Source organism: Serratia sp. CY44782, from assembly GCF_052168715.1.
Lineage (GTDB): Bacteria > Pseudomonadota > Gammaproteobacteria > Enterobacterales > Enterobacteriaceae > Serratia > Serratia nevei.
This window is the reverse complement of the sequence record NZ_JBJNME010000001.1, coordinates 396,030-618,857: the sequence shown is the minus strand read 5'-3', so window position 1 is coordinate 618,857 and position 222,828 is coordinate 396,030. Positions and strand designations below refer to the sequence as shown.

Below are 222,828 nucleotides of genomic sequence, written 5' to 3'. Positions count from 1 at the left end.
TAATTGGTAAAATGCGCGCTTCGAGCCTTGCTCTCACTTTAATGGATAAACATCATCCCGACACGGACGTTTTCTGTTCAGCAGGAAATTGATTTTTGATAGATAAAACACGCCGCTGTGTTTCACGGCCCATGGAAAAATGTTGCTCCAACGCTGATCAAAGCGTAAAGATATTCTCAGATAATGGCTGCGAAATGAATATCGATGGAACGTACAATTAATCTCTGTCCAGGAATTGGTGCCTCAGCGCACATCGTTCAGCATACTGAATTATTATTCCCTTCAGTCTATTTTGAGCAACCACATCTGTATCTAATACAACAAGGCCATAAGCGCGTACGCTGGCAACAACACGAAGTGGTGGCTCATCCCGGCGAGCTGTTGATTATCGACGGGGGACAAACGGTGGATATTATTAATGGCCCATCCGAAGAAGGTATTTTTAGCTGTCAGTTGCTGACCTGCGACCCACTGCTGCTCACTCTTCAGCCTCCGGCCCAGGAAACGCCGGCGCCGATGCCGTTCGATGCCGTCCTGGCACTGCGTAACCTGCCCTGCGCTCTGAAGCACAGCTTTGAGACCACCAGCCTGGCGCTGGCGCTCCGGCAGCGTTTTCCCACCATTATCGTGCGGCACAAAATGCTGGAAATTCTGTTGTGGCTGGCCCAGTTCGGTATTCGCTTCATTCACAACGAAGCCAAAGACCTGACGCAGCGCGTGCGCCGCTGTCTGGCAACCGATCCACACAGTATTTGGACGGCGGCCAAAGTCGCGGAGAGCTTGTCGATGAGTGAAGTGATGCTGCGCCGCAAACTGTCGATGGAAAATACCGCGTTGCGCAACCTGATGATCGACGTGCGCATGAGCAGCGCGCTGGCTCTGCTGCAATCGACCGACTGGCCGATCTCCGCCATCGCGCAACACGTCGGTTATGAAAGCGCATCGCGTTTCGCCGAACGTTTTCGCAAGCGTTTCGGTTTTGCGCCTACCGCCATTCGCGGTCACCAAAGGATTATGGAACCGGGCCCACAGGGAATCGAAGCGATAGCCGCCGGAGAAACATAAATAGACGCGCAACAAAATGGCTTTATTTGGCACAAGTCCCTAACAGTTGTCACAACGCTGAGATAGGCTACGCAACGTCGAACCGCCGAAAAGCGAATTAAACGATGCGAAATGAAAAGCGATTATTTTCTCTGACAATAATGTTGTTGGGACTCTGGCTGCTAGCATTACTGTATGAAGAAGATATGATGCGTCTACTTGCCGCACAATAAAACGACCAGGCTTTTATCGCCTGGTCAGACTTCAGTCCAGTTTGACCAGAATGCCAATTAATACGGCGAGTACCGCCAGCATTAAAATACTGATCAGACGCCATCTGGATTCGCTTTTCGTGCTCATTGACCTGCCTCGAATAATAACCCTACTAATCGGGCCATAATAAATGGTCACCTGCGCATTCAATAAGCCTGACAGCGCCGTTTTCGCCCCTGTATTCGGTACATTAGCGTCCATTTCCAGCCAGTTGCGGCTCCGTCCCTTAGCGTTGTGATACCGACGGCGCCGCAAGCGCCAATTTTCCCGGCAGCTCCGCCACCAGTTTGTCTACCGCCAGCCGTACCTTGAGCGGTTGGTAAGGCATATAGGGCCACACCACATTCACCGGAAAACTGAGGCTGGACTCACCGCGCATGATCTCCACCAGCGCCCCCTCCGCCAGCCGATCGCGTACCAACCACTCCGGCAACCAGGCGATACCGGCGCCGGCGGAAACGGCATCGACGATCCCCTGCATGTCGTCCATCATCATCTTGGCCGGTGGCCTGAACGGCCGCAGCTCGCCGTGTTCGCCGCGAAGTTGCCAGGGCAATACGGCACCGGCGTGCAGATACCCCACCGCTTGATGTCGGCTTAACGCCTCTACAGTACTCGGTTCACCGCAGCGCTGCAGATAATCGGGCGAGGCACACAGGAGCATGCCGTGTTCGCCCAGACGCCGGGCAACCAGACTACCGCTGTCCGCCAGCTCGCCGATGCGCACCGCCAGATCGAATCCCTCATCGACCAGATCGATCCTGCGGTCGCTGAACGAGATCTCCAACGTCAGCAACGGATGCTCATTCGCCAGCGCCGTCAGCAAGGGAGCGATGCACAGGTGGCCGAACAACACCGGCACCGAGACCCTGAGCCGGCCGCTGACCTGCATCTTGCCGCTATCCAGCTGGTTTTCCGCCGCCTGAATGCTAACCAACGCTTGCCGACAGTGCTCATAGTACAGCGCGCCTTCATCCGTCAGCTTCAGGCTGCGCGTGGTGCGCATAAACAGCATCACGCCGAGCCGCGCCTCCAGCCGCGACACGATTTTGCTGACCGCTGAACGCGTCAGATGCAGTTTTTCTGCGGCAGCGGCAAAACTGCCGCCTTCCGCCACGGCGACAAAAGCCGGCAGCGCACTGAGATCGCTTTTCATTTTATCGTTTCCAACCTGGAATCAATTAAGTGAAAACCTATCACCACTGGTGAACCTCAAGCAATGGTAATCTACAGTCATCCCGGAAGTCCGGTGAAAACCGCAGATTATCGTCAGAGGACAACAGCATGAAAAAAATACTGGTACTCAAATCCAGCATTATGGGAAACGACTCACAAACCAATAACCTGATTGACTGCTATCTGGCGGAGCGTCGAGCCAAAGGACACGAAGACCAGGTCGTCGAACACGATCTGACGGCGTTGGATCTGCCGGTATTGGACGGCGAGTTGTTCAGTGCGCTGCGCGGTGCGGAAAACGCCAGCCCACGCGCCGAGGCGACGGTGGCGCTGTCCGATCGACTGATTGCCGAACTGAAAGAGAGCGATCTGCTGCTGATCGGGGCGCCGATGTACAACCTCAACGTACCGACCCAGCTGAAAAACTGGTTCGATCTGGTGGCCCGCGCCCGGGTGACCTTCAACTATACCGCCACCTACCCGGTCGGACTGGTGGAAGGCGTCAATGCGCTGGTGTTCAGTTCACGCGGCGGCGTACACGCCGGCCACCCTACCGACGCCGTGACCCCCTACCTGCGCTCGGTGCTGGGGCTGATGGGCATAACTGATGTGCAATTTATCTACGCCGAAGGGCTGGATATGAAACCGCATGGCCTCGCTCAGGGGCTGGCGAACGCCCACGAGCGCATCACGGAATTGGCGAACTGAGGCCTGTTTGATGTTGCTGATATTGTTTGTCATCGGCCCTTTTGCCCTCCTGTTAGCCGCCGAGATCCGTCGCTTTTGGCGACGGACCCGGCTCTGAGAGGAGGGGCTGGCCGAACATCACACCGGCATATTCATGATGTCTTGGTAGGCCGCCACCAGCTTGTTGCGCACCTGCACGCCCAGTTGTAAAGAAACCGACGATTTTTGCAGATCGACCATCACATCGTTCAGGCTGATGCCCGGCACGCCCAGTTCGAAATCCTGCGCCTGCTTGCGCGCCGTTTGCTGGGTCTCGCTGATCTTGCCGAGCGCCGCGGTCAGTTCGCTGGCGAAGCTGACGCCCTGCGGCGCCGCATTCTGCCCCATTTTGCCGGCCTGAACCGCCATGGTCTGCATCTGCTGCAGTACCCCTTCAATGCCCTGAATCGCCATCTGGTCCTCAATCATCTCGTCTCGCCGGGTGACGTTTCACCCTGCACTTCTCCAATGATGCACACCCTAGCACAGCGTTTTCAGAGCTAAAGCGGCTAATTAACTGCAAAAAACCCGGCTTATCGGGCAATCAGAATCGTCTGATAAGGCGAATAATGGCCTGCCCAGAAATGGGAGCGCCGCTATTTAGAAGATATGTGTATCAGGGAGTCTGTTTTGTCACACAACGCTAACCATACCGTTCATCAGCCTGGCAGGGAGCTGCTCAGCGGCCCGTACGGGATCGTGAGCGCCATTGAAGGACGAGACCTAAAATGAGTGCTTCGATAACCGCCGGCGAAAGCCGCGACAACGGCCTGCAGGCCATCTGGAATCGTCTGCGCGCCAACCCGAAAATTCCGTTGCTGGTCGCCGCTTCCGCCGCGATCGCGATCGTCGTCGCGCTGCTGTTGTGGGTGAAAAGTCCCGACTACCGCGTGCTGTACAGCAATCTGAACGACCGCGACGGTGGCGCCATCGTCACCCAGCTGACGCAGATGAATATCCCTTACCGCTTTGCCGAGAATGGCGCAGCGCTGCTGATCCCGGCGGAAAAGGTGCATGAAACCCGCCTGCGCCTGGCGCAGCAAGGGCTGCCGAAAGGCGGCGCCGTCGGCTTCGAACTGCTGGATCAGGAAAAATTCGGCATCAGCCAGTTCAGCGAGCAGATCAACTATCAGCGTGCCCTCGAGGGCGAGCTGTCGCGCACTATCGAATCGCTGGGGCCGGTGCAAAACGCCCGCGTTCACCTGGCGCTGCCTAAACCTTCGCTGTTCGTGCGCGAACAAAAATCCCCTTCCGCGTCGGTAACGCTGACCCTGCAACCCGGCCGTGCGCTGGACGATGGCCAGATCAACGCCATCGTTTATATGGTGTCGAGCAGCGTCGCCGGCCTGCCGCCGGGCAACGTGACCGTGGTCGATCAGGCCGGCCGTCTGCTGACGCAGTCCGACGGCACCGGGCGCGATCTCAACGCCTCGCAGCTGAAATACGCCAACGAAGTGGAAAACGGCTTCCAGCGCCGTATTGAGGCGATCCTCGCCCCGGTGGTCGGCAGCGCCAACGTGCGCGCGCAGGTCACGGCGCAGATCGACTTCGCCACTCGCGAACAAACCGATGAACAGTACCAACCTAACCAACAGCCTGACAAAGCCGCTATCCGCTCTCAGCAAACCAGCCTGAGCGAGCAGATCGGCGGGCCACAGGTAGGCGGCGTGCCGGGCGCACTGTCCAATCAGCCAAGCGCGCCGGCCACCGCGCCGATTGAGACCGCCAAGCCGGCCAACGCCGCAGGCAACAATGCCAATGCCACCGCGCAAAACGCCGCAGCCACCCGCAGCGCGGCGGCCAACGGCGTACCGCAAAACACCCGTCGCGACGCGACCACCAACTACGAGCTCGACCGTACCATTCGCCACACCCAGCAAAAAGCCGGCACCGTGCAGCGTCTGTCGGTCGCCGTAGTGGTCAACTACCTCGGCGTAGATAAAGACGGCAAACCGCAGCCGATGAGCAAAGAGCAGCTGGCGCAGATCGAAGCGCTGGTGCGTGAAGCGATGGGCTACTCCAGCAGCCGTGGCGATACCCTGAACGTGGTCAACACACCGTTTACCGACAGTCAGGTGACCGGTGGCGAACTGCCGTTCTGGCAAAGCCAGTCGTTTATCGATCGCCTGATCGACGCGGGCCGCTATCTGCTGGTGCTGCTGGTAGCCTGGCTGCTGTGGCGCAAACTGGTGCGGCCGCAGCTGCAACAGCGCCAGGCGGCGCAACAGGCCGCCGCCGCCGCCGCCAACGCCCCTGCCGCCAAACCGGTCGACAGCAGCAAACCGAGCAACGAGGAGCTGGCGCAGCGTCGTAAATCGCAGCAGCGCGTCAGCGCAGAAGTCCAGAGCCAGCGGATCCGCGATCTGGCTGACAAAGACCCACGCGTGGTCGCTCTGGTAATCCGCCAATGGATGAGTAACGAGATATGAGCCTGACCGGAACCGACAAAAGCGCCATCCTGCTGATGACGCTGGGTGAAGATCGCGCGGCGGAGGTGTTCAAGCACCTCTCCTCGCGCGAAGTACAGCTGCTGAGCGGCACCATGGCCGGCATGAGCCAGGTTTCGCACAAACAGCTCGGCGAAATACTGACCGAGTTTGAAGACGACGCCGAGCAATACGCGGCGCTGAGCGTCAACGCCAGCGACTATCTGCGTTCGGTGCTGGTCAAAGCGCTGGGTGAAGAGCGCGCCGCCAGCCTGCTGGAAGACATTCTCGAATCGCGCGAGACCACCACCGGCATGGAAACGCTCAACTTTATGGAGCCGCAGAGCGCCGCAGATCTGATCCGCGACGAACACCCGCAGATCATCGCCACCATCCTGGTGCACCTCAAACGCGGCCAGGCGGCAGATATCCTGGCCCTGTTCGACGAACGCCTGCGCAACGACGTAATGCTGCGTATCGCCACCTTCGGCGGCGTGCAGCCGGCGGCGTTGGCGGAGCTGACCGAAGTGCTGAACAACCTGCTCGACGGCCAGAACCTCAAGCGCAGCAAAATGGGCGGGGTGCGCACCGCCGCCGAGATCATCAACCTGATGAAAACCCAGCAGGAAGAGGCGGTCATCGACGCGATGCGCGAATACGACGGCGAACTGGCGCAGAAGATCATCGACGAGATGTTCCTGTTCGAAAACCTGGTGGAGGTCGACGATCGCAGTATCCAACGCCTGCTGCAGGAAGTGGAAGGCGAGTCGCTGCTGATCGCGTTGAAAGGCGCCGAACAGCCGCTGCGCGAGAAGTTCCTCAAGAACATGTCGCAGCGTGCCGCCGACATCCTGCGCGACGATCTGGCCAACCGTGGGCCGGTGCGCATGTCGCAAGTGGAGAACGAGCAAAAAGCCATCCTGCTGGTGGTAAGACGCCTGGCGGAAAGCGGCGAAATGATCATCGGCGGCGGCGAGGACACCTATGTCTGATCGCATTAACACCCTGCCCTGGCAACCCTGGTCGCTCAACGACCTGGGCGAACAGAAACCGGCGATCGAACTGCCGCAGCTGCCGGATCTCGAACTTGACGATCCGTCGCCGGACGCGCAGGCCGAATTACAACAGCAGCTGGCAACGCTGCGGTTGCAGGCGGAGCAACAGGGCCAACAGCTGGGCTATGCCGATGGCCAGCAAAAAGGTTATGAGGCTGGTTTTCAGTCCGGGCTGGAGGAAGGCCGTCAGCAAGGGCTGCTGGAAGCGCAACAGCAGCAGCAGCCGCTGACCGCCCACTGGCAGCAGCTGGTCACCGAATTCCAGCACACGCTGGACGCGCTCGACAGCGTGATCGCTTCGCGGCTGATGCAGCTGGCGCTGACCGCCGCCAAACAGGTGCTGGGCCAGCCGCCGGTATGCGACGGCACCGCCCTGCTGGCGCAGATCCAACAGCTGATCCAGCAGGAACCGATGTTCAACGGCAAGCCGCAGCTGCGGGTGCACCCGGACGACTACCCGCGCGTCGAGCAGCAGCTGGGGGTCACCCTCAGCCTGCACGGCTGGCGCCTGCTGGCGGACGGCGAGCTGCACCCGGGCGGCTGCAAGGTCAGCGCCGAGGAAGGCGATCTCGACGCCAGCCTGGCGACGCGCTGGCATGAACTGTGCCGCCTGGCGGCACCGGGAGAAGTCTGATGACCGCGCGTCTCGGCCGCTGGCTGAGCTCTCTGGATACGCTGGAAAAACGCATCGCGCGCGCGCCGACGGTGCGCCGCTATGGTCGCCTGACCCGCGCGACCGGGCTGGTGCTGGAGGCTACCGGCCTGCAGCTGCCGCTCGGCGCGACCTGCCTCATCGAACGGCACGACGCCGGTGAGGTGCAGGAAGTGGAAAGCGAAGTGGTCGGCTTCAACGGCCAGCGGCTGTTCCTGATGCCGTTGGAAGAAGTGGAAGGCATCGTGCCGGGCGCGCGGGTTTACGCCCGCATCGCGCCGGAAGGCCAAAGCGCCGGCAAACAGCTGCCGCTCGGCCCGGCCCTGTTGGGACGGGTGCTGGACGGCAGCGCCAAACCGCTCGACGGCCTGCCTTCGCCGGAAACCGGTTACCGCGCGCCGCTGATCACCGCGCCGTTCAACCCCTTGCAGCGCACGCCGATCGAGCAGGTGCTGGACGTGGGGGTGCGCACCATCAACGGCCTGCTGACCGTCGGCCGCGGCCAGCGTATGGGCCTGTTCGCCGGCTCCGGCGTCGGCAAGAGCGTGCTGCTCGGCATGATGGCCCGTTATACCCAGGCGGATGTGATCGTCGTTGGCCTGATCGGCGAGCGTGGCCGCGAGGTCAAAGACTTTATCGAGAACATCCTCGGCGCCGAAGGCCGGGCGCGATCGGTAGTGATCGCCGCGCCGGCGGACGTGTCGCCGCTGCTGCGCATGCAGGGGGCGGCCTACGCCACCCGCATCGCCGAAGATTTCCGCGATCGCGGGCAGCACGTGTTGCTGATCATGGATTCCCTCACCCGCTACGCCATGGCGCAGCGCGAGATCGCCCTGGCCATCGGCGAACCGCCGGCGACCAAAGGTTATCCGCCTTCGGTCTTCGCCAAGCTGCCTGCGCTGGTGGAACGCGCGGGCAACGGCATCAGCGGCGGCGGCTCCATCACCGCCTTCTACACCGTGTTGACCGAAGGGGACGATCAGCAAGACCCGATCGCCGACTCGGCGCGTGCGATTCTCGATGGCCACGTGGTGCTGTCCCGACGCCTGGCGGAGGCCGGTCACTATCCGGCGATCGACATCGAAGCGTCGATCAGCCGTGCCATGACGTCGCTGATCGACGAAGAGCATTACCGCCGGGTGCGCACCTTCAAACAGATGCTGGCCAGCTATCAGCGCAACCGCGATCTGATCAGCGTTGGCGCCTACGCGGCGGGCAGCGATCCGCTGCTGGACAAAGCGATGACGCTGTATCCGCAGATGGAAGCTTACCTGCAACAGGGCATCTTTGAACGCAGCGGCTATGATGAAGCCTGTCAACAGCTGCAGCAGTTGATTGTTTAACGTCACCAGAGGCGCACAGCGATGAAATCACAATCCCCCCTGATTACCCTGCGAGATCTGGCGCAGGATGCGGTGGAACAGGCCGCGCAACAGCTGGGCCAGGTACGGCAGGCGCAGCAGGCGGCAGAGCAACAGCTGTCGATGCTGCTCAACTACCAGGACGAATACCGCCAGAAGCTGAATCATACGCTCTGCGACGGCATGGACAGCTCACGCTGGCAAAACTACCAGCAGTTTATCGGCACGCTGGAACAGGCCATCGACCAGCACCGCCAGCAGCTGCTGCAGTGGGGGCAGAAAGTGGATCATGCGGTGAAGCAGTGGCAAGACAAACAACAGCGGCTGAACGCTTTCGAAACCCTGCATACCCGCGCCATAACGGCGGAGCAGCAGTTAGAGAACAAACGGGATCAAAAACTGATGGATGAGTTCGCTCAACGCAGTGCACAAAGGAATACCAACCCATGAATCTGAACGCCCTGCCCGGCCTGGCCTTACCCGGCGACGCCGGCGGCCTGGCCGAACTGACGTCGGCGCTGGATGAGAGCCAGCTGTCGTCCGCTTTCGCCCAGCTGCTCGGCGCCCGTTTCGCGCCCGCCGCCGACGGCAAACAGCCGCCGGTCGCGCTGAGCGCGGACGAAGAACGCGCCCCGGCCCTAAGCCGCAACCAGCTCAATCAATTGCTGGCCACCTTCGGCGAGCGCGGCGGCCTGCTGCCGGGCCAGACGGCCTCAGCCGACGCGCTTTCACCTGAGGGCGCCGAGGGCGAGGCGCCCACCGCCGGCGACAAACCGGCGCAGCCACCGATCGCCGCCGCCAAAGAGCTGGATGCCGCAACGCTGCAGGCGCTGTACGCCATGCTGCCGGCCGCGCTCGTGGCCCAGGCGCAACCGACCGAAGGCCAACGCTCGCTGCCGGTGGAAAGCGCTGACGAGACGACTGCACTGCAGCCCGGCAATGGCCTGCTGAACATTGCGTCGGCCGGTGATAAAACCGCCGCGCGTTCATCGGCATCCCCCGCTCCGTCGCTGACAGGGGCGAAAACGTCGGCCACCGACGACGATAATGCCAAGGCGACGCTCCCGCAACCGACCAACGGCGAACGGGCAAGTACCGCACAGCCGCTGCCGGCGAGCGATGCGCAACAGCCACCGACGCTCAACCACGCCGTCGCCCTGGCCGCCGCCAGCCCGACGCAAACGGCCGCCCCTGCCAGCGCACTGGTGACCGCACCGCCTGCGCCGCAGCTCAACGCGCAGCTGGGCAGCCCGGAGTGGCAGCAGGCGTTGAACCAACAGGTGCTGATGTTCCACCGCAACGGCCAGCAGAGCGCCGAACTGCGCCTGCACCCGCAGGAGCTGGGCGCCTTGCAGATCACGCTGAAACTGGACGATCAGCAGGCACAACTGCACATCGCCTCCGCTCACGGTCAGGTGCGTGCGGCGGTGGAAGCGGCGATGCCGCAGCTGCGGCACGCGCTGGCGGAGAGTGGGATCAACCTGGGGCAGAGCAGCGTGGGCGGCGAGTCCACCCCACAATGGCAGCAACAGGCGCAGCAGCAGGCTTCCAACGGCCAGGGTCGTTCCAGCTATGCTGAACATCACGGCGGTGACGGCGCAGCCGCTGAAGGCGTCAGCGCACCGGTAACGCTGCAGCGCATGGCCAGCGCGGTCAACGGCGTCGATATTTTCGCCTGAGCCGTCGCAAACGCCCAAGCTGGCACCCATTTGCGCGTCTATTCAGGCTATTGCACGCCGCAATAGACGCGATAATACCTTTACATGTCATGCGTGCGGCTTTGCCGCGCGCCATGCCCGCCGCCTCGCCGGCCGCGGGTGGAACAACAGGAATTAGATTTCGCTATGTCTCAGAACTCCCTTCCGGCAGCACCGAAACGCCCCCTTCTGGTCATCCTGCTGGTCTTGATCAGCGTCGTCGCCTGTGGCGCCGCGGGCTACAGCTGGTGGCTGCTGCAACAGCATAAAAACGGCGCCGAACCGGCAGCCGCCAAACAGCAACCGCCGGCCGCGCCGGTGTTCATGCCGCTCGACACCTTTACCGTCAACCTGGTGACGCCGGACAACAACCCGGATCGCGTGCTGTACATCGGCCTCACGCTGCGTCTGCCGGACGAAAGTACCCGCCGCCAGCTGAACGATTTTCTGCCGGAAGTGCGCAGCCGTCTGCTGATGCTGCTCTCCCGCCAGGAAGCGAGTCAGCTGGCCAATGAACAAGGGAAGCAACAGTTGGTGGCGCAGATTAAGGACGTGCTCAGCCCGCCGCTGGTTAAGGGACAACCGAAGCAGGTGGTCAGCGACGTGCTGTTCACCGCCTTCATACTGCGGTAATCACTATGGGCGATAGCATTCTTTCACAGGCAGAGATCGACGCCTTGCTCAACGGCGACAGCGCGGGCGATGAACCCGAAGCGATAGTCGGCAAAGAGAGCGAGGTCAAGCCTTACGATCCGAACACCCAGCGCCGCGTGGTGCGCGAGCGTCTGCACGCGCTGGAAATCATCAACGAACGTTTTGCCCGGCAGTTCCGCATGGGGTTGTTCAACCTGCTGCGCCGCAGCCCGGACATTACCGTCGGCCCGATCAAAATCCAGCCGTATCACGAGTTCGCCCGCAACCTGCCGGTGCCGACCAACCTGAACCTGGTGCATCTGAACCCGCTGCGCGGCACCGCCCTGTTCGTGTTCGCGCCGAGCCTGGTGTTCATCGCCGTCGATAACCTGTTCGGCGGCGACGGCCGCTTCCCGACCAAGGTCGAAGGCCGTGAATTCACCCCGACCGAACAGCGGGTGATCAAGCGCATGCTGCGCCTGGCGCTGGACGCCTACGGGGACGCCTGGAGCGCCATCTACAAGATCGACGTAGAGTACGTGCGCGCCGAAATGCAGGTGAAGTTCACCAACATCACCACCTCGCCGAACGACATCGTGGTCACCACGCCGTTCCAGGTGGAGATCGGCGCGCTGACCGGCGAGTTCAACATCTGCATTCCATTCGCGATGATCGAACCGCTGCGCGAGCTGTTGACCAACCCGCCGCTGGAAAACTCGCGGCAGGAAGACAGCCACTGGCGCGAAACGCTGGTGAAACAGGTGCAGCACTCCGAACTGGAGCTGATCGCCAACTTCGTCGATATCCCGATGCGGCTGTCGAAAGTCCTGAAGCTGCAGCCGGGCGATGTATTACCAATAGACAAGCCGGAACGCCTGATCGCCCATGTGGACGGCGTACCGGTTCTGACCAGCCAATACGGCACGTTGAACGGGCAATATGCCCTGCGTGTTGAACATTTGATTAACCCTATTTTGAATGCTCTGAGTGAGGAACAGCCCAATGAGTGATCCTAAGCAACCGTCTGGCGAAGGAAAGGAATCCGTGGACGATCTGTGGGCTGATGCGTTTAACGAGCAGCAGTCGACCGAGAAATCCGGCGCAAGCACCGAAGGGGTGTTCAAGTCGCTGGAAGCTCAGGATGCGCTCGGCAGCCTGCAGGATATCGACCTGATCCTGGATATTCCGGTCAAGCTGACCGTGGAGCTGGGTCGCACCAAGATGACCATCAAAGAGCTGCTGCGCCTGTCGCAAGGTTCAGTGGTGGCGCTGGACGGCCTGGCCGGCGAGCCGTTGGACATCCTGATCAACGGTTACCTGATCGCACAAGGTGAAGTGGTGGTGGTGGCCGACAAGTTCGGCGTGCGCATCACCGACATCATCACCCCGTCCGAACGCATGCGTCGACTGAGCCGCTGATGACCATCGCGGCGCCCGTTACCGTCCAAAGCAGCCAACAACCCGCCGCGCCGGCTTTGCCGGCCGGCTCGGTGCTGATGCAGGTCAGCAGCGCGCTCGGCGGCATTCTGCTGCTGATCCTGCTGGCCGGCTGGCTGTTTCGCCGGCTGGGCTTCGCCCCGCAGGCGCGCAACAACAAGCTGCTCAACCTGCGCGCCAGTTGCCAGGTTGGGCAGCGCGAGCGCGTGGTGGTGGTGGAAGTCGACGATACCTTGCTGGTATTGGGCGTCACCGCCCAACAGATCACTCCGCTGCACACCCTGCCCGCCCCGCCGAAAGACGAGGGCACGGCCGATGCGGCGGCGCCGGCGGACTTCCGCCAACTGATGCAAAAAGTTCTGAAACGCCCGGAAAAATCGGCATGACCTCGACTCTTCATACCCTTGTCCGCCGTCCGGCGGTTTGGCTCCCTGCCGCCCTGCTGTTCATCAGCCCGGCGGCTTTGGCTCAACTGCCGGGGCTGATCAGTCAGCCGCTGGCCAACGGCGGCCAAAGCTGGTCGCTGCCGGTGCAGACGCTGGTGCTGTTGACCTCGCTGACCTTCCTGCCTGCCATGCTGCTGATGATGACCAGTTTCACCCGCATCATCATCGTGCTTGGGCTGCTGCGCAACGCACTGGGCACGCCGTCGGCGCCGCCGAACCAGGTGATGCTGGGGCTGGCATTGTTCCTGACCTTCTTTATCATGTCGCCGGTGTTCGACAAGGTCTATCAGGACGCCTACCTGCCGTTCAGCCAGGACAAGATCGGGCTGGAGGTCGCGCTGGATAAAGGCTCACAGCCGCTGCGCGAATTTATGCTGCGCCAAACGCGCGAAACCGATTTGGCGCTGTACGCCAGACTGGCCAATCAACCGCCGATCGCCGGCCCGGAAGCGGTGCCGATGCGCATCCTGCTGCCCGCCTACGTCACCAGCGAACTGAAAACCGCCTTCCAGATCGGCTTTACGGTGTTCATTCCGTTCCTGATTATCGACCTGGTGGTCGCCAGCGTGCTGATGGCGCTGGGGATGATGATGGTGCCGCCGGCCACCATCTCGCTGCCGTTCAAGCTGATGCTGTTCGTGCTGGTCGATGGCTGGCAGCTGCTGCTCGGCTCGCTGGCGCAGAGCTTCTATTCGTAACCCCCGATCGGAGAACGCGAGATGACACCTGAATCGGTTATGGCGCTCGGCACCGAGGCGATGAAAGTGGCGCTGGCGCTGGCCGCGCCGCTGCTGCTGGCGGCGCTGATCAGCGGCCTGGTGGTCAGCCTGCTGCAGGCTGCCACCCAGATCAACGAAATGACGCTGTCGTTCATCCCCAAAATTCTGGCGGTGGTGGCCACCATCATCATCGCCGGCCCCTGGATGTTGAACCTGCTGCTGGACTACATGCGCACCCTGTTCAGCAATCTGCCCACTCTGATCGGCTAACCGTGCTCACCTTCGACAGCGCCCAGCTCACCGTCTGGCTCAGCCACTATTTTTGGCCGCTGCTGCGCATTCTGGCGCTGATAAGCACCGCGCCGATATTCAGCGAAAAGCAAATCAGCAAAAAGGTCAAAATTGGCCTTGGCGGGCTGATCGTCATCCTGATTGCGCCGACGCTGCCCGCCAGCAATATCCCGATCTTCTCCGCCGCCGGCCTGTGGCTGGCGATTCAACAGATTCTGATCGGCGTAGCGCTGGGATTGACCATGCAGTTCGCCTTCGCGGCGGTGCGCCTGGCGGGCGAAGTGATCGGCATGCAGATGGGCCTGTCGTTCGCCACCTTCTTCGATCCCAGCGGCGGCCCAAACATGCCGGTGCTGGCGCGCCTGCTCAACCTGCTGGCGATGCTGCTGTTCCTCAGCTTCGATGGCCATCTGTGGCTGATTTCGCTGCTGGCGGACAGCTTCCACACCCTGCCTATCCAAACGCAGCCGCTGAACGGCAACGGCTTCCTGGTGCTGACCCAGGTCGGATCGCTGATCTTCATCAACGGCATGATGCTGGCGCTGCCGCTGATCTGCCTGCTGTTGACGCTGAACATGGCGCTCGGCTTGCTTAACCGTATGACGCCGCAGCTGTCGGTCTTCGTGATCGGCTTCCCGGTCACCATGACCTTCGGCATCATGACGCTGGGCATGATGATGCCGATGCTGGCGCCGTTCTGTGAGCACCTGTTCGGCGAAATCTTCGACCGGCTGGCGGCGGTGATCGGCGGCATGACCTTCTAACCCCCTGCGCCCCCCTTCCTTCTCCCGTTTTCGCCTGAGACAAAATGGCAATAAAAACGCTTTCTTGGGACAAAAGCCTGAGAAACGCCTTTTATCCGGATTAAGGTTCAAATGTCTCCGGCGGCTTGAATAAATAAAACCCCGACCTAGAATAGACCCGGCAACAAAGAATATCGCCTGCATCACCTTCATCTTCCACGGCGATAAAATACGTTTATTCCGAGTAAAAAATAAAAATAATGCAGTCACGCATTGCTCAATGCGCGACAGATGACTGACACCTTGAATAAATGCGTCCGACGCCCGCCGACTGCAGGGCGCAGCATCGACCTTTGCTAACTACAGGAGCGAGATCATGATTAAAGCGAAAAGCAACCGTAAGGCACGCCGGTTATTCGGTTTGACCCACTGGAAAAGCAACAAATTTAGAGTTTCTTTTACCGAGACGGCCGATGGCGGAAAATGGAAAGTAGAGAAGAAAAAGAAATAGCACCGCTATTTATCGTCAGGGAAATAATATCCATCGCGATTTTTCCGCCACTGATTTCAATAATGCCGTTGCGCATTAAACAGGGGTGACAATCGTATTATTTCTTCCCTGATGAAAAAAAGGCGCGTCACTCAGTCAGTAGTGGGAGAACGAGTGACGCGCCAAACGAGTGCGCCCGGTTTCAAGAAGCCTTCCTCCCCGCGGGGCGGAGAGGAGGTTTTCTAAGCGCACTAAAGGGAAACCCGTCGCGGTCAGGCAACGGGGTATTGCTCTTAACGATTCATCTGGAACAGCGACATGCCCTGCATATCGCTGAAGGTTTTATAAGATGCCTGCAGCGCCGCCTGCTGCATGAAGTAAGACGAGATAGACTCGGCCAGGTCGGCATCCGTCAACGCACTCATCTGGACCTGGTTGGTCATATCGCGCTCTTTACCGATGCTGTCCAGCTGATCCATTTCCTGCAGCTGGCTGCCCAACTCGGCGCGTACGCTCAGCACGTTGTTGTAAGAGTTGTCCAGACCGCGGTTGGCTTTCGCCAGCGCGTCATTCACCTGCTGCTTGGTGGCCTCATCGGCATCCTGCAGCGGCGTTTTCAACGCGTTCAGCGCGATATCAATGCTCTCAAACACGTTGCTGACCGGTGTACTGCCGTCCGGCTCGGGCTTGGGATTGCTGGTCAACGACATGAACACCGCGTTGCCGGTATGGCCGATGGTCATGGTGCGGTTAGCATCTACTTTCTGCTGAACCGTCTTGTCGCCGCCCTGATAGCTGACGGTGCCGCCGTTATCGACGAACGGCGCCTTGTCGTTCACATATCCGCCGAACATATAGCGGCCGTTGCCGTCGGTGCTGTTGGCCTGGTTCAGCAGCTGATCTTTCAGCCCCTGCAGTTGAGTAGCCAATGATTGGCGATCGTTATCGCTTTCGGTGCCACCGGCGCTGACGACCAGTGCCTTCATGTCGGCGATGGTAGAGGTTGCGCCGGCCAATACCGTCTCTTCCATCGACACGCTTTGGCGAGCGAAAGTGCGCGCGAGCGTGTACTGGCTGTTTTCCGCCTGCGACTGCGACAACATCACCGCACGCGACGCCGCCAGCGGATCGTCAGACGGGTTGATCACCCGTTTGCCGGAGGAAAGCTGCTCGGCGGCCTTCATGAACAGCGACTGATTGCCCGTAATGCCGTTCATGTTCTGTTGGTACATCATGCTGGTGCTCATGCGCATGCTGTGGGTTCCTTACTCTGAGCGACCGGCGTCGTTATCGGCGCCGGTTAACAATGAAATCAACGAATATTCAGCAGCGCGTCGAACAGCGAGCTGGCGGTCTGGATCACCTGCGCGTTGGCCATGTAGTACTGCTGGAAACGCAGCAGCTCACCGTACTCTTCGTCAAGGTTGACGCCGGACATCGACTGCTGTTGTTCGCCCAGCTGCGTCACGATCTTGGCCTGCGAAGTGGCGATGGCTTTGGCGGCAGCGGTCTGGTTACCGACGCCGCTGACGATGCCGGCGTAAGCGCCGCTCAGGGTCGCCTTGCCGTCCACCAGGTTTTTGGTCTGCAGATCCAGCAGTTTCTTGGCGTTTTCGTTATCGCCGCGGCCGCTGTCATCTTTACCGGCAGCAGCTATCTTGGACGAATCGGTGATGGCCACCTTCAGATTGCCCGCCACATCGCTGACCGGCTTCACGGTGAAGCTGTCTTTAGCCTTCGCATTGCCGTCGATGCTCACTTCCAGACCATCGAAGTTCAGCGTCGGTTTGCCGTCGGCGCTGGTGCCTGGCGTGGCGTTGACTTTCACGTTGTCCGGCAGACGGCTGACCTGCCAGTCGCTGCCGTCGAACTCGACGCGATAATCGTTGGCCTTCACCTTGCCGGTATCGGTGTAAGCGACCGACAGCGACGCGTCGCCGGTGTTGCGAGTGTTATCCACCACCCGGCCGCGGCTGAAACTGAAGAAGTCGCCGCCTGCGTCGCCGTTCAGGTCGAAACCGGCACGATGCTGCTGGTTAAAGCTGTCCGCCATCGCCAGCGCTAACTGGCCGAGCTGATTGCGCACGCCGTCCAGCGTCTCGCTGCGGAATTTCAGCACGCCGCTCAGCGTGCCGCTGGTGATCTGGCCTTCCGGCACTTCGCTGGCGCCATTGCCGCGGTTATAACCGATGGTCAGGCGGGAAGGATCGCTACTGGAAGGCATCGCCTCCACCTGATAGGTGTTGCTGCCTTGCACCAGGGTCAAACCGTTGGCGAAGGAGACGGTATAAGCGTCGCCGTCCTGCTGCGTGACCTGCACGCCCACCAGCTGGTTCAGCTCGGTGACCAGCTGATCGCGCTGATCCAGCAACGCATTCGGTTCGCCGCCGGCGCTGCCGCGCAAACGGGTGATTTCGTCGTTCAGCTTGGCGATCTGTTGGCCGTAGCTGTTGATCTGCTGCGCCGTATCGCTGATCTGCTGGTTGACACCGTTGTCCATATCGCGCAGGAATTTGTCGGTGTTGTTGAACTGGTTCACCAGGCCGTTGGCCTTGCCCAACACCGTCTGGCGCGCGGCATCATCACCGGCGTTGCTCACCAGGTTCTGCAGGTTGGTGAAGAAATCCTGCATGTTGGTCGACAGTGGGTTGGTTTTGCTCGCCAACAGGTTGTCGATCTGCGAAATCTTCTCGTAATAGGCGTTTTGCGCCCCGAACGAGCTCTGTGCGCCACGCAGCTGGTTGGTGATGAACTGGTTGTACTCGCGGTTGACGCTGGTGACGGTCACGCCGTTGCCGATAAAGCCGCTCATGGTGGCCATGCCGCCGTTCTGCGCCAGGATCGCGGTCTGGCGGTTATAGCCCGCCACGTTGTAGTTGGAGATGTTGTTGCTGACGGTACTGAGCGCCACCTGAGCCGCATTCAGCCCGCTCATCGCGGTATTGATTAAGCTATTGGACATCGGAATTCCTTATACTGCGGCGCCGGTGGCCCACAGGGTTCTAATTGAGCTGCTGAGCCTGTTCGCTCAGCCTGTCTCGGTTATCGGCAAAAATGAGAAGAACTTGAGGAAAAAAAGCGGCAATGCGGTCAGCATCCAGCTAGCCTTCATTACCGCCTATCCCCTCAATAATTGGCGTCGCAGCAAGGGCGTCCCCGGGAGCTTGGATAAGCCAAGTGACCGGGGCGAACTTGTGCAGTCAACGCCGCTGCGGCGTCAAGCATGACGGGGATTTAGAACAAATCTTTCAGATCGTGGGTGTAAGCTTTGACCGCCTGTTCCCCCGCGTTCTTCATCTGCTGAATCACGCTGACCAGTTTGCTGGCGTACTGCGGGTCGGTAGCGTATCCGGCACGTTGCAACGCATGCGCCGCCTGCTCCGGGCTGCGCGCGGCGGCCACGTCGGCGTAGCGCGGGTTGTTGGTCAGCAGCTTGACGTAATCGGCGATCGCTTCGACGTACGAGCCGTAGACGCGGAACTTCGCCTTCACCTTCTTCGCCGCGCCCTGTTCGAACTCGGTGGTGGTGATCTCCGTCACCGGCCCGTTCCAGCTGCCACCGGCCTTGATGCCGAACAGGTTGTAGCTCGGCGTACCGTCTGAGGTCGGGATCTCGCGCTGCCCCCAGCCGGACTCCAGCGCCGCCTGCGCGACAATCAGCTGATGCGGAATGCCGCTCTGCTGGCTGGCGACCTTCGCCGGTATCGACAGGCGGGCGACAAAGTTGCCGTTGTTGAGCGACAGCGGCGCGGCGGCCGGCGGGGCTTTCGGCATCGCGCGGCGCACCATCTGCTCCAGCGCCTGGTTCGGCAGCGTTTGCAGCACCTCGTTGTCCAGCGCCATCGGCGACAGGCCCGCCGTTTCGCTCGGCACCGTATTGGCGTTGCTCATCTGCTTGACCATCATGTCGGCCAGCCCCAGCCCTTTTTGCGACATCTGCTGGGCGATTTGCTGGTCGTACATCGAGGTATAGAGCCGCGTTTGATCGCTGCTCAATACCCCGTCCTGCGGCAAGGCGGAACGCATGCTTTTCAGCATCATCTGCACGAACATGCCTTCTACCTGCTGAGCCACCTGCTTGAGGTTACCCTGCGGGTCGGCCGCCGCATCGCGTTTGAGGCCATTCAGCGCCTGGGCGTCATAGGCCGCGCCCGACATCGCCATCAGATCGCCGGCCATCAGATAATTTCCAGCTTGGCGCGCAGGCAGCCGGCGCTCTGCATCGCCTGCAGGATCGACATCAGATCGATCGGCGTAGCACCCAGCGCATTCAGCGCGCGTATCACATTGTTCAGGTTGGCGCTGGCGTTCACCTTCTGCAGCGACCCGCCCTGCTGTTGCACCGAGATCTGGGTGTTTGGCGTCACCACCGTCTGGCCGCCGCCGAACGGCGTCGTCGGTTGGCTGACGGTATTCTGCCGATCGACCACCACCGACAGGTTGCCCTGGGCGACGGCGCAAGAATCGAGGATCACATCGCGGTTCATCACCACCGAACCGGTGCGCGAGTTGATGATCACTTTGGCGTCCATCGCCCCGACGTTGACGGTGATGTTTTGAATCTCCGCCAGGAAACGCACCTGAGAGCTGTTACCCTGCGGCACCAGCACCTGAATCGTGCGGGCGTCGAGCGGCGTCGCGGTGCCGCCGCCGCGTTGGCGGTTGATGGCGTCGCTGATCTGCTGTGCCAGCGTGAAATCTTCGTCGTTCAGCTGCAGGTTGAGAACGCCGCCGCTGCCGAAGGTGGTCGGCAGCTCGCGCTCGATGGTGGCGCCGTTGCTGATGCGCCCGCCCGCCAGCTGGTTGACCTGCACGCTGCTGCCGCCGGCCGCCGCGCCCGCGCCGCCGACCAGCACGTTGCCCTGCGCCAGCGCATAAACCTGGTTATCCACGCCTTTGAGCGGCGTCATCAGCAGGGTGCCGCCACGCAGGCTTTTGGCGTTGCCCATCGAAGAAACCACCACGTCGATGTTCTGCCCAGCGCGCGAGAACGGCGGCAGTTTGGCGGTCACCATCACCGCCGCCACGTTTTTCAGCTGCATGTTGGTGCCCGGCGGCACGGTGATGCCCAGCTGCGACAGCATGTTGCTCAGGCTTTGGGTGGTAAACGGCGTCTGCATGGTCTGGTCGCCGGAGCCGTCCAGCCCCACCACCAGCCCGTAGCCGATCAGGGCGTTGTCTCGCACGCCCTGCACCGTCACCAGATCGCGGATGCGCTCCGCCGCCGCCGGCAAGCACACCAGCCCGACGCACAGCGCGATAAACCATTTTTTCAGCATCAGTCAATCCTTAGAACGGTGAAACATTTAGGAAGAAGCGCTGCAGCCAGCCCATGGTCTGCGCTTCGTTGATATAGCCATTGCCGACGTATTCGATACGCGCATCCGCCACCTGGGTCGAAGTGACCGAGTTGTTGCCGCTGATGGTGCGCGGGTTAACGACGCCGGAGAAACGGATGAATTCGGTGCCTTGGTTGATGGCGATCTGCTTTTCCCCCACCACGTGCAGGTTGCCGTTGGCCAGTACCTGGTTGACCGTCACCGTAATGGTGCCGTTGAAGGTGTTGTTGGCGTTGGCGCCGCCCTTGCCGCCGAAGGTGCTGTCGCCGGAAATGTCCATATCGGCGCGCGCATTGCCCAGCAGGCCATCGAGATAACGCGGTGAGGTGGCGACGCCGAACTTGCTGGCGCCGTTGCGGCTGGCGTTGGCGGAGGAGCTTTTGCTGGCGCTGACGTTCTCCTGCAGCACGATGGTCAGGGTGTCGCCGACATTGCGCGGACGGCGGTCTTCGAACAGCGGCTGATAGCCGTAGTTCATCGGCTGCACCGTCTGGAAGATCGAGCCGTTCGGCATCGGCGCGCTGGCCGGCGCGGGCTGCGCCGTGGTCGCGCCGTCCACCAGCGGTTTGTGCGGGATATAGGCGCAGCCGCTCAGCGTCAGCATCACCATTCCCGCCAGCCAGCGTTGTCCCTGCCGCGGCAGGATTGCCATCGAATATGTGGTTACCACGGGTATCGCCTTTGTTTCACGAATGAGAATGACGGGCGCGGCATGCCGCGCCCGTCAATGACAGATTACAGTTGCGTCAGCTTTTGCAGCATCTGATCGGAGGTCGATACCGCTTTGCTGTTGATCTCGTACGCGCGCTGAGTCTGGATCATGTTGACCAGCTCTTCCGCCACGTTGACGTTGGAGGTTTCCACGTAGCCCTGATACAGCAAGCCGGCGCCGTTCAGCCCCGGGGTGCTCTCGTTCGGCGCGCCCGAGCTTTCGGTTTCCTGATACAGGTTCTCGCCCACGCTCTCCAGACCGCTGTCGTTGACGAAAGTGGTCAGCGTCAGTTGGCCTACCTGCTGGGCGGCGGTTTGCCCCTGCTGGGTGACGCTGACGATGCCGTCGCGGCCGACGGTGATGGACAGCGCGTTAGCCGGAATGGTGATCGCCGGCTGCACCTGGAAACCGCTGGAGGTCACCAGCTGACCGTTCTGATCGATTTGGAACGACCCGTCACGGGTATAGGCCTGGGTGCCGTCCGGCAGCATCACCTGGAAGAAACCCTGCCCCTTGATGGCAACGTCTTTACTGTTGTTGGTCTGCGACAGGTTGCCCTGGCTGTGCAGGCGCTCGGTCGCCACCGGACGCACGCCAGTGCCGATCTGCAGGCCGGAAGGCAGCGTGGTCTGTTCGGAGGACTGCGCCCCCGGCTGACGCATGGTCTGGTACAGCAGATCTTCAAATACCGCGCGCTGGCGCTTGAAGCCGTTGGTGCTGACGTTCGCCAGGTTGTTGGCGATCACGTCCATATTGGTCTGCTGCGCATCCAGACCGGTTTTGGCAATCCATAAGGATGGAATCATCGGTTATTTCCTTGCTGCTTAGCTCACCGAGAGCAGTGAGTTGGCACGCTGTTCGTTTTCATCCACGCTGTGGATGACCTTCATTTGCATTTCAAAGCGGCGGGCGTTGGCGATCATGTCGACCATGGTCTCCATCGGCTTGACGTTGCTGCCCTCCAGCACGCCCGGCATCACCCGCACCTGCGGATCGTTTTGCAACTGATTGCCGCGTTGCTGTTGAGTTTCCGGCGTCAGGCGGAACAGCCCGTCGTCACCGCGCATCACCTCACGCGCATCGGCTTTCACCAGCTTCAGGCGGCCGATCTGCGCGATAGTGTTTGGCGGATCGCCGGCGTTCAGCGCCGAAATGGTGCCGTCGGCCGCGATGGTGATCTCCGCCGACGGCGGCACCTCGATCGGGCCGCCGTCGCCCATCACCGGCAATCCCTGCACCGTCAACTGCCCGGTAGAGGAAATCTGAATGTTGCCGTTGCGGGTATAGGCTTCACCGCCACCCGGCAGGCTCACCGCCAGGAAGCCGTCCTGCTGCAGCGCCACGTCCAACGGGCGCGCCGTATAGTTCAGCGCTCCCTGGCTCATGTCGGCGCCCGGCGTCGACGCGGTCACCAACGTGCGTGTCGCCATGCTCGGCCCGTCGACCGGCACGGCGCGCAATGCGGCGAGCTGGGCGCGAAAGCCCGGCGTCGACGCATTGGCCAGATTGTTGGCGGTGATGGACTGCTGTTCCAGCGTTTGGCGCGCCGCGCCCATCGCGGTATAAATCGCGTGATCCATAACTCGGCCCTATTAGCGCAGGCTAACCAGCGTCTGCAGGATGGAGTCCTGCGTCTTGATGGTCTGGGCGTTGGACTGGTAGTTACGCTGCGCAACGATCATGTTCACCAGCTCCTGACTCAGATCGACGTTGGAAGACTCCAGCGCGCCGCTGGTCAGCTTACCGAAGCCGCCGCCGCCCGACAGACCGACGCGCGGCTGACCGGACGCGCCGGTTTCCTGCCAAACGTTATCGCCCTGCGACGCCAGCCCTTCCGGGTTGGAGAAGTTGGCCATGACGATCTGGCCCAGTACCTGGGTCTGCTGGTTGGAGTAGATGCCCACGACGGTGCCGTCGTTGTTGATCTGGAAATTGGTGTATTCACCGGCGGCATAGCCGTCCTGCGCTACCTTGCTCACCGAGTCGCTGCCCACGTTCTGCTGCATGCTGCCGGCGAAGCTCAGGGTGAAGGTTTGCGCCGGTGCGCCGTCTTTGGCCGTCATCGGGATCACCATGCTGAACTCACCCGGCGCGCCGTTGGTGCTGGTGGTTTTGATCAGGTTGCCGCTGGTGCTGAACTCCATGGTGCCGGCATCGACCGGGGCCGCGCTGCCATCCTGAGTGTAGACCTGCCACTTGTTGTCTTCCGTCTTCACGAAGTAAGCGTTGATGTTGTGCGCGTTGCCCAGCGAGTCGTAGGCGGTGATGGTGTTGACGTAGTTGTAGCTGTCCTGTTTGGTCGGATCGAAAGTCTTGTTCTCCGGCACTTTATGGGTCGACTTCAGGTTGGCCACCATCTCGCCGGAAGTGGACGCCTTGGCGTTCATCATGCCTTCAGGAATGCTCAGCGGCACCGGGTTGGCACCCTGCTGGATGGTCGGCGGGGAACCAGCAGCCGGATAACCGGTCAGCTGCAGACCCTGCATGTTGGTCAGATTGCGGTTTTCGTCCAGCTTGAACTGACCGTTGCGGGTGTAGAAGATGCCGCCATCTTTATCCTGCATGCGGAAGAAGCCGTTGCCGTTGATGGCCACATCCAGCGCACGGCTGGTGCCAGTGGTGGTGCCGCCCTTGAAGTTCTGGGTGATGCCGGACACTTTAACGCCCAGCCCCACCTGCGAACCGGCGAACATGTCGGCGAAGGACACGCTGCCGGATTTGAAGCCCGCGGTCGCGGAGTTGGCGATGTTGTTACCGATCACGTCCAGGTTGGTTGCTGCCGCGTTCAAGCCGCTGACTGCCTGAGAAAAGGCCATGTTATTCTCCGAATAGTGGTCAGGCTATCGTCCGATTGAGCCTGATGCTTAGGGTTATAAGATCTGTCGCACGTCTTCCAGGGTGGCGTTGCCCGCCAGGCCGAGATCCAACTTCGCGCCGTTGCCGTCGCGGATCACGCCGTTCACCAGCCCGAAGTGCAGGCTGCGCGCCACCAACTGCTCGCCGTTGCCTTTGGCGTTGACGGCCACTTTGTAGGCGCCGTCAGGCGCGGTGGTGCCGTCGTCCAGCGAACCGTCCCAGGTGAAGGCGTGTACGCCGGCGGTCAGGCCGCCGATTTCGATAGTACGCACCACCTGCCCGCTGGCGTTGGTGATGGTGGCGGTCACCTGATCGGCGGCGCGCTCCAGTTCCACGCCGAACGGCGTGGTGCTGACCTTGCCGTCCTTGCTGCCAACCAGAATGTTGTTGCCGGGTACCATCACACCGTGGCCGATCAGCGCAGTGGCTTGCAGCGATTGATTGCTGTTGATCTGCCCGGAGATCGAGCCCAGCGTGGTGTTGAGCTTTTCGATGCCCTGCACGGTGTTGATCTGCGCCAGCTGCGAAGTCAGTTCGTTGTTCTGCATCGGGTTGGTCGGATCCTGGTTTTTCAACTGCGCCACCAGCAACGTCAGGAAGCTGTTGTGCAAATCCTGGCTGTTGGTGGTCTTGCTGTTGTTACCGATGACGGTGTTGTCCAACGACTCGTTAGTGGTTGCGGCGATAGCCATAGGAACCTCCGGTTACTGACCCAGCGTCAGGGTTTTCATCATCATTGACTTGGTGGTGTTGAGCACCTCGACGTTGGCCTGGTAGCTGCGGGAGGCGGAGATGGTGTTGACCATTTCCCCTACTACATCGACATTCGGCATGCGCACGTAGCCCTTGGCATCCGCCAACGGGTTGCCCGGCTGGTACACCAGACGCTCGGGCGCCGGATCGTCCACCACCTGGGCGACGCGCACGCCGCCGGTCGGCTGCCCAGGCGCCGCCGCGACCTGGAACACTACCTGCTTGGCGCGGTAAGGCTCGCCGTCCGGGCCGGTCACGCTGTCGGCGTTGGCCATGTTGCTGGCGCTGACGTTCATGCGCTGGGATTGCGCCGATAACGCCGAGCCGGAGATATCAAAAATGTTCAGTAAAGACATGCGCCTTATCCTTGTTGCAGCACGGACATCATCCCTTTGATCTGCCCATTGAGCAGCGTCAGGTCGGTCTGATATTTCAGGCTGTTATCGGCAAAGTTGGTGCGTTCGCGATCCATGTCTACCGTATTGCCGTCCATCGACGGCTGGTCCGGTACCCGGTACAACAGATCGAGCTGCGGCGGCTGCAGGGTCTGCGCCGGGATGTGGCGCGCCGCCGTCAGGTTCAGCGACATGCCGTTGCCGTTGACGCGCCCTTGTTCCAGCACTTTGTTCAATTGGCTGGCGAAATCGATATCCCGCGCCTGATAACCCGGTGTGTCTGCGTTGGCGATATTGGCGGCCAGAATTTCCTGCCGCTGGGCGCGCAAGTTCAGCGCCTCTTGGCCAAAGCGCAGAGCCGCGTCCAGTTTGTCGAGCATGCTCCCTCCGCGAGGTTAGAATTTGGAGTCGACAGGATAAACGCCCCCCGCGCCACCCTATCGCGGGAATAGACGCAAAATGGGGCGCTATTTATCTGCTTAGCCTGCGCGCGCTGCGGGTACACTTACGCGTATCCCGATGAAGCTTGAGAAGATGACGATGAAAGGTAAAATGCTGCTGCTTATCGGCCTGCTGTGCAGTCTGAACGCGCGCGCCGATGATCTGGCGACGCAAATCGAAAGCTTCATCCAAGGCAAATTCAGCGGTGAACCGGTGCAGGTGAAAGTGCGGGTGCGCACGCCGCCGAATCAATGGCCCGCCTGTGAACTGCCGCAGCTGTCGCTACCGCCCAGCGCGCGGATCGGCGGCAACGTCAGCATTTCGGCGCGCTGTGGCCAGGAGCGGCGTTTTATCCAGACTCAGGTGCAGGTGTTCGGCCGCTATCTGGTTTCGGCGCGCGGCATCAGCGCCGGCAGCCGCCTGACCGCGGCGGATCTGGCGTTGAAGGAAGGCCGGCTCGATACCCTGCCGCCGCGCGCGCTGACCGAAGCGGGCAAAGCGTTAGGCGCAGTCAGCCTGCGTAATATCAGCCCCGGCCAACCGCTGACCCTGGCCATGCTGCGTCGAGCTTGGATTATCAAAGCCGGACAACCGGTGCAGGTCACCGCGCAGGGTGATGGATTCAACATCAGCGGTGCGGGCAAGGCGATGAATAACGCCGCCGCCGAAGACAGCGTGCGCGTACGCATGGCGTCCGGGCAGATAGTCAGCGGCGTAGTCGGGGACGACGGCGCGATTCGCATTACGTTATAAAAAAGTAAAGGTTCCGCAAACCTTGCCGATAAGACAAATCAAGCAGCATTTTATTGGCCAGCAGGGCCGCAAAACTTTCATTGCAGCGTCGTTACCCGCGAGCGGTCACGGCGTAAACGGAGATGGACCATGAGTATCGATCGCACCCAGCGGTTACAGCCGGTTTCCACTGTGCAACCGCGTGAAACCCCGGCCGACAACCCGCTCCAACCGCGTAAGGCCGCCGTGGCCGAAACTGCCGTCAGCGGCACTCAGGTCAAACTGAGCGAGGCGCAGGCGCGCCTGATGCAGCCGGGCACCCAGGATATCGATATGGGCCGGGTCGAGGCCATCAAGCAGGCGATCCGCAACGGCGAACTGAAGATGGACGCCGGCAAAATCGCCGACGCGCTGCTGCAAGACGCGCAGAGCGACATTCAATGGATCGCCGGGCGCGACTGACAGCTCGGCGGCGAGTAGCGGTAAAGGATAAGTCATCACTATGGAAAACCTGGCACAACTGCTGGATAAACTGTTGGAAACGCTGCAGGCGCTCAATGGCGTGCTGGAGGAAGAGCACAACTTGCTGTGTTCCGGCCAGTTGCCCGGCGTGGCGTTGCAGCGCGTAACCGATGCCAAAAGCCAACTGCTGGCCACGGTCGCCTACCTCGAGCAACAGCGTCTGGGGCAGGAAAAAGCCTGCGGGCAACGCGCGCCCTACGCCAGCCATGCGCCTTTGGCCGATCGCTGGCAACGCGTTCAGCTGCTGAGCCAAACGCTGCGCGAGAAGAATCAGCACAATGGCCTGCTGCTCAACCAGCAGATCGACCATAACGCTCAGGCGCTGGCGATCCTCAGCAAGAACAACAAATCGTTGTATGGCCCGGATGGCCAGTCGCACGCCGGCAGCCTGCTCGGCAGAAAAATCGGCGTCTAACCCCCCTGATTTCGCCCGGTGTGCGCACCGCCGGGCGCGGGTTTACCCGGCTATGCGCGCCCTCTCGCATTTTCTTCTTATCGCTTTCTGAATTCCGTTAACGTTATGCGCCAGGCTGCGCAGAACGGATATTTGCCTGTTCCCCATCACTCCCTATTTCGTCATGTTAGCTCGGTCGTTAAACATCTTGATCTATACCCACTAAGGGTATATTTTCACACGGAGAGTGAATGACCGACATTTATCTCACAAAAGCCTTCCAGACATTTGCCGGCGACGAACGCATCAGTGACGCCACGATAGTGAAAGCGGCGCGAGAGATGCAAAATCAGTTGTACGACGCCAATCTCGGTGGTTACGTTTACAAAAAACGCATCGCCCGGATGAGGGGGTGGAAAACGGCGCGGGTATCGGGTATTAATCGCAACGGCAGATGAAGGAAGGATCTTTTTCATGTATGGCTTTGCCAAAAACGAAAGAGACAACATCAATCAGGATGAGTTAATTTCCTGGCGGCATTTGGCGGCGCTGTATCTGGATTATTCACCATTCAGACTGTATCAGCTGGTCAACTGCGGGGAATTAATAAGGTTACAACTATGAGCAAGATGCTGAAATCGATCCACCAGGAAGTTCAGGGCCTGCACCGCGCCGGTTTCGTCGACGACGTGACCATGCGCACCTTCGACATGCTGTGTCTGCGGCCGGTGAAACAGTTCCGGCCGGCCGAGATCCGCGCGCTGCGCGAACGGGAAAACGTCAGTCAGCCGGTGTTTGCGCTGTATCTCAACGTCAGTAAAAAGGCGGTACAGAAATGGGAGCGCGGCGAAGCGCAACCGAACTCCGCCGCAATGAAGCTGCTGTCACTGGTAGAACGCAACGGCCTGCAAATTCTGGCCTGATCCTACTGATAATTGACGATGACCTGATTGCCAATCACCCGCAGCGGCGGGTTCAACCCGCCTTGTGACTGCACGTAATAGACAAAGCGCAATTCCGCATTGGCCGGTTCCCCCTGCAGACCGTTGCTGCTGCCGCTACCGCCGCCGAGCGGAATGCAGCGGTTCACCGTACACAGCTGGGCCTGCAGCCCGGCCGGCTCCGGCCCCAGTAAACGGTAGCGCCAGCTGACGCTGGTGATGCGCGCATTGGCATCCGGCAACGCGTTCGGCGGCCGCAAACCGGCGGACTCATCGCGCATGCCGCCCTGTTCCAACGTCACGCCCGCCCCTTCAGCCACCCAGGAACCGGACACCGCACTGGCGGTTAACGGCGCCAGCAAACACAACACGAACAGACAACGTTTCATCAGGCTGCTCCAATGGTCGACGTCATGCGAATCTGGCGATCGTCGTTGATTTCGAGGTTGGACAACACCACGATCTGCGGCAGGCTGCGGCGCAGGAAGCGCGCCAGCAGGGCCCGCAGCGCATGGTTGACCAGCAGCACCGGCGGCGCGCTGAGCATCTCTTGCCGCTGCAGCGCCTGGCGCGCCTGATCCAGCAGGCGATCGGCCAAGCCCGGCTCCAGACCGCCACCGCCCTGCAACGCCTGCAACAACAGGCGCTCCAGTTGGGTATCCAAACCGATGACCTGAATCTCGCCGTTGCCCGGGAACCACTGCTGCGTGATCGCCCTGCCCAGCGCTACCCGCACCACGGTGGTCAATTCATAAGGATCGCTTTGCGCCGGGGCATGCTCCGCCAGCGTTTCGACGATGGTGCGCATATCGCGGATAGAAACACGCTCGGCCAGCAGGTTTTGCAGCACCTTGTGCAGCGTGGTCAGTGATACCACGCCCGGCACGAAGTCTTCGGTCAGTTTCGGCATCTCCTGCGACACGCGATCCAGCAACTGTTGGGTTTCCTGGCGGCCAAACAGCTCGCTGGCGAACTGGCCGATCAGGTGATTGAGGTGCGTCGCCACCACGGTGCTGGCCTCTACCACGGTAAAGCCCTGGATCTGTGCCTGTTCGCGCAAGGCGCTGTCAATCCATACCGCCTCGAGCCCAAAGGCCGGATCGACGGTTTTGTCTCCCGCCAGCTCGCCCACGGCATTGCCGGGGTTGATCGCCAGCCAGCGGCCCGGCTGCGCTTCACCGCTGCCGATCTCGACGCCTTTCATCAGGATGCGATAGCTGGCTGGCGGCAGTTCCAGGTTGTCGCGAATGTGTACCACCGGCGGCAGATAGCCCATGTCCTGCGCGAACTTCTTGCGAATACCGCGGATACGCCCCAGCAGTTCACCGTTTTGTTGAAAATCGACCATCGGAATCAGCCGGTAACCCACCTCCATCCCCAGCGGATCCTCCAACTGCACGTCGGCCCAGCTGGCTTCGGCGGCCTGCGGGTTTTCCGGCATCACCGGCGCCTCCACCGCTTTCGGTGCCTGTTGTTCACGGCCGCGCAACCACCAGGCCAGACCCAGCAAAGCGGCGGTAAACAGCAGGAACACCAGGTTCGGCATGCCCGGCACCAGGCCCAACAGCCCCAGTACCCCGGCGCTCAGCAGCATCACGCGCGGATTGTTGAACAGCTGGCCCACCATCTGCTCGCCGACGTCCTGATCGGTCGCGACGCGGGTGACGATAACGCCGGCCGCGGTGGAGATCACCAACGCCGGGATCTGCGCCACCAGGCCGTCGCCGATGGTCAGCAGCGTATAACTTTCCGCCGCCGCCCCCAGCTCCATGCCGTGTTGCACCACGCCGACCAACAGGCCGCCGACGACGTTCAGCACCATGATCATCAGGCCGGCGATGGCGTCGCCACGCACGAATTTACTGGCGCCGTCCATTGAGCCGTAGAAATCGGCCTCCTGGGTGACTTCGGCACGGCGTTTCTTCGCTTCGTCCTCGCCGATCAACCCGGCGTTCAGATCGGCGTCGATCGCCATCTGTTTACCCGGCATGCCATCCAGAACAAAGCGCGCGCCCACTTCGGCGATACGCCCGGCCCCCTTGGTGATGACCATGAAGTTGATCAACACCAGGATGATGAACACCACGATACCGATGGCGAAGTTGCCCCCCACCAGGAAATGGCCGAAGGCCTCCACCACGCGGCCGGCGGCGGCGGAACCGGTGTGCCCTTCCAGCAAGATGATGCGCGTGGACGCGACGTTAAGCGACAAACGCAGCAGCGTGGAGAACAGCAGAATGGTCGGGAAGGCGGCGAATTCGAGCGTGCGCTGGGTGAACATTGCCACCAGCAGCACCATGATCGACAGCGCGATGTTGAAGGTAAACAGCAGGTCGAGGATAAACGCCGGCAACGGCAGCACCATCATCGACAGGATCAGCAGGATCAACACCGGGCCGGCCAACACCTGCCACTGCGTATCTTTAAAATTGCCCGGCAAACGAAGCAGGGAGGCCAAATTAGCCATCAGAGTCACTCTCTCTTGCAAAATCCAGTGCTTCCGGCACCGGTAAACGTTCAGGTTTTTTCGGGATCAGGCCGCCCTCGCGCCGCCAGCGGCGCAGTTGGTACACCCAGGCCAGCACTTCGGCGACCGCGGCATACAGGGTGGCCGGAATATGTTGTCCAATCTCGCTGTGTCGATACAGCGCACGCGCCAGCGGCGGCGCTTCCAGCATCGGGATGCGGTGCTCCGCACCGAGCTCGCGAATGCGCAAGGCGATTTCGCCGGCCCCCTTGGCCAGCACTTTCGGCGCGCTCATTTTTTTGTCGTTGTACTGCAACGCAACGGCGTAGTGCGTCGGGTTGGTGACGATCACGTCCGCCTTGGGCACATCGGCCATCATGCGGCGCCGGGCGATCGCCCGCTGCTGCTGGCGAATGCGTCCCTTGACGTGCGGGTCCCCTTCCTGGTCTTTGAATTCGTCGCGAATATCCTGCTTGGTCATCTTCAGCTTTTTAAAGTGGCTCCACAGCTGATAGAACACGTCGAACGCCACCATCGGCGTCAATCCCAACACCACCAGAAAACCGCAGAACAGGATCATCTGCAGCGCATTACCCAACGCGTCGAGCGGCTGCTGGGTCATCAGATGCAGCATCGCCGCCCAGTTGTGCCACAGATAAAGGCCGGTCACCCAGCCGACCAGCGTCGCTTTCAGGATCCCTTTCAGCAGCTCTGCCAGCACCTGGGTAGAAAAGATACGCTTCAGCCCGGACAACGGGTTCAGGCGCTTCAAATCGAATTTGATCGACTTGCCGCTGAACAGAATGCCCCCCAACAGCATCGGCGCGGCGAGCGCCACCAGCACCAGCCCCGCCATGATAGGCAACAACGCCAGCACCGCTTGGCGCAGCAACATGCCCAGCTGGCGCAGCATCTGTTTATCGTTGCTGACCATGCCATGGTCGAAGTTCAAACCCTGCGTGAGCATCGCCGCCAGCTGTTGCGCCATGTTGCTGCCGGACATCAGGATGATCGCGAGGCCCGAGAGCAGCATCAGTACCGAGGTCAGTTCGCGGGAACGCGGGATCTGGCCGTCTTCACGCGCCTTCTCCAGCCTGTGGGGCGTGGGGGCCTCGCTTTTTTCCAGATCGCTGTCTTCAGCCACGAAACGCCGTTCCTGTGTAGAGAGGGTAAAGAATGGCGGTCAGCATGCCAAAAAATTGGCGATGTCATTGACGGAACAACGGGGAAAAAGGCGGGTTATTTAGGGGATGAGACCATCAGGGAGACGTTACAACCAATTTTCCAGCCGCAAACCCTCAACGCGCTCAAATTCGCGTCGATTATTGGTCACCAGAATCAATCCTTCGCTGCGCGCATGCCCGGCGATATGTAGATCGTTTACGCCAATAGGCGTTCCCTGGCGTTCCAGCGCAGCCCGGATGTTGCCGTAGTGCGATGCCGCTTTAGCGCCGTAATCGAGAATGTCCAATCGGGAGACAAAATCCTCAACCACCCTGGCGTTCACTACCGGGCGTGAGCTTTTCTCCACCCCGTGAACCAATTCGCCATAGGTGATCGACGAAATGACCATTTTACCTGCATAGCGATTGAACGCCTCTAGTACTTCCAGCGGCCGGCGCTTAATGACATAGATAACAATGTTGGTGTCCAGCATATGACTGAACATCAAAAATCTTCCCGCTCGCGCTGGTGCTGTTCGGCACGTTCATTGAGGAAATCATCGCTCACCTCATTTTCCGCACAGAAGAAACTGTCCCAGGTATTCTCCAGGGGGGCAAGAATGCGCTCTTTGCCCACTACGCGGACGGTCACTTTAGAAACGGTATCAGGAAAACGCACCTCTGCAGGCAAGCGCACGGCCTGTGTCCGATTATTGGTAAAGACAGAACCTAACGTCATGGCGACCTCCTTTAATTGGAGTACAAATTATAACCTCCGCAATGTATATAGCAATGCTATATACATTAATCTTTGCGGGACACAGCGCAACTTTCGGGGCGCGCCGTCGCGCGCCCCGAAAAGCCTCAGAAACCGAGACTGTCGAGCAGATCGTCGACCTGCGCCTGGTTGGCGATCACGCCGACGCCATTCTGGTCGAGCTGCGGGCCGTTCAGCAGGCTGTCGTTCGGCCGTTTTTCCTTCACCGGCTGCTCCGGCATGTTTTCCATCAACACCATCAGCAGCTGCTTTTCGATCTCCTGCACCACGTCCATCATGCGCTTGATCACCTGGCCGGTCAGATCCTGGAAGTCCTGTGCCATCATGATTTCCAGCAGTTGGGCATTGGTAAAGGCCGTATGCCCCGGCACCTGATCCAGATACTGGCGCGTGTCGTTCACCAGAGAACGCGCGTCGTCCAGTTCGATGGGGTTGGCGAACCACTCGTCCCAGCGCCCTTTCAACGCGTTCGCGCCGGATTCCAGCTCCGCCTGGCGCGGTTGCGCCGCCTCCACGCAGTTCAACGCCCGTTCCGCCGCCTGCGCCGTCATGGTTACGACATAGTCAAGACGGTCGCGCGCATCCGGGATCGCCTCTGCCGCCTGGGCGATCGCCTGATCGAGCCCCAGTTCGCGCATGCTGTCGCGCAGCATTCGGGTCAGTTGGCCGATGCGGGAGATGATCTCTCCCGCGGTCGCTGCATCGCTGGCAGGCATTGGAATGTCTCTCATCGCCCTCTCCTTACATGCCCAATTTTTCAAAAATCTTGTTGAGCTTTTCTTCCAGCGTCGCCGCCGTAAAAGGTTTCACTACATAACCGCTGGCGCCGGCCTGCGCCGCCGCGATGATATTTTCTTTCTTGGCTTCCGCCGTCACCATCAGTACCGGCATCGCGGCCAGCGCGCTATCGGCGCGGATGGTTTGCAGCAGCTCCAGCCCGTCCATGTTCGGCATGTTCCAGTCGGACACCACGAAGTCGAAACCGCCGGCGCGCAGCTTGTTCAGCGCATCCGCGCCGTCTTCAGCTTCTTCGACGTTGTTGAAGCCCAGCTCTTTGAGCAAATTTCTGACGATGCGACGCATGGTGGAAAAGTCGTCCACAACCAGAAATCTGAGGTTCTTGTCTGCCATTGTTACTCCTGAAATAGTTAACCGTTTAATGATGCAAAACCGCAGACCGCCGCGCGGCGAACCTGGGTCATATCGCCGCCGGGTGGCCCCTGCGGACTAAAATCAAATGCGCAATGCCTGGCCGCCGGCGATCTGCGCCAGCATGCGCTGGCTCATCCTGTCCAGCTCGACCACTTCGCTGACGCCGCCGCTGGCGATCGCCTCGCGCGGCATGCCGAACACCACGCAGCTCGCCTCGTTCTGCGCCAGGGTATATGCCCCGGCGCGGTGCATCTCCAGCATCCCCGCCGCCCCGTCGTTGCCCATGCCGGTGAGGATCACCCCCACCGCATTGCGGCCGGCGTATTGCGCCACCGAGCGGAACAGCACGTCGACCGAGGGGCGATGGCGATTGACCGCCGGGCCGTCATGCAGCTTCACCTGATAGTTAGCGCCGCTGCGCGTCAGCTCCAGGTGACGATCCCCCGGTGCGATGTAGGCGTGGCCCGGCAGTACGCGCTCGCCGTCCTCCGCTTCTTTCACCGTGATCTGGCACAGCTTGTTCAGCCGCTCGGCGAACGAACGGGTGAAACCCGGCGGCATGTGCTGGGTGATCAGCAGCGCCGGGCTGGTTGCCGGCAACGGCTGCAGCACCTGGCGGATCGCTTCGGTGCCGCCGGTGGAAGCGCCGATGGCGATCAGTTTTTCACTGCTCAGCAGCGGCGCATGGCTGAGGATCGCCGGCGCCGGGCTGCTGGAACGCTGCGGCAGGCGTGCTCTGGCGGCGGTGCGGATCTTCTCGGCAATCAGCTCGCTGTAGGCCAACATGCCCTCGCGAATGCCGAGCTGCGGTTTGGTCACGAAGTCCACCGCGCCCAGTTCCAGCGCGCGCAGCGTGATTTCCGAGCCTTTGCCGGTCAGCGAAGAGACCATCACCACCGGCATCGGCCGCAGGCGCATCAGCTTCTCGAGGAAATCCAGCCCGTCCATGCGCGGCATCTCGACGTCCAGCGTCAGCACCTGAGGATTAAATTTTTTGATCAGATCGCGCGCCACCAACGGATCCGGCGCGGTCGCCACCATCTCCATGTCGGCGTGGCCGTTCACGATTTCCGTCATCAGCTGGCGCATCAGTGCCGAATCGTCTACGCATAACACTCTGATTTTACTCATTACCTCTCCTTGGTCAGCCCATACACGGTCTGCCCACGCAAGTAGAAATCCCGGCTGATCTGGCTGAAATTCTCGGAGTGGCCGGCAAACATCAGCCCCCCCGGCTTAAGCAAGGGAACGAAGCGGCGCAGGATGCGCTCCTGCGTCGCCTTATCGAAATAGATCATGACGTTGCGGCAAAAAATGGCGTCGAATTGCCCCGGCAGCGCCCACTCCGGTGCCAGCAGGTTCAGCGGCTGAAAGTTCACCCGCGCCGCCAGCTCCGGCCGCACGCGCACCAGCCCCTGATGCGGCCCGGTGCCGCGCAGAAAATAGCGCTGCATTTGGGTCGGCGTCAGGGTGCGCAGATCTTCCTGGCGGTAAACGCCCGCCTCCGCTTTTTCCAGCACCTGCGTATCGATATCGCTGGCCCAAACCTGGCAACTGCCGGCCCGCTGGCCCAATGCATCGCTCAGCGTGATGGCGATCGAATACGGTTCTTCGCCGGTCGAGGCCGCGGTGCTCCAGACGCTGTAGCCGTTCGGCCGCGAGCGCGCGTGCTCTGCCAGGATCGGGAAGTGATGCGCCTCGCGGAAAAAGGCCGTCAGGTTGGTGGTCAGCGCGTTGATAAACGCCTGCCATTCCGCGCTGTTCGGATCGCTTTCCAGCAGCGCCAGGTAATCGCCGAAATCGTGCAATCCCAACAGCCGCAAACGGCGCACCAGGCGGTTGTAAACCATCTCGCGCTTATGCTCCGCCAGCACAATGCCGGCGCGTTGATAAATCAACTGGCTGATGCGGCGAAAATGCACGTCCGACAGCGGCAGGCGCTGCACCATTTGCGTCAACATCGACGCAGTATCCCGGTTAGAAGTTGACGGCGCCTGTTTCATGCCACCTCACCGGGGAAAAACGTGCTGCTTATGCGGTTTAACAATCTTGGGCTTCCTTTACCACGGGTGAAACTGCGTTGTTGCTGTTACCTGGCGCGACGAAGTTATCGTCCGCCAGACGGAATACCGCGACCGCGTCGGCCAGGGTAATGGCCTGCTCTTCCAGCGCGGTGGCGGCTGAGGCGGACTCTTCCACCAGCGCGGCGTTCTGCTGGGTGACCTGATCCATCTGGGTCACCGCCTGCGTCACCTGCTCGATGCCGCGGCTCTGTTCATCCGAAGCCGACGCGATCTCGCCCATGATGTCGGTCACGCGGGTCACCGAACGCACGATGTCCTGCATGGTGGCGCCGGAGTTTTCCACCAGCACCGAGCCGTGTTTGACGCGGCTGACCGATTCGTCGATCAGCACCTTGATCTCTTTCGCCGCCTGCGCGCTGCGGCTCGCCAGGTTGCGCACTTCGCCGGCGACCACGGCGAAACCGCGCCCCTGTTCACCGGCGCGCGCCGCTTCCACCGCCGCATTGAGCGCCAGAATGTTGGTCTGGAAAGCGATGCCGTCAATCACGCTGGTGATGGCGCCGATTTTCTGCGAACTGTTGGCGATATCGTGCATAGTGGTCACCACGTCGCCGGCCAGTTCGCCGCCCTTGGCCGCGGTGGCCGAGGCGTCGCGCGCCAGCTGAGAGGCCTGCCGCGCATTGTCGGCGTTCTGTTTCACCGTGGCGGTCAACTGTTCCATGCTGGCGGCGGTTTCTTCCAGCGAAGCGGCCTGCTGCTCGGTGCGGGAAGAGAGATCGTTATTGCCTTCGGATATCTCCTGCAGGCCGATCAGAATCGACTCCGCCCCGTCGCGCACGGCGCCGACGGTGCCGATCAGCGACTGCTGCATGCGTTGCAGGCTGGCGAACAGCATGCTGATTTCATTGCGGCCATACACCTGAATCGGCGTCGCCAAATCGCCGGCGGCGATGCGTTCAAAGTGGCTGCGGATTTGGTTCAACGGCTGCACCAACATGGTGCGCAGCCACCACATGGCGCTGCCGGTCACCACGATCAGCATCAAGACCGCCCCCGCCAGCATCAGGCCCGCCAGCGTGAAGGAGAACTGGTTGCCGTCTCTGGCCTCGTTGATGTCGCCGTTGACCAACTGCAGGTACTGCACGAAATCGGCCTCGAACAGGTCCTGGGTTTTCTGCGTCGGCTGGTCCATAAATGCCTGCAGCTCCCCTTTCTCCAGGAAGCCGATCAGCTCGCGCAGCGCCCCGCGCAGCCGCTCGTAGCTGGCCTTGGTGGTTGCCGTCTGCTGGCTCTGCTGTTCACTGCTGCGTTCAACCGCCATGAACTGATTGAAATAGAGATCGGCCTTCTGCAGCGAGCTGCGGGCGCTGCTCATCAATTCATTTACCTGCTCCTGCGGCAGTTTCAGCGCCGCGCGGGTGCCGGCGCGGTTCAGCGTATTGCGCGCCTGCAACAGCGACACCCAGCTCAGGCTGAGCGAATCGCGCTGCTGGCTGCCGAGAGTGATGATGTCGAGGTTGTGGTTATCGGAGCGAAACGCGGAATACGACAGGCCGCTGCTGACCAACTGCAGAACGCAGAAGGTCATCAACAACAGGAACAAGCTGGTAGAGATACGGATTCGGTTAAACACTGTGAACCTCCTTGCAGCCGGCCGGCGACCGGCCTACGTAGGGAAAAGGGCCCCTGCGAGAGAGGCCCGATACCGGTCAGAACGTTTCCCAGTTATCCTGCAGATCGCTGGCGTTCATTTTCTTATGATTGATTACCGGTGTTACCGACGCCTTACTGGTGACAGGCGCTTTAAACTCTTCCTGGCCTTCCGATCTCAGGCGGAATACCGCTACCGACTGGGTCAGCATGCTGGCTTGTTCTTCCAGCGCCGCCGCCGCCGAGGCGGACTCTTCCACCAACGAGGCGTTCTGCTGGGTAACGCGGTCCATTTCCGCTACCGCCTGGCCAACCTGATCGATACCGCGGCTCTGCTCGTCCGAGGCCGATGCGATTTCGCCCATGATGTCGGTCACGCGGGTGACGGCGTTGACGATGTCGCCCATGGTTTCGCCGGCGCTTTCTACCAGCACGGAACCCATGTCGACGCGGCTGACCGAGTCTTCGATGAGGCCTTTGATCTCTTTCGCCGCCTGAGCGCTGCGCTGCGCCAGGTTGCGCACTTCACCCGCCACCACCGCGAAGCCGCGGCCCTGCTCGCCGGCGCGCGCGGCTTCCACCGCGGCGTTCAACGCCAGAATGTTGGTTTGGAAGGCGATGCCGTCGATCACGCCGGTGATATCGGCGATTTTCTGCGAGCTGCCGGCGATGTCGTGCATGGTCTGCACCACGTTGGCCACGACCTTGCCGCCTTTCTGCGCGGTTTCGGAGGCGCTCAGCGCCAGCTGTGAAGCCTGACGGGCGTTTTCGGCGTTCTGTTTCACCGTCGCGGTCAGCTGTTCCATGCTGGCGGCGGTTTCTTCCAGCGAAGCGGCCTGCTGCTCGGTGCGGGACGAGAGATCGTTGTTGCCCGCAGCGATTTCAGACGCGCCGCTGTAGATGGCATCCGCACCCTGACGCACGCCGCTGACGGTTTCAATCAGTTCGCTTTGCATGTGTTTCAGACTGGCCGCCAGCACGCCCATTTCGTTGCGGCTGGTGACGACGATCTGCTGAGTCAGGTCGCCTGCGGCGATCTGTTTGATGTGGTCGATCATGCGGTTCAGCGGACGCACCAGAATGTGATGGATGCCGGTCCAGGCCAGTACGATCACCGCCAGCACCACCACCAGAATCACGATCAGCGTCCAAATGGCCGAGTTGTAAGAGCTGTTGCTGCCGTCGACCGCGATTTGGTACAGCTTGCCGTTTTGCTCCAGATAAACGTTGTAGCTCTGCTCAAAATTGTCCTGGTAGCTCTGCGTAGGCTGATCGAAGAAGGCGTTGATCTTGCCTTCGCCCAGCAGTTGGATCAGCTCGGAGAGCGCGCCGTACAGAATGTCGTATTGCTGCTTAACACGCTCTGCCGACTGGGGATCCTGACGCGGATCCTGAGGAATTTTCTCGTACGCCGCGTAGTGTCTTTCCGCCTCGGCCAGCTCTTCTTTCGCCTTGGCCAGCAGTTCATCAATGGTGGCGCCGCTGCCGATCTTATTGGTATCCATCATGTAGCGAATACCGGCACGGTTCAGGGAGTTGCGCGCCTGCAGCAGGTCAACGCGGCTTTCACTCAGCTGCAGCTGCTGCTGGCGGATAGTTTGCAGAACGGTAAAGTTTTCCTTATCGCTTTTCAGCGAGGAGAAAAAGAGTCCGCCCGAAATCAACTGCAAGGCGCCAAACAGCACCAACACCAGCAACAGGCTGGTGACCACCTTCATACGATTTAACATGATTTCCCTTGTTGAAGCCCGCGCAGACAGGCTTTGATGACGTTGAATGAGAGAGTTATCGGCGCCGTGCGGCAAAACTTTATGCGGGAAAGTAACTATTTTTAGTGGGGGTTACGGACGCAGATGGCGGCGTCACGACAGGTCAGGAATAGTGATGGGTGAAGGGGGCAGCGCCCTGCCCCCGGGTCCGGAATCAGACGCTCTTAGCCACGCTGTCGACCAGCGACATCTCTTCGCTGCTCAGCAGCTTTTCGATATCGACCAGGATCAGCATGCGCTCGCCCAGCGAACCGAGGCCGGTGAGGTATTCGGTAGCCAGCGTTACCGCGAACTCCGGCGCAGGGCGGATCTGTTCAGCGGTCAGCGACAGCACGTCGGAAACGCCGTCAACCACGATGCCCACCACGCGCTGGCCAAAGTTCAGCACGATCACCACGGTGTTTTCATCATAGGAAACACTCTGCTGCGAGAATTTCACCCGCAGGTCGATGATCGGGACGATCACACCGCGCAGATTGGTAACGCCCTTGATGAACGCCGGCGTGTTGGCGATACGGGTTACCTGATCGTAGCCGCGAATTTCCTGCACCTTGAGGATATCGATGCCGTACTCCTCGTTGCCCAGGGTAAAAATCAGAAACTCTTGCCCTACCGTTTCGCCAGCCAATTTGCTGACGGCTGCCAATCCTGCCATATCATTCACCTTTTAAATCAATAAACTCATTATTATGCGGCGGCGTCCGTCAGACGCTTTTCACGGTTCAAGGTTTGCAACGCCGAAACATCGACGATCAATGCCACGCTGCCGTCGCCCAAAATGGTCGCGGCGGAGATGCCCGGCACTTTGCGGTAGTTGCTTTCCAGATTCTTCACCACCACCTGGTGCTGGCCGATCAGCTGATCTACCAGCAACGCATAACGGCGGCCGGCGCTTTGCAGGATAACGACGATGCCCTGCGTAGCGTCGGTTTTGGCACCTTCCACTTCGAATACCCGATACAGCTCCACCAGCGGCAGGTATTCGCCGCGCACCTGCAGCACGCGCTCGCCCCCGGCCAGCGGATGCAGATCTTCTGCCTGCGGCTGCAGCGACTCCATCACCGCATTCAGCGGCAGGATAAAGACTTCGTCGTTCACCTTGACCGACATGCCATCGAGGATCGCCAGGGTCAGTGGCAACAGGATGCGGATGGTGGTGCCTTTACCAGCCTGCGAACGGATCTCGACGTGGCCGCCCATCTCCTGAATATTCCGTTTCACCACGTCCATGCCAACGCCGCGGCCGGAAACGTCGGTCACCTGTTCAGCGGTGGAGAAGCCCGGTGCAAAGATCAGCATGCCAACCTCTTCGTCGCTCATGCTGTCGCTGACCGCCAACCCCTGCGAAGCGGCCTTGGCAAGAATTTTTTCACGGTTCAAGCCAGCGCCGTCGTCGATGACCTCAATACAGATGTTGCCGCCCTGGTGTTCGGCCGACAGCACCAGATTGCCCACCGCTGACTTGCCGGCGGCGATGCGGGTGGCCGGCTCTTCGATACCGTGATCGAGGCTGTTGCGCACCAGGTGCGTCAACGGATCGATAATGCGTTCGATCAGGCTCTTGTCCAGTTCGGTGGAACTGCCCTGCAGCGTCAGCTCCACCTGCTTGTTCAGCTTGCCGGCCAGATCGCGCACCAGGCGCGGGTAGCGGCTGAAGACATATTCCATCGGCATCATGCGGATCGACATCACCGACTCTTGAAGATCGCGCGCGTTACGCTCCAGCTGGCTCATGCTGTTCAGCAGATCGCCGTGGTTAACCGGATCGAGCGTGCCGGAGCGTTGCGCCAGCATCGACTGGGTGATCACCAGCTCGCCCACCAGGTTGATCAGCTGATCCACCTTTTCCACCGCCACGCGAATGCTGGTGGACTCGCTCGCCTTGGCGCGCGCTTTCGGCGCTTCCGCCGGTGCGGCGGCCGGTTTGGCGGCCGGCGGCGCAGCGTTTGCGGCCGGCGCAGACGCGGGCTCCGGCACGGCGACCGCTTCCGGTAAGCTCACATCTGCGATGGCCGGTTCGCTCTGCGTCGGCGTCGAGAAGCTGATTTGTTCCGGTTCCAGAACGAAGCACAGCACGGCGCTGATGTCGTCTTCGCTGGCGGAGGTGAGCAACGTCACATCCAGGCTGTGCTCCGTCTGATGAGGGTCTTTAACCTCGCCGAGGTTGCCCAGTTCTTCCAACATCAAGGGGATTTCACTGGCTTTCAGCCCGTTCAGGCTGATGCGCATGCCGCCTTCGATCGCCGCCGGCGCAGCCGCCGGCTTCACGACAGGCTGTTGAACGGCAGGCTGAGCCGCAGGCGCCTCCTGCTGCTGTTGCGCTTCCAACGCCAGCTGGCGCAGCGCCTGGCAAATGTATTCGAAGCTTTCGGCGTCAGGCTGTTGCGAGGTTTTATAGGCGTCCAGTTGCTCCTGCATAATGTCTTTGGTTTCCAGAAACAGGTTGATAATCTCGGTGCTCAGGCTCATTTCCTGGCGTCTTGCACCGTCCAGCAGGTTCTCCAGCAGGTGGGTGGTTTCCTGCAGCACCGAAAAGCCAAAGGTCGCCGCGCCGCCCTTGATCGAGTGCGCCGCGCGGAAGATGGCGTTCAACGGCTCGATATCAGGAGCCAACGGATCCAGCTCCAGCAGGTGTTGCTCCATGTCGGCCAGCAACTCGTCCGCCTCATCAAAGAAGGTCTGATAAAAATCGCTAATGTCCATGCTCACGGGGTCACCTCTGGCTGTGAGTCGCGGTTAGTCGGTGCGGGTGCGGCCACCGGTTGTTCCGGCGTTTGGCCGGCCGGGGCTATCGCCGGGGATGCCTGCGATTGACCGACGGAGTCCGTCGCCGGCAACGGCGTTGGCTTAGTCGGCGTTGCCGATTGGAATTCCGGCGTTTGGCTGGCCGGCGCAGTCGCCGACGGCGCCAGTTGCTTCAGGCTATCCGGCTGGGCAATATCCATCGCGTTGCTTTCGGCATTTTCGTGTTCGATGCCTTCTTGCGTTTGCTTATTCAGTACCAGCACGGTGATGCGACGGTTAATCGCGTCATCGGCGCCGTGCTGTTTCAGGCTCATGGTGGCCGCCATGCCCACCACCCGCAGCACCTTGCCTTCCGCCAGGCCGCCGGCGATCAGCTCGCGCCGAGAGGCGTTAGCACGGTCGGCCGACAATTCCCAGTTGCTGTAGCCGCGCTCGCCGGTGGCATAAGGGATATCATCGGTGTGGCCGGACAGGCTGATCTTGTTCGGCAAGTCGTTGAGGATCGGCGCTATCGCCCGCAGAATATCGCGCATATAGCTTTCGACCTGCGCGCTGCCGGTTTTGAACATCGGCCGGTTCTGACTATCGATAATCTGGATGCGCAACCCTTCGTCCATCATGTTGATCAACAGATGTGGACGCAGCGCCTTCAGGCGCGGATCGGATTCAATCAATTCGTCAAGCTTTTCACGCAGCTTATTCAGGCGCAGCTCTTCGGCGCGCTTGTCCGGCGAATCGACCTGTTTTCTCACCAGGCCGTGCTGCTGCGTAGGATCGTCGCCGCCCCCCGGGATTGGGCTGCTTTCGGAACTGCTCTTGTCGCCGCTGGTCAGGGCGACCTTGAGCGGCGTGCGGAAATATTCGGCGATTTGCGTCAGCTCCTGCGGGCTGGCGATCGCCAGCAGCCACATCACCAGGAAGAACGCCATCATCGCCGTCATAAAATCGGCATAAGCGATCTTCCAGGAGCCGCCGTGATGAGCGGCATGATGCGACTTGCGCTTTCTGACCAGAACGACCGGATGATTCTGTTTCATGCTTCTTCTTCTTCCGTCGCCTGCTGCGCCGGCGCTTTCACGCGGCGCACGTGTTCTTCCAGCTCAACGAAAGAAGGACGTTCAGTGGTATACAGCGTTTTACGGCCAAACTCGACCGCGATCTGCGGCGCGTAACCGTTCAGGCTCGACAACAGCGTGACCTTGATGCACTGCATCATCTTGACGTTTTCGGCGCTCTTCTGGCGCAGCAACGTGGCCAGCGGCGAGATAAAACCGTAGGCCAGCAAAATGCCGAGGAAAGTACCGACCATGGCATTAGCGATCAGCGCACCCAGTTCCGCGGCCGGCCGGTCTGCCGAAGCCAGGGCGTGCACCACCCCCATCACCGCCGCGACGATGCCGAACGCAGGCAAGGAGTCGCCCACCATCGCCAGGCTGCCGGCGGGCACTTCACTTTCCTGCTCGTAGGTTTCGATCTCTTCGTCCATCAGCGCTTCGATCTCGAACGCATTCATATTGCCGCTCACCATCAGCCGTAAATAATCGGTAATGAACTCCACCAGGGTGTTATCGGCAAGGATGCGCGGATAATTAGAGAAAATTTCACTTTCTTGCGGATTATCGATGTCGAACTCAAGCGACAGCATGCCTTGCTGACGCGATTTGGCCAGCAGGCGGAACAACAGCGCCATCAGATCCATGTACAGATCTTTGTTGTATTTGGAACGGCGCATCAGCCGCGGCAGCGCGCGCAGCGTAGCCTTGATCGCCTTGCCGTTGTTGCCGACGATGAAAGCGCCGACCCCCGCTCCGCCGATAATCAGAAACTCCGCCGGTTGATATAACGCCCCGAGATGACCGCCCACGATCAGGTAGCCGCCAAACACCGCACCCAATACCACGAGATAACCCAAAATAACTAGCACACGCATTCCTTAAATTAACAATGTGGATGGAAGGTGGGGCAAACGCGCCCTGGCGCAACAGACCAGGCTGCGTGTCTGGGGGCGGCATGCCGCCCCTGCGTATCACACGTCGGTATTCATTGCCGAGAGCCGGCAATGTGGCGGCTCAAATGGCGCGTTTGACCTGCTCGTCCAGCAGTTGAGGAATAATATCGGCCAGTTGCGGCGAAAGTTTACGTCTTTTTACGGCGCGGGATGGGGGTTGGCATAAACTGCAGATGAAACCATTCAGCGGCTGGTGCGCGTGGGTGATAAATGCGCCGCCGCAGCAGCTGCAGGCGGAAAGCTGCAGCATGCCGCTGTCGACGAAACGCACCAGCGTCCAGGCGCGGGTCAGCGCCAGCAGCGGCGCATCGCCGGCCTGCTGAGGGCACTGCTCCAGGTAGAGGCGATAGGCTTTAATCACCGCTTCCACCCCGCTGCACTGCCCACTTTTCATCAGAAACAGGTAGGCGTTGTAAAACATCGAGGAGTGAATATTCTGTTCCCAGGTCATAAACCAGTCGGTTGAGAACGGCAGCATCCCTTTTGGCGGCGGGCTACCGCGCAACTCCTTATAAAGTTTAATCAAGCGCCCGCGGCTGAGCTGGGTTTCGCTCTCCAGCATCTGCAAACGGGCTCCCAGTGAAATCAGCTCCATGGCGAGCTGAATGTCCTTGGCTTCTTGAACAATACTTTTTTCAACCATCATCAGGCTCTTTTCTTCGTCGGGCTAGCGTCTTTAGTCGATAGCTCTTGCAGTAAATGGCTTGATAGCAAAATGCCGGTATGGATTTGTTGCAGATCGTCAACGCGCGACTCTTTGGTCAGGCGTTCGATGGTCTGGTGATCGTTAAAGCGGAAGTGGCAAACCAGCTGGTTGGTCTCGGCCAGTTTAACCATTTGCGGCAAAGTCAGCTGCGCCAACGCGTCGGCCATGGTTTCATCGATACCAAGGCGGAACATTGCGGACGCTTTTTCATCGTTGATCAAACGCTGTGCTAAAAGTAAATATGACAAATTGATGTCATAAATATGCTTAAGTAATTCAGACGTACCCATATTCCCCATCCCGACAGACTATGTTTAAAAACATACGCTGGGTGATAAATTTTATCGCCCGTGACCTGGGTTGTTTCCCAAAGTTGGCAAATTAATCTCTCAAAAACGACTGCTATAATTTTCGCCAATCGCTAAATTCGACCACTGTTCAGTATTTGCTACGAGCGTAAACAAACGTGTATGGATGTACAGCATTCTGCTTCGATAGTGTTTAGTCACCATGAAACTATTTTTACAAATTTAATAAGATTATTCCTAAAGCAGCGCAACTCTACCCCCGAACCATTAGCACACACAATGTAAGTGAGAGGCAATTTTAAATACAATGTGACATAGATCACAAAAATAAAAAATATTTAAACCAAATACCCCCAAATACGCACATTTATTGACCATCATTTTGATCAAAAAATAGCCACAGGTAAAAAAACGTCTTAAAAACAATGTTTATAAGCCAAAAAATTATCTTTTTTAGATCAATTCGAACAAAAGCATCACCAAACCAAAATAACAGAACAAAAATCTGCATATAGCCGATAAACTCAGCATAAATAACCAGTTAAGCTGCTAAAAAATATCCAAGCTGAAAAATAACCTGCATAAACTATAAGGTTATTAGCTATCGGATTTGACTTAAGCCCCTCGCTTGAGGCTGTTCTAATTTTCAACATCAGGTGATAAGGGCTTATCAATGATTCGTTGACGTAGTGAACAAGCAAACAGACGTAACGATATGTTTCCGTATCAGCACGGCGAAAGAATGGTCTTTTTGCGTTAAATCACCCCTAAAACGGTATATCGACCGCGCATTCTAAAACTTTAATGTTTTTTTATTTCTTTTCTGTCGCCGTTATAATTATTCCGCAGGTGAATAGATTATTAACGCCCCCCGTTTCCGCCCCTTCATTGCCATAAAATAAAACGCAGTTTTGTTTTACCCTCCTGATCTTTGGGTCGGAGAGACCGAGCTCCAATCCAAGCGGCGATGAAAAACATCGCGTAACGCCGTTGCGCCTCTTCGGACAGATGAAAAAACGCCGCAAAAGCGGCATCGCGCACTTGCGCGTAGCAGGAACAGCGGCGCTTCTGCCGTCAGCCTGCCCTGAGACTTTCCCTATTTCTTCATTTATCAGCAGGATGAGATTGCTGATGGCACACTTGCATATTATGATTTATCAAAGCGCCGCCACAGGCGACGCCTCATTATTACCCAGTGCAATTTATCTACTTGAAATGATTTTTGTCAGGTCGTACATCACTGCCTCGGCGGCGTTGCCGTGAGCCGCTGATGTGTTATTCACCCGGCTTCAACTATTAACAGGCTATATTTTAATCATGACCGATACGCTCGAATATCTGCTGACATTCCGTAAATGTTCCTCTTTGGACAGCCTGGAAAAGGTGTACGACAAACTGAACTACTCCATTGAAAATGATACAGAAATGAGCAACATGTACCGCGCCGCCGACCACCGTCGCGCCGAGCTGGTTGCCGGTAAATTGTTCGATCTGGGTAAGGTACCGAAAACGCTGTGGGCACAGGTGCTTTAATTCAGCGAAATTACGTGCGGCAACGGTTTTATCTTTTATTGCTATATAACCGGCCAAACTCAGCTTTTATTGCCGCACGTGATGCGAAACACATTTATTACGCCAGCCAGGCTCTACCCTTTATGCGAGCGCAGCATTTTCTCTAAGGCCACCGACACGGCCGCCTGAAAAACGACGGATACGACAAGGAGTGGAATATGGGGTATCAAAACGTTCTGGTCACCGTCGCCGTCGCCCCTGACAGCCATCGCCTGGTGGAAAAGGCCGTCTCCATCGTCCGCCCCTACAGCGGCAGCATCACTCTATTAAGCACCCTTGCCAACCCGGAAATGTACAATAATTTCGCCGGGCCGATGCTGGGCGACTTACGCGCATTGATGGAGGAGGAAACGCGGCTGTTTATGGAGGAGTTGCGCCAACGCGCCGGTTATCCGATCGCCGATACGCTGATCGTGCACGGCGAACTGGGTGACAGCCTGGAATACGCCAGCCGCAACAGGCCGTTCGACCTGCTGCTCTGTGGCAATCACCGCGACGGCATGATGAACAAAGTCTCCTGTTCCGCCGCCCGCTTTATCAATATCAGCCATATCGACGTACTGATCGTCCCGCTCTAAGGCTAAGCACATTCGGTAACGTTGCCTTGCCGCCCCTGAACTAGGCTTAACGAACCTTGTTTGTCGCAATGCAAAGGAGCTTTCGATGTCCCCTTCTCAACAGAACCGCCGCTTCCTGCTGGCCTCGCGCCCGCACGGCGAACCGACGGCGGCGAACTTCCGTCTCGACACCGTCCCCGTGCCGCAGCCCGGCGCGGGGCAGCTGTTGCTGCGCACCGTTTATCTGTCGTTGGATCCTTACATGCGCGGACGCATGAGCGATGCCCCTTCCTATGCACCGCCGGTCGAGATCGGTCAGGTCATGGTGGGCGGTACGGTATCGCGCGTTGAGGCCTCACAACATCCCGATTTCAGCGTCGGCGATTGGGTGTTGGGCTATGACGGCTGGCAGGATTACGCCCTGTCCGATGGCAACGGCCTGCGCAACCTCGGCCCGCACCTGTCGCATCCTTCCCGCCTGCTGGGCGTGCTGGGCATGCCGGGATTTACCGCTTACATGGGGTTGCTCGATATCGGTCAACCGCAGGCGGGTGAAACGCTGGTGGTAGCCGCGGCCAGCGGGGCGGTCGGTTCGGTGGTCGGCCAAATCGGGAAGCTGAAAGGCTGCCGCGTCGTCGGCGTTGCCGGCGGGGCGGAAAAATGCCGCTATGTGGTGGAAGAATTGGGTTTCGACGCCTGTATCGATCACCGCGCCCCGGACTTTGCCGACCAGTTGGCTGTCGCCTGCCCGCAGGGCATCGACATCTATTATGAAAACGTCGGCGGCGCGGTGTTCGACGCCGTGTTGCCGCTGTTGAACGCCAAAGCGCGCATTCCGGTCTGCGGCATCATAGCCCATTACAATGCCACCGGATTACCCGCCGGGCCGGACCGCTTGCCGCTGCTGGAAGGGCTGATCCTGCGTAAACGCATCCGTATGCAGGGCTTTATCATCTTCGACGACTACGGCTCACGCTTTGATGAGTTCCTGCAACAGATGAGCAGCTGGGTCGAGCAGGGGAAAATCAAGTTCCGCGAGGACATCGTCGACGGGCTGGAACAAGCCCCGCAGGCATTTATCGGTCTGCTGCAGGGCAAAAACTTTGGCAAGCTGGTGATCCGCGTCGCCGAGTAATAACCGACAACAGGGCGTGGTGCACCACGCCCTGCTTTTAATGCACGGCGCCGTCACCGAATCGTGCATCCTCTTCTACCGTCAGCGTCACCTGCACAATAGTACGCACCGCTTCTGCCATCGTCGCCAGTGCCATGCTCGGCTTGCCCGGATGCGCAGCCGCCAGTTCGTGGCTGTAGGGAATATGCACGAACCCGCCCCTGATCCCCGCGTGCTGCATCTCAAGATAGTGCCGCAGGCCGTAAAAAATATGGTTGCAGTTATACGTGCCTGCCGTATAAGAGATCGCTGCCGGGATCCCCTGCCGGCGCAGCTGCTGCACTGCGGCCTTGACGGGCAGCGTACTGAAATAGCCCACCGGCCCGCCGGCGACCACCGGTACGTCGATCGGCTGTTGACCGGCATTGTCGGGAATGCGGGCATCGATCAGATTGATGGCCACCCTTTCCAGCGATATCTCGGCCCGGCCCCCGGCTAGCCCCAGACAAATCACCGCCAGCGGCTGCAATGCCTCAATCGCGGCGATCAACCGCGTATTGGCCACGCCCAATACGCAGGGCAGCTCGAGCACCGCGATTTCCGCACCGGCTATCTGTTCACCGGCCAACGTCTGCACTACCTGCCAGGAAGGGTTCACCGCATCACCATCGAACGGCTCAATGCCGGTGATCAATACTTTGTTCATCATTTCCCCTGAGTGAAGGCTAAATTCGTGTGCTACCAGCCTAAAGAACGCAGTATGATTCTGGAAATGGATTATCCGTATATAGAGCATTCATAAAATGAATTTATCCAACGTCGATCTCAACTTGCTGGTGGTGTTCGAAGCGTTGTATCAGACGCGCAACGTCACCGCCGCAGGCCGGCGCCTTAACCGTGCCCAGCCCTCCGTCAGCAATGCCTTGGCGCGGCTACGCATTCTGCTGAACGATCCCCTGTTTGTCCGCAGCGGCGGCGCCATGACGCCCACGCCGCGCGCCCACCAGCTTATGCCGCAGATTCAGCAGGTGCTTGAACAGATTCATCTCGCGTTGGCGCCCCCTGCCCGCTTCGATCCGGCTACCGCCGAACAACGGCGTTTTACGCTGGCCGCCGGCGACTATGCCGATATCGTGCTGCTGCCCGCCATCATCAGCCGGTTACGTCAGACAGCCCCCGGCATCGATATTCGCGTTTCGCGCCTGGATCGCCACAATATTTACCGGCAGTTGGATCGTGGCGAGGTGGACATCGCGCTGGGAGGGCATCTTTCCGGTACGGAAAGCCACTATGTGCGCACGCTGTTTGAAGAACAACTGGTGTGCATCGCCAGCCGTTCACATCCGCAACTGGCGGATGGCCGCTGGGATCTTGCGCGCTATCTCAGCCTGCCGCATGGGCTGTACGCACCGGCAGACGACGGCTCCGCCAGGGGATTGGTCGACCGACGCCTGGCGGAAATCGGCGGCCAGCGGCGCGTCGCCGTGACCTTTTCACATATTGTCGCGCTACCGGCCGTGGTCGCCGACAGCGATCTGATCGCCACCCTGGCAGCCAGCGTGGCCCGGCGTTTTTCCGATCCGCAACGCGTACGCTTTCTCCCGCTGCCAAACGAATTGGCCATCGCCCCTTTCCCCATTGAGCTGATCGCCGGCCGGCAGGCGCAACGCGACCCGGCTTTAATCTGGCTCTGTGAGCTGATAGGGCAACTCTCCTTCACCCCCTCCCCACGTTAACGTCCTCACTCGCTGCATTTTTAACCGTTCAAACTCACCTCTCAAGGGCCCGCCGGTGAGCTCAGGGACGCCCGACAAATAGGAATCATCCGAATTAACATTCGGCAAATTTATATATTTGATCATCTTTAACAAGGAAATGGTAAGGATAAAAAACAATCGGTGACTTTTTTTACGTAAAAAAAGAGTTGTTTTATAAGCAAGTTGACTTAAGTGTTACACATTTATTTTTTGGTATTACCATTTTCCCAATAATTTGAGATAAAAAATGATCTGCTCGCATCTATATGTTTTAGATAATAAAAAGCAAGATCGTGAGCAAGTTAACGAATTTGGCATTGATCCACAAGGCTATTTTGCAAATGCAGAGCTCTATTGTAGACTGCACAAATCGTGCCTTTGTGTAAACTTTGTTAAATCTTTCGTCAGTTCCTGTCTCAATTCGTGACAGATACGCCATCGGGATCGTGCGTCAACTCTCGTGCGGTAGCTATGCCTAAACCGGCGGATAGTATGGTTCGCCTTATCATTTCCTTGCCCCCTTTGTCCGCCTGGCGGCTGTTGTTTAGAAGGCTTTTCGGTGAGGCAAACCGCACGGTTGTGCCCAGCGCTAGGGTACCTGACGCAAAACCGCGATTTTCGCATCTATCGGGAGAAGACCGTTCCCGACATTCTGACTCAGGCGCTGGCGATCTTTTATAAAGGGACGCCCATGTCGAAGGCCAAAAATATTTTCACCGTGATCGGTTTGATTTTATTGGCTCCTATCCTCAGCCTCGTGGGTTTCTTCAAATTCATCACGGTCGATCTCTGGGGCTATTTCAAACATATCAGTTCCTCTCTCAGCATGATGGAGAACGGCGTTTCCGCCTCCGGGCAAATCGTCAGCATTCGCCAGACCAATCTGTGGGACGGAAACCGACCGGTCTGCGAAGTCGAAGTCAAGTACATCGACCAAGACGGAAAAAACCATACGGCCGTAGCGAAAGGCCCGATCAGCGTCGTGGAGCTGCCGCGTTATCAGCCGGGCCATTTCACCGCGATAAAGTACGACCCGAAGACCCCCAAAAAAGCGGTGATCGAGGAGCTCTCCCGACTTTGAGCGAAAGAAATCCTTTCAATCCACGTCATCCGGTATCCACGTGCTGAAAACGACTTGTCGTCCATCAGTTCACTAAATCACCTTGCATAAGGAAGTGTCACGATGGGTACGTTTATTGCCTTTTCGACGCAGGACAGCCTTTGGGGACAAATCCTGTTTACCTTCTTTGGCATCCTGGTTGGCTGCGTGTTGCTCGCCGCGATCGGCAAAAATTTTTTGCCGGCAAGCCGGGCGTCGGCATTACCCGTGCGATTGCTGATCTTTGTCGCTCTGATGCTGGCTCTCCTGAAATACAACCAGCAAGTGATGTCTGCGGTGAATGCCCCCGCAGAACTGATTGGGTTCCTGCTCTTGCCCGGCTTTATGATGAGTTACCTGAGTGCGGCGACACCGGGCAGACTGGCGCTGGCGATCGAACTGGGCTGTTTTACAGCGGTCGCCGCGCTGTTGATTCTGGGCACCGCCAGCATCGGCTTTTTTGCGCCCTATCACCTGGAGAGCGTCGGCCAATTTACCGCCAAGGCGATCGCCGCGGCGTTGTCTGTGGCCGCCGTACTCCTGGCTCGCGGAATAAACGGGAAGGACAACGCGCTGTCCTCGTGATCATCCATTTCGAGGCGGGGCTCTTTCCCCGCATTAGCGAGCGGCCCTCAGCGCCGTATCGTTTTCTTCATCTGTTGTGACATAGCCTGATATCTATTAAACCGAAAAACGGATTGTTTTTGAGCAAGCAGCCTGGCTGCCGGCTGATATCCACAGGAAGCTTTACACACACAATGAAAGTCGTAAAACCTCTGCGCCTCAGCGCGCTTCATCGCCCCTTCTTTTGGCAAGGGCAAAATCATCTGGGCGTTTCCGTTTTGGCCTTGGCCGATATGGGGGGCTCCCCGCGCCTGCGCCCTGAACCTGAGCTGTGGCAGCTGGCCGCCGAAGAGCTCACGTTGAGCGGCGGCGTGCTCGACTTGGCTATCCCGAAAGCCTGTGCGGAGTTTCTCGCCACCGGTAACGCCTACACCCATCATCAACAAGACAAAACCGCCTGCGCCGTGAAGATTCAGCTGGATTCGCTGGAGAAAACGCTGGTGGTTTTCGGCGATCGCCATTGGATCAACGATCGTCCCTCCACTCCCCTCCCCTTTGCAGAAATGCGTCTGGACTGGCGCCGGGCTTACGGCGGCACTCAGTTCGCCGATAATCCACACGGTATCGGCGCCACTCCAGAAACATTTCCGCAAGGCCGCATCCATCGCCTACCCAATGTCGAACCGCTGCAGGGGCGTCTTACGTCTCCTCGGCAAAGCGCGCTACCGGCAAGCTTCGACGCGCTGGATATCACCTGGCCACGGCGCTTCTCTCGCATCGGTAAAAACTACGACGCCGACTGGTTGAAAAATGGCTTTCCCGGCTTCGCCAACGACATCGACTGGCGCCTGTTCAACATGGCGGACAGCGACCAACAGTTTCCCCAACGCGACAGTCTGCCGCCTCAGGCCGCCTACCGGATATGGAACATGCATCCGTCGGAGCCAATGCAGCAAGGGCATTTGCCGCCGTGGCGCATACGCGGCTTCATCAACCGGTTGCGCGCCGGCGAAGCGTATTTCGAAGAGATCGCCATGCGCCACACCACCGTCTGGTTCTTCCCCCACCGGGAACAGATGCTGCTTATCTATCAGGGCAGCGTACCCATCAATGAAGACGACGCCGCCGACGTGATGCAACTGATGCCGGCATTGGAAATTGAAGGAGAGCCGCGTTCCACCGAGCATTATCGGCAGGTGTTGGCCCAGCGGCTGGATAAAGAACAGGGTGCCCTGCACGCTTTTCGTGAACAAGACCTGTTGCCGGAAACATGCATCGGTGCCTGGCTGGATACGGAAACGCCGACGCAGCAAAGCCCGATCGCGGAAAATATTGCCGCCTACGAACAGCATCAACGCGAAGATCACCGCCAACGCTTGCTGCGCGAAGGCCAGGACATCGATGAACTGTTCCCGCTGCCGTCGCAAGAAGCGCCGCCGAAGCTGGACCAACTCGCCGAATTCGTCGAGCGACTGGAAAGCCAGGCCGAGGCGCAGTATCAGGACATGCTCAAACTGGCACAAGCTAACGGTATCGACCCGCTCAACCCCGGCGGAGAGCATATGCCATCATCCGGTGCGGAAAGCTACCAGCAGCAGCGCGATCTGCTGTTTCAGGAAGGGCGTCAACGTCCCGATGCATTTAGCGACAGGCAGCTGGGGGAAAGCGAGCGCGCGCTGCACCAGATGTATTTAATGTCGGCACAGGCGCAGAGCCCGGCGCTGCGTTTAAGCGGCGATCTGGCGCAGATCATTCGCCAACGCGTCGCCGCCGCCATGCTGCGCGATAAAGATCTTAGCGGCCTTGATCTCACCGGCGCCGATCTGTCCGGCATGGACCTCAGTCAGGCTAACTTGCGCGGCACATTGCTGGAAAACGCCAATCTGCGTCACACCCGGCTGACGGGCAGCGATCTTCGCGAGGCGATGTTGGCGCGCGCCGATCTCAGCGGCGCCGTCTTGCAGCAGGCCAATCTGAGCCATGCCTCCTTGGCTCTGGCTAAATGCGAAGCGACGGATTTCGGCGGCGCGCAGCTGCACGAAACCAACATTCAGCAAACATTGTTTCAGCGTTGTGATTTCACGATGGCGTCACTACGCGATTTGCTGGGGTACGAAACCTTGCTCGGGCAGTGTGATTTCAGCCGTGCCACGCTGGCCAACATTACGCTGATGGAGTTACAGCTGGAGCAGCTGACATTCAGTCACGCTCGGCTCGACAAGATCAGCTTCGTCAAATGCCGGCTGCTGGCGGCGAACTTCAATCTGGCTCGGCTGGAAAGCTGCACCTGGATTGACACCGAGACGCAAAACCTCAGCTTCCGCGCCGCACGCCTCACGGCCTGTGCCTTTGTGGCAAAGACGCTGTTGCCGCAGGCAGATTTCAGCGACGCGACCCTAAACCAGTGCAATTTACGCCAGATGCCGTTGCCGCGGGCTAATTTCAGCCGTGCGCGTCTCGACAACTGCGACCTGTCGGAAACCCGCCTGAACGAGGCCGATTTCCGCCAGGCCAACGGCAGCGGCAGCCTGTTCATCCGCAGCGATCTGTCCCAGGCCAACCTGCGCGACGCCAATTTCACTGCGGCGATCCTGCAAAAATGCGTGTTGTCAGGCACCGACCTGCAGGGCACCAACCTGTTCCGGGCCGATTTGTCGCAGTCGCAAGTGGATCAGGCGACCCGGCTCGACGGTGCCTATACCGTCAGAGTGAAAACATTGCCTCGCCACAACGGGAAGGAAGTATGACTTCAAGACCTGAGCAGATACGCCAACGCGTAAAACGCGGCGAGCTGATTGCCGGTGAGGATTTGCACGGCCTGTCATTCGCCGATATGGATTTGGCCGGCGGCATGTTCAACGAACTGAACCTGAACGGCGTGAACTTTTCCGGTTGCGATCTGCGGGACAGCGTATTCAGCGATTGCCAGCTCGAACACGCCCAGTTTGCGCGGGCGAACCTGAAGCAAACGGCCTTCAATCAGTGCGCCATGTCGGCCAGCCGCTTCAGCGAAAGCCATATCGAACTGACGATGTTCAACGATTGCCGGCTTGAACAAAGCGACTTCAGTCGGCTGCCGCTCCACCAAAGCCACTGGATGTCATGCCAACTGGCCGGCGCGAATTTTTCCGCCACTCAGCAGGATCGCACCACCTTTTACGAAAGCCCGCTCGACGGTGCCGCGTTGAATCATGCTCGGTTATCCCTTGTCACCTTCTTTAGGTTAAACCTCTGCCAAACAGAGTTTGAAGGGGTAGATTTCGACCGCGTCACGTTTTTCGAATGTGACCATCGTGGCAAAAGTTACGCCGGGCAGCGCCTGATCGCCTGCCAGTTTACCGATAACCAACTGGACGATGTCGACTTCAGCCAGGCGACGCTGCGTCAGAGCAACTTCAAGGGTGCTTCGCTGCGGCGCGCCAACCTGACGGGCGTGCAGGCGCAGCAGTCGCTGTGGCTGGAAGCCAACCTGACCCAGGCACAGTGCCGCGGCGGGCAGTTCGATCAGGCGATCTTCAGCGAAGCGACGCTGGATGCCGCCAACTTCAGCCAGGCGCGTCTGTATCAGTGTGTGTTCCAACACAGCCGCGCAGCGCGCTGTGATTTCAGCGACAGCGACCTGACCTACACCGATTTTTGTTATGCCGACATCGGCGCCGCCGATTTCCGGCGCGCGCGTTTTATGCGCACCCGTATGCACCGCGCCCACCAGCAGCAAACGCGCTGGGGCGATCGCAGCGGGATTCTCGAGAGCGACGAAGAGCTGTACGCCGCCGAAACCTGGAGCGCACAGCGCCAAAGCCGAATCTGAATGCATTGACCACTTCACGAGGGGATCACCATGAGCGTTGCCAACACAACTCGCGCCGTCAACATCGCACCGCCCCAGCAGGCCGCCGGCCAGGTCGTCAACCTCTTGCCGGACGGTAGCCTGGTGGTGGAGTGTGAAGGCCGCGGCTGGCATTGCCGCCGGGCGGCGAGCTGCCTGCTGACGCCGGCCCTCGGCGATAACGTACTGGTCGCCGGCTGCGGTCACCAGCTGTGGACGATCGCCGTCCTCGAGCGCGCGGAGCCGCAAAACGCGGCGCGGCTGAGCGTCGAAGGCGATCTGCACATTGAAACGCCAAACGGCTCGCTGTCGTTGCACAGCGCGCAGGCGCTGAAACTGAGCGGTGACGCCATGAGGCTACAGGCGAAGACCGGCGACTGCCACGTCGACAAGATGAAATACAGCGGCGAAGAGCTGTCGGCCTTCGTCAGCATCAGCCGCCTGGTCGGCAAGCGCTGCGAATCGCTGTGGCATTCGGTCAGCCAGATCAGCCATTCGCTGTTCCGCAAAGTGCGCCAGACCGAGCACGTGCGCGCCGGGCAACTGGATTATCAGGCGGAAGATTACGCCCGCGTTCATGCCCGCAACACGCTTATTACCTCAAAAGACATCACCAAGCTGGATTCGGAACAAATCCACGTCGGATAACCTGCGGAGGCCTTTTATGTTTGCCAACAGTCAAATGATCGGCATGGACCTGGCGTTTCCCGACGTCTGTCTGACGCCAAGCCCAGCGCCGGTGCCCGTGCCCTACCCGGATATCGCCCTGGCGCCGACCGCCATCCCGAACGCGTTCAACATTCTGTTCGTCGGCACCCCGGCACACAACATGGCGACGGTGACGCCGCTGACCAACGGCGACAACCCCGGCGTGGCTACCGGCGTCGCTTCCGGCACGGTGATGGGGCCGTCCCGCCACCTGACCGGCGCCTTTACCGTGCTGCTCAAAGGCACTCCGGCTACTCGGCTGACCAGCCTCAGCCTGCAGAATTCCACCAACGCGCCCGGCATGCGCATCGTGCCGAGCCAATTAAAAGTGTTGCTGCTTGCGCCCTGATGACGGCGCCCTATTACACAGCCATTCAACAAGATTAAAGAGGATATTGTGAAAACACGGATTACCCTGACGCTGTTGACCGCCCTGACGCTTGCCGGTTGTTCCACCCCGCCGCCACCGCCGCCGGCACTCAATAACGACGCTATCGTCAGCAGTGAAGTCAACGGCGTCACGCTGCAGCACCGCGCCGCGGTGAGCGCACCGAAACAGTTTAAGCCGATCGGTGAGGAGTACCGCAGCCTGTACGCCGCCAGCATCATGAGCAGCCCGAACTATACCGGCACCGCCGTCGGCAGCCTGGACAACGCCGCCGCGTTCTACGCGCTGGGCGAAGTGGAGAACAACTGGCTGGCGATTTCCGCCATCCGCGGTGGCGACCTGGTGGGTTACATCCAGGCCAACGCCGGTGTGCCGGAAGCCCGCTACAAATCGACGCTGCGCAAAGATCTGCCGCGCCGCGCACGCGCCGCCAAACAGGACTGTGTCAAAGTCGGCGGCGACAGCAAGGCGTGTAAAAACGCCGGTTCAGCTACCTGGATCCTCCAGTAGTCAGCACGCCTGCGGGCGACGAGATTCCCATGATGACGACCCCTATCGCTTCCCGCTGGTGCGGGATGCTGTTTCTGCTGCTGGGCGCGTTGGCGCTCGGCGGCTGTATGTCTTCCGCCAAAAGCGTGCCGTCGCGTTACAGCCTGGTGTTCGATGCCGATCGCCAGGTCAACGCCGCCGGCGCGCAACCGGCGCCGATCAAAATTCGCGTGCTGCTGCTGCGTTCGGATGCGGAATTCATGGATGCCGACTTCTTCAGTCTGCAAAACGACGCCAAAAGCGTGCTCGGCAATAGCCTGCTGGACAGCGATCAGTTCTTCCTGACGCCGGGCCAGACCGGCAAGAAGCTCGGTGGGCAAAGCGCATTGGACGCACGTTACATCGGCGTGATCGCCGAGTATCAAAATCTGGACGGCAAAACCTGGCGCATTTCACTGCCGCTGCCGGAACCCACCGAAACCAATTTCTACAAAGTATGGCAATTCTCGCCGGATGAGCTGGAAGCGCATATCGTCGCGGGCGTGAATGGCCTGCGCCCCGTAAAAAAGGTCGACTGACCCACCGCTGCGCTGAAGCGAAGTAACTATAGGTGTGATGATGAAAGATGCTCATAAGGTTGTCTGGACTGAGGGAATGTTTTTGCGCCCTCACCATTTCCAGCAGGCGGAAAACTATCTCGAAGGCTATATGCGCAACTGGGGCCAGGCCCACAGCGGCTGTTTCTGGGGATTTCTCACCCTGGATCTGGATCAAACGCTGCTGCGCCAGGGCAAGATTGCGCTCAACGCCGCCAGCGGCATCATGCCGGACGGCACGCCGTTTCGCTTCTCCGGCGCACAGCAGGCGCCCGCACCGCTGACCATCGCCGAAAACAAGACCGGCGAAAACGTGGTGCTGGCCCTGCCGACCTACCGTGCGGGGCGTGAAGACGTGATCTTCCAGGAAAGCCCGGAGGCGCTGGCGCGCTATCTGGCTTACGAGAACGAAGTCGACGATCTCAACGCCGTCTCGGTGGGCAGCGCGGCGCTGCAGTTCGGCCGCCTGCGCCTACGGTTGATGCTGGAGAGCGAGCTGAACGCCGAATGGACGGCGCTCAGCGTCACTCGCGTGCTGGAAAAGCGCGGCGACAACAGTCTGCGTCTCGATACCGCGCAGATCCCGCCGATGCTGAACTGCCAGGGCAACGCGGTACTGAAAACCTTCATCAACGATCTGCAGGGCCTGCTGCAACAGCGCAGCCAACAGATGAGCCAGCGCCTGCTGCAGCCGGGCCGCGGCGGCAGTTCCGAAATGGTCGATTTCATGCTGTTGCAGCTGATCAACCGCCATCTCGGTCAGGTGAGCCACGCCTACCACCTCGACCATCTGCACCCGGAGCGTCTGTTCGCCGATTGGCTGCAGTTCGCCACCGAGCTCGCCAGCTTCTCGGCGCAGCGCACCCCGGAAGGCCGTCTGCCGGTGTATGACCATGACAACCTGGCGCTGTGTTTCGGCAAGCTGATGCTGTTGCTGCGTCAGGGGCTGTCGGTGGTGCTGGAAGACAACGCCATTCAGCTGACGCTGGTTGAACGTTCCCACGGACTGAACGTCGCCACCGTACAGGACGCTAAAATGATGCGCGATTTCGGCTTCGTGCTGGCGGTGCGCGCCGACGTGGCCGCCGAGGTGTTGCTGACCCATTTCCCAGCGCAGATGAAGATCGCCCCGGTCACCCGCATCCGCGATCTGGTGCAGCTGCAGCTGCCGGGAATCGGTCTGCGCACCATGCCCGCCGCACCGCGCCAGATCCCGTATCACGCCGGCTACACCTACTTCGAGCTGGAAAAAGGCGGCGACCTGTGGAAACAGATGGAAAAATCCAGCGCCTTCGCCCTGCACCTGGCCGGCGAATTCCCAGGGCTGGACATGGAATTTTGGGCGATTCGCAGCCATACGGACCGGTAACCTATGACTCAGGAAAATAGCATGGCGCCGGCGGCCAATCCGCTGGTGGACGCCGCCAACCCGCTGCTGAACGCCATTTCGCAGATCCGCCAGTCGGCCACGCACGCCAACCCGGCGCAGCTGCGTCAACAGCTGATCGACGAAATGCGCCGTTTCGAGATCCGCGGCCAACGCGCCAACCTGCCGTACGAAGTGATCATCGGCGCGCGTTATTGCCTGTGCACCGCGCTGGATGAAGCGGCGGCGCTGACCCCGTGGGGCAGCAACAGCGTGTGGTCCGGCAGCGGGCTGCTGGTGACCTTCCACAACGAAACCTGGGGCGGCGAGAAGTTTTTCCAACTGCTGGCCAAGCTGTCGCAAAGCCCGCGCGAGCACATCAACCTGCTGGAGCTGATCAATTATTGCCTGCTGTTGGGCTTTGAAGGCCGCTACCGGGTGATGGAAAACGGCCGGTCGCAGCTGGAAACCATGAAGCAGCGCCTGCTGCAGCTGATCCGGTCGGTGCGCGGTGGCTATGCCCCGCCGCTGTCGCCTCATGCGCTAGATCTGCCGGTACAGCAGAAGCTGTGGCGCCCGCTGGTGCCGCTGTGGGCCTGCGTGGCGTTGACCGGCTTCCTGGCCTCTCTGCTGTTCATCGCCCTCAACTGGCGGCTGGGCGACAACACCAGCCCGGTGCTGGCGGCGATTTATCAAACCAATCTGCCGCAGGTGGCAATCGGTAACCCGGCGCCGGCCGCACCGCCGACGCTGAGCCTGAAAAGCTTCCTGCGCAAAGAGATCGCCGAGGGGCTGGTGGTGGTGCGCGACGAAGCGCAGCAAAGCGTGGTGATCCTCAAAGGCGATGGGCTGTTCGACTCCGCCGCCACCACGGTGCGCGCCAACTATATTCCGGTTATCGACCGCATCGCCGCCGCCATGAACGGCGTCAGCGGCAAGATCCTGGTCACCGGCTACAGCGACAACGTACCGATCCGCAGCGCCCGTTTCGCCTCCAACTGGGAGCTGTCGCTGGCGCGCGCCGAAGCGGTCAGCGCTCGCTTGCAAAAGCACCTCGCCAACCCGCAGCGGGTCAAGGCCGAGGGCCGCGGCGAAAGCAACCCCGTCGCGCCGAACGATAATAAAGTGAACCGCGCGTTGAACCGCCGGGTAGAAATTACGCTGTTGGTCGCCCCGGAAAATACCCAGGCGGAAATCAACGGCTTGCCGCAAGGAACCGGAAAGTAATGCTCAGTACGTTATTCTCCATCATCACCAGCCGCCTGCTGTGGGGCTTTGTCGGCATCACCGCGCTGGCGTTCATCATCTGGATGATCGGCCCGCTGGTGGCCATCGGCGACTATCGCCCGCTGGAGCCGGAACTCAACCGCCAGATCGCCATCGGCGTTATCTACCTGATCTGGTTCCTGTGCCGCCTGATCCCGCGCCTCTATAGCGCCTGGTTCAACAGCCGTCTGCTAAGCAACCTGCGCGCCGCCGAAACGGTGCCGGCGGAAGACGGCAAGCCTGAAACCAAGCAAGACGAACAGCTGGCGCAGCGTTTCGACGAAGCGGCGCAGCTGCTGAAGAAGGCGCGCTTCGCACCGGGCCAGGATGGCGGCAAACACCGTTGGATGACCCGTTTCAGCCGCCAATACCTGTATCAACTGCCGTGGTATGTGATCATCGGCGCACCCGGCGCCGGCAAAACCACCGCGCTGGTCAACTCAGGCCTGCACTTCCCGCTGGCGGATCGCTTCGGCAAATCCGCGCTGCGCGGCGTGGGCGGCACCCGCAACTGCGACTGGTGGTTTACCAACGACGCCGTGCTGCTCGACACCGCCGGCCGCTACACCACGCAGGAAAGCCAGCGCGAAGAAGACGCCGGCGAATGGCAAAGCTTCGTCGCACTATTGAAAAAATACCGTACCCGTCAGCCGATCAACGGCGTGATGGTGACCATCAGCGTCGCCGATCTGCTGAGCGACAGCGCCGAAGCGCGCGCCGCCCAGGCCAGCGCGTTGCGCAAACGCCTGATCGAACTGCACGAGCAGCTGGGCATTCATTTCCCGGTCTACGTGCTGGTGACCAAAACCGACCTGCTCAACGGCTTTATGGCCTACTTCGGCAGCTTTGACAAAGCGCAGCGCGACCAGATCTGGGGGTTCACCTTCCCTTACGAGCGCTCGCGGCAGCCGGACTTCAATCTGAACGCCGCTTTCGAACAGCAATACGCCCTGCTGCAACAGCGCCTGGACGCGGCGCTGCCGGATACGCTGCTGATGGAGCACGATGCGCGCCAGCGTGCCGAAAGCTACCTGTTCCCACAGGAATTCGCCGCGTTGCGCCCGCTGCTGGGCCAATACCTGGAGCAGGTGTTCGCCACCTCCAGTTTTGAAACCCGCTTTACCCCGCGCGGCATCTATTTCACCAGCGGTACGCAGGAAGGTCTGCCGTTCGACCGGGTGATGGGCGAGCTGAACCGCTATCTGCAGCTGCCGACGGCAAATTCTGGGGCGCAGGCCAATGCGGCCTGGGACAGCGTAGACCAGGAAGCGCCGATCCCGGCGGCCAAAGGCCAAAGCTTCTTCCTGAAAGAGACGCTGGAATCGGTGGTCTTCCAGGAGTCCGGGCTGGCGGGCAGCAACCGCTGGTGGGAATACCGCAACCGCGCCTTGCACTGGGCGGGTTACATCGTGCTGGCGGTGATCCTGGCGGTGCTGGCGATGCTCTGGTTCACCAGCTACGGCAACAACAAGGCCTATCTGGCGGAAGTCGCCGCCAAGGTGCCCGGCGTCGAGCGTCAGGGGCAAAATCTGACGCAGTTGGGCAACGGCGACATGTTCTCGCTGCTGCCGTTCCTCAACAGCCTGCTGCACCTGCCGGACAGCCAGAACTTTTCGCTGGACGATCCGCCGTTCACCTACCGCATGGGGCTGTTCCGCGGCGATCAGGTGGGCGACGCCGGTAATGCGCTGTACCAGAAAGCGCTGAAAGAGCTGCTGCTGCCGCAGGTGGCGCAACAGATTGCCACCACGCTGCGTAACGACAACCACGGCGATGCAGACTTCAGCTACGAAGCGCTGAAGGCCTACCAGATGCTGTATCTGCCGAAGCAGTACGACGGCAAATTCCTGCGCGCCTGGGTGATGCTCAACCTGCAGCGCAACCTGCCGCAGGGCAGTACCCAGAAGCAGCTGCAGCAGATCGAATGGCACCTGAGCCAGCTGTTGGACGCGCAGATCCAGGCCTCGCCTTACGCCAAAGACGAACAGCTGGTGGCGCAGGCGCAGGCTGCCATCAATCGGGCGCCGCTGTCGCAGCGCGTCTATGGCCGCCTCAAACGCCTGCTGCTGAAACAGACCGACATCAAGCCGGTCAGCCTGGTCGATTTAGCCGGCCCGCAAACCGAACTGGCGTTCAGCCGCAAAAGTGGCAAACCGGTGACCGACGGCGTACCGGGCCTGTTCACCTCGCAGGGTTATTGGAAGGCGTTCAACGACAACATCGATCCGGTGACCGACACCCTGCGCAAAGAAGACGTGTGGGTGTTGAACAGCCAGGCGCCGGAACAGAAAAGTGCCGAACTGACCAAGACCATCCGCCAGCTGTACATGCAGGACTTCATCAGCGCCTGGGATGAGCTGCTGGGGGATATCCAGTTGGCCAACATCGGCAATCTGACCCAGCGCATCAGCAGCGCGCGCCTGCTGTCCGGCAACCCGTCGCCGATGCGCAATCTGCTGGTCAACGTCAGCAAAAACGTCACCCTGCGCGACGAGAAAAGCAACGCTGATTCCCGTTCGCTGCTGGCCAAAACCGAAGACAAACTGAATCAAAACGCCAACCGCACGCTGGAGGCGCTGTTCACCAACCGGCCGGCCAACGCCGACGGCGACGTGTCGGTCCAGCCGGAACAGCTGGTGATGGCGCACTTCGCGCCGCTGCTGGAGCTGGCGCAAAGCCAGGGCGAAGGCAATAAGGCGATCCCGTTCGACAGCGTGCTGAAGCAGGTCGATGAGTTGTACAGCTATCTGACGGCGGTTCAGGGCGCGGCCAACAGCGGCATGTCGGCGCCGCCGAGCGACGTCATCCCGCGCCTGCAGGCCGAATCCGGCCGCTTGCCGGTGCCATTCAAACAGATGCTGCTGTCGCTGGCGATCGGCGCCAGCAGCGACACCCAGCGTAAAGAGATGGAGAACGTGAAAAAGCGCATCAGCTTCGAGGTCGGTAGCTTCTGCCGCCAGGCGATCGCCGGCCGTTATCCGCTGGTGGCCCGGGCGCGCCAGGAAGTAACGCCGGACGATCTGGCGCGCATGTTCGCGCCGAACAGCGGGCTGATGGACAGCTTCTTCCGCGACAACCTGCAGGGCAAGGTCGACACCACCCGCGCCAACTGGCGCTTTACCCCCGGCGTGGACGGCAAGACGCTGCCCGGCGGCGAAGGCATCCTGCGTTCGTTCCAGCAGGCGCAGCGCATCCGCGATGCGTTTTTCGCTAACGGCACCGCAACACCCTCTTACCGCGTCACCGTGCGACCGGTGCGGATGGATAACGATATCCTCAACCTGACGCTGGATATCGACGGCCAGCTGTTCAAATACAGCCACGGCCCACAGGTGCCGCTGGTGGTCAGTTGGCCAGGCACCCGCAATACCAACCAGGTGCATTTGCAGCTGGCGCTGGCCAACGGCACCACCGCCAGCCTGGTGACCAGCGGGCCATGGGCGCTGAACCGCCTGGTGGATATGGCGCAGTCCTCGGGCACCGGCGGCCTCGGCCGCCAGGCGACCTTCAATCTCGACGGCCACCGCGTCACGCTGGAGTTTACGCCCAACAGCATCCGTAATCCGTTCCAACTGCCGGCCTTCTCGTGCCCGTAGCCCCGAAAGGACCTGACCATGAGCACTGATTCAAGCGCCCCGACAAGCCTCGGCTGGTACGGCAAACTCCCCTCCGCCGGCGATTTTCTGCAACGCCGCCTGCCCGAGCCGGTGGTCAATAACTGGGCCCACTGGTTCCATAACGGGCTGGTGAATTTGCAGCGCGATGCGCAGGGGCCAAACGGCCATCCGTTCAGCAACGCACCGGTGTGGAACTTCGTGATCCCCGCCACGCTCGGCAGCCCGTACGTGCAGATGGGTTGCCTGTTGCCAGCGCGCGATCGCGTCGGGCGGCGCTACCCGATCTGCGCGCTGCGCCTGTTCAGCCTGCAAGATTGGCGTCCGCAACAGCTGAACATGGCGGCGAGCTGGTACCAACAGCTCGGTCATACCCTGCTGAACGGCGTGCGCAATGGTTTCTCCGCCGAACAGATCGACCGCACATTGCAAGCTATTCCGGCGCTGCCCAGCCCGCCGGCGGAGGCAGACTCCGAGATATTGTCGATTATCGGTTTCCAACACCCGGACGTGCCGGGCCTCGGCTGGCAACAGGCCGCCGACTGTTTCGATCCGGCACAGTACACCAGCTTCTGGTGGACCAATCAGGCCGACGGACACCCGCTCTACACCCACGTGCACAGCGGCAACCTCACCGTGCAGCTGTTTTCGCTGCTGTTCGAGCCCAACGGCTGGGCGCGCCCCGGCCGCGGCGGCCAGTACCCACAAATGTTTGATTAACATCGCTCGTTGAAGGAAATTTTATGGCTATCGACACCGATACCCTGCTGGCCCCGGTTGACGCGGACAATCCCTGCGGCGACAACCTGGAATATGACGCCGACTTTCTGGCGATGGAGCAAGCCGCCACCGGCAAGGCCGAACAGCAATTTGGCAGCACCATCATTCCGGAAGAAGCGCCGGATTGGGTGCAGGTCGAACGCCTCGCAACCTCGCTGCTGGCGCGCACCAAAGATCTGCGCGTCATGCTGTATCTCACCCGCGCCTGGACCCAGCTGCGCGGTTTATCGGGCTACGCCGACGGGCTGACGCTGATCCACCAGTCGATGGTCCGTTACTGGGATGCCCTGCAGCCGCCGCTGGAGTTCGACGGCGAGGCCGATCCGCTGTTTCGTATCAATGCGCTGGCCGATCTTGGCGACAAGGCCGCGCTGGCCGCCAGCGTGCGCGCTGCGCCGCTGCTGAAAAGCGCCGCCGGTGAAATCTCGCTGCGCGATGCCGGCGCCCTGCTCGACGGCAGCAAGCAAGAGTGCCCCAACTTTCCCGGTGGCCGCGCGCGGCTGCAGGATGAGTTGGCGCAGCAGGATCGCCCCGAAGGCGCACTGGTGACGCACATCGCCAACACCTTGAGCGCCATCCGCAGCGAAGTAACCCGACATCTGGGGGAAAGCGCGCTGCCGGAAATGAGCGCGCTGACCAAGGTATTTTCTCTCGTGGCGCTCGCCGGCCAGAGCGATGCCCCGGCCGCCGCCGAAGCGGACTCATCGGAGGAAACCGCGACCGTGCAGCAACCGGCCGCCGCTCAGAGCGCCACTGCCCCGCTCAACTGGCGCAGCGCACAGATCCAGTCGCGCGACGACGCCCAGCTGATGCTGGACAAGGTGAAAAACTATTTTCGTCTTCATGAGCCGAGCCACCCGGCGCCGCTGATGATCGATCGGGTCCAACGGCTGATTACGCTGGACTTTATGCAGATCGTCCGCGATTTGGCGCCCGATGGGCTTAACCAACTGGAGACCATTCTCGGTCGCCCCGACAACGAGGAGAACAGCTAGCCGCCGACTTTTGTTCTCTTGACGACACCCGATACCGTCTGCCCCTGCGCAGACCCGAATCAGAACCTGACTCTCCCAGCCGGACGAGGCGCGTTCCCAATCGCCATTAGATGGAGTAAATCATGTCAAACTCGAAATCCCGCAGCGGGCAGAAATTCATCGCCCGCAACCGCGCGCCGCGCGTACAGATTGAATACGATGTCGAAATTTATGGCGCAGAGCGCAAAATCCAGCTGCCGTTCGTGATGGGCGTGATGGCGGACCTGGTGGGTAAAGCTGTCGATCCGCAAGCCAGCGTGGAAGAGCGCAAGTTCATGGAAATCGACGTCGACAACTTCGACGAGCGTATGAAATCGCTGAAGCCGCGCGTCGCTTACCAGGTCGATAACACCCTGACCGGAGAAGGCAAGCTGAACATCGATCTGACCTTCGAAAGCATGGAAGACTTCTCCCCTGCCGCTATCGCCCGCAAAGTCGACGCGCTGGACAACCTGCTGGATGCCCGCACCCAGCTTTCCAACCTGCTGTCCTACATGGACGGTAAGAACGGCGCCGAGGAGCTGATCTCCAAGATCCTGCAAAATCCGGCGCTGCTGCAATCCCTGACCGACGCGCCGAAACCGGCGGTTAACGACGACAACAACGAGCGTGAGGATTAATCGATGAGCAACTCGCCTCAGCAACAAAATGCGTTGCAGACCACCGAGACTTTTTCCAGCGATGAATTCAGCGCGCTGCTGAACAAAGAATTCCGGCCGAAGACCGATCAGGCCAAAGAGGCGGTCGAGAACGCGGTGAAAACCCTGGCGCAACAGGCGCTGGAAAACACCGTCACCGTCTCTTCCGACGCCTACCGCACCATCCAGGCGCTGATCGCGGAAATCGACGAAAAGCTGTCGCAGCAGATCAACCAGATCATTCACCACGACGACTTCCAGAAGCTGGAAGGCGCCTGGCACGGCCTGCATTATCTGGTCAACAACTCCGAAACCGACGAGATGCTGAAGATCCGCTTTATGAGCATTTCCAAGCAGGAGCTGGGCCGCACGCTGAAGCGTTATAAAGGCGTAGGCTGGGATCAGAGCCCGATCTTCAAGAAAGTCTACGAAGAAGAGTATGGCCAGTTCGGCGGCGAGCCGTTCGGCTGCCTGGTGGGCGACTACTACTTCGATCACAGCCCGCAGGATGTGGAGCTGCTGGGCGAAATGGCCAAGATCGGCGCCGCCTCGCACTGCCCGTTCATCGCCGGCACCGCGCCGAGCGTGATGCAGATGGAGTCCTGGCAGGAGCTGTCCAACCCGCGCGATCTGACCAAGATTTTCCAGAACACCGAGTACGCCGCCTGGCGCAGCCTGCGCGAATCGGAAGACGCGCGCTACCTGGGCCTGGTGATGCCACGCTTCCTGGCGCGCCTGCCGTACGGCATCCGCACCAACCCGGTGGACGAGTTTGACTTCGAAGAAGACACCGACGGCGCGACCCACGGCAACTACACCTGGACCAACGCCGCCTACGCCATGGCCGCCAACATCAACCGTTCGTTCAAAGAGTTCGGTTGGTGCACCGCCATTCGCGGGGTGGAATCCGGCGGTGCGGTGGAAAACCTGCCGTGCCACACCTTCCCGAGCGACGACGGCGGCGTGGACATGAAGTGCCCGACCGAGATCGCCATCAGCGATCGCCGCGAAGCTGAGCTGGCCAAAAACGGCTTTATGCCGCTGGTGCACCGCAAAAACTCCGACTTCGCCGCCTTTATCGGCGCGCAGTCGCTGCAGAAGCCGGCGGAATATTACGACGCCGACGCCTCCGCCAACGCCCAGCTTTCCGCGCGCCTGCCGTACCTGTTCGCCTGCTGCCGCTTCGCGCACTATCTGAAGTGCATCGTGCGCGACAAAATTGGCTCCTTCCGCGAGCGCGACGACATGGAACGCTGGCTGAACGACTGGATCATGAACTACGTGGACGGCGATCCAGCCAACTCCTCGCAGGAAACCAAGTCGCGCAAACCACTGGCCGCGGCGGAAGTGCAGGTGGAAGAGATCGAAGACAACCCGGGCTATTACAGCGCCAAGTTCTTCCTGCGCCCGCACTACCAGCTGGAAGGCCTGACCGTCTCCCTGCGCCTGGTGTCGAAGCTGCCGTCGCTGAAGCAAAACGACGCGTCCTGATGGACTGAAGTCAGGCCGCGGTCACGCGGCCTGGCTGATACATCAACCTCATCACAGGGAAAGAAAGATGAAGGCAAAACGGTTTTATCTGGCATCGCTGTTGGCTGTCGTCTGCTCGTTCCCCGCCGTGCCGCCAGCTTTCGCAGAGCAGACATCGATAGCGCATTTGACGTCCGATGATGTCAATCTGCCAGGCAGCGACTTTTTCCGTTTCTATCGCAGTGCAGATAAACAGGAAAAAGAGAAAGCACGGATTTATTTGCTGGGCGTGTTGGACGCGACGGAAGGAAAAAGCTGGTGCCAATACAGCCAGCTACAAACCGTCACTCTGCAGGAGTTTGTGTTCGAATTCTTTAATAAACTTCCCGCTGCACGCCTGCACGAAAGGGCGGCCCCCCTGATTGAAGAGGCTCTTGCAACTCGATTCCCCTGCAAAGGAGGCAAAGTATGAAACCTTTATATCGTCAGCTTATCGTAGGCAATCCAGAACGCACGTGGAACCAAGACAACGCGAAATAATTAAGCATTGAGCCATTAGCACTTAATAGTGGCTCGGTAACCTGTACCGATAGTTTTCGGTATTTAAGAAGGTGCATGGCACAAGGATATAAATTGGTAATGCATTACCACACTTGCAATTCCTGCTGCTATTACCTGAGTTTTTCAACGTAACGTTAATACTACTGTTAACCCTTAATAAAGAGTGAAGAAACTATGGCTATTGATATGTTCCTGAAAGTTGAAGGTGCCAGCGGCGAATCTAAAGATTCGAATCACAAAGGCTGGACCGACATTACTTCTTTCTCCTGGGGCGCTTCTCAACCGGGCAATATGGGCGTTGGCGGCGGCGGTGGCGCCGGTAAAGTGTGCTTCAACGATCTGCACGTTAACGCGCTGGTCGACAAGTCAACCCCGGCGCTGCTGAAGCACTGCTCCAGCGGTAAGCACCTGACCAAGGTTGAGTTGTCTGTCTGCAAGGCGGGCGGTACTCAGGTTGAGTACGTCAAAATCACCCTGGACGACGTGCTGGTCACCGCCGTGCAGTACACCGGCGCAGGCGGCGAAGACACCGTGGGTGTCACCTACTCCTTCCAGGCGGCGAAAGTGAAACAGCAATACTGGGAGCAGAGCGACAAAGGCGGCAAAGGCGCCGAAAGCAGCGCAGGTTGGAACATCAAAGAAAACCGCGAAGCTTAATCTTCCCGCAAAGATGCCCCTGATTAGGGGCATCTATCAACAGAGGACGTTATAATGAGTCGCCCTTCATTCCAGCAAGCGTGGCAACGATTTAGCGAAATAAACGTAGATATTACTGATGTTGGCAAAAAGATCGGTGGAAATGTAGGTCTTAACATTGAGCTTGGCGTCAATGATCCATTGCAAGGATTCACCAATGCCTGCGCAATACGCATGAGTTACACGCTCAATTACTCTGGTTTTAAAGTTGAACGAGGCGCATGGAAGACCGTTTCAGGCAAAGATAAAAATTGGTACATTTATCGTGTCAGAGATATTATTAACTTCTTGAGCTATAAATTCGGCAAACCTGATAAAACGATAAAAAACCCTACCCCCAGTGACTTTTCAAAAGACAAAGGGATATTGGTTTTCACTGTTTCAGGATGGAGTGATGCCAGCGGGCACGCAACATTATGGAACGGTACAACCTGCTCAGATCATTGTTACTTTCCGAAGTCTAGCGAGGCATCTATATGGCTACTAAAATAAAATCCCTGTGTGTTGCAAGCATGATATTTTTGGGATGTACTCAAGCAGCTCAAGCCAAAGAAAGTTATTCCCCTGCCGAGTACCTCAAAAACTACGCGCTTAGCGTTTGTATCGCCGAGGGGTACTCAGCAAAAGAAGTCAAAAACGATGCCGCCGCTGCCGCCAGGGGTTACATGGAGTTCGGCGATTATTCTCTGGAAGCGCATACCGCTGTCAGGGCGCTGGCAAAAGAATTTCTGGCAAAGCACTATGACAGCATGTCTGGGGAGCCGATGACGATGGCAAAGTGCATCGATCTTGTACATAGCCAAGCGTTGCAAGCCATCATCAAGAAGTACCAAGGGAAAGACGACAACTGATATCAGAGTTGCTCAAACGACGGCTCATATCAAAGGTTATCTCGGATGAGAAGATACACGTACTTTTTAATGTCTCTGCTGCTCGGAAGCCATGTAGCCCTTGCTGAAAACTCGCTCAATGCTTTACCACAAGAGGCTCTATATAAAAATTGGTTAACCAGCCGTTGCATTGGGAAGTCCACTGACTCAGAAAGAACCAAGCAAGACGCCTTCCGTTCCGCTTCCGCCTATTTAGAATTGAGTAAACTGCCGATGGATGCATTTGAACAAGGTGAAAAACTGGCTGAACAGTACGCAAATAAAAATAGCCAAGGCTCAGTTCAAGGGACTTACCATACTTTAGATTGTCTTTCACTGCAGAACGCCAGTGAAGCTGAAGCCATTTTTAAACGTTACTCTAAGTAATAGTCAGGATTGTTGAATCCAATTTCATAAAGTTATCAACTCAAGAAAATTAAAATTTATTGATTATTAACATGACTCTAGACGTCACGCTATCAACTTACTCATATGGATTCTTACCTTCCTATTTTTCATTGTCGCTCATCACTTTAGTGGCATTATATTACTTAAAAAATTTATCGGCTCGCAAACACAATTATCTATTTTTTGTTTTCAACTGTCTCATTGTGGTTGCCATGGGCGTTATACAGCTCTCAATCTTTGCATACGGGAATGACTTTCTTAATCTCTTCTACCCACTAGGCAACGATAACTATGCCTCTATTCGCTACGGCAGTTTGATATTCACCTTTATCTACTTAACTCAACTACCAAAAAACACCTATTACAAAAAAGAAAAGAATAGAAGTTAGCCATCAGATTAGATGGCTAAATCAACATACGTCCAAAGCAGTCTACAATCCCTATCAGCAGGAATGCCTTATGCGATTTTCCATTGTAAAAAATAAAAGCGGCCAGGTTCCGCCGCAGAGCAGTTGCGATTTTCTGCCGCCGGGCGGCACCATCGGCCGCAGCGTGGACAACAACCTGGTGCTGCCGGACGAAGAGCGCGCCATTTCCCGCCTGCAGGCGATCGTGCATATTTCCGCTGACGGCGAATGCCGCATCACCAACCGCGGCAACGTTACCCGCGTGCTGCTGAACGACATTCCGCTGGAACGTGGCCGCCAGGTTGAACTGCAGGACGGCGACGTGCTCGGCATCGACGATTACCAGATTGAAGTCAGCGCGCTGCAACAGCACGCCGCGCCACAGGCTCAACCGGTGGCCAAGGCCGCCGCCGTTGCCGCTGCTGCGGCCCCAACAGCCGCCGCCAAAGAAAAATCCGCCGCTCCAATCCCCAACGAAATCTGGGACAGTCTGGTGGAAGAATTTACCCCGAATGTGCCGGCCGCCGTCACGCCGCCGCCGGTCGCCAATCCTGGCAACCACCCGCTGCTGGATACCCCCGCTCGCGAGCTGAACCCGGCCGATCCGCTGGCACAGCTGGCGGGCGATGTCGATCTGCGCCAGCTGCAGCAGCAGCAAACCGATCCGGCGGCGCTGTTCAACACCGACACCACCTTTGAGCGCGAACACATCCTGGCCGATACCACCCCCAGCGCGCTGCTGGCGGAACAGGCTGCGCCAGCGCGGCCGGCAACCCCGGCTCAGAATGCGCAGCAACCGGAGCAAGAGCTGGATCCGCTGGCGCTGTTCGGCGGTTCATCCGCTCCCGCGTCGCCCGAGACGCTAAACAGCAACGATCCGCTGGGGCTGCTGATGGGCGGCGCCGTGCCGCTGGCTCAGCCGGACGAGCCGGTACAGCCGTCCGCGCCGCCGTCTCCGCCTCCGATCGCCGCACAACCGCAAGCGCCACGCCCAGAGCCGACGCCACCACCCGTGCAGACGCCTGAGCCACAGCCCCAACCCGTGCCGCAGTTCAACCAGCAGGAACCGCCTGCGCAGCCGCCGCGCCCGCGCCAGGGCAACCGCCTGGGCATCGATCCGGTCGCCTACCAGTCCGCTCAACGGCAGCACGCCGCCGCGCCGAATGGCGACACCTTAGAGGGGCCGCTGCTGACGGCGCTGTTGCAAGGCATCGGCCTCGACGATCTGCAGCCGCAGCCGCACTTCGACGAACGGCAGATCCGCCAGGCCGGCCGCCTGCTGAGCCTGTTCTCGCAGGGCACCGTCGCCCTGCTTTCATCCCGCTCGATCCTCAAGCGCGGCGTGAAGGCCGAGATGACCATGATCCTCGACGAGGCCAACAACCCGTTCAAGCTGCTGCCTTCGGGCAAAACGGTGCTGATGCAGATGTTCGGCAGCCAGATGCCGGGCTTTATGCCGCCGGAGCAGGCGGTGCGCGATGCGCTGATCGACCTGCAGGCGCACCAGCTGGGGATGATCGCCGGCATCCGCGCCATCATCGCCGCCATGCTGCAGTCGTTCAACCCGGAGCGCCTCGAAGAGGAAGCGCGCAAGGAAGGCGTGGCACCGCGTCTGTCGCTGCCCGCCAACCGCAAGGCTGCGCTGTGGGACTACTTCGTGAAGAACTATCAGCAAACCTCCGGCGAAATCGAGGACGATTTCCACACCCTGTTCGGCGAAGCCTTCCTGCACGCCTATGACGTTGAAGTGAATCAATACAAAGACTCACAGACCAAACCGGACGCGTAATGAATATCACCATAGCCTCTACCTCCAACCAGGGCGGCCGCGCCTCCAACCAGGATCAGACCGGCGAGGTGCTCGGCAACCGCGCCGCCTGCTTCGTGGTGTGCGACGGCATCGCCGGCTTTCCGGGCGGCGATATCGCCGCCAAACTGGCGCGCGACACTATTTTGCAAAACTTCGACGGCGAAAAGCACCTGAACGCCCAAAGCATTCGCCAGCACATTACGCGCGCCAACGCCGCCATCCACCAGCAACAGCGACAGTCGGACGAATACAGCAAGATGGGCACCACGCTGGTCAGCCTGTTTATCGATCGCGATTACCAGCTGGCCTACTGGGCGCACGCCGGCGACAGTCGCCTGTACCTGTTCCGCCGCGGCTACCTGCATGCCGTCACCACCGACCACAGCCTGATCCAGCAGATGCAGGACGCCGGCTATCAGACCAACGGCATCAACAGCAACCTGCTGTATTTCGCGCTGGGGCTGAACGAAGAGCGCGACGCCACCTACAGCGACGTGCTGCAGCTGGAAGACGGCGACGTTTTCCTGCTGTGCACCGACGGCTTCTGGCACAGCTTCAGCCAGGCCGAACTGGAACAGTCGCTGCACATGGTCAACTCCCCCAGCGAGTGGATCGCCCTGATGCAGCAGGCATGGAAGAAAAACAATAACAGCGATAACTACAGCGCTATCGCCGTCTGGATTGGCTCACCGCAGGAAACCACCCTGCTGCATTCGCTGGCGGATGCGGAGCGGTTTCTGAGCCGCGACTGAGCAGCGCACATTCACAGCAAGGTTCACTATGAAATATTGGATGCCGGGGCTCGTCGCCCTGATGGCGGTACCGACCGCGCAGGCGATGAACTATCGCCTGGTTTACTCCCCCAGCCAGAAGCTGGAAGTGTTTATCGATGACGTCAAAAACAGCAATCCCGAAAGCTGGTGCGGCAAGAGCATCCCGCTGCGCATCGTCTCGGCGCAAAGACAAGACCCGGCGGTGCTGAACGACTTTCTGCCGCGCGTCGGCAATCTGTTGGAAAAACAGTGCCCGAAAGCCGGCCACCTGCCCTGGACGCTGACCGACAAGCGCGGTGAAAAGCTGGCCAGCGGCGAAGCCGCCAAAGCGCGCGGCTGGAAACCGGTGGTCAAACAGGAGGCCGTCGAGCAGCCGGAAACCCCGCCGCAGCCGGCGATCCCTGCGGCGGTAGCCGTGACCTCTCCGCAGGCGGACACCGCGCCGCCTCAGCGTTTCAACCTGCCGCAGGGCTGCCACTTCCGCACCTTCTGGCGTGACGAAGCCAACGGTGGCGCGTTGTTCATTCCCGCCGGCGACGCGCTGCGCTGCGGCGAGGACGGCTGGCTGCAGGGCAGCGGCGCGGTCACGCTGCAACAGGGCGGCCAAACCCTCTCGCCGACGTTGTGGTTCCTGCAGGGCTATCCGCTGGCGCAGCTCAACGGCGGCGATCGCCCGCTGACCGTCGTCAGCGCCAACGCCCAACGGCTGGTGCTGGGCGGTAACCCGCAGGCGCCGGGCAGCTTCCTGCTGCTGAGCTTCGAACCGAAGCTGCACGCCTGGGCGTTCAACGGCGAAGCGATCGTTGAAATGCCGCGCGTCGACGCCGCCGACGAGAACAAGGTCAAACAGCGCCTGCAGCAGGCGCAAACCGCCTGGCAGCCGCTGCTGAGCGCCCCCGCTCCGCTGGCCTTCAAGCTGGTGGAAAAGCTGGCCGCAGACCGGGTCGATCCCGCCAGCGGCAGCTACCTGTCGGTTAACGGCGCCACTCACTGATTATAAGGAAAGCCCGTGAAATCATTAGCAAGCATGCTGCAAGGCCAGTCGATCGGCGCGGCCATCACCGCCGTCGAAAACGATATCAAGGCGAAACCGGCGGATGCCGACCTGCGCGCCGCGCTGGTGCAACTGCTGTGCCTGAGCGGCAACTGGACGCGCGCCAACGCGCAGCTGAAATCCTGGCAGGCGCTGAAACCGATCGCCCAACCGACCACCCTGCTGCTGATGCAGTCGGTCAACGCCGAGCTGCAACGCCAGGCGGTGTTCGCCGGCACGGCCGCGCCGGCGCTGCTGCGGCAGGATCAGCCCTGGCTGACGCTGATGGTGCAAGCGCTGCATCAGGATGCGCAAGGGGCAGCCGAAGCGGCCCAGGCGCTGCGCGACGAAGCGCTGGAAGCCGCACCGGCCGGCGCCGGGCGGTTAAGGCTGGCCGAAGGCGACCAAGAACGGCAGCTGAGTTTCGACTGGCTGACCGACGGTGACGGCCGCCTCGGGCCGGTATGCGAGTTGGCGCTGAACGGCGTTTACTACTGGCTGCCGTTCGCCGACATCGCCGCGATCCAGTTCCAGGCGCCGCAGAGCGCCATCGATCTGGTGTGGAGCCACGCGCTGGTACGCCTCACCGACGGCCGCGAACAGGTGTGCCAGCTGCCCGCCCGTTATCCGCTGGCCGAAGGCAGCGACGACGCGCTGCTGCTGGGCAAACGCACCGAATGGCAACCGTTGGGCGACGGCACCCACTATGCGGGGCTGGGCCTGAAGACCTGGCTCAGCGAAAGCGACGAATTCCCGCTGCACAGCCTGCGGCAGTTGAGCTTCGACGCGAGCGCCTGAACATGAACGATAAGCGTCCACCCCACTACGACGGCGGCGATCTGCGCCGCCAGGGCTATCGCTATCGTCAGGACAGCGAGCGCCTGACGTCGCGCGACAAAATGCAGCCGGTGCTGCTCGACATGCTGACCGACGACGAACCGCAGAAAAAGCAGGAAGCACAGGTGCGCAACCTGGTGTCGCACAGCGAGCTGCGCCGCCGGGTGCTGCGCGATCTGCAGTGGCTGTTCAACTGCGTCAACAGCGAGTCCAATCTGGATCTGGGCGATTTTCCACAGGTGCGGCGCTCCACCCTGAATTACGGCATCGCCTCGCTGGCGGGCAAGCGCATGTCGGACATCGAATGGCTCGACATTCAGCGCGCGCTGACCGAGTCCATTCTCCATTTCGAACCGCGCATTTTGCCCGAGGGGCTGCAGGTGCGCTGCATCTCGGACACCGGCTCGCTGGAGCTGCACAACGTGCTGTCGATCGAAATCAAGGGCCGCCTGTGGTGCGTGCCCTATCCGCTGGAGTTTCTGTTCCGTACCGACGTGGATCTGGAAAACGGCCACTTCGATCTGAAAGACATAGGGTAAGGCGATGGACAGTAAACTTTTAGATTATTACAACCGCGAACTGGCCTATCTGCGTGAGATGGGCGCCGAGTTCGCCGAACAGTACCCGAAGGTCGCGGGCCGTCTCGGCATGCGCGGCATCGACGTGGCGGATCCCTATATCGAGCGCCTGATGGAGGGCTTCGCCTTCCTCACCTCGCGCGTGCAGCTGAAAATGGACGCCGAGTTCCCACGCTTTTCTCAGCGCTTGCTGGAGATCATCTACCCCAATTACCTGTCGCCGACGCCGTCGATGGCGATCGCCGAGCTACAGCCGGACAGCAGCAAAGGCGACATCAGCAACGGCTTCGTGGTGCCGCGCGGCACCATGATGGACAGCCAGACGCTGAAGAAAAGCGGCATCACCTGCAGCTACACCACGGCGCATGACGTCACGCTGCAGCCGGTGCGCATCGCCGGCGTCGAGCTGGGCGGCATTCCGGCCGATATCCCGCTGGCCTCGCTGGGGCTGCAGCACAGCGGCTGCGTCAGCGCGCTGCGCATTCGTCTCGAGTGTTACGAAAGCGTGACGCTCAACAACCTGCAGCTGGATCAGCTGATGTTTTACTTGGCCGGGCCGGACATGCAGGCGCAGCAGCTGCTGGAACTGCTGATGCAGCACAGCGTCGGATTGATCGGCCAAACAGTGGAGGCGCAGCCGCAGCGGCGGGCGCTGGCGCTGGACGGGCTGCGGCAGGAAGGCTTCGCTGCCGAACAGGCACTGTTGCCCAACGATCTGCGCAACTTCGAAGGCTACCGGCTGCTGCAGGAGTACTTCGCCTTCCCGGCGCGCTTCCAGTTCTTCAGCGTCAACGGCCTGCGCCCGCTGCTGCAGAGCGTGCGCGAAGGGAAAAGGGCGCTGCGTCAGTTCGAGATCGTGGTGCTGCTGGATCGACACGACGCCGCGCTGGAACGGGTGGTCGACGCCGCTCATTTGGCGTTGCACTGCACGCCGGTGATCAACCTGTTTCCGAAGGTCGCCGAACGCATCGCGATCAACGAAAAAAACCACGAATATCATCTGGTGGTCGACAATATCCGGCCGCTGGATTACGAAGTGTTCTCGGTGCAGCGGCTCGGCGGCAGCGCCAGCGAAAAGCGTTACGAGCAAGAGTTTCGGCCGTTTTACAGCACCCTGAGCGCGGACGACGGCAACTATGGCGCCTACTTCTCGCTGCGGCGCGAACAGCGCACGCTGTCGGAGCATGCCCGCCGCTACGGCACCCGCACCGGCTATGCCGGTTCGGAAGTGTTCGTGTCGCTGGTGGACGAGCGGCAATCGCCGTGGCACAGCGATCTGAAATACCTCACCGCCGACGTATTGTGCACCAGCCGCGACCTGCCGTTGATGCTGCTGCAACAGGATCAGGGCAACTTCGTGATGCCCGACTCGATCCCGATCAAGCAGGTCTCGCTGCGCAAAGGCCCCACCCCGCCGCGCCCGGCGCTGGCCGAAGGCATGATCACCTGGCGGCTGATCAGCCAGCTGCAGCTGAACTACCTCAGCATGATGGACGGCGATCCGGAACAGGGCGCCGCCAGCCTGCGCCAGCTGCTGGGGCTGTACGGTAACCTGAGCGAGCCGGCGATCGCCAAACAAATTCAGGGCGTGCGCCACTGCAACCTGCGGCCGGTCTATCGGCGAGTGCCAGAGCCGGGTCCCATCGTGTTCGCACGCGGCATCGCCATCGATCTGACGGTCGATGAGCAGGCGTTCTCCGGCAACAGCCCTTACCTGCTCGGTAGCGTGCTGGAGCGTCTGTTCTCGCGCCTGGTGGCGATGAACACCTTCACCGAGATGACGCTCTCCAGCCAACAGCGCGGCGAAATCGCCCACTGGCAGGCGCGCATGGGCAAAAGGACGCTGATATGAGCGCGGAGATGATCGCCACCGAACTGGCGCCGCCGCAGATCAACGCGCTGTATCGCCTGCCGGACGACTTCTGGCCGCGGCTGCGCAGCGCGCCTTACAAGCACGATCTGTTCCAGCTGCTGCGCCGTATCGACGCCCAGGGCGGCCAGCCTTACCTGCTGGGGCGCGCGCCGCTGCCGCGCCACGAGATGCTGCGCCTGGGTCAGGAGCCGTCGCTGTCGTTCGCGCCTTCTACGCTGGCGCAGGTGGCACCGCGCGCCAACAGCCCGCTGCACGACGTATCTATCTTCAGCTTCGGCTTGTTCGGCCCCAACGGGCCGCTGCCGCTGCACCTGACCGAATACGTGCGCGAACGGGTGTACCACCATCAGGACAACACCCTGCTGGCGTTCACCAACCTGTTCCATCATCGGCTGATGCTGCTGTTTTATCGCGCCTGGGCCGACGCGCAGCCGACGGTATCGCTGGATCGCCCGGACAACCGGCGCTTCGACGAGTATCTGTCGAGCCTGATCGGCATCGGCCAACCGGCGCAGCAGGAACGCGACAGCATCAACGCCCACGCCAAACATTTTATGGCCGGTCATCTGATTCGCCACAGCCGCGATCCGGAAGGCCTGAGCAAAATTTTGCAGCAGTATTTCAAGGTGCCGGTACGCATCGTCGAGAACGTGCCGCACTGGCTGCGGGTGGAGCCGCGCGAGCAGGCGCGGCTCAAGGCCGGGCGCGGCGCGCCGCGGCTCGGCGAATCGGCCTTTCTCGGCATCGCGGTGCGCGATATCCAGCACAAATTCCGCATCGAGCTGGGGCCGATGCCGCAGCAGGACTATGACCGTTTCCTGCCCGGCGCCGACCTGTGCCGGCAGCTGCGCGACTGGGTGCGCCAATACCTGGGCATCGAGTTCGTCTGGGAAGTCCGTCTGATCCTGGCGAAGGAACAGGCGCACGGCCTCCAGCTCGGCGGCGCGCAGCGATTGGGCCTGAGCAGCTGGCTGGCCGACGATCGGCGGCAACGCGATCTCGACGATCTGATCTTCAGCCCCGAACCGCTGGAAAATCCGTTCTGACCCTATTTCGGCCGGCGCCCTGCGGCGCCAAGGCCACTCTGAGACCTGAGGAAAACCATGTCTGAAATCAGCCGCTCGGTATTATTTGGCAAACTGGATAGCCTGTTATTCACCTCTCTGGAAAGTGCGACGGCGTTTTGCAAGCTGCGCGGTAACCCCTACGTCGAACTGGCGCACTGGCTGCATCAGCTGATGCAATCGCCGGACGGCGATCTGCAGCAGATCGTCCGCCACTTCGCGCTGGACGAGGCGCAGCTGGCGCGCGACATCGTCGAGGCGCTCGATCGCCTGCCGCGCGGCGCCAGCGCTATCTCGGATCTGTCCGAGCACATCGACAGCGCGGTAGAACGCGCCTGGGTCTATGGCTCATTGAAATTCGGCGCGGCGCGCATCCGCGGCGGCCACCTGCTGCTCGGCATCCTGAAAACCTACAGCCTGCGCCATCTATTGAAGGCCATTTCCCCGCAGTTCGAGCGCATCAACGCCGATCTGTTGATGGATCAGTTCGCCGCCATCACCGCTCACTCGGCGGAAAACGCCCAGGATGCGCCGGCGGAAAGCAGCGCCGAGAACGTATCCGGCGCGCCGCGCAGCGGTGAAAGCGTGCTGGCGCAGTATGCCCAGGATCTGACCGCCAGAGCGCGCAACGGCGAGATCGATCCGGTGGCCGGCCGCGATGAAGAGATCCGGCAAATCATCGATATCCTGATGCGCCGCCGCCAGAACAACCCGCTGCTGACCGGCGAGGCCGGCGTCGGGAAAACCGCGGTGGTGGAAGGCCTGGCGCTGCGCATCGTGGCCGGCGACGTGCCGCCGCAGCTGCGCGACGTGAAACTGTGCCTGCTGGACATCGGCATGCTGCAAGCCGGCGCCGGCGTCAAAGGCGAGTTTGAAAAACGGCTGCAGGCGGTGATCGACGAAGTGCAGTCCAGCCCGACGCCGATCATCCTGTTTATCGACGAAATTCACACCCTGATCGGCGCCGGCGGCGCCCAGGGCACCGGCGACGCCGCCAACCTGCTGAAACCAGCGCTGGCGCGCGGCCAGCTGCGCACCCTCGGCGCCACCACCTGGTCGGAGTACAAAAAATACATCGAGAAGGATCCGGCGCTCACCCGCCGTTTCCAGGTGGTGCAGGTACACGAGCCAAGCGAAGACAAAGCGCTGCTGATGCTGCGCAGCACCGTCAGCCCGCTGGAACAACACCACCGCGTGCTGCTGCTGGATGAAGCGGTAGACGCTGCGGTGCGGCTGTCGCATCGCTATATTCCGGCCCGCCAGCTGCCGGACAAGGCGGTGGCGCTGCTGGATACCGCCTGCGCGCGCGTGGCGGTCAGCCAACACGCCGAGCCTGCCCAGGTCGAAGACTGCCGCCACCGCATCGATGCGCTGCAGATAGAGTTGGATATCGCCCGCCGCGAGGCCAAGGTGGGCATCGGCGATCCCCTGCGCCCGCAGGAGATTGAAGCCCAACTGACCGCGCTGAGCCAGGAGTTGGAACAGTTGACCGACCGCTGGCAGCAGGAGCTGGCGCTGATCCAAGAGATCATCACACTGCGCGCCCAGCTGCACCGGCAGGAAGAAGAGTCTACTGAAGAAGAGACGCAGGCGCGCCCTGACGCCGACGCGCTGCGCGCCCATCTGGGCGAACTGCAGCAGCAGCTGAGCGCGCTGCAGGGCGAGGCGCCGCTGATCTTCGCCGCCGTCGACGCCAACATCGTGGCGGCAGTAGTGGCCGACTGGACCGGCATCCCGCTGGGCCGCATGGTGAAAAACGAGATTGAGGCGGTGCTGCAACTCTCCGACACCCTGAACCAGCGCGTGATCGGCCAACGCCATGCGCTGGATCTGATCGCCCGCCGGGTGCGCACCTCACGGGCGCGGCTGGACGATCCCAACAAGCCGGTCGGGGTGTTCCTGCTGGCCGGGCCATCCGGCGTCGGCAAGACCGAAACCGCGCTGGCGCTGGCGGAAACCCTGTACGGCGGCGAGCAGAACGTCATCACCATCAACATGAGCGAATTCCAGGAGTCGCACACCGTTTCGACGCTGAAAGGCGCGCCCCCGGGCTATGTCGGCTACGGCGAAGGCGGCGTGCTGACCGAGGCGGTACGCCGCCGTCCTTACAGCGTGGTGCTGCTGGACGAAATCGAGAAGGCGCACCCGGACGTGCATGAGATCTTCTTCCAGGTGTTCGACAAAGGCTGGATGGAGGACGGCGAAGGCCGCCATATCGATTTCCGCAACACCATCATCATCCTGACCTCCAACGTCGGCACCGATCTGATCGCCGGACTGTGCAGCGATCCGGAGCTGCTGCCGGAACCGGAGGCGCTGAGCGGCGCGCTGCGCCAGCCGTTGCTGTCGGTGTTCCCGGCCGCCTTGCTCGGCCGCCTGCTGGTGGTGCCGTATTACCCGCTGACCGACGCCACGCTGGGCAACATCGTGCGCCTGCAGCTGGGCCGCATTCAACGTCGCCTGGCGGAGAATCACGACATCGTCTGCACCTTCGACGACGCGGTCATCGAGCAGATCGTCAGCCGCTGCACCGAGGTGGAGTCCGGCGGCCGCATGGTCGACGCCATCCTGACCAACACCCTGCTGCCGCAGATCAGCCACACCCTGCTGACCGGCAGCGCCAACGACCAGCGCTATCGCCAGCTGCATATCGCGCTGCAGAACCACGAATTCATTTGTCAATTTCAGGCATAACGCCGCGGCCGCCGAAACGGTGGCCTTTTGAACACAGAGAGTCATCACTATGTCGGGAACCGGGATAACCAAACCGAATTCGAACAGCCTGCCGAGCGGCTATCGGTTCAACGAATTCGAGATCCAGGAAGCGATCGGCGAAGGCGGCTTCGGCATCGTCTACCGCGCCTACGATCACCAACTGGAACGCACCATCGCCATCAAAGAATACATGCCGACCTCGCTGGCGAAACGCAACGACAATCTCAGCATCGGGCTGCGCGGCGAGCGTTTCGGCAAAACCTTTCAGGCCGGGCTGAACAGCTTTATTCAAGAGGCGCGCCTGCTGGCCCGCTTCTCGCACCCCGGCCTGCTGCACGTGCTGCGCTTCTGGGAAGAGAACGGCACCGCCTACATGGGCACCCAGTTTTACAGCGGCACCACGCTGAAGAACCTGCAGGCGCAGCAGCCGGAGAAGATCGACGAGGCGTGGATCCGACGGCTGCTGCCGCCGCTGTTCAGCGCCATCAACACCATCCATCAGGAAGGCTACCTGCACCGCGACATCTCGCTGGATAACATCCAAATTCAGGAGAGCCAGCTGCCGGTGCTGCTGGACTTCGGGTCGGCGCGCAAAGAGATCGGCAACCTGTCGGACGAAACGGAGATCATGCTGAAGCCGGGCTTCGCACCGATCGAGCAGTACACCGAGAACAGCGACGGCGAACAAGGGCCCTGGACCGATATCTACGCGCTGGGCGCCGTGCTGCACACGCTGATCGTCGGTTCGCCGCCGCCGGTCAGCGTGGTGCGCAGCATCGAAGACAGCTACCAGCCGCTGGCCGAGCGTCGCCCCGCCGGTTATTCGCCGGAGCTGCTGCGCACCGTCGACCGCGCGCTGGCGCTGAAGCCGGAAGACCGCCCGCAGACCATCGATGAAATGGCCGAGCTGTTGCATCTGCCGATCGCCGATGAAAACGAAATCGTCAGCACCCCGGCCGCCGCGCCGGAGAACCTGCTGGTCGCCGCCAACCCGGCCGCCGCAGCCGCAGCCGCCGGCGCCGTTACCGCACGCAGCACCCGATTCTCGCGGCCGATGATGGCTGGCGCCGGCGTCGCGGCACTGCTGGTGATCGGCGCCGTCGCCTGGCTGAGCGGCGGCAAGGACGATACCCAGGCCGTGGCCCAAAACACCGCGGCGTCACCGGCGCAGAAAACCCTGACGGAGCAGCCGAGCGCGCCGCAAACCGCGCCATCTGCGCCGGTGGAACCTGAAAAGGCGGCGCCGCCACCGCAGCCGGTGGCGCTGGTGTATTTCAAACTGCAGCCGGGCGAGCAGGTCAGCCTCGACGGCAAGCCGCAACAGGTGACGCCGGGCGAAAACGGCTTCGCCAGCCTGAACCTGGCGCCGGGCCGTTATCAGCTGGAGATCCGCCACAACGATCGGCTCCGCCAGCAGCGACTCAGCATCGACGCCGCCGGCACCTGGTTGGTCAATCCGGCCACCGCCGGTTAATTCCGTTCTGAAGCCCCGTCGCGGCGGGGCCTCCCCTATTTCATGAGACTGACGCACCGCTGCCCACCCTCATTGGCCGCGCGGCAAGGCCGCTGCAACGCTGGGGTAAGCAGAACACGACGTCAATCACAGAGGACGTTCTCATGTTGGATCGCATTATTGCGCACACGCCGCTGGGCCAGGAGCAGTTGCTGTTCCGCTCACTGGACGGCATCGAAGCGCTTTCCACCCCTTTCGACTTCTCTATTGAATTGCTGAGCACCGACGCGCGCCTCGATCGCAAAGCGCTGCTCGGCCAACCGCTGACGCTGGAGATCCCGACTCAGGGCTTTCTCAGCGCCCCGCGCTACCTGAACGGCAAGATCACCGCCATCGCCGTCAGCAGCGAAGAGATCGGCGGCACCCGCTACGCGGTGTATAGCCTGCACGTGCAGCCGGATCTGTGGCCGATGACCAAGGACCGCAACTTCCGCATCTTCCAGGAACAGACGGTGCCGCAGATCGTCAAGACCCTGTTGGCGGAGCACAACGTGCAGCTGGAAGATCAGCTGACCGGCGACTATCGCCTGTGGGGCTACTGCGTGCAGTACAACGAAAGCAGCTTCAACTTCATCAGCCGCCTGATGGAGTTGGAGGGCATCTATTACTATTTCAAACATGAGATGGGCAAACACACGCTGGTGCTCGGGGATGCGCCCCACCACCACCAGCCCTATCCCGGCTACGAGATGATCCCCTATCACCTGACGCCGTCCGGCGGCAGCACCAGCGAGGAAGGCATCAGCCAGTGGACGTTGTCCGATCGCGTCACGCCGGGCATCTACAGCCTGGACGACTACGATTTCCGCAAGCCGAACGCCTGGCTGTTCCAGGCGCGGCAAAACCCGGTCTCGCCGACGCCGGGGCAGATTGACGTCTACGACTGGCCGGGCCGCTACACCGAGCATCAGCAGGGGGAGTTCTACGCCCGCGTGCGCCAGGAAGCCTGGCAGGCCGAACATCAGCAGATCCGGGGCACCGCCACCGCGCTGGGCATCGCTCCCGGCAGCACCTTTACGCTGTATAACGCCCCGCACGCCGACGACAATCGCGAGTACCTGACGCTGCAGGCCAACTACCATCTGAAAGAGAACCGCTATGCCAGCGGCGACGATCAAAGCAGCGAGCACCGTATCGACTTCATCGTGCTGCCGGCGGACGTGCCCTGGCACCCGCCGCAGCAGGCCACCTGGCCGAAAACCCACGGGCCGCAGACCGCCCGGGTGGTCGGCCCGGCCGGCGAATCGATTTGGACCGACAAATACGGCCGCATCAAGGTGAAATTCCACTGGGACCGCTTCGGGCCGAAGGACGACGGCAGCTCCTGCTGGGTGCGCGTCTCCAGCGCCTGGGCCGGCCAGGGCTACGGCGGCGTGCAGATCCCGCGCGTCAACGACGAAGTGGTGGTGGACTTTATCAACGGCGATCCGGATCGGCCGATCGTCACCGGGCGCGTTTATAACGAAGCCAGCATGCCGCCGTGGGCGCTGCCGGCCGCCGCCACCCAGATGGGCTTTATGAGCCGCACCAAGGACGGCACCGCCGACAACGCCAACGCCCTGCGCTTCGAAGACAAGGCCGGCGCCGAACAGGTGTGGATCCAGGCGGAACGCAACATGGACACCCAGGTCAAAAACGATGAGAGCCACACCATCGATAACGACCACACCCACCTGGTGGGCGGCAACCAGATCAAACGGGTGGTGCTCAATCAGGCCACCGGCGTCAAAGGCGATGCCTCCGCGCTGACCGGCAAAACCCGCAGCGACGCCGTGGTTAACGCCTTTACCCTCGGCTCCGGCGAATCGCTGCGGCTGGAGTGCGGCGAAAGCGCGATCGAGCTGCTGGCGAACGGCCAAATCAACATCACCGGCACCAGCTTCAATATCACGGTGAAAGAGGACGGAGAGATCAATACCGGCGGCCAGCTGGATCTCAACCAGCCCGGCGGCGCCGCACGCACCGCCGCACCGGGCGGCGGCCATCAGGCGGCGATCCAGAGCGCCGTCGATCAGCTGTTCCCGAAATCCTGATGCCGACGCGGCCCTGCGCCGCGCCCTTTCCCCCTGATTACTTGCAAGGACATCCATGGATTACCTTTTCCAGGAAGGCTATTTCACCCTCCCCGCCATCGCCTGGCAGGACTGCACGGTCAATATTCTCAAAAACCCGCAAACCGGCGCCTCGCTGGTCATCACCCGCGGCATCATTCCGCAAGGTGCCACGCTGGAGGACGAATTCGAGAAGCAGTGGCAAGCACTGCTGCCACAGATCAGCGATTTGCAACAGTCGCCGCGCCGGCGCATCAGCGCCGGGCCGCAGGGCCATCTCAAGGCGATTGAAGTCACCAGTCTCTTTATCCGCGCCGGACACCACCATCATCAGCATCAGTTGGCGGTGCAGCCGGACGAGAGCCAGACGTTACTGATCGTCACCTATGCCGCCATGCGCCCCTTCACCCCCGAGGATGACGCTCACTGGCAGCAGGTGAAAGCGTCGCTGGTCTTGAACACAGTGAACAATAGCCATGGCTGAGATCTGGGCAGCAAGAAAGGATGACGAACTGATCCACACCAGCGCGTTGGCGGACATCGCCAGCGCCGTCGCCGAAGTCGCGGTGTATGCGGTGGCGACCGCCGCCGTGTCCGCCGCCGCGGCAGCCGCAGCGCCGGCATTGGCAGGGGTGGCGGTGCTCGGCGCAGCGGCGACGGCGGCCTCCGGTTGCGTTGGCGCCGGGCTGATCGTCGGTTTTGCCACCAGCCTGACCGGCGTCGGGGAACATATCAGCAACGGCTGCGACGCCGTGGCCAACTGGCTCTTCCCGCCTTCCGTCTCCGGCGTCATTCTCACGGGTTCCCCCAATGTCTTCACCAACGCCAAACCGGCGGCACGCGCCGCCGGTCGCTTACTCACGCCCGCAGAGATCAAAGCGTTACCGGCGCCACAGCCGCCACAAAGCTTCTGGGATTATGGCGCCGAGCTGCTGGCCACCGGCGGTAATATCCTCTCGCAGCTGTGGCAGCCCAGCGTCGCCGGCCCCAGCCAGCCCAGCCAACCGCTGGAAGAAGATAAAATCAGCTGTGACAAACATCCGCTTCCGCAATACCTGGCGGAAGGCTCCAGTAAAGTATTTATCAACGGCCAACCGGCCGTACGCAGTAATGACCGTTCAACCTGCGAGGCGAAAGTCTCGACCGACGTCTCCAAAAATGTGCAGATCGGCGGCGGAGCGGTGGTGGTACGCGACATCAAGAGCGGCAAACTGCCGGGTATCGGTTTAGCGTTGACCGTACTGCCGCTGCTGCTCGGTAATCCGGCCAAACTGGTTAAGAACCTGCCTTGCATGATCGGCGGCGGGCTGGCGGCGGCGGGCGTTAACGCCCTCGGTGAAGCTATCCACGCCGCCTTTAACCCGGTGCATGCCGCCACCGGCGCCAAGGTGTTGAACGGCGAAGAAGATCTGGACCTGTTGCTGCCGGCACGCTTTCCGCTGGTCTGGCAGCGCAATTACAACAGCCGCAATGACTATCAGGGACTGTTTGGCCACGGCTGGCGCACGCCTTTTGAAACCTGGGTCGATCTTGGCGACCGGGACGGCGGCGTTGAGTGTTGCCTGCATGATGAAACCGGTCGTGAGCTACGCTTCCCGCTGCCTGGGGTGAACCAGCCGAGCTTCAGCGCCGGTGAAGGGCTGATGTTCCGCCGCGGTGAAGAGGGACAGCTGCTGATCGCCGACACCGACGGCAGCGTCTGGCGGCTGTTCGTGCCGCTGCCGCAGAACCCTTCCCGCCTGCGGCTGGTGTCGTTGAGCGATGAGTACGATAACGCGCTGCTGCTGAACTACGACGAACGACAGCGCCTGAGCCGCATCGTCGACAGCGCCGGCGCCATGACATTGCGGCTGGAATACGGCGATCCGCGCTTTGACGATCGCGTCACCGCCTTGCGGCATAACGACGAACCACGCGTGCGCTACCGTTATGACGACGGCGGCAATCTGCATCAGGTGATCGACGCCGGCGGCTTGGTCACGCGTGAATTTCACTATAACGCCCAACATCTGTTGACCCGCCACCAACAGGCCGGTGGGCCCAGCTTCGAATATCGATGGGCGATGTTCGACGACTGGCGCGTGGTGGAACACCGCGACAGCGCCGGCGGCGGCTGTACAATCGACTACGATTTGGCCGCCGGGTTAACGACGGTCACCGAGTACGACGGCTTGCGGCACCAGCACCGCTGGAACGCCCAACGGCTGATCGTCGAATATACCGACGAGCGTGGTGAGGTCTGGCATTACCAATGGAATGACGAGGACATGCTGATCGCCACGCGCGATCCGCTCGGCCACGGCTGGCATTTCCGCTACGATGAAGTCGGCAATCTGGTCGAGGAAGAAGATCCGCTCGGCCATATCCGCCTCACCGGTTGGCTACCACAGCGCGCGCTGCCGATCAGCGTCAAGGAGCCCAACGGCGCCACGCAGCATTTCTACTACGACGAGCGCCATGCCTTGATTGCCGAGATCGGTGCGCTCGGCCATAGCCAGCGCTACCTGCGCGATGGCTATGGTCAGGTGGTGCAAGCCGTCGACGCCAACGGCGGCATCAGCCATTTCGCTTATGATGAGCACGGGCAATTATTGCGCGCCCGCGATTGCTCCGGCAAACAAACCCTCTACAAATATACGGCTCAAGGCTGGCTCCGCGAGGTGACCGACGCCTCCGGCGAACGCGTTCATTACCGCTATGATGCAGCCGGCCGCCTGACACAGCTGCAGCGTGCCGAGGGCTGGCAGGAGACGCTGAGCTGGAACGCGCAGGGCCAGCTGGATCGCTATCAGGGGGCCGATGGGCGCCTGACGCATTATCGCTATGACGAAGCCGGCCGCCTGCTGGCCACGCGCAATCCGCTCGATGGCGAAGTGGTGCGCCACTACGACGCCCGCGGCCGATTAACGGCGCTGCGCAACGAGAATGCGGAAAGCTACCTGTTCCATTGGACGGCCTGCAACCTGTTGCAGGAAGAAATCGGGTTGGACGGCGTCAGCACCCGCTATCGTTACGACGAATGCCGCCGGGTCGTCGAGCGCCGCTTCGCCGCCAATACCTCCGCCGCCTTCTCGCACTATTTCAGCCATGACGGCGCCGGCCAACTGGTGAGCAAACAGACGCCCGATGGAGAAACCCGCTACCGCTACAGTCCGCTCGGCCAACTGCTGCATGCCGCCAGCTACCGCGGCAACGCTTGGCATGACGAGCCGACAGCGGCTCAGAACGAGGTCAGTTTTGACTATGACTTGCTGGGGCGGGTGACCCGTGAGCAAGGTGCCAACGGTACGCTACGCTATGATTACGATCCGATGGGTAACCGCACGCAAACCACCTTGCCCGACGGACGCACGCTGCGCGCACTGTACTACGGCAGCGGCCACCTGCTGCAGCTGGCGCTGGACGATATCACCCTCAGCGAGTTCGAGCGCGACAATCTGCACCGCGAACTGAGCCGTACGCAGGGTCGCCTGACCAGCCGAGTGCATTATGATCGGCTGGGGCGCAAAGACCGGCGGGAGATCTTCAATGACAACCGCCAGCGCCCGGCGCCGGCCAGCAGCTCGCGCCAGTGGTCTTACGACTATCAAAACAACCTGACGCGCGAAGAACACAACGCCAACCCGTTCTCCTACCAGCGTTATCAGTACGATGCCACCGGTCGATTGCTGAGCCGAGACGGCACGCTGCCGGATACCGAGCGCTACCGTTACGATCCGGCATCCAACCTGCTGGATGAGGGGCAATTCCGCCAGCGGCACAACCGCGTACTGCATTATCAGGGGATTGATTATCGGTACGATGTCTTTGGCCGCACGGTGGAAAAACGCAAAGGCCACTACCGTTGGCAATATCTCTACGACGCCGATCATCGCCTCTGCGAGGTGGTGCGCTATAGCCAACATCGCAGCGAAGCCCAACAGCATGTGCAGTTCCACTATGATCCGCTCGGGCGGCGCACGCAAAAGCGAGTGTGGCATCAAAGTCAGGATCTGCGCCAGCCGGCCGGAAAATGCCAAACCACCACTTTTTTGTGGGAAGGTTTCCGGCTGCTGCAGGAAACTCGCGACGGCATGCCCCTCACCTACGCCTATGCCGATCAGGGCAGCTATGAACCTTTGGCGCGCATCGACGGCCACTCGCCGGCCCAGGTGTTTTACTTCCACACGGCACCGAACGGCGAACCGGAAAGCCTGACCGACAGCGACGGAACGCTGCGCTGGCAGAGCCACAGCAGCGCCTGGGGCCGCACAAAGTATGAGGAATATCAGCAAGATCTGGATTACTCCCAAAACCTGCGCCTGCAGGGGCAATACCTGGATCGGGAAACGGGATTGCACTACAATTTGTTCCGCTATTACGATCCGGATATCGGCAGATTTACCCAGCACGATCCGATAGGTTTGGCCGGCGGGATCAACCTGTACCAATACGCGCCGAACCCGCTGGGTTGGGTGGATCCTTGGGGATGGAAGCCACGATGCGCAGCAACCAAAGCCAACGATCATAATCAGGCAGCTTTTGGTCGACAATGGCAAGGTCGAGGTATCTACAAAGGACGAGACTCTTGGTCAAATATCATGTTGAAAGAAGGTGACATTGTTTATGGCGGCGCTCCAGGGCAATCTGGTTTTTACTTCAACAAGGCGACGCTAGATGCTGCAGGTGGCAGTAGAGCCAAGCTATGGGAAAGTTTGCAGGTGCTTCCACATGAAAAATTTGGTTATAGATCTAAAATACAAGCATATAGAGTAAAAAGAGAAACGATTGCAGGAACAGGTAAAGCGATATCTCAAGACCCAACGAGATTCGGCGAAGGCGGAGGAACTCAATTTTTCCTTTCTAACTATAAAACTGTTCTTGAGCCAATTGATAAGCCTTTTGAAATTGGATTGTAAAATGCAACTAGATACTTATGACGGAACACTAGAGCTCGCGGGAATAACGCTAGGTACAGCGACAACCCGAGAAATGCTAATAAAAGGCTCCAGATTGTGGGAGGGTTGGCCAGAAAAGTCAGATGGTAGGACTACATCATACAGAACAATAATCAGTACAAAAAAAGAAAAAACCGGCGATATATATATAATTGCCGACTTCTCCGGGGCCTTCATTACAGATGCAGTGCTTTGCAGTTGGCGTTTTGCGCCTGAAAAACTCATGATGGGAATACAAAAAAAAGTAGAAGGTGCTATTACCAAAAATCTTCGAACATGGTTTTATGAAAAAACTCATATACAACTTCCAGTTAGTGGTTCATGGGGGCATATTGACGCTGCTTATGACCCACATAATTTAACGGGAACAATAGTGTGCAACTATCGCAGTGCATTTCATACTGAGGATGAATGGCGAAAATATTGCAAAAGGAATAACATAATTTATTAAAAAAGAGGAAGCTCATCCAAATTATTATATAAAAATTCACACACTCATTCCATAATGTAGAGTGTGTGTGATTTTTCACCCCCCCTCGAATATCGCAAATAATTACATCTTCACTTCGCACACTAACAATCAATAAAGGCATGAATCATTTATTCACTAGATCTATTTAAATATTATGAACAAAGAGAAAATTGTCATTACCCCATCAAACAGGCAACTGTTTGATGGTAACGAAGAGCAGTTTCGTTTGTTTAAAAAAGAAGTATCCATCCCTAACTCTAACGAAAAATTACTTTATGATAACAGCTCCGCGATACCCATATGGGATATAGATGAAGACATCAGAAAGGCGATAGCAGAAAAAATAAGCGAAATAAAAGTCATAGAGTACCCACATGACCCAATACCTTCATATAAAAATGAAAACTTGGATATCTATGTTCAACCAGTAGAATCAGAATCGCACAGAAATAGAATCACAATAATCACTGCGGCGGGAGAGTCACAACCAGCAAGATATAAGATAAAGTTGCTGGGTTTCATTCTTCGTTAACGTTAATGTAACTCCCCCATCAAAAGGCTCCCAGAGAGCCTTTTGATATGCTACCGCGCCGTTAGCCCCCTCACCACTTCTTCACCGTCTGGTAAATATCGAGGTCGAAATAGCCGTCGGCTTCGCAGTCGTTGAGATAGTGTTCGTAGCTCACCCCCTCAACCGGCTGGTAGCCGCTGGCCGGCAGCAGCCTCTGATAGAACTCGCCCCACACCCGCTCGAAATCGCCATCGCTGATGCGCACGTGGTAGACCGCATACTGCCCGGCGGGCAGCGTCTGCACGGTCACGCCCTCGCTGCCTGCCGGCAGCGCGAAATCGTCCGCCACGCTTATCACTACGTCGGCACGCAGCTTTTCCGGCGCCACTTCCGCCGGATCGTCCCAATACAGTACCAGCCATTTGCCGAACGGCACGCCGTGGCGCTGCCGCCATGCCAGCAGTTGCTGCGAGCCCTGCGGGATCGTCTGCGGATACGGCCCCACGACTCTGCCCCCCACCACCTTCTCCGCCGCCTTATCGATAATCCTCACGCTCATTGCCCTTACCCTCTCTCGTTATTTCAGGCGCCGATTTCGGTGCGCACGTCCAGCAGCTCGGGGAAAAAGGTCAGGTCCAACGCCTTTTTCAGGAAGCTGACGCCGCTGGAACCGCCGGTGCCCGACTTAAAGCCGATGATCCGCTCCACCGTTTTCATATGGCGGAAGCGCCACAGGTGGAAGCTCTCTTCGATATCCACCAGCTTCTCCGCCATTTCATAGGCTTCCCAGTAGGTTTGCGGGTTGTCGTAGATCACTTTGAACGCCGGCAGCAGATCCGGGTTGCGCTGGTAGGGCTGCGTCCAGTCGCGCTCGAGGCACTCCTGCGGGATCGGCAGGCCGTGGCGCGCCAGGTACAGCAAGTATTCGTCGTACAGGCTCGGCGCTTCGAGGATCGCCTTCAGCGCCGCGTGTTTTTCCGCATCGCTGCTGAACACCGTCAGCATCGCCGCATTCTTGTTGCCGAGCAGGAACTCGATCGAGCGGTATTGATGCGACTGGAAGCCCGACGAGCTGCCCAGCACGTCGCGAAACTCGACGTATTCCGACGGCGTCAGCGTTTCCAGCACCGCCCACTGTTCGAACAGCAGCCGTTGGATCTGTTTGACGCGCGCAAGGATTTTGAAGCAGTGGCTGAGTTTGTCCTGCTGCACCAGCCGCACCGCCGCTTGCAGCTCGTGCAGCATCAGCTTCATCCACAGTTCGGAGGTTTGGTGCTGTATCACGAACAGCATTTCGTCATGATGCGGCGGGTTGGAGAGCGGGTGCTGGCAGTCCAGCAGCGAGTCCAGGCACAGGTAGTCGCCGTAGCTCATGCGTTTGGAAAAATCGGTGACAATCGCGCTTTCTAATTCCCGTTTGTTCATCTGTGATCTCCGTTGCGCCCAGCGCCCCATCGGCCTGGAACGTGCCGCAAAGAGAAAACAATAGTACAGAACCCGCCGCCCCGAAGGGCGATAAACGAGAGGTGCTTCGCAGATCTCACTCATCTGCGCCGCCCCTCTCGCCCCGCTTTACCCTATCAGCCCAAACAGATCGTTGAGCGACTCGCTCATGGTCGGATGGGTGAACAGCTGATCGCGTAGCCGGGTATAGGGCAGCTCGGCGTCCATCGCCGTTTTGACGATGTTGATCATCTCGTGGGCATCGCGGCACAGCAGCGCCACGCCGAGGATCTGGCCGGTCTGCGCATCGACCACCGCCTTCAGCAGGCCGCGCGTGTCGCCCAGCACGCGGGCGCGCGGAAGCGCCGCCGCCGGCAGCGTGGCGACCTTAATGTCGCGCCCCTGCTGCCGAGCCTGATTTTCGCTGAGGCCAATGCGCGAGAAGCTGGGTGTGATGAACACCGAGTAAGGCACTGCGCCGCGATCGGCCGTGCTGCGTTTACCCGCGCCGAACAGGCTGTCGCGCACAATGCGGAAATCGTCCAGCGAGATATAGGTAAACTGCGGCCCGCCGTTGACGTCCCCCAGCGCCCAGATGTGCGGCACGCTGCTGCGCAGCTGCGCGTCTACCCGTACGGCGCCGCGTTCATCCGTCTCAACGCCGGCGCGCGCCAGCTGCAAACCGGCGGTGTTCGGCACGCGCCCGGCCGCCACCAGCAGCGCATCGAACGGCTGCACGCCGCCCTGATGCACCACCTCAACGCCCCCTTCCACATCGCGCACCTGCTTCACGCCGGCGTTAAACGTGAAGCTGACCCCGGCGTCGCTCAGGATTTGCTGTATCGCCTGCGCCATATCGCGGTCTTCCCGGCCGAGCAACGCGTTCGCCTCTTCGAATACCGTCACGGCGCTACCGAACTGCGCGAACATCGAAGCGAACTCCAGCCCGATATAACCACCGCCGATAATACCCAAGCGCGCGGGCCGCTGCGTCAACTGCAGCAGGCCGGTGCTGTCGTAACTCCGCTGCGAACGATCCAACCCGTCGATCGCCGGCCAGCGGCTGACGGCCCCGGTGTTGATGAAGATGCGCTCGCCGCTCAGCACCTGCGTTCCCGCCGCACCCTGCACACTGATGCGGTGCGGATCGATAAACTCCGCCCGTCCGTCGATCACCGAGACCTGTTCAAGCCCCGCCAGGTTTTGGTAGTTTTTCTCCCGCAGCAGGCCCGTCACCTGCCGCTTGCGCGCCATCGCCTGGCTGAACGCCTGTTCGCCCGGCCCGTGAAGCTCGGCATCGTGCACCAGCGTTTTGGTCGGGATGCAGCCGATGTTGATGCAGGTGCCGCCATACATCTGCGCCGACGCCTCCACCATCGCCACGCGCCATCCCTGCCCGGCCAGAAAGGCCGCCAGCGTTTTGCCGGCCTTGCCAAAACCGATGATAATCGCCTGATAATCGTACATTGTGTCGCCTCGTCTCGTGATGTTCATCGCCGGTCAATCAGCGTATTGCGGCCTCAACTAACCGCTCCAGCGGCCTCAGCGCCGCGATCTGTCGTTCGTCGGCCCCGGCGCTCCGCTTCAGACTTTCCGCCGGGTGGTAGCTGACCTGCGTTTTGCCCCGTTCATCTTGCGCAATCAGCACCCTGAACGGCAGATCCAGCGCCAACGCCGGCCGCGCCAGCATCAGCGGCGTGCCCGCCAGCGGGTTGCCCAGCACCAGCACCGTGGTGGGCGGCATCGTCAGATGATGCTCACGCGCCGCCCTGGCGTGATCGAACTCGGCAAACAGCGTCACGCCCTTCTGCTCGGCCGTGCTGATAATGCGCTGACGCGTTTCCTGATAAGCGTAGGCGCTCTCTACCGTTCGGGTTTCTTGCCCCATCGTCCCCTCCGCCACTGCAGAACAGGCCAGCATCATCAGGCTGCCGGCCACGGCCCGGTTCATGACGCTCATGCGACCTTCCCCCGCCACTGTTTCTCGAGCAAGCTGCGCGCCGAATCCGCCATGATCATCACCGCGCCCGCCAGCATCAGCGTGTCCTTCAGCACCAGGCGCCCGGCGCCGGAGAGATAAGGGAAGCCGTGATGCGCATCGCCCAGCGCGGGCACCCAGGCCTCCGGAGTGGTGATCAAAAAGGTCAGCGTCACCAGCGGCGTGCAAAAGGAGAGCATGCCGCCCAGCAGCCCCAGCCATTTGGAGAACGGGTTGGCCAGCACCAGCAGCGCAATCGCCACCTCCACCACGCCCAGGCCGTTGGAGAAGCCATAGGTATTGTTGGCCTGCTGCCAGGCGCGAGCATCGAGGTTCAGTTCGCCTTCGTGCGTCAGGTGCGCCTGATAGTCCTGCGGCATGTCATAGAAAAACGACATCAGCGGGCTGTTGGCGACGAACGGCGTGATGCTGTCCGCTTCGTAAGGAATGAATTTGAGCAAGCCAATCCATAAGAAGACGATGGCGATGCTGAGGCGAATCAGCGTTAATCCCAGCTTGTCGCCCTTGCTCAGAAAGAATAGTATTTTCATTACCGGCTCCATGTCATTGATAACTCATGCATCGCAGCGGCGCCCTCCGCATCGCTGCACTATCGAACCGATCTTAGTGCTTCGCATTACGCCGGCCCATTGCCGAAACAATCAGCTTCTTAGCCAGGAGTCTCAAAATGGATCCGCTCAGCCAACTGTTGATGCTTAACGACATGCGCGGTTACGTGGCGCGCGATTGCCATTTCAGCGGCGAGTGGCGCTCGCCGCATGCCGCCGGGGAGTGGAGTCAGATCCGCTGGCACATGGTGCTGGCGGGCAGCTGTCGGCTGGAGATCCCCGGCGGCCGCCCGGTACCGCTGGAGCAAGGCAGCCTGCTGTTCTTGCCGCACAACTCCGCCCACCGCCTGCTGCCGGAGGGGGCCGACAGCGCCACGCACCTGCTGTGCGGCGTGCAAATCTTGCCGCACAGCGCATCGCCGCTGCTGGCAAGCCTGCCGGAATGTTTGCTGTTCAACAGCCGTCAACAGGGGCAGCTGGCGCTGCTGCAGGCGACCGGCCAGCTGCTGAGCGATGAGTTCAGCCAACAGGGCCAGGGGCACAACGCTATTGTCAGCCAGACCATGGCGCTGCTGTTCGCGCTGGCGATCCGCGCCTGGCTGGCCCAGCCGAATCAGAGCGGCAATCTGGTCGCCGCGTTGCTGCATCCGCAGTTGGGCAACGTGGTTGAACAGATGCTGCGCCGCCCGCAACACCCCTGGACGCTGGTGGAACTGAGCGAACGGGCCCATATGTCGCGCGCCAACTTCGCCCGCGTCTTTCGTCAGGTCACGCAGCAAACGCCGCTGCAGGCCCTCACCGCCATCCGCATGCAGCTGGCGGCCCGGCTGCTGGCGCGCCAGGCGTTGCCGCTGAGCCGTATCGCCGAACAGGCCGGCTACTCGTCGGAGGTGGCGCTGCATAAAGCCTTCACCCGCCACTTCGGCCTGACGCCGGGAAAATTCCGCCAGCAGGCCGCCGAGACACCGCCGGACATGTGCCCCATCTCGGCATAACCTCCCGCCCCGCCGTACTGTTTAGTAAACAACGTGGCCGCCGCCTGACGATTCTCACAAATGCGCGATCCCATGCGCGCGGCGCCCCGGTTGCGGCTTGCCTGCGGCCGGCTTCCCTTATAGATTGCAGGCTAACGGCAGGCAGCAAGGTATCGGCAAATGGCAAATATTCGTGATGTCGCACGGTTGGCCGGCGTGTCCATCAGCAGCGTGTCGAACCTGCTGAATAACCGCAGCCACCAGATGAGCGCGCAGACCCGTGAGCGCATCGAACAAGCGATGGCGACCCTGGGATACCGGCCGGCCCGGGCGGCGGCGGTGCCCGCACCGCAGGCTAAGATCATCGGCCTGCTGCTGCCGTCGATCGTCAACCCGAGCTTTTCGGCGCTGGCGCATGCGATCGACGGTGCGGCGCGGGCTCATCGCTACCGCGTCTTGCTCGGCAACGCCTACCGCCAGGAGCAGGAAGAGGCCGCGTTTATCGACGATATGTTCCTGCATGGTGTACGCGGCATCATCGTGGCGGCGAGCGACATTCGCCAAACTCATTTTGTCCGGGCCGCCGAGCGGGGCATGAAGATCGTCAGCTACGACAATCCGTTCCCCGAACGGGCGGCCATCGATACCCCGCTGTTCGACAGCGTGTCGATGGACAATGTCGCCGCCGGGCGCCTGGCCGCGCAGCACCTGCTCGAACGCGGTTGCCGACACATCGTGTTCGCCACCGAAGCGACGCTGACCGTCGGGCGCAGCCACAAGATCGACGGTTTTCTGAGTGCGCTGGGGCACAGCCTGAGCGAACGCCAACGGGTGATCGAAGGCAAAGCCAACAGCGCCTACGGCGACACGGAAATGTTTGAATTGGGGCTGACGCTGGCGCCGCGCGTGCTCGCGCTGACGCCGCGCCCGGACGGTATCGTGGCGATTAACGATGCACTGGGCATCGGGCTGATGGTGGGATTACGCACCGCCGGCGTCCAGGTGCCCGCAGACATCTCGGTGATCGGCATCGATAATATCGCGTTGGCCGGCCTGGCCGAACCGGGGCTGACGTCCGTCAGGCCGCCGCTGGCGGAGATGGCGCAGCTGATGGTCGAGCGCCTGATCGGCCGCATCAATAATGATTCGCAACCGCCCGGCGAGTTTCTCTTCCCGCCGACGGTCATCAGCCGGCGCTCGGTCAAAGCCGCCGACTAAATGAAATAACTACGTCTTCCCCAGACGATACGCAGCGGCATCGTCCGGATCGGTATCAGCCAAAAACAAAGGAAAAGGCCGTCGCGCTTAAGGGATGCCCGCGCCTCAATGAATCAGCGTCGTGCCGTTATTTAACGTTCAGCTCAGGGTAATGAGCCGGGCTTCTATTATTCCGATTAACCACATTGGAAATATCAAAATGAAAATAAGCAAGCCGCAGGATATTGAACGCAGCGCTATCAGGAAATTGACGCTGCATATTGTCCCCCTCATGATTTTATTGTATTTCCTGGCCTTTCTCGATCGCAATAACATGGCCTACGCCGCCAAAGCGCTGGAAGATAACCTGGGCCTGACCGCCTCGGCCTTCGGCTTCGCCTCCGGGATTTTCTTTATCGGGTATTTTCTGTTTGAAATACCCAGCAACGCCGGCACCATTAAATTCGGCCCGCGCATCTGGTTCGCCAGAATATTAATTTCCTGGGGCATCTTCGCGACCCTGCTCGGCTTTGTACGCACGCCGCTGGAGCTGTATATCTGCCGTTTTATGCTGGGCGTGTGCGAAGCCGGATTCTTTCCCTCGGTGGTCTATTACTTCACGGTGTTCTTCCCGGAAAAATACCGCACCAAAATTCTCGGCATGTTCATCATCGTCCAGCCGCTGTCCAACGCCGTCGGCTCGCCGATTTCCGGCTTTATTCTCAATATTCAGCATGATTGGTTCGGGTTCGCTCCCTGGCAGCTGCTGTTTATCCTCGAAGGGCTGCCGCCGATCGTCATCGGCCTGCTGATCCCGTTCCTGATCAAGAACTCGCCCAAGGACGTCGGCTATCTGAACGTGGAGGAAAAGGCCTGGCTGATGAGCAACGCCGGCCGCTCCAAATCCGGCTCTAAAATCACGCTGGGCGACTTCCTGAAAGGGATTAAAAACAAGAAATACCTGCTCTACGCGCTGCTCAACTTCGGCATGGTGTGCGGCATTTATGGCTTCGGCACCTGGCTGCCGTCGATCATTACCGCCCTTTCCGGCAGCGATATCTTCCGCGTCAGCCTGCTGGCGCTCATTCCTTACGGCCTGGCCGCGCTGCTGGTGTACCCGTGGAGCCTGTGGGCCAGCAAAACCAAAAAGCTTGGCGTGTTCGCCGGCCTCAGCATGGTGGTCGCCGCTATCGGCCTGATGGGGGCGGTGACATTTTTTAAATACGATCCGCTCGTCGCGCTGTCGTTCCTGTGCATCGCCGCCATCGGCATCTACACCGCCGTACCACCGTTTTTATCCATGCCCGCCAACATTTCCACCGGCGCGGCCGCGGCCGCCGGGCTGGCGGTGGTCAGCTGCATCGGCAATATCGGCGGCTTCGTCGCGCCTTATGCGGTGGGCGTATTGAACGATCTGACCGGCAGTAGCGCGCCGGGGCTGTTTTTCCTGGCCTCGTGCCTGCTGGCCACCGGGTTGATCTGCATTTTCTACTGCGCGAAACAGCGTGAAGGCGTCATCAATGCTTAACGAACCAATAAGGAGTCAATCATGGGCGATCTTGCGGGCAAAAAGGTCTTTATCACTGGGGCGGAACAGGGCATCGGCCGCGCCACCGCAGAGCGGCTGATCAAGGCCGGTTGCGACATCTATTTTCACTATCACAGCGACGAAAGCGGCCCCAAGGCGCTGGTGGCGCTGGCCCATTCATTGGGGCAAAAGGCCGCTTACGGCTACGCCGATCTCATCGATACCGACGAAACGCTACGCTGCGTCTCGGCCGGCGCCGAGTTTCTCGGCGGCATCGACATTCTGGTCAATAACGTCGGCGGCATCGTCGGGCGCAAATGGCTGGGCGAGATCGACCGCGCCTTCTGGCAAACCGTAATCGACGTGAACATGACCACCATGCTGAACGTGACCCAGAGCGCGCTGCCGTTCCTGAAGGCGGCAAACGGCGCCAGCATCGTCAACCTGGCCTCGCAGGCTGGCCGCGCCGGCGGGCACTCCGGCTCGCTGGTCTATTCCGCCACCAAGGGTGCGGTGCTCACCTGGACGCGCTCGCTGGCAGCGGAGCTGGGCGAATACGGCATCCGGGTGAACGCGGTGGCGCCCGGCCTGATCCTCGGCACCCGCTTCCATAATCGCCACACCACCCAAGAATCGGCGGAGGAAACCGTCCGCGCCATCCCGCTGGGCCGCGCAGGCACGCCGGACGACGTGGCGCGCGCCATCGCCTTCCTGGCGGGGGAATACGACGGCTTCATTTCGGGTGCCACCCTCGACATCAACGGCGGCATCTACCGCATGTAGTTCAACCGCGGGCGGCACAGTTGCCGCCCTTTCATTCAGGAATCGCTTTATGATCAAATCCGCCATCACCCACCCGCCGCTGCTCGCCGCGCTGGCGCAATGCGGGCATAAAACTCAGGTGCTGATCGCCGACGGCAACTACGCCTGCGTGACGCACGCGCCGAAAGACGCCACCGTGGTCTATCTGAACCTGGCGCCCGGCACGCTCGCCGCCCCGCCGATCCTGGAAAAACTGCTGGCCTGCATCAACGTGGAAAGCGCCACGCTGATGGCCTGCCCATCGGACTTCACCAACACCATCGAAGCCGAATACCGACAGCTGCTACCGGCGCATTGCCCGGTAGAGCACCTGCCGCGTGAGGATTTTTATGCGGCGGTCAAATCGGATCGGACGCTGCTGGTGATCGCCTCCGGCGAACAGCGCCGCTTCGCCAACCTGCTGCTGACGGTGGCGCCGGTGGTGTGAAAGACACGAGGGGGATGCATTCCCCCATATACATCATCACCTCACACTGACGGCGCTCCTTACCCAAAGAAACCCATTGGCATACGCATGGAATTGCAATTACAATCATTGCAATTGCAACTTAAAAAGAGAACTGTGTATGTCGCCAGAACGTATAACAATGCCCGTCGCCGCAGCCGGTACCCTAACGCTGGCCGAGGCCTGTATCCGCAGGATGGCCACCGCTTACCAGCAAACCGGCGCCGCGTATCCCTCTTCCGAGGCCTGGACGGCGCAAGCCCTGGGCGAACTTAACGCCAGCGGCGACATCTGGCTTATCGACGGCAGAAGGCGCGCCGAGCCGCCGAGCTCCCGCTACGCCACGGCCTGGCCACTCTGGTTTGGCCATCAATCAGAGCGTTATGAGAAGCCGCTATTTTACTTCGTCAACACGCCCTCGGTGGACATGCTGCGCGGGCTTGAGCCGGAAACCAATCGCAAGGGGATTTTCATCAGCGATGCGGATACCGGCAGTGCCGATTTGCCGAAAGGCGTGCAGGCCTGGTTCCCACTTCAGCTCACGGCCATGCCGGACTGGTTGCCTTTCGATCCGGCCAATGCCCGGGAAACCGGCGCGATACTCCATCACGCCCTGCGCGCGCTCTATCTGGAGGGAGCGAGGAAGATGGTTTACCTTGCAACCAACGAAGACAATGGCACCTTCTCTTCAGAGGAACCGTTTGTCGCAGAACAGGCGTTCAAGGGAATGTATCGCGTTGCCACCGCCGCGGATTCGCCGTTGCAGGTTCGTCTGTGCGGCGCCGGCCGAGCGCTCGCCCGCGTTCAGCAGGCGGCCGAGGTGTTGAAAAACTGGGGGATTGCGTCTGAAATCTGGAGCTGCCCCAGCTACACGCGGTTGGCGCAGGACGCCGAACTCGCCGACATGCGGCGCCAGGACAGCGGCGGCGAATGCCATCTGAAAACGTGCCTGGGCACCGGGAATGTCCCCGTCGTCGCCGTCACCGACTACTCGCACCTGGTTGCCAACCAGCTCAGGCGATTCATTCCCGCGCGCTTTGCCGCGGTGGGCTCAGATTCACGGGTGCGCAGCGAAATCCACTACCCGCAGGCGGAATGGATTGCGCTCTGTGCCCTCAAACTGCTGGCCGACGAGCAGAAAATCCCTTCGGCGCTGATCGCCGATGCGCTGCGCGTTCTGCACATCACCACGCCCGATGCCTGATCACTCTCTGGCCAGCTGCATCGCATTGTCCAACGCGTCGGAGAAGCGTGCGATCTCTTCTTCGCTGAACTGGTTGAGAAAGTGGGTTTTGACCACCGTGCGGTAGATCTCCCACATCTTTTTCCGCAGGGCCTTGCCTTCCTCGGTGATGGTGGCGAAGGAGGCCCGACGATCGTCATCCGATCGAAAACGCGTGACCAGCCGCTCTTTTTCCAGGCGATCCATCAGGCGGGTCAGGTTGTAACGCTCAATCACCAACACGTCCGCCAGCTCATGCATGCGGCGCGTGCCGTTTTCCCCGCTTTCCAATCCCCATAACACGTCATACCAGGCGTAAACCGGCAGCCCCGCTTCCGACAACTTCGTCTCTATCTTTCTGATAATCGCCCGATGCGCGCGCACAAAGGAGAACCACAGGTCGGGTTGTTTATCTGTCATGTCATTTTTCTCGTCAAAACCGGTGAGTTGCAATTGCAATTGTAAAGGGATAGAGTGGCTTTCGCTATTGTTGCATTTGCAATTCTTGCATTTGCAATTCACTAAATTCCTGTATCGCTAAGCGCCTTATCAGGTAAGTACATTTGGAGCTTTTATGAACCAACCCGCGGTAAAAGCAGATCTTGACCCACAAGAGACGGCTGAATGGCTTGAGGCATTTGAAGGTGTCACCGACATCGACGGCCGTGAACGCGCGCATTTTTTGTTGGAAAGAATGGCCGAAGCCGATCAGCGAAAGCACGGTGATTTCTTCAGCATGGTCACCACGCCCTACGTGAATACGATCCCAGCCTATAAGCAACCGACGTATCCCGGCGATCTGGCCGCTGAAGCGCGCATCAATGCATTTATTCGCTGGAACGCCATGGCGATGGTGCTGCGCGCCGGCAAACACTCCAACGTCGGCGGACATATCGCCACCTACCAGTCGGCCGCGGTGCTTTACGATGTGGGGTTCACGCACTTCTTCCGCGGGCGCACCGATGATTTCGCCGGCGACATGGTGTATATCCAGGGCCATTCCGCCCCCGGCATTTATGGCCGCGCCTATCTCGAAGGCCGCATCGACGAGGAGCAGCTCGACAACTTTCGCCGCGAATCCACACGCCGCGGCCTCTCCTCCTACCCGCACCCGCGGCTAATGCCAGATTTCTGGCAATATCCCACCGTGTCGATGGGGCTGGGGCCGCTGACCGCCGCCTACCAGGCGCGCTACATGCGCTATCTGGAATACCGCGAACTGAAACCGCACCAGGGGAGAAAGGTGTGGGCGTTTCTCGGCGACGGCGAGATGGATCAACCGGAATCGCTGGCGGCGATTGCGCTGGGCGGGCGAGAAAAACTCGATAACCTGATCTTCGTCGTGAACTGCAATCTGCAGCGGCTGGATGGCCCCGTGCGCGGCAACGGCAAGATCATTCAGGAGCTGGAAGGCACTTTCAAAGCCGCCGGCTGGCAGGTGATCAAGGTGATCTGGGGCAGCGGCTGGGACAAACTGCTGCAAAAAGACCGCTCCGGGCTGCTGATGCAGCGCATGATGGAGTGCGTCGACGGCGATTACCAAACCTTCAAGTCGCAAAGCGGCGCCTATGTGCGGGAGCATTTCTTCGGCAAGTACCCGGCATTGCTCGAGCTGGTCGCCGACCTGAGCGACGAGGAGATCTGGGCGCTGCACCGCGGCGGCCACGATCCGCAAAAGGTGTACGCCGCCTACCATCAGGCGATGCATACCACGGGCAGGCCGACGGTGGTGCTGGCCAAGACCGTCAAAGGGTTTGGCATGGGGGAAGCCGGTGAAGGGCAGAACATCAACCACCAGCTGAAAAAAATGAGCCAGGATGCGGTGAAAGCCTTCCGCGACCGTTTAGGGCTGACAATCTCCGACGCCCAACTGGCAGAGATCCCTTACCTGAAGCCCGAGCCCGACAGCGCGGCGGCGAAGTACATCACCGCGACGCGCACCGCGCTGGGCGGCTACATCCCTGCCCGCTTCGGCCAAACCGCCCCGCTGGCGATACCGGAGCTATCGCGCTTCGACGGCCTCCTGAAGGGCAGCGGCGAACGTAACATGTCGACCACCATGGCCTTCGTTAATATCCTCGGCACGCTGCTCAAAGACGCCAACATCGGCAAACTGATCGTGCCCATCGTGCCGGACGAGTCGCGCACGTTCGGTATGGAAGGCCTGTTCCGCCAAATTGGCATCCACTCCTGGCTCGGTCAGCTGTATACCCCGCAAGACGCCGGGCAGCTCAGCTACTACAAAGAGGCTAAAGACGGCCAGATTTTGCAGGAAGGCATCAACGAATCCGGCGCGATATCGACCTGGATCGCCGCCGGCACCGCCTACAGCAACCACGATGTCGCGACGATCCCGTTCTATATCTTCTACTCCATGTTCGGGCTGCAGCGGGTGGGCGATCTCGCCTGGGCGGCGGCCGACGCGCGCACCAAGGGCTTCCTGCTCGGCGCCACCTCCGGCAGAACCACTCTGATGGGCGAAGGCTTGCAGCATGACGACGGCCACAGCCACGTGCTGTCTTCCGTCATTCCCAGCTGCGTCTCCTACGATCCGACCTACGCCTATGAACTCGCGGCGATCGTCCAGAGCGGCATGCGCAGGATGTTCGTTGAACAAGAGGATATTTACTACTACATCACCTTGCTTAACGAGAGCTATCCGCAGCCGCCGATGCCGGCGGGCGTGGAGGATGGGATTATCCAGGGGGCATATTTGCTCAAGCAGAGCGAAACGGCAAACCAAGAGAGCCCGCGCGCTCAGCTGGTCGCCAGCGGCGCCATCATGCGCGAGGCACTGGCGGCGGCGGAGCTGTTGGCGGCGGACTTTGGCGTCGCCAGCGATATCTGGAGCGCCACCAGCCTGAGCGAGCTGCGCCGCAACGGCATGGCGGCCGAACGCTGGAACCTGCTGCATCCGGAAGATCCGCCGAAAGTTCCTTATATCCAGAGCCTGCTGGCGACGCACCCCGGCCCGGTGGTTGTGGTGACGGACTATATGAAGATCGTCGGCGATCAGATCAAGCCGTTCTTGCCCGACCGTCCCTTTATCGCCTTGGGCACCGACGGCTTTGGCCGATCGGACACCCGCGAGGCGCTGCGTGAGTTCTTCGAGGTCAACCGCCATTTCATCGCGCTCGCCGCGTTGAAACTGCTGGCTGACGAAGGCCGTATCGCCCGCAGCGAGGTCAACCGCGCCATGGTGCTGTATGGCATCGCCCCCGATAAGCCGGATCCGGCGGCGGTGAAGTAACACGCAGCCTACCCGCGCCGCCGGTTGTCACCCGCGGCGTTTTTCCTCTTTCGGCTCGGCGGTGCGCGGCGCCCGTTCCCCCAGCCGCACCACCGGGATATCCGCCAACCGGGTGGTGTAGGCCGGCGACAGCATGTCGCGCTTCATTTGCCACGGCTTGACGATCCCCTGCCCGGCGAACCACACCCGCCCGCGCCCTTCCTGATTCAGGCGATCGAGGGTCGCCATCAGCCGCTCGCTGTTGCGGCGCGGCGGGCAGTCGTCGAACAGATCGATCTGCGCCATGGCGGCGGCGCTGAAATCCCCCAGCACCACGCCGCCCTTCAGGTAACGCCGCCCTTCCTGCCAGATGCTTTCCAGCGCACGCACCGCCATGGCAATGATGTCGCGGCTGTCGTTGCTCGGCGTTTGCAGCCGGGCGGTGCCCATATTGCTGTAATACCCCTCGCCCGCCGAATGCGGGCTGGTTTTGATAAACACCGACACGTTGCGGCAGTAGCGCTTTTCCTGCCGCAGCTTTTCGGCGGCGCGTTCGGCGTAGCTGCAGATCGCCTCGCGCATGTGCGGGTAATGCGTCAACCGCTGGCCGAACGAGCGGGAGCAGATGATCTGCTCTTTGGCGGCCGCCTCATCTTCCCACCGCAGGCACGATTCGCCGCGCAGCTCGCGTATCGTGCGCTCCAGCACCACGCTGAAGGTTTTACGCGCCAGCCGGGTATCGCAGTCCGCCAGCTGCAGCGCGGTGTGAATGCCCATCGCCTGTAGCTGGCGAGTCAGGCGGCGGCCCACGCCCCACACCTCTTCCACCGGGAGCAACGCCAGCAGTTTGCGCTGACGCGCCGGATCGGATAGATCCACCACGCCGCCGGTGCCGCGCCATTTCTTGGCGGCGAAGTTGGCCAGCTTGGCCAACGTTTTGCTCGGCGCAATGCCGACCCCGACCGTCAAATGCAGCTCGCGCCGGATGCGATCGCGCACCCGCTGGCCGAACGGCTCCAGCGCTTCGCAATGCGCCACGCCGTCCAGCCGCAGAAAGGCTTCGTCCAGCGAGTAGATCTCCACCGCCGGCGCCATCTCTTCCAGCGTGTCCATCACCCGGCGGGACATGTCGGCGTACAGCGCGTAGTTGGAGGAGAACACCGCGACGTTGCGGCGGCGCATCTCCTCTTTGATTTTGAAATAAGGCGCGCCCATTGGCACGCCCAGCGCCTTCGCCTCAGTGCTGCGGGCGATCACGCAGCCGTCGTTATTGGACAGCACGATTACCGGCCGCCCGCGCAGATCGGGCCGAAAGATGGTCTCGCAGGAGGCATAGAAGCTATTGACGTCTACCAGGGCGAACATGGTTGCCGACCTTTCATCGTCAGTGGGTTGTTATTCATAACGGCACCAAATTACTGTTCATAAATACAGTATTTGTATTTTTCTGGCGACGATCAAGTAGAAACCACCCCATCGCTACTATCCGTTTGATGTGCTTTGGCTTTTAACTCAGCCTCCGTTTACCTGGAGCCGAGTTTTTCATTAACGGCGAACTTCACGCAGATCGAAACGAATCGGAATGGTCACGCTGAATTCCGCCTGCCCCGCTGCGATCTCGTTGCCAGGTGCGGGCAGTGGAGAAGCGCGCTGCGGTAACTGAAGCGCCTCCCGGTCGAGCGAAGCAACCCCACTCGATCGCAATAGCTTCACGCCCAGCACGTTCCCCTGTCGATCCAACGTCACGGCAACCTGAACAATACCCTGGCGCTGCTGGCGTACCGCCAGAGCCGGGTAGCGTTTGAAACGGCTCAAATGCGCCAACAGCAGGCCGCTCCAGACCGAGGCATCCTGACTCGGCTGCGACGCCACGCTGGTTTGCGGCGCGGCAACACGTTTTCCATCCAGAGACGGCGGCGCGCTGGTGCTTGATGCTATTGAGCTTGCAGACGCTATTTTTTCCTGTTCCTCCTGCCTTGGGCGCGGCGGTTCCGTTTTCGGTCTGATGGGATCGTTCCGTTGTCCTTTAGCCTTGCTCTGCCGCTCCGTCGCACGCGGCGCATGAATCAGCGGAGGCATCGCCGCCTCCGGTTCCCGATTGGCCTGCCGTTGCGCCACCGCCTGCACCTGGCGCACGCCGGTCGGCATCGGCTCTGCGTTGGGGGTCGATTCCGCCTGCTCGGCAACCATCATCAACACCATCGGTTGCGCCGCGGGCAGCAACGGTGGCACCAGGTGATAACCAAGGCCAAGCAACAACGCACCATGCAGACCCAACGCCAACACATTGGCGGTAGCCCAGCGCAATCGCCCGCCTGTAGGCGGTAAAGATAAATCGGCAGGTAATACGTTGTGATTCAACATGGAAAACGATACTCAGGTTAAGCGTGAAACCGACCAACGTACGCAACGGTCACGACGGTCGAGGCATGTCAGAAAAGTCGTTTAGGCACGCGGTACCGGGCAGGAAACGAGAAAAAAACAGGCCAATCCAGAAGGAAAAATACAAATAGCAGAGTAAAAAACTTTAGGATACGGTGATGAAGTATTTTGACAGCATATTTACCCTAACCGGCAGCGCACCGGGCAGAGCCGCAATGACGCGCTCGGGGTCAGCCAGCGGGAACGCGCCGGAGAGCCGCAGGCCGGCGACCTCCGGCCGGCAGCGAATAACGCCCTGACGATAGCGCCCCAGCTCCATCAGGAAGTCGTCCAGCCGCATGTTATCGGCCAACAGCATGCCTTGCCGCCAACCGGGCTCTTGCGTCACGCGATACGGTTCGCCAATGCCTTGCCGGCTTAATCTGCCGCCCTGACCGGCGTTGAGCACCGCGTTCCGATGCGCCGGCGACAGGATCGTGACTCGGCCAAGATAAACGGCGATATCACTGAAGGTTTCCCACAGGCGAACGCTGAAGCGAGCAGCCTGCGCCACGATCTCGCCCTGCGGCAGCCTCACCGTCAACGCGCCGCTTTCCGGCGGCAGATTCACCATCATTTCGCCTTCCAGCAATGCGGCCTGCTGACGGCTGACGTTGACCGCCGTTTGCGTGTTCAGCATCAACTGCGCGCCATCCGCCAACGCGACGGTTTGCTGCTCCCCCACCGCCGTGCGGTAATCCGCCAGCCAGGGGCGCCATGGCAGCGCGCCAGAACCGATGCCAACCGTCCCCACCACGCCGATGGCCGCCAGGCTTCTCAGCAACCGACGGCGCTGTGGGTTTGGCAACTGCGACAGACTACGCTGCGCCGCCGCCCCGTTAAGCAGAGAAAAACGGGATGAAAACGCGGCGATATGCCGCCAGGCGCGTTCATTTTCCGGTTTCGCCTGATACCAACGCCGCCAGTTTTCCCTATCCGCGTCGCTTGCCTCTTCCGACATCAGCTGGGTTAACCAGGCGGCGGCCTCACGCGCGCTCTGCCGATCGATATCCGATTCCATCATGGGCTCCGCACTTGCCGTTACGCCGCCAATGCAAAGAAACAGTGCAAATTGGCACGCTGCAGATATTGTTTCACCGAGCTGCTCGACACCCGCAAACGTTCAGCGATGTCGCAATAGCGCATGCCCTGCAGGTGCGCCAACAGGAAGGCCTCACGGACGTGCGCCGGCAATCCGTCCAACGCCTGATCCAACTGTTCGAGCATTTCGAGGGTTTGTTGACGGACTTCCGGCGAGGGTGCCTCGATCGCCGGCAGCTCGCTCAAGGCCTGCAGATAGCTCTCTTCGATTGTTTTACGTCGGTAATAATTCGCCACCAGCCGGCGCGCCACGGTCGCCAGGAAGGGGCGTGGTTGCCGAATGGCAAGCAACTGCGGGCTCAGTAAAATACTGATGAACGTATCCTGCGCCAGGTCTTCGGCGTGATGCGCGCACCCGACCTTCTGTCTCAGCCAATGGCATAGCCAACTGTGGTGCTCAAGGTAAAGCTGTTGAGCAAACCCGTTGGCTGCCGCGGCCTCTTTCCTTGCCATTCGGTGACACCAGTTGATAATGAGATTGAAAATGATAATTATTATTATTTTAAAATTGTAACTTCTGTGTCAAGCGATTGCTGATGATTTATAAACGGCGAAAAAGTAGGGAAATACGGGAGAGAAAACGTGAAAAGGGGCCGAAATGGCCCCTGTCAGCAGGATATTCAGAAACGTTGGCTAACGCTAAACTTGATGTTGCGCCCTACGCCGGACACCGATTCGCCCAGGTAAGGGTAATAATCGCGGTTGAACAGGTTGTCCACCGCGACGCGAGCTTCGAAGCCCTGTAAACCGCTGGGCTGCCACGAGGCGAACAGGCCGTGCAATGCATAACCCGACGTTTTCGGCAGCGCCCAGACAACGGCCATCGGATCGCCGTCGGCCGGTGAACGATCCTGTTTACGCACAAAATCGCCGGTCCAGCCGAAGGCCATGTCCCACTGCGGCACTTTCATGCCCAGCATCGCGTGTGCCGTAACGGGTGGGATTTCGGCAATCCAGGTTTCGTTGCCCCACGGATCGCGCGGTGAAGCGTCGCGTTTGCCGCGAATCGAGGAGAACGACAGGCTGCCGAACAGGCTTTCGCTGTCATAAAACGATTCGAGCTCCACGCCCTCAATGGTATAGCCCGGCAAGTTGCGATAGTTCGACAACGGTTGCCCACATTGGCCCCCGTGCCGTGCGGCATCGCACAACACGCCACGACGATAGAAAATCTCGTCCTTGCCGCGATTGCGGAACAGCGTAGTGCGGATCTGCAGGCTGTCTCGCGCCATCAACACATCGTTGAAGTCCAGCACCGCGCCGAGACGAACGCCCGTCATGCGTTCCACCTGCAGGCCGCGGCTGGTACCGGGCACGCTGGATGCGGCGGATTGCACTTCGTACTGTTCGTCGATCACCGGTGCGCGCCAGGTGCGGCTGACGTCGGCAAACAGGGACAGATTCGACGTCGCTTTCCACATCACGCCCAAATGCGGCGACCAGCCGGTATAGGTCACGCTGCTGTAATCATGGCCCGCGCTCGGATCGCTGTCGTTATAGCGCGGTGCCCGGTTCGGTTGCCCGGTATTGGTCACGTGATCGTAACGCACGCCCGGCGTCACGGTCAGGCTGCCGAAGCTGACCGCATCCTGCAGATAAACGCTGCGGGTTTCCTGTTCGCCCGCCGGCATGTAGTACGGCTGGAAATAACCGTAGTTGTAACTGGCGTTTTTCACCTGCGGGGGGTAATACATCAGGGTATCGCGCTGATGTTTATGCCAACGTGCGCCGAGCAACAGCTTGTGATCCAGCGGCCCGCTGGCGAAACGGCTTTCATTGCTGACGTCAAACTGCCGATCGGTATAGTTCACCCAGCTTTCATTGCCCAGCGTACCGAGATAGCTGAACTTTGAAGCGGAATCCGGCCGCTTGTCATGCTGCTCTGTCTTCGAATAGGCGTAAGACAGCGTCAGATTCAGCAACGGCTGCGCTTCCGGCGCCAGATTCCATTTCACCGAGTAATTGGTGTCTGTCTGGTCGCGATACACCAGAATGCGGCGCCACGCTTCTTCCCGGCCATATTTATCGATATCCGCCTGGCTGGGCGCGGCGATATCGTCCCGCTTGGCGGCAAAAGGCTGCCAGCCATCGGAATCGGAGCGCATCGCCGACAGCGTCAGCGTTTGCGCCTCGCTCAGATAAATATTGGTTTTTAACAGATAGGAAGCCTGATCGTTGGCGGAATAGGCAAAGCGCGTGCCGTCCGGCCGCTTCAGGTTGCCGCCGTCACGCTTGCTCATGTAGATCAAACCGTCGGCAAATCCTTCCGGCGTACGGCCGTACAACGCGCCGCTGTAAATGCCCTGGCGATCGTTGGTGTGGTAGCTGTACTTCAGCAAGCCGCCAAAATCTTCGCCCGGCAGCAGCATATCCCCGGTATCTTTGGTCTCCAGCGTAATGGTCCCGCCAAAGCCGCCATTGCCGTTCAACAGATTGTGCGGCCCCTTATCGACCTCAACCTTTTTCAGCAGTTCGGGTTCGATGAATACCGAACCCTGCCGATATTTCTCAAATCCCTTCGGCGCGCCGTCCAGCACCACCTTCACATCTTCCATGTCGCCCATGCCCCAGATATTCAGGCTTTGGCCGCCCGGGCGCGGCGATCCCGCCATCCCTACGCCGGGCAAGCGATCAAGCAAACTGGCGATGTTATCGGCCTGTACGCGTTCGATGTCTTCTTTATCCAGTACCGAACGGCCGGCGGCGACGCTGTCGGACAAACCGCCGACCACCGACAGTTCCGGTATCGTCAACGGCTGAACCGGCCCGGCGTCGACCAACCGATATCCCTGTGCGGTTTGCTGAGCGCGCAATCCGCTGCCCGCCAACAGCGTATTGAACGCGTCGGTGAGGCGATAATGTCCCTGCAGGCCCGCGGTGCTTTTTCCACGCGTCTGTTCGGGCGTGAAAATCACTATCACGCCGGCCTTAGCGGCCGCCGTCTGCAAGGCGGGCGCCAGATCACCGGCGGGAATGGCGAAGGAAAGGATAGCGGGCTGTTCAACCGCCGAGGGTGGTGCCGACGCACCGGGCGCCGCCATCGCGGAGGTGAGCATGCCCGATAGTGCGCATCCTATCCCGATAGCGACGCGTTTCCCGGTCATGCGTTTGGCTGATGTGAACGTACGCCCTGCGCCGTTCTTGTTTTTTATGGCCATGAAGGATTCCCCTGAGTGTATTGAACTGGAAACTCAGTAGAGAGGTCACGCCAACGAAAAGATCGGGCAGAAAAAAATGAAAAAAAGGACCGAAGTCACCGCGCCGCGTAGACGATAAAGGTCACCACGCCGAAGATCTCCAGCTGCGCCTCATCGTCGAACACGATCGGCGCGTAGGCGGGATTCATCGGCAACAGCCGCACGTCGGGGTGGCGTTGCAGCTTTTTGACGGTGAATTCCCCGTCCACCGCGGCGATCACGATATTGCCGTGCTCCGGCGTCAGGGCGCTGTCGACGATCAGCAGATCGCCATCCTGGATATTGCCGTCGATCATCGACTCGCCGCTGGCGCGCACGAAATAGGTGGCGTTGGGGTGCCGTACCAGCAGCTTGCCGATATCCAGCCTGCTCTCGACATAGTCCTGCGCCGGGGAAGGAAAGCCGCAGGCCACGCGATCGGCAAACAGCGGTAACGTCAGGGGTTCACCTGGTAAAAAAGCATACAACCTTGAATTGCTCAGCATAATCATAACCAAACTGTATATTTATACAGTTAATCATAAACAAAACGCGAACGCGTGCAACCCCCTATCCCCCTGCGGATCGCGCTTTCCCGCGTAATATAATAATTTTCTGAGTGATTTTTCCTGCAGCTTTTGGCGTTCTTCGCGTGTGTTTACACACATGACACCCACCAAAACTGTGGATAATGCGGCACTCAGACCGTTGGCGTATCGATGGGCAGGATGAATGAGGGATTGTCATTGCGAACGGCGCCGACGGCGGGCGATACCGGTTGCCAGACGAAATCCTCTGCCTGCAGGCTGTACACGTCAGCCTGCATTTGACCAGAGGGCGGGACTAAGCGGGTGTCGAGCCAGTCGCGCGCGGCCGTCGGTCTCTGCTGCGTACAGCGCCGCAAAGAACAGCGGCAGGCCTTGCCTCACGGGAGGAACGGCGGATGGCCTTACAAAATGACGCCAATAAAATTGCGACTGGCAATGGCATCAATGGGACGGCCAGAGACGAAAGTCAGTACGTTATGCCAGGAGCTTGGGATAACCCGACAAACGCTGTACCGCCACATTTCCCTTGATGGTCCACTGCGAGCTGACGGTATAAAGCTGCTCAACCGGGGATAATTTTAGCGGACGGAAAAATCTGGAGTTCCGGCGTAGAACCCCGAATAAGGAATAATCCTTAATTCATTTCAGGATTATTAATTCCATCTAAAACCTCTCGGCAATATTCTTTTTTATAGGCTTCATCATTACTTAATGACTTAACCAAAAAATCAGCATTTTTCCAACCATTATCCCAATGCGTATCGAATCCTGACTGTTCATACTTTAATGTTCTAGTTAATGAGTCTTTTATTTGTTTTTTATATTTATCAATTTTCTCATTGGTTGCCCCACAAACATCATGTGCAACACGAGCATTTGAGCCAGAAAAACCTATTGCTGAAATTGCCATCGCTTCGTTTGATTTGTCGAAATCATTCGCATATGCCACAGCATTAGATAAAGCGAATATGGCAAGAGCAGGTATGGTTTTTTTGTATGAAATCATCTTTTACCTCTAACTCATTGATTGTTAATGGGGTCAGTTTGGATATCGAAAATTATTGTACATTAAGGCTGCTTTTTAATCAGTCTCAACTTCTTTATAGAAGGCCTGAATGCGACAAACTTGGGAAGTACTGTAGCCTGTCGCGTCTGCTGTTTCTCGGATGCTCAGTTTCTTAATCTGTCGGTAGTGCCTGATCCACCCTGCACGCTCCATCTCGCCGCTGGCGCGCACGAAGTAGGTGGCGTTGGGGTGCCGCACCAGCAGCTTGCCGATATCCAGCCTGCTCTCGACATAGTCCTGCACCGGGGAAGGAAAGCCGCAGGCCACGCGATCGGCAAACAGCGGTAACGTCAGGGGTCACCTGGTGAAAAAGCATACAACCTTGAATTGCTCAGCATAATCACAACCAAACTGTATATTTATACAGTTATACATAAACAAAATGCGAACGCGTGCAACCCCCTATCCCCCTGCTGATCGCGCTTTCCCGCGTAATATAATAATTTTCTGAGCGATTTTTTTTTACGCCTGCTAAGCGTTTCACCGCCCATTGCACACACGTTATCCACCAAAACTGTGGATAACCTGGCGGGGCCACGGCGGCGCCTTCGGAGGATGCGCTATCGCCCTACTGCGCCGCTGCGGCGATGCAAAAACGGTATACCGCTTCAACCATCTGATCGAGGCCCGGTTGCTCGAGGGGATAATGTCCGGCGTTCTCGAGCATCACGGTGCTCACCGGTACCCGCCGAACGCGGCGGAGGAACAGTTCGCTCAGGTGCAACGGCGTCCAGCGATCCTGCGCCGGCTGCGTCAGCAGGATCGGGCAAACGTCGAAATCTTCCGGCTCAATGGCAGGCGCGTACGCCGCGTACGAGGCTAAAAAGCGCATCGTCACCCAGGCCCCCGCCGACGTGTCGTCCGCCAGACATGCCTTAAGCGCCGCCTTGTCATTGACCAGCGCATGCATCTTGCTCGCCAATGCCATCGGCATCGCCATCCCGGCCAGCGGCGTAGCGGCCACCAGCCGCGCCAGAGGAATGCCCAGGCGGCTCATCATTCGATTCAACGCCGTCTCGTCGCGCACCTGTTGTTCACGCTGATCGAGAAACGTCATGCCGACAATGCCTTTCACCTGCCGGTTCAGCGCTGCCACATGATAGGTCTCCATCCCACCGGCGCTCAGGCCGTACAGCACAATGGGGCGCGCATCCCTCGCCCGTTCCGCGTCGATCAGATCGCTGCCAATCTGCACCCAGTCGTCGTAGCGCACGCGCCGCCGTTGTCCGCCTGTCTGCGTCATGCCATATCCCGGCATGTCTACGGCGATCGTCTCTATTCCCCGGTGCGCCAGCGGCGCCCCCAGGATGGTCGACATCTGCCGGCCGTTGGTACCGACGCCATGAAACAGGATCACCTTCACCGGCGCCTCGGGGCGGCGGTAGCAATCGAGATGGATGCGATACTGCCGCCAGGACCACCACGTCTCTGTCGGTTCTTCCCCCGGCTGCAGCCGGAAGCTTTCCGGCAGGAATCGCTGAATGTCCTGCCAGTGAGATTGATTGGCGTAATTACCCATACGAAACCTCTCGTGATACTTGGTTGCCGGGATGAAAATCCGTATAATCCAACAAATGTCGGATTAATAAAATCCAACTTATGTCGGAAAAAGCGATGCCGCAAGTAAAAAAAAATGCGCGCGTGCCGGTTCAGGAACGCGCGGCGGCGCGCATGGCCAAAGTGCTGAGCGCCGCCGAACAGATGCTCGCCACCCTCGGGCCGGAAAAAACCTCCATTCCCGCCCTGGCGGAAGCGGCCGAAGTGCCGCGCGCCGCGATTTACCCGTTCTTCCCGGACAAGTACGCGCTGTTTTCGCATCTGGCTCAGACCCATATGGAGCAACTGACGCAGGCGCTGCGCGCGTCGGGGCTCGAGACCGCCGGCAGCTTGCAGGATTGGGTGGATGCCGCCGTGTTGGCCACGGCCCGCTACTACAATGCGCATCCGGCGGCGAGCGTCTTGCTGCTGCGCGGTGCGTTCGCCGAACCCGAAAACCAGGCCCACGCCGCCAAAAACCTGACGATCGGCGAGATGTTCCGGGCAAAAGTGCGAGACCTGCCCGAACTCGAGACGCTGCCGTCGGAGCCCGACGTCGTTCTGATCGCCATAGAATTGGCGTTTGCCTGCATGAAATATGGTTACGCGCGGGAAGGCACCGTCTCTGCGGCCATTTGCCGCGAAGCGACGCGGGCGGTCATCGCCTATCTAGGCCAGTGGCGCACCGCGCCGTAAAGCAATGGCAGAGGTGCCCCGTTTCGCCCTGTTCAAGGGCGCCATCTATGATAAAATCCAGTATCACTCATCAGACTCTACTCTGACGCCGGCGCAGTATCCGCCGGCGCCGCGAAACCATCATGAACAAGCATTTGATTCTCGACGAACCCGGCGATGCCGATTCGGCCTGCCTGTCGCGCCACGCGGTCTGGCAGCGCAACGATCTGGCTCAGGCGCAACAGGATTGGCTGGCGGAAGAAGTGCCGGTCGCCCTGGTGTACAACGGCATTTCCCACGTGGTGATGATGGCGACGCCGAAAGATCTGGCGGCCTTCGCCATCGGTTTTTCGCTGTCCGAAGGCATCATCGCCTCCCCCGACGATATCTACGACATCCGCCAACAGCCGGCCTGCAACGGCATTGAAGTGCATGTGGAACTCTCGAGCCGCCGCTTTATGCAGCTGAAAGAGAAGCGCCGCAGCCTGGCCGGCCGCACCGGCTGCGGCGTCTGCGGGGTAGAGCAGCTGCAGGAGGTCGCCCAACCCATCGCGCCGCTGCCCTTCACGCAACGCTTCGATTTGGCCCTGCTCGACCGGGCGTTGGCGCAGCTGCAGGAGGTGCAAACGGTGGGGAAACTGACCGGCTGCACCCACGCGGCGGCCTGGATCCAGCCGGACGGCGCACTCAGCGGCGGGTGTGAAGACGTCGGCCGCCACGTAGCGCTCGACAAACTGCTGGGCTACCGCAGCCAACGGGCGTGGCTACAGGGGGCGGCGCTGGTGTCGAGCCGCGCCAGCTATGAAATGGTGCAAAAATCCGCCATGTGCGGCGTCGAGATCCTGTTCGCCGTTTCCGCCGCCACCCGCCTGGCGGTGGAAGTGGCCGAGCGCAGCAACCTGACGCTGGTGGGCTTCAGCAAGCCGGGGCGCGCTACCGTCTATACGCACCCACAGCGGCTCTGGCAATCGACGCCGGCGGCCTAACGCCGCCGGACAAGAATCGACTATTCTCAATGGCAAGACACCAGGAAACGCCATCACCATGATTATTCGCCCGAACCAGAACTGGTTTTTTCGCCTGTTCGCCTGGCACGGCTCCGTGCTGTCAAAGATCACCTTTCGTCTGTCGTTGAACGTGCTGATGTCGATAGTGGCGGTGATCAGCTATCAATGGTACGAGCAGCTCGGCGTGCATTTGACCATCGCGCCGTTCAGCCTGCTGGGTATCGCCATCGCGATTTTTCTCGGCTTTCGCAATAACGCCGGCTACAGCCGCTTTGTCGAAGCGCGCAACCTGTGGGGCTCGCTGCTGATCACCGAGCGATCGCTGCTGCGCCAGATCAAAAGCCTGCTGCCTGATGAACCGGCGGTGCATCAGAAGGTCGCCAAGCTGCTGATCGCCTTCAGCTGGAGTCTGAAGCATCAGCTGCGCGCCACCGATCCGACCGCCGACCTGTACCACAATCTCAGCAGCAAGGAACTGGCCGAAGTGATCGCCAGCCCGATGCCGACCAACCGCATCTTGCTGATGCTGGGCCAGGAGATCGGCAAGCTGCGCCGCCAGGGGCTGCTGAGCGACATCACTTTCGAGCTGCTCGACAATAAACTGAGCGAACTGTCCCACGCCCTCGGCGGCTGCGAACGGCTCGCCAGCACGCCGGTGCCGTTCGCCTATACCCTGATCCTGCAGCGCACCGTTTACCTGTTCTGCAGCCTGCTACCTTTTGCCCTGGTGACCGACCTGCATTACATGACACCGTTTGTTTCGGTGTTCGTTTCCTATACCTTCTTATCCTGGGACTCACTGGCCGAAGAGCTGGAGGATCCGTTCGGCGTGTCGGCCAACCATCTGCCGTTAAACGCCATCTGTAACACCATCGAGCGTAACCTGCTGGAAATGAACGACCAAAGCCCGCTGCCGCCGCCGATGAAACCCGACGAGCACTTTAATTTGATTTGACCTATTTCACCCGAACACACTGGAGCCGAATGCAATGAATGCAAATAACAATCCGCCGCAAGCCGTTTTCACTCCGGTGACGCGCCATGCCATCTTCATCGTCGCCACCCTGTCGCCCGTTCCTGCCCATCTGGCGGCGGTGCGTGCCTGGTGCGGCGACATCGCCGCCGTGGTGCGTTCGGTCGGTAAACGTGCACCGGCGGGCAACCTCACCTGCGTCTGCGGCTTCGGTTCCGAGGCTTGGGATACGCTGTTTGGCGCACCGCGCCCTCGCCAGCTGCATCCGTTCAGCCCGATCGGCAGCGGGGAACGCGTCGCCGTCGCCACGCCCGGCGACATCCTGCTGCATATCCGCGCCGATGAAATGGATCTGTGTTTCGAACTGGCCTCGCAGCTGGTCGGCAAGCTCGGCGACGCTGTGACGGTCATTGAAGAGGTGCACGGCTTCCGTTACTTCGATCAGCGCGCCATGATCGGCTTCGTCGACGGCACGGAGAACCCGGAGGGGCACGAAGCCTTCGACTACACGGTGATCGGCGACGAAGACGCGGCGTTCAGCGGCGGCAGCTATGTGCTGGTGCAAAAATACCTGCATGATATGCAGGGCTGGAACTCGCTCAGCGTGGAAACGCAGGAGAAGATCATCGGCCGCCATAAGCAGTCCAACATCGAGCTGGATGAAGCGGTCAAACCATCGTCATCGCACAGCTCGCTGACCACCATCACCGACGAGCAAGGCAACGAGGTGAAAATTCTGCGCGACAACATGCCGTTCGGTCGCCCCGGCCTGCGCGAATTCGGCACCTACTTTATCGGCTATGCACGCTCCCCGCAGCCGATCGAGCAGATGCTGGAAAACATGTTTGTCGGCCGCCCGGCCGGCAACTACGATCGGCTGCTCGATTTTAGCCACGCGGTGACCGGCACCCTGTTCTTCGTGCCTTCCGCCCCGCTGCTGGAAGCGCTGGCCGACCGCAGCGGCGCCGAACTGCATTAAGCCCTCCTTCAGCGGCAAAGCCTCCCCCCGCGACTTATACTGAATTAACGTTGCGTATTGGGGGGAGGTACCATGCCGCTCACATTCAAACGTTCGGAAAGGCTCTCCATCGGCACCGAAATAGAGCTGCAGCTGGTCGATGACGAGCACTACGATCTTACCGATCGGGCTGACCGGGTGGTCAACGAGATCGGCGACCGCCGGCGCGTCAAACATGAGCTCACCAAGTCGATGGTGGAGCTGAACAGCTCGGTGCACCGCGATCTCGCTGAACTGCACGCCGAGCTGCGTGCCCTGACCGCAACCGTCCGACGCAGCGCGCAGCGCCAGGGCTGCGACGTCTGCGGCGGCGGCCGCCATCTGAGCAACGACTGGCGCAAGCAGGTCATCAGCGACAGCGCGCGCTACAGACAGCTGGCCAGCCGCTTTGGCTATCTCTCCAAACTGGCCTGCGTGTTCGGCCAACACATTCACCTCGGCGTCAACGACGGGGACGAGGCAATGTACCTGTGCCATGCGCTGACGCCCTATTTCCCGCAGCTGATCGCGCTCAGCGCTTCGTCACCGCTGTATCAGGGCGTCGACACGCACTTTGCCAGCTCCCGTTTCAGCGCGCAGAACTCCTTCCCCAACTACGGCTGCCTGGAGCACATCTACAGCTGGCGCGAATTCAACGCCTACTACGAACGGCTGAACGCCGCCGGCGTGATTGAAAGCATCAAGGATATTTACTGGGATGCGCGGCCGAAACCGGAGCTGGGTACGGTAGAGATCCGCATCTGCGATACGCCGCTGCACATCGCGCACGCCGTGCTGCTGGTCGGCTACTGCCGTCTGCTGGCTGATTTTCTGTTGCAGCGCCGGACGCCGATCGCGCCGGAATACGATGCCTTCACCCATTACAACAAGATCAACGCCTATCGCAGCGGTTTCGCCGCCGAATACGTCGATCCTGCGACGCTGCGCCGCAGCAGCCTGACCGCCCACATCCTGCACACCCTCGAGGCGCTGAGCGATTTCGCCGAGCGGCGGGAGGATCGGGCGGTGTTACAGGCGATCGAGTGCCATGTTCGTCAGGGCATCAGCGATTCAGAGCATATCCGCCAAATGTTGCACAACGGCCTGCCGCAGGCTCAGGTGATAAAACGCCTGTGCGATGAACTGTTGCAGCCTGCAAGTTAAGTTTCAGCTATCGATTCCATACGCCAAAGCCGCTGTTCATTATGTGCTCTTTCGCTACAATCGTGAGCACTGACATTCACCGTATCGAGGACACCATGTACAACTTCTCCCGCTATCAGGCAAAAGAACTGGCGCTGGCTTATATGAGCGGCAAAAAGCACGATCTGTCGCCGCAAGAGTTTTTGCAGCAGTTGAAAAGCAGCGAACGTTCGTTTGAGCACCTGCTGAAACACGGCAGCGAAATGCCGCGTGAAGTGCTGGTAAAAAGCTTCTGAGCGGCCGGTCGCCGGCCTGTTTACGTCTACGCCGCCGGTGGCGAGTCTGACAGATTCGCGCTTTCCCGGCCATTTCGCCTCCCTCTCCCCCGTAACACAGCGTTTCGCTCCTACAGACGAAAACGCGGTAAATTCGCACCCAGAAGCGAATTATTGACATATTCGCATCCAAATGCGAATTTATAGTCATCTCTCTGCAAACAACGGATCACAGCATGCCGACGCCAATCAGCGTAATCAGCGGCGATCTGGTCGATTCTCGCCGCTCAGACACCGCCAACTACCTCAATGGGCTGCATAGCCTGCTCGATCGGCTGCAACTCGACGGACGGCTGCATCAAGTGGAAATCTTTCGCGGCGATGCCTTCCAAGCGCAGGCCGCCCCGGAGGACGGGCTGCTGCTGGCGGTATATATCCGCCTCGCGCTGCGGGCGATGGGCGCCGCACACTGGGACGCGCGCATCGCCGTCGGGCTGGGCAGCCAACGGCCCGAAGCCGCCGGTTACGGCAGTGCCTTTATCAACTCCGGCAGCGCGCTGGACGCCATGGCAAAAAATTGCCGGCTGGCTCTGAAAACCGACAACGATCGGACAAACGCCATTGTCAGCGATCTGCTGCCGATGTTAGATCATGTGATTGCCCGCCTGTCACAGGCCGAAGCGCGCATCGTTCAAGCGAGAATATTCGCCGACAGCGGCGCCGCCGTGGCAGACCAGCTGCAAAAAGCCGCCTCCACGGTCTCCGCCGCGCTGAAACGCGCGGCCTACGAGGAAATCATGCGGTTTATTCACGCCATTAACAGGATCGTCTGACTATGGATCTGACCTATGCGCCTTTGCTGGCCTGGCTGTTGCTCGTCCACCTGCTGGCGGATTTTCCGCTGCAGCCGCTGAGTTGGGTGGAAGATAAAATCCAACATCGCGCACGTTCGCGTTTTCTGGTGTTGCACGCGTTGCTGCACGGGGTGCTGGCCGCCTGGGTCGTGGCGGGTTTCGGCCTGCTGCACGGGGGGCTTTCTTCGCTTCAGGTGCTGGCCAGCCTGCTGCTCATCGCCGTCAGCCACTACCTGATCGATTTGCTGAAAGTCACCGCAATGAACCGCCTGAGCCCGGCCCGCAGTTTCCTGCTCGATCAGGGTTTGCATCTGGCGGTGATCGCCTTGCTGTGGCTGGAGCTGACGCCGAATGCCGGTGAACTGCTCACCGCGCTGGGGCGGCAACTGGGGAGTTGGCAAACCGGTCTGGTGCTGGTGGCCTACAGCCTGATTTATCTGCCGATGAGCCTGCTGATCGGGCAACTGCTGGCGCGCTGGACACCGCAAATGCCGCCTTCGGCCAAGGCCGACAACGACTCGCTGCTGCGCGCGGGCAAACAGATTGGCTATCTGGAGAGAACGCTGATCCTGACCTTTGTGCTGCTGGGGCAAATCCCGGCGATCGGTTTTTTGCTGGCGGCCAAATCCATCTTCCGTTTCGGCGATCTGCGCCAGAGCGACGATAAGATGCGCACCGAGTATGTGCTGCTCGGCACGCTGTTTTCCTTCACGCTGACCATCATGCTCGGCCTGCTGGTCAACAAACTGCTGTAGCGGTGCGGGGGCGAAGAATTTCGCCCCCGAAGTGAACGCCGAGGCGGTTTAGAGCCACTCGCCGAAGCGGCGGATATAGAAACGCTTCATCAACTGCGCGACCACGCAGTAGCTGACCAGCGTAGCGGCCAACCACGGGAAGTATTCCCACGGCAGCGGCTGCAGGCCAACCAGGGCGCCGAGCGGCGAGAACGGAATGTAGATGCCGAGCGCCATCACCAACCCGGTGGTCAGCAACACCGGCAGCGCCGCTGTGCTCTGAATGAACGGGATCTTCTGGGTGCGCAGCATATGCACCACCAGCGTTTGCGACAGCAGCCCCTCAATGAACCAGCCGGACTGGAACAGCGCCTGGTGTTCCACGCTGTTGGCGGCGAACACGTACCACATCAACGCATACGTCGTAATATCGAAGATTGACGAAGTCGGCCCAATCCACAGCATAAAGCGCCCGATGTTTTTGGAGTCCCACTTGCGCGGCTTGCGCAGGAACTCTTTGTCCATCTTGTCCCACGGCAGCGACAGCTGAGAAATATCGTACATCAGGTTTTGAATCAACAGGTGGATCGCCAGCATCGGCAGGAACGGGATGAAGGCGCTGGCCACCAGCACCGAGAACACGTTGCCGAAGTTGGAGCTGGCGGTCATGTTCAGGTACTTGATGATATTGCCGAAGGTCTCGCGCCCTTTGATCACCCCCTCTTCCAGCACCATCAGGTTCTTTTCCAACAGGATGATGTCCGCCGACTCCTTGGCGATGTCGGTGCCGGTGTCGACCGAAATGCCAACGTCGGCGTCGCGCAGCGCCGGCGCATCGTTGATGCCGTCGCCGAGGAAGCCGACGGTATGGCCGTTGGCCTGCAGCATTTTCAGCACCCGCGATTTTTGCAGCGGTGTCAGCTTGGTGAAGACCGTGCGCTGCTCCACTTCGCGCGCCAGCTCTTCGTCATCCATCTGTTCAATCTGCAGCCCTGAGAGCGGTTCACCCGGCTCCAGCCCAACGTCGCGACAAATCTTGCAGGTGATCACCGGGTTGTCACCGGTCAGCACCTTCACCGTCACGCCGTTTTCCTGCAGTGCGGCGATCGCCTGCTGCGCGCTTTCCTTCGGCGGGTCGAGGAAGGTCAGCAGCCCTTGCACCACCATGTCGCGCTCGTCGGCCACGCTCAGCGGTTCGGCCTGGCGTTGCGCATCCAGCTCGCGCGTCGCCAGCACCAGCACGCGGAAACCGTCTTCGTTATACTCGCGGGCCAGCGCCTGCAGCGCCGCACGGCGCGCGTCGTCCAGTTCCAGCGTCTTGTCGCCTTCACGCACGTGAGTGGCGATCTCCAGCATCTCCTCTACCGCGCCCTTACAGATCAGCTGCTGCTTGCCATTTTCGTCCGCCACCACGATCGACAGCCGGCGGCGCACGAAGTCGAACGGCAGCTCATCCACCTTGCTGAAACGGCCCAGGGCTTCGATCCCCGGTTTGCCGCGCCCGAAACGGATCACCGCCTGGTCCATCAGGTTCTTCATGCCGCTCTGATGGAAGCTGTTTAGCCAGGCCAGATGCAGCACCTCGTTATCTCTGGCGCCATTGACGTCGATGTGGTGCTCGAGAATGATGCGATCCTGGGTCAGGGTGCCGGTCTTGTCGGTGCAGAGCACGTCCATGGCGCCGAAGTTCTGAATGGCGTTCAGGCGCTTCACCACCACCTTGCGACGCGACATGGCGATCGCCCCTTTCGCCAGGTTGGAGCTGACGATCATCGGCAGCATTTCCGGCGTCAGGCCGACCGCCACCGCCAGTGCGAACAGCGCCGCCTCGCTCCAGTCGCCTTTGGTGAAGCCGTTGATCAGCAACACCACCGGCACCATCACCAACATGAAGCGAATCAGCAGCCAGCTGACGCTGTTCACCCCACGATCGAACGCGGTTTGCGCCCGCGAGCCGACGATCGACTTGGCCAGCGAGCCGAAGTAAGTACGCCCGCCGGTCGCCACCACCACCGCCGTGGCGGTGCCGCTGGCGACGTTGGTGCCCATCAGGCAGATATTGGACAGTTCAAGCAGCGCGTTCTCGCTGGATACCTCCCCGTCGCTCGACTTCTGCGCCACGTTACCCATCGCATCGTATTTCTCGATGGGGATCGCTTCGCCGGTCAAAATCGCCTGGCTGATGAACAGATCGCGCGAGGCGATAAGGCGTACGTCGGCCGGCACCATGTCACCGGCGGAGAGCTGAATGATATCCCCCGGCACCAGTTCGCGGATTGGCACTTCCAGCGTCAGCGGATGCGCGCTGTAGCTGCTGCGGCGCAGCACCGTGGCGGTGGTGCGCACCATCGACTTCAACGCTTCCGCCGCTTTGTTGGTGCGGTATTCCTGCCAAAAACGCAGCAGCCCGCTCAACGTGACCATGGTCAGAATGATAATAACGCCGGTGAGTTCAGTTTCTTCACCGCTCTGGCGCGGCAGCCAATAATCGGTAAAGAAACTGATCGCAGCCAGCACCATCAGCACGAAGATAAACGGGTTGTTAAAGGCCTTGATCAGCTGAATCAAAGCATGCGGCGCCTTGTCGTGGGCGACCTGGTTGGCGCCGAACTGCTCCAACCGCTCATCGGCGTCGTCCTGGGTCAAGCCGTTGCGGTTGCACTTAAGGTTCGCCAGCGTTTGGGCGATGCTGTTGGTCGCCTCTTGCGCAATGGCGTAGGTCACCGCATCTTTATCGCGGCGACGCGTTCTTTCATTAATCTGAGTCATAACGCTATTCTCTTATTTTCGTTCTGCGCACAGGGATATCCCGCCCGATAAACAGGTGACTCTGCGCAGAGTGGAATTTTTTAATTAGCGTGACTGAATAGCGTGATTACCCTGTCAGCCACGCAGAAATCATTTCCCTTCCGGGGTCATCGTCCATAACGCCTCCTTAATGCTCCGCATTATTCAGGCGTGCCCGAATAACCTGAACATATAATCAAGTTAATAAATATTTATATAATTAATCAGACCGGTAATTCGGACGCGACGCGCCAGCGAACGGCACTCACGCTTTTTTCCAGACTGACGCGGCAGACAATACCCTCAATTTCTTTTTGCGCGGCCGGCGTGGCGGTAATTTCCGCGCACACTTCCAATTGGCCAGGGCTGGAAATATCGGCGCTGCGCAAGGACTGCAGCCGTAAGGCGACGCCATTCAGCGCCTGCAGAATCAGGGTGCGCACCAGAATTTCATCCTGCTCGCCGCAGGTCACCTGAATGCGATAGCACAGTTCCAGATCGGTCGCCTGCTGGTGCGGCTGCAGGTTGATGCGCTGAGCGGCTTCGCGCAGCAGGATATTGGCGCACAGGATCACCAGCGTGGCGACCACCGCATCCCAATGCTGGCCCAGGCCGCACAGGACGCCGATCCCGGCCGAACACCACAGCGTGGCGGCGGTGTTGAGGCCGCGAATGTTCAGCCCTTCACGCATGATAACGCCGGCGCCGAGGAAACCGATACCCGAGACAATCTGCGCGGCCACGCGGCCGGCGCTGGCCGGATCGGTGGACATGGAGCTGAGAATAAAGACCGCCGCGCCGGTCGCCACCAGCGCATTGGTGCGCAGGCCGGCCATACGTTGGCGCCACTGGCGCTCGGCGCCAATCACCGCGCCCAGGCACATTGCCAGCAATAAATTTAAAACGAAAGGAGTCATAGCCATGACTGTCCCCTTAATTAACCGCAGGAGATAAAATCATGTGCTGTTTAGCACACGCAAAGTCGCGCCGAAAATAAATCAGCGAATCAGCGTACTGTGCCTGGAGGGAAAAGGCTGTGGCTGCAGAATACCATAATAACGTCCAACTCAATTCACCTGAAACCGTCAGGCCTCAGGAAGCGTTTTTTATTGGGGTATGCACAGCTCAGGAATAACTGGAGAGGGGTGCTGCCCGCCGATAACGGCAAGCAACAAATCAGAAGAGAATTGGTCAGCTTGCCTTATTTGTTTTATTACAACTACAACTGTCCAATTGGGTTTCTCCACCGAAATTTTGGCTGAGTATAGTGACGTCGAGTAATGAAGTAAAGGCTAATTTATTAAACGAAAAATAAACTGAAATACCGCAATGATATTCCGATGTCACAAATAGAAGACGGCAACATTGGGCGTCGGTGCACTTATCGATACACTGCCCTCCTTCATCTTTCAAGGACGCCCCGATGAAACACCGACTTTCCCCGCTCGCATTCGCACTGCTCGTCAGCTTTCCCGCCGATGCCCTGCTGCTGCAGCAAGGCGACGTGCAGTTTGAACTCGATCCCGCCACGCTGCGCATTGCCGCCGGCCCTGTGCCGGTCAATCTGGCACAGCCCGCGCAACAGATCGCGGATCTCACCGCATCGCCACAACGCGCCAGCTGGCGTTGGCCACAGAGCGAGGTCAAGATTAGCGCCCGGCTGGAAGACGGCGATCTGCGCCTGAGCTTCAGCAGCGATCGGCCACAGCTTCTGAACTGGTATCGCCTGCCGCCACAGGCGGAAACGCTGTTGCTGCCGATCGGCGAAGGCAGCCGCATTCCGCTCGACAACGCAGTCTGGCGCCATTACCTGACGACGGAAATGACGCCGCTGGATACCAATTGGGATCTGAAGCTGCCGCTGTGGAGCCAACAATACCAGGGCAAGGTCTACAGCTGGCTAATGTTGACGCCGTTCAGCAACCGGGTCACCTTCGCCGCCGCGCAGGAAAAGCTGGAGATGCGCGCCGGGCATCAGTTTAACCGCTTCAATCAACAACAGGCATTCGAGGTGCTGCTGCACATCGGCGACACCCCGCTGTCCGGCGCCCGCCGCTATCGCGACTATTTGCAACAACACGGCCAGTTCAGCAGCCTGCGAGAGAAGGTAAAGCAGGTGCCCGAAGGCGAAAAGCTGATCGGCGCCACTCATGTCTACCTGTGGGGCGACAAACTGCTGGCGGCGGAAGACGTCAAAGATTGGCCGGGATTGCTGCACTACCTTAACTCTCCCGCCGCCGCCGCGCTGCGGCAAAAAATGGATACCGAGAGCAGAAAATCCCTGCTGCAGCTGGCGGGAAAAATGCCGGAAGGCTGGCAGCAACAGCCGCTGATCGACGGCATCAACCAGGCGTTGACGGCGCAAATCCCGCTGGGCACTACGCCGGACGACGCCGATTTTCTGCAGGCGCAGCAGCGCCAGGCCACCGCGGTGCAGGAGCTGGCGCAACGGGAACTGGGGCGCTGGTTAACCCCGTCGGACGGTTGGGGACAGGGGCTGGCCAAACCGTTGATCGACGCGCTGCGCCAGGCCGGCTTGCCGCGCCTGTGGTTGGGCACCGATAACTGGACCGCCACCTTCCTACACCCACAGGCGGTGGCTGCCGCCAAAGCGGCCGGCTATCTGATCGCCAGCTACGACTCCTACGATACCGCCATTCCACGCGGCGTGAACGACAGCTGGCTCACCGCGCAACTGCCGACGGCGCTGCGGGAAACCTGCGCCATCGTGCGCGCCGACGGCAGCAAGAAACCCGGCTTCGGCAAACAGGGCTACTACCTCAATCCGGGCTGCGTCCTGCCCTATTCTCAACGGCGCATGCGCGAATTGGTGCAACTGGCCGGGTTGAACAGCCTGTTTCTCGACGTGGACGGCACCGGCATGGTCTCCGACGACTATCAGCCCGGCCACCCGACCGGCGCGGCGCAAATGGCCGAAGCGCGCAACGCCAGGCTGGCCTGGTTCAGCGCCACCCTTAAGCTGCCGCTCGGCTCGGAGGACGGCAATGCGGTGACCGCCCGCAGCCTGATGTTCGCCCACGGCATGGAAACCTGGGGATTCGGCTGGGGCGATAAACAGATGAATCAGGATAAATCCTCGCCCTATTATCTCGGCGCCTGGTGGCCCAACGCCCAACCGGCGTTTTTCTTCCGCCCCGCCAAGGTGAAACAGCCCTACCGCACCGTCGAATTCGATCCGCGTTACCGTCTGCCGCTGTACCAGGCCGTTTTCCACGATGCGATCGTCAGCAGCCACCACTGGAATTACGACAACCTGAAGTTCAGCGACGTTCAGACCACCCGCAGCCTGCTCAGCCAGCTGTACAACACGGCGCCGATGTTCCATTTGAGCCGCGCCACCCTGGCGGCCCGCCTGCCGGCGATCAAGCGCGCCGACGCCGCCTTCCGGCCGCTGCATCAGGCCCTGTGGGACAAAGCGCTGACCGACTTCCGCTGGCTCGATCGGGACGGCTGGGTGCAACAAACGACGTTCGGCGACGGGTCGACGCTGACCGCCAACTTCAGCGCGCAGCCGTTTGCCGGCATAGCGGCCCACAGTCTGCGCGCCAAACTGGCCGACGGCCGCACGTTCGACGTTGCGCCTTAGCAAGGTCGCCGGTGGTGGACTACGCTAGGCTATATTTCCGACGACCCGCAAGGAGCGGCCGATGACGCCTCTGATCCACACTCTGCTTGACGAGATTTGGCAAAGCCTCGGGCAGCGCCCCGCGACCTGCGACCGGTTAACCGTAAGCGGTACCGGCGCACTGCCTTCGGCTTTTCCCGTCACCGAATTGGCTACCGCCGCCTGGAGCGCCGCCGGTTTGGCCTGCGCCGAATTGCTTCGCCGCAAGGCAACCGACGCGCCGCAGGTCTGGGTCGATCAACGCCTGGCCTCACTCTGGTTTGGCTGGACGCTGCGTCCGTTGGGTTGGACGCTGCCTGCAGCTTGGGACGCACTGGCCGGCGACTACGAGACGACAGACGGCTGGATACGCCTGCATACCAATGCGCCGCACCATCGGCGAGCGGTGGAACAGGTGATGGGCCCGGCATCGGATAAAGGCACGCTGGCGGCGCGCGTGCTGAGCTGGAAAAAAAGTGAGCTGGAGCAGGCAGTAATCGAGGCCGGCGGCTGTGCGGCCCAAATGCGCTCGGCGGCCGCGTGGCGGCAACATATTCAGGGCAAGAGCGTGGCGCTCGAACCCTTGATCCACACCTCGCTGCAGCCGGAAGCGCCGCCGCCGGGCTGGGCGCTGCCCATCGCCCGGCCGCTGCACGGCGTGCGGGTGCTGGATCTGACGCGCATTCTCGCCGGACCGATCGCCACCCGTTTTCTCGCCGGTTTGGGTGCCGACGTGCTGCGCATCGATCCTTACGGTTGGGATGAGCCCGGCGTCGAGCACGAGGTGATGCTGGGCAAGCGCAGCGCGCGCCTCAACCTGACCAATGCGCACGATCGCCATACGTTTGAACATCTGTTGAGAAACACCGACGTGATCGTACATGGCTACCGTGCCGGCGCGTTGGAGAAGCTGGGCTATGGCGCGGAGGAAAGACGCGCGCTGGCGCCGGGCCTGATCGACGTCTGCCTGAATGCCTACGGCTGGAGCGGGCCGTGGCGCACCCGACGCGGTTTCGACAGCCTGGTACAGATGAGCTGCGGGTTGGCGGAGGCGGGCATGGTTTGGCGCAGCGCCAGTTTGCCGGTGCCGCTGCCGGTACAGGCTCTGGACCACGCCACCGGCTATTTGATGGCGGCGGCGGTGCTGACCGGCATGGCGCATCGCCTGAACCGCGGCACCGGCTACCACGCGCGGCTGTCGCTGGCGCGCACGGCGCAACTGCTGCTGGCACATCCCTATCCGGCGCATTATCGGCCGGAAGCACTGGCGCCAGCCGGCCCCGCCGACGAAAACCCGGAAACGGAACTGACTTACTGGGGCGCCGCGCAACGTCTGCACGCGCCATTAAGCCTGCAGGGCACGGCGTTGCAATGGTCGCTGCCGGCGACCACGCTCGGCACCTCGCAGCCGGAATGGCTGCGCCGTTAAGCCACCGCCAACTGTTGCTGCAGCCACTGCAGCAAACGTAGGACCGCCGGCGTTAGCCCGGCGGTCTGCGGCCATGCCAGATAAACGTCGTCATCGCTCAAGCGGCAGGGTTTGGCCAGCGCCACCAGCTTCCCCGCGTCGATCGCATCCTGTACCAGCAGCTGTTTGGCCAGCGCAATGCCGAACCCCTGCTCAGCCGCGCGAATCAGTAACCCGGCATCGTTGAACAACGCCTGTTGCCGCCCGCACAACGAGCGCCCCTGCGCCTCGAACCAATCGCGCCAGGGGCTGACGTCGTGTTCCAGCAACGGAATATCGCCGCCGTTTTCGAACGCCGCTCCCCACTGCCGCACCATGTCCGGTGAGGCGACCGGCAGCACGTCACCGGATGCGATGCGCTGCGCCTGCAGCCCCGTCCACTGACCGCTGCCGATGCGGATCGCCGCATCGAACCCGCGCAGCGACAGATCCTGCAGCGCCAGCGATGCATCGATATCCAGCGCAATATCGGCACAGGCTTCATGAAATGCCGGCAGACGGGGCAACAGCCAGTAATGGGCAAAAGACGGCAACACGCTAATACGCAGCGTCTGGCTTGCCGCCGCACGCCGAGCGCGGGCGACGCCCTGCTGCAGCGCCTGCAGCGCCGGCTCTACCGCCGCCAGCAACTCTCGCCCGGCGGCATTCAGGCGCACACCGCGCCCGCGCCGTTCAAACAGCGGATAACCGACCGCCTGCTCCAACAGCTGAATCTGCTGGCTGACTGCGCCATGCGTCAAATGCACCTGCTGCGCCGCGGCGCGCAAATTTTCCAACCTGGCGGCGATGGCGAAGGTCGGCAAGACATGCAGAGGGAGGCGTTCACTCATTCCTGGTTAACCATGCTATCCAAAAAGGTTATTTTTTATCGATTTTGGCCCGCAGGCAACTGTTCTATGTTTATGCCATCTATCCCTGATGCTTTCGGAGCCGCCATGCACCCACGTTTACAACAGGATCTTGCACAATTTCCGCAGATCCTCGACCACACCCGCCAGTTGGCGGAAGATTTTCTGGCCGGGCTGCGTGAGCGCTCGGTCTGCCCACCGCTCGCGCAACAGCAGCTGCAGCCGGATGACGATCGGCTTGCGGAAAACGGTGAAGGCGCCCTGGCGGCGCTGGATGCCTTCTGGCAACGTTATCAGGCAGGCATTTCCGCCAGCGCCGGCCCGCGTTATTTCGGCTTCGTCACCGGCGGTGCCACTCCAGCGGCGGTCGCGGCGGACTGGCTGGTTAGCGTGACAGACCAAAATAGCCAACTTAGCCATGATACGATCGCGGCGGCGATCGAGCTGGCCGCCGTGACGCAGTTGAAATCCCTGCTGGGCCTGCCGGAAGCGTTCAACGGCAGCCTGGTCAGCGGCGCCACCATGGCCAATTTCACCGGGCTGGCCATTGGCCGGCAGTGGCTGGGCCGGCAACAAGGTGTCGATATCGCCCAACAGGGGCTGGCGGCACTGGGGCCCATTCGGGTGCTGGCGGCCAATCCGCACTCCAGCAGCGTGAAGGCGCTCAGCATGCTCGGCATCGGCCGCGAGGCGCTGACGATCGTCGCCAGCCTGCCGGAGTCTGAAGCCATGGACATGACGGCGCTGGAGCGGCAGCTCGCCGCCGGGGAAGGCCGCCCCACGTTGGTGCTGGCCAGCGCCGGTACGGTCAACACCGTCGCCTTCGACGATCTGCCACGCCTGCTGGCGCTGCGGGAACGTTATCCGTTTTGGCTGCATGTCGATGCGGCCTTTGGGGGGGTGGCGGCCTGTTCGCCGCTGTATGCGCCGCGACTTGCGGGCTGGCAGCATGCGGACTCCATCACCGTCGATGCGCACAAGTGGCTGAACGTGCCGTATGACAGCGCGATCCAATTTACTCGCCATCTGGATCTGCAGATGCAGGTATTTCAGAACCATTCAGCCTATCTGGAAGCGCCGACGCCGCGGCCGGACAACTATCTGCATCTGACGCCGGAAAATTCGCGTCGCTTTCGCGCCCTGCCGCTCTGGCTGACGCTGAAAGCCTATGGCCGCAGCGGCATACGGGATATCGTCGAGCGCAACGTCCGATTGGCGCAGGCTCTGGGCGCAGCGCTGGCAGACGACGACGGTTTCCATCTGCTGGCGCCGGTGAATTTGAATGTGGTGTGCTTCGCGCTCAGTCATCCACAGGGGGAGAGCGAAGCGGCGCGCGATCGCTTTCTCGAACGCCTTAACCGGCATGGCGTGGTGCGTTGCACCCCTACGCGTTATAACGGCCAGCCGGGGATCCGCGCCGCGCTGGTCAACTGGATGACGGAGGAACGGGACATCAGCCTGGCGCTGGACTCGCTGCGCCATTGCCTGGTGGAGACGGCCTAAACGCCTGGCGCGTCACCCGAGCTGGAAGGCCTGCAAACGCCGTTTTTGCCGCCCGTCGCCGCCGATGTTATCCGGTGACAGCCAGGCGGCAAAGGCGGCGTGTCGCGCCGGCCATTCCGCGTCGATGATCGACAGCCAATCGGTGTCGCGCGTGCGTCCTTTGACGACGACCGCCTGGCGGAAAGTGCCTTCGTAACGGAAACCCAAGCGCTCGGCGGCCTGGCGCGAAGGCAAATTGAGGCTATCGCACTTCCATTCGCAACGCCGATAGCCAAGATCGTCAAACAGATGCCGCAGCATCAGGAAAATCGCCTCGCTGCCCAGCGCGCTGCGCCTCATCAGCGGCGACCAGTTGATGGTGCCCAGTTCGGCCACGCCGTTGGCGGGATCGATGCGCAAAAAAGCGCAGGTTCCCACGGCGCGCCCGTTCGCCTGATCGACCACCACCATCGTGTTTCTGTCAGCACTGGACGCTTGAGTCTGAAGATAACGCTGGAACTCCTCGCGGGTCTGCGGCCGCTCCCAAAACAGATAGGTCCAGTCACGGTCGTCCGCAGCAATTTGATAAGCCTGATAGAGCTCATCCCCCCAACGCTCAAGGCTTAATGGTTCAAGGCGGCAAAAACGCCCTTGCAGTAACCTGTGCCCAGGTATGCCTGCCGGTTGCCAATGATGGAGGGCATCGCCTATCGGCTGCCCATATTGATTCCGTCTCACCGCGACATCCTGTTTTTGAAAGGTGGAAAGGCAAGTTAAAACCAGCGAGAGCCAGAGACAACTCCGACCTCCCGCCGTCCCTTGCCGGTCGGGTCAAAAGGAAATAGTTTAGAGAAATCACTCAATCACCGTTACATATTCACAGAGATGATTTCAAATGAAATAAATATCCATATAACTCATTGTAAAATGGTGGTTTATGGCAACAATTAAGCTACACATTTCAGCCAGAACGTTAACTTTCTCTTGTTGCTTTGGCAAAAAAAAGAAGTGATTCTCATTATCGCACAAAAGAATAAAAAATTATCATGTTGATTTTTATTACAAAAAACAGAAAAACACACACAAGACACTTTTTGAACACTCAAAAAATGTACCCAAACGACTCAAAAAACCAACACATGAATTTTTTTTAAGACTTTTCCTAGCAAACTAAAATTTTGTTTCGTGACATGATGAGCAGAATCTCGGCAAGCAATGCTGGCAGGCGCAGGCGCCAAGCGCGGATCGAGCGCATCATGTCAAAGCTGAGCGAACAGCAAATCGCTCTGACTTAAGCCAAACTTATAGATTCATGTGATTAATAAGTTTAGTATGAAAATATCATTGAGTGCCGTCGTGTTTATTGATAGAACACTCGCTACACTGAATTATTGCTCCATTTTGCCTTTCGGCTTTTTAGGCTTTTTCTCATATTACCGCAGTAAAACGGATTTAAGTGGGGGTGCGATATGCCAACGATTATCATGGATTCATGTAGCTATACCAGACTGGGGTTAACCGACTATCTGACTTCGCATGGCGTGAAGAAGCGCCATATTAATGCCATCGAGGATATTGACAGCCTGCATGAAAAATGCAGCAAGTTGAATCCTAGCCTGGTGTTTATTAACGAGGACTGCTTCATCCACGAAGCAAACGCCACCGAGCGAATAAAACGGGTGATTTCACTGCACCCGGATACGTTATTCTTCATCTTCATGGCTATTACCAATGTACATTTCGACGATTATTTATATGTTCGCAAGAATGTCATCATATCGTCAAAATCCATCAAACCAGAAACGATGAATCAGTTACTTAGCCACTATCTCGAGAAAACGTCCCTACGGACGGAGAAATCCTCTCTGGACCAAACGCCGGTAACGCTGAGCCAGACCGAATCGAACATGCTACGCATGTGGATGTCCGGTCAAGGCACCATCCAGATATCAGACCAGATGCAAATAAAGGCCAAAACGGTCTCTTCCCACAAAGGAAACATCAAGCGGAAAATAAAGACGCACAACAAGCAGATCATTTACCACGTTGTTCGTTTGACCGATACGCTGACCAGTGGAATATTTGTCAATAGCCGTTAAACCTCAGAGAATGCCCCCACTCTGTTTTTTCGGCCGTTAAATATCCGATGATAATATCATCTGGATATCAGATGCTGGAACCACCAAAAGAATACCTGCTGCGTTATCCCCCGCTAACGCAACGGGTATTTTTTACCATTGATAAAAAAAATCTTACCGCAACGAAATAATCTCAAAATGGACAATTTCATTAGCAAATTAATGAGATTAGCCGACGTTACTGCCCGTGCTCGCGACAAGGCTCCACAAACGTGCCGTCATGGCTGTCGATTTCATTAAAAAACCATACGCCCGCCGGGTAATCCTCAAGAGAAACCAGATACATAGTCCCTTCGTTGAACACCTCTACGGCCAGAATGATACCTTCGCGCCGCGGGCCGCCATCTGTTTTTACCGTCACTCGATCGTTAACCTGCATACCGTTTCCCCATTATTTGCAATTGGCATCAGTGTATGACAAAACCCAGGGGGAAGGACACCGCCCCGCACCAATCCAGCCTCGCTCTCAGCGTAGCCGCCGCCCGGATTTTCACTTTCTTAACGGTTTGGCCGCAGAATCTTAAGCCGGCCTCGCGTAGCCTGTCTTCAGGCGTTTCCCCCCCAGAGAAGCGCTCGCAAATGAAGAAGTAACAAGGAACTTTTGCCCGCAGACTTGCGGGCTTTTTTTTGCGCACCGCCGAATTGCAGGCATAAAAAAACCCGCCGCGGCGGGTTTTTTTCAATCAGCGGTAGACGCCAATTAGATAGCGGTAACGTTAGCCGCAGATGGACCTTTCGCACCGTTCTCGATAGAGAACTGTACGTTCTGGCCTTCAGCCAGGGTCTTGAAGCCTTGATCCTGGATAGCAGAGAAGTGTACGAATACGTCTTTGCTGCCGTCTGCTGGGGTGATGAAACCAAAACCTTTAGCTTCGTTGAACCACTTCACTTGACCTTTGATCAGGTTAGACATGTCTATCTTCCTTCAATAATAAATGTAAGCCGCTATGGGCGATATAGCCGGTCATCAGTTACTTATGGAGGCACTGGAAAGGAAATTCGTCAGAGAAGGGCTATCCGGGATAACGCTTTTAATTTGAACTACTTTACTCAAAATGTCGTGCATAAATAGGTCTGTACCACAGGCCGGTAAGCATTAACTCACGAGCGGGCGGCAATAGCAACTCTTTTCGCCTCGTCGTGCCGTTTACCTCAGCTAAACGCACAGGATTTGACCCTGTTTGTCGACGCTATCGCCGCGCGTCTTCTCCTTACCGGCCAAGACAAATGATAGTAATTATCGTTACGCTGTTTTATAGTTGCACAAAGAAATCATTCAGGGAGATTCACCATGCCGAGATGGCTCACATTACCGGCCGCCAGCGTTACCGCCCTGCTGGCCTTTGCCGCTTGCAGCGCCCCGCTGGCCGCGCTGGAGCTGAATTATCAGCCCCCAGAGCCTGGCATTGCCCCGCCCCCAAAACCGGTGGCTCCGCCGGGGCCGGCCCCCAAGGCGGCGAAACCGCCGATTACCTGGGCAGAGGCACGCGACAAGAACGGTTTTCGCGTCGATATCGAATGCGATCATCCAGGCTGCAGCAAGCCGCGCGCCAAACCTTATCCCGCCTATGAAGGCCCGGTGAAGAAAACCGATCGCCGCCGCCAATCCGATCCTTACTCCACCAATCAGGATCCCGATTACAACATTCAGTTGGGCTATGAGTGGTAGCGGCGCTTTCGGAGTAATACCTATATCAGCCGCCCTCGCCGCTGCATAAAATAGCGCCAGTTCACCACTCCTCCTGGTGTTGAACACAACAAGCTGTGTTGCAAATCTTTATGCGCCTCCCTATAGGCGCTTTTTTTTTTGCTCCTCCCTCATGCCCGTTTCCCGATTACAGATTGCTCTCATTGCCCCGTAAAGTGATGAATGTCACAAATACGCCTCCTTGCCATTCTTATTCGGAGGTGATGTTCATGGCCACAGGATCCCTTGCCCTCTTGGCTGCCTTGGCCGGCATTGCGGGCTATTCGCTCTATAAACACTTCAAATCTCAGAAGAAAAGTACATTCGTTCGCCCGCACGATCGGTAATCGATAACGTGTTTACACCGCGAAGGCGCGGCACGCCGCACGCCGCGCCTTCGTGGACCGTCATGTTTTCATCACAAAATTGTCACAATATGGCCATATGATGATTCGCGATTATCCGCTCTGGCTTAACACCAAGGATTTCGCCCATGACCATAATTAAAGCTGCAAACCATCAGGAAGCAGAAAAGCTCATCCGCGCCGGCACAGCCAAGAAAATCGAACTGGCCTACGATATCGGCAGCGATGACTTCTTCCAGCTTGCCAGCCTGTGGTGCGATAAAGGCGCCAAGATCTCCAAAGGGAAAGAACACTTTATCGTCTCGTTAAAAGGGTTCCGCATCCCCCCTAACGATTGATATCCAGCCGCCCATCGCGGCGGCGTCCTCCCTTCCTCGCAAAACCGCTCTATTCGACCACGCGCACCTCATTCGATTTCGCTAAGCTAACAGCAGACTTTATTGCGGGCGTTCCGCCTGGATAACCACGTCCGCCACGATGAGGAGAATGAGCATGTCAACAAATGCAGCGCAGCCCGGCACGATGAAAGCCATTGAGATCAGCCAACCGGGTGCTCCCGAGGTTCTGGTCGTCACCGAACGCCCGGTGCCCGTCCCGCAAGCGGGCGAACTCCTGGTGAAAATCGCCGCCGCCGGCGTTAACCGCCCCGACGTGCTGCAGCGTCAGGGGAACTATGCGCCACCGCCCGGCGCTTCGGATATCCCCGGCCTGGAAATCGCCGGCGAAGTCGTCGCCATCGGTGAAGGCGTGGCCCACTTCGCGCTCGGCGATCGGGTTTGCGCCCTCATCGCCGGCGGCGGCTATGCCGAATACTGCACCGTGCATGAAAGCAATGCGCTGCCGGTGCCGGCAGGCCTGAGCCTGACCGAGGCCGCCGCGCTGCCGGAAACCTTCTTTACCGTCTGGGTCAACGTGTTCCAGCGTGGCCACCTCAAAGCCGGCGAAACCGTGTTGATCCACGGTGGCACCTCTGGCATCGGCACGGTCGCCACCATGCTGGCAAAAGCCTTCTGCGCGCAGGTGATCACCACCGTTGGCTCCGAAGAGAAGCGCCAGGCCAGCCTGGCGCTGGGCGCCGACGTAGCGATTAACTACCGCAGCGAAGATTTTGTCGCACGCACCAAAGACGTCACCGACGGCAAAGGCGCCGACGTGATCGTCGATCTGATCGCCGGCGACTATGTGGCCAAGAACTATCAGGCCGCGGCGATGGAAGGCCGCATCGTACAAATCGGCACGCAAAATGGCGTGGTAAAAGAGCTCAATCTGATGCCGCTGCTGTTGAAACGCCTGACCCATACCGGTTCAACGCTGCGCTCGCGCAGCGTCGCGGACAAAGCGCAGATTGCCGCCGATCTGCACGAGAAGGTTTGGCCGCTGCTGGAGCGCGGCGTCCTGAAGCCGCAAATTTTTAAAACCTTCCCGCTCGAACAGGCCGCCGCCGCGCATGCGCTGATGGAGTCCAGCGAGCACATCGGCAAGATCATGTTGACGTTCTGAAACCGTTCCCCGCAGCCTGCGCTGCGGGGAAACCGATGCCGCGCTCAGGGAATGATGCCGCGGCGGCGGAACTCATCGAACAGCGAGAAAAACATGGCTTCGGTTTCGACAAACTGATGGAAACCGAAACGCCGCGCCTTGCTGCCGTCCGCGAACATGTCATAGTCCCAGGAAAAGACGAAGTCGGCGAAACGCCAGCCGGCCACCGCGCGATAGTCCGGTTCGGTCAATTGGTGCCGTTGCACAAGCTCTCGCCACAGCATCGCTTTGTCCGCCATCATGCTCTCCAACGGCATCGGCAGCGGCGGCGCGCATTCCAGCCCGAAGTAAGCGGCGATTTTTGGCCACATCTCGCTCCAGCGAAACAGATCGCCATTGTTGATATTAAAGGCCTGATTGGCCGCCGCCGGTTCGGTCGCCGCCCACAGCGTGGCGCGCGCCAACAGCCCGGCATCGGTCATTTCCAGCAGGCTGTGGTAAGCGCCCGGTTTGCCGGGGAAACGCAACGGCAGCCCAAGCGCTTTACTGACCGACGCGTAAACCGCGATGCTTAACGCCAGGTTCATCGGATTGCCGAGCGAGAAGCCCCCCACCACGCTCGGGCGAATGGCGCTCCAGTGCCAACGTTTGCCGGCCTGACGCTGCGCCAGATACTGCTGTTGCGCCACGTTAAACTCCGGCGGCATATGCCCGGCGTCGCTTTCACGCGCCGGCGTTTTAAACGGCCCCAAATGAGCGCCATATACCTTATAGCCCTGCATCAGGCTGATATGTTCCAACGCCGGCGCGATCGGCTCCAGCCCCTCGACGACGTTTTGCAACATCTGCAGATTGGGCGCCACCAGGCCAGCCCAATCCGGCGCATCCTGATAGGCGGCATAGAAAACGTGGCTAACCGTGCTCAGCGGCCGCAGCGCGTCGCGCGTCGCCGCCGCATCCAGCAGATCCACCTTTAGGTCGCGCACCCCAGGCGCCGGTTGCCCACCCCGGCGCGAGACGCCCACCACGGGCCAGCCCTGGCCGGTCAGTTCCTCAATCAAACGGCGCCCTATCACGCCATTGGCGCCGATCACTAACGCCTGTCGCTTTGCATTCATCTTGTCACTCCTCGGGTTGTCGAGGCCCTGAGTGTTATTGATTAGCGACCCTTGCGGTAGACGAGACTTTCCACTAACACTAATAAGAAATATTTATAGGCAAAATCGCTATGGATAAGCTGAACGCAATGAAAACCTTTGTGCGGGTGGCGGAGCTGGGCAGCCTGTCGGCCGCCGCTCGCGATCTGCGTTTGACGCAGCCGGCGGTCAGTCAACAAATCGCCGGCCTGGAGCAGCAACTGGGGGCCCAACTGCTGTTTCGCAGCACCCGGGCGGTCACCCTGACCGATGCCGGCAATGATTACTACTTGCGCCTCAAGCCGATTCTGGCGGCAGTCGACGAAGCGGAAGAAGCATTGCACGGCCAGCGCCACCGGCTGCAGGGCAACCTGCGCATTCACGCACCGACCGGATTCGGGCAACGCCACGTCACGCCGCTGGCCATCGCATTCCAACAGCACCATCCGGATCTCACCATTGAGCTGCTGCTGGACGATCGCCGCGCCGACGTGGTAGGTGAAGGCATCGACGTGGCGCTACGCTTCGGCGAGCTGCACGCACCCGGCATGGTGGCGAAACGGCTGGGTGAACTGCAACGCCTGCTGGTGGCGGCACCGGAGTATCTGGCAAAGCATGGCGTTCCACGCTCGCCGGCGGAGCTGGCAAAACATGCGCACATTCGCTATAGCGGATTGAACGACGGCGATATGCTCACCCTGATCGGCCCGCACGGCCCCGAGATAGTGGCGCTGCGGCCCACCTTCCGCGCCAACAATACGCTATCGCTGCTGACGGCCATCGAGGCGGGGCTTGGTATCGGCGGCGCTCAGCGGCCGATGATCGGGGAGCAGCTGGCGACAGGGGCGCTGGTGCCCGTATTGCCGGAATACCGCTATCCGCCCATGGCGCTGCACGCGGTCTATCCCGCATTACGATTTATTCCGGAGAAAGTGCGCGCCTGGGTGGCGCATCTGCAACAGGCGTTGACGGCGATCGAGGGAATTAGCGGAGTGAATGCCCCCGGCCAGACGCCGGGAGCATAAGCCTTATTTGAACAGTTTGCCGACCATGTCGCCCAGTTCGTTGCTGTCTTGCTGCACTTCGCCATTTGGCGAAGCGGCATCCGCGACCGTTGGCAAGAACTGTGCAATGGTGCTGGAGGCCTGGGCCGGATCAACACCCAGTTTTTCAGCCAGTTGATTGATCGCGTCACTACCCAGCGCCTGCTGTACGTGATCGCCGGTAATTGGCTGGTTTTCACCATTGCCGAGCCAGGAACCGACGATATCGCCGAACTGCCCCTGGCGGAACTTGTCCAAAATGGCCTGCAGGCCACCTTGTTGCTCAACCCATTGCATAATGGCGATGTAATCGATGCCTTTACCGTTGGCGCCGCCGCCCAGAATGTTACCCAATACGCTATCGAACAGACCCATGATATTCCCCTTTCAGCCGGTGCGGCCCGCGCCGCACAGGCGGATTGATTTCACGAAAAAGGGCCGCCGCGGCGACCCTGTTGAGCAACGGCTGCTTAGCCTTTGATCTTCCTGTAGACAAAAAGCACCACCAGGGCACCGATTACCGCCACCACAAAGCTGCCCAGGTTAAAACCGTCAACGCGACCCATACCGAAGAAGGTGCTGATATAGCCGCCGACCACGGCGCCCACGACCCCCAGTACTACGGTCATAATAAACCCGCCGCCGTCTTTGCCCGGCATAATCCATTTGGCCAGGATACCGGCGATTAAACCAAAAATGATCCAGGAAATGATGCCCATTTTTACTCTCCCTATTACCTTTTGCCTAACAGAAATCCTATTACCAGGCCCACGACGGCGCCGGCGCCTATCCCCGCCCAAGGATTATCCTTGATGCAGGCACATGATTGCTCGAGCGCTGCTTTTACGCCGCTGCGCACTTCGCAGGCGGTGGTTTTCACGTAGTCGCTCGGTTGCTCAACACCGTTTAGATCGTCATTTTCATATGACATATCAAATCCTTACAGACCAACCCTCTGAGAATTGCGTCACATGTTTCACGCCCGGCACCGCCCGTCCCGCGATCTTGCTCCGGGCAATCTGCCCGCTGCCGCTCAATGCAGGGCGTACGGCGACAAACGCACAACTTCACACTATGACTATAGTAAAAAATCAGCGGTTTACCCATTTCCGTCCGTCTGAATTTCACCGTACAAAAAACGATCTAATTTCATCCTGCTGTCATCTAGATAGATTAAACTTTAAACAAATCTCCGGGAGGAAACGCCCATGTTCAATGCCCCGTTCGTCCTGATTCTCGCACTGCTGTACGCGCTGGCCGCCGTTTGGGACGGTTCCGCCGCGTTACTGTTTCTCTAAGGTTACATAGCGGTTGTCACTTTTGCGATGCGCTTAATTGTGTCTGTATTTTTCAATGATGCCAGCCGGTTGAAATAGCGGTAAATATCCTTCATTCCCTCGGTAAAAATCCTATTTCGCTCCGTTTTCCGTCCGTTATTAAATAAAGCATAAAAAAAAAGCATTAATGGAAAACCCTATTTAGCACAAAATGTTCTATCATTCGCCCTATAACAATTTGGGTTAAGGCCCCATTGGGAAAGAAAAGGAAGAACAGGAAAAATGCTTTCAAACCAACGCTTTGAGCGCGAATTCTTGCGCCCTCGTTATTGGTTGCTGTGGATAGGGCTGGGAATGCTCTATCTCTTGGTGTTACTGCCCTACCCGCTCATATATCGGCTTGGACACGGCCTCGGCAGAATAGCCATGCGTCTGATGAAACGCCGGGTAAAAATAGCGCGCCGCAATTTAGCACTCTGCTTCCCCGCAATGCCCGCCGCCGAGCGCGAGGCGCTGGTCGTCAAAAATTTTGAGTCCGTCGGCATGGGCCTGTTCGAAGTCGGCATGGCCTGGTTCTGGCCCGACTGGCGCATCGCCCGCTGGTTCAAGGTGAGCGGCATGGAAAACATGCAGCTGGCGCGTCAGGACGGGAAAGGCGTTTTGCTGATCGGTCTGCATTTCCTGACGCTGGAACTGGGCGCGCGCATTTTCGGCATGCAAAACCCCGGCATCGGCGTACATCGCCCGCACAACAACAAGCTGATGGAGTGGATACAGACCCGCGGCCGGTTGCGCTCGAATAAATTCATGCTCGATCGTAAGGATATCAAAGGCATGATCCGCAACCTGAAACAGGGTGAAATCCTGTGGTACGCGCCGGATCACGATTACGGCCCGCAAAGCAGCGTGTTCGCGCCGTTCTTCGCCGTGGAAAACGCCGCCACAACGACCGGCACTTTCATCCTGGCGCGCATGGGGCGGCCGTCGATCGTGCCTTTCGTACCGCGCCGTCTGTCGCATGCGCAGGGCTATGAGCTGATCGTACAGCCACCGCTGAAGGACTTCCCGCTGGATGATGAAACGCGCGCAGCGGCCTTGATGAACCGCGTGGTGGAAGAGCAGGTGCTGCTGGCGCCCGATCAGTACATGTGGTTGCACCGCCGCTTTAAAACCCGCCCACCCGGTGAACCTTCGCTGTATTAACGCCCTCACGCCTTCGCCCGTCACACCGCTGGCGAAGGCGTGCTCGCCTCGCACAAGCATTCCTCGCCAAGGGAACTACACTAATAAGTCACCGACGGCAATCATTGCCGCCAGCAACCATTTCTTCCTGCCCGCGGGCCGGTCGTTGCCTGTCGGGCCACAACCGAGGTCAATGTCATGCTGATACAACCCTATCTGTTTTTCAGCGGTAACTGTGAGCAAGCGATTAACTTCTACGTGCAGCAGTTGAATGCCAAAATTGAAATGGTCATGCGCTACAAAGACATGCCAGAAGAAGCCCGCCAAGGTGGGCCGCAGGACGTCAACCCGGAGGCAATCATGCATGCACGCCTGCTGATCGGCGACGGCGTGCTGATGGCCTCCGACGGCTGTCCGCAGGATGACAGCGGCGGCGCTTCCCATAAAGGCTTCTCGCTGTCGCTGAACCCCAGCGATGCGGAGCAAGGGCGCAAGCTGTTCGATAATCTGGCGCAGGGCGGCCAGGTGACGATGCCTTACCAAGCCACCTTTTGGGCCAAAGGCTTCGGCATGCTGACCGATAAATTCGGCGTCAACTGGATGATCAACGTCGAATAACCCGTCATGGCGCCGCTAGCTATAGCGGTGCCAGTCATACGCCGCCTTGGCGAACAGCACGAACAGCAGAGTCAACAGCACCAATCCCAACCGCCAATAGGGCGATCGGCGCCGCCGCCAGGCGATGTACATCATCACCGCCAGCGCCCCCAGCGTGAGGGGGTAATACACCGCCAGCGTCAGTAAAGCGATAATGATGTAATCCGACATTGACTCTTTACTCCGTAGTCTTCACACCGCCGCAGAGGCAGATTGCGGCATGCCTTTCTCCGTATCGCCTCGTTAAGGGCTAGAGGTCTGGCGCATTTATGCATAAAATATAGGATTGCTCTTAACTCAAATTGAATAGTAATCAAACCACAAGGGTGACATGACTCAGCAGCAACCCATACAGGATGCCGTGCCACCGCGCAGCGTTAAAAGCTCTCCATTATTATTTCAGGCCGGCGTGTTTGTCATCATCGTTGCCGCCACGCTAGTCCTTTTCAACAGCTGGCAAATCTGGAGCGGGCACCAACGCGATCTGCGCAGCGCCGAACATGAATCCGCCAACCTCGCCCGATCGCTGGCGCAGCACGCCGACGATACCTTCATGCAGGTGGACGGTAATCTGCTCGATCTGACCGAACGCATCCAGACCGATGGGCTGGGCTCATCGCAGCTAACGCGACTGCAGCGGGTGATGCAGACGCAGGTCGGCAATCTGCCGCAGCTGCATGGGCTATTTATCTACGATGCGCGCGGCCGCTGGATGGCGACCTCCTCGGGCAAGTTCATCAAGAACGCCAACAACGCCGACCGCGATTACTTCAAATACCATCAAAACCGCGACGGCGGCGGTCTGTACATCGGCAAGGTGATCCGCAGCCGCACCACCGGCGATCTGATCATCCCCGTTTCGCGGCGTTTCAACAACCCGGACGGCAGCTTTGGCGGCGTGGTGCTGGCGACGCTGTACGTCGATTATTTCCGCCAGTTTTACGACAGTTTCGCCCTCAACACCGACGCCTCGTTGAACCTGCTGCTGGCGGACGGCACCATCCTTTACCGCCGTCCTTACTCGGCGGCCTCGATCGGTAAAAACATCGCCAAGGGCGTGCTGTTCAGTGAGATTTTGCCGCATTCGGAGTTCGGCAACGCCACCATCACTTCGTTGTACGACAAAGTGGAGCGCATCTACGGCTATTCGCGGGTCAATCGTTTTCCGCTGGTGATCGCCGCCGGACTGTCGAAACACGACGCCTTAGCGGACTGGCGCACCGACGCCGGCCTGTTCGCCGCCGGCGGCCTCTCTCTGCTGGCGATCCTGCTGGCGATGGGTATGGTGCTGCTGCGGCAAATCAAGCACAGCATGCAAACCGAAGCCGAGCTGATGCGCACTCGCGATCAGCTGACCAGCATCAACCAGATGCTCGAAGAGCTGGCGCTGCTGGATGGCCTGACTGGCCTGGCCAACCGCCGCCAGTTTGATATCGCGCTAAAAAACGAGCTGGCGCGGGCTTCACGCAACTACCGCAGCGTGGCGCTGCTGATGCTGGATATCGACTACTTCAAACAGTACAACGACAGTTATGGCCACGTCGCCGGCGATCAGTGCCTGCAGCAGATTGGCCAAACGCTGAAAGGGTTGGCCTGCCGCAGCAACGACATTCTGGCGCGCTACGGCGGCGAAGAGATGGGCATTATCCTGCCGGATACCGACGTGCAGGGCGCGCTGATTTTCGCCGAACGCGTCATCAATGCGGTGCGCGATCTGAAGATCCCGCATCAGGGCAACCCGCACGGCATCGTTACCATCAGCATCGGCATCTGCGCCAAAGTGCCACATATGTACAACGATACGCCAATCAGCTTTATCAATGAGGCGGACAGCGCGCTGTACCAGGCCAAGAAAAAGGGTAAAAACTGCATTTACGGCGCTTAAGCAATCATCGGGTCACCAAAATTTGGCGGCCCGATTTATTAACCCGGCAAAAATGAAATAGTTTCCCTCCGCAACATTATTTCACCGACTCGCCCCGCTCTCTGAATGAAATAACGCCAATAAATAAGCAGGATATTTATTTCCAATATAATTCAATAAGATAAAAAATACGCTATTCAACAACCCATTCGTGCCATTTTTGATTATTCGTGCCTACACCAGGCCTCGTTTAGCCCCCGTTTACTTTTTATTGGCGTTGCCGGTGATACTCTTATCAGGACTATTCTATATATCAGGAAGCCATCGCACGCTTCGGCGCACTGCGCCCTGCTGATACACCCATAATAGAACCCGCAAATTTCACGTTGCAATTGGGCGACCGGCGCAAAACTTCTGGCGCCGCTCCAGCCAGCCACTGCGCAAACCAGTGCAGCCAACCACGCGGCAACCTGAAAGGCGGGAATAAAGCGATATAGATTTGCGAGGAGATCTCATGCCTACTGGCGATATTACGCGTGAACAGGCCGTTCTGACGCTACCGTTGCAACAATGGGCGGCAGCGGAAGCATCCAGCGCGGTCAGCGAACTGGAGCAGGGCAAAGTGCTGTTTCTACCTGAGTTGGCCTTCCACCTGTCTGAGCAGGAAATGCCACTGCTGGATCCGGCGTTGGTCGATCCGAAGCGCAAGAACATCAGCTATCAGCCATTGTCCGGCAAGCTGACCGGCGTCGCCGTCGCGGAGCGTCAGCAGCAGGTTCAGCAACTGCTGGAGCGCTATTACCAATCCTGCCGCCAGCTGATCGCCGGGCTGTTGCCCGAGTATCAGGAGGCGCTGCATCACCCAACCGGCAGCCTGCGTTTGCATCCGGTTTCCGCCTGGCGGGCGGCCAGTTCCTGGCGCAAAGACGACAGCCGGCTGCACGTCGACGCTTTCCCATCGCGCCCGAATTACGGCGAACGCATTCTGCGTATTTTCACCAATATCAATCCGCACGGTGAACATCGCCAATGGCGCGTCGGTGAACCTTTCCCTGAGCTGGCGGAACGCTTTATGCCGCGTCTGGCTCGCTATTCGGCATTAAGCAGCTGGCTGCAGCATCAAGTGCGCATCACCAAAACCCGCCGCAGCCATTATGACCACCTTATGCTGCAGTTGCATGACGCCATGAAGGCCGACGGCGATTATCAGCAGCGTGGCCCACAGCTGGCGCTGGCGTTCCCACCGGGCAGCAGCTGGATTTGCTTCTCGGATCAAACGCCGCACGCCGCGATGGGCGGCCAGTTCATGCTGGAACAGACCTTCCTGCTGCCGGTGAATAAAATGCAGGATCCCCAGCGTTCACCGCTGAAGGTGTTGGAAAAGCTGCGCGGCCAGCCGTTGATCTGACTGATTTGCCGCCGTCGGCGTTACCGGCGGCGGCAAACGCGCATCACGCCTCGAAATCCCCCTGTTGGCGCGCCACCAGCGTCAGAATGCTGTATAGCGCCACCGGCTGCTGCTCCTGATTCAACACCTGCACATCCCACACCACCACGCCGTGCGGACGATCTTCGGCGGTTTTCTGCGGCTTGCGGATTTTCTTTTTGCAGGTCAACCGCACCTGAATGGTGTCGCCGATTTTCACCGGTTCGATAAAGCGCAGATTTTCCATGCCGTAGTTGGCGATCACCGGCCCGACGGCGGCGTCGACAAATAGCCCGGCCGCGGCGGACACCACAAAGTAACCGTGCGCCACCCGCTCACCGAACAGCGAATCGGCGGCGCCGATCTTGTCCATGTGCGCGTAGAAATGGTCGCCGCTCAGGCAGGCGAAGTTGACGATGTCCGCTTCGGTCACGGTGCGCCGCGCGGTCAACAGGCTGTCGCCCAGCTGCAGCTGCTCGAAGTATTTCCGGAACGGATGCACCGGATGCTCTGCGACCGGCGCGCCGCGCACCCATTCGCCGCCAATGGCCGCCAGCATTGCCGGGCTGCCCTGGATCGCCGTGCGCTGCATATAGTGCTTCACCGCACGCAATCCGCCCAGCTCTTCACCGCCGCCGGCGCGCCCCGGGCCGCCGTGCACCAGCATCGGCAACGGCGAACCGTGGCCGGTGGACTCCACCGCCGCCTGCTCATCCAAAATCAACATGCGGCCGTGGGCGCAGGCCGCCGCGCGAATGAAGCGCTTGGCCAATGCCGGATCGGCGGTCACCAGCGATCCTGCCAGACTGCCCTGCCCCAGCAACGCCAACGCGATCGCCTGCTCGGTATCCGCATACGGCATCAGCGTCGCCACGGGCCCGAAGGCCTCAGTGCCGTGTACCGCCTGATGGGTGAACGGATCGGCGCAATACAGCAGGGTCGGCGGATAAAACGCCCCGCCGCGCGCACTGTCGCCCAGTACCTCCAGCTTATCCAGCGCCGCACCGCACAATGGCTCGCAGCCGTTGCGCAGCAGGAACTCCACCTTGCTTTGCACATCATCACACTGCTCGTGGCTGACCAACGCCCCCATGCGCACCTGCTCCAGCTGTGGGTCCCCCACCGTCACCCCCGCCAGGCGCTGCAACAAGGCCTGACGCACCGCCGCCACCTGCGCCGCCGGCACGATGATGCGGCGGATCGCGGTGCATTTCTGCCCCGCCTTGGCGGTCATTTCACGGCACACTTCTTTGATAAACAGCGCAAACTCCGGCATCTCCGGCGTCACGTCTTCCGCCAGTACGCAACAGTTGAGCGAATCCGCCTCCATGGTGAACGCGATCGACTTTTCCAACAGGCGCGGGTGTGCCCGCAGCCGCTGCCCGGTCTGCGCCGAGCCGGTAAAGGTCACCGCATCCTGGTAATCCAGGTGGGCAAACATGTCGCCGACGCCGCCGCAAACCAATTGCAACGCCCCTTCCGGCACCAGCCCGCTGTCGACGATCAGCCGGACCATCGCCTGCGTCAGCTGCGCGGTGGCGGTGGCCGGCTTGATGATGGCCGGCATGCCCGCCAGCCAGGTCGGCGCCAGTTTTTCCAGCATGCCCCAGCACGGGAAGTTGAAGGCGTTGATGTGCAGCGCCACGCCGGGACGCGAGGTCAGCACGTGGCGGGCGGCGAACTGCGCCTGTTTCGACAATGGGATCAGCTCGTCTTCCGGCCACAGGGTATCATCCGGCAGATCGCGACCGGCCATGCCGGCATAGGCGAACAGCGTGGCGATGCCGCCCTCAATATCAACCCAGCCGTCGCTGCGCGTCGCACCGGTTTGGTAGGAAATCTGATACAGCGCCTCTTTGTGCGCCAGCAGGTGTTTCGCCACCGCTTTCAACATCTGAGCACGCTGCTGGAACGTCATGTTCGCCAGCGCCGGGCCGCCGTGGCTGCGCGCATAGCTCAGGCTCGCCGCCAACGGCAGGCCGTCGGAGCAGACCTGGTACAGCGCCTCGCCGGTCACGGCGTGGCGGATCTCGCGCCCCTCTCCCTGCCCGTATGCCCAGGCGCCAGAAAGATAACTGTGTAACTGCTGCATGTGCCCTCCGAAATTCATAAATTTTCACCATATAGCTTAATTACGTATCACATAAATGCCAGCCCGCGCCAAACCAAATTTTAACAAAAAGAAAACAAAAGGCGCTTTCAGGGCATTTAACCTGCTATAAACAAGGAATTAATCACTTTATTTATCAAATAAAATCAACAAAATAACAAATCACCTTGTGAGTAACCTCGCAAAACCACATGAATTACGTTTGATCTTTTTGTTATCAGTTTGTAGCCTTATGGTTAGTTAAAGTGATTCACATTTTTACCATTTATGTGAAAAATACGAATCATCAAGAGGCAAGTATGATAACTGAAGCACAGTATCAGCAGCATTTCGACGACAAGATCGCGGCGGACATCGCCATTGAGGCCAAAGACTGGATGCCGGACGCCTACCGTCAGAACCTGATTCGGCAGATTGGCCAACACGCCCACTCGGAAGTCATCGGCATGCTGCCGGAAGCCAACTGGCTGACGCGCGCCCCCACGCTGCGCCGCAAGGCGGTGCTGCTGGCCAAGGTGCAGGATGAAGCCGGCCACGGTCTGTACCTCTACAGCGCCGCCGAGACCCTCGGCTGTTCGCGCCAGGACATCTACCAAAAGATGCTCGACGGCAAGATGAAGTACTCCTCTATCTTCAATTACCCCACGCTCAACTGGGCGGATATCGGCGTGATCGGCTGGCTGGTCGATGGCGCCGCCATCGTCAACCAGGTGGCCCTGTGCCGCGCGTCCTACGGCCCCTATGCGCGGGCAATGGTGAAAATCTGCAAAGAGGAAAGCTTCCACCAGCGCCAGGGCTACGAGGCGGTGATGGCGATGGCCAACGGCAGCGACACGCAGCGCGCCATGTTGCAGGACGCTATCGATCGCTTCTGGTGGCCGGTGCTGATGATGTTTGGCCCGAGCGACGCTGACTCCCCCCACAGCGCCCAGAGCATGGCGTGGAAAATCAAACGCCACAGCAACGATGAGCTGCGGCAGAAATTCGTCGACAACACCGTGCCACAGCTTGAGGCGCTGGGCATGACGGCGCCGGACCCGAGCCTTACCTGGGACGAGGCCGCGGGCCACTATCGCTTCGGCGAGATCGACTGGAGCGAGCTGCATGAGGTGATCAAAGGGCGCGGCCAATGCAACCACGAACGCCTGCAGGCCAAACGCCGCGCCTGGGAAGACGGCGCCTGGGTACGCGACGGCGCCATGGCCCACGCCGCGAAAAACGCCGCCTCCGCCGCATAGCCAACATAAGGAAACGAGATCATGAGCCACGTTGAATGGCCGCTGTATGAAGTGTTTATCCGCAGCAAACAAGGGCTGGCGCATCGCCACGTCGGCAGCCTGCACGCCGCCGACGACCAAATGGCGTTGGAAAATGCCCGCGACGCCTATACGCGCCGCAACGAAGGCTGCTCGATCTGGGTGGTGCAGTCGCGCCACCTGATCGCCTCGCAGCCGGAAGATCGCGGCGCGTTCTTCGATCCGTCCGAAGACAAGATCTACCGTCATCCGACGTTTTACACCATTCCCGACGGCATCAAGAACATGTAGAGGCGACCATGACGGTTAACGATCCGCGCATCAGCTATTTGCTCCGCCAGGGCGACACGCCTCTGATCCTCGCCCAGCGCCTGTGCGCCTGGTGCGGCCACGCGCCCGAGCTGGAAATCGATCTGGCGTTGGCCAACATCGGGCTCGATCTGCTCGGCCAGGCGCGCAACTTTCTGGGTTACGCCGCCGAACTGGCCGGCCCGCCCTGCAGCGAAGACAGCCTGGCTTTCGGCCGCGACGAGCGCCAGTTTCATAACCTGCTGTTGGCGGAGCAGCCGAACGGCGGTTTCAACGACACGCTGGTGCGTCAGTTCCTGCTTGATGCCTACCACGTACAGCTGCACCAGGCGCTGAGCCTCAGCCGCGATGCGCAGATCGCCGCCATCGCCGCCAAGTCATTGAAGGAGGCCGATTATCACCTGCGCTTCAGCCACGGCTGGATGATCCGCCTGGGCGACGGCAACGACGTCAGCCACCGCAAGATCCAGCAATCGCTGGATAACCTGTGGCGGTTCACCGCCGAGCTGTTCCACGCCGACGCGCTGGAGCTGGAGCTGGCGGAACAAGGCATCGCCGTCGATCCGCGCGAACTGCAGGCCCCCTGGCAAGCGCAGGTGGAAGAGACGCTGCGCCAGGCGACGCTGGCGCTGCCTGCCGAGCAGGCGTTCCGGCACGGCGGCAAGCAAGGCCGGCACAGCGAACACCTCGGCCCGCTGCTGGCGGAAATGCAGTTCCTGCAGCGCGCCTATCCAAACGGTCAATGGTAGGAGGCCACGATGAACGTCACCCGTTTGCAACCCGCCGAAATCCCGCAGATTTGGCATTGCCTGCAGCAGATCAGCGATCCCGAGCTGCCGGTGCTGTCGATCACCGATTTGGGCATGGTGCGCGACGTGGCGCGCGACGGCGCGGGCTGGCGCGTGACCTTCACCCCGACGTACTCCGGCTGCCCGGCCACCGAATTTCTGCTCAACGCCATCGAGCAGCGGCTGGCGGCCGCCGGCTTCAGCCCGGTGCAGGTGGACATTCGCCTCAGCCCGGCCTGGACCACTGACTGGATGAACGCCGACGCCCGCGAGCGGCTGCGGCAATACGGCGTAGCGCCCCCGCAGGGGCACACCTGCGATCGGCCGCACGCCCACGGCCCGGTAGCCTGCCCGCGCTGCGGCAGCACCCACAGCGAGAAGATCAGCGAGTTCGGCTCCACCGCCTGTAAAGCGCTGTACCGCTGCTGCGACTGCCGGGAACCGTTCGATTATTTCAAATGCATATAGGAGCGCTGACACCATGACGGTCTTTCATCGCCTGAACGTTGCCGCCATCGAGCGCGAAACGCCGGACGCCGTAGCCATCACCCTGCGGGTGCCCGAAGAGCTGCAAAACCAATACCGCTATACCCCCGGCCAGCACCTGACGCTCAAGGCGTTGGTCAATGGCGAAGAGCTGCGGCGTTGCTACTCCATCTGCAGTTCGCCGCAGGAAGGCCTGCTGCAGATCGGCGTGAAGGCGATTGACCAGGGGCGCTTCTCCGGCTTCGTCAACCGCATGCTGAAGGTCGGCGATGCGCTGGAGGTGATGGTGCCTCAGGGGCGCTTCGGCTACCAGCCGCAGGCAGAGCGCCACGGCAACTACCTGGCGATCGCCGCCGGCTCCGGCATCACGCCGATGCTGTCGATCATCAAGGCGACGCTGCTGCTCGAACCGGGCAGCAGCTTCACCCTGATCTACGGCAACCGCAACAGCCGTACGATGATGTTCAAAGAGGCGCTGTCGGATCTGAAAAACCGCTACCCACAGCGTTTCCAGCAGCTGTATCTGTTCAGCCAGGAAAGTCTCGACAGCCCGCTGCTCAGCGGCCGCATCGACCGTGAACGCCTGACGGCGATTGGCGGCGCGCTGCTGGATTTCCGCGACTATGACCACGCCTTTATCTGCGGGCCGGAATCGATGATGGACGACGCGCAAACCGTGCTGGAACAGGCCGGCATCCCGGCCAACCACATCCACAGTGAGCGCTTCAACACCAGCGGCCTGGCCGCCCGCCCGCGAAGCAGCGGCGATCGCAACGCCACCCGGGTGGCGATCCTGCTCGACGGCCGCCGATTGGATATCGAGATCGGCGAACAGGACGACAGCATTCTCGACGCCGCGCTGCGCCAGGGCGCCGACCTGCCCTACGCCTGCAAAGGCGGCGTATGCGCCACCTGCAAATGCCGCCTGAAGGCCGGCCAGGTGGAGATGGGCGTCAACTACAGCCTGGAGCCGGATCAGCTGGCGGCGGGCTACGTATTGAGCTGCCAGTCGTGGCCGAAAGGCGACGGCGTGGTATTGGACTTCGACGTCTAGGAGCCGTGATGGACACCCCCTTTATTTTGCATCAGCAGCAGCACCGCGTGGTCACGCTGACGCTGCATCGCCTGGAGGCGCGCAACGCCCTGAGCACGCCGTGCCTGGAACAGCTGGTTGCTCGCCTGGAGCAGGCCGACGCCGACAGCGGAGTGGGCGCCGTGGTGATCGCCGGTGCGGCGCGCTTCTTCGCCGCCGGCGCCGATCTGCGCGAACTGCAACAGCAGGATCTGCCGGCCGCGCTGGCGGATCGCCGTCCGCAGCTGTGGCAGCGGCTGGCGCAGTTCAGCAAGCCGCTGCTGGCGGCGGTGAACGGTTATGCCCTGGGCGCCGGCTGCGAGCTGGCGCTGGCCTGCGACATCGTCATCGGCGGCGAAAGCGCCCGCTTCGGCCTGCCGGAGATCACCCTCGGCCTGATGCCGGGCGCCGGGGGCACCCAGCGCCTGATCCGCTGCGTCGGCAAGTCGCGCGCCAGCCAGATGGTGCTGACCGGCGAGCCCATCGACGCCCGCACCGCGCTGCAGGCCGGTCTTATCAGCGAAGTGTGCGTCGATGCCCTGACGCTGGAACGCACGCAACAGATTGCCGATCGCATCAGCCGTCAGGCGCCGCTGGCGCTGCGCGCCGCCAAACAGGCGCTGAAACAGGCCGAGGAAATCGGCCTTAGCCAGGGGCTGGCGATGGAGCGTCAGCAGTTCGTCACCCTGGCCGCCACCGACGATCGCCGCGAAGGCATCGCCGCCTTTTTCGAAAAACGTACGCCAAACTATCAGGGGCGCTGATTTATGGACAACGCATTGATTCTCAGCCATCTCGACGCCGGCGTGTTGACGCTGACCCTCAACCGGCCGGACCGGCTCAACAGCTTTAACGACGAGATGCATCGCCAACTGAGCGAAGCGCTGACGCAAGCCGAGCGCGACGACAGCGTGCGCTGCCTGCTGATCGCCGGCGCCGGGCGCGGTTTCTGCGCCGGGCAGGATCTCAACGATCGCAACGTCAGCGCCGATCAACAGGCGCCGGATCTCGGCCTGTCGGTCGAACGTTTTTACAACCCCCTGATCCGTCGTCTGACCGCCCTGCCGAAGCCGGTGGTGTGCGCGGTCAACGGCGTGGCGGCCGGCGCCGGCGCCGCGCTGGCCCTGGCGTGCGATATCGTCATCGCCGCCGACAATGCCAGTTTCATTCAGTCGTTCTGCCGTCTGGGGCTGGTGCCTGACTCCGGCGGCAGCTGGTTCCTGCCACGGCTGGCCGGCCACGCCCGCGCGATGGGCATGGCCATGCTGGGTGACAAAATCAGCGCCCAACAGGCGCTGGCGTGGGGCATGATCTGGCAGGTAGTGCCGGCGGATGAATTGGCCGACCGCACGCAAACGCTGGCGCGCCATCTGGCCACCCAGCCGACCTACGGTCTGGGGCTGATCAAGAAAGCCCTCTACAGCTCGGCCACCAACAGCCTCGATCAGCAGCTCGATCTGGAGCGCGATCTGCAGCGCCTGGGCGGCCGCAGCGACGACTATCGCGAAGGCGTCAGCGCGTTCTTTGCCAAACGCACGCCAAACTTCAGCGGGAAATAGCCATGAACGCGCCCCTTCTTAACGGCCAGGTGGCGGTGATCGGCGCCGGCACCATGGGCATCGGCATCGCCCAGGTGGCCGCCGCCGCCGGCCACCCGGTGCGGCTGTTCGATATCGCGCCCGCCGCCGCCCAGCACGCGATCGACGATCTCGCTCGCCGCCTGCGCCAGCGGGTCGACGACGGCAAGGCCGACGCCGCGCCCACCGAAGCCCTGCTGGCGCGCCTCGAATGCGCCGACTCGCTCGAGCAGCTGGCCGACTGCACGCTGGTGATTGAAGCGGTGGCGGAAAATTTGGCGATCAAACAGGGCCTGTTCCGCGATCTGGAGGCGCTCTGCTCGCCCACGACGCTGTTCGCCAGCAATACCTCTTCGCTGTCGATCACCGCCATCGCCGGGGCACTGCAACACCCGGCCCGCATGGCCGGGCTGCACTTCTTCAACCCGGCGCCGCTGATGAAGCTGGTGGAGATCGTCAGCGGCCTGGAGACCGGCGCCGAGACCCTCGCCGCGCTGCAGGCCCTGGCACAGCGCTGGGGTAAGCAGAGCGTCGTGTGCCGCTCGACGCCGGGATTTATCGTCAACCGCGTGGCGCGGCCGTTCTATGCCGAAACCCTGCGCGCGCTGGAGGAACAGGTGGCCGACGCCGCCACGCTGGATGCGGTATTGCGCGACGCCGGCGGCTTCGCCATGGGCCCGCTGCAATTGACCGATCTGATCGGCCAGGACGTCAATTACGCCGTGACCGAATCGGTGTATCAGGCCTTCTATCAGGATCCGCGCTTCACGCCCTCACTGGTGCAGCAGGAGTTGGTGGCCGCCGGGCACCTCGGCCGTAAATCCGGCCGCGGTTTCTACCGCTACGACACGCAGATCCCCACCGCCGAGATCGCTTTTGCTCCACCGGCGCAGGGCGCACTGCCGCAACGCGTTACGCTGCACGGCGACTGGTCTTCGCTGGCCGATTTGGCGCAGCTGTTAAGCGAAAATGCGGGGGCGATCAAACAACCCGGCCAGACCAGCCCACACGTCACGATCGACGACGTTACACTGATGTTAACCAATGGTAAAACCGCCGACCAACTGGCCGACGAACGTGGAACGCCCGTGGTGCTGTTCGATCTCTGTGCCGACTATGCGCACGCCTCCGCCATCGCCATCAGCTGCGCGGCGCAAAACGATGCGCAACACAATGCCAAAGCGATTCGCCTGCTGCAGTCCCTCGGCAAGCAGGTCATTCCGTTGCCGGATTACCCCGGCCTGCTGACTATGCGCACCCTGGCCATGCTGGCCAACGAAGCGCTCGACGTGGTGAACAAAGGCGTCGCAAACGCCGAAGATACCGATCTGGCGATGCTGCGCGGCGTCAACTATCCGCGCGGGCCGCTTGCCTGGGGCGCCTCGCTCGGCTGGCGCCACATTCTGGCGACGCTGGAAAACCTGCAACGCTATTACGGCGAAGCGCGCTATCGCCCGATGCCGCTGCTGCGCCGCTACGCTTCCCCCGCCTCTTTCCCAGGAGCCGAACGATGAACGCCAATACGCCGCGCGCGCTGGCTCAGCGCTGCGCCGAACAGATGTTCCAACAAGATACCTGCGCTCAGGCGATGGGGATGCACATCGATGCCGTCGACGCCGGGTACGCTCAGGTCAGCATGACCGTCGGCCCGCAGATGCTCAACGGCCACCAGACCTGCCACGGCGGCCAGCTGTTCAGCTTGGCGGACACCGCCTTCGCCTACGCCTGCAACAGCCAGGGGCTGGCGGCGGTGGCCTCCGGCTGCAGCATCGACTTCGTCCGCCCGGCGCTGGCCGGCGATCGCCTCACCGCCAGCGCGGAGATGCGCCATCAGGGCAAAGTCACCGGGCTGTATGACGTCGAAATCGTTAACCAACAGGGCAAAACCGTCGCCTGGTTCCGCGGTCGCGCGCACCGCCTCGGCCACAGCATTTTAGGAGATCAGGCATGAATCAGGCATTTATCTGCGACGGCGTGCGTACCCCGATCGGCCGCTATGGCGGCGCGCTGGCCCAGGTGCGTGCCGACGACCTCGCCGCCCTGCCGCTGCGCGTGCTGCTGGAACGCCATCCGCAGGTGGATTGGGCACAGCTGGACGACGTGATCCTCGGCTGCGCCAACCAGGCCGGGGAAGACAACCGCAACCTGGCACGCATGGCGCTGCTGCTGGCCGGCGTGCCGGTCGGCGTGTCCGGCACCACGGTGAACCGCCTGTGCGGTTCGGGCCTGGATGCGCTGGCGATGGCGGCGCGCAGCATCAAAGCCGGTGACGCCGAGCTGCTGCTGGCGGGCGGCGCGGAATCGATGACCCGCGCGCCGCTGGTGATGGGCAAGGCCGACAGCGCCTTCAGCCGCCAGGCGCAGCTATACGACACCACCCTCGGCTGGCGCTTCGTCAATCCGCGGATGCAGGCCGAGTTCGGCACCGATTCGATGCCGGAGACCGCCGAAAACGTCGCGGCGCAGTTCAACATCAGCCGTGCCGATCAGGACGCCTTTGCGCTGCGCAGCCAGCAGCGCGCCGCCCGGGCGCAGGCGCTGGGCCACCTGGCGCAGGAGATAGCCCCGGTCAGCCTCACCGGCAAAAAAGGCGCGGTGACGCTGTTCAGCCAGGATGAACACCCGCGCCCCGACACCACCTTTGATCAGCTGCAGGCGCTGAAAACCCCGTTCCGTCAGCCCGGCAGCGTCACCGCCGGCAACGCCTCGGGCCTGAACGACGGTGCGGCGGCCCTGATCGTCGCCTCCGAAGCGATGGCGGCGCGCCAGGGGCTGACGCCGCGCGCGCGCATTGTTGCCACCGCCACCTGCGGCGTGGAGCCGCGGCTGATGGGCATCGGCCCGCTGCCGGCCACCCGCAAGGTGCTGGAAATCGCCGGGCTGAGCCTGGCGCAGATGGACGTTATCGAACTGAACGAAGCGTTCGCCGCCCAGGCGTTGGCGGTAATGCGCCAGCTTGGCCTGCCGGACGATGCCCCGCAGGTCAACCCCAACGGCGGCGCGATCGCCCTGGGGCATCCGCTGGGCATGAGCGGCGCGCGCCTGGCGCTGGCCGCTCTGTTTGAACTGGAACGGCGAGCCGGCCGCTACGCGCTTTGCACCATGTGCATCGGCGTCGGCCAAGGCATCGCCATGATCATTGAGCGTGTCTGACCCCTGAGGCTAACCATGACAATAAATCCACAGCCCCTCGAAACGATCGAATTCGCCTCGCGCGATGAGATTGAAGCGTTGCAGCTGGCGCGTCTGAAGTGGACGCTGCACCACGCCTACGACAATGTGCCGATGTACAAACGCAAATTTGACCAGGCCGGCGTGCACCCCGACGATCTCAAACAGCTGAGCGATCTGGCGCGCTTCCCCTACACCACCAAGCAGGATCTGCGTGACAACTACCCGTTCGACACCTTCGCGGTGCCGATGGAACAGGTGGTGCGCATCCATGCCTCCTCGGGCACCACCGGCCGCCCGACGGTGGTGGGTTACACCCAGCGCGACATCGATAACTGGGCCGATATCGTCGCCCGCTGTCTGCGCGCCGGCGGCGCCACCGCCAAAGACAAGGTGCATGTCGCCTACGGTTACGGCTTGTTCACCGGCGGCCTCGGCGCGCACTACGGCGCGGAGCGGCTCGGCGCGACGGTGATCCCGATGTCCGGCGGCCAGACGGAACGCCAGGCGCAGCTGATCCTCGATTTCAAACCCGACATCATCATGGTGACGCCGTCCTATTGCCTGACGCTGATCGACGAGCTGGAGCGCAAGATGGGCGGCGACGCGCGCGGCTGTTCGCTGCGGCTCGGCGTGTTCGGCGCCGAACCCTGGACAGAAGCCCTGCGCCACGAAATCGAAACCCGCATGGGCATCAAAGCGCTGGATATTTACGGCCTGTCGGAAGTGATGGGGCCGGGCGTGGCGATGGAGTGTCTGGAGAGCGGCGGCGGCCCTACCATTTGGGAAGACCACTTCCTGCCGGAGATCATCTGCCCGGAAACCGGCATCGCCCTGCCGGACGGCGAACACGGCGAACTGGTGTTCACCACCCTGACCAAAGAGGCGCTGCCGGTGATCCGCTACCGCACCCGCGATCTCACCCGGCTGCTGCCGGGCGACGCGCGCCAGATGCGCCGCATGGGCAAGATCACCGGCCGCTCCGACGACATGCTGATCATCCGCGGCGTCAACGTCTTCCCGTCGCAGGTGGAAGAGCAGATCATGCAGTTCGAGCAGCTGTCGCCGCACTACCAACTGCAGGTCAGCCGCAGCGGGCATCTGGACACGCTGGCGGTGCGCGTCGAGCTCAAGGAGTCGGCGCTCAGCCTCAGCCACCAGCAGCGTTGCGACATCTGCCACCAGCTGCGCCACCACATCAAATCGATCGTGGGCGTCAGCACCGACGTCAGCATCGCCAACTGCGGCGATATTCCGCGCTCGGAAGGCAAAGCGCAGCGCGTGGTCGATTTGCGGCCGCGCTGAAGCGCACGGCGTCACGGATGACGCCGCCTTAAATTATGGTAATGTTATGGCTCATCGAAGGCTAACCCATGGAAAAATATGGAACATAAACTGGATGAGTTCATTCGCCATGCCGTCGACGCGCAGCCGATCAGCGGCACCTCGCTGATCATTTCGCTGTACGGCGACGCGCTGAGCCACCGCGGCGGCGAAGTGTGGCTCGGCAGCCTGAGCGCGCTGCTGGAGGCCTTTGGCTTCGGCGATCGCTTCGTGCGCACCTCGGTGTTCCGCCTGCAGAAAGAGGGTTGGCTGGCGGTGGAGAAAATAGGCCGCCGCAGCTTCTACCGCGTGACCGAGCAGGGGATGCGCCAGTTCCGCCACGCCGAATCGAAAATCTATCTGCGCGAGCAGCCCGCCTGGGACGGCAAGTGGGAGCTGTTGCTGCTGGAAAGCGCCGAAAAAAACGAGCGCGCGCGGCTGAAAAAAGAGCTGGGCTGGCTCGGGTTCGGGCAGATCGCCAGCAACCTGATGGCCGCCCCCACCCATGCGCAAACCGACGTGACGGCGCTGCTCGGTGAGCTGAACGCCAGCGAGCAGGTGATTTACTTCCGCGCCGATTATCCCTATAACCGCTCCGAGCAAACCCTGCAGAACTTGGTGGCCGACTGCTGGTCGCTAAACGAGGTGGCGGCCGGCTATCACGAGTTTATCGTCTCCTTCCGGCCGCTGATGGCGCTGCTGCGCGAAGTCGATCCGGCGGCGCTGACGCCGCTGCGCTGTTTCCAGATTAAGCTATTATTGATTCACTTCTTCCGTCGCGTGGTGTTGAAAGATCCGCTGCTGCCGGACGCGCTGCTGCCCGCGCAGTGGGAGGGCCAGATAGCCCGCAACCTGTGCATCAATCTTTATCAGCAGGTCGATCGCGCCGCGACGGAGTACGTCAGCGCGCTGGCGGAAACCACCATCGGCGCCCTGCCCGCGCCGGCCGCCGGCTACTATCGGCGCTTCGGCGGCCTGCCGCGCGACCCTACATTTTAAGGAACTCACGCTATGCCTGTGTATCAGATTGACGGCCTGACGCCGGTCGTTGACCCCAGCAGTTACGTGCACCCGACGGCGGTGCTGATCGGCGACGTGATCGTCGGCAAGCACGTGTACATCGGCCCGAATGCCAGCCTGCGCGGCGATTTTGGCCGCCTGGTGATCTGCGACGGCGCCAACATTCAGGACAACTGCGTGATGCACGGCTTCCCGCAGCAGGACACGGTGGTGGAAGAAGACGGCCATATCGGCCATGGCGCCATCCTGCACGGCTGCCGTATTCGCCGCAATGCGATGGTGGGCATGAACGCGGTGGTGATGGACGGCGCGGAGATCGGCGAGAACACCATCGTCGGCGCGATGGCGTTCGTCAAAGCCGCGGCGGTGATCGAAGCCAACAAGCTGGTGGTCGGCAGCCCGGCGCGCGTGCTGCGCGATCTGACCGAACAGGAGCTGGCCTGGAAGATCGCCGGCACCCGCGAGTATCAGGATCTGGTACAGCGCTGCAAATCCTCGCTGCACGAAGTGGCGCCGCTGACCGAAATCGAACCGGGCCGCCAACGCCTGAGCTTCGGCGACCACCTGATCCCGAAAAGCCAGCTGTAATCCCCGGGGCTGAGGCGCGCCTCAGCCCCTCCCCCGCATTACTCCACTTCCGGCGCCTTGAGTGGCGACGGCACGGCCGCGCGGCGGCTCTGGAAGTGATAAGCCACCACCAGCAGCAAGGTGAACGGAATACCGAACCACAGCGTCATGCGGAAGAATTCGGTAAACGCCGTCGAGATCATCAGCGCCGCCATCAGCCCGGCACCCAGCAAAGTGGTATAGGGGAACCCCCACATGCGGAACTTCAGGTGGGTCTGCCGATGCCGGCGGCGGAAGAACAGGTGGGTGACGAAAATCATCAGCCAGGTAAAGCAGGCGCCATACACCGAAATAGACATCATGGCGGCGAACGACGTTTCCGGTGCCACCAGGCTCAGCACGATAGACACCACGATGCCGATGCACGACATCGCCAGCGCATTGACCGGAATGCCGCGCCGGCTGACGCGCCCCAACGCCGCCGGCGCCTGCCCGGCGCGCGACAGCGAGAACATCATGCGGGTGGTGATATACAGCTGGCTGTTCATCGCCGACAGCGCCGCCACCAGCACGATAAAGTTGAAAATACCGGCGGCGGCGGGCAGATGGATCACGTTCATCGCCATCAGGAACGGGCTTTCGCCGGTGCCGGACTGCCGCCAGGGCACGATGGCCAGCATCAGGGCGATCGACAGCATGTAGAAGATGAACAGCCGCACGATGGTGCCCTTGAACGCTGCCTTCACCGCAATCACCGGATTTTTCGCCTCGCCGGCGGCCACCGCGATCATTTCAATGCTCAGGTAGCTGAAGATGGACACGATCACCGCGAACCACATGCCCTTGACGCCAAACGGCATGAAGCCGCCGGCGGTCAGGTTGCGCAGGCCGTAAGCCGGGTTGCCCGAGAACGCCAGAATGCCGATGCCGATCAGAATGAACGCCACGATCGCCGTCACTTTGACGGTGGACAGCGCGTATTCCACCTGGCCGAACGACTTCACGCCGATCACGTTGACGACGATCACCGCCGCCGAGAACAGCAGCACCCACGGCCAGGTCGGCGTCGCCGGGAACCAGAACTGCATGTACATGCCGATAGCGGTGACTTCGGTGCCCACCGCCAGCACCACGCAAGACCAGTAGGAATAGCGCACCAGAAAACCGAACAGCGGGCCGAGGTAGAATTCGGCATAGTCGCCGAACGAGCCGGGCGTCGGGTGTTCGGAGGTCATTTCAGCCAGGCTGCCCATCAACAGCAGCGCAATAACGCCGCCGATCAGGTAGCTCAGCAATACTGACGGCCCCGCCATCTGAATGGCGTAGGCGCTGCCGAGAAACAGCCCAGTGCCGATGGCGCCGCCGATCGCCAACATCGACATCTGCCCGGCGGTAAGATGCTTGTTCAACCCGCCCTGACGGCGAGCGATATGCTCAAAATCATTCATCTGTGGCATGGCTGTGTTCCCGAGCGAAGTTAGGCGGTACGGGTGACGTCGAGAATGGCGGCGGTCACGTAGTCGATATTGCCGGGATTAAGCCCTGGCAGGCACATGCGGCCGGGCGAAACCAGATAGATGGCGTAACGTTGCCGCAGGGTCTGCAGCTGCGCCTCGTTCAGACCGGTATAGCTGAACATGCCGCGCTGATCGCGTATGCGCCGGTGATCCAGCGAAGAGCCGCCCTGCGCCAGGCCGGCAGCCAGCTGTTCACGCATCTGCTTGATGCGCACGCGCATTTCCGCCAGCTCATTGCGCCAAAGCTCACCGAGTTCGGCGTCGCCGAGCAGGGTTTCCACAATTTGGCTGCCGTGCGTCGGCGGGCAGGAGTAGCTGCGGCGGATCAGCGTTTTTAACGCGCCTTTGACGTTGGCGGCGTTTTCCGCATCGGCGCAGCGCACCGACAGCGCACCCAGCCGCTGGCCGTACAGCGCCACGTTTTTGGAAAACGAGTTGCAGACCAAAAACGGCAGCTCGGTTTTCAGCACTTCGCGCAACGCAAAGCAGTCCTCCTCCAGCCCGTCACCGAAGCCTTGATAGGCGATATCGAACAGCGGCAGCAGCTTACGCCGCTGCAGCACGGCGAGCGTGGCGCGCCACTGCTCCGCCGTCAGATCGGTGCCGGTCGGGTTATGGCAGCAAGGATGCAACAGGACTACGCTGCCGGGCGGCAGGCTGTCCAGCGCGTCGAGCATGGCGGCGAAACGCAGGCCGCCCGCCGCTTCGTCAAAATAGGGATAGGTATTCACCCGCAGCCCGGCGCCTTCAAATATCGCCCAGTGATTGGCCCAGGTGGGATCGGACACCCAAATGTCACCGCGCGCCAGAAAGTGGCGCAAAAAATCCGCCGCCAACTTTAGCGCACCGGAGCCACCGATGGTCTGCACCGTGGCGATTTCGGCCGCCTGTTGCTCGCCGAACAGCAGCGCCTGCACCTGGCGAGCGAACTGCGGCGAACCTTCGATCGGCGGATAACCGTGCGGGCGACGCAGCGCCAGCATCCGCTGCTCGGCGGCCTCCACCGCCTGCATCAGCGGAATATTCCCCTGCCGGTCGTAATAGAGCCCAATACCTAAATTCACTTTTTGCGGATTGGGGTCCTGCAAATAGGCTTCCATCAGCGACATAATAGGATCGGCTGCAGAAGGTGCAATCTGTTTAAACATGACGCATCCTTAACTCGTTATTGAATTAATATAAAGACGGACTTAATAAAAATTAAATCAGGCGATGGCGCTGACGGTGATTTCTATTTTCATTCCCGGCACCACCAGTTTTTCGACAATAACCGTGGAACGATTGGGATAAGGATAATTAAAGTATTTCCGGTAAATATCATCGAGCAATTTAACGTCGTTGACGTCGGTAAGATAAACGATCACCTGCAGCACCTTATCGCTGTGGCTGCCCGCCGCCTTCAACGTCTGCGCCAGGTTATCGAAGGTTAACGCAATCTGTCGCTCCGGCGCGCCGGTCTCGATGCTGCCGTCCGCCCGCACCGGGCCGTGGGCGGTAAACAGCATGCCGCCGCCCCGGGTGGCCCAGGAAAAAGGCTGGCCGATGTCCGGCAGCCCGGTCTCTACGATCTCGCGCATGTCAGTGGTTCCCGTGGTGGTCAAGTTGGCGAAGCAGCGCGCCGTCGGCGGCGAACAACGCATCCAGAATGGTGAAATGATTGGCGCCGGGCACCGCGACCAGTTCGGCCGGCAACCCGCGTTGGCGCAGCGCCTCGTGATAGTGTTGCGACTGACCGATCAGCTCCGGCAGCTCAGCCGCGCCGTAATACAGCGTGAGCGGCTTACTGCGCGCCGGCGGGTGGCGCGCCGGGCTGAGCGTTTCAATCTGCCGCGCGGTCAGCTGCAGTGCCCGGTTGACATAGCTCTCTTGCAGCGGCGCCAGTTCGAACAGGCCGCTGATGGGAAAGACCGCCTCCACCAACGCATGCTGCTGCCAAAACGCCGCCAGATGCCCGCCGGCGGAATGGCCGCACAGATGCACCGGATGGGCATAGTGCGGCGGCAGACGGCGCTGAATAGCATCAAGCGCCGCCCCCACCTGGCGACAAATGGCGTCAAGATTAACCGCCGGCGCCAGCGCATATTCCACCAGCACCACGTCAAAACCCAACGCCAACGGCCCGGCGGCGATAAAGGCGAAATCAGCCTTATCGCAGAATTGCCAATAGCCGCCGTGAATAAAAATTAACGTTCCCTGGTGCTGCTTTGCAGAATAGAGCCAATCCATCGTCTCGCGTTCGCTTTCGCCATACGCAATATTCTTTTCATGTTTTGTCTGATGATAAATAGCCGAACTACGGGTCTGAAATGAAGCCAAAATAGCGTCTTCATTATCCACCGCAGCGCCGTTGTCATAGCTCCCCGCAAGTTGTTTCATATATTAAACTTCGTTTATTATTTAAGATATAAATTAACTATTAGCACCGGCAACATTATTGTCAAGACGGGTCTATCAGCAATGCGCGCCCGGTAAAATAAAACAACGCCGGCGGCGAAAAAGTTTAACCCATGAAACTTTTTGCGCTTATTTTCCCCGCCCGCCCGGCTGAATTTGCGGCAATGCGCTTAGCCGCTCAAACGCATAATCCCAAAAGGCGCGCACCTTCAGCGGCATGCGCTGCGCCTGCTGCGCCACCAGCTGTACCGGCATCGGCAACGGTTCATGGTCCGCCAGCAGCCGTACCAGCGTACCGGCGGCCAAATCGTCCGCCACCTGATACGAGAGCAGACGGGCGATGCCCTTGCCGGCACGCACCGCCAGCAGCTGCGCTTCCACGTCGTTGAGCAACAGCCGGGGGGCCAAGCGCACCCGCTCGCCGTTTTCCTGCGGGCCGAAGCGCCATTCGCGCAGTGACGGCCGCTGGGTGCCGACGATGGTAGCATGCTCCGCCAGCTGCGCCGGTGAGTGCGGCTCGCCACAGCGCGCCAGGTAAGCCGGGCTGGCGACCGTCACCCGGCTTACCTGCCCCAGCCGCCGCGCCACGCGCGAAGAGTCCTGCAGATGGCCGATGCGCACCGCGATATCCAGCCCTTCGTCGATCAGATCGAGATTGCGATCGTTCAACACCATTTCGATCTGCATCTGCGGGTAGTCATCGAGAAATGCCATCACCACCGGCGCCACGTAGCGGCGGCCGAATTGCACCGGCGAAGTGACGCGCAGCAAGCCGCTCAGCTGCGCTTCAGCGGTATCCTGCACCACCGCCTGATAATCCTGCAGCAGCTGTTGCGCGCGCTCCAGCAGCCGCACGCCCGCCTCGGTGGGTGCCAGCCGCCGAGTGGTGCGCTCCACCAGCCGGGTGCCGAACCGCTGTTCCAGCGCGGCGATCGCCCGGGTGATCGCCGGCGCCGAGCGCCGCAGTTTGCGCCCGGCGGCCGCCAGGCTGCCCTGCTGCACCACCGCCACGAAGATGGCCAACTCGTCTAACCGATCCATAGACTCTTCCGATAAGTGAAATTATCAATTTCCACATTGCCGGATTCCGCTCACTCACCGCAAGAGTATGCTGAAAAAAAGCATTGAGGAGAAACGCCATGTCCACCATCACCCTCTACGGCACCCCGCTTTCCGGCCATGTTCACCGCGTGGCTTTGCTGCTGCGCATGCTGGCGCTGCCCTATGAATGGGTAGAAGCCTCGGCGGACGTGCGGCAGAGCGCGGCCTTTCGCCGGCTCAACCCGTTCGGCCAGATCCCGGTCTTGCAGGACGGCGATCTGACGCTGGCCGACAGCAACGCCATTCTGGTTTATCTGGCGAAACGCTATGCGCCGGACAGCCAGTGGCTGCCGGAACAGCCGGCGGCGGCGGCGCGGGTGCAGGTCTGGCTTTCCAAAGCCGCCGGCGAAGTCCGCTACGGCCCGGCCTCCTGCCGATTAATCGCCCAGTTCGCCGTGCCGGAGGATTATCAGGCGGCGCGGGCAATCAGCGATCGTTTTCTGCCGCAGATGGAGCAACACCTGAGCGAGCGCGGCTATCTGGCCGGCGAACAGGCGACCATCGCCGATCTGGCCTGCTATAGCTATGTGGCGGTCGCGGCCGAAGGCGGCATTTCGCTGGCGCCTTACCCCGCCATACGGCGCTGGGTGGCGAACATCGCGGCGCTTCCCGGCTTCTTCGCCATGCCGGCCCTGCCGGAACCGGCGGCGAGCTGATGCCATGATCCCGCAACGGTTCCACCCCGATGAGCTGCGCGCGCAGACGCTGGCCGGTTTCGATCGCGTGGGCGGCGGCATCTACCCCGCGATGCCGGATCAGCACTGCGCGTTTTTCGCCGCGCTGCCCTACCTGTTCGTCGCCACGCTGGACGACCAGGGCTGGCCCATCGCCACTCTGTTCAGCGGCCCGCCCGGATTTTTACGCACGCCGGATGACACGCACCTGCGCATCAGCGCGCCGCGCCGCAGCGACGATCCCGCCCAGGCGCTGTTGCTGCCCGGCAAACCGGTCGGCGCGCTCGGGCTCGACTTCAGCAACCGGCGGCGCAATCGCGCCAACGGCACCGTCGGCCGCACCGACAAAAACCGGGTGGAGATCGTCGTTCACCAAAGCTTCGGCAACTGCCCGCAGTACATTCAGCGCCGCGAACTCTACCCGGTGGAGAGCCGGCCACAGCCGGTAGAGCATTTAGCGTCGCTCGATGCGGCGGCGCAGGCGCTGATCCGCACCGCGGACACCAGCTTCGTCGCCAGCGGCGCGCACCTGGAACTGGCCCAGGGCGGCGTCGATATTTCTCATCGTGGCGGGCGCCCCGGCTTTATCCATCTGGAAGGTGACACGCTGTGGATGCCGGACTTTCGCGGCAACCGCTATATGAATACGTTGGGCAACCTGCTGGCCGAACCGCGGGCGGCGCTGCTGTTCATCGATTTCGATCGCGGCGACGTGCTGCACCTGCAAGGAAAAACGCAGATCCTCTGGCAGGCGCAAGGGGATCCCGGCGTTGAAGGGGCGGAACGCTATTGGCGGTTTGACGTTCACCGCGCCTGGCGCTTTGCAGCGGCGCTGCCGTGGCGGGGACGCGATCTGGAGTATTCGCCGGCGACGCTGGCGACCGGAGTGTGGCAACGCTGAAATGAAAAGCCCCGCTGCGGCGGGGCTGAATCGGGAAATTACAGGCTGTGTTCGGCCGCCGCTGCGGCCTGATAAAGCTGACGAAAATAACTCAACCGCGCAAAGAACAGGCGGCTTTGCTGTTCCGACATATTGCCGGCCACCTGCCCGGCGTCAATCTGCCGCCCTTGCCATTCCATCAGGGCGATACTCGACGCCAAAAAATCCATTTCGCTGCCGTAGGCCGCGAGATGTCTGTCCACTGATTTCATCATTCGCACACTCCTTTTAATCACATCGAAAAGGGTCATATGCCTGCTCTTTCAGTATCGGCCCGGCGGCGGATATTTTTTGTACAGAAGGTGCGCATGAAGAAAACGCTCATCTTGTCGCCACGCTGGCAAACGGCGACGGCAAAGTTTGCTAGGGTAAAGGGTAGCCGTATGGGATAGACCATTCTGTTGAACTCAGCAAAGGAAGAGACCAATGAGCACCAGCATCAGCGCTACCCTCAAGGACCCCACGCTGTTCCGCGAGGCCAATTACATCGACGGGCAATGGTTGCCGGCCAAAGCAGGCCACGCGATCGCCATCCATAACCCCGCCAACGGCGACTTGGTTGGCCATGTGCCGGCCTTCGGCGCCGAAGAAACCGCGCGCGCTATCGCCGCCGCCAAAAAGGCGCTGCCCGCCTGGCGTGCGCTGACCGCCAAAGAACGCGCCGGCAAGCTGCGGCGGCTGTTTGAACTGATGATGGAAAATCAGGAAGATCTGGCGCGCATCATGACGGCGGAACAGGGCAAACCGCTGGCCGAAAGCCGCGGTGAAATCGCCTATGCCGCCTCCTTTATCGAATGGTTTGCCGAGGAAGGCAAGCGGGTGTATGGCGACACCATTCCGCAGCCCCAGGCGGGTCGCCGCATCATCGTGCAGAAAGAGCCGATCGGCGTGTTCGCCGCCATCACTCCGTGGAACTTCCCGGCGGCGATGATCACCCGCAAAGCCGGCCCCGGCTGGGCCGCCGGCTGCACCGGGGTGATCCGCCCCGCCAGCCAGACGCCGTTCTCGGCGCTGGCGATCGCCGTGCTGGCAGAGCGCGCCGGGCTGCCCGCCGGGGTGTGCAACGTGATCACCGGCCCCAGTAAAGGCATCGGCGGCGAGCTCACCGCCAACCCGGACGTGCGTAAACTCTCCTTCACCGGCAGCACCGAAGTCGGCGCGCAGCTGCTGGCCCAGTGTGCGCCCACCATCAAGAAAACCAGCATGGAGCTGGGCGGCAACGCGCCGTTTATCGTGTTCGACGACGCCGATCTGGACGCTGCCGTGGCCGGCGCGGTCGCCTCGAAATACCGCAACGCCGGCCAGACCTGCGTCTGCACCAACCGTTTTCTGGTGCAGGACGGCGTGTACGACGCCTTCGCCGCCAAACTGAAAGCCGCCGTCGCCAAGCTGAAAGTCGGCAACGGCCTGGATGACGGCGTCACCATCGGCCCGTTGATTAACCCGGACGCGGTGGAGAAAGTGCGCGAGCATATCGCCGACGCCGTCGAGCACGGCGCATCGGTGCTGCTGGGCGGCAAGCCTGACGCGCTGGGCGGCAATTTCTTCACCCCGACCATCCTGACCGATGTGCCGCGCACGGCGAAAATCTTCCGCGAGGAGACGTTCGGCCCGGTGGCGCCCCTGATCCGCTTCAGCCAGGAGGCGGAAGCCATCGAACTGGCCAACGACACGCCGTTCGGCCTGGCCGCTTACTTCTACAGCCGCGACATCGGCAGGGTGATGCGCGTGGCCGAAGCGCTGGAGTATGGCATCGTCGGCATCAACGAAGGGCTGATTTCCACCGAGGTGGCGCCGTTCGGCGGCATGAAACACTCCGGTTTAGGCCGCGAAGGCTCAAAATACGGCATCGAGGACTATCTCGAGATCAAATACCTGTGCCTTGGCGGTTTGGGCGCTTGATGCGATCGGCCTCCGCGTCTGCGGGGGCCCTGTCTGGCGGATCCGGAAAGCCTTTGCTACCTTTAGGCCTCTCGTTCAAGCGCTTAATTAAAAGGAATTTCCGCTATGCACCCCCTCTCGGTACAGCTGCCCGGCTTTTACGTCGCCGGCCAAACGGTCAGAACCACCAATCAGGACGAAACTCGGCCCGAGACGGCTAAAATCCCCGCGCTGTGGTCAGACTTTTTCGCCACCTCGCCCACCACGCCGGTCTATGGGGTCTACTCTAACTACGCCTCCGACGCCGGCGGGCCGTTTGACGTTACCGCCGGCAACGCGGCAGAGAATGGTTTGCACATCCAACCCGGCCGCTATCTGGTGTTCCAGGCCCGTGGCGCCATGCCGGCAGCGGTCATCGCAGGCTGGCAAGCCATCTGGGCCGACTTCGAAGCCTATACCAGCCCCGAGGCGGTCGATATCCATATCGGCTGCCGCTAACGTAACAGTGAGATCGATGATGATCACCTTCTCCCCCGCCATTCCGATCCTGCGCATCTTTTCGGTCGACAAGGCCAAAGAGTTTTATCTGGACTTTCTCGGTTTCACGCTGGAATGGGAGCACCGTTTCAGCGCAGATCTGCCGCTGTACATGCAGGTGAGCCGCGCCGGATTGACGCTGCACCTGAGTGAACACTACGGCGACAGCACGCCAGGCGCCGCCCTTTTCATTCCGGTGCACGATATCGACGCGCTGCACCGGGAGCTCACGGCCAAAAACTATCGCTATGCCCGGCCGGGCCTGGAGATTGTCGACTGGGGCAAAGAGCTGAACCTGACCGATCCGTTCGGCAACCGCCTGCGGTTTTGCGAACGGAGCCACGAGGCCTGAGCGGCTTTATTGCCGGTAGTCCACTTCGCTGACCGGCTCCAGCCAGGTTACCGGGCTGCCGTCCACCGCTTCGGCGATGGCGATATGGGTCATGGCGGTGTCCGGCGTCGCACCGTGCCAGTGTTTGACGCCTGCCGGGATCCAGACGATATCGCCGGGGTGCATTTCCTGCGTGGTCTCGCCCCACATTTGGATCCACCCGCGCCCCTGGGTGACGATCAGCGTCTGGCCGAGCGGATGGGTATGCCAGGCGGTGCGCGCGCCGGGTTCGAAGGTGACGGTCGCACCGCCCACCCTGGCCGGCGCGTCACCGGCGAAGGGGGCGTCGATGCGTACCTGTCCGGTAAAATAGTCCGCCGAACCGCGCTGTGATGGAATCGAACCGCTGCGTTGTATTTTCATCTGTTGTGTCCTCCGCGCCGGCTCTCACAGCCGGCGCTGATCGTCATGAGTCAGTAATGCCAAGATAGCGCCATGCTTTTCCAGCGACTAGCGGGTAAAATGCACAAGGAGCTATGAGCTCAATTCATAAATCTACGCGCGACAGCGCCCTAACCTTGCTCTCCGGTGCCGGTATGTTGAAAGAAAACTTTAACGATCTGATCGCTTTTCTGATGGTGGCCAGGGAGCGCAGCTTCACCAAAGCGGCGGCGCAGCTTGGGGTTTCTCAATCGGCGCTCAGCCACGCCATTCGCGGGCTGGAAGAGCGCCTGGCGCTGCGTTTGCTCACGCGCACCACCCGCAGCGTGGCCCCCACCGAAGCCGGTGAGCGGCTGCTCAACAGCATTGGCCCGCGCTTTGCGGAGATTGAAAGCGAGCTGAATGCGCTGGGTGAAATGCGCGATCGGCCCGCCGGCAATATCCGCATCACCGCCGGCGAACACGCGGTGGATGCGGTGCTGTGGCCGGTGCTGCGCACTTTTCTCGTCGATTACCCGGATATCAACGTGGAAATCACCGTCGACAACAGCCTGACCGACATCGTCGCCGGGCGTTTCGACGCCGGCATCCGGCTGGGAGAACAGGTGGCGAAGGACATGGTTGCGGTGCGCATCGGGCCGGACATGCGCATGGTGCCCGTCGCCTCGCCCGCCTATTTCGCCCGGTACGGCCTCCCTACCACGCCGCAAGCGCTGCAAAACCATCGCTGCATCAACATGCGCCTGCCCACCCTCGGCGGGCTGTACGCCTGGGAATTTGCCCGCGATGGCCGGGAGATTAAAGTGCGGGTGGAGGGGCAACTGACCTTCAACAGCCTGCGCCAGCGGATCGACGCCGCGCAGCTCGGCCTCGGCATCGCCTTCGTGCCGGAAGATACCGTCGCCGAGCCGCTGGCCGACGGCCGGTTGCAGATGGCGCTGGACGACTGGTGCCCGCCGTTTCCCGGCTATTACCTCTATTATCCGAGCCGCAGGCAGCACACCACCGCCTTTGCGCTGCTGATTGAGGCGCTGCGACGCGGGGCTTAACGCCCGACGTTTTTCTGCAGATGCGCCGGATAGCGATCGCCGATCACGTCGATCGCGGAGAGCGCGCGCTCAATCTCGCCCAGTTCGTCCGCCGCCAACGCGACCGCCGCCGCCGCGAGGTTTTCTTCCAGCCGGTGACGCTTGGTGGTTCCCGGGATCGGCACGATCCACGGCTGCTGCGCCAGCAGCCAGGCCAGAGCGATCTGCGCCGGCGTCACGCCCTTGCGCTGCGCTATCTGCCCCAGCACATCCACCAGCGCCTGGTTGACCCGGCGCGCTTCGGCGCTGAAGCGCGGCACCACGTTGCGAAAATCGCCGCTGTCGAAGGTGGTGTTCGCGGTAATGGCGCCGGTGAGAAAGCCCTTGCCGAGCGGGCTGAACGGTACCAGGCCGATGCCCAGCTCTGCCAGCGTCGGCAAGATTTCACGCTCCGGCTCGCGCCACCACAGCGAATATTCGCTTTGCAGCGCCGTGACCGGCTGCACGGCGTGGGCACGCCGAATGGTTTGCGCGCCGGCTTCCGACAGGCCGAAGTACTTCACTTTCCCTTCGCGAATCAGTTGCTGCACCGTACCGGCCACCTCCTCGATAGGCACCTCGGGATCGACACGGTGCTGATACAGCAAATCGATAGTCTCTATCCGCAGGCGCTTCAGCGAACCTTCCACCGCCCGGCGAATATGCTCCGGACGGCTGTTCAACACCTGTTGCCCCGCCGGCTGCGGCAGATCGAAACCGAATTTGGTGGCGATGACGACCCGATCGCGCACCGGCGCCAGCGCTTCGCCCAACAGTTCCTCGTTCGTGAACGGACCATAAATCTCGGCGGTATCGAAGAGCGTCACCCCCTCGTCAACCGCGGCGCGGATCAGTTCTAGCGCCTGCCGTTTGTCGGTGGCCGGGCCGTAGCCAAAGCTCAGCCCCATGCAGCCCAACCCCAACGCCGAAACTTCCAGCCCTTCGCGCCCCAACTTGCGTGTTTGCATCTTCACTCTCCCGCTGATTGATACCGGCCCCGCCTGACGCGGAGCCGCTCCGGTGTGATGACTGTAAAACGCGACGGCCGCCATGACTATGGGGCGAAATACGCTTGGGCTTATGAACCAGGCTCATGAATCGGTGAGTCGCCGCTGCGGACTGAAGATTTTTCCGGGAACGTTCCTGCCCGAGATACTCTATACTGACGTCAGGATGCCTTACCCTTTTCGTTTAGCGTCATGTAGATGGAGCGACAGATGGCTAACTCTGAATCGACCTGCGATTCCCTTTCAATACCAGTGGCAGATTTATTCCATGACCAGTAAGAAAAGCGCCGTGCTTACCCCGGCTGCAATGCTATTGCTACAGCCTATGTTCGCCAGCCAGGCACTGGCGGCAGAAAATAATGAAGAAAAAAGCGACACCCTGGTGGTGATGGCGCAACCCACCGGATTGACCGAGCTGGGGTCGCCGGTCTCCGTCAGCGTGATCGACGGCGAAACCCTGCGCAACGCCGCGCCGCAGATTAACCTGTCGGAAAACCTCGGCAGCGTGCCGGGCCTGCAGATCCAAAATCGGCAAAACTATGCGCAGGATCTGCAGATGTCGATACGCGGGTTCGGTAGCCGTTCGATGTTCGGCGTGCGCGGGGTGCGCATGTACGTCGACGGCATTCCCGCCACCATGCCCGACGGCCAGGGGCAAACCTCCAATATCGACATCAATTCCGTCGAACGCATCGAGGTGCTGCGCGGCCCTTATTCCGCGCTGTACGGCAACGCCTCGGGCGGGGTGATCAATGTTGATACGATAACCGGCACCCAGCCGCCGACGCTGGAAGCCGGCGGCTATTTCGGCAGCGACAACACCTGGCGCTATGGGGTGAAAGCGACCGGCGCCACCGGCGACGGTACCCAGGCCGGCGACGTCAACTACGCCATCTCCGGCACCCGCTTTACCACCCAGGGCTACCGCGATCACAGCGCCGCGCGGAAAAACCTCGGCAACGGCAAGCTCGGCGTGCGGCTGGACGACGTCAGCACCCTGACGCTGATGTTCAACAGCGTCTCGATTGACGCCGGCGATCCGGGCGGCCTGACCGAGGCGGAATGGAAGGCCAACCCGCGCCAGGCGCCGCGCGCGGATCAATACAACACCCGCAAATCGCTCGACCAGACCCAGGCCGGCCTGCGCTATCAACGCCAGATGAGCGAGCGCGATGAACTGACCCTGACCGCCTACCACGGCGAGCGCCACACCACGCAATACCAATCAATCCCGATGGGGCCGCAGCTCAACCCCACCCACGCCGGCGGGGTGATCGTGCTGGAAAGAAAATATCAGGGCATTGACACTCGCTGGAAGCATGAGGATACTCTCGCATCGTTACCGGTAACACTGATCGGCGGTCTGGATTATGAAACCATGACCGAACGCCGCCAGGGGTTCGAAAACTTTATTCTGCGAGACGGCACAGTGGACTACGGCGAGAAAGGCGACCAGCGGCGCAACGAGAAGAACCGCATCTGGAACCTGGATCCTTACCTGCAAACCTCCTGGCAACTGACGCCGCACTGGACGCTGGACGCCGGCCTGCGCTACAGCACGGTCAGCTTCGACTCGACCGACTACTACATCACGCCGCGCAACGGCGACGACAGCGGCAGCAAACGCTACCACCAGTGGCTGCCGATGGGCTCGCTCAACTACAAGATCAATCCGGCGTGGAACGTTTATCTCTCCGCCGGCCGCGGCTTTGAAACCCCCACCATCAACGAGCTCTCCTACCGTCCCGACGGCCAGTCAGGCCTCAACATCGGCCTACAGCCTTCCACCAGCGATACCGTCGAACTGGGCAGCAAACTGCGCCTCGGCAACGGCCTGGTGAGCGCGGCCCTGTTCCAGACCGATACCGACAACGAGCTGGTGGTGGCGGAAAGCAGCGGTGGACGCACCAGCTATGCCAACGCCGGCAAAACCCGGCGGCGCGGCCTGGAGCTGGCGCTGGATCAAGAGTTTGCGCTGGACTGGCGCCTGCATATGGCCTGGACGCTGCTGGACGCCACCTACCGCAGCGATATGTGCGGCAAAGCCGTTTGTACCCCGGCCCAGACCATTCCCGCCGGCAATCGCCTGCCGGGCATCGCGCGCAACATGGGCTACGCTTCGCTGGCCTTTGCGCCGCCGGAAGGCTGGCACGCCGGCGCGGAGCTGCGCTACATGAGCGACATTCAGGCCAACGACGCCAACAGCGCGCAGGCCCCCTCTTACACCGTGGCCGGCGTAAACGCCGGCTATCGCTTTACCTGGAACCGCTGGGCGCTGGACGTGTTCAGCCGGGTAGATAACGTGTTCGATCGCCGTTACGTCGGTTCGGTGATCGTCAACGAAGGCAACGGCCGCTATTTCGAGCCGGCGCCGGGTCGCAACTGGGGTGGCGGCGCCACCTTGTCTTACCGCTTTGAATAAGGCAAAGCACCTTAAGGTTAAAAGACGGGATGGGTTTTACGTCACCCTAGCGGCTTCCCGCTGAAATATTAGGGAGAAACCGCGTGTTTTTTCCGATTTGGCTTAATCTCTAAATCGGGGACTTTCATTTTTGGTAAGGGTATTGCTATGCAAAATAAAGCGTCACTATCGCCGCTTATCGTCATAACGGCGCTGTTTGCCGCCCTGAGCGGGCTGTATCTGCTCGGCGGCGGCATTTGGCTGGCCAAGTTGGGCGGTTCGCTGTATTACATCATCGCCGGGCTGGTGCTGCTGGCGACCTCTTGGCTGCTGTTCCGCCGCCGCGCCACCGCGCTGCTGCTGTATGCCGTGTTCCTGTTGGGCACCACCGTTTGGGCCTTGTGGGAAGTCGGCCCGGACTTCTGGGCGTTGACGCCGCGTCTGGACGTCACCTTCTTCTTCGGCCTGTGGCTGGTACTGCCGTTTATCTACCGTAAGCTGGTGGCCAACGGCAAGTTCGCCTACGGTGCGCTGAGCGCGGCGCTGGTCATCACCGTCATTGCGCTGGCCTATGCCGTGTTCAACGATCCGCAAGAGATCAACGGCACCCTCGACGCCGCGCAGGTACAGCCTAAAGACACCACCGGCGCCGACTGGCCGGCCTATGGCCGCACCCAGGAAGGCACCCGTTACTCGCCGCTGAGCCAGATCAACGACAAAAACGTTGGCCAGCTGCAAGAGGTTTGGCGTTTCCAGACCGGCGATCTGAAGACCGCCAACGATCCGGGTGAAATCACCAACGAAGTCACGCCGATCAAGATCCGCGATACCCTTTACATGTGTACGCCGCACCAGAAGCTGTTTGCGCTGGATGCTGCCACCGGTAAAGAAAAGTGGAAATTTGATCCGCAGCTGAAGTACAACCCGACCTTCCAGCACATCACCTGCCGCGGCGTGTCTTACCACGAAACCGCTGCCGCCGCAGACGCTGCCGGCAACGCGGCACCGGCGATGTGCGCACGCCGCATCATTCTGCCGGTCAACGACGGCCGCCTGTTCGCGCTGGACGCCGAAACCGGCAAGCCGTGCCCGGACTTCGCCAACAACGGCGAACTGAACCTGCAGAGCAACATGCCGTATGCGACGCCGGGCCACTACGAGCCGACTTCGCCGCCGGTGATCACCGATAAAGTGATCGTCGTCGCCGGCGCCGTAACCGACAACTACTCCAACCGCGAGCCTTCCGGCGTGATCCGCGGCTTCGACGTCAACAGCGGCAAGCTGCTGTGGGCCTTCGATCCGGGCGCGAAAGATCCGAACGCCATCCCGGCGGACGAGCATCACTTCGTGCCGAACTCGCCGAACTCCTGGGCACCGGCCGCCTATGACGCCAAGCTGGATATCGTCTATCTGCCGATGGGCGTCGCCACGCCGGACATCTGGGGCGGCAACCGCACCCCGGAAATGGAGCGCTACGCCAGCGGCCTGTTGGCGCTGAACGCCTCCACCGGCAAGCTGGCCTGGTTCTATCAGACGGTCCACCATGACCTGTGGGACATGGACGTACCGGCGCAGCCGACCCTGGCGGACATTACCGACAAGAGCGGTAAAAAAGTGCCGGTCATCTACGTGCCGACCAAAACCGGCAACATCTTCGTGCTGAACCGCACCAACGGCGAACTGGTGGTGCCGGCGCCGGAGAAACCGGTACCGCAGGGGCCGGCCAAAGGCGATCGCCTGTCACCGACCCAGCCGTTCTCCGAGCTGACCTTCCGTCCTGAGAAGAAACTGACCGGTGCAGACATGTGGGGCGCGACCATCTATGACCAGCTGGTCTGCCGCGTGATGTTCCACAGCCTGCGTTATGAAGGCACCTTCACCCCGCCTTCCGAGCAGGGCACGCTGGTGTTCCCGGGTAACCTCGGCATGTTCGAGTGGGGCGGCCTGGCCGTCGATACCGATCGCGAAATCGCCATCGCCAACCCGATCGCGCTGCCGTTCGTGTCCAAACTGATCCCGCGCGGCCCAGGCAACCCGATTGAGCCGCCGGAAGGCGACAAGGGCGGCAGCGGTACCGAAACCGGTATCCAGCCGCAGTATGGCGTGCCGTTCGGCGTCACGCTGAATCCGTTCCTGTCACCGTTCGGCCTGCCGTGCAAACAGCCGGCCTGGGGTTACATTTCCGCCGTTGATCTGAAAACCAACGACATCGTGTGGAAAAAACGCATCGGCACCGTGCGCGACAGCTCCCCGCTGCCACTGCCGTTCAAAATGGGCATGCCGATGCTGGGCGGCCCGGTGACCACCGCCGGTAACGTGTTCTTCATCGGCGCCACCGCAGACAACTACCTGCGCGCCTTCAGCGTGACCAACGGTGAGAAACTGTGGGAAGCGCGCTTGCCGGCCGGCGGCCAGGCGACGCCGATGACCTATGAGGTCAACGGTAAGCAGTACGTCCTGATCTTCGCCGGCGGCCACGGTTCCTTCGGCACCAAGCTGGGCGACTATGTGGTCGCTTACGCGCTGCCCGATCAGAAGTAACCGCCACCGGTAATACCCTGCAAAGCACGCCGCAAGGCGTGCTTTTTCTTTTTACGCCCCGCCTGATGCGCCGCCCGCAATACCCTTAATTTTTTCATTTTCATTATTGATAATAATTATCATTCGCAATATTATGAGTGCGTGGCCCCGGCAGTGGCCCGCAATCCTTCTACACCTTAATGGGCAATATGGCAGTCGGCCGCCTGCGGGCGGCCCTATTCGGAGGCGCATGGTCGACCACACGCAAAGACACCAAAAGAAGATCCTGCAAGCGGCGGTGAAGACGCGGCGCGCCGGCCTGCCGTTCGAGCCGGCTCCCCCCGCCCATTCGCCCTTTGTCGGGCTTCCCCATCAAACAGAGGCCGTGCTGGTGCACCTGATCGGCCATGACGACTCACAGGAGCCACCGGAATGAATGTGCAGCCTTTTACCGCCATGCTGATGTTTGCCTACGTGCTGCTGATGGTGCCGCTGCTCTACGTCATCGACAGCCGTCTGAGCGCCGGTAAGCTGGTGCGCAAAGCCACGCAAAACGTCATCATCATCGCGTTGACGCTGTTGTTCTTCAGCGCGATGACGCTTTTATACTGAGGCCAGCTCGCCAGATTCGCTCTGCATGGCGTTACGTTACCCGGCCTCCTGGCGTTTGGCCCGCGGATATTTCCACAGCCAGCGCCCGCTGACCATTCGCCAGTAAAACAAAGCGCCACGCACCGCCCAATCGAGGAACATCCCCAGCCAGACACCCACCACCCCCATGCCCAGTTCGATGCCCAGCACATAGCCGGCCACCACGCGACAACCCCACATGCCCAGCATCGTCACCCACATGGCGAAACGGGCGTCGCGCGCGCCTTTCAACCCGGCAGGCAACACCCAGGAAGCGGCCCAAATCGGCATAAAGGCGGCGTTGAGCCAGATAAGGGTTTTCACTACCGTCTTTACGTCATCCTGCGAGGTATAAAACGCGGCGAATACCCCGGCCAGCGGCGCCGTGCTCCAGGCGATGGCGGTCAGCCCGAGGGTCGACAGCCAGAAAATATGAAGCAGCTGCCGTTCCGCCTGGCCGATCTCGCCTTTGCCTAGTCGCCGGCCAACGATGATGGTCGAGGCCGAGCCCAGCGCGTTGCCCGGCAAATTGATCAGCGAAGCGATGGAAAAGGCGATGAAGTTACCGGCGATCACGTTGGTGCCCATGCCGGCAACGAACATCTGCGTCAACAGCTTGCCGCCGTTGAACAGCACCGATTCGACGCTGGCGGGAATACCGATACCCAGCACTTCCCACAGGATGCTCATTTTCAGCGGCGTGAAATAGCTTTTCAGCGTGATGTGCAGCGCCGGGTTAAAACCGATCGCCAACACATAGAGAATGGCGATCGCGCCAATATAGCGGGAAATCGTCAGCCCCAGCCCGGCGCCGATGAAGCCCAGCCCGTGCCAGCCGAGCATGCCGTAAATCAGGATGCTGCTGATGATGATATTGAGAATATTCATGCCGCCGTTGATCAGCAGCGGGATCTTGGTGTTGCCTGCACCGCGCAACGCGCCGCTGCCAATCAGCGCAATCGCCGCCGCCGGGTAGCTCCACACCGTAGTCTGCAGGTAGGAGAGCGCCAGCGCCTTCACCTCCGGCGAGGCCGCACCGGCGATCACATTAATGATAGGCTCGCCCGCCAGATGAATGGCCGCCGCCAACAGCAACGCCACGCCAGTCATCAACACCAGCGATTGACGCGCCGCCGCGCGCGCTCGCCGGCGATCTCGCTTACCGAGGCTGAAGGCCACCACCACGGTGGTGCCGAGATCTACCGCAGCGAAAAAGGCGATGATCACCATGTTGAAGCTGTCCGCCAGCCCCACCCCGGCCATCGCCTCTTTGCCAAGCCAACTCACCAGAAAGGTGCTCAGCACCCCCATCAACAGAACGCAGGCGTTCTCCAGAAAGATCGGCACCGCCAGCGGCGTGATCTCGCGCCAGAACAGCACGCGGTAGCTTTTCCGTTTGGCGTACCAGGGCGTATTTTCCACGCGCTGACGCAGTGCGGCATACAGGTTCAAGGTGGGCTCGATGGTGAAAGTGAAACATCATTTCAAATGATGATCGATAAATCGTTATCCTGCAAAGAATTTTTGGGCGCCCATGGCGAGCGCCCGAAGGGCTCACCGCAACGCTACTCTATGTAGTCTTCCTGATCGGCCTGCGCCGCCGCGATAAAACGTGCGGTACTGCGGCTGAGCGTGGCGCATTTGTCCGTCAGCAGCTGATTATCCTGCTGCAGAGTCAGGTAACGCGCCTGGGTGAGCGCCGGCAACTGCCGATACCCTGCCGCATGCGTATCCCAGCCGCGGTGCTGAGCCGCACGCATCGCGGTGCGTTGCAGTTTTACATCATCCGGCACATCGCTGCGCCCGCAGTCCACGCGCAGAAAGTGCCCACCGGCCAGCATCGAAGCGATGTGATCCAACTGCGCCTGCAGCGGCGGCGCCGGCTTATGCTCCGTCTGCTGACAACCCGCAAGCAGCAGCAACGCCACCGCGCCGCAAAAAGAAGTGCGAAACAGAGTAGACATGGGAGCTCCCGGAACCTGTGGGTGATGTAATGATCTTAGGTGAGCGGATGCCGGGCAGCAAGGCGAGCAGCACGCTTAGCGTCGGCCGTTGCTGACCTTGGTGGCACGGGCGGGGTTGCCGGCAACGAACTCCAGCGTGGGGGAATAGTAAAACGGCAACCAGGCGTTATAGCCGCTCTCCCACTCCCATTTGACCGGGCAGGGCCACAGCATGTCTTCATGCAGGATGTAATAGATCCACCGCCCGGGCGGACGGCGCGGTTTGCGCATTTTCATAGCGAGTACGGCGGCCTGATGGCGTGCGATAAGGTCAACTGCTGCATTTTACCGCGATTTTGGCCGCGGGGACAGCCTGTGTTGCCGGGCAAAATTCCCGCCAAACCTCACCCGATGATTCAGCGTAAAGCCCGTCATTTTACTGATCCAGGACATCTTTCGTATTCACCTGGCTGATATATTGATTAAAAATCATTCCTATTCAGGAGGAAAGGCCATGGTTAAGTCACTGAATGCGGCATTCACTCGCCTTTTTGATCGCCCGGACGCGGGCAAGCTGGCGCTCAGACTGACCTTCGGCGGGCTGATGCTGTTTCACGGCGTGGCGAAAATTCAGCATGGCGTCGGCTGGATCGCCGGTGCGTTGCAGGAACAAGGGCTACCCGCCTTCATCGCCTATGGCGTGTACGTGGGCGAGATCCTGGCACCGATACTGATCATTTTGGGGCTGTTCACCCGCCCCGCCGCGCTGGTTTACGCCTTTACTCTGGTGGTGGCGTTTTTGATGGTGGGCACTGGCAAGGTATTCACCGTTACCGACGTCGGCGCCTGGGGTATTGAAAACGAACTGGTGTTCTTTATGGGCGGGCTTGCCATCCTGCTGCTGGGCAGCGGCAAATACGCGATTGCGCGCAATGAAGCCTATCGATAAGCGGTACCATGATTAAGGAGGTTCCTGATTCGAACCTCCTTTGTGCACGCTTAAGGTTTGGTGAGCAGCGTGTTCGCCATGAAAGATAATAAGGCGGTCGATTCGGGGAAGGCCGCGCGGTTCTCGGTGACCGCGCGATCAAACCGCCAGTTCATGATGTAAACCACGGGCGCAGTCGGATACCGATTAATGAAATCCCAATACAGTTGAATTTGCGCATGAAGTTGCTGGTCGTTCATTCCTAACGACGCCGTAGAAGGCGGTACCAACACCCACTTTTGCCCGGCTGCGCTTATCGGCGCCAGGCGATTGTAGGTACTCCACATATCCGCCACCGACCAGTTGTAGTTATCTACCCCAACCCAATCGGGCGTGCTTTTGACGTTGGCCGGGCACGCGGTCGCGGGTGCGCCCTGCTGTATTTCACGGATCCATTCAGCGTTGTTGGCATGCCGGTAGGACAAGATGGTATAGACGGGGATCGCGACCCCATACTGCTGCATAGCCTGCCGCAGGGTGCAAACATAGCTGGAGTATTGGTAAGCGTCATATTTCCCCGCGGTCTGTAAGGCAGGAACGTCGAATGGCTCATCGATAAAATAAATGGCGCCCGGCTTATATTTAGCTTCGGCGATCTTCTTGACCACCGTCCAGATGGTGTTCCAGGAACCTGCGGCCTGGCAACTGCTGTTCGAGACCGCCCCAGGGCAGATATCGATAAACGGCGATCCCGATACCGCCCCCGAGCCAGCCTGAATGTTCACGGCGCAGGTGCCACCGGCGCAAACGGGCAGATTAAGGCTTGCCATCGTGTGCACCACATTCAGATTGGTCATACTGAAGCCGGTGTCGGTAATCGCCTTAAGCGCTTCTGTGGCGCTGAAAGACGGCGTGGCGGTTTCATAAAAGTCCAGCCAGTCATAGCCGTAATACTTGATATTGGCATTGGGGCCCGCCGCCAGCGCGTTAGCGCCGAACAGGCACCAGCACAGCAGTGCAAAACGTTTCAACATACTCTTCTCCTTCAAACCCTCGTCGATGTTAGCCAAAGGTGGGCGGCAAACGACGCCGCCGACCGGAAACACCATCGTGGCACCGGCTATCGGCGGTGGCCCGTCGTTTGCGTTGTGCAGCGGCAGAACGAACACGGTTCGGGTTTGAGGAATACGTCGCGTCGGTTTGCTTGCCGAGCGGCGAGGAGATGCGGGTAAAAAAAGAACCTGGAAGAGCCAGGCAAAGCCCGGCGGGAATCAAGCTTTATAGTCTGAACCGCCGGCTATCGGCCATTAACTCTCGGCCAGGCGGTATACCGGAACCTTGCGCGTGGTGCCGGTCAGGGTGTCGAAGATCTCCGTTTCCGCCGTCACGATCGCCATGCCGGCTTTCCTTAGCCTGCGCACCTCAGCGGCAATGCGCTGGATGCCGAACCAGAACAATCCATCCAGCGCAGTGACCGGCAGCCCCTGTTCCAACGCCAGCTTAAGCCGTTCGCGCGGCGCCTTGAGCGCCTTGGCGATTTCCCGGTATGGCAGCGCGTCCACGCCCGATGCCGCCCGGCGGTGAATGCGGGTCGACAGGCTGTACTGAAAGGCCTCCGGCACGCCGCTCAAATCGCTTTTCAGGCTGTAGACGCAGCCGAAACGCTTGCCGTTGAACACCACATTCTTCTGGCTGAGCGGCAGCTCCTCCCGTATTCCGGCGATCAGTTGCGGCGCCCGCACCAGCAATAACCGGAAAGGCAGTTCGAAGCTGGTCACATAATCCACGTTGAGCAGCGCAATGCGCAGACGCTCCTCCGCTCCGGCCTGCGTCTCGCGGCACTCGTTCAGCACCTCGCTCCACTGGTGCGCGAGCCTGGGGGCCTCATCCAGCGGCGCGAAATGGTATTTCTCGATGTGATAGTCGATTTTCTCGTTCATGCCCGTTAGCCCCCGCGTCAGTCATCATTGCCATCAGCAAATTACCTTACCCGCGGGCAACAGTACACTATCACCGCGTCCACTTCGCAGAGGAAAGCCGGGGCGAATCATCAAGCATGAGGGAAAAAAGCCCAATATCGTGCTGGGTAAAGCAATGCGCATCATGACGGCACGCCATGCGTCGATGGGACCACCAGCCCCGATTCCAGCTTGATGATGCGATCCGCCAGGTAGAAATAGCGATCGTCGTGAGTAATCGCGATAACCGTTTTGCCTTCGGCCTTCAGCATCGGCAAGAGTTCAAGGTAAAACACCGCCTTAAACTCCGGATCCTGATCGGCGGCCCACTCATCAAACAGATAAACCGGGCGCTCTTCCAACCACGCCTGCAGTAAAGCCAGCCGTTTTCTCTGCCCTTGAGAGAGCGCGATTGTTGAAAAACGGCCGTGGGCAAAACTGACTTTATGGCTTAACTTCAGCAGGCGCAGCAGATGTTCGACCTGCTTTGGCGTGCGCTCAGTGACGAACGCCACATCGTCAAAAAGAAAGAAGTCGTTGAACACCACCGAAAAATGCCGACGGTATATTTCCAGAAGATCGTCGCTGACCGGCTCGCCGTTAAGCAAAATCGCGCCGTTATCGGGAGGATAAATTCCCACCAGCAGATTCGCCAGCGTCGTCTTGCCGCTGCCATTGCCACCGACGATAAAAATGAGTTCACCGGGCGCAATGTGCATATTCAGCGGGCCAAGGGTGAAATGCTCCCCTTCTTCGTTCTGATATTGGTAACGGACATTATCCAACGCCAACGAAGCAAAAGGAGGGGGCGTAAAATGGCGCTGTGGAACTTCGGGCCTGAGTTGCGCGCGCAGCGACTGTACCCGCTGCATGGCCACCCGCGCACCGGCCAGGGTGGGCAGCGCGGATAACAGCCCTTCGACCGGCACAATCATATACAGAAACACCATGATATAGCCGGTAAGCGCCCGCTCGTCCAAAGCCAGCCCGTCGCGCAAGCTGAACAACACCAGGCCGATGAAAGCGAAAAACAACGCGCTTCCCCAACTGCTCGCCAAACCGTACAACACATAACCGCGGGTTCTCTCCCGGCGAACCGCGTCAATATTTTGCGCCAGTTCACCGCTGACGAATTGACGGCGGCGCACCGCGTTAAGCCGAAACTCCCTCGCACCGTCAAACAATTTTTTGCATTGCTGAATCAGCGTATCTTCCCGCTGACGCGATCGGCGCAACAAACGCATCGCGGGGCCGTGCGCGGCGCGGTAGCCCAGGCTGCCGCAGGCAATCACCGCCAATGCCAGCGCCAGTACGCTCAATGACAGGCTGCCAAGGTAAATCAGGCAGCCAACGATAACGGCGCCGAAAATCAGCAAATTGGGCAGGTTGACGAAAAACACCACCAGCGTATCGAGATCCTGTGTCAGCACGGACAGCGTTCTTGCCATCCCCGCTTTCTCCAACAGCAGCCAGCGCGTTTCGCTGACGTCTTGCACCAGTTCGCTGCGCAAGCGCGCCTTCACCTTTTGTCCCAGCGCCATAAACGTGGTTTGAGAAACCACGCGCGTCGCCAGCATTAACAGCGTCAGTAACGCAAAATCGCCTCCCGGACTCAGCCATGAAGCCTCATTGGATTGCGTCAGACCGTGATTGATCATCGCCAGCAAAGAGGCATTGCACAGCCCGCTGACGACACCGGCGACCACGGCGAGCAGTAGCCAACCGCGCACCATACGAAACAACATCATCAATACCGACATGCCGAATTCCTTGCTCATATTCACACTTTTTATGGTTTTGACTGGAATGTCTTATTGCGAATTAACGGCCATACCAGCAGGGGGACGCCGATCAGCGACGCCACCAACCCGACCGGCAGCTGGCGTGGATAGAGCGCATTGCGCCCCAGCCAGTCGGCAACGGTCATGATGGCGGATGACAACAGCGCGGCGGTATAGAGCTGCATCAGCGGCCCTTTCGCGCCCATCTTGCGCGCCAGATGCGGCCCCAGCAGGCCGATAAAAGACACCGGGCCGACCAGCAACGTCGCCAGCCCGGTCATGACTGCCGCCATAGCCAACACGCTGAAACGTGCGCGCGGCACTGGCACCCCGAGCGCGCTGGCGACGTTGCCCATAGGCAACAGCACCAGCCAGCGGCGAAACAGCGGCATCAACGCCAGGAGAACCAGCGTGATGACAAACACGCCTTGGGCCAACGACGCGCCGACGTAATAGGTGCTGCCCGTCATCAGCGGCAACAACACCGCACTTGCGGCAAGATTGTTGAGCATCACGATGCTGACCACTGCCTGGCATAGTGCATTCAGCGCCAAACCATTGAGCAATACCCGCTGCGGATTAAAGTCGCTTCGACGGCTGTTCCACAACGTCAGCAACAGGCTTATCAGCGCGCCCCCCAGGCTACTCGCCAACAGCCAGCCACTGCCGCCTGCGGGAAGCAAAAACACGAAGGCCGTAACCCCCATGGCCGCGCCACCGCCGATACCCAGCACTTCCGGGCTGGCGAGCGGGTTCCCGCTCACCCGCTGCATCAACACGCCGGCCCCCGCCAGCAGCGCACCGGCGCTCACCGCCGCCAGCAGTCGTGGCAATCGCAATGGCAGCAGGTTCGCCAGCTCCCCTCTTTCCGCCCAGTGCCAATGCTGCAATCCATGGCCGAAACATAAGGAGACCACGACCCCCGCAGCCAGAATGCCGGCCGACAACCAGATGAACCGCCGTTGATGCGAGGTCTGCGACACCGGCAACGGCGGCGCAAGATCGATGCTTTGCTGCCGTGCAAAACGCGCCAGCAGCATCAGCAACGGGCCGCCGGTAAGGGCGGTCAGCATGCCGACGGGCAGCAGCTGGCCGCTCTCCAGCGACACGCGAGAGACGCAAAGATCGGTCAGCCACAGCAGGCCCGCACCGATGAGCGCCGTATGCAGCACCATTTGCCGGGATGTTCGCGCGCCGCCAAAGCGCGCCAGGTGGGGGGCTGCGAGCCCCAAAAACCCGATGACGCCGACGGCGTTAATGATGAGGGCGCTCATGGTCAGCGCCAGCAGCACCGCGGCGGCGCGGATGCGCACCGGCGATGCACCGAGGCTGCTGACCACGGTTTCCGGCAGTTGCAGCAGTTCAAGTGGGCGCAGCAAGAACAACAGGCCCACTACGCAGACGGCGAGCCACGGCAACATCCGCAGCAGAATTTGCCCGTTTTCCACCGCCAGCGAACCGCCTCCCCACATCAGCACCTGAAGTAAAAAGCGATCGTTGATAATGGCGATCAGCAAAGTCAGTGCCCCGCACCACAAATTGATCATGATGCCCGCCTGCACCATCGCCAGCGGCGACATGCGCTGACGCCAGCTGAGCGCCAGCACGCACGCCAGCGCCGCAATCTCACCGGCAATCACCACGGCGGTGCGCGCGCCGACCAGCAGCGACGGCAGCCACAACGATGCCAGCCCCATCGCCAACGTCGCTCCGGCGGTCATGCCGAGCGTCATCGGCTCCGCCAACGGATTGCGCAGCGCACGCTGCATTAACCAGCCGCACAGCCCCAGCGTCGCGCCCCCCACCATCGCCATACCCTGACGCGGCAACCACATGCTATGCAGGATAATGGCCGCCGGGTCGAGATTATGATCGGAGAACAACGCGACAATGCCGCCCTGCCGATGAATATCGGCCAGCGCCAACGGCAACGACGTCAGCCACAACGCGGCGATTACCCCCCAGGAAAGACGGCGGGAGAAAGACTCATGCATCACGCCACCTCATCATCATCCCGGTAAAAATATCGGCAAAGCGCCCGGCGGTTATCAGGGCGCCGGCATCGCTGATGTTTTCTTCTATCAGGTTCAGGTTGTGCGCAGCGGTCAGCGGCAGACGTTGCCACAGCGGGCTTTGGCGCCATTGAGACACCGACTCCCGCTGATCGTCAGGCGTCAACAGCATCAGCCGCGCATTCAGATCGGCGATGCGGGTCAGCTCCACCAGCACGCTGCCTTCCGCTCCCGCGCCGCCATGCCATCCATTGCGCAGTCCGCAGGCGGCCAATACGTCGCCGGGAAGGCTGCCTGCGGTGTAGACCCGCAGGTGCAGCGTATCTACCGGGGCGGCGAGCAGCGCCGGACGTTCAACCTGCCGCGCCAGCAGCGAGGCGCGGCTCAGCTTGCCGTTCAGGCTGGTCAATATCTGCGCGGCCTGAGGCTGACGCTGAAGCCGTTCGCCCAATTGCCGGGCGGCGCTGATGAATTCCGCCAGCCCATGGGTCGGCAGCGCGATCGTCGGCGCGATGCGTTCAAGCGCCGGCTTCAGCAACGCATGCTGCGGCGTGATGACAATTGCGTCCGGCCGCAGTGCGTAAAGCGTTTCCAGATTGGGCTGAAACAGCAGGCCGAGATCCAACACCGACGCGGGCAGCGCAGGCGTCGGGATCAGCTTGCGATACCAATCCGGCGCCGAAACGCCCGCCGGAGTCACCCCCAGCGCCAACAGAATTTCCGTCAGTCCCCAATCCAACACGGCCAGCTTTTGCGGCGGCCGGCCCGCGTCGGCCCGCGCGTAAAGCGGGGCCAACAGGAGAGCGGTCAACAACCTGCGTCGCGACAGCATCGGTCACCACTTATAGCTGAGGGTCGCGATGTACTGGCGTTTCAGCGCATACTCGCAGCCATTGTTGGAGCAGGAAGCCAGGTAGGTTTTGTTGCCGAGATTGGCGGCATTCAGCGCCAGCTGCCATTGGCGCCATTGATAGCCGACGCGCGCATCGTAGACCGTGGCTGCCGGCACCTTCAGGCCGTTGTCCGTGGTGGCGTAGCTGGTGCCGACATAGCGCACGCCGCCGCCCAGCGTCACACCGTCAAGCGCGCCGGCGAAGGCATACTGGCTCCAGAGCTTGGCGGTATTGCGCGCAATGCCCACCGGACGCTTGCCCTGCGTATCGTCGTTGGCACTCAGCACTTTCGGATCGGTCAGGTTGTACGACGCCAGCACCGACCACGCCGGCGTGATATTGATGCGGCCATCAAGCTCAACTCCGCGCGAGCGCACTTCGCCGGTCTGCACGCTGAAGTTCGGGTGATCGGGATCGGCGGTCGCCACGTTGGTTTCCCGCAGGTCGTACAACGCCAGGGTAAACAAGGCATCCAGCCCGACCGGATCGTATTTCAACCCCACTTCCGTCTGCTTGCCTTCGGTCGGTTTAAAGGCGTGGCCGTAAAAGTCATTGCTGCTGCTCGGCACAAACGACGTGGAATAGCTGATGTAAGGCGCCAATCCGTTATCGAAGTGGTACAGCAGCCCGGCGCGCCCGGTCGTTGCATAGTCATTGCGCTCGGTACGAGCGTCGTTCAGCAGATCGATACTTTTGGTTTTCGCCGCGTCGTAACGGCCGGCCAGGTTCAGTATCCAGCTCCCCAGTTCGAGTTGGTCCTGGAGATAGAGCCCGGTTTGATCGAGCGTATTGTGCGTACTGCTATCGAGCGGCGGTATGGCCACCGGCACGCTATAGTCCGGGTTGAGGAAGTTAATCGGGCTGGCGTCGCCGTAGCCCGACTGGCTGCGCACCGAGGTATGCATGCGATCAATCCCGGTCAGCAGCGTATGTTTCACCCGACCGGTATCAAAGTGGAATTCAGCCTGGTTATCCACCGCGAAGTTGGTCATGCTCTCCTTCAGGTTCATCGAATAGCGATCGATGAGCGGCGCATCCGCATGCACACCCCATGGATAGACCATCAGATAGTCGCCGGTGCTGCTGAGGTAACGCAGATTCTGGCGGAAAGTCACCGTATCGTTGAAATCGTGCCGGAACTGGTAACCGATGCTGCCCTGCTGGCGTTCGTACTTGTCGAAGCCCGGCTGGCCGCCGTAAAAACGGGTCGAGATGTGGCCGTACGGGTTGGGCGTCAAGGTGCCGGAAAGCGGCATCTGGTTGTAGAATCCGCTGTCCGGATCTTTGCGCAGCTGCGAAATAATCGTCAGGCTGGTGTGCGCATCCGGCTGCCACGTCAGCGAAGGCGCGATGTCATAATGCTGATAGCGGGTATGATCGACCTGGGTTTCGGTATCAAAAAAGGTCCCCGCCACGCGCCCCAACAGCGTGCCGTTATCGTTCAGCGGCCCGGTGGCGTCAACGCCCGCGCCAAACTGGTTTTCGTTGCCCGCGCTGACATACACCTCACCGGACGGGGTCGCCTGCGGCGTTTTGCTGACCAGGTTGACGATCCCGCCGGGATTCGCCTGGCCATACAGTACCGAGGAAGGGCCTTTGACCACTTCGATACGCGACAGCAGGAACGGATCCCACGCCGGACGGCTCCACCACGCTTCGCGCGGCAGCCGCAGGCCATCAAGGTATTCGTCGGCTTCAAAACCGCGCACGATGATGGTGTCGAAACGGGTATCCGGCCCGGCGCTCTCCGAGTTAACGCCGGAAACATAGCGCAGCGCCTGCGGGACGTTTTTCGCCGCTTGCGCGTCAATCTCCGCTTGCGTCACCACCGAGATGCTCTGCGAAGTGCGGCTAATCGGCTGGTTTGACTTCGTCGCGGAGGCGGCGCCGTGCGCCACCAGCGTGCTCTCGTCATCCTGATCCTGAGACGCCGCCGCGCTCACCACCAGCGTCTCTTCTTTTGTGGTATTCTGCCCGCCATCCGCGGTAAAGGCTTGCCCGCTATAGCCTGCGATTATCGTATATACCAACACTTTCAACGGTTTTTCCCTGAAAAATTTGCCCATCTGTCTCATCGCCTTTCCGACTGTTAGTAGAATTTGATGGAAATGATAATTATTCAACTTTAAAAGAGAAGCCCGTTCATGGCAGAATGGCGCTACCGACAGTCAGGATGTCGCCAGACGGACAAACGTTGTCCGTTATCGCAGCAATAGGCACAAATGGTGAGAACCGGACAGAGGCAGGTAAACATGACATCCCATCACGGTATTGAAGGCCTGCGTCAACTGCGCTACAGCCCCGGCAGCCAAGAGCCCGTCCATCAGCATGAGCAGGGGCAGCTGATTTTGCCGCTGCGCGGCGTGGCGAAAATCGCCACCGCGCAGCATATCTGGCTGCTCTCGCCGGGCCGCGCCATTTGGCTCCCCAGCGGCACACCGCACGGTTTGGAAGCCATCAATGACGTCGTGACGCACAACATCTATTTTACGCCGCCCTTTTCTCGTCGCTATGGCGCACGCCCCCAGGGGTTGAGCGCCACTCCCCTGCTACATCCCCTGATTGCCGCCGGGCTTGAAAACGCCATTTCCGCCGAACGGCTTACGCTCATTCAAAATCTGCTGAGCGATGAGTTTCAACGCATGCAAACAGGCCAACTGTGTCACGTGGCCCTGCCGAGCGACCGGCGCCTGCGCCAGGTATGCGATGCTTTGTGCCGCGAATTGGGCCATGGCGAAACGCTCGCCTGGTGGGGGAAAAAGGTCGGCGCCAGCGAACGCACCCTGGCGCGGCTGTTCCGCGAAGAGACCGCGCTGAGCTTTTCCGAATGGCGCCAGCAAATTCGCCTGCTGGAGGCGGTATGCAATCTGGCGCGCGGCGTAGCCGTGGGTCAACTGGCCCACGAACTGGGTTACGCCAGCCCTAGCGCGTTCATCGCCATGTTTCGCAAAAAACTGGGCGTATCGCCGCAACGCTATATTCACAGCGCGCTGGAAGCGTGAAAGTCGGGCAAGCTTCAGATGACGGAATGCCAATATGGCGCGCGAATACACGCTGAAAATCAACAGCAGGCAGTGGATTGTCGTTCAGTGATTTGGCGCCAGGCCAGCGCTATCTGTGATGGGGATCGTTGAAAGATTTATTCGTAAGTGATTGAATAGTGGCGGAGAGAGGGGGATTTGAACCCCCGGTAGAGTTGCCCCTACTCCAGTTTTCGAGACTGGTCCGTTCAGCCGCTCCGGCATCTCTCCTAACAACGCTTGCTATCATGCCCGCTTTTACGGCATTTTTACAGCATTAGCATACCGCTGAACGTTCAAGTGATGAGTTTACGAGCAACCTGATGATTAAATGGCCGTGGAAAGCGACTCAACCCTCTCAACCCCAGGCAGACACTCAGGCCCAGTGGCAGGACGCGTTGGCGATCCCGCTGCTCTCGCCGCTGAATGAGCAGGAGCGGCAGCGGCTGGTGGCCGTTGCCGGGCAGATCTTGCAGCAAAAGCGCATCGTGCCGCTGCAGGGGCTGCAGCTCACCTCGCAAATGCAGGCGCGCATCGCCCTGCTGTTCGCCCTGCCGGTGCTGGAACTCGGCGCGGAGTGCCTCGACGGCTTCAACGAAATTCTGCTCTATCCCACTCCGTTCGTGGTGGAAGACGAATGGCAGGACGAAATTGGCCTGGTGCACTCGGGGCCGGTAGTGCAGTCCGGCCAGAGCTGGGAACAGGGGCCGATCGTGCTCAACTGGCAAGACGTGCAGGACTCTTTCGATCTCTCCGGTTTCAATCTGGTGATCCACGAAGCGGTGCACAAACTGGATATGCGCAACGGCGGCGTCGCTACCGGCGTGCCGCCGATCCCGCTGCGCGAGGTGGCCGCCTGGGAGCACGATCTGCACGCCGCGATGGAAAGCCTGCAGGACGAGATAGACATGGTCGGTGAAGAGGCCGCCAGCATGGATGCCTACGCCGCCACCGATGCGGCCGAGTGCTTCGCCGTGCTGTCGGAGTATTTCTTCAGCGCCCCCGAGCTGCTGGCCGAACGCTTCCCGGCGCTGTATCAGCACTTTTGCCGCTTCTACCGCCAGGATCCGCTGGCGCGCCTGCTGCGCAGCCAGGCGGAAAACGACGCGCAATGGGCTGATTGACGGACACATTGCTCAGATACCGAGCAGTCGCACCACTCAAGGCAATTTAGCGTTGACACACCCGGGGCCGCTGGATATCATGCGCCCCGTTCACACGATTCCTCTGTAGTTCAGTCGGTAGAACGGCGGACTGTTAATCCGTATGTCACTGGTTCGAGTCCAGTCAGAGGAGCCATATTTAGAGAAGCCCGCTTAAGGAAACTTAAGCGGGCTTTTTGCTATGGGGCATTTACAGCCCGCGTTTTTCCATCAGCAGCGCCAAATCGACCAACCGATTGGAGAAGCCCCACTCATTGTCATACCAGGCGAGCACTTTCACCAGGTTGCCGCCGATGACCAGCGTAGACAAACCATCGATAATCGACGAGCGTGCGTCGCCCCGGTAGTCGCTCGACACCAGCGGTTCATCGCTGTAGCCCAAAATTCCTTTCAGCGGGCCGGACGCCGCCGCCGCGCGGAAAGCGGCGTTGATTTCCTCCACCGTCGCCGGGCGTTTCAGCGTCACCGTCAGATCGACGATCGAGACGACCGGCACCGGCACCCGCAGCGAGTAACCGGTCAGGCGGCCGTCGAGATCCGGGATCACCTTGCCGAGCGCCTTGGCCGCGCCGCTGGAGTAAGGCACGATAGACTCTGCCGCCGCCCGCGCGCCGCGCAGATCTTTTTCCGGCTGATCGTGCAGCGCCTGGCTGTTGGTATAGGCGTGGGTGGTGTTCATCAGCCCGTATTCGATACCGAAGGCCTGATGCAGCACCTGCGCGGCGGGTGCCAGCCCGTTGGTGGTGCAGCTGCCGTTGCTGACCACTTTATGCAGCGCCGGATCGTAGAGTTGGTCGTTAACCCCCATGACGATAGTGATGTCGTCGTTCTTGGCCGGCGCCGAGATAATCACCCGCTTGGCGCCGCCGTGCGTGATATGCACTTCCGCCTTGGCTTTATCGGTAAAGAAGCCCGTCGCTTCGATCACCACGTCCACGCCCACGCTGCTCCACGGGATCTCGGCGGGATCGCGCTGCGAAAACACCTGAATCGGCCGGCCGTCCAGCAGCAGCTGGTTGTCGCCGGCTTCCACCCTGGCCGCCAGGGTGCCGGAAAGCGTGTCGTATTTCAGCAGGTGCGCCAGCGTCTTGCTGTCCGTCAGATCGTTGATCGCCACCACTTCAAAATCGCTGCGACCCAGCGCCGCGCGCAGCACGTTGCGCCCGATCCTGCCGAAGCCGTTAATGCCTACTTTCACCATGATGCTCTCCTCGTTTTGGGCTTTGCCTCAAATCTAGCCCTGCCCCGAGGCGGCGTAAATGACGTTTACCGATCAATTTACGCCAAATTGCGCGCGTGGAAGCGTTCGCGGTATTCGCTCGGGGTCAGCTGCAGTTTGCGCTCAAACACCCGCCGCAGGTTAAGGCCGTTGCCAAAGCCGGTGGCCAGCGCGATCTGTTCGATGCCCTCCGCGCTCTGCTCAAGGCGCTGCCTGGCGGTATGCAACCGCCCTTCTTCGACGAATTTGGCAGGAGAAATACCCGTCTCACGGGTGAATACGCGGGTAAAGTTGCGCGGGCTCATCGCCACGCGTTCGGCCAACCGATCGACGCTGAGATCGTCGGCGAGGTTTTCCAGGATCCAGGACTGCAGATCGCGGATCGGGCCCGGCGATTTGGCCTGGTTGAGCGGGTAGCGGCTGAACTGCGCCTGCCCGCCGGGGCGACGCAGAAACATCACCAGGTCCTGCGCCACTTCGCGCGCCTGCACGAAGCCATAGTCGTCCTCCACCAGCGCCAGCGTCAGGTCGAAGCCGGAACTGACGCCGCCGGAGGTCCAGATCGGCCCATCCTGTACGTAGATCGGGCCATTCTCGACCTGCACCCGCGGGAAGCGCGCCTGCAGCGTTTCCGCCAGCCGCCAGTGAGTGGTCGCCCGCCGCCCGTCCAGCAATCCGGCTTCGGCCAGCAGCAGAGCCCCGCCGCAAACGGAGGCAATACGGCGCGCCTGCGGGGCCGCGCGGCGCAGCCAATCCGCCACCAGGGCACCCTCTTCTTCGGTCGCCCCCTTGCCGGCGACAATGACGGTATCGCGCGGCAGGGCCGGATCGAGATCCGCCAGGCGATGGTCGGCCAACAGGCTCAGCCCGGACAGGCCGTGTATCACCCGATGGGATTGCGTGGTGGCGACCGCGATCTGATACAGCGGCGCTTCGGCAGGGCTCAGACGGTTAGCCTGCATCAGGATATCGGCGATACCCGCCGCTTCGAACAGCATGCCCCCTTCAGGGACGATAATCAGGAATGTATGCATGGCGATAATAAGAAGAACGAGCAAAACAGGTCAGACAGCCACTGTATAAGAAAAGCCTCGCCGGTTCACCCTGCGGGCATAAAAAAGCCCGCCGGCAAGCGCCGACGGGCTAACAAAGCACTACCCTCAAGCCTGCGGCAGGTTCACCCCGCCGACGCGCGCCAACTGCGCCAGCAGCGCCGTTTGAAACGCCTCGTCGTGTACCGCCGCGTGGGGATCGAACCGTTGCTGATGGTGCCAATAGCCGCCGGACGCCAGGGCCTGCGGCTCATCGCTGGTCACCAACCACGCCTGCGTCACATGCCCCAGCGCCAGATCGTCGGGCGCGTCCGCGCCGCCCATTTTGGTCGGCACCCAGCCGGGATCGACCGCGCTGCTGATCACATCAGGCCACAGGCGCGCCACGGCGGCGGCCAGCGCAGTGACGAACAGCTTGCTGTCCGAATAGGAGCCCGCAGCGCCGCCGAGCCAGTCTACGCCGTTCAGTTCCGGCGCTCCGTCAAAGTGCATGCTGCTGCTCAAGTAGACGATGCGCTTGGGGCGTTCGATCAGGGCCGTCAGCAGGTAGGGCGCAATCACGTTCACCGGCATCACCTGCGGCCCGGTAAACATACCGGCGTTGTGGATCACCGCGTCCGGACGGCCGAGGCGATTGACCTGCTCGGCAAGCTGCCGGATCTGCTGCACATCGGACAGATCGCCAATCACCGCCTGCGCACCGCGATCCAGCAGATCGCGCACCGCGTCCAAACGACCGGGCTCACGCGCGTGCAGAATAACCTGATGCCCTTCGTCCAACAGCGTTTGCGCGGCGGCGCGGCCCAGCCCGTCTACCGAACCGGTAATGAAAATGCGTGACATGTCACTCCTCCGTTTAGCGCCAGCCGAGCGCCGGCGCGACATGGGTTAAAATCGATTCGATCACGTGGGCGTTGTAATCCACGCCCAGCTGGTTAGGCACGGTCAGCAGCAGCGTATCCGCTTCGGCGATGGCCTCGTCCTGCGCCAGCTGCTCGATCAGCACGTCCGGCTCGGCGGCATAGCTGCGGCCGAAGATCGCCCGGGTCTGCGCGTCGATATATCCGAGCTGATCGCCCTCCTTGCCACCGCCGCCGAAGTAGTTGCGATCCCGCTGATCCACCAGCGCGAAGATGCTGCGGCTCACGGAAACCCGCGGCTCATGCGCGTGGCCGGCCTCTTGCCAGGCGGCGCGGTAGGCGCGGATCTGCTTGGCCTGCTGGATGTGGAAGGGTTCGCCGGTCTCGTCGTTCTTGAGCGTCGAGCTTTGCAGGTGCATGCCGAGCTTCGCCGCCCAGACGGCGGTGGCGTTCGAACCGGCGCCCCACCAGATGCGATCGCGCAGCCCGGCGGAAAACGGCTCCGGCCGCAGCAGCCCAGGCGGATTCGGGAACATCGGCTGTGGATTGGGCTCGGCGAACCCTTCGCCGCGCAGCGCTTCCAGGAACACTTCGGTATGGCGGCGGGCCATGTCCGCGTCGCTCTCGCCATCGGCCGGGGCATAGCCGAAATAGCGCCAGCCGTCGATCACCTGCTCCGGCGAGCCGCGGCTGATGCCGAGCTGCAGCCGCCCGCCGGCGATCAGATCCGCCGCGCCGGCGTCTTCCACCATGTACAGCGGATTTTCATAACGCATGTCGATCACGCCGGTGCCGATCTCGATGCGTTGGGTTTTGGCGCCGATGGCGGCCAGCAGCGGGAACGGTGACCCCAGCTGGCGTGCAAAGTGGTGTACGCGAAAATAGGCGCCGTCCGCCCCCAGATCTTCGGCGGCGACCGCCAGATCGATGGACTGCAGCAGCGCATCCGCCGCGGAACGGGTGCCGGACTGGGCGGAAGGCGACCAGTGGCCAAACGAGAGAAAACCAATTTTTTTCATCGGGAATCGTCCTCAAAGGCAAAATCATCGGCCTACAGTGACAAAAATCGCGCGCTCTGCGCCAGCAAAATCGCCCCCGATCGCACTAAACGAACCGATTGCCACCGCGCCGCCCGGCGATTGTAATCAAAAAACAAATGTCGTATAACAGGCAGCTCCGAGGGGTGTCCTGTTACGGGCTGAGATGGCGCAAGCCGAACCCTTTGAACCTGATCTGGGTCATGCCAGCGAAGGGACGGTTAGGCAACAACGCTCTCACCCGTTGCCTGTTCATACCCCAGCGTGCCCGGATCTCCACTGACTCAAGGAGGTCCCATGTCCATCACCACCCTGTTCGAAAGCGGTCTTTACGGCCGGCTGCGCCAACAAGCCGGCAGCCACTGGCAAGATTACGTCGATCACCCGTTTCTGCAGCAACTGGCCGCCGGCACCTTGCCCGAACGCGCTTTTCGCCGCTACCTGACCCAGGACTACCTGTTCCTGCTGCACTTCGCCCGCGCCTACGCACTGCTGGTCAGCAAGCTACGCACCCTGCCGGAAATGCGCGCCGCCACGGCGTCGCTCAACGGCATCGTCGCCGAACTGCCGCTGCACGTGGCCTACTGTGCCGAATGGGGGCTGAGCGAAGCGCAGATCGCCGCCCAGCCGGAAGCGGCGGAGACCATGAACTACACCCGTTACGTGCTGGATATCGGCCATGCCGGCGACGCCCTCGATCTGCTGGCCGGCCTGCTGCCCTGCGTGGCCGGCTATGCCGAAATCGGCCTGCGGCTGCTGCACGACCCCGCCACCAAAATGGAGGGCAATCCTTACGCCTCCTGGATCCGCAACTACGGTGACGAGGGCTATCTGGCCGGCGTGCGCGCTGCCATCGAGCTGTTGGAAACCGTCTGCCACCAGCGCGGCGCACCAGGCCGCTTCACCGAGCTGGCGCAGATTTTCACCACCGCCACCCAGCTGGAATCGGCATTTTGGCAGATGGGGCTGAACGCCTCATGACCTCCCCGCTTCTCCCGCCCGGCATCCAGGTGCGGGATCTTAGCCTGCGTTTCGGTCAGCAAATCGTCTTCGACCGGCTGAGCTTCGACATCGCCGGCGGCAGCTTCGTCGCCCTGCTCGGCGCCAGCGGCGCCGGCAAAACCAGCCTGCTGAAGATCATCGCCGGCCTGGAACGGGCTACCTCGGGCACGGTGACCGGCAGCGACGGTTTGCCGATCGCCGGGCGCATCGCCTACATGGGGCAAAAAGACCTGCTCTACCCGTGGCTGACCGTCGAGGAGAACGTCGCCCTCGGCTCGCGGCTGCGCGGCGAAGTGACGGATCGGGCGTGGGCGGCGCACCTGCTGGAGCGCGTGGGCCTGGCCGCGCATGGCCGCAGCCTGCCCGCCGCGCTGTCCGGCGGCATGCGCCAGCGCGCCGCCATCGCCCGCACGCTCTACGAACGCCAGCCGATCGTGCTGATGGACGAACCCTTTTCCGCGCTGGACGCCATTACCCGCGCCGAGATCCAGAGCCTGGCCGCCGAACTGCTGGCGCAAAACACCGTGCTGCTGATCACCCACGATCCGATGGAGGCCTGCCGCCTGAGCCACCGGCTGCTGGTGCTGTCGCCCTGGCCGCTGGGCCTCGACGATAGCCACCGCATCAGCGGGCAACCGCCGCGCGCGCCGGATGACGCCGACCTGCTGAAAAGCCAGGCCGAACTGCTGCAACAGCTGGTGAGGGCCGCGCAATGAATATTGCCAAAGAGCGTGGGCTTACCCGCCTACGGCGTGGGCTGACGGTGTTTGCCGGCCTGCTGCTGCTGTGGTGGCTGGCGGCGCAAAGCGGCATTCCGGCCTTTCTGCTGCCCACGCCGAGCGCGGTGGCGCAGGCGCTGTGGGACGGGCGCGGCTATCTCGCCTGGCACACGCTGGTCACCGCTTCGGAGATCGTCAGCGGGCTGGCGCTGGGCGTCTTGCTCGGCGCGGCGCTGGCGCTGTGCATGATCTTCTCGCCGCGCCTGCAACGCTGGCTGATGCCGCTGGTGCTCACCAGCCAGGCGATACCGGTGTTCGCCCTGGCGCCGCTGCTGGTGCTGTGGTTCGGCTTCGGCATGAGCGCCAAGGTGGCGATGGCGGTGCTGGTGATTTTCTTCCCGGTGGTATCGGCCTTTTTCGACGGGCTGCGCCGGGTCAACAACGACTATCTCGATCTGGCGCGCACGATGCGCGCTTCGCGCTGGGCGCAGCTGCGGCACGTGCGGCTGATGGCGGCGCTGCCGGCCTTCGGCTCCGGCCTGCGCATGGCCGCCGCCGTCGCGCCGATCGGCGCCATCATCGGCGAATGGGTCGGCTCGGCCGAAGGGCTGGGCTACGTGATGCTGAACGCCAACGCGCGCATGCAGACCGACGTCTGCTTCGCCGCGCTGTTTATTTTGGTGCTGATGACCGTGCTGCTGTGGGCTGCGGTGGATGCGCTGCTGCGGCGCCTGATCGCCTGGGCGCCGGAAAACGACTGATGATTGCAACCATAACCAGGGATAAAGGAACGACCATGATCAAACAAACCGTTTGCGGGCTGCTGCTCGGCGCCGCCATCACCGGCCAGGCCGGCGCGGCCGAAAAGCTGACGCTAGTGCTCGACTGGTACATCAACCCCGATCACGCGCCGATTATGGTGGCCGAGCAGATCGGCGCCTTCAAGGCCGAAGGGCTGGACGTCAAGATCGTGCCGCCGTCCGATCCGGCGCTGCCGCCGCGGCTGGTGGCCGCCAAACAGGCCGACCTCGCCATTACCTATCAACCGCAGCTGCATTTCTTCGCCGATCAGGGCCTGCCGCTGATGCGCGTCGGCACGCTGATCAACACGCCGCTGAATACGGTGATCGCGCTGGATAAAAACATCACGTCGCCGGCAGATCTCAAGGGCAAAACGGTGGGTTACTCGGTCAGCGGCATCGAACAGGCGACGCTGGCCACCATGGTCGAACACGAGCACCTCAAGCCGCAGGACATCAAGCTCATCAACGTTAACTTCCAGCTGACCAGCGCCCTGCTGGCGGGCCAGGTGGATGCGGTGATCGGCGGCTACCGCAACATCGAAGCGCTGGAGCTGAAGCTGCAGGGCAAGACGCCGGTGGTGTTCAACGTCGAAGATTACGGCGTGCCGGCCTACGACGAGCTGATCATCGTCGCCAACCGCGATGCGGTGAACGAGCCGAAAATCCGCAGGTTCCTCGCCGCGCTGAAGAAAGGCAGCGACTACCTGCATGCGCACCCGCAGGACACCTGGCTGGCGTTCGCCAAGGCGCACCCGGAGCTGAATACCGAACTGAACAAGCAGGCGTGGCAAGCCAGCCTGCCGCTGTTCGCACGCGATCCGGCCAAGCTGGATCGGGCACGCTACCAGGCTTACGAACAGTTCCTGTTCGACAACAAGCTGATCAAGAAAATCACCCCGGTGGAACAGTACGCGGTGGAGCTGGACTGATCACGCCGAGGCGGCCGGTGGCGCCACCGTCACCTCGCCCTGGCCGCTGCGCTGCAAGGCCGCCTTCACCAACCCGTTGGCTTTGCAGCGCTCGATAAAATCGTTCACGTAGGCGGCGCCCTGCGTTTTTTGCCGCGGCACCGCCATCGCCTGGCGGATGGCGGTGAAGTGCCCCTCCAGCACCCGGTAGCCGGGATGGGCGGCCGCGGCGGCCAACAGCGGCTGGCGCACGCCGGCCGCCGCCTCCAGCCCCCGTTCGAAAAACAGCGCGATCGCCTCGGCGGAGGTTGCCGCCCGCACCAGCTGCGCCTGCTGCAGCGTGCGCGATAAAAACAGATCGTACGCCGCCCCCTGGCCGACCGCGATGCACACCTCCGGCCTGTCGAGCTGCGCCACCTCAAAGTAAGGCGCGTCGTTCGCCACCAGATAGGTTCCCTCGATGATCACGTAGGGCTCGCTGAAGGCGATCTGCGCCGCGCGCACCGGCTCGATGGCCATAAACGCCAGGTTCCAGGCGCCGCTGTCCAGGTCAGCGAACACCTTACCCGCCGCGTCATAGGTGACCAGTTCAAGCGCCACGCCCAGCTCCTGGGCCAGCGCGGCGGCCAGCTCCACCGAAGCGCCTTGCGGTTTGCCGCCGGCCCCGGCCTGCGCCAGCACCGGATTGCCGTAGTTGATCGCCGCGCGCAACACGCCTTGCGGGGCCAGATCGTCGAGTACCGCGGCGGGAATCGTCTGCATACTTCCTCCTGAATGGCTGATGGGCGCACCGTCGTGGCACTCATTAAGCGTAGAGCGAAACCTCCGACCAGCAAGCTTTCGCCGCCGAGGCCGCCGTCGGCGTGATTAACGTCACACTATTGTCATAAAAATGTACAATAGCCGCCGCTTGTCGGCCGTAGCGGGAGATCGCGCGTTGTTCCGCCGCCGGCAATAGGCTATACCCTTCACTTTTCGCGCCGCGGCACGCTCGGCGGCGCAACCCAGGGCAGCAACGGTTTTATTTCAATCAGACAAGGTTTGGCGGATGGTTTTAGCAGTCGTTTCGTTTGTTCTCTTTTTGGCGTCAATTTTGATTTATCGCACCCGGGCCGCCGCCAACCGCTGGTGGTTCGCCATTCTGCTGACGCTGCTCGGCAGCTATCTGGTGCTGAACGTCATCCTGATCGCCAGCAACTACTTCACCGGCGACGGCATCACCGACGCGGTGATTTACACCGTCACCAGCAGCCTCAAAGGCGCGGGCATCAGCAAATACGTGCTGCCGTTTATCGGCCTGCTGGCGGCGTTGGGACTTATCTTCGCGGTGCTGGCCCGCAGCCTGCTGCGCCGCAAGGCCAAAGGCAGCAGCGTGGTCTACAGCGTCGTCGCCGTGCTGCTGGCGCTGTTCTCGGTCGGCACCACCCCGGCGTTTCAGGACATCTCGCTGCTGGTCAAGAGCCAGATCGTCGGCGATACCGCCGATTTCACCACCTACTACAAGGCGCCGAAAAAGACCGTACAGGGCAAGCGGCCGAACCTGGTGTACATCTATGCCGAGAGTCTGGAGCGCACCTACTTCGATACCGAGCTGTTTCCCGGCCTGGCCGACGAGCTGAACGCCCTGCGCACGGACAGCATCGATTTCAGCAACACCCAGCAGCTGCCGGGCACTGGTTACACCATCGCCGGCATGGTCGCCTCGCAGTGCGGCATTCCGCTGTTCGCACCTTTCGACGGCAACGCCTCCAGCGCGGTCTCCACCTTCTACCCGGAGAACGTCTGCCTGGGCGACGTGCTGAAGGCCGCCGGCTACAGCAACTATTTCTATCAGGGCGCCGAGCTGGCGTTCGCCGGTAAAGACACCTTCCTGAAATCCCACGGCTTCGACCACGTTTACGGCTTCAAAGAGCTGCGCGAACAGGTCGCCGATCCGAGCTACAAAAACGACTGGGGTTGGTACGACGACAGCGTGCTGGACGTGGTGTACGGCAAGTTCGTCGAGCTGTCCAAGCAGCGCCAACCCTTCTCGCTGTTTACCCTGACCGTCGACACCCATCACCCGGACGGCTTTATCTCCGCCGGCTGCAGCAAGAAAAGTTATGCCTGGCAGAATAAAGAAAACCGTTCGCTGAGCGCGGTGGCCTGCAGCCAGCAACACATCGCCGCGCTGATCGACAAGATCAAACGCTCGCCCTATTTCAGCAACACCGTGATCGTGGTGTCCTCCGATCATCTGGCGATGAACAACACCGCCTACGATATCCTGGCCAAACAGAAGCGCCGCAACCTGTTCTTCATCATCGACGGCACCCGGCCGCTGGCGGAACAGCGCAACGAGAAGCGCAGCACGCTGGACAACGGCGCCACGGTGCTGGACGTGATGGGCGGCGACAACTACATCGGCCTCGGCCGCAGCAGCCTGTCGGCGCCGTCGCTGTCTACGGTGTTCCTGAACATCGAAGAGAAGATCAACGGCTGGAAACCGGCGGTGATCAACCAGTGGGGCCTGCCGAACCGCATCAGCGACTATAGCGTCGATACGCGCCAGCGCAGCTTCAGCTTCTCCGGCGTCACCTACAAGGTGCCGTTCATTCTGCGGGTGGGCGATAACCGCATCGAACCGATGTTCAACGTCTACCTTTCCACCCCGCTGCGCAAACAGCTGGCCGGGCTGGGCGCGGGGGAAAAATTCGTCTGGGTCGATAAATGCTATGAGATCGGCCGGGTCTGGGCGCCGCAGCTGGCGCTAAGCACCGACATCTGCGTGGCCTCCGGCACCCTGGCCTCACCGCCGCAGATCGTGCAGGCCAGCGGCGAACGCTTCCGCGGCAAGGTGAGCTTTACCGCCCCGGCGGCGGACAGCGTCGCCGATTATCAAAACGCCGTCGCTCGCCTGCAGGTGGACGACGCGGCGATGAAGTACCGGGCGGACAGCATCGAGTTCATGCTGCCCGGCCTGCCGGAGCAGGTGAAGGCCGTCACCGGCGTTTCCGGCGTCGAGGAGTGGGGCCGCTGGTCCGACGCCAACCTGGCGCCGGCGGTCGACATCGATTACGTCGAGCCGCTGCCGAAGCGCTTCGATCTGGTGCTGCGCGCCCGCGCCTACGGCAATAACGTCGGCGAACCGATTTCGGTGCGCGTCGGCGACGAAGAGCGCTTCGTGTCGCTCGGCGAACAGGACAGCACCGTCACCCTGCGCTTCGACAACCCGCGCGGCGCGCAGAAGATCAGCATTACCCCGCCGGCCCCCACCGAGCCGAAAGAGAGTGCCAGCGGCGGCTTTACGCCGAAGAAGCTGGGCATAGGCCTGGTGTCGCTGAAGGTCGAGGCGGCCGACCCCGCCTCCTGATCCTCGCGCCTTCACGGGTGCGGTATTTTCTTTGCCGCACCCGTCATTTCGACCAAGCTTTTACGTCCTTCTTCGGCTAACCTGTGACGGTAAAACGCCGCACCCCCGCCACAGAGCCGGGACATCCAAGGAGAAAGTATGAGCTATGCCCCACCTCGCAGCGGCCTCAGCGCCGATCAGGCACTCGATCAACTGGAAGCCCTGTATGACGCCGCGGTAGACGCGCTGCGTCAGGCGGTCGGCGACTTTATCAGCCACGGCACGCTGCCGAATGCGCAGGCGCGCGCCGCCGGGCTGTTCGTGTATCCCGAACTGCGCGTCAGCTGGGACGGGCAGCAATCCGGCCCGAGCAAAACCCGCGCCTTCGGCCGCTTCACCCATCCCGGCAGCTACAGCACCACCGTGACCCGGCCGCAGCTGTTCCGCCACTATCTGGCCGAACAGCTGGCGATGCTGGAGCACGACTACGCCGCCCATATCGAAGTGGCGCCGTCGCAGCAGGAGATCCCGTTCCCTTACGTGATCGACGGCTCCAGCCTGGCGCTCGATCGCTCGATGAGCGCCGGCATCGCGCAACATTTCCCCACCACCGAGCTGGCGCAGATCGGTGACGAAACCGCCGACGGCCTGTACCACACCACCGACAACCATTTCCCGCTGTCGCATTTCGATGCGCTGCGCGCGGATTTCTCGCTGGCGCGGCTGCGGCACTACACCGGCACGCCGGTGGAACACTTCCAGCCGTTCGTGCTGTTCACCAACTACACCCGCTATGTGGATGAGTTCGTGCGCTGGGCCTGCGCGCAGATCGCCGATCCGGCCAGCCCGTACATCGCGCTCTCCAGCGCCGGCGGCACCTACATCACGCCGGAAACCAGCGCCCCGGAGCAGGCGGTGTCCGATCTGGCGTGGAAAAATCACCAGATGCCGGCCTATCACCTGATTTCGCGCACCGGCCAGGGCATCACGCTGATCAACATCGGCGTAGGCCCGTCCAACGCCAAAACTATCTGCGATCACCTGGCGGTGCTGCGCCCGAGCGCCTGGCTGATGATCGGCCACTGCGGCGGCCTGCGCGAAAGCCAGTCGATCGGCGACTATGTGCTGGCCCACGCCTATCTGCGCGACGATCACGTGCTGGATGCGGTGCTGCCGCCGGATATCCCGATCCCGAGCATCGCCGAGGTGCAGCGCGCCCTATACGACGCCACCAAGATGGTCAGCGGCATGCCCGGTGAAGAGGTCAAACAGCGCCTGCGCACCGGCACCGTGGTCACCACCGACGACCGCAACTGGGAGCTGCGCTATTCCGCTTCGGCGCGGCGCTTCAACCTCAGCCGCGCGGTGGCGGTCGACATGGAGAGCGCCACCATCGCCGCTCAGGGTTACCGCTTCCGGGTGCCGTACGGCACGCTGCTGTGCGTCTCCGACAAACCGCTGCACGGCGAAATAAAACTGCCGGGCCAGGCCAACCGCTTCTATGAGGGGGCGATCTCCGAGCACCTGCAGATCGGCATCTGCGCCATCGATCTGCTGCGCGCCGAGGGCGACCGCCTGCACTCGCGCAAGCTGCGCACCTTCAACGAACCGCCGTTCCGATAACGGTTATCAGGCCCGCTGTGGCGGGCCGTTTTTTCCTCAACGTACCAGCGCCAGCGCGCGTTTCTCCTGGCTGCGGCCGCCGGCGATCGACAGCAGCATGTCTTTGACCAGCAGCGCCGGGGCGGACAGCGCCTGTTGGCCCGACATGCACAGCGCCAGCGGCACCGACATCGTCGGCGCATTGATGCGCGCCATCCAGGCCTTGGCCGGGCCGATCATCGCGCGCGCCACCGATTCCGGCAGCACGGTCGCTCCCAGCCCGCCGGCGATCGCGGCGCTCAGCGCGCCCGAGGATTCGATCTCCCCCACCACGTTGACAGCCAGCTTGCGCAGCGCCATCGCCTCTTCCAGCTGATTGCGCACCGCATCGCCCTCGCGCGGCAGGAACAGGTTCAGCCGCGCCACGTCCAGCAGCTCGACGCTGTTGCCGGGATGCGGCACCGCGCGCGTCGCCACCAGATAAAGATCTTCCCGCATCAGTGCAATGGCGTGCAGCCCGGCGGGCATCTTGGCGCCGTAGACCATCGCCATGTCCAGCATCTGATTGGCCACCTGCCCGGCCAGCGCCGCGCCGCTGTTTTCATGCAGGCTGAGCAGGATGCCCGGCTGCTGATCGCGCAGGCTCTGCAGCAGCGGCAGTGCCAGCTGCGCCGCGGTGCTGCCCGACGCCAGCCCGAGAGACACCTGGCCGCTCATCGCCTGCCCGGCACTGTTGACCGCGCTCTGCGCCTGCTCGCACTGGCGCAGAATGGTCTGCGCGTGGGCATAGAGAATATTGCCGGCCTCGGTCGGCTGTACGCCGCGCTTGGTGCGGATCAGCAGTTGTTGTTTCAGCTCCCCCTCCAGCGTCGCCAGCTGCTGGCTGAGCGCCGGCTGTGCGATGTGCAACACCTCCGCCGCCTGGGTCAGGCTGCCGATATCAACGATTTTCACGAAGTACTTCAGACGTCTGAAATTCATAGTGCCTCCAGCGAGCCGCTAAATTGAGAATGCCGAAATCCGGTCAGGCACTGCAGCAAGATCCGGGCCAGAGTCGGTAAACGGCCATGGAAGCGAGATACACGGCGGCCGACGACCGTTCGTCGGGCGGCGCGCGCCACAACGCAGGGCAGACGTTGCACCACAGGCAAGCAACGGCCCGAACAACGGGCCATCCGGGGACGCTGTGCGCGGGACAAGTGACAAAAGCGAGAAAAAGCAGCAGGTTGGGCAATCTTGCAGCAAACGAACGCATTGGGCGTTTTCACGCTTTACAAGCCGCAACCGCCCCGCTATTATTCGCCCCGTTCCAACGATTCCTCTGTAGTTCAGTCGGTAGAACGGCGGACTGTTAATCCGTATGTCACTGGTTCGAGTCCAGTCAGAGGAGCCATATTTAGAGAAGCCCGCTCAGGGAAACCCGAGCGGGCTTTTTGCATTTCAGCCGCCGTCAAAAGCTGCGTTTCGCCACCAGATAGGCGCCCGCCACCAACAGCAGGGCGCCGACCAGCGCCGGCAGATTCTCGCGCAGCGCCGCCGGGCCGGCGCGGTAGACGTCCACCAGCAGCCCCATGCACAGCTGGCTGGCGACCAGGATCGAGATGGTGGCCGCCGCCCCCAGTTTTTGGTAGCCAAGGATACCGGCAAACACGAACAGCGATCCTAGCAGCCCCGGCAGCAGCATCCACCACCTGGCGGCGCCGGTCACTTCCGCCACCGCGCCGAGGCCGTTTTTGGCCAGCAGCAACCCCACCAGCAGCAGCAAACCGACGCTGGAGTTGATCACCAGCGTGATAAGGATGGTCGAGACGCTTTCGGTAATGCGCACCATCAGCAGATTCTGCACCACCAGCCCCATTCCCGCCGCGATCAGCAGCAATAGCATATTCATCGCCCTGTCTCCCGGGCTCAGCTCGCCGGCGGCGCCGCCCGCTCGTCGAGCGTCAGCTGCAGGAAGGTCAGATCCAGCCATTGGCCAAATTTGGCGCCCACCTGCTCCATGCGCCCCACCTCGCGGAACCCGAGCGCCAGATGCAGCTGAATGGAGGCCTGATTGCCGGATTCGATGCCGGCCACCATCACGTGCTTGCCGATCTCCCGCGCCCGTGCGATCAGGGCGATCAACAGCGCTTTGCCAATCCCTTCACCGCGATGCGCCTGATGGACATACACCGAGTGTTCTACGGTATGGCGATAGCCGTCCCAGGCGCGCCAGTCGCCGAACGACGCGTAGCCGATCGCCTCGTCCGCGCCGTTCACCGCCACCAGCACCGGGTAGCCCGCCGCCTGCCGTTCGCCGATCCACGCCGCGCGATTGGCCGCATCCACGGTTTGTTCATTCCAGATGGCGGTGCTGTTCAACACCGCGTCGTTATAGATAGCGGCAATCGCCGCGCTATCGTTGAGCGTCGCATTTCGTATAATCATGGTTTACCCCGGCCAATTGTCCACTATAATACTACGATATGAATATTAAATTAGACAATCTAAATCAGCTGATCGGCGCACGCATTCGCATTGAACGCGAGGCGCGCCACTGGTCGCTGTCCGATCTGGCCGAGCAGGCGGGCGTCTCACGGGCGATGGTGCACAAAATCGAGCGCGGCGAGAGCAGCCCGACGGCGATGCTGCTGGGCAGGCTGGCGGGGGCGTTCGGCCTCAGCATGTCCAAGCTCATCGCCCGGGCGGAAACGCAGGAAGGCCGGCTGCTGCGCCGGGAAGATCAGCCGGTCTGGGTCGATCCGGAGAGTGGCTACGTGCGGCGCCACGTTTCGCCGCGCACCGATCTGCCGCTCGATCTGGTGCGTATCGAACTGCCGGCCGGCGCGACGATCCCGATGCCGGCTTCGGTGTATGCCTTCAAGCGCCAGCTGATCTGGGTCTTATCCGGTGAGTTGGTCTTTGTGGAAGGTGATGCGCGCCATGACATGGCCGAGGGAGACTGCCTGGAGCTCGGCCCGCCGGCGGACTGCCGCTTTGAAAACCAGAGCGACCAACCGTGCGTGTATATGGTGGCAGTGCTGAGCGCCGCCTGACGCCCCGCCCGCGCTAGCCCTGCGTCGGCCGGTTATAGCCGGCGCGGAAAAACTTCTCCGCCAGCCGGCTGTCGCCGCCGGAGAAGAACTCGCTCATCGGCTCACTGCCGAGGCCATAGGCGCGGCTCAGCTGTCCGGCTTCGAACGCCGCCCGGTTTTCGTCGCCGCAGCGCTGCGCCAAATGATGCGCATAGCCGAGCACAAAGCCGCGCTTGTAGTCGGAGCAAAAGCGCGACAGCTCCGTCTCCGGCTTCAGGTTCTCCGCCTTTAGCCCCGCCAACAGCCCTTTGCCAAAATGGTCACCCACGGTTTCCTCCTCATTACGCCATCGCTATATAACAAAATATACAGCGAATAAGCGAACGAGAACATACTCCCTAAGTTTTACTCGCCGCTTAAAAAAGGCCCGCCAAGCGGGCCTGAGGGAAAGCGGGCAATCACAGCGTGAAATTCAGCCCTTCGCTGACGGTCTTGCCCAGCGGCAGGCGGCCCGACGGCGCCTCTTTTTCCTGCAGGAAATCCGGCAGGCGGGCCTTGTCGCCCGGTTTACCGATCGCCACCATGGCGTGCACCGCATAGTCGTCCGGCAGCTGCAGCGCCGCCTTAATCTTGTCGTGGTGAATGCCGCTCATGCAGTGGGTCAACCAGCCTTTCAGGTGCGCCTGATGCGCCAGGCTGGCCCAGGCGGCGCCGGTATCGAACGCGTGGGTCGGGTTGTCCACCAGCCGTTCGCCGTTCAGGCTGGTGGTTTTGGAGACGATCACCACCAGCGCCGAAGCGTGCTGCGCCCAGCCGCGGTTGAAGTCGATCAGGAATTCCAGGTAGTTCTCCCAGCTGTCGGAACCGTGCTTGCTGTAGGCAAAGCGCCACGGCTGAATGTTGTAGGCCGATGGCGACCAGCGCGCCGCTTCAAAAAAACTCAGCAACGTTTGATCGTCGATGGCGTCGTTGGCCATCGCGCGCGGTGACCAGCGCTCGATAAATTGCGCATCAATCGGGTAATCGGAGGTTCTTGGCTGGCTCATGATAGGTTCTCGCAGTGAAGTAAAAACAAAAGTTCGCTGATCTTCCCACAGCTTAGGACGATAAAACTTTTATTTCGTGCCATTGCCCTGCGGCAGCTCCTGCTGCAGCCAGGCGAGAAACGCCTTGACCGGCGGATGCCGCTCGCGCCCCGGCGCGCACAGTACGCTGTACGCGGCGCCCGGTACGCGCACCTCCGGCCGGTACGCCACCAGCAGGCCGTTGTCCACCATATCGGACACCATCACCGAACTGGCGAGTACCAGCCCCTGCCCAGCCACCGCCGCCTGCAGGGCGTAATGCTCCTCATGGTAGCTGCGCATCGCCGCATGGCGCTGCCACCAGTCTACGCCGGCGGCCCGGCACCAGTCGCGCCAGCCGCTGTCGTACAGCGCCGAATCCCCCCACTTGACGGTGATCAACACCGGATTTTCCGGCTCGGCGGCGGCCAGCCCCGGCGCGGCATAAACGCCAAAGCTTTCCTCCAGCCGCGCCGTCTGATGCAGCGCGGGATAGTGCGCGCGGCTGTAACGCACCGCCACGTCCACGCTGGCGTCCTGCTGCAGATCGATCACCTCGGCGCAGGCCTCCAGGCGCACCAGATAGTGCGGGTACGCCTGGTAGAAACGCCCCAGGCGCGGCACCAGCCACAGCGCCGCGAAAGAGTGCGTGACCGAGACGCACAACGATCCGGTGCTGGGCTGCGGCCGCAGGCCCTCGAGCGTGGCGGCGACGTCCAGCAGCGCGCCGTGCACCCCGGCAAACAGCGTTTCTCCCTTCGGCGTCAGCCGCACGCCGCGCGGTACCCGCTCGAACAGCGCAAACCCTAACTGTTGCTCCAACGCTTTGATCTGGTGCGAAATCGCCGTCGGCGTCACCGCCAGCTCGGCCGCCGCCAGCTTGAAGCTGCGCAGGCGAGCGGCGGATTCAAAGGTGCGTAATGCGTTGACGGGCAGCGTGGCGAACATGGCGAAACCTCTTGAGATGAGTTGAAATCATCCTGGCAGAAAAGCCGTCATTTGTCGCCTGCCGGCACTTGTTTCTAGAGTAGGGCTGAATCTATTTCATACCGAGGAAAATGACATGAATACAACTCATCAGTCCAAACGCCTGGTGGTGCTGGTCGGCAGCCCGCGCCGCGACGGCAACAGCGCCACGCTGGCGCAGGCGATCCTGGCGGGCGCCGCCGAAGCCGGTACTTCCGCCAGCCTGCATTTTCTCGATGATTACCTGAGCGGTTTTCTGAGCGATGAACGCCACACGCCGCCGCCGGCCGATCGCTATGCCGAGCTGTTTCTGGAGCACTTCCTGCCGGCCGACGGCGCGGTATTTTGCACGCCGATTTACTGGTACGGCATGTCGGCGCAAACCAAAGCCTTTTTCGATCGCTCGTTCAGCTTCTATTCCAACGCCTACCCTCAGGCGGAACAGGTGCACCAGCGCATGAGCGGCAAACGCATCGGGCTGGCGGTAGCGTCGGAAGAAACCTACCCCGGCGCGGCGTTGGGCATCGTACATCAGATCCAGGAGTTCAGCCGCTACACCCATTCCGCATTCGTCGGCGTGGTGCACGGCGCTGGCAACCAGCGCGGCGAGATCGCCCGCGATCCGCGCAATCCGCTGCAGGCCGCCCGCGAACTGGGGCGCGAGTTCTTCACTCGCCCCTACTCGGATTATCAGATGGACAGCCCGCGCAGCACGCAGGTCTGGGAGGGGTAAGTGCGGCGCTCGGCGGCAATTGCAAACATAACGTTAGCCTCTGTCGCAATCTGTTGCGGGCCATTGGCCCGCCGTTTGGGCTGCGACAACAGCAGCGCCAGCGGCAGCCAGAACAGGTACCAAAATTCCGCCGGATTGGCGATCACAAACATGCCCTGCGAACTGTAGAACACCAGCATGAACAGAAACAGGGCGGCTTCCCAACGCCGCCCTGCGCGCCAGTGCGCGATGGCAAGCCGCGCGCCGTATCCCAACAGCGCGAGCAACAGCAGGAAACCCACACAACCCCCCTTCAGCAACGCACCAAGGTACAGGCTGTGCGTGGTATGGTTCAGCTCTCCGGTATAATTGAGAAAGTTAAGCCGCTTATCAAAGCCATAGCCGAAGAACGGTGCCTGTTCGATCAGCGTCATGCTGTGGCGCCAGATGCTGATACGGACAAAGCTTTGTTGATACAGTTCACCAAAGCGGGTAAGCAGCATCTCGCCGATCGCGCTGTATACGATGACCACTCCCGCGGCCAGCGCGACAGGCAGCAGGATCCACAGCCATCTCCCCGGCCGCTGTCGATAAGGTATCGCCACCGCCACCGCAAGCGCCAGTGCGATCAGCGGACCACGGCTTTGCGTCAGCACCATGAATGCCAGCAGCGGCGGGATAAAACACAGCGCCGCCTTCTGCCGGGTATCGCGGAAAATCATCAGGCTCAATAAAATGGCGAGGGCGGCGTAGCCGGCCAGATCGATCACGTTGCTTGGCCCCGGATTGCGGGCGGTGGTTTCGCGCAGGTGATAAATCGACGGGGCGTCAACCAGCGTCAGATACAGACACAGCGTCGTAATGCCGGCCAGCATCGCCCACTGCAGGTGATGACGCCGTTCCCCGTCGAGCAACGTCACCAGCCAGACGAGATACAGCAGAATATAGGCGCTGTGGGTCAAGGCCGACGGCATGTCGCCCGGCGTCTCGCCCCACAGCGCACTGAGGGAGTAATAAAGCAGAAACATCAGCGCCAGCCCGCCGCCCCACATCGCCTGGCGATTGGCCAACAGCTGCCGCCGCAGCGGCGGCCAGGTGAACACGGCGGCCAGCCACAGCAGTGCTGCCAGATGAAACAGGTTGTTAACGCGGGTTTGTCCGCAAAATATCGCGCTGAAAAACGCGAAGGCTAAGAACAGCGCGCTACCGAAGCGATAACACCGCTCAGGCTTGCTGAAAGTAAACATTGCCATCCACCTTCTCGAAGATGTCGCTGTCGATAGCGCTGTGCAGAGAAAGGTTTTTTATCGCGATCTGCTGCTTTCTCATGATCGCGCCGGCATGCCGGAAAGCGGGGATCACCAGCGACTCTACCTTGTCCGCCAGGAACGTCGGCAACCGGTCCTGCTCCGTTTCGTAAAAACGCGGCTGGTGGAAGTTGTTCATGTCCAGCCCGGCGATAAACAGCTGCCCAAAGCCGAGATAGGCGATGATTTGCAGCGCCCAGTAGGCCACGGTGCCGGCGTCAAAAATACCGCAGCGGATATCCTGGCTGAAACCGAGCGTGCGGCTCGCGGCGGCGAAGACCACGCCGTTTTCCCGGCAGTAGTGATCCCACAGCGCGCTGCTGTCAATCCGGGGGTGATAAATCTTACAGGCCGCGTCTTCGACTATCGCCAATCGGCAGCCGATCGCCGCCTGACCAAAGCGATCGAGAATGCGCGCCACGCCGTGCACGGTGGTGAACAGCGTCAGCCCAGGCTGTTGAATGACGTCGCGCACGATCTCCGGGCGGCTGTCGATAAAGCCCATGTCCACAATGACGTAGAAGCGAAAATCCACCTGCCGATGCAGAAAATAGGCGCCGTTGACCCCGATAGCGGGCATGGCGGGAATATTTTCGAAGCGCAGCGTCTTCACCGATGGGCCGGTGGCCGTCAGCAGCACCTCACCCCGGCAGCTGTTGCGCAGTTCACTCAACGGAACAATCGGCACCGGCCGGTGCTTGTACCATAAGGCGGCGATTTCACCGCCTTCGCCGCGTGCGATCTTCACGTAAGGCCAGAGGTTTTCGTTATGCCGATAAGGGCGCGGATGGGAATAGCGATAGACCTGCTTAAAAAAAGACCCCATGGTGGCGATATCCTGTCCAGAGTGCATGACAATGCCTACAGAGGCATCTTTCTGTATGCTCAGAATTTAAAAACGTGTCAGCACTGGCCAGGCCGTGTAGCGAGTATCTAAATATTCGTTTAATGAGGCAATTTATCTAATTTGAATTATTAGTTAGCGTATCGACAAGAGATATGTCTAAGTGTTAATCGAATGAGAAATTGTTGCAGCTCGTAAAAATAACGTGAGTGGCGCCGCCGCTTGGCATTAATGGGGTTTTGTTATAACGTATCACAAACTCAGCCAAAGGAAGACGACGATGAAAATTCAGCTGTCGCTGTTGTTTCTCAGTCTGTTGGCCGGCAAGGCCGCGGCGTTTCAGTCGAAAGTGCCCGAACCGCGCCCGGAGCAGGTGCGCGCGGCGGAACAAAACCTCGAAAATCTGTTTTACGGCTTTCACGCCATGGACGCCCAGCCGGTGAACATCGGCAGCTGCGCGGCGGTGCCGGTAGCGGGATGCCAATGCGCGTTCTGCACCCAACTGCGGCAGGCCGGGCGCTGAGTATGATTTAAATCAGCAGCAACTCATCGAGCAACGCCGGGTTACGCTCAATCAGCAGCAGAAGTTTCAGTGCCGACCCCGAGGGTATGCGGCGTTCCTGCTCCCAGCTTTGCACCAGTCCCACGCTGGCCCCCACAGCCTTGGCAAACTCCGCCTGCTTCATCCCACGGGATTTGCGCAGCAACTTGACGTCTGGAATAGCATGACGGTGAGCATGCTCGGATTTTGGCGTCATCTTACCCTTTTCGATCGCCACCATTTCGTTCATACTGCTGACCAAATCGTCGAAAAGTTCTTTTTTCATAATGCTTTAATTCCTTCATCACGCAATTTCGCCATCGTTAATCAAGTTGTTGAACGATGGATCTCAATATCGCCTTTTCCTGTCCGGATAAATCATCCTTTTCATTTTTACTGTATATCAACAATAAATAGACTCGGCCGCTGGGCGCCGTCAGATAGTAAATCACTCGTACGCCGCGCGTTTTCCCTTTCCGTCCAGCCCCCAGCGTATCTTTTTGCATCCGCCCGTGTGGCTGATCGTATCCCCTTCATGATGGTTCAACAGCAAATAGCTTTGGAAAGCCTGAAAGTCATCATCCTTCATCAATTCAGCCCGCTTTCGGCTGAAAACGGTCGTTTCGATAAACTCCAGATAGTCCATTATCATCGCCTCCTGCGATCGTCCCCTCCAGCCCACTCGTACAGGGTACGATAATCAAGGGTGTTCACCCCAGCTCATACTGCACAATCAGCTGCCCTTTCTTCATCTTTACGCCGGTGATCGCAATTGCCCCCACCTCCGCCAGCGTGGCGACATGGGTGCCGCCGCAGCCGTAGGCGGGCAGATCGCCGAAACCGATCTGGCGCATCCCGTCCACCTCCTGTTGGCGGCGCGGTAAATCGGCGGCGATCAGGCGCGCCAGCTCCGCCTGCAAAAAGTCCGCTTCTATCGTCTGCGCATCCGGCCCTGGCGTAAACGTGATGCGCCCTTCCCCCGGCCAATGATGCGCTTTCACCGGCCGCCAACCGCGGGTTTCCCCCAGCCAGCCGATCAGATGCCCACCGGAGTGCCAGCGGGCATGCAGGCGGCGCTGCACTTCATCAATTTGCATCGTAACCGGCCCGATCGGCAGCGGCGCGGCGGTAAAGTGCACCACGGTATCCCCTTGCTGCTGCACCCGCAGCACGGCGACGCCGCCTAACGTCCCCACGTCGGACGGCTGGCCGCCGCCCTGCGGGTGGAACAGCGTGGCGTCGAGCGCCACGGCGTAAGCGCCCGCCTCGGCCGGTGCGCAGCTCAACACCTGCGCCTGGCCCTGTACATCGTCGCTGTAGTAATAACGTCGTTCGGTCATCATTTTTCTCCTCGGTTCGAAGAGCCATTATATTCATGTCATAATCGGAGGATAATCCGCCACTACCACAATGGACTTTTGCGCCATGAGCACAAATCTTTCTTACGCCCTGTTGCCCGAAATGGCCGTTTTCGTTCAGGTGGTAGAGAGCGGCAGCTTTTCCGCGGCAGCTTTTCCGCCGCCGCCCGTAAACTGGGCACTTCGCCTTCCGCCGTCAGCCGCAGCGTGGCGAAGCTCGAGCAGGCGCTGGCGCTGCAGCTGCTGCACCGCACCACCCGCAAACTGCGGCTGAGCGAAAGCGGCGAAGAGGCGTTTGCGCACTGCCGCACCCTGCTGGCGGCGGCCGACGCGGTCATGGCGATCGGCGGGCGCGGCGCCGCGGAGCCCGAAGGGCTGGTCAGCGTCAGCGTGCCCAAAGCGGTGGGCCGCTTCGTGTTGCATCCGCACATGCCGGAGTTCCTGCGCCGCTATCCGAAGGTGGACGTGAGGCTGCGGCTGGAAGATCGCTACATGGATTTGATCGACGATCGGGTCGATCTGGCGCTGCGTATCACCGATCGCCCGTCGCCCGGGTTGATCGGCCGCCAGTTGATGAGAATAGACCATCTGCTGTGCGCCACGCCGCACTACCTGACGCAGCACGGCACGCCGCAGCACCCGCACGATCTGGCGACGCATAGCTGCATCTATCTGGGCGAAACGCCGAGCGACGCGCAATGGAAATTCCGCCGCGGCGGCAAAACGGTGACGGTCAACGTGCGCGGCCGCTACGCCGCCAACCACACCGGCGTGCGGCTGGACGCGGTGAAACAGCATATCGGCATCGGCAGCCTGCCGTATTTTACCGCCCGCCAGGCGCTCGACGACGGCGAGATCGTGCAGGTATTGCCGGAGTGGGATTTCCTCAGCAGCTATCACGGCGGCCTGTGGTTGCTTTACGCGCCTAACCAGTATCTGCCGCCCAAACTGCGGGTGTTTATCGACTATCTCGTCGCCTGCCTGGCGCAGGAGCCGCAGCTAAAGCGCCTTGCGTAGCGTGATGTTGATGCGGTGCGGCCCCACCAGCGAGTGGTAGCCTTCCTTGACCGGCAGGATGCCGTGAAAACAGAGCCGCGCCGGGCCGCCCCATACCACCACGTCGCCGTGCGCCAAGGGGATGCGCCGCGCCCGGTCGCTGCGTTGCAGCCCGCCGAACTGAAACACCGCCGGCAGCCCGAGCGACACCGAGACGATCGGCGCACCGAAGTCGTGCTCGTCTTTATCCTGATGCAGCGACAGCTTACTGCCCGGATCGTAACGGTTCATCAGGCAAGAATCCGGCACGAAGGGGCCGAAGCCCGCCTGCTGCGCGGCTTCGTCCGCCAGCGCCATCAGGATGGGGGGAATGGCCGGCCAGCGTTTGCCGCTGCGCGCGTCGCGTTCCGAATAACGGTAACCACGGCTGTCGCTGGTCCAACCGTTGCCGCACCAGCTCATCGCCACCGACATCACGTGCCCGCCGGGGGTGGTCAAATGCCGCCACGGCACCTGGGCGACGACGCCCTGCACCGCCGCCAGCAGTTCCGGCCCGTGATCGCGTACGAAGCCGTGCATCACCACCGCGCCGGGGGCGATCTCTTCGCGCCACGGCGGCGGCAGCACGTCTTCAAAAAGATCGATTGTCATCGCCAAAACCTGTATGAATACACAGTAATCATTGTAACCCGCCGCCGCCGATTGTCCAGCGCCCGGCAATGCCATTGTCGTTGGCGGCAAATTTCTCTACAGTAGCCGCCATAAAATCAATCACTCACCAGGAATGCGTGTGATTAAGGGCATCACTCTTTCGGTCGTCGCCTCCATCTTGTTCGGCGCGATGTATTACTTCACCTCTACCCTCACCCCGCTGAACGGCGAGCAGGTCTACGGCTGGCGCACGCTGCTGACGCTGCCGTTCCTGACGCTGTTTATGGCGTTGTCCGGCGATTGGCGCAAAGTGGGCGACACGCTGGCCTGGATCGGCCAACGGCCGCAGCGCCTGCTGGGCCTGCTGCTCACCTCGGCGCTGCTGGGGGTGCAGCTGTGGCTGTTCCTGTGGGCGCCGCTGCACGGCAAGGCGCTCGACGTGTCGCTCGGCTATTTTTTGCTGCCGCTGACCATGGTGCTGGCGGGCCGTTTGATCTACCGCGATCGGCTGTCGCTGCTGCAAAAGCTGGCGGTGGCGTGCGCCATGGTGGGGGTGGGCAATGAGCTGTATCAGGCGGGCGGCGTCTCGTGGCCGACGCTGGTGGTGGCGCTGGGCTATCCGCTCTACTTTATTTTGCGGCGGCGTTTCGGCACCGACAATCTCGGCGGGCTGTGGTGCGAGCTGGCGCTGATGCTGCCGGCGGCGGCCTGGTTCGCCTTCGGCGACGGCGGCGCAGCGGCGCTGCAGATCAATGCCGAGCTGTATTGGCGCATTCCGCTGCTCGGCGTCATCAGCGCCGTGGCGCTGGTGTGTTACATCCTCGCCAGCCGCCTGCTGCCGTTCAGCCTGTTCGGCCTGCTGAGCTATGTGGAACCGGTGCTGCTGGTGATCGTCGCGCTGCTGCTCGGCGAAAGCATCGGCCAAAGCGAATGGCCGACCTATCTGGCGATCTGGCTGGCGGTGCTGCTGCTGGCGGCGGAAGGCGCGCAGCACCTGCTGCGCCGCCAGCGGGTCTGACTCAGGCGGCCAGCGTGGCGCCGCCGTCGATCACGATGTCCTGCATGGTGATGTGGCTGGCCAAATCGGAGGCCAGGAACAACACCGCGTTGGCGATCTCATCCGGGCGGGCGATTTTGCCCAGCGGGATCCCCAGCTTGAACATCTCGGGGAAGCCGGCGATGGTGCGTTGCTGCGCGTCGTCGGTCTGCCACATGCCGCGCTGCATCGGCGTGTCGGTCGAGCCCGGCGACACCAGATTGCAGCGCACGCCGAACGGCGCCATCTCCAGCCCCACGCAGTGGTTCAGGCTGGTCAGCGCCGCCTTGGAGGCGCAGTAGGCCGCCATCTGCGCGCGCGGTACGTGCGCGGCGTTGGAGCCGATGCTGACGATCGCCCCGCTGCGCTGCGCCTTGAAGTGCGGCAGCACGGCGCGGAACAGGTAAAACGCCCCCGAAGCGTTGACGTTGATGCACTGATGCCAGTCATCCACGCTCAGATCTTCGGTATTGCCCATGCGCAGAATGCCGGCGGCGTTGACCAACACGTCCAGTCGCGGGTTCTCCGCCAGCTGTTGGCGGCACACCGCCTCCACCTGTTCCGGCCGGCTGATGTCCAGCGTCACGCAAGGGTAAGGCAGATCCGGGTTGGCGAACTCGCGGTCAAATCCCACCACCTCGGCGCCCTGCGTCAAAAAATGCCGGGCGATCTGCTCGCCGATGCCGCGCGCCGCGCCGGTCACCCACACGCGTTTGCCGGTGAAATCCATCTGAATGCTCATGCGCACACCGCCATCCGGGCACGCTGCCGGGTCATGTTGTTGTTCATCGTTGTCTCCTGCGAAAGCGTATGACGCGGCGCGCACTGCGCCGCAAAGAGGCCTACAGCGCGCCGCTGTTCAGGCCGAAAGCGTTGAGCATGGTGCCCAGTTTGGCAGCGGTTTCCATCCACTCGGACTGCGGCGTCGAGGCAGCGACGATGCCTGCGCCGGCGAACAGCCGCACCCGGTTGCCGCGCAGCAGGCCGCTGCGGATGACGATCGCCCACTCGCCGTCGCCGTTGGCGTCGCACCAGCCGACAATGCCGCTGAACAGGCCGCGATCGTGCGGTTCCAGATCGGCGATCAGTTGGCGGGCGCTCTCGGTCGGGAAGCCGCACAGCGCCGGCGTCGGATGCAGCAGGCAGGCCAGCTGCATCACGTTGAGATTCGGGTTCAGCAGCTCGCCGCGAATGCGGGTGGAGAGGTGCCACATGGTGCCGGTGCTGAGCAGCGACGGGCCGCTGGGCACGCTCAGGCTGGCGCACAGCGGCGCCAGGTGCCGACGAATGTCGTCGATCACCAGCTTGTGTTCGTATTTGTCCTTGGTCGATCGCATCAGGCGCTCGCTGCCGAGGCGATCCTGCTGCGGATCGTCCTGCCGACGCGCCGAACCCGCCAGCGGATTGGTGTGGATCTCGCCGCCCTGTTTGCGGATCAGCAACTCCGGGCTGGCGCCGATCAACACGCCGCCGTCGGCCAGCGGCAGGGAAAAGTGGTAACCGGTCGGGTTCTGCACCATCAGGTTATTGAGGATCTGGTGGCCCGCCACCGGCTGCTCCAGCTCGATGTCGAGGATGCGCGACAGCACCGCTTTGTCCAGCTCGCCTTGTTTAAAGCGGGTGACCGCTTCCGCCACCGCGTGCTTGAAACGCGGCTCGTCCGGAATGCTGGTGCAGGTGGCCAGGCGATGCGGCTGTTGCAGCATCGGGCGCGCGGCACGGGTAAAGCTGTCGTTGGCGATAAACTGGCAGTTTTCAGGTACATACAGGCAGGAAGGCCGGCGCGTATCGAACGGAATGGCGCCCACCACCACCGGCGTCTCCTGGCCGGCGGCTTTGGCGCGCGCCAGCGCCTGGCGGATATGTTGCGCCAGCGCGCTGCCTTCCTGCTCACCGCCGAACGCCGGCGTCTCGATACGCTCGAACACGCCGTCGGCGGAGAGGGAACGGAATTCGGACCGGTACAAAAAGGTCGATTGTTCGGCGTACGCAAACCCGGGGAAGGTTTGGTTTTCTGTCGTCAGTGTCGCCACAAGACCACTCCTTTGTTGCGCCCTACCAATGATAATGTTTATGCGAATAATTATCATTAGCCATAAAAGGAGGATAAATTACACCGGATCCCCACCGTGGGTCAATCTCCGATGAATGAATCTTTCCGCCCGCTGCGGCAAATCCGCGTTACGGCAAAGTAAGAAATAACACACTGTTATTATTGTGTTTTAGCAGAAAATAAAAGTCGTGACGCCGTCACCTTTACGCCAAAAACGCCCGTTAAACCGGCGGCCGGCGGGGCAATTTGGCGTCAGCGTCTTAAGCAGCGCTAATACAAACGTCTGCCGCTGCGTATCCACGGCGACCATGCGCGCATCGAGAAAATCGAAGTAACAACGCACCTGCGGATAAAGCGCCTTGAACAGGCTCTCTTTGGCGGAAAAGGTCAGCGTCAGCAGTTCATTGAACGGCAGCGCCTCGCGCAGCAACGCCTCACGCTCCGCCGGGGAAACGATCGCCCCCCACAGCTCCTCCGCCCGCACGTCGGAGAGCAGCGTCTCCACATCCAGCCCCACGCCGCCCAGCCCGCTCTCGCGGTGCACAGCGCACAGCGCGGTATCCGAATTATGGCTCAGCGCCCCGGCGATGCCCGGCGGCCACTGCGGCGCGCGATCTTCACCGCGCGCCAGGGTGAAGTCTGCAAAACCGAGCGGCGCCAACAGTTGCCGCGCCAGAACACGCCCGGCCAGATACTCCGCGCGACGCTTCGGCACCGCGCGCGCCAGATGATCCGGCAGCGCAAAGCCCGCCTCGGGAAAACTCTCGTCGCGATACTCCGCCAGCGCAAAATGGCAGCGCGCCACCTGGCCCGGATAGCCGTCCGGCGTGAAAAATTCGACATTGTGGATAAAAGTGGGCAACGGCGGTATCCATGATAAACAGGCAGGCTGATGATGTTAGCCCCCGAAACGGCCTGCAACAATGACCCTGGGCAAAATAAATGGCGTTAAGGCCTGCGTGGCGGCGCGTTAGCCGGGATGGGGAGAGGCCTCTCCCCCGCGATCGGGAGAGAGGCTGGGCATTACAAGATGCCTTTCATGGTCTTTTCGAAATCGCTCCAGGCGCAGAAGCCGTCTTTGTCGATCGGGCAGCCTTTCAGCGCCAGCGTTACCCGCTGCGGCGGGGTTTGCAGCGTCAGCGGCGTCGCCTTGCGCAGCTGTTCGGTGGACTGATAGACGTACTCGATCTTCAGCAATTCACGGTCGTTCTGCGCGTCGCGCCAGCGCTGGAACACCAGTTTGCCGCCGATCGGCGTTTTCTCGTATTGCTGCGGCAGCTGATACGGCTGGAACTGCATGGCCGACAGCAGCGAGGCAATATTGGAATCGTGGCCGACCAGCACCGTCAGCTTCGGCGCGTCCGATTTGCGCTCGCCCAGCAGCGCGTTGTTGATGTAAGTCAGCAGCGGCTTGGCAACGTTCTGCGCCACCACCGGCGAGGTGAACAGCGAGTCCTGATAGCCGTCTTTCAGCTGCGCCAGCTGCTGCCACTGGTGCGGGGTGGCGATTTTGCCCCAGGCCACCTCTTTCATCGGGAAACCTTCGTAATACTGCAGCATAAAGGCATCTACCAGCGAGTTGCCCACCCGCAGCGGGCCGGAGACGCCCGGCTCTTTACCCGGCACTGCGCTCATCACGCTGGCTTCTTTGGTCAGGTCACAGTGTTTGTCGGTCTTGCAGGCGGCGGAATCCTTGTAGTCGATGATCTTCGCCAGCTGTTGGTAAGAGGCGTCTAGCTTCAGCGAGCCCAGCGCAGCGTTCATCGCCGCCAGCGCCTGCTGGTTGAAGGCTTCGCTGGTGTCGGTAATGATCGGGTTGAAGGTCGGATCCATCTCACCCATCTTGTCCTGATGGTGCACGCTGACGTCGCAGCCGGGGAACGCGCCGTTGCTGAAGAACTGCGCGGTGGCGACCGTACGCTGCAGGCTGTTGGCGTAGACGTACACGCTGCCGGCGGTCGGGCAGCCCTCTTGCGGCAACAGGCCGGTCTGCTTCAGCCAGGCGTTGAAGTAGTGCCCCATATACACTTCCAGCACCCCGCCCTTGGTGGTCAGCTGGCCGCCCGGCGTTTCCCAGGCCGGCCAGGCCTTCGGCGTAGACTGCGCCAGCACGCTGCCGTTGTTGGCTAGCGGCGCGCGAAGGTTATGGCGGCTCATGACCAGCACCTGTTCCAGCTGATAACCGCCGGCGTCCGCCAGCGCGTTCCCGGTGAATAACAAAGGCAGGCACAGCAATAAGGTTTTTTTTCTCATCCGCAGAGGCTCCCGGAAAATGCTTATTTTTAAGGTGTTAGCGTTTGCCCGAGTATGATGGCGGGGTTAGTGTGACAAGTGTGTGACAGGGTTCACGGGAAAGGATCGTAACCGCGGCCACCGGGCGGTGGCCGCGTGGCTTCAACTCAGTACCACAGGCTCATGATCGGCCAGCCGATCAGCAGCAGCGCGGCGATGTACACCACGCCGAGAATACCGCCCAGGCGCCAGTAGTCTTTCGACTTCACGTAGCCACAGCCATAGATGATCACCCCCGGCCCGGTGGCGTACGGCGTCAGCACGCCCATGATACCGATCGACAGCACCAGCAGCATCGACAGCTGCTCCATCGGCACGCCCGGCAACCCTTTGCCGACCGCCAGGATCACCGGCAGCATGGTGGCGGTGTGCGCCGACAGACTGGCGAACAGGTAGTGAGCGAAGTAGAACACCAGCACCAGCGCCACCACCGTCATGTTCGGCGAGAAGCCGTCCAGGTGGGTGCTCATGGTCTGGGCGAACCAGTCGATAAAGCCGGAACGCGTCAGGCCGTTGGCCATCACCACCAGCGTCGCCAGGTTAACCAGCGTGTTCCAGGCGCTGGAATATTTGGTGATCTCTTTCCACGACACCACGTGCAGCGCCAGCATCAGCGACACCGCCAGCAGGCACACCGCGGTGGCATCCAGCATTTTGCCGCCGAACACCCACAGGCACAGGCTGAGCAGCACCAGGCCGATCAGGGTGTATTCCTTGCGCGTCAGCTTGCCCATTTCCCCCAGCGCGGTATCCGCCCAGGCGGCCACTTCGCTGCTGTGGGTCACGCCCGGTTTGTACAGGTAGTAGGAGATCAGCGGCGCGATGATCAGCAGCAGCAGGCCGACCGGCAGGAACGCCAGGAACCACTGCATCCAGCTGATGTGCACCCCGGCGATCTTGCCGACGAACTCGATGCCCAGCACATTCGGCGCGGCGCCGGTGACGAACATCGAGGAGCTGATGCTGGTGCCGACCACCATCATCCACATCAGGTAACCGCCGATACGGCGTGAAGAGGGATCGTTGGGGAAGGAGTCGAACAGCGGCGGCAGGTTTTTCACCACCGGGAATACCGTGCCGCCGGTGCGCGCGGTGTTGGACGGTGTGAACGGCGCCAGCAGGATATCGATGATCACCACCGCATAGCCCAGCGTCAGCGTGCGCTTGCCCATGAACTTCACCAGGAACAGCGCGATGCGCCGCCCCAGCCCGGTGGCCTCGTAGCCCAGCGCGAAGATAAAGGCGCCGAACACCAGCCAGACGGTGGTGCTGGAGAAGCCCGCCAGCCCCCATTTCAGCGCCTCTTTACCGGCCTTGAAGCCCGGCTCCGCCAGTTCCTGCGCGCCGAACAGCACCCAGTTGGCGCTCAGCACGCTGACGGTCACCGCGATAAAGCTGATGGCGGTGGCCGGGATCGGCTCCAGAATCATGCCGACGATCATCGCCACGAAGATGGCGAAGTAGTGCCAGGCCTGCGGCGGCATGCCGTCGGGCACCGGTATCAATAACAGGATCGCGAGCACCGCCAGCGGCGCTATCGCTTTCCAGATCTTTTCCTGGGTTTGGGACATAGGGACTCTCCTGAAGGCTTGGTTATTATTCTTGAGCACCCAGCTGCGCCAGCAGCCAGGTCACTATCAACAGGTCGGCGCTGCCGCCGGGGCTGAGGTTGCGGGCGATGCAGTCGGCATCGAAGCGCCGCAGGCGCGCCAGGCCCGCCTCCCCCGCCGAGCCGCCCTGCGCCAACAGCAATGCCGCCCGGCGCCGCAGCCAGCGCAGCCCGTGCAGGCCGCCGCGCGAGGCGACGTTGGTGTCGTCGTTGTGGGCCATCAGCCACAGCAGGCTGTCCAGCAGCGCCCGCTGTTCGTCGCCATCGGCGGCCAGCCGTTGCCGATACAGCGGCAGCGCGCCGTCAATGACCAGCCGGAAACCGGCCTCCGCCTCGCCGCGTGCGCCGCTCAACCCGTGCGCGGCGAACAGCCGCTGGCCGGCGGTCTGCCCTGCGTTGTTGCGCCGCAGCTCGCGATCCACCAGCCCCCGGCACATCGCCGCCACCTCGGCGCACAGCGCTTCGGCGCCGATGGCGCTGCCCTGCTGCTGCAGGCGGCCGAAGGCGGTGCACAGCAATCCGAGCGAGAACACGCTGCCCTTGTGAGTGTTAATGCCGCCGGTGGCGCGAAACATCTGGTTTTCGCAGGCCAGGCCGAGCGGCCGCAGCCGCGCCAGCTGCTGCTCTGCCGGCAAAGCGACGTCCTCGCGCCCGCGTTGGATAAAGCGCGGCAGCCACACGCCGATGGCGCGGGCGCTGCGATAGAAGTGCCCGAGATCCATGTCGCGGTGGGCGCCGGTGTTATGGCGATCCACCAGCCCCGGCTTGGGCGTGAGGTTGACTTCTACCAGCAGCGCGCGGAAAGCGGCGCGGGCGAAGTCGCAGGCCGGTTCGGCACGGTGGGCGGGCAGGTTAATCGGCAGAGATCGCATCGTTGAACATCCTTTCCATTTCATGCAGCAGCTGCTCGCTGCTGTGCCGCCGCTGGCGGGCGCAGATCTTGGCCGGTTGGCCGCACAGCAGGCAGCGCCGTTCCGGCAGGCCGATGTCGCGGCGCGACAAAATGCGCCCCTGCGTATCCAGCACGTCGATATCCCACAGCCGGCCGATCGGGCGACTCACCTCCAGCTGCATGGCGCAGTCCTTCACCCGCTGGGCATCGGCGCGCAGCGCGACAAACCCTTCGCAACCGGTGGCGAGCGCCAGCGCCTCGGCCTGCGGGCTGGGCCAACCCTGTTCGGCGCACAGCCGCAGCAGCGCCGCCCACCCCAGGTTGAAGATGCCGCGCGTCAGCGCGCTGTCCTTCACCGGGCCGGGCACCACCAGCGTCAACACCAGCAGCGTGCACTCGTGCTGCGCCAGCCACGCCTGCTGGCGCGCCTGACGGCATTCGCGGCTGGTGAGCAGCTCCGGCAGGCTGACCGCGCGTTCAGCAGCCAGTTGGGGATCGACGGCGGCCATCGCTTACTCCGCCACCTGATGCACCACGTCGATCACCGAGCCGTCGCGGTAGCGCACCACCGCCACCACCTTGTCGGTAAAGGCGATCGGCTGCGGTTCGCCGGTCAGCTGCAGCGCACGGGCGCGCAGCCAGTCGATGCTCACCACCTCGAGGCCGGCCTCCCGCAGACGCTGCGCCAGCTCCGGCCGCGCCGGGTTGACGGCGATGCCGTGGTCGGTCACCAGAATGTCGATGCTGGAGCCCGGCGTGACGCAGGTAGTCACCTGCTCCACCAGCGTCGGG

224 protein-coding genes, 3 tRNA genes, 3 pseudogenes and 1 riboswitch (1 of these 231 cut by a window edge) are annotated in these 222,828 nt (G+C 60.9%); of the genes and pseudogenes, 127 read left to right on the top strand and 103 right to left on the bottom strand.

Annotation, left to right across the window (positions count from 1 at the left end):
• The first annotated feature begins 204 nt into the window (after positions 1–204).
• Positions 205–1,065 carry a helix-turn-helix transcriptional regulator gene (locus ACJ8HT_RS03030; RefSeq protein ID WP_197652621.1) on the top strand — a complete coding sequence of 287 codons (861 nt, stop codon included), beginning with the start codon at positions 205–207 and terminating at the stop codon, positions 1,063–1,065.
• A 478-nt stretch (positions 1,066–1,543) separates the two neighbouring features.
• On the opposite strand, the gene ACJ8HT_RS03025 is transcribed toward ACJ8HT_RS03030, so the two are convergent.
• On the bottom strand, positions 1,544–2,473 hold the full coding sequence (locus ACJ8HT_RS03025; RefSeq protein WP_194571896.1) for a LysR family transcriptional regulator: 930 nt from the start codon (positions 2,471–2,473) through the stop codon (positions 1,544–1,546).
• A gap of 128 nt (positions 2,474–2,601) precedes the next feature.
• On the opposite strand from ACJ8HT_RS03025, the gene ACJ8HT_RS03020 reads away from it, so the two are divergent.
• Positions 2,602–3,201, top strand: coding sequence for an FMN-dependent NADH-azoreductase (locus tag ACJ8HT_RS03020; RefSeq protein ID WP_194571897.1), 600 nt, complete (start codon positions 2,602–2,604; stop codon positions 3,199–3,201).
• Positions 3,202–3,318: 117 nt separating this feature from the next.
• Here the strand turns inward: ACJ8HT_RS03020 and fliE are convergent, their stop codons facing one another.
• Entirely contained in the window at positions 3,319–3,633 is a 315-nt protein-coding gene (gene fliE, locus ACJ8HT_RS03015) for a flagellar hook-basal body complex protein FliE (protein WP_025159836.1), read from the bottom strand.
• A gap of 314 nt (positions 3,634–3,947) precedes the next feature.
• Between fliE and fliF the strand changes: the two genes are divergently transcribed.
• The 14 genes from fliF to sra all read left to right on the top strand — a co-directional run bounded on the left by fliF (position 3,948) and on the right by sra (position 15,190).
• Entirely contained in the window at positions 3,948–5,648 is a 1,701-nt protein-coding gene (fliF, locus tag ACJ8HT_RS03010) for a flagellar basal-body MS-ring/collar protein FliF (RefSeq protein ID WP_197652619.1), read from the top strand.
• Positions 5,645–6,637: a flagellar motor switch protein FliG gene (gene fliG / locus ACJ8HT_RS03005; protein WP_033634975.1), complete on the top strand. Its 993-nt coding sequence runs from the start codon at positions 5,645–5,647 to the stop codon at positions 6,635–6,637. Before fliF ends, fliG begins: the two co-directional genes overlap by 4 nt.
• Positions 6,630–7,334 (top strand): flagellar assembly protein FliH, encoded by a 705-nt coding sequence (fliH, locus tag ACJ8HT_RS03000; RefSeq protein ID WP_101427047.1) that lies wholly within the window; start codon positions 6,630–6,632, stop codon positions 7,332–7,334. Before fliG ends, fliH begins: the two co-directional genes overlap by 8 nt.
• Entirely contained in the window at positions 7,334–8,695 is a 1,362-nt protein-coding gene (gene fliI / locus ACJ8HT_RS02995; protein ID WP_004934781.1) for a flagellar protein export ATPase FliI, read from the top strand. The genes fliH and fliI overlap by 1 nt, the downstream gene beginning before the upstream one ends.
• Positions 8,696–8,716: 21 nt before the next feature.
• Entirely contained in the window at positions 8,717–9,163 is a 447-nt protein-coding gene (gene fliJ / locus ACJ8HT_RS02990) for a flagellar export protein FliJ (RefSeq protein WP_049200249.1), read from the top strand.
• Positions 9,160–10,392: a flagellar hook-length control protein FliK gene (locus tag ACJ8HT_RS02985; RefSeq protein ID WP_195873493.1), complete on the top strand. Its 1,233-nt coding sequence runs from the start codon at positions 9,160–9,162 to the stop codon at positions 10,390–10,392. Before fliJ ends, ACJ8HT_RS02985 begins: the two co-directional genes overlap by 4 nt.
• Positions 10,393–10,557: 165 nt before the next feature.
• Positions 10,558–11,043: a flagellar basal body-associated protein FliL gene (gene fliL / locus ACJ8HT_RS02980; RefSeq protein ID WP_004934797.1), complete on the top strand. Its 486-nt coding sequence runs from the start codon at positions 10,558–10,560 to the stop codon at positions 11,041–11,043.
• A 5-nt stretch (positions 11,044–11,048) separates the two neighbouring features.
• Complete coding sequence (gene fliM / locus ACJ8HT_RS02975) at positions 11,049–12,053, top strand: flagellar motor switch protein FliM (protein ID WP_025303254.1); 1,005 nt, start codon at positions 11,049–11,051, stop codon at positions 12,051–12,053.
• A complete protein-coding gene (gene fliN, locus ACJ8HT_RS02970) occupies positions 12,046–12,462 on the top strand; it encodes a flagellar motor switch protein FliN (protein ID WP_038876868.1) in 417 nt (138 codons plus the stop codon). Before fliM ends, fliN begins: the two co-directional genes overlap by 8 nt.
• Entirely contained in the window at positions 12,462–12,866 is a 405-nt protein-coding gene (gene fliO, locus ACJ8HT_RS02965) for a flagellar biosynthetic protein FliO (RefSeq protein WP_194571654.1), read from the top strand. Before fliN ends, fliO begins: the two co-directional genes overlap by 1 nt.
• The gene (gene fliP / locus ACJ8HT_RS02960; RefSeq protein ID WP_049200252.1) at positions 12,863–13,624 is read left to right on the top strand and encodes a flagellar type III secretion system pore protein FliP; all 762 of its coding nucleotides are present in this window, start codon (positions 12,863–12,865) and stop codon (positions 13,622–13,624) included. The genes fliO and fliP overlap by 4 nt, the downstream gene beginning before the upstream one ends.
• 21 nt (positions 13,625–13,645) lie before the next feature.
• Positions 13,646–13,915, top strand: coding sequence for a flagellar biosynthesis protein FliQ (fliQ, locus tag ACJ8HT_RS02955; protein ID WP_004934803.1), 270 nt, complete (start codon positions 13,646–13,648; stop codon positions 13,913–13,915).
• 2 nt (positions 13,916–13,917) lie between these two features.
• Positions 13,918–14,700: a flagellar biosynthetic protein FliR gene (gene fliR, locus ACJ8HT_RS02950; protein WP_033632754.1), complete on the top strand. Its 783-nt coding sequence runs from the start codon at positions 13,918–13,920 to the stop codon at positions 14,698–14,700.
• Between the two features lie 355 nt (positions 14,701–15,055).
• A complete protein-coding gene (gene sra / locus ACJ8HT_RS02945) occupies positions 15,056–15,190 on the top strand; it encodes a stationary-phase-induced ribosome-associated protein (RefSeq protein ID WP_087763075.1) in 135 nt (44 codons plus the stop codon).
• 272 nt (positions 15,191–15,462) lie between these two features.
• On the opposite strand, the gene flgL is transcribed toward sra, so the two are convergent.
• The 11 genes from flgL to flgB form a co-directional block, all read right to left on the bottom strand.
• A complete protein-coding gene (gene flgL / locus ACJ8HT_RS02940) occupies positions 15,463–16,422 on the bottom strand; it encodes a flagellar hook-associated protein FlgL (RefSeq protein WP_126179045.1) in 960 nt (319 codons plus the stop codon).
• A 59-nt stretch (positions 16,423–16,481) separates the two neighbouring features.
• A complete protein-coding gene (gene flgK / locus ACJ8HT_RS02935) occupies positions 16,482–18,131 on the bottom strand; it encodes a flagellar hook-associated protein FlgK (protein ID WP_194571650.1) in 1,650 nt (549 codons plus the stop codon).
• Positions 18,132–18,403: 272 nt separating this feature from the next.
• Positions 18,404–19,348 (bottom strand): flagellar assembly peptidoglycan hydrolase FlgJ, encoded by a 945-nt coding sequence (gene flgJ, locus ACJ8HT_RS02930; RefSeq protein WP_049200258.1) that lies wholly within the window; start codon positions 19,346–19,348, stop codon positions 18,404–18,406.
• A complete protein-coding gene (locus tag ACJ8HT_RS02925; RefSeq protein WP_004934816.1) occupies positions 19,348–20,448 on the bottom strand; it encodes a flagellar basal body P-ring protein FlgI in 1,101 nt (366 codons plus the stop codon). The genes flgJ and ACJ8HT_RS02925 overlap by 1 nt, the downstream gene beginning before the upstream one ends.
• A 10-nt stretch (positions 20,449–20,458) precedes the next feature.
• Positions 20,459–21,160, bottom strand: a complete 702-nt coding sequence (flgH, locus tag ACJ8HT_RS02920) for a flagellar basal body L-ring protein FlgH (RefSeq protein WP_004934817.1) — start codon at positions 21,158–21,160, stop codon at positions 20,459–20,461.
• Positions 21,161–21,243: 83 nt separating this feature from the next.
• Positions 21,244–22,026 carry a flagellar basal-body rod protein FlgG gene (gene flgG / locus ACJ8HT_RS02915; protein WP_004934819.1) on the bottom strand — a complete coding sequence of 261 codons (783 nt, stop codon included), beginning with the start codon at positions 22,024–22,026 and terminating at the stop codon, positions 21,244–21,246.
• Positions 22,027–22,044: 18 nt separating this feature from the next.
• On the bottom strand, positions 22,045–22,800 hold the full coding sequence (locus ACJ8HT_RS02910) for a flagellar basal body rod protein FlgF (RefSeq protein WP_141968170.1): 756 nt from the start codon (positions 22,798–22,800) through the stop codon (positions 22,045–22,047).
• Between the two features lie 12 nt (positions 22,801–22,812).
• Positions 22,813–24,036, bottom strand: a complete 1,224-nt coding sequence (gene flgE, locus ACJ8HT_RS02905) for a flagellar hook protein FlgE (protein ID WP_194572037.1) — start codon at positions 24,034–24,036, stop codon at positions 22,813–22,815.
• A 54-nt stretch (positions 24,037–24,090) separates the two neighbouring features.
• Positions 24,091–24,768, bottom strand: a complete 678-nt coding sequence (gene flgD, locus ACJ8HT_RS02900; RefSeq protein WP_019452954.1) for a flagellar hook assembly protein FlgD — start codon at positions 24,766–24,768, stop codon at positions 24,091–24,093.
• A 12-nt stretch (positions 24,769–24,780) separates the two neighbouring features.
• Complete coding sequence (flgC, locus tag ACJ8HT_RS02895) at positions 24,781–25,185, bottom strand: flagellar basal body rod protein FlgC (protein ID WP_004934826.1); 405 nt, start codon at positions 25,183–25,185, stop codon at positions 24,781–24,783.
• Positions 25,186–25,190: 5 nt separating this feature from the next.
• Positions 25,191–25,604: a flagellar basal body rod protein FlgB gene (gene flgB, locus ACJ8HT_RS02890; protein ID WP_033634995.1), complete on the bottom strand. Its 414-nt coding sequence runs from the start codon at positions 25,602–25,604 to the stop codon at positions 25,191–25,193.
• Positions 25,605–25,764: 160 nt separating this feature from the next.
• On the opposite strand from flgB, the gene flgA reads away from it, so the two are divergent.
• The 6 genes from flgA to ACJ8HT_RS02860 all read left to right on the top strand — a co-directional run bounded on the left by flgA (position 25,765) and on the right by ACJ8HT_RS02860 (position 28,236).
• Entirely contained in the window at positions 25,765–26,418 is a 654-nt protein-coding gene (flgA, locus tag ACJ8HT_RS02885) for a flagellar basal body P-ring formation chaperone FlgA (protein WP_197652618.1), read from the top strand.
• A 129-nt stretch (positions 26,419–26,547) separates the two neighbouring features.
• Entirely contained in the window at positions 26,548–26,859 is a 312-nt protein-coding gene (flgM, locus tag ACJ8HT_RS02880; RefSeq protein WP_019452957.1) for a flagellar biosynthesis anti-sigma factor FlgM, read from the top strand.
• 40 nt (positions 26,860–26,899) lie between these two features.
• Complete coding sequence (locus tag ACJ8HT_RS02875) at positions 26,900–27,334, top strand: flagella synthesis protein FlgN (protein ID WP_197652616.1); 435 nt, start codon at positions 26,900–26,902, stop codon at positions 27,332–27,334.
• Between the two features lie 230 nt (positions 27,335–27,564).
• On the top strand, positions 27,565–27,771 hold the full coding sequence (locus ACJ8HT_RS02870) for a type II toxin-antitoxin system RelE/ParE family toxin (RefSeq protein WP_274611579.1): 207 nt from the start codon (positions 27,565–27,567) through the stop codon (positions 27,769–27,771).
• 16 nt (positions 27,772–27,787) lie between these two features.
• Entirely contained in the window at positions 27,788–27,937 is a 150-nt protein-coding gene (locus ACJ8HT_RS02865; protein WP_154725095.1) for a type II toxin-antitoxin system RelE/ParE family toxin, read from the top strand.
• A complete protein-coding gene (locus ACJ8HT_RS02860) occupies positions 27,934–28,236 on the top strand; it encodes a helix-turn-helix domain-containing protein (RefSeq protein WP_194572033.1) in 303 nt (100 codons plus the stop codon). Before ACJ8HT_RS02865 ends, ACJ8HT_RS02860 begins: the two co-directional genes overlap by 4 nt.
• Before the next feature lie 2 nt (positions 28,237–28,238).
• Here the strand turns inward: ACJ8HT_RS02860 and ACJ8HT_RS02855 are convergent, their stop codons facing one another.
• The 17 genes from ACJ8HT_RS02855 to flhD all read right to left on the bottom strand — a co-directional run bounded on the left by ACJ8HT_RS02855 (position 28,239) and on the right by flhD (position 45,006).
• Positions 28,239–28,643: a flagellar protein FlhE gene (locus ACJ8HT_RS02855; protein WP_197652614.1), complete on the bottom strand. Its 405-nt coding sequence runs from the start codon at positions 28,641–28,643 to the stop codon at positions 28,239–28,241.
• On the bottom strand, positions 28,643–30,721 hold the full coding sequence (flhA, locus tag ACJ8HT_RS02850; RefSeq protein ID WP_126179689.1) for a flagellar biosynthesis protein FlhA: 2,079 nt from the start codon (positions 30,719–30,721) through the stop codon (positions 28,643–28,645). The genes ACJ8HT_RS02855 and flhA overlap by 1 nt, the downstream gene beginning before the upstream one ends.
• Complete coding sequence (gene flhB / locus ACJ8HT_RS02845) at positions 30,714–31,865, bottom strand: flagellar biosynthesis protein FlhB (RefSeq protein WP_019452962.1); 1,152 nt, start codon at positions 31,863–31,865, stop codon at positions 30,714–30,716. Before flhB ends, flhA begins: the two co-directional genes overlap by 8 nt.
• Positions 31,866–31,991: 126 nt before the next feature.
• The gene (gene vapC, locus ACJ8HT_RS02840; protein ID WP_049271803.1) at positions 31,992–32,390 is read right to left on the bottom strand and encodes a type II toxin-antitoxin system tRNA(fMet)-specific endonuclease VapC; all 399 of its coding nucleotides are present in this window, start codon (positions 32,388–32,390) and stop codon (positions 31,992–31,994) included.
• Positions 32,390–32,623: a type II toxin-antitoxin system VapB family antitoxin gene (vapB, locus tag ACJ8HT_RS02835; RefSeq protein ID WP_038876822.1), complete on the bottom strand. Its 234-nt coding sequence runs from the start codon at positions 32,621–32,623 to the stop codon at positions 32,390–32,392. Before vapB ends, vapC begins: the two co-directional genes overlap by 1 nt.
• Before the next feature lie 125 nt (positions 32,624–32,748).
• Positions 32,749–33,393: a protein phosphatase CheZ gene (gene cheZ, locus ACJ8HT_RS02830; RefSeq protein WP_004934858.1), complete on the bottom strand. Its 645-nt coding sequence runs from the start codon at positions 33,391–33,393 to the stop codon at positions 32,749–32,751.
• A 10-nt stretch (positions 33,394–33,403) separates the two neighbouring features.
• A complete protein-coding gene (cheY, locus tag ACJ8HT_RS02825; protein WP_004934862.1) occupies positions 33,404–33,793 on the bottom strand; it encodes a chemotaxis response regulator CheY in 390 nt (129 codons plus the stop codon).
• A 102-nt stretch (positions 33,794–33,895) separates the two neighbouring features.
• The gene (locus tag ACJ8HT_RS02820) at positions 33,896–34,945 is read right to left on the bottom strand and encodes a protein-glutamate methylesterase/protein-glutamine glutaminase (RefSeq protein ID WP_015378262.1); all 1,050 of its coding nucleotides are present in this window, start codon (positions 34,943–34,945) and stop codon (positions 33,896–33,898) included.
• Entirely contained in the window at positions 34,945–35,817 is an 873-nt protein-coding gene (cheR, locus tag ACJ8HT_RS02815; RefSeq protein WP_025159837.1) for a protein-glutamate O-methyltransferase CheR, read from the bottom strand. Before cheR ends, ACJ8HT_RS02820 begins: the two co-directional genes overlap by 1 nt.
• A gap of 37 nt (positions 35,818–35,854) precedes the next feature.
• The gene (locus ACJ8HT_RS02810) at positions 35,855–37,471 is read right to left on the bottom strand and encodes a methyl-accepting chemotaxis protein (RefSeq protein WP_197652612.1); all 1,617 of its coding nucleotides are present in this window, start codon (positions 37,469–37,471) and stop codon (positions 35,855–35,857) included.
• A gap of 76 nt (positions 37,472–37,547) precedes the next feature.
• Positions 37,548–39,218 (bottom strand): methyl-accepting chemotaxis protein, encoded by a 1,671-nt coding sequence (locus ACJ8HT_RS02805; RefSeq protein ID WP_049200613.1) that lies wholly within the window; start codon positions 39,216–39,218, stop codon positions 37,548–37,550.
• Between the two features lie 193 nt (positions 39,219–39,411).
• Positions 39,412–39,912, bottom strand: coding sequence for a chemotaxis protein CheW (cheW, locus tag ACJ8HT_RS02800; protein WP_025303271.1), 501 nt, complete (start codon positions 39,910–39,912; stop codon positions 39,412–39,414).
• 32 nt (positions 39,913–39,944) lie between these two features.
• A complete protein-coding gene (gene cheA / locus ACJ8HT_RS02795; RefSeq protein WP_195873494.1) occupies positions 39,945–41,966 on the bottom strand; it encodes a chemotaxis protein CheA in 2,022 nt (673 codons plus the stop codon).
• Complete coding sequence (gene motB / locus ACJ8HT_RS02790) at positions 41,963–43,039, bottom strand: flagellar motor protein MotB (RefSeq protein WP_194572353.1); 1,077 nt, start codon at positions 43,037–43,039, stop codon at positions 41,963–41,965. The genes cheA and motB overlap by 4 nt, the downstream gene beginning before the upstream one ends.
• The gene (gene motA, locus ACJ8HT_RS02785; protein ID WP_015378266.1) at positions 43,036–43,926 is read right to left on the bottom strand and encodes a flagellar motor stator protein MotA; all 891 of its coding nucleotides are present in this window, start codon (positions 43,924–43,926) and stop codon (positions 43,036–43,038) included. The genes motB and motA overlap by 4 nt, the downstream gene beginning before the upstream one ends.
• A 145-nt stretch (positions 43,927–44,071) precedes the next feature.
• Complete coding sequence (gene flhC, locus ACJ8HT_RS02780; RefSeq protein WP_019452971.1) at positions 44,072–44,656, bottom strand: flagellar transcriptional regulator FlhC; 585 nt, start codon at positions 44,654–44,656, stop codon at positions 44,072–44,074.
• The gene (flhD, locus tag ACJ8HT_RS02775; RefSeq protein ID WP_049201218.1) at positions 44,656–45,006 is read right to left on the bottom strand and encodes a flagellar transcriptional regulator FlhD; all 351 of its coding nucleotides are present in this window, start codon (positions 45,004–45,006) and stop codon (positions 44,656–44,658) included. The genes flhC and flhD overlap by 1 nt, the downstream gene beginning before the upstream one ends.
• Positions 45,007–46,032: 1,026 nt before the next feature.
• Between flhD and ACJ8HT_RS02770 the strand changes: the two genes are divergently transcribed.
• The 4 genes from ACJ8HT_RS02770 (at position 46,033) to ACJ8HT_RS02755 (ending at position 48,288) form a co-directional block, all read left to right on the top strand.
• The gene (locus tag ACJ8HT_RS02770; protein WP_194572354.1) at positions 46,033–46,287 is read left to right on the top strand and encodes a hypothetical protein; all 255 of its coding nucleotides are present in this window, start codon (positions 46,033–46,035) and stop codon (positions 46,285–46,287) included.
• Positions 46,288–46,341: 54 nt separating this feature from the next.
• A complete protein-coding gene (gene ydgT, locus ACJ8HT_RS02765) occupies positions 46,342–46,557 on the top strand; it encodes a transcription modulator YdgT (protein WP_004934895.1) in 216 nt (71 codons plus the stop codon).
• Between the two features lie 197 nt (positions 46,558–46,754).
• On the top strand, positions 46,755–47,174 hold the full coding sequence (gene uspC, locus ACJ8HT_RS02760) for a universal stress protein UspC (RefSeq protein WP_049201221.1): 420 nt from the start codon (positions 46,755–46,757) through the stop codon (positions 47,172–47,174).
• 85 nt (positions 47,175–47,259) lie between these two features.
• On the top strand, positions 47,260–48,288 hold the full coding sequence (locus ACJ8HT_RS02755) for an NADP-dependent oxidoreductase (RefSeq protein ID WP_194572355.1): 1,029 nt from the start codon (positions 47,260–47,262) through the stop codon (positions 48,286–48,288).
• A gap of 37 nt (positions 48,289–48,325) precedes the next feature.
• Here ACJ8HT_RS02755 and pcp read toward each other — a convergent pair whose 3' ends face one another.
• Entirely contained in the window at positions 48,326–48,973 is a 648-nt protein-coding gene (gene pcp / locus ACJ8HT_RS02750; protein ID WP_123895283.1) for a pyroglutamyl-peptidase I, read from the bottom strand.
• Positions 48,974–49,070: 97 nt separating this feature from the next.
• Here pcp and ACJ8HT_RS02745 point away from each other — a divergent pair, with 97 nt between their 5' ends.
• From ACJ8HT_RS02745 to ACJ8HT_RS02575, 35 genes are all read left to right on the top strand, one after another.
• Positions 49,071–50,003 (top strand): LysR family transcriptional regulator, encoded by a 933-nt coding sequence (locus tag ACJ8HT_RS02745; RefSeq protein WP_174135201.1) that lies wholly within the window; start codon positions 49,071–49,073, stop codon positions 50,001–50,003.
• A gap of 580 nt (positions 50,004–50,583) precedes the next feature.
• On the top strand, positions 50,584–51,105 hold the full coding sequence (locus ACJ8HT_RS02740) for a DUF3592 domain-containing protein (RefSeq protein ID WP_194572356.1): 522 nt from the start codon (positions 50,584–50,586) through the stop codon (positions 51,103–51,105).
• A gap of 102 nt (positions 51,106–51,207) precedes the next feature.
• On the top strand, positions 51,208–51,708 hold the full coding sequence (locus ACJ8HT_RS02735) for a hypothetical protein (RefSeq protein WP_194572357.1): 501 nt from the start codon (positions 51,208–51,210) through the stop codon (positions 51,706–51,708).
• Between the two features lie 173 nt (positions 51,709–51,881).
• Complete coding sequence (locus ACJ8HT_RS02730; protein WP_197652610.1) at positions 51,882–54,434, top strand: DUF2169 family type VI secretion system accessory protein; 2,553 nt, start codon at positions 51,882–51,884, stop codon at positions 54,432–54,434.
• Positions 54,431–55,498 carry a pentapeptide repeat-containing protein gene (locus ACJ8HT_RS02725; RefSeq protein WP_197652609.1) on the top strand — a complete coding sequence of 356 codons (1,068 nt, stop codon included), beginning with the start codon at positions 54,431–54,433 and terminating at the stop codon, positions 55,496–55,498. Before ACJ8HT_RS02730 ends, ACJ8HT_RS02725 begins: the two co-directional genes overlap by 4 nt.
• A 30-nt stretch (positions 55,499–55,528) precedes the next feature.
• Positions 55,529–56,164 (top strand): DUF3540 domain-containing protein, encoded by a 636-nt coding sequence (locus ACJ8HT_RS02720; protein ID WP_194572359.1) that lies wholly within the window; start codon positions 55,529–55,531, stop codon positions 56,162–56,164.
• Positions 56,165–56,180: 16 nt separating this feature from the next.
• A complete protein-coding gene (locus ACJ8HT_RS02715) occupies positions 56,181–56,573 on the top strand; it encodes a DUF4150 domain-containing protein (protein WP_110158039.1) in 393 nt (130 codons plus the stop codon).
• Positions 56,574–56,621: 48 nt separating this feature from the next.
• A complete protein-coding gene (gene tagV, locus ACJ8HT_RS02710) occupies positions 56,622–57,122 on the top strand; it encodes a type VI secretion system accessory protein TagV (RefSeq protein WP_019452982.1) in 501 nt (166 codons plus the stop codon).
• A gap of 29 nt (positions 57,123–57,151) precedes the next feature.
• Complete coding sequence (gene tssJ / locus ACJ8HT_RS02705) at positions 57,152–57,679, top strand: type VI secretion system lipoprotein TssJ (RefSeq protein ID WP_123895291.1); 528 nt, start codon at positions 57,152–57,154, stop codon at positions 57,677–57,679.
• A 40-nt stretch (positions 57,680–57,719) separates the two neighbouring features.
• Complete coding sequence (gene tssK / locus ACJ8HT_RS02700) at positions 57,720–59,066, top strand: type VI secretion system baseplate subunit TssK (RefSeq protein WP_049201394.1); 1,347 nt, start codon at positions 57,720–57,722, stop codon at positions 59,064–59,066.
• Positions 59,067–59,087: 21 nt separating this feature from the next.
• Positions 59,088–60,290 (top strand): DotU family type VI secretion system protein, encoded by a 1,203-nt coding sequence (locus ACJ8HT_RS02695; RefSeq protein WP_049272050.1) that lies wholly within the window; start codon positions 59,088–59,090, stop codon positions 60,288–60,290.
• Positions 60,290–63,925 (top strand): type VI secretion system membrane subunit TssM, encoded by a 3,636-nt coding sequence (gene tssM / locus ACJ8HT_RS02690; RefSeq protein WP_197652607.1) that lies wholly within the window; start codon positions 60,290–60,292, stop codon positions 63,923–63,925. The genes ACJ8HT_RS02695 and tssM overlap by 1 nt, the downstream gene beginning before the upstream one ends.
• Positions 63,926–63,943: 18 nt before the next feature.
• A complete protein-coding gene (tagF, locus tag ACJ8HT_RS02685; RefSeq protein ID WP_049201244.1) occupies positions 63,944–64,663 on the top strand; it encodes a type VI secretion system-associated protein TagF in 720 nt (239 codons plus the stop codon).
• Between the two features lie 23 nt (positions 64,664–64,686).
• Complete coding sequence (gene tssA, locus ACJ8HT_RS02680) at positions 64,687–65,718, top strand: type VI secretion system protein TssA (protein ID WP_197652606.1); 1,032 nt, start codon at positions 64,687–64,689, stop codon at positions 65,716–65,718.
• 122 nt (positions 65,719–65,840) lie between these two features.
• Entirely contained in the window at positions 65,841–66,377 is a 537-nt protein-coding gene (gene tssB, locus ACJ8HT_RS02675) for a type VI secretion system contractile sheath small subunit (protein ID WP_016927260.1), read from the top strand.
• Between the two features lie 3 nt (positions 66,378–66,380).
• On the top strand, positions 66,381–67,886 hold the full coding sequence (gene tssC / locus ACJ8HT_RS02670; RefSeq protein WP_016927259.1) for a type VI secretion system contractile sheath large subunit: 1,506 nt from the start codon (positions 66,381–66,383) through the stop codon (positions 67,884–67,886).
• Positions 67,887–67,953: 67 nt separating this feature from the next.
• Complete coding sequence (locus ACJ8HT_RS02665; RefSeq protein ID WP_197652604.1) at positions 67,954–68,337, top strand: Rap1a/Tai family immunity protein; 384 nt, start codon at positions 67,954–67,956, stop codon at positions 68,335–68,337.
• A gap of 263 nt (positions 68,338–68,600) precedes the next feature.
• Positions 68,601–69,083: an Hcp family type VI secretion system effector gene (locus ACJ8HT_RS02660; protein WP_004961372.1), complete on the top strand. Its 483-nt coding sequence runs from the start codon at positions 68,601–68,603 to the stop codon at positions 69,081–69,083.
• Positions 69,084–69,134: 51 nt separating this feature from the next.
• Positions 69,135–69,614 carry a type VI secretion system amidase effector protein Tae4 gene (locus tag ACJ8HT_RS02655; RefSeq protein WP_197652695.1) on the top strand — a complete coding sequence of 160 codons (480 nt, stop codon included), beginning with the start codon at positions 69,135–69,137 and terminating at the stop codon, positions 69,612–69,614.
• A gap of 20 nt (positions 69,615–69,634) precedes the next feature.
• Positions 69,635–69,973, top strand: coding sequence for a T6SS amidase immunity protein Tai4 family protein (locus ACJ8HT_RS02650; RefSeq protein ID WP_233502771.1), 339 nt, complete (start codon positions 69,635–69,637; stop codon positions 69,971–69,973).
• 69 nt (positions 69,974–70,042) lie between these two features.
• A complete protein-coding gene (locus tag ACJ8HT_RS02645; protein WP_244664466.1) occupies positions 70,043–70,378 on the top strand; it encodes a T6SS amidase immunity protein Tai4 family protein in 336 nt (111 codons plus the stop codon).
• A 480-nt stretch (positions 70,379–70,858) separates the two neighbouring features.
• The gene (gene tagH / locus ACJ8HT_RS02640; RefSeq protein WP_197652601.1) at positions 70,859–72,595 is read left to right on the top strand and encodes a type VI secretion system-associated FHA domain protein TagH; all 1,737 of its coding nucleotides are present in this window, start codon (positions 70,859–70,861) and stop codon (positions 72,593–72,595) included.
• Complete coding sequence (locus ACJ8HT_RS02635; RefSeq protein ID WP_015378289.1) at positions 72,595–73,368, top strand: PP2C family protein-serine/threonine phosphatase; 774 nt, start codon at positions 72,595–72,597, stop codon at positions 73,366–73,368. The genes tagH and ACJ8HT_RS02635 overlap by 1 nt, the downstream gene beginning before the upstream one ends.
• A gap of 28 nt (positions 73,369–73,396) precedes the next feature.
• A complete protein-coding gene (locus tag ACJ8HT_RS02630; RefSeq protein ID WP_197652599.1) occupies positions 73,397–74,383 on the top strand; it encodes a type VI secretion system-associated protein in 987 nt (328 codons plus the stop codon).
• A gap of 15 nt (positions 74,384–74,398) precedes the next feature.
• On the top strand, positions 74,399–75,220 hold the full coding sequence (locus ACJ8HT_RS02625; RefSeq protein ID WP_341534848.1) for a type VI secretion system accessory protein TagJ: 822 nt from the start codon (positions 74,399–74,401) through the stop codon (positions 75,218–75,220).
• A gap of 2 nt (positions 75,221–75,222) precedes the next feature.
• On the top strand, positions 75,223–75,798 hold the full coding sequence (locus tag ACJ8HT_RS02620; RefSeq protein ID WP_038876749.1) for a type VI secretion system baseplate subunit TssE: 576 nt from the start codon (positions 75,223–75,225) through the stop codon (positions 75,796–75,798).
• 4 nt (positions 75,799–75,802) lie between these two features.
• A complete protein-coding gene (tssF, locus tag ACJ8HT_RS02615) occupies positions 75,803–77,689 on the top strand; it encodes a type VI secretion system baseplate subunit TssF (protein WP_197652597.1) in 1,887 nt (628 codons plus the stop codon).
• On the top strand, positions 77,686–78,756 hold the full coding sequence (gene tssG / locus ACJ8HT_RS02610; RefSeq protein ID WP_197652595.1) for a type VI secretion system baseplate subunit TssG: 1,071 nt from the start codon (positions 77,686–77,688) through the stop codon (positions 78,754–78,756). Before tssF ends, tssG begins: the two co-directional genes overlap by 4 nt.
• Positions 78,757–78,813: 57 nt before the next feature.
• Complete coding sequence (gene tssH / locus ACJ8HT_RS02605) at positions 78,814–81,468, top strand: type VI secretion system ATPase TssH (RefSeq protein WP_197652594.1); 2,655 nt, start codon at positions 78,814–78,816, stop codon at positions 81,466–81,468.
• A 49-nt stretch (positions 81,469–81,517) separates the two neighbouring features.
• Positions 81,518–82,963: a serine/threonine protein kinase gene (locus ACJ8HT_RS02600; protein WP_197652592.1), complete on the top strand. Its 1,446-nt coding sequence runs from the start codon at positions 81,518–81,520 to the stop codon at positions 82,961–82,963.
• Between the two features lie 143 nt (positions 82,964–83,106).
• Entirely contained in the window at positions 83,107–85,035 is a 1,929-nt protein-coding gene (locus ACJ8HT_RS02595) for a type VI secretion system Vgr family protein (protein WP_180547385.1), read from the top strand.
• Between the two features lie 55 nt (positions 85,036–85,090).
• Positions 85,091–85,537 carry a DcrB-related protein gene (locus ACJ8HT_RS02590; RefSeq protein WP_107226401.1) on the top strand — a complete coding sequence of 149 codons (447 nt, stop codon included), beginning with the start codon at positions 85,091–85,093 and terminating at the stop codon, positions 85,535–85,537.
• Positions 85,530–89,951, top strand: coding sequence for an RHS repeat-associated core domain-containing protein (locus ACJ8HT_RS02585; protein ID WP_197652590.1), 4,422 nt, complete (start codon positions 85,530–85,532; stop codon positions 89,949–89,951). The genes ACJ8HT_RS02590 and ACJ8HT_RS02585 overlap by 8 nt, the downstream gene beginning before the upstream one ends.
• 1 nt (position 89,952) lies before the next feature.
• Positions 89,953–90,441 carry a hypothetical protein gene (locus ACJ8HT_RS02580; RefSeq protein ID WP_126180175.1) on the top strand — a complete coding sequence of 163 codons (489 nt, stop codon included), beginning with the start codon at positions 89,953–89,955 and terminating at the stop codon, positions 90,439–90,441.
• A gap of 175 nt (positions 90,442–90,616) precedes the next feature.
• Positions 90,617–90,994, top strand: a complete 378-nt coding sequence (locus tag ACJ8HT_RS02575) for a hypothetical protein (protein WP_197652588.1) — start codon at positions 90,617–90,619, stop codon at positions 90,992–90,994.
• A 70-nt stretch (positions 90,995–91,064) separates the two neighbouring features.
• On the opposite strand, the gene sbmC is transcribed toward ACJ8HT_RS02575, so the two are convergent.
• The 5 genes from sbmC to rclC form a co-directional block, all read right to left on the bottom strand.
• On the bottom strand, positions 91,065–91,532 hold the full coding sequence (sbmC, locus tag ACJ8HT_RS02570) for a DNA gyrase inhibitor SbmC (protein WP_197652587.1): 468 nt from the start codon (positions 91,530–91,532) through the stop codon (positions 91,065–91,067).
• Between the two features lie 23 nt (positions 91,533–91,555).
• Complete coding sequence (gene kynA / locus ACJ8HT_RS02565) at positions 91,556–92,398, bottom strand: tryptophan 2,3-dioxygenase (protein ID WP_197652586.1); 843 nt, start codon at positions 92,396–92,398, stop codon at positions 91,556–91,558.
• A 147-nt stretch (positions 92,399–92,545) separates the two neighbouring features.
• On the bottom strand, positions 92,546–93,883 hold the full coding sequence (gene rclA, locus ACJ8HT_RS02560) for a reactive chlorine resistance oxidoreductase RclA (RefSeq protein ID WP_197652585.1): 1,338 nt from the start codon (positions 93,881–93,883) through the stop codon (positions 92,546–92,548).
• A gap of 37 nt (positions 93,884–93,920) precedes the next feature.
• Positions 93,921–94,337 carry a DUF302 domain-containing protein gene (locus tag ACJ8HT_RS02555; RefSeq protein WP_080435880.1) on the bottom strand — a complete coding sequence of 139 codons (417 nt, stop codon included), beginning with the start codon at positions 94,335–94,337 and terminating at the stop codon, positions 93,921–93,923.
• A gap of 35 nt (positions 94,338–94,372) precedes the next feature.
• Entirely contained in the window at positions 94,373–94,945 is a 573-nt protein-coding gene (rclC, locus tag ACJ8HT_RS02550) for a reactive chlorine resistance membrane protein RclC (RefSeq protein WP_148981444.1), read from the bottom strand.
• 137 nt (positions 94,946–95,082) lie between these two features.
• On the opposite strand from rclC, the gene ACJ8HT_RS02545 reads away from it, so the two are divergent.
• The 6 genes from ACJ8HT_RS02545 (at position 95,083) to ACJ8HT_RS02520 (ending at position 101,133) form a co-directional block, all read left to right on the top strand.
• The gene (locus tag ACJ8HT_RS02545; protein WP_060439696.1) at positions 95,083–95,958 is read left to right on the top strand and encodes a cupin domain-containing protein; all 876 of its coding nucleotides are present in this window, start codon (positions 95,083–95,085) and stop codon (positions 95,956–95,958) included.
• Positions 95,959–96,117: 159 nt separating this feature from the next.
• On the top strand, positions 96,118–97,155 hold the full coding sequence (locus tag ACJ8HT_RS02540) for a LacI family DNA-binding transcriptional regulator (RefSeq protein ID WP_197652584.1): 1,038 nt from the start codon (positions 96,118–96,120) through the stop codon (positions 97,153–97,155).
• Between the two features lie 271 nt (positions 97,156–97,426).
• Entirely contained in the window at positions 97,427–98,662 is a 1,236-nt protein-coding gene (locus tag ACJ8HT_RS02535) for an MFS transporter (protein WP_170310536.1), read from the top strand.
• A 21-nt stretch (positions 98,663–98,683) separates the two neighbouring features.
• Positions 98,684–99,445: an SDR family NAD(P)-dependent oxidoreductase gene (locus ACJ8HT_RS02530; RefSeq protein WP_197652583.1), complete on the top strand. Its 762-nt coding sequence runs from the start codon at positions 98,684–98,686 to the stop codon at positions 99,443–99,445.
• 49 nt (positions 99,446–99,494) lie between these two features.
• The gene (locus tag ACJ8HT_RS02525) at positions 99,495–99,911 is read left to right on the top strand and encodes an RbsD/FucU family protein (protein ID WP_197652582.1); all 417 of its coding nucleotides are present in this window, start codon (positions 99,495–99,497) and stop codon (positions 99,909–99,911) included.
• Between the two features lie 139 nt (positions 99,912–100,050).
• Positions 100,051–101,133, top strand: coding sequence for a transketolase-like TK C-terminal-containing protein (locus ACJ8HT_RS02520; protein WP_197652581.1), 1,083 nt, complete (start codon positions 100,051–100,053; stop codon positions 101,131–101,133).
• On the opposite strand, the gene ACJ8HT_RS02515 is transcribed toward ACJ8HT_RS02520, so the two are convergent.
• Positions 101,134–101,571 (bottom strand): MarR family winged helix-turn-helix transcriptional regulator, encoded by a 438-nt coding sequence (locus tag ACJ8HT_RS02515; protein WP_195873502.1) that lies wholly within the window; start codon positions 101,569–101,571, stop codon positions 101,134–101,136.
• A 154-nt stretch (positions 101,572–101,725) separates the two neighbouring features.
• Here ACJ8HT_RS02515 and aceE point away from each other — a divergent pair, with 154 nt between their 5' ends.
• Positions 101,726–104,401 carry a pyruvate dehydrogenase (acetyl-transferring), homodimeric type gene (aceE, locus tag ACJ8HT_RS02510; RefSeq protein ID WP_197652579.1) on the top strand — a complete coding sequence of 892 codons (2,676 nt, stop codon included), beginning with the start codon at positions 101,726–101,728 and terminating at the stop codon, positions 104,399–104,401.
• 27 nt (positions 104,402–104,428) lie between these two features.
• Here the strand turns inward: aceE and umuC are convergent, their stop codons facing one another.
• The 11 genes and pseudogenes from umuC to ACJ8HT_RS02455 all read right to left on the bottom strand — a co-directional run bounded on the left by umuC (position 104,429) and on the right by ACJ8HT_RS02455 (position 114,211).
• Positions 104,429–105,745, bottom strand: a complete 1,317-nt coding sequence (gene umuC / locus ACJ8HT_RS02505) for a translesion error-prone DNA polymerase V subunit UmuC (protein WP_197652576.1) — start codon at positions 105,743–105,745, stop codon at positions 104,429–104,431.
• A gap of 180 nt (positions 105,746–105,925) precedes the next feature.
• Positions 105,926–106,636, bottom strand: coding sequence for an energy transducer TonB (locus ACJ8HT_RS02500; protein ID WP_172906269.1), 711 nt, complete (start codon positions 106,634–106,636; stop codon positions 105,926–105,928).
• Between the two features lie 271 nt (positions 106,637–106,907).
• Positions 106,908–107,825, bottom strand: coding sequence for a FecR domain-containing protein (locus ACJ8HT_RS02495; protein ID WP_197652574.1), 918 nt, complete (start codon positions 107,823–107,825; stop codon positions 106,908–106,910).
• 17 nt (positions 107,826–107,842) lie between these two features.
• Positions 107,843–108,355 carry a sigma-70 family RNA polymerase sigma factor gene (locus tag ACJ8HT_RS02490; protein ID WP_047571520.1) on the bottom strand — a complete coding sequence of 171 codons (513 nt, stop codon included), beginning with the start codon at positions 108,353–108,355 and terminating at the stop codon, positions 107,843–107,845.
• A 167-nt stretch (positions 108,356–108,522) separates the two neighbouring features.
• Positions 108,523–111,060, bottom strand: a complete 2,538-nt coding sequence (locus tag ACJ8HT_RS02485; protein WP_376787974.1) for a TonB-dependent receptor — start codon at positions 111,058–111,060, stop codon at positions 108,523–108,525.
• 95 nt (positions 111,061–111,155) lie between these two features.
• Positions 111,156–111,590, bottom strand: coding sequence for a translesion error-prone DNA polymerase V autoproteolytic subunit (gene umuD, locus ACJ8HT_RS02480; protein ID WP_060451656.1), 435 nt, complete (start codon positions 111,588–111,590; stop codon positions 111,156–111,158).
• A 188-nt stretch (positions 111,591–111,778) separates the two neighbouring features.
• Positions 111,779–111,958: pseudogene (locus ACJ8HT_RS02475) on the bottom strand (SOS response-associated peptidase family protein); the annotation flags it as partial.
• Positions 111,959–112,260: 302 nt separating this feature from the next.
• Positions 112,261–112,632, bottom strand: a complete 372-nt coding sequence (locus ACJ8HT_RS02470) for a hypothetical protein (protein ID WP_197652572.1) — start codon at positions 112,630–112,632, stop codon at positions 112,261–112,263.
• Positions 112,633–112,707: 75 nt separating this feature from the next.
• Entirely contained in the window at positions 112,708–112,845 is a 138-nt protein-coding gene (locus ACJ8HT_RS02465; RefSeq protein ID WP_275430439.1) for a helix-turn-helix domain-containing protein, read from the bottom strand.
• Positions 112,831–112,986, bottom strand: a pseudogene (locus tag ACJ8HT_RS02460) (DNA polymerase V); the annotation flags it as partial. The gene ACJ8HT_RS02465 and the pseudogene ACJ8HT_RS02460, both read right to left, overlap by 15 nt.
• Positions 112,987–113,260: 274 nt before the next feature.
• Positions 113,261–114,211 carry an alpha/beta hydrolase gene (locus ACJ8HT_RS02455; protein ID WP_197652570.1) on the bottom strand — a complete coding sequence of 317 codons (951 nt, stop codon included), beginning with the start codon at positions 114,209–114,211 and terminating at the stop codon, positions 113,261–113,263.
• A gap of 95 nt (positions 114,212–114,306) precedes the next feature.
• On the opposite strand from ACJ8HT_RS02455, the gene ACJ8HT_RS02450 reads away from it, so the two are divergent.
• From ACJ8HT_RS02450 to ACJ8HT_RS02415, 8 genes are all read left to right on the top strand, one after another.
• Positions 114,307–114,924 carry a TetR/AcrR family transcriptional regulator gene (locus tag ACJ8HT_RS02450; protein ID WP_080432919.1) on the top strand — a complete coding sequence of 206 codons (618 nt, stop codon included), beginning with the start codon at positions 114,307–114,309 and terminating at the stop codon, positions 114,922–114,924.
• Positions 114,925–115,046: 122 nt separating this feature from the next.
• A complete protein-coding gene (fdhD, locus tag ACJ8HT_RS02445) occupies positions 115,047–115,889 on the top strand; it encodes a formate dehydrogenase accessory sulfurtransferase FdhD (RefSeq protein ID WP_194572066.1) in 843 nt (280 codons plus the stop codon).
• 58 nt (positions 115,890–115,947) lie between these two features.
• Positions 115,948–116,865, top strand: a complete 918-nt coding sequence (locus tag ACJ8HT_RS02440; protein WP_194572065.1) for a bestrophin family protein — start codon at positions 115,948–115,950, stop codon at positions 116,863–116,865.
• Between the two features lie 34 nt (positions 116,866–116,899).
• Positions 116,900–117,862, top strand: coding sequence for a Dyp-type peroxidase (locus tag ACJ8HT_RS02435; RefSeq protein WP_123895318.1), 963 nt, complete (start codon positions 116,900–116,902; stop codon positions 117,860–117,862).
• Positions 117,863–117,934: 72 nt separating this feature from the next.
• Complete coding sequence (locus tag ACJ8HT_RS02430; protein WP_197652568.1) at positions 117,935–119,044, top strand: YbdK family carboxylate-amine ligase; 1,110 nt, start codon at positions 117,935–117,937, stop codon at positions 119,042–119,044.
• 95 nt (positions 119,045–119,139) lie between these two features.
• Positions 119,140–119,319, top strand: a complete 180-nt coding sequence (locus ACJ8HT_RS02425) for a hypothetical protein (protein WP_019453520.1) — start codon at positions 119,140–119,142, stop codon at positions 119,317–119,319.
• A 215-nt stretch (positions 119,320–119,534) separates the two neighbouring features.
• Positions 119,535–120,131 (top strand): hypothetical protein, encoded by a 597-nt coding sequence (locus ACJ8HT_RS02420; protein ID WP_197652566.1) that lies wholly within the window; start codon positions 119,535–119,537, stop codon positions 120,129–120,131.
• Positions 120,132–120,133: 2 nt separating this feature from the next.
• The gene (locus ACJ8HT_RS02415; RefSeq protein ID WP_197652564.1) at positions 120,134–120,907 is read left to right on the top strand and encodes a DUF3307 domain-containing protein; all 774 of its coding nucleotides are present in this window, start codon (positions 120,134–120,136) and stop codon (positions 120,905–120,907) included.
• 48 nt (positions 120,908–120,955) lie between these two features.
• On the opposite strand, the gene mgtA is transcribed toward ACJ8HT_RS02415, so the two are convergent.
• Both mgtA and ACJ8HT_RS02405 read right to left on the bottom strand, forming a co-directional pair.
• Entirely contained in the window at positions 120,956–123,655 is a 2,700-nt protein-coding gene (gene mgtA / locus ACJ8HT_RS02410; RefSeq protein ID WP_197652562.1) for a magnesium-translocating P-type ATPase, read from the bottom strand.
• A gap of 242 nt (positions 123,656–123,897) precedes the next feature.
• The gene (locus tag ACJ8HT_RS02405; RefSeq protein WP_025303346.1) at positions 123,898–124,596 is read right to left on the bottom strand and encodes an MgtC family protein; all 699 of its coding nucleotides are present in this window, start codon (positions 124,594–124,596) and stop codon (positions 123,898–123,900) included.
• A 500-nt stretch (positions 124,597–125,096) separates the two neighbouring features.
• Here ACJ8HT_RS02405 and ACJ8HT_RS02400 point away from each other — a divergent pair, with 500 nt between their 5' ends.
• On the top strand, positions 125,097–127,280 hold the full coding sequence (locus ACJ8HT_RS02400; protein WP_197652561.1) for a glycoside hydrolase: 2,184 nt from the start codon (positions 125,097–125,099) through the stop codon (positions 127,278–127,280).
• 61 nt (positions 127,281–127,341) lie between these two features.
• Positions 127,342–128,727 carry a CoA transferase gene (locus ACJ8HT_RS02395; protein WP_197652559.1) on the top strand — a complete coding sequence of 462 codons (1,386 nt, stop codon included), beginning with the start codon at positions 127,342–127,344 and terminating at the stop codon, positions 128,725–128,727.
• Here ACJ8HT_RS02395 and ACJ8HT_RS02390 read toward each other — a convergent pair.
• A complete protein-coding gene (locus tag ACJ8HT_RS02390; RefSeq protein WP_174135265.1) occupies positions 128,724–129,596 on the bottom strand; it encodes a LysR substrate-binding domain-containing protein in 873 nt (290 codons plus the stop codon). The genes ACJ8HT_RS02395 and ACJ8HT_RS02390 overlap by 4 nt on opposite strands.
• Before the next feature lie 105 nt (positions 129,597–129,701).
• Here ACJ8HT_RS02390 and ACJ8HT_RS02385 point away from each other — a divergent pair, with 105 nt between their 5' ends.
• The gene (locus ACJ8HT_RS02385) at positions 129,702–131,117 is read left to right on the top strand and encodes a pyridoxal phosphate-dependent decarboxylase family protein (protein ID WP_197652557.1); all 1,416 of its coding nucleotides are present in this window, start codon (positions 129,702–129,704) and stop codon (positions 131,115–131,117) included.
• 12 nt (positions 131,118–131,129) lie between these two features.
• On the opposite strand, the gene ACJ8HT_RS02380 is transcribed toward ACJ8HT_RS02385, so the two are convergent.
• Positions 131,130–131,771 (bottom strand): GNAT family N-acetyltransferase, encoded by a 642-nt coding sequence (locus ACJ8HT_RS02380; protein WP_197652692.1) that lies wholly within the window; start codon positions 131,769–131,771, stop codon positions 131,130–131,132.
• Between the two features lie 794 nt (positions 131,772–132,565).
• Here ACJ8HT_RS02380 and rcsA point away from each other — a divergent pair.
• Complete coding sequence (gene rcsA, locus ACJ8HT_RS02375) at positions 132,566–133,195, top strand: transcriptional regulator RcsA (protein ID WP_049201322.1); 630 nt, start codon at positions 132,566–132,568, stop codon at positions 133,193–133,195.
• A gap of 217 nt (positions 133,196–133,412) precedes the next feature.
• Here rcsA and dsrB read toward each other — a convergent pair whose 3' ends face one another.
• Both dsrB and cspE read right to left on the bottom strand, forming a co-directional pair.
• Positions 133,413–133,613 (bottom strand): protein DsrB, encoded by a 201-nt coding sequence (gene dsrB / locus ACJ8HT_RS02370; RefSeq protein ID WP_194572084.1) that lies wholly within the window; start codon positions 133,611–133,613, stop codon positions 133,413–133,415.
• Between the two features lie 321 nt (positions 133,614–133,934).
• Positions 133,935–134,147 carry a transcription antiterminator/RNA stability regulator CspE gene (gene cspE, locus ACJ8HT_RS02365; RefSeq protein ID WP_049201327.1) on the bottom strand — a complete coding sequence of 71 codons (213 nt, stop codon included), beginning with the start codon at positions 134,145–134,147 and terminating at the stop codon, positions 133,935–133,937.
• 378 nt (positions 134,148–134,525) lie between these two features.
• Here cspE and ACJ8HT_RS02360 point away from each other — a divergent pair, with 378 nt between their 5' ends.
• From ACJ8HT_RS02360 to ACJ8HT_RS02350, 3 genes are all read left to right on the top strand, one after another.
• Positions 134,526–134,903, top strand: a complete 378-nt coding sequence (locus ACJ8HT_RS02360) for a hypothetical protein (protein ID WP_194572083.1) — start codon at positions 134,526–134,528, stop codon at positions 134,901–134,903.
• A 511-nt stretch (positions 134,904–135,414) separates the two neighbouring features.
• Positions 135,415–135,624: a hypothetical protein gene (locus tag ACJ8HT_RS02355; protein ID WP_004935132.1), complete on the top strand. Its 210-nt coding sequence runs from the start codon at positions 135,415–135,417 to the stop codon at positions 135,622–135,624.
• Between the two features lie 154 nt (positions 135,625–135,778).
• Positions 135,779–136,786 carry an NAD(P)H-quinone oxidoreductase gene (locus ACJ8HT_RS02350; protein WP_376787975.1) on the top strand — a complete coding sequence of 336 codons (1,008 nt, stop codon included), beginning with the start codon at positions 135,779–135,781 and terminating at the stop codon, positions 136,784–136,786.
• 44 nt (positions 136,787–136,830) lie between these two features.
• Here ACJ8HT_RS02350 and ACJ8HT_RS02345 read toward each other — a convergent pair whose 3' ends face one another.
• Positions 136,831–137,883, bottom strand: a complete 1,053-nt coding sequence (locus ACJ8HT_RS02345) for an SDR family oxidoreductase (protein WP_197652556.1) — start codon at positions 137,881–137,883, stop codon at positions 136,831–136,833.
• A 110-nt stretch (positions 137,884–137,993) separates the two neighbouring features.
• Between ACJ8HT_RS02345 and ACJ8HT_RS02340 the strand changes: the two genes are divergently transcribed.
• Positions 137,994–138,926 carry a LysR family transcriptional regulator gene (locus ACJ8HT_RS02340; RefSeq protein WP_197652555.1) on the top strand — a complete coding sequence of 311 codons (933 nt, stop codon included), beginning with the start codon at positions 137,994–137,996 and terminating at the stop codon, positions 138,924–138,926.
• A gap of 3 nt (positions 138,927–138,929) precedes the next feature.
• On the opposite strand, the gene ACJ8HT_RS02335 is transcribed toward ACJ8HT_RS02340, so the two are convergent.
• The 3 genes from ACJ8HT_RS02335 to ACJ8HT_RS02325 all read right to left on the bottom strand — a co-directional run bounded on the left by ACJ8HT_RS02335 (position 138,930) and on the right by ACJ8HT_RS02325 (position 139,875).
• Positions 138,930–139,319, bottom strand: a complete 390-nt coding sequence (locus ACJ8HT_RS02335; protein ID WP_019453502.1) for a YidB family protein — start codon at positions 139,317–139,319, stop codon at positions 138,930–138,932.
• A 95-nt stretch (positions 139,320–139,414) separates the two neighbouring features.
• Positions 139,415–139,663: a GlsB/YeaQ/YmgE family stress response membrane protein gene (locus ACJ8HT_RS02330; protein ID WP_019453501.1), complete on the bottom strand. Its 249-nt coding sequence runs from the start codon at positions 139,661–139,663 to the stop codon at positions 139,415–139,417.
• Between the two features lie 14 nt (positions 139,664–139,677).
• Positions 139,678–139,875 (bottom strand): DUF883 family protein, encoded by a 198-nt coding sequence (locus ACJ8HT_RS02325; RefSeq protein WP_033635087.1) that lies wholly within the window; start codon positions 139,873–139,875, stop codon positions 139,678–139,680.
• A gap of 628 nt (positions 139,876–140,503) precedes the next feature.
• Between ACJ8HT_RS02325 and ACJ8HT_RS02320 the strand changes: the two genes are divergently transcribed.
• Both ACJ8HT_RS02320 and ACJ8HT_RS02315 read left to right on the top strand, forming a co-directional pair.
• On the top strand, positions 140,504–141,424 hold the full coding sequence (locus ACJ8HT_RS02320) for a Kdo(2)-lipid IV(A) acyltransferase (RefSeq protein WP_197652553.1): 921 nt from the start codon (positions 140,504–140,506) through the stop codon (positions 141,422–141,424).
• A gap of 177 nt (positions 141,425–141,601) precedes the next feature.
• Entirely contained in the window at positions 141,602–142,021 is a 420-nt protein-coding gene (locus ACJ8HT_RS02315; RefSeq protein WP_197652551.1) for a VOC family protein, read from the top strand.
• Positions 142,022–142,036: 15 nt separating this feature from the next.
• On the opposite strand, the gene ACJ8HT_RS02310 is transcribed toward ACJ8HT_RS02315, so the two are convergent.
• Positions 142,037–142,231, bottom strand: coding sequence for a hypothetical protein (locus ACJ8HT_RS02310; protein ID WP_070914605.1), 195 nt, complete (start codon positions 142,229–142,231; stop codon positions 142,037–142,039).
• A gap of 160 nt (positions 142,232–142,391) precedes the next feature.
• On the opposite strand from ACJ8HT_RS02310, the gene ACJ8HT_RS02305 reads away from it, so the two are divergent.
• Together ACJ8HT_RS02305 and ACJ8HT_RS02300 are read left to right on the top strand one after the other, a co-directional pair.
• Positions 142,392–143,945 carry a sensor domain-containing diguanylate cyclase gene (locus ACJ8HT_RS02305; RefSeq protein WP_197652549.1) on the top strand — a complete coding sequence of 518 codons (1,554 nt, stop codon included), beginning with the start codon at positions 142,392–142,394 and terminating at the stop codon, positions 143,943–143,945.
• 493 nt (positions 143,946–144,438) lie between these two features.
• Positions 144,439–145,332, top strand: a complete 894-nt coding sequence (locus ACJ8HT_RS02300) for a Kdo hydroxylase family protein (protein WP_197652548.1) — start codon at positions 144,439–144,441, stop codon at positions 145,330–145,332.
• 43 nt (positions 145,333–145,375) lie between these two features.
• On the opposite strand, the gene paaZ is transcribed toward ACJ8HT_RS02300, so the two are convergent.
• Positions 145,376–147,442 (bottom strand): phenylacetic acid degradation bifunctional protein PaaZ, encoded by a 2,067-nt coding sequence (gene paaZ / locus ACJ8HT_RS02295; RefSeq protein WP_197652546.1) that lies wholly within the window; start codon positions 147,440–147,442, stop codon positions 145,376–145,378.
• A gap of 317 nt (positions 147,443–147,759) precedes the next feature.
• Between paaZ and paaA the strand changes: the two genes are divergently transcribed.
• From paaA to paaY, 13 genes are all read left to right on the top strand, one after another.
• On the top strand, positions 147,760–148,698 hold the full coding sequence (paaA, locus tag ACJ8HT_RS02290; protein WP_197652544.1) for a 1,2-phenylacetyl-CoA epoxidase subunit PaaA: 939 nt from the start codon (positions 147,760–147,762) through the stop codon (positions 148,696–148,698).
• Positions 148,699–148,719: 21 nt separating this feature from the next.
• Complete coding sequence (gene paaB / locus ACJ8HT_RS02285) at positions 148,720–149,007, top strand: 1,2-phenylacetyl-CoA epoxidase subunit PaaB (protein WP_004935173.1); 288 nt, start codon at positions 148,720–148,722, stop codon at positions 149,005–149,007.
• An 8-nt stretch (positions 149,008–149,015) separates the two neighbouring features.
• Positions 149,016–149,774, top strand: coding sequence for a 1,2-phenylacetyl-CoA epoxidase subunit PaaC (gene paaC / locus ACJ8HT_RS02280; protein WP_197652543.1), 759 nt, complete (start codon positions 149,016–149,018; stop codon positions 149,772–149,774).
• A 9-nt stretch (positions 149,775–149,783) separates the two neighbouring features.
• Positions 149,784–150,281 carry a 1,2-phenylacetyl-CoA epoxidase subunit PaaD gene (paaD, locus tag ACJ8HT_RS02275; protein ID WP_033653577.1) on the top strand — a complete coding sequence of 166 codons (498 nt, stop codon included), beginning with the start codon at positions 149,784–149,786 and terminating at the stop codon, positions 150,279–150,281.
• Positions 150,282–150,294: 13 nt separating this feature from the next.
• Positions 150,295–151,353 carry a 1,2-phenylacetyl-CoA epoxidase subunit PaaE gene (gene paaE, locus ACJ8HT_RS02270; protein ID WP_197652541.1) on the top strand — a complete coding sequence of 353 codons (1,059 nt, stop codon included), beginning with the start codon at positions 150,295–150,297 and terminating at the stop codon, positions 151,351–151,353.
• 8 nt (positions 151,354–151,361) lie between these two features.
• On the top strand, positions 151,362–152,135 hold the full coding sequence (gene paaF / locus ACJ8HT_RS02265) for a 2,3-dehydroadipyl-CoA hydratase PaaF (protein ID WP_195879857.1): 774 nt from the start codon (positions 151,362–151,364) through the stop codon (positions 152,133–152,135).
• A gap of 3 nt (positions 152,136–152,138) precedes the next feature.
• On the top strand, positions 152,139–152,930 hold the full coding sequence (paaG, locus tag ACJ8HT_RS02260) for a 2-(1,2-epoxy-1,2-dihydrophenyl)acetyl-CoA isomerase PaaG (protein WP_033635102.1): 792 nt from the start codon (positions 152,139–152,141) through the stop codon (positions 152,928–152,930).
• 2 nt (positions 152,931–152,932) lie between these two features.
• Positions 152,933–154,462 (top strand): 3-hydroxyacyl-CoA dehydrogenase, encoded by a 1,530-nt coding sequence (locus tag ACJ8HT_RS02255; protein ID WP_197652539.1) that lies wholly within the window; start codon positions 152,933–152,935, stop codon positions 154,460–154,462.
• Complete coding sequence (paaI, locus tag ACJ8HT_RS02250) at positions 154,459–154,899, top strand: hydroxyphenylacetyl-CoA thioesterase PaaI (RefSeq protein ID WP_195873511.1); 441 nt, start codon at positions 154,459–154,461, stop codon at positions 154,897–154,899. Before ACJ8HT_RS02255 ends, paaI begins: the two co-directional genes overlap by 4 nt.
• Positions 154,896–156,101 carry a 3-oxoadipyl-CoA thiolase gene (gene pcaF, locus ACJ8HT_RS02245; RefSeq protein WP_197652537.1) on the top strand — a complete coding sequence of 402 codons (1,206 nt, stop codon included), beginning with the start codon at positions 154,896–154,898 and terminating at the stop codon, positions 156,099–156,101. Before paaI ends, pcaF begins: the two co-directional genes overlap by 4 nt.
• Positions 156,102–156,116: 15 nt before the next feature.
• Positions 156,117–157,424 (top strand): phenylacetate--CoA ligase PaaK, encoded by a 1,308-nt coding sequence (gene paaK / locus ACJ8HT_RS02240; RefSeq protein ID WP_016927188.1) that lies wholly within the window; start codon positions 156,117–156,119, stop codon positions 157,422–157,424.
• 78 nt (positions 157,425–157,502) lie between these two features.
• Entirely contained in the window at positions 157,503–158,441 is a 939-nt protein-coding gene (gene paaX / locus ACJ8HT_RS02235; RefSeq protein WP_060439657.1) for a phenylacetic acid degradation operon negative regulatory protein PaaX, read from the top strand.
• A gap of 12 nt (positions 158,442–158,453) precedes the next feature.
• Entirely contained in the window at positions 158,454–159,050 is a 597-nt protein-coding gene (paaY, locus tag ACJ8HT_RS02230) for a phenylacetic acid degradation protein PaaY (RefSeq protein WP_021505794.1), read from the top strand.
• A 38-nt stretch (positions 159,051–159,088) separates the two neighbouring features.
• Here the strand turns inward: paaY and ACJ8HT_RS02225 are convergent, their stop codons facing one another.
• The 5 genes from ACJ8HT_RS02225 to ACJ8HT_RS02205 form a co-directional block, all read right to left on the bottom strand.
• The gene (locus ACJ8HT_RS02225; protein WP_197652535.1) at positions 159,089–160,486 is read right to left on the bottom strand and encodes an amino acid permease; all 1,398 of its coding nucleotides are present in this window, start codon (positions 160,484–160,486) and stop codon (positions 159,089–159,091) included.
• Positions 160,487–160,506: 20 nt separating this feature from the next.
• A complete protein-coding gene (locus tag ACJ8HT_RS02220) occupies positions 160,507–161,694 on the bottom strand; it encodes an amino acid aminotransferase (RefSeq protein ID WP_197652533.1) in 1,188 nt (395 codons plus the stop codon).
• 57 nt (positions 161,695–161,751) lie between these two features.
• The gene (locus ACJ8HT_RS02215; RefSeq protein ID WP_049201377.1) at positions 161,752–162,123 is read right to left on the bottom strand and encodes a RidA family protein; all 372 of its coding nucleotides are present in this window, start codon (positions 162,121–162,123) and stop codon (positions 161,752–161,754) included.
• A 1-nt stretch (position 162,124) separates the two neighbouring features.
• The gene (locus tag ACJ8HT_RS02210; protein WP_197652531.1) at positions 162,125–162,922 is read right to left on the bottom strand and encodes an alpha/beta hydrolase; all 798 of its coding nucleotides are present in this window, start codon (positions 162,920–162,922) and stop codon (positions 162,125–162,127) included.
• 147 nt (positions 162,923–163,069) lie between these two features.
• Positions 163,070–163,981, bottom strand: coding sequence for a LysR family transcriptional regulator (locus ACJ8HT_RS02205; RefSeq protein WP_195873512.1), 912 nt, complete (start codon positions 163,979–163,981; stop codon positions 163,070–163,072).
• A 98-nt stretch (positions 163,982–164,079) separates the two neighbouring features.
• On the opposite strand from ACJ8HT_RS02205, the gene ACJ8HT_RS02200 reads away from it, so the two are divergent.
• Together ACJ8HT_RS02200 and ACJ8HT_RS02195 are read left to right on the top strand one after the other, a co-directional pair.
• Positions 164,080–164,697: a glutathione S-transferase family protein gene (locus tag ACJ8HT_RS02200; RefSeq protein ID WP_197652528.1), complete on the top strand. Its 618-nt coding sequence runs from the start codon at positions 164,080–164,082 to the stop codon at positions 164,695–164,697.
• A 4-nt stretch (positions 164,698–164,701) separates the two neighbouring features.
• Positions 164,702–165,616, top strand: a complete 915-nt coding sequence (locus ACJ8HT_RS02195; RefSeq protein ID WP_197652527.1) for a pyridoxamine 5'-phosphate oxidase family protein — start codon at positions 164,702–164,704, stop codon at positions 165,614–165,616.
• Positions 165,617–165,654: 38 nt separating this feature from the next.
• On the opposite strand, the gene ACJ8HT_RS02190 is transcribed toward ACJ8HT_RS02195, so the two are convergent.
• Positions 165,655–165,870, bottom strand: a complete 216-nt coding sequence (locus tag ACJ8HT_RS02190; protein WP_049201387.1) for a glycogen synthesis protein — start codon at positions 165,868–165,870, stop codon at positions 165,655–165,657.
• 211 nt (positions 165,871–166,081) lie between these two features.
• On the opposite strand from ACJ8HT_RS02190, the gene gabD reads away from it, so the two are divergent.
• From gabD to ACJ8HT_RS02175, 3 genes are all read left to right on the top strand, one after another.
• Positions 166,082–167,557, top strand: a complete 1,476-nt coding sequence (gabD, locus tag ACJ8HT_RS02185) for an NADP-dependent succinate-semialdehyde dehydrogenase (protein WP_197652524.1) — start codon at positions 166,082–166,084, stop codon at positions 167,555–167,557.
• A gap of 105 nt (positions 167,558–167,662) precedes the next feature.
• Positions 167,663–168,034, top strand: a complete 372-nt coding sequence (locus ACJ8HT_RS02180; protein WP_197652522.1) for a GyrI-like domain-containing protein — start codon at positions 167,663–167,665, stop codon at positions 168,032–168,034.
• Between the two features lie 22 nt (positions 168,035–168,056).
• A complete protein-coding gene (locus ACJ8HT_RS02175) occupies positions 168,057–168,425 on the top strand; it encodes a glyoxalase superfamily protein (RefSeq protein WP_194571730.1) in 369 nt (122 codons plus the stop codon).
• A gap of 6 nt (positions 168,426–168,431) precedes the next feature.
• Here ACJ8HT_RS02175 and ACJ8HT_RS02170 read toward each other — a convergent pair whose 3' ends face one another.
• Positions 168,432–168,827 carry a (R)-mandelonitrile lyase gene (locus tag ACJ8HT_RS02170; protein WP_194571726.1) on the bottom strand — a complete coding sequence of 132 codons (396 nt, stop codon included), beginning with the start codon at positions 168,825–168,827 and terminating at the stop codon, positions 168,432–168,434.
• Between the two features lie 173 nt (positions 168,828–169,000).
• On the opposite strand from ACJ8HT_RS02170, the gene ACJ8HT_RS02165 reads away from it, so the two are divergent.
• Complete coding sequence (locus ACJ8HT_RS02165; RefSeq protein ID WP_197652691.1) at positions 169,001–169,894, top strand: LysR family transcriptional regulator; 894 nt, start codon at positions 169,001–169,003, stop codon at positions 169,892–169,894.
• On the opposite strand, the gene ACJ8HT_RS02160 is transcribed toward ACJ8HT_RS02165, so the two are convergent.
• Entirely contained in the window at positions 169,891–170,880 is a 990-nt protein-coding gene (locus ACJ8HT_RS02160; protein ID WP_197652520.1) for an aldo/keto reductase, read from the bottom strand. The genes ACJ8HT_RS02165 and ACJ8HT_RS02160 overlap by 4 nt on opposite strands.
• Positions 170,881–171,187: 307 nt before the next feature.
• Here ACJ8HT_RS02160 and pqqU point away from each other — a divergent pair, with 307 nt between their 5' ends.
• The 4 genes from pqqU to ACJ8HT_RS02140 all read left to right on the top strand — a co-directional run bounded on the left by pqqU (position 171,188) and on the right by ACJ8HT_RS02140 (position 176,452).
• Positions 171,188–173,341 carry a TonB-dependent receptor PqqU gene (gene pqqU, locus ACJ8HT_RS02155; protein WP_197652519.1) on the top strand — a complete coding sequence of 718 codons (2,154 nt, stop codon included), beginning with the start codon at positions 171,188–171,190 and terminating at the stop codon, positions 173,339–173,341.
• A gap of 147 nt (positions 173,342–173,488) precedes the next feature.
• Complete coding sequence (locus ACJ8HT_RS02150; RefSeq protein WP_142110140.1) at positions 173,489–175,861, top strand: glucose/quinate/shikimate family membrane-bound PQQ-dependent dehydrogenase; 2,373 nt, start codon at positions 173,489–173,491, stop codon at positions 175,859–175,861.
• 229 nt (positions 175,862–176,090) lie between these two features.
• The gene (locus ACJ8HT_RS02145; protein WP_194571723.1) at positions 176,091–176,276 is read left to right on the top strand and encodes a hypothetical protein; all 186 of its coding nucleotides are present in this window, start codon (positions 176,091–176,093) and stop codon (positions 176,274–176,276) included.
• Entirely contained in the window at positions 176,273–176,452 is a 180-nt protein-coding gene (locus ACJ8HT_RS02140) for a hypothetical protein (protein WP_038872213.1), read from the top strand. The genes ACJ8HT_RS02145 and ACJ8HT_RS02140 overlap by 4 nt, the downstream gene beginning before the upstream one ends.
• 36 nt (positions 176,453–176,488) lie before the next feature.
• Here ACJ8HT_RS02140 and ACJ8HT_RS02135 read toward each other — a convergent pair whose 3' ends face one another.
• From ACJ8HT_RS02135 to ACJ8HT_RS02125, 3 genes are all read right to left on the bottom strand, one after another.
• The gene (locus ACJ8HT_RS02135) at positions 176,489–177,922 is read right to left on the bottom strand and encodes an EmmdR/YeeO family multidrug/toxin efflux MATE transporter (RefSeq protein ID WP_197652517.1); all 1,434 of its coding nucleotides are present in this window, start codon (positions 177,920–177,922) and stop codon (positions 176,489–176,491) included.
• A gap of 113 nt (positions 177,923–178,035) precedes the next feature.
• Positions 178,036–178,434 (bottom strand): type II secretion system pilot lipoprotein GspS, encoded by a 399-nt coding sequence (gspS, locus tag ACJ8HT_RS02130; RefSeq protein ID WP_197652515.1) that lies wholly within the window; start codon positions 178,432–178,434, stop codon positions 178,036–178,038.
• Positions 178,435–178,509: 75 nt separating this feature from the next.
• Positions 178,510–178,710, bottom strand: coding sequence for a hypothetical protein (locus ACJ8HT_RS02125; protein ID WP_019453451.1), 201 nt, complete (start codon positions 178,708–178,710; stop codon positions 178,510–178,512).
• Positions 178,711–178,927: 217 nt separating this feature from the next.
• Between ACJ8HT_RS02125 and ACJ8HT_RS02120 the strand changes: the two genes are divergently transcribed.
• A complete protein-coding gene (locus ACJ8HT_RS02120; RefSeq protein ID WP_060420434.1) occupies positions 178,928–179,362 on the top strand; it encodes a DoxX family protein in 435 nt (144 codons plus the stop codon).
• Positions 179,363–179,412: 50 nt separating this feature from the next.
• Here the strand turns inward: ACJ8HT_RS02120 and ACJ8HT_RS02115 are convergent, their stop codons facing one another.
• From ACJ8HT_RS02115 to ACJ8HT_RS02090, 6 genes are all read right to left on the bottom strand, one after another.
• A complete protein-coding gene (locus tag ACJ8HT_RS02115) occupies positions 179,413–180,375 on the bottom strand; it encodes a hypothetical protein (RefSeq protein WP_197652513.1) in 963 nt (320 codons plus the stop codon).
• Positions 180,376–180,648: 273 nt separating this feature from the next.
• On the bottom strand, positions 180,649–181,281 hold the full coding sequence (locus ACJ8HT_RS02110; RefSeq protein WP_194571798.1) for a helix-turn-helix domain-containing protein: 633 nt from the start codon (positions 181,279–181,281) through the stop codon (positions 180,649–180,651).
• A gap of 161 nt (positions 181,282–181,442) precedes the next feature.
• On the bottom strand, positions 181,443–183,077 hold the full coding sequence (locus tag ACJ8HT_RS02105) for a cyclic peptide export ABC transporter (RefSeq protein WP_350429850.1): 1,635 nt from the start codon (positions 183,075–183,077) through the stop codon (positions 181,443–181,445).
• 11 nt (positions 183,078–183,088) lie between these two features.
• On the bottom strand, positions 183,089–185,074 hold the full coding sequence (gene fhuB, locus ACJ8HT_RS02100) for a Fe(3+)-hydroxamate ABC transporter permease FhuB (RefSeq protein ID WP_197652511.1): 1,986 nt from the start codon (positions 185,072–185,074) through the stop codon (positions 183,089–183,091).
• Positions 185,067–185,906 (bottom strand): iron-siderophore ABC transporter substrate-binding protein, encoded by an 840-nt coding sequence (locus ACJ8HT_RS02095; protein WP_244664467.1) that lies wholly within the window; start codon positions 185,904–185,906, stop codon positions 185,067–185,069. The genes fhuB and ACJ8HT_RS02095 overlap by 8 nt, the downstream gene beginning before the upstream one ends.
• Positions 185,907–185,927: 21 nt before the next feature.
• The gene (locus ACJ8HT_RS02090) at positions 185,928–188,018 is read right to left on the bottom strand and encodes a TonB-dependent siderophore receptor (protein WP_341534852.1); all 2,091 of its coding nucleotides are present in this window, start codon (positions 188,016–188,018) and stop codon (positions 185,928–185,930) included.
• A gap of 219 nt (positions 188,019–188,237) precedes the next feature.
• Between ACJ8HT_RS02090 and ACJ8HT_RS02085 the strand changes: the two genes are divergently transcribed.
• Positions 188,238–188,987 carry an AraC family transcriptional regulator gene (locus tag ACJ8HT_RS02085; protein WP_194571795.1) on the top strand — a complete coding sequence of 250 codons (750 nt, stop codon included), beginning with the start codon at positions 188,238–188,240 and terminating at the stop codon, positions 188,985–188,987.
• A gap of 159 nt (positions 188,988–189,146) precedes the next feature.
• Here ACJ8HT_RS02085 and ACJ8HT_RS02080 read toward each other — a convergent pair.
• Positions 189,147–189,236: transfer RNA gene (locus ACJ8HT_RS02080), tRNA-Ser, on the bottom strand.
• A 92-nt stretch (positions 189,237–189,328) separates the two neighbouring features.
• Between ACJ8HT_RS02080 and mtfA the strand changes: the two genes are divergently transcribed.
• On the top strand, positions 189,329–190,129 hold the full coding sequence (gene mtfA, locus ACJ8HT_RS02075; protein ID WP_060439574.1) for a DgsA anti-repressor MtfA: 801 nt from the start codon (positions 189,329–189,331) through the stop codon (positions 190,127–190,129).
• A gap of 99 nt (positions 190,130–190,228) precedes the next feature.
• Positions 190,229–190,304, top strand: a tRNA-Asn gene (locus ACJ8HT_RS02070).
• A 54-nt stretch (positions 190,305–190,358) separates the two neighbouring features.
• Here the strand turns inward: ACJ8HT_RS02070 and gap are convergent.
• The 4 genes from gap to ACJ8HT_RS02050 all read right to left on the bottom strand — a co-directional run bounded on the left by gap (position 190,359) and on the right by ACJ8HT_RS02050 (position 194,318).
• Positions 190,359–191,369 carry a type I glyceraldehyde-3-phosphate dehydrogenase gene (gene gap / locus ACJ8HT_RS02065; protein ID WP_102984427.1) on the bottom strand — a complete coding sequence of 337 codons (1,011 nt, stop codon included), beginning with the start codon at positions 191,367–191,369 and terminating at the stop codon, positions 190,359–190,361.
• 77 nt (positions 191,370–191,446) lie between these two features.
• Complete coding sequence (locus ACJ8HT_RS02060; RefSeq protein ID WP_197652505.1) at positions 191,447–192,421, bottom strand: GlxA family transcriptional regulator; 975 nt, start codon at positions 192,419–192,421, stop codon at positions 191,447–191,449.
• 126 nt (positions 192,422–192,547) lie between these two features.
• Positions 192,548–193,282, bottom strand: coding sequence for an SDR family NAD(P)-dependent oxidoreductase (locus ACJ8HT_RS02055; RefSeq protein ID WP_197652503.1), 735 nt, complete (start codon positions 193,280–193,282; stop codon positions 192,548–192,550).
• A 13-nt stretch (positions 193,283–193,295) separates the two neighbouring features.
• The gene (locus ACJ8HT_RS02050) at positions 193,296–194,318 is read right to left on the bottom strand and encodes an LLM class flavin-dependent oxidoreductase (RefSeq protein ID WP_055313476.1); all 1,023 of its coding nucleotides are present in this window, start codon (positions 194,316–194,318) and stop codon (positions 193,296–193,298) included.
• A gap of 150 nt (positions 194,319–194,468) precedes the next feature.
• A riboswitch (TPP riboswitch) is annotated at positions 194,469–194,571 on the top strand.
• Positions 194,572–194,633: 62 nt separating this feature from the next.
• On the opposite strand from ACJ8HT_RS02050, the gene ACJ8HT_RS02045 reads away from it, so the two are divergent.
• From ACJ8HT_RS02045 to ACJ8HT_RS02030, 4 genes are read left to right on the top strand one after another with little or no spacing between them, the layout of a single operon-like run.
• Positions 194,634–195,317, top strand: coding sequence for a TenA family protein (locus tag ACJ8HT_RS02045; RefSeq protein WP_197652501.1), 684 nt, complete (start codon positions 194,634–194,636; stop codon positions 195,315–195,317).
• Positions 195,314–196,054, top strand: a complete 741-nt coding sequence (locus tag ACJ8HT_RS02040) for an ABC transporter ATP-binding protein (protein WP_060437755.1) — start codon at positions 195,314–195,316, stop codon at positions 196,052–196,054. The genes ACJ8HT_RS02045 and ACJ8HT_RS02040 overlap by 4 nt, the downstream gene beginning before the upstream one ends.
• A complete protein-coding gene (locus ACJ8HT_RS02035) occupies positions 196,051–196,818 on the top strand; it encodes an ABC transporter permease (protein ID WP_060437754.1) in 768 nt (255 codons plus the stop codon). Before ACJ8HT_RS02040 ends, ACJ8HT_RS02035 begins: the two co-directional genes overlap by 4 nt.
• Positions 196,819–196,853: 35 nt before the next feature.
• Entirely contained in the window at positions 196,854–197,789 is a 936-nt protein-coding gene (locus ACJ8HT_RS02030) for an ABC transporter substrate-binding protein (protein ID WP_194570941.1), read from the top strand.
• Here ACJ8HT_RS02030 and ACJ8HT_RS02025 read toward each other — a convergent pair whose 3' ends face one another.
• Positions 197,790–198,530 (bottom strand): transporter substrate-binding domain-containing protein, encoded by a 741-nt coding sequence (locus ACJ8HT_RS02025; RefSeq protein ID WP_195873518.1) that lies wholly within the window; start codon positions 198,528–198,530, stop codon positions 197,790–197,792.
• 286 nt (positions 198,531–198,816) lie between these two features.
• On the opposite strand from ACJ8HT_RS02025, the gene opgB reads away from it, so the two are divergent.
• Positions 198,817–201,120 carry a phosphatidylglycerol--membrane-oligosaccharide glycerophosphotransferase gene (gene opgB / locus ACJ8HT_RS02020; RefSeq protein WP_197652500.1) on the top strand — a complete coding sequence of 768 codons (2,304 nt, stop codon included), beginning with the start codon at positions 198,817–198,819 and terminating at the stop codon, positions 201,118–201,120.
• Between the two features lie 138 nt (positions 201,121–201,258).
• Positions 201,259–202,722: an AMP nucleosidase gene (locus ACJ8HT_RS02015; RefSeq protein ID WP_197652499.1), complete on the top strand. Its 1,464-nt coding sequence runs from the start codon at positions 201,259–201,261 to the stop codon at positions 202,720–202,722.
• Positions 202,723–202,758: 36 nt separating this feature from the next.
• Here ACJ8HT_RS02015 and nac read toward each other — a convergent pair whose 3' ends face one another.
• A complete protein-coding gene (nac, locus tag ACJ8HT_RS02010) occupies positions 202,759–203,682 on the bottom strand; it encodes a nitrogen assimilation transcriptional regulator NAC (protein ID WP_197652498.1) in 924 nt (307 codons plus the stop codon).
• Between the two features lie 336 nt (positions 203,683–204,018).
• Between nac and ACJ8HT_RS02005 the strand changes: the two genes are divergently transcribed.
• Positions 204,019–204,094, top strand: a tRNA-Asn gene (locus ACJ8HT_RS02005).
• A gap of 57 nt (positions 204,095–204,151) precedes the next feature.
• Here the strand turns inward: ACJ8HT_RS02005 and ACJ8HT_RS02000 are convergent.
• The gene (locus tag ACJ8HT_RS02000) at positions 204,152–204,592 is read right to left on the bottom strand and encodes a DMT family transporter (protein ID WP_063989223.1); all 441 of its coding nucleotides are present in this window, start codon (positions 204,590–204,592) and stop codon (positions 204,152–204,154) included.
• Between the two features lie 17 nt (positions 204,593–204,609).
• A complete protein-coding gene (locus ACJ8HT_RS01995; protein ID WP_197652497.1) occupies positions 204,610–205,128 on the bottom strand; it encodes a GNAT family N-acetyltransferase in 519 nt (172 codons plus the stop codon).
• A 38-nt stretch (positions 205,129–205,166) separates the two neighbouring features.
• Between ACJ8HT_RS01995 and ACJ8HT_RS01990 the strand changes: the two genes are divergently transcribed.
• Complete coding sequence (locus ACJ8HT_RS01990; protein WP_038878021.1) at positions 205,167–205,736, top strand: helix-turn-helix domain-containing protein; 570 nt, start codon at positions 205,167–205,169, stop codon at positions 205,734–205,736.
• A gap of 13 nt (positions 205,737–205,749) precedes the next feature.
• Here the strand turns inward: ACJ8HT_RS01990 and ACJ8HT_RS01985 are convergent, their stop codons facing one another.
• The 3 genes from ACJ8HT_RS01985 to ACJ8HT_RS01975 form a co-directional block, all read right to left on the bottom strand.
• Positions 205,750–206,043, bottom strand: coding sequence for a DUF2623 family protein (locus ACJ8HT_RS01985; protein WP_038878018.1), 294 nt, complete (start codon positions 206,041–206,043; stop codon positions 205,750–205,752).
• Between the two features lie 130 nt (positions 206,044–206,173).
• Positions 206,174–206,761, bottom strand: a complete 588-nt coding sequence (locus ACJ8HT_RS01980; protein ID WP_033635168.1) for a nitroreductase family protein — start codon at positions 206,759–206,761, stop codon at positions 206,174–206,176.
• A gap of 69 nt (positions 206,762–206,830) precedes the next feature.
• Complete coding sequence (locus tag ACJ8HT_RS01975) at positions 206,831–207,727, bottom strand: LysR substrate-binding domain-containing protein (protein ID WP_194571874.1); 897 nt, start codon at positions 207,725–207,727, stop codon at positions 206,831–206,833.
• 115 nt (positions 207,728–207,842) lie between these two features.
• On the opposite strand from ACJ8HT_RS01975, the gene ACJ8HT_RS01970 reads away from it, so the two are divergent.
• Entirely contained in the window at positions 207,843–208,478 is a 636-nt protein-coding gene (locus ACJ8HT_RS01970) for a flavodoxin family protein (protein ID WP_197652496.1), read from the top strand.
• Here the strand turns inward: ACJ8HT_RS01970 and ACJ8HT_RS01965 are convergent.
• Both ACJ8HT_RS01965 and ACJ8HT_RS01960 read right to left on the bottom strand, forming a co-directional pair.
• Positions 208,436–209,704, bottom strand: a complete 1,269-nt coding sequence (locus ACJ8HT_RS01965) for an O-antigen ligase family protein (protein ID WP_197652495.1) — start codon at positions 209,702–209,704, stop codon at positions 208,436–208,438. The genes ACJ8HT_RS01970 and ACJ8HT_RS01965 overlap by 43 nt on opposite strands.
• Positions 209,682–210,590, bottom strand: coding sequence for a sugar glycosyltransferase (locus ACJ8HT_RS01960; RefSeq protein WP_174135348.1), 909 nt, complete (start codon positions 210,588–210,590; stop codon positions 209,682–209,684). Before ACJ8HT_RS01960 ends, ACJ8HT_RS01965 begins: the two co-directional genes overlap by 23 nt.
• A gap of 298 nt (positions 210,591–210,888) precedes the next feature.
• Here ACJ8HT_RS01960 and ACJ8HT_RS01955 point away from each other — a divergent pair, with 298 nt between their 5' ends.
• Positions 210,889–211,131 (top strand): hypothetical protein, encoded by a 243-nt coding sequence (locus tag ACJ8HT_RS01955; protein WP_164113470.1) that lies wholly within the window; start codon positions 210,889–210,891, stop codon positions 211,129–211,131.
• A 7-nt stretch (positions 211,132–211,138) separates the two neighbouring features.
• Here the strand turns inward: ACJ8HT_RS01955 and nadS are convergent, their stop codons facing one another.
• From nadS to ACJ8HT_RS01940, 3 genes are all read right to left on the bottom strand, one after another.
• Positions 211,139–211,435: a NadS family protein gene (gene nadS / locus ACJ8HT_RS01950; RefSeq protein WP_194571871.1), complete on the bottom strand. Its 297-nt coding sequence runs from the start codon at positions 211,433–211,435 to the stop codon at positions 211,139–211,141.
• Between the two features lie 162 nt (positions 211,436–211,597).
• Positions 211,598–211,795: a hypothetical protein gene (locus tag ACJ8HT_RS01945; RefSeq protein ID WP_319023217.1), complete on the bottom strand. Its 198-nt coding sequence runs from the start codon at positions 211,793–211,795 to the stop codon at positions 211,598–211,600.
• A gap of 64 nt (positions 211,796–211,859) precedes the next feature.
• Positions 211,860–212,489, bottom strand: coding sequence for an alanyl-tRNA editing protein (locus ACJ8HT_RS01940; RefSeq protein ID WP_197652689.1), 630 nt, complete (start codon positions 212,487–212,489; stop codon positions 211,860–211,862).
• Between the two features lie 85 nt (positions 212,490–212,574).
• Here ACJ8HT_RS01940 and ACJ8HT_RS01935 point away from each other — a divergent pair.
• Positions 212,575–213,524, top strand: a pseudogene (locus ACJ8HT_RS01935) (substrate binding domain-containing protein).
• Here the strand turns inward: ACJ8HT_RS01935 and alkB are convergent.
• The gene (gene alkB / locus ACJ8HT_RS01930; protein WP_047571414.1) at positions 213,507–214,154 is read right to left on the bottom strand and encodes a DNA oxidative demethylase AlkB; all 648 of its coding nucleotides are present in this window, start codon (positions 214,152–214,154) and stop codon (positions 213,507–213,509) included. The pseudogene ACJ8HT_RS01935 and the gene alkB sit on opposite strands and share 18 nt — an antisense overlap.
• Positions 214,155–214,293: 139 nt before the next feature.
• Between alkB and rarD the strand changes: the two genes are divergently transcribed.
• Positions 214,294–215,172: an EamA family transporter RarD gene (gene rarD, locus ACJ8HT_RS01925; RefSeq protein WP_049273981.1), complete on the top strand. Its 879-nt coding sequence runs from the start codon at positions 214,294–214,296 to the stop codon at positions 215,170–215,172.
• 1 nt (position 215,173) lies between these two features.
• On the opposite strand, the gene dhbA is transcribed toward rarD, so the two are convergent.
• The 8 genes from dhbA to citF all read right to left on the bottom strand — a co-directional run.
• The gene (dhbA, locus tag ACJ8HT_RS01920; RefSeq protein ID WP_039565253.1) at positions 215,174–215,932 is read right to left on the bottom strand and encodes a 2,3-dihydro-2,3-dihydroxybenzoate dehydrogenase; all 759 of its coding nucleotides are present in this window, start codon (positions 215,930–215,932) and stop codon (positions 215,174–215,176) included.
• 100 nt (positions 215,933–216,032) lie between these two features.
• Entirely contained in the window at positions 216,033–217,223 is a 1,191-nt protein-coding gene (locus ACJ8HT_RS01915) for an isochorismate synthase (RefSeq protein WP_197652494.1), read from the bottom strand.
• 189 nt (positions 217,224–217,412) lie between these two features.
• Positions 217,413–218,105: a 4'-phosphopantetheinyl transferase family protein gene (locus tag ACJ8HT_RS01910; RefSeq protein ID WP_197652493.1), complete on the bottom strand. Its 693-nt coding sequence runs from the start codon at positions 218,103–218,105 to the stop codon at positions 217,413–217,415.
• 161 nt (positions 218,106–218,266) lie between these two features.
• Positions 218,267–219,496: a bifunctional glucose-1-phosphatase/inositol phosphatase gene (gene agp, locus ACJ8HT_RS01905; RefSeq protein ID WP_197652491.1), complete on the bottom strand. Its 1,230-nt coding sequence runs from the start codon at positions 219,494–219,496 to the stop codon at positions 218,267–218,269.
• Between the two features lie 146 nt (positions 219,497–219,642).
• Positions 219,643–221,106, bottom strand: a complete 1,464-nt coding sequence (locus ACJ8HT_RS01900) for an anion permease (protein WP_004940821.1) — start codon at positions 221,104–221,106, stop codon at positions 219,643–219,645.
• Between the two features lie 25 nt (positions 221,107–221,131).
• Positions 221,132–222,016 carry a triphosphoribosyl-dephospho-CoA synthase CitG gene (citG, locus tag ACJ8HT_RS01895; protein ID WP_197652489.1) on the bottom strand — a complete coding sequence of 295 codons (885 nt, stop codon included), beginning with the start codon at positions 222,014–222,016 and terminating at the stop codon, positions 221,132–221,134.
• Positions 221,997–222,545 carry a citrate lyase holo-[acyl-carrier protein] synthase gene (gene citX, locus ACJ8HT_RS01890; protein WP_033635185.1) on the bottom strand — a complete coding sequence of 183 codons (549 nt, stop codon included), beginning with the start codon at positions 222,543–222,545 and terminating at the stop codon, positions 221,997–221,999. Before citX ends, citG begins: the two co-directional genes overlap by 20 nt.
• Positions 222,546–222,548: 3 nt before the next feature.
• Positions 222,549–222,828, bottom strand: partial view of a citrate lyase subunit alpha gene (gene citF, locus ACJ8HT_RS01885; RefSeq protein WP_004940815.1) — the 3' end only. The gene runs 1,226 nt beyond the window's last position; 280 of the gene's 1,506 nt are visible here — the last part of the coding sequence; its start codon lies off the right edge, out of view; the stop codon is at positions 222,549–222,551.

What these genes read in the sequence shown, in the direction of transcription:
- ACJ8HT_RS03030 (WP_197652621.1), top strand. Translation starts at nt 205, where the DNA reads ATGGAACGTACAATTAATCTCTGTCCAGGAATTGGTGCCTCAGCGCAC.
- ACJ8HT_RS03025 (WP_194571896.1), bottom strand. Translation starts at nt 2,473, where the DNA reads ATGAAAAGCGATCTCAGTGCGCTGCCGGCTTTTGTCGCCGTGGCGGAA.
- ACJ8HT_RS03020 (WP_194571897.1), top strand. Translation starts at nt 2,602, where the DNA reads ATGAAAAAAATACTGGTACTCAAATCCAGCATTATGGGAAACGACTCA.
- fliE (WP_025159836.1), bottom strand. Translation starts at nt 3,633, where the DNA reads ATGGCGATTCAGGGCATTGAAGGGGTACTGCAGCAGATGCAGACCATG.
- fliF (WP_197652619.1), top strand. Translation starts at nt 3,948, where the DNA reads ATGAGTGCTTCGATAACCGCCGGCGAAAGCCGCGACAACGGCCTGCAG.
- fliG (WP_033634975.1), top strand. Translation starts at nt 5,645, where the DNA reads ATGAGCCTGACCGGAACCGACAAAAGCGCCATCCTGCTGATGACGCTG.
- fliH (WP_101427047.1), top strand. Translation starts at nt 6,630, where the DNA reads ATGTCTGATCGCATTAACACCCTGCCCTGGCAACCCTGGTCGCTCAAC.
- fliI (WP_004934781.1), top strand. Translation starts at nt 7,334, where the DNA reads ATGACCGCGCGTCTCGGCCGCTGGCTGAGCTCTCTGGATACGCTGGAA.
- fliJ (WP_049200249.1), top strand. Translation starts at nt 8,717, where the DNA reads ATGAAATCACAATCCCCCCTGATTACCCTGCGAGATCTGGCGCAGGAT.
- ACJ8HT_RS02985 (WP_195873493.1), top strand. Translation starts at nt 9,160, where the DNA reads ATGAATCTGAACGCCCTGCCCGGCCTGGCCTTACCCGGCGACGCCGGC.
- fliL (WP_004934797.1), top strand. Translation starts at nt 10,558, where the DNA reads ATGTCTCAGAACTCCCTTCCGGCAGCACCGAAACGCCCCCTTCTGGTC.
- fliM (WP_025303254.1), top strand. Translation starts at nt 11,049, where the DNA reads ATGGGCGATAGCATTCTTTCACAGGCAGAGATCGACGCCTTGCTCAAC.
- fliN (WP_038876868.1), top strand. Translation starts at nt 12,046, where the DNA reads ATGAGTGATCCTAAGCAACCGTCTGGCGAAGGAAAGGAATCCGTGGAC.
- fliO (WP_194571654.1), top strand. Translation starts at nt 12,462, where the DNA reads ATGACCATCGCGGCGCCCGTTACCGTCCAAAGCAGCCAACAACCCGCC.
- fliP (WP_049200252.1), top strand. Translation starts at nt 12,863, where the DNA reads ATGACCTCGACTCTTCATACCCTTGTCCGCCGTCCGGCGGTTTGGCTC.
- fliQ (WP_004934803.1), top strand. Translation starts at nt 13,646, where the DNA reads ATGACACCTGAATCGGTTATGGCGCTCGGCACCGAGGCGATGAAAGTG.
- sra (WP_087763075.1), top strand. Translation starts at nt 15,056, where the DNA reads ATGATTAAAGCGAAAAGCAACCGTAAGGCACGCCGGTTATTCGGTTTG.
- flgL (WP_126179045.1), bottom strand. Translation starts at nt 16,422, where the DNA reads ATGCGCATGAGCACCAGCATGATGTACCAACAGAACATGAACGGCATT.
- flgK (WP_194571650.1), bottom strand. Translation starts at nt 18,131, where the DNA reads ATGTCCAATAGCTTAATCAATACCGCGATGAGCGGGCTGAATGCGGCT.
- flgJ (WP_049200258.1), bottom strand. Translation starts at nt 19,348, where the DNA reads ATGGCCGGCGATCTGATGGCGATGTCGGGCGCGGCCTATGACGCCCAG.
- ACJ8HT_RS02925 (WP_004934816.1), bottom strand. Translation starts at nt 20,448, where the DNA reads ATGCTGAAAAAATGGTTTATCGCGCTGTGCGTCGGGCTGGTGTGCTTG.
- flgH (WP_004934817.1), bottom strand. Translation starts at nt 21,160, where the DNA reads ATGGCAATCCTGCCGCGGCAGGGACAACGCTGGCTGGCGGGAATGGTG.
- flgG (WP_004934819.1), bottom strand. Translation starts at nt 22,026, where the DNA reads ATGATTCCATCCTTATGGATTGCCAAAACCGGTCTGGATGCGCAGCAG.
- ACJ8HT_RS02910 (WP_141968170.1), bottom strand. Translation starts at nt 22,800, where the DNA reads ATGGATCACGCGATTTATACCGCGATGGGCGCGGCGCGCCAAACGCTG.
- flgE (WP_194572037.1), bottom strand. Translation starts at nt 24,036, where the DNA reads ATGGCCTTTTCTCAGGCAGTCAGCGGCTTGAACGCGGCAGCAACCAAC.
- flgD (WP_019452954.1), bottom strand. Translation starts at nt 24,768, where the DNA reads ATGGCTATCGCCGCAACCACTAACGAGTCGTTGGACAACACCGTCATC.
- flgC (WP_004934826.1), bottom strand. Translation starts at nt 25,185, where the DNA reads ATGTCTTTACTGAACATTTTTGATATCTCCGGCTCGGCGTTATCGGCG.
- flgB (WP_033634995.1), bottom strand. Translation starts at nt 25,604, where the DNA reads ATGCTCGACAAACTGGACGCGGCTCTGCGCTTTGGCCAAGAGGCGCTG.
- flgA (WP_197652618.1), top strand. Translation starts at nt 25,765, where the DNA reads ATGAAAGGTAAAATGCTGCTGCTTATCGGCCTGCTGTGCAGTCTGAAC.
- flgM (WP_019452957.1), top strand. Translation starts at nt 26,548, where the DNA reads ATGAGTATCGATCGCACCCAGCGGTTACAGCCGGTTTCCACTGTGCAA.
- ACJ8HT_RS02875 (WP_197652616.1), top strand. Translation starts at nt 26,900, where the DNA reads ATGGAAAACCTGGCACAACTGCTGGATAAACTGTTGGAAACGCTGCAG.
- ACJ8HT_RS02870 (WP_274611579.1), top strand. Translation starts at nt 27,565, where the DNA reads ATGACCGACATTTATCTCACAAAAGCCTTCCAGACATTTGCCGGCGAC.
- ACJ8HT_RS02865 (WP_154725095.1), top strand. Translation starts at nt 27,788, where the DNA reads ATGTATGGCTTTGCCAAAAACGAAAGAGACAACATCAATCAGGATGAG.
- ACJ8HT_RS02860 (WP_194572033.1), top strand. Translation starts at nt 27,934, where the DNA reads ATGAGCAAGATGCTGAAATCGATCCACCAGGAAGTTCAGGGCCTGCAC.
- ACJ8HT_RS02855 (WP_197652614.1), bottom strand. Translation starts at nt 28,643, where the DNA reads ATGAAACGTTGTCTGTTCGTGTTGTGTTTGCTGGCGCCGTTAACCGCC.
- flhA (WP_126179689.1), bottom strand. Translation starts at nt 30,721, where the DNA reads ATGGCTAATTTGGCCTCCCTGCTTCGTTTGCCGGGCAATTTTAAAGAT.
- vapC (WP_049271803.1), bottom strand. Translation starts at nt 32,390, where the DNA reads ATGTTCAGTCATATGCTGGACACCAACATTGTTATCTATGTCATTAAG.
- vapB (WP_038876822.1), bottom strand. Translation starts at nt 32,623, where the DNA reads ATGACGTTAGGTTCTGTCTTTACCAATAATCGGACACAGGCCGTGCGC.
- cheZ (WP_004934858.1), bottom strand. Translation starts at nt 33,393, where the DNA reads ATGAGAGACATTCCAATGCCTGCCAGCGATGCAGCGACCGCGGGAGAG.
- cheY (WP_004934862.1), bottom strand. Translation starts at nt 33,793, where the DNA reads ATGGCAGACAAGAACCTCAGATTTCTGGTTGTGGACGACTTTTCCACC.
- ACJ8HT_RS02820 (WP_015378262.1), bottom strand. Translation starts at nt 34,945, where the DNA reads ATGAGTAAAATCAGAGTGTTATGCGTAGACGATTCGGCACTGATGCGC.
- cheR (WP_025159837.1), bottom strand. Translation starts at nt 35,817, where the DNA reads ATGAAACAGGCGCCGTCAACTTCTAACCGGGATACTGCGTCGATGTTG.
- ACJ8HT_RS02805 (WP_049200613.1), bottom strand. Translation starts at nt 39,218, where the DNA reads ATGTTAAATCGTATGAAGGTGGTCACCAGCCTGTTGCTGGTGTTGGTG.
- cheW (WP_025303271.1), bottom strand. Translation starts at nt 39,912, where the DNA reads ATGGCAGGATTGGCAGCCGTCAGCAAATTGGCTGGCGAAACGGTAGGG.
- motB (WP_194572353.1), bottom strand. Translation starts at nt 43,039, where the DNA reads ATGAAACAGAATCATCCGGTCGTTCTGGTCAGAAAGCGCAAGTCGCAT.
- flhC (WP_019452971.1), bottom strand. Translation starts at nt 44,656, where the DNA reads ATGATGGTTGAAAAAAGTATTGTTCAAGAAGCCAAGGACATTCAGCTC.
- flhD (WP_049201218.1), bottom strand. Translation starts at nt 45,006, where the DNA reads ATGGGTACGTCTGAATTACTTAAGCATATTTATGACATCAATTTGTCA.
- ACJ8HT_RS02770 (WP_194572354.1), top strand. Translation starts at nt 46,033, where the DNA reads ATGAAAAAACGCCGCAAAAGCGGCATCGCGCACTTGCGCGTAGCAGGA.
- ydgT (WP_004934895.1), top strand. Translation starts at nt 46,342, where the DNA reads ATGACCGATACGCTCGAATATCTGCTGACATTCCGTAAATGTTCCTCT.
- uspC (WP_049201221.1), top strand. Translation starts at nt 46,755, where the DNA reads ATGGGGTATCAAAACGTTCTGGTCACCGTCGCCGTCGCCCCTGACAGC.
- ACJ8HT_RS02755 (WP_194572355.1), top strand. Translation starts at nt 47,260, where the DNA reads ATGTCCCCTTCTCAACAGAACCGCCGCTTCCTGCTGGCCTCGCGCCCG.
- pcp (WP_123895283.1), bottom strand. Translation starts at nt 48,973, where the DNA reads ATGAACAAAGTATTGATCACCGGCATTGAGCCGTTCGATGGTGATGCG.
- ACJ8HT_RS02745 (WP_174135201.1), top strand. Translation starts at nt 49,071, where the DNA reads ATGAATTTATCCAACGTCGATCTCAACTTGCTGGTGGTGTTCGAAGCG.
- ACJ8HT_RS02735 (WP_194572357.1), top strand. Translation starts at nt 51,208, where the DNA reads ATGGGTACGTTTATTGCCTTTTCGACGCAGGACAGCCTTTGGGGACAA.
- ACJ8HT_RS02730 (WP_197652610.1), top strand. Translation starts at nt 51,882, where the DNA reads ATGAAAGTCGTAAAACCTCTGCGCCTCAGCGCGCTTCATCGCCCCTTC.
- ACJ8HT_RS02725 (WP_197652609.1), top strand. Translation starts at nt 54,431, where the DNA reads ATGACTTCAAGACCTGAGCAGATACGCCAACGCGTAAAACGCGGCGAG.
- ACJ8HT_RS02720 (WP_194572359.1), top strand. Translation starts at nt 55,529, where the DNA reads ATGAGCGTTGCCAACACAACTCGCGCCGTCAACATCGCACCGCCCCAG.
- ACJ8HT_RS02715 (WP_110158039.1), top strand. Translation starts at nt 56,181, where the DNA reads ATGTTTGCCAACAGTCAAATGATCGGCATGGACCTGGCGTTTCCCGAC.
- tssJ (WP_123895291.1), top strand. Translation starts at nt 57,152, where the DNA reads ATGATGACGACCCCTATCGCTTCCCGCTGGTGCGGGATGCTGTTTCTG.
- tssK (WP_049201394.1), top strand. Translation starts at nt 57,720, where the DNA reads ATGAAAGATGCTCATAAGGTTGTCTGGACTGAGGGAATGTTTTTGCGC.
- ACJ8HT_RS02695 (WP_049272050.1), top strand. Translation starts at nt 59,088, where the DNA reads ATGGCGCCGGCGGCCAATCCGCTGGTGGACGCCGCCAACCCGCTGCTG.
- tssM (WP_197652607.1), top strand. Translation starts at nt 60,290, where the DNA reads ATGCTCAGTACGTTATTCTCCATCATCACCAGCCGCCTGCTGTGGGGC.
- tagF (WP_049201244.1), top strand. Translation starts at nt 63,944, where the DNA reads ATGAGCACTGATTCAAGCGCCCCGACAAGCCTCGGCTGGTACGGCAAA.
- tssA (WP_197652606.1), top strand. Translation starts at nt 64,687, where the DNA reads ATGGCTATCGACACCGATACCCTGCTGGCCCCGGTTGACGCGGACAAT.
- tssB (WP_016927260.1), top strand. Translation starts at nt 65,841, where the DNA reads ATGTCAAACTCGAAATCCCGCAGCGGGCAGAAATTCATCGCCCGCAAC.
- tssC (WP_016927259.1), top strand. Translation starts at nt 66,381, where the DNA reads ATGAGCAACTCGCCTCAGCAACAAAATGCGTTGCAGACCACCGAGACT.
- ACJ8HT_RS02665 (WP_197652604.1), top strand. Translation starts at nt 67,954, where the DNA reads ATGAAGGCAAAACGGTTTTATCTGGCATCGCTGTTGGCTGTCGTCTGC.
- ACJ8HT_RS02660 (WP_004961372.1), top strand. Translation starts at nt 68,601, where the DNA reads ATGGCTATTGATATGTTCCTGAAAGTTGAAGGTGCCAGCGGCGAATCT.
- ACJ8HT_RS02650 (WP_233502771.1), top strand. Translation starts at nt 69,635, where the DNA reads ATGATATTTTTGGGATGTACTCAAGCAGCTCAAGCCAAAGAAAGTTAT.
- ACJ8HT_RS02645 (WP_244664466.1), top strand. Translation starts at nt 70,043, where the DNA reads ATGTCTCTGCTGCTCGGAAGCCATGTAGCCCTTGCTGAAAACTCGCTC.
- tagH (WP_197652601.1), top strand. Translation starts at nt 70,859, where the DNA reads ATGCGATTTTCCATTGTAAAAAATAAAAGCGGCCAGGTTCCGCCGCAG.
- ACJ8HT_RS02635 (WP_015378289.1), top strand. Translation starts at nt 72,595, where the DNA reads ATGAATATCACCATAGCCTCTACCTCCAACCAGGGCGGCCGCGCCTCC.
- ACJ8HT_RS02630 (WP_197652599.1), top strand. Translation starts at nt 73,397, where the DNA reads ATGAAATATTGGATGCCGGGGCTCGTCGCCCTGATGGCGGTACCGACC.
- ACJ8HT_RS02620 (WP_038876749.1), top strand. Translation starts at nt 75,223, where the DNA reads ATGAACGATAAGCGTCCACCCCACTACGACGGCGGCGATCTGCGCCGC.
- tssF (WP_197652597.1), top strand. Translation starts at nt 75,803, where the DNA reads ATGGACAGTAAACTTTTAGATTATTACAACCGCGAACTGGCCTATCTG.
- tssG (WP_197652595.1), top strand. Translation starts at nt 77,686, where the DNA reads ATGAGCGCGGAGATGATCGCCACCGAACTGGCGCCGCCGCAGATCAAC.
- tssH (WP_197652594.1), top strand. Translation starts at nt 78,814, where the DNA reads ATGTCTGAAATCAGCCGCTCGGTATTATTTGGCAAACTGGATAGCCTG.
- ACJ8HT_RS02600 (WP_197652592.1), top strand. Translation starts at nt 81,518, where the DNA reads ATGTCGGGAACCGGGATAACCAAACCGAATTCGAACAGCCTGCCGAGC.
- ACJ8HT_RS02595 (WP_180547385.1), top strand. Translation starts at nt 83,107, where the DNA reads ATGTTGGATCGCATTATTGCGCACACGCCGCTGGGCCAGGAGCAGTTG.
- ACJ8HT_RS02590 (WP_107226401.1), top strand. Translation starts at nt 85,091, where the DNA reads ATGGATTACCTTTTCCAGGAAGGCTATTTCACCCTCCCCGCCATCGCC.
- ACJ8HT_RS02585 (WP_197652590.1), top strand. Translation starts at nt 85,530, where the DNA reads ATGGCTGAGATCTGGGCAGCAAGAAAGGATGACGAACTGATCCACACC.
- ACJ8HT_RS02580 (WP_126180175.1), top strand. Translation starts at nt 89,953, where the DNA reads ATGCAACTAGATACTTATGACGGAACACTAGAGCTCGCGGGAATAACG.
- ACJ8HT_RS02575 (WP_197652588.1), top strand. Translation starts at nt 90,617, where the DNA reads ATGAACAAAGAGAAAATTGTCATTACCCCATCAAACAGGCAACTGTTT.
- sbmC (WP_197652587.1), bottom strand. Translation starts at nt 91,532, where the DNA reads ATGAGCGTGAGGATTATCGATAAGGCGGCGGAGAAGGTGGTGGGGGGC.
- kynA (WP_197652586.1), bottom strand. Translation starts at nt 92,398, where the DNA reads ATGAACAAACGGGAATTAGAAAGCGCGATTGTCACCGATTTTTCCAAA.
- rclA (WP_197652585.1), bottom strand. Translation starts at nt 93,883, where the DNA reads ATGTACGATTATCAGGCGATTATCATCGGTTTTGGCAAGGCCGGCAAA.
- ACJ8HT_RS02555 (WP_080435880.1), bottom strand. Translation starts at nt 94,337, where the DNA reads ATGCTGGCCTGTTCTGCAGTGGCGGAGGGGACGATGGGGCAAGAAACC.
- rclC (WP_148981444.1), bottom strand. Translation starts at nt 94,945, where the DNA reads ATGAAAATACTATTCTTTCTGAGCAAGGGCGACAAGCTGGGATTAACG.
- ACJ8HT_RS02545 (WP_060439696.1), top strand. Translation starts at nt 95,083, where the DNA reads ATGGATCCGCTCAGCCAACTGTTGATGCTTAACGACATGCGCGGTTAC.
- ACJ8HT_RS02540 (WP_197652584.1), top strand. Translation starts at nt 96,118, where the DNA reads ATGGCAAATATTCGTGATGTCGCACGGTTGGCCGGCGTGTCCATCAGC.
- ACJ8HT_RS02535 (WP_170310536.1), top strand. Translation starts at nt 97,427, where the DNA reads ATGATTTTATTGTATTTCCTGGCCTTTCTCGATCGCAATAACATGGCC.
- ACJ8HT_RS02530 (WP_197652583.1), top strand. Translation starts at nt 98,684, where the DNA reads ATGGGCGATCTTGCGGGCAAAAAGGTCTTTATCACTGGGGCGGAACAG.
- ACJ8HT_RS02525 (WP_197652582.1), top strand. Translation starts at nt 99,495, where the DNA reads ATGATCAAATCCGCCATCACCCACCCGCCGCTGCTCGCCGCGCTGGCG.
- ACJ8HT_RS02520 (WP_197652581.1), top strand. Translation starts at nt 100,051, where the DNA reads ATGTCGCCAGAACGTATAACAATGCCCGTCGCCGCAGCCGGTACCCTA.
- ACJ8HT_RS02515 (WP_195873502.1), bottom strand. Translation starts at nt 101,571, where the DNA reads ATGACAGATAAACAACCCGACCTGTGGTTCTCCTTTGTGCGCGCGCAT.
- aceE (WP_197652579.1), top strand. Translation starts at nt 101,726, where the DNA reads ATGAACCAACCCGCGGTAAAAGCAGATCTTGACCCACAAGAGACGGCT.
- umuC (WP_197652576.1), bottom strand. Translation starts at nt 105,745, where the DNA reads ATGTTCGCCCTGGTAGACGTCAATAGCTTCTATGCCTCCTGCGAGACC.
- ACJ8HT_RS02495 (WP_197652574.1), bottom strand. Translation starts at nt 107,825, where the DNA reads ATGATGGAATCGGATATCGATCGGCAGAGCGCGCGTGAGGCCGCCGCC.
- ACJ8HT_RS02490 (WP_047571520.1), bottom strand. Translation starts at nt 108,355, where the DNA reads ATGGCAAGGAAAGAGGCCGCGGCAGCCAACGGGTTTGCTCAACAGCTT.
- ACJ8HT_RS02485 (WP_376787974.1), bottom strand. Translation starts at nt 111,060, where the DNA reads ATGGCCATAAAAAACAAGAACGGCGCAGGGCGTACGTTCACATCAGCC.
- umuD (WP_060451656.1), bottom strand. Translation starts at nt 111,590, where the DNA reads ATGATTATGCTGAGCAATTCAAGGTTGTATGCTTTTTTACCAGGTGAA.
- ACJ8HT_RS02470 (WP_197652572.1), bottom strand. Translation starts at nt 112,632, where the DNA reads ATGATTTCATACAAAAAAACCATACCTGCTCTTGCCATATTCGCTTTA.
- ACJ8HT_RS02465 (WP_275430439.1), bottom strand. Translation starts at nt 112,845, where the DNA reads ATGGAGCGTGCAGGGTGGATCAGGCACTACCGACAGATTAAGAAACTG.
- ACJ8HT_RS02455 (WP_197652570.1), bottom strand. Translation starts at nt 114,211, where the DNA reads ATGGGTAATTACGCCAATCAATCTCACTGGCAGGACATTCAGCGATTC.
- ACJ8HT_RS02450 (WP_080432919.1), top strand. Translation starts at nt 114,307, where the DNA reads ATGCCGCAAGTAAAAAAAAATGCGCGCGTGCCGGTTCAGGAACGCGCG.
- fdhD (WP_194572066.1), top strand. Translation starts at nt 115,047, where the DNA reads ATGAACAAGCATTTGATTCTCGACGAACCCGGCGATGCCGATTCGGCC.
- ACJ8HT_RS02440 (WP_194572065.1), top strand. Translation starts at nt 115,948, where the DNA reads ATGATTATTCGCCCGAACCAGAACTGGTTTTTTCGCCTGTTCGCCTGG.
- ACJ8HT_RS02435 (WP_123895318.1), top strand. Translation starts at nt 116,900, where the DNA reads ATGAATGCAAATAACAATCCGCCGCAAGCCGTTTTCACTCCGGTGACG.
- ACJ8HT_RS02430 (WP_197652568.1), top strand. Translation starts at nt 117,935, where the DNA reads ATGCCGCTCACATTCAAACGTTCGGAAAGGCTCTCCATCGGCACCGAA.
- ACJ8HT_RS02425 (WP_019453520.1), top strand. Translation starts at nt 119,140, where the DNA reads ATGTACAACTTCTCCCGCTATCAGGCAAAAGAACTGGCGCTGGCTTAT.
- ACJ8HT_RS02420 (WP_197652566.1), top strand. Translation starts at nt 119,535, where the DNA reads ATGCCGACGCCAATCAGCGTAATCAGCGGCGATCTGGTCGATTCTCGC.
- ACJ8HT_RS02415 (WP_197652564.1), top strand. Translation starts at nt 120,134, where the DNA reads ATGGATCTGACCTATGCGCCTTTGCTGGCCTGGCTGTTGCTCGTCCAC.
- mgtA (WP_197652562.1), bottom strand. Translation starts at nt 123,655, where the DNA reads ATGACTCAGATTAATGAAAGAACGCGTCGCCGCGATAAAGATGCGGTG.
- ACJ8HT_RS02405 (WP_025303346.1), bottom strand. Translation starts at nt 124,596, where the DNA reads ATGGCTATGACTCCTTTCGTTTTAAATTTATTGCTGGCAATGTGCCTG.
- ACJ8HT_RS02400 (WP_197652561.1), top strand. Translation starts at nt 125,097, where the DNA reads ATGAAACACCGACTTTCCCCGCTCGCATTCGCACTGCTCGTCAGCTTT.
- ACJ8HT_RS02395 (WP_197652559.1), top strand. Translation starts at nt 127,342, where the DNA reads ATGACGCCTCTGATCCACACTCTGCTTGACGAGATTTGGCAAAGCCTC.
- ACJ8HT_RS02390 (WP_174135265.1), bottom strand. Translation starts at nt 129,596, where the DNA reads ATGAGTGAACGCCTCCCTCTGCATGTCTTGCCGACCTTCGCCATCGCC.
- ACJ8HT_RS02385 (WP_197652557.1), top strand. Translation starts at nt 129,702, where the DNA reads ATGCACCCACGTTTACAACAGGATCTTGCACAATTTCCGCAGATCCTC.
- rcsA (WP_049201322.1), top strand. Translation starts at nt 132,566, where the DNA reads ATGCCAACGATTATCATGGATTCATGTAGCTATACCAGACTGGGGTTA.
- dsrB (WP_194572084.1), bottom strand. Translation starts at nt 133,613, where the DNA reads ATGCAGGTTAACGATCGAGTGACGGTAAAAACAGATGGCGGCCCGCGG.
- cspE (WP_049201327.1), bottom strand. Translation starts at nt 134,147, where the DNA reads ATGTCTAACCTGATCAAAGGTCAAGTGAAGTGGTTCAACGAAGCTAAA.
- ACJ8HT_RS02360 (WP_194572083.1), top strand. Translation starts at nt 134,526, where the DNA reads ATGCCGAGATGGCTCACATTACCGGCCGCCAGCGTTACCGCCCTGCTG.
- ACJ8HT_RS02355 (WP_004935132.1), top strand. Translation starts at nt 135,415, where the DNA reads ATGACCATAATTAAAGCTGCAAACCATCAGGAAGCAGAAAAGCTCATC.
- ACJ8HT_RS02350 (WP_376787975.1), top strand. Translation starts at nt 135,779, where the DNA reads ATGTCAACAAATGCAGCGCAGCCCGGCACGATGAAAGCCATTGAGATC.
- ACJ8HT_RS02345 (WP_197652556.1), bottom strand. Translation starts at nt 137,883, where the DNA reads ATGAATGCAAAGCGACAGGCGTTAGTGATCGGCGCCAATGGCGTGATA.
- ACJ8HT_RS02340 (WP_197652555.1), top strand. Translation starts at nt 137,994, where the DNA reads ATGGATAAGCTGAACGCAATGAAAACCTTTGTGCGGGTGGCGGAGCTG.
- ACJ8HT_RS02335 (WP_019453502.1), bottom strand. Translation starts at nt 139,319, where the DNA reads ATGGGTCTGTTCGATAGCGTATTGGGTAACATTCTGGGCGGCGGCGCC.
- ACJ8HT_RS02330 (WP_019453501.1), bottom strand. Translation starts at nt 139,663, where the DNA reads ATGGGCATCATTTCCTGGATCATTTTTGGTTTAATCGCCGGTATCCTG.
- ACJ8HT_RS02325 (WP_033635087.1), bottom strand. Translation starts at nt 139,875, where the DNA reads ATGTCATATGAAAATGACGATCTAAACGGTGTTGAGCAACCGAGCGAC.
- ACJ8HT_RS02320 (WP_197652553.1), top strand. Translation starts at nt 140,504, where the DNA reads ATGCTTTCAAACCAACGCTTTGAGCGCGAATTCTTGCGCCCTCGTTAT.
- ACJ8HT_RS02315 (WP_197652551.1), top strand. Translation starts at nt 141,602, where the DNA reads ATGCTGATACAACCCTATCTGTTTTTCAGCGGTAACTGTGAGCAAGCG.
- ACJ8HT_RS02310 (WP_070914605.1), bottom strand. Translation starts at nt 142,231, where the DNA reads ATGTCGGATTACATCATTATCGCTTTACTGACGCTGGCGGTGTATTAC.
- ACJ8HT_RS02305 (WP_197652549.1), top strand. Translation starts at nt 142,392, where the DNA reads ATGACTCAGCAGCAACCCATACAGGATGCCGTGCCACCGCGCAGCGTT.
- ACJ8HT_RS02300 (WP_197652548.1), top strand. Translation starts at nt 144,439, where the DNA reads ATGCCTACTGGCGATATTACGCGTGAACAGGCCGTTCTGACGCTACCG.
- paaZ (WP_197652546.1), bottom strand. Translation starts at nt 147,442, where the DNA reads ATGCAGCAGTTACACAGTTATCTTTCTGGCGCCTGGGCATACGGGCAG.
- paaA (WP_197652544.1), top strand. Translation starts at nt 147,760, where the DNA reads ATGATAACTGAAGCACAGTATCAGCAGCATTTCGACGACAAGATCGCG.
- paaB (WP_004935173.1), top strand. Translation starts at nt 148,720, where the DNA reads ATGAGCCACGTTGAATGGCCGCTGTATGAAGTGTTTATCCGCAGCAAA.
- paaC (WP_197652543.1), top strand. Translation starts at nt 149,016, where the DNA reads ATGACGGTTAACGATCCGCGCATCAGCTATTTGCTCCGCCAGGGCGAC.
- paaD (WP_033653577.1), top strand. Translation starts at nt 149,784, where the DNA reads ATGAACGTCACCCGTTTGCAACCCGCCGAAATCCCGCAGATTTGGCAT.
- paaE (WP_197652541.1), top strand. Translation starts at nt 150,295, where the DNA reads ATGACGGTCTTTCATCGCCTGAACGTTGCCGCCATCGAGCGCGAAACG.
- paaF (WP_195879857.1), top strand. Translation starts at nt 151,362, where the DNA reads ATGGACACCCCCTTTATTTTGCATCAGCAGCAGCACCGCGTGGTCACG.
- paaG (WP_033635102.1), top strand. Translation starts at nt 152,139, where the DNA reads ATGGACAACGCATTGATTCTCAGCCATCTCGACGCCGGCGTGTTGACG.
- ACJ8HT_RS02255 (WP_197652539.1), top strand. Translation starts at nt 152,933, where the DNA reads ATGAACGCGCCCCTTCTTAACGGCCAGGTGGCGGTGATCGGCGCCGGC.
- paaI (WP_195873511.1), top strand. Translation starts at nt 154,459, where the DNA reads ATGAACGCCAATACGCCGCGCGCGCTGGCTCAGCGCTGCGCCGAACAG.
- pcaF (WP_197652537.1), top strand. Translation starts at nt 154,896, where the DNA reads ATGAATCAGGCATTTATCTGCGACGGCGTGCGTACCCCGATCGGCCGC.
- paaK (WP_016927188.1), top strand. Translation starts at nt 156,117, where the DNA reads ATGACAATAAATCCACAGCCCCTCGAAACGATCGAATTCGCCTCGCGC.
- paaX (WP_060439657.1), top strand. Translation starts at nt 157,503, where the DNA reads ATGGAACATAAACTGGATGAGTTCATTCGCCATGCCGTCGACGCGCAG.
- paaY (WP_021505794.1), top strand. Translation starts at nt 158,454, where the DNA reads ATGCCTGTGTATCAGATTGACGGCCTGACGCCGGTCGTTGACCCCAGC.
- ACJ8HT_RS02225 (WP_197652535.1), bottom strand. Translation starts at nt 160,486, where the DNA reads ATGCCACAGATGAATGATTTTGAGCATATCGCTCGCCGTCAGGGCGGG.
- ACJ8HT_RS02220 (WP_197652533.1), bottom strand. Translation starts at nt 161,694, where the DNA reads ATGTTTAAACAGATTGCACCTTCTGCAGCCGATCCTATTATGTCGCTG.
- ACJ8HT_RS02215 (WP_049201377.1), bottom strand. Translation starts at nt 162,123, where the DNA reads ATGCGCGAGATCGTAGAGACCGGGCTGCCGGACATCGGCCAGCCTTTT.
- ACJ8HT_RS02210 (WP_197652531.1), bottom strand. Translation starts at nt 162,922, where the DNA reads ATGAAACAACTTGCGGGGAGCTATGACAACGGCGCTGCGGTGGATAAT.
- ACJ8HT_RS02205 (WP_195873512.1), bottom strand. Translation starts at nt 163,981, where the DNA reads ATGGATCGGTTAGACGAGTTGGCCATCTTCGTGGCGGTGGTGCAGCAG.
- ACJ8HT_RS02200 (WP_197652528.1), top strand. Translation starts at nt 164,080, where the DNA reads ATGTCCACCATCACCCTCTACGGCACCCCGCTTTCCGGCCATGTTCAC.
- ACJ8HT_RS02195 (WP_197652527.1), top strand. Translation starts at nt 164,702, where the DNA reads ATGATCCCGCAACGGTTCCACCCCGATGAGCTGCGCGCGCAGACGCTG.
- ACJ8HT_RS02190 (WP_049201387.1), bottom strand. Translation starts at nt 165,870, where the DNA reads ATGATGAAATCAGTGGACAGACATCTCGCGGCCTACGGCAGCGAAATG.
- gabD (WP_197652524.1), top strand. Translation starts at nt 166,082, where the DNA reads ATGAGCACCAGCATCAGCGCTACCCTCAAGGACCCCACGCTGTTCCGC.
- ACJ8HT_RS02180 (WP_197652522.1), top strand. Translation starts at nt 167,663, where the DNA reads ATGCACCCCCTCTCGGTACAGCTGCCCGGCTTTTACGTCGCCGGCCAA.
- ACJ8HT_RS02170 (WP_194571726.1), bottom strand. Translation starts at nt 168,827, where the DNA reads ATGAAAATACAACGCAGCGGTTCGATTCCATCACAGCGCGGTTCGGCG.
- ACJ8HT_RS02165 (WP_197652691.1), top strand. Translation starts at nt 169,001, where the DNA reads ATGTTGAAAGAAAACTTTAACGATCTGATCGCTTTTCTGATGGTGGCC.
- ACJ8HT_RS02160 (WP_197652520.1), bottom strand. Translation starts at nt 170,880, where the DNA reads ATGCAAACACGCAAGTTGGGGCGCGAAGGGCTGGAAGTTTCGGCGTTG.
- pqqU (WP_197652519.1), top strand. Translation starts at nt 171,188, where the DNA reads ATGACCAGTAAGAAAAGCGCCGTGCTTACCCCGGCTGCAATGCTATTG.
- ACJ8HT_RS02150 (WP_142110140.1), top strand. Translation starts at nt 173,489, where the DNA reads ATGCAAAATAAAGCGTCACTATCGCCGCTTATCGTCATAACGGCGCTG.
- ACJ8HT_RS02145 (WP_194571723.1), top strand. Translation starts at nt 176,091, where the DNA reads ATGGTCGACCACACGCAAAGACACCAAAAGAAGATCCTGCAAGCGGCG.
- ACJ8HT_RS02140 (WP_038872213.1), top strand. Translation starts at nt 176,273, where the DNA reads ATGAATGTGCAGCCTTTTACCGCCATGCTGATGTTTGCCTACGTGCTG.
- gspS (WP_197652515.1), bottom strand. Translation starts at nt 178,434, where the DNA reads ATGTCTACTCTGTTTCGCACTTCTTTTTGCGGCGCGGTGGCGTTGCTG.
- ACJ8HT_RS02125 (WP_019453451.1), bottom strand. Translation starts at nt 178,710, where the DNA reads ATGAAAATGCGCAAACCGCGCCGTCCGCCCGGGCGGTGGATCTATTAC.
- ACJ8HT_RS02120 (WP_060420434.1), top strand. Translation starts at nt 178,928, where the DNA reads ATGGTTAAGTCACTGAATGCGGCATTCACTCGCCTTTTTGATCGCCCG.
- ACJ8HT_RS02115 (WP_197652513.1), bottom strand. Translation starts at nt 180,375, where the DNA reads ATGTTGAAACGTTTTGCACTGCTGTGCTGGTGCCTGTTCGGCGCTAAC.
- ACJ8HT_RS02110 (WP_194571798.1), bottom strand. Translation starts at nt 181,281, where the DNA reads ATGAACGAGAAAATCGACTATCACATCGAGAAATACCATTTCGCGCCG.
- ACJ8HT_RS02105 (WP_350429850.1), bottom strand. Translation starts at nt 183,077, where the DNA reads ATGAGCAAGGAATTCGGCATGTCGGTATTGATGATGTTGTTTCGTATG.
- fhuB (WP_197652511.1), bottom strand. Translation starts at nt 185,074, where the DNA reads ATGCATGAGTCTTTCTCCCGCCGTCTTTCCTGGGGGGTAATCGCCGCG.
- ACJ8HT_RS02085 (WP_194571795.1), top strand. Translation starts at nt 188,238, where the DNA reads ATGACATCCCATCACGGTATTGAAGGCCTGCGTCAACTGCGCTACAGC.
- mtfA (WP_060439574.1), top strand. Translation starts at nt 189,329, where the DNA reads ATGATTAAATGGCCGTGGAAAGCGACTCAACCCTCTCAACCCCAGGCA.
- gap (WP_102984427.1), bottom strand. Translation starts at nt 191,369, where the DNA reads ATGGTGAAAGTAGGCATTAACGGCTTCGGCAGGATCGGGCGCAACGTG.
- ACJ8HT_RS02060 (WP_197652505.1), bottom strand. Translation starts at nt 192,421, where the DNA reads ATGCATACATTCCTGATTATCGTCCCTGAAGGGGGCATGCTGTTCGAA.
- ACJ8HT_RS02055 (WP_197652503.1), bottom strand. Translation starts at nt 193,282, where the DNA reads ATGTCACGCATTTTCATTACCGGTTCGGTAGACGGGCTGGGCCGCGCC.
- ACJ8HT_RS02050 (WP_055313476.1), bottom strand. Translation starts at nt 194,318, where the DNA reads ATGAAAAAAATTGGTTTTCTCTCGTTTGGCCACTGGTCGCCTTCCGCC.
- ACJ8HT_RS02045 (WP_197652501.1), top strand. Translation starts at nt 194,634, where the DNA reads ATGTCCATCACCACCCTGTTCGAAAGCGGTCTTTACGGCCGGCTGCGC.
- ACJ8HT_RS02040 (WP_060437755.1), top strand. Translation starts at nt 195,314, where the DNA reads ATGACCTCCCCGCTTCTCCCGCCCGGCATCCAGGTGCGGGATCTTAGC.
- ACJ8HT_RS02035 (WP_060437754.1), top strand. Translation starts at nt 196,051, where the DNA reads ATGAATATTGCCAAAGAGCGTGGGCTTACCCGCCTACGGCGTGGGCTG.
- ACJ8HT_RS02030 (WP_194570941.1), top strand. Translation starts at nt 196,854, where the DNA reads ATGATCAAACAAACCGTTTGCGGGCTGCTGCTCGGCGCCGCCATCACC.
- ACJ8HT_RS02025 (WP_195873518.1), bottom strand. Translation starts at nt 198,530, where the DNA reads ATGCAGACGATTCCCGCCGCGGTACTCGACGATCTGGCCCCGCAAGGC.
- opgB (WP_197652500.1), top strand. Translation starts at nt 198,817, where the DNA reads ATGGTTTTAGCAGTCGTTTCGTTTGTTCTCTTTTTGGCGTCAATTTTG.
- ACJ8HT_RS02015 (WP_197652499.1), top strand. Translation starts at nt 201,259, where the DNA reads ATGAGCTATGCCCCACCTCGCAGCGGCCTCAGCGCCGATCAGGCACTC.
- nac (WP_197652498.1), bottom strand. Translation starts at nt 203,682, where the DNA reads ATGAATTTCAGACGTCTGAAGTACTTCGTGAAAATCGTTGATATCGGC.
- ACJ8HT_RS02000 (WP_063989223.1), bottom strand. Translation starts at nt 204,592, where the DNA reads ATGAATATGCTATTGCTGCTGATCGCGGCGGGAATGGGGCTGGTGGTG.
- ACJ8HT_RS01995 (WP_197652497.1), bottom strand. Translation starts at nt 205,128, where the DNA reads ATGATTATACGAAATGCGACGCTCAACGATAGCGCGGCGATTGCCGCT.
- ACJ8HT_RS01990 (WP_038878021.1), top strand. Translation starts at nt 205,167, where the DNA reads ATGAATATTAAATTAGACAATCTAAATCAGCTGATCGGCGCACGCATT.
- ACJ8HT_RS01980 (WP_033635168.1), bottom strand. Translation starts at nt 206,761, where the DNA reads ATGAGCCAGCCAAGAACCTCCGATTACCCGATTGATGCGCAATTTATC.
- ACJ8HT_RS01975 (WP_194571874.1), bottom strand. Translation starts at nt 207,727, where the DNA reads ATGTTCGCCACGCTGCCCGTCAACGCATTACGCACCTTTGAATCCGCC.
- ACJ8HT_RS01970 (WP_197652496.1), top strand. Translation starts at nt 207,843, where the DNA reads ATGAATACAACTCATCAGTCCAAACGCCTGGTGGTGCTGGTCGGCAGC.
- ACJ8HT_RS01965 (WP_197652495.1), bottom strand. Translation starts at nt 209,704, where the DNA reads ATGTTTACTTTCAGCAAGCCTGAGCGGTGTTATCGCTTCGGTAGCGCG.
- ACJ8HT_RS01960 (WP_174135348.1), bottom strand. Translation starts at nt 210,590, where the DNA reads ATGGGGTCTTTTTTTAAGCAGGTCTATCGCTATTCCCATCCGCGCCCT.
- ACJ8HT_RS01955 (WP_164113470.1), top strand. Translation starts at nt 210,889, where the DNA reads ATGAAAATTCAGCTGTCGCTGTTGTTTCTCAGTCTGTTGGCCGGCAAG.
- nadS (WP_194571871.1), bottom strand. Translation starts at nt 211,435, where the DNA reads ATGAAAAAAGAACTTTTCGACGATTTGGTCAGCAGTATGAACGAAATG.
- ACJ8HT_RS01945 (WP_319023217.1), bottom strand. Translation starts at nt 211,795, where the DNA reads ATGGACTATCTGGAGTTTATCGAAACGACCGTTTTCAGCCGAAAGCGG.
- ACJ8HT_RS01940 (WP_197652689.1), bottom strand. Translation starts at nt 212,489, where the DNA reads ATGACCGAACGACGTTATTACTACAGCGACGATGTACAGGGCCAGGCG.
- alkB (WP_047571414.1), bottom strand. Translation starts at nt 214,154, where the DNA reads ATGACAATCGATCTTTTTGAAGACGTGCTGCCGCCGCCGTGGCGCGAA.
- dhbA (WP_039565253.1), bottom strand. Translation starts at nt 215,932, where the DNA reads ATGAGCATTCAGATGGATTTCACCGGCAAACGCGTGTGGGTGACCGGC.
- agp (WP_197652491.1), bottom strand. Translation starts at nt 219,496, where the DNA reads ATGAGAAAAAAAACCTTATTGCTGTGCCTGCCTTTGTTATTCACCGGG.
- ACJ8HT_RS01900 (WP_004940821.1), bottom strand. Translation starts at nt 221,106, where the DNA reads ATGTCCCAAACCCAGGAAAAGATCTGGAAAGCGATAGCGCCGCTGGCG.
- citG (WP_197652489.1), bottom strand. Translation starts at nt 222,016, where the DNA reads ATGCGATCTCTGCCGATTAACCTGCCCGCCCACCGTGCCGAACCGGCC.
- citX (WP_033635185.1), bottom strand. Translation starts at nt 222,545, where the DNA reads ATGGCCGCCGTCGATCCCCAACTGGCTGCTGAACGCGCGGTCAGCCTG.